Source organism: Streptomyces hoynatensis (genome assembly GCF_003626535.1).
Classification (GTDB): domain Bacteria; phylum Actinomycetota; class Actinomycetes; order Streptomycetales; family Streptomycetaceae; genus Streptomyces; species Streptomyces hoynatensis.
Genome location: NZ_RBAL01000004.1, coordinates 114,652 through 345,337 on the forward strand (window position 1 = coordinate 114,652; position 230,686 = coordinate 345,337).

Genomic DNA, 230,686 nt, shown 5'->3' on the forward strand with positions numbered 1-230,686 from the left:
GCGGTCAGTGGGCGGCGTTGATCGCCGGGGTGTCCAGCGCAACGCCGGGGACCTGCCAGGCGTCGAGCACCTCGGCGTAGGTGCCCTCGGCCACGAGGGAGCCGAGCGCCGACCTGAGCGCCTCCGCGAGCCCGGAGCCGGGCCCTGGCACCGCGATGCCGTGCGGTCCCGAGCCGAACTGCCGGTCCGTCAGGGCCCAGCCGGCGTCCTCGGGCTGGTAGGTGGCGATGTGGTCGACGACCGCCCCGTAGGGCAGCAGGGCGGCGTCGGCCGCGCCCTCGCCGACGGCGTTCAGCATGCTCTCGATGTCCGGGCCCGCCCGGAAGGCGACGGGTGAGCCGCAGTCGGCGGCGCCCTCCGAGACCAGGTGGCGGAAGTACTCGGCGTCCCAGCTGACGACGGTGCCGCCGCAGAGGTCCCCGAGATCCTCGACGGCCCGGTCCCCGTTCGTCACCAGGACGGAACCCTCCTGGTAGTGGTCGACGAAGTCGATCCCCTCCGCGCCGCGGACCGTGGGGTCGTCGGCCAGCCCGCCGATCGCGATGACCGGGCCCGCGCCCGACTCGGCCGCGTCGCCCAGCCGCGGCACCAGCGCGTCGAAGTCCTCGACCTGCTCGTAGACGAAGTCCACGCCGAGCAACTGCCCGGCGGCCGCCAGCAGATCGGGTTCGAGCCCGGCCACGTTGCCGCCTTCGTCGCGGTAGGAGTAGGGGCGGGCCGCCGTCGCGGCCAGCACCCGGATCTCCCCGGCCTGCCGCACCTCCTCGGGCAGCAGGTGGTAAAGGGGGGCGCCGGGGTCGCCCCGGCCGGCCGCGTCCCCCTCCGCGGCGCCCGAGGGCGGCGGCCCGGAGGAGGAGGCCGATGCGCCGGAGCCTGCGGAGCCGTTTCCCTCCCCGTCTCCCACCGGGGCGAGGACCAGGACCAGGCCGGCGACGGCCAGGACGTTGAGCGCGGCGCTGCCCAGCGTGAGCAGGCGCCGCCGCCGCGCGGGCGCCGGGGCTGCCCCGGGCGCGGGCGCCGTCCCGGGCGGGGGCAGGGGCCCCGCCGTCCCCGCCGTCCCGGGCCCGGCCGGGGGCGCCGCCGGGGTGGCGGGCCACGGCGGCGGGGCGGGAGCGGCCCCGGGGAGGGGCGCGGACCCGGCGGCGGGCAGGTCGAGTTCGAGCACCCGGGAGACGTCCCGGCCGAGCCTGGCGATCAGCGCGGGCGGCAGCCACAGCCCCGTGTCGAGGCTGTCCCCCACCCGCCGGGCGGCGAGCGCCGTGACCTCGGCGAGCGGCGGCCTGCGGTCCGGCTCCTTGCTCAGGCAACGCCGCGCCAGCTCCCGCAGCTCGCCGCCCAACGAGCCGTCGGGTAAGCCGAGTTCGGGCTCCTCGTGCAGGACGCGGTAGAGCAGCACGTGCAGCGTCGGCCGATCCCCGGCGAAGGGGCCGATGCCCGTGGCGGCGTGGACAAGCACCGCGCCGAACGCGAACAGGTCGGTGGCCGCGGTGACCCGCTCGCCGCGGATCTGCTCGGGCGCCATGTAGCCGGGAGAGCCGATCATCGAGCCGGTCCTGGTCAGCACGCTCGCGTCGGCCGCCCGGGCGATGCCGAAGTCGATGACCTTCGGGCCGTCCAGCGTCACCAGGATGTTCGACGGCTTCAGGTCCCGGTGCACCAGCCCGTTCCGGTGGATCTCGCCCAGCGCCCGGCCGAGCCCGTGGGCGAGCGCCCACAGCGCCGGGGCGGGCAGCGGGCCGTGCCGCTCCACCGCCTCCTGAAGGGAGGGCCCCGGCATGTATCCGGTCGCCACCCACGGCGTCGCCGACTCCGTGTCGCTGCCCAGCACCGGCGCCGTCCACCGGCCGCCCACCTGCCGGGCCGCGGCCACCTCGCGGGCGAAGCGCCGGCGGAACTCCGGGTCGGCCGCCAGCTCCTGGTGCACCAGCTTGACGGCCACCGTCCGCCCGCCAGGCGAACGCGCCAGGTACACCCGCCCCATGCCGCCGCTGCCCAGCCGCCCCAGCAGCCGGTACGGCCCCACCGCCGCCGGATCGCCGGCGTCCAGTGCCTCCATGCCCCGTCCCCCTTCGCGCCCCGCGCACCCACCCCGCCGGCCTGCCGCCGCCCGCCGGCCCGCCGTGCGGCCCCTCGGCCGCGGGCGGTCGGCCCATACGGTACCGGCGGCGCCGCAGCGTGACCCACCGGGCGCCCGGACGTCACGGCGGCCGGTGGGTCACGGCGCGCCCCGGCGACGGGGCCGCCACCCGCGAGGGCCGGGCAAACCGCTTGCGGGCGGCGCCTGCCTCCCGCACAGTGACGTGCGCCCGACGGCCACCCCCGCCACGAGAAGAGGCACGCACCGATGCGCACGCTCCACGTCGTCACCCACCCGGAGGCGACCCACCACGTCGAGAAGGTCGTCGGCGGCTGGCACGACTCGCGGCTGACGCCCGCCGGCCTGCGCGCCGCGGGCGCCATCGCCCGGGCGCTGCGGGAACGGGTGCCGCAGGGCGCCGCCGCGGAGCTGTACTCCTCGGACCTCAGGCGCACCCGGGAGACGGCCGAGCGCATCGCCGAAGTCCTCGCCGTGCCACCGGTCCTGGACCCCAGGCTGCGGGAGAAGTCCTACGGGGAGGCCGAGGGCAGGCCGCAGGAGTGGCTTGCGGCGCGCTTCGTCCCGCCGCCGGCCGCCGGGGAGCGCATGGCACACGACGAGGGCGTGCCGGGCGCCGAGACCAAGGCCGCATGGGCCCGCCGCGTCTACGCGGCCATGACGGACATCCTCCGGCGCCCGTGCGCCCACCAGATCGTCGTGACCCACGGCGGCTCGCTGACCCTCGTCGTCGCCGCCTGGATCGGGATGCCGATCGAGTCGCTCGGCCACGTCGCCTTCCGCGCGCCCTCCGGCAGCATCACCACGCTCCACGAGGACGACTTCTTCCACAACCGCCAGGTCCTCGCCCTGGGCGACAGCCGCCACCTCGGCGACCCCGCGACGGCCTCCTGAACCCGGGAACGAGGGGCCGGCGACCACGCCGCCGGCGCCGCCTCGCCGGCGACGCCCCGTCAGGCGCGTCCGCAACTGCCGCCCCGCCGTGTCGCCCTCCCGCCGCGCCAAAGCCCCGCCCGGGGCGGCGACCGTCCGGGCGGGAACGGGACGGGGGCCGGCCCCGGGCGGGGCGGGGGGTGGTGCGGGGGCGAACCAGGGGGACGGGCTAGAAGGTCACGTCACTGCAGAAGAAGTAGATCTGGTCGGCGTGCGAGGCCTTCCAGATCGTGTAGACGACATGGTGGCCGCTGCGCCCGGGCGCGGAGACGTTGACGAGGTAGTGGCTGGCGGGCGCGTATGTGCCGGTCGTGGCCCGCAGTTCCAGGTCGCCCCAGTCCAGGGCGTCCGTCTCGGCGTTGTAGCCCTGCCTGGTCACATACACCTGGAGGTAGTCGGCGCCGTGCAGGGCCTGGTCCAGCACGTCGACCGTGAAGTTGGCGCCGATGCCGGACGTCTTCCACGGGCCGGGGTTGTCCATGGAGTTGTACCGGCCGTCCCCGGTGTGCCCGGCGCTGCACAGCTGGTTGTCGGGGATGAACGCCTGGAAGTCGCCGCCGGTGCCCTCGCGGTACAGGCCGTTCCAGTTCCACATGGCGTTGGTGTCCCACTGCCAGGCCTGCCAGCACATGGGGTCTTCCTGCTCCATGGCCGGGTTCTGGAAGTCGTTGCCCCAGCGCTGCCAGCAGCCGTAGTTGCGGGAGACGGGGTCCGCGGTCGAGCCGTGGGCGGAGGCGGCCGGGCTGGTCCAGGGCGTCACCAGGAGCGCCACGGCGGCCAGCACGGCCGGCAGGGCGCGCAGGGTCAGACGGCGCGCGTCGGTGCGATGATCTCTGAGCGATAACAGCGACAACACTGCGACTCCTCGTCCGGAGAGAGTGGGGGTCCGGGGTGTGGGAGCGCTCCCTTTGACGGGGGCTTTTCCCCGTCGCGGGGCGATTGAAACGTTTTACAAAACCGCCGGGGTTGCCCGGCGGCGGTCGCGCCGCGGCGGGAGGGGGGCGGGCCGGGGCGGGGTGCGGCCGGGCCGCGGGGCCGCGGTGGGGGCGGGCGCGGCGCGCTCAGTCCGCGGAGCCGGCCTCCCCGCGCAGCACCAGGTCGAGCAGGCCGGGGAAGCAGGCGTCGAACTCGGCGCGGCGCAGGCGGTTCAGCCGCTTCGTGCCGACGTCGCGCTGTTCCAGCAGGCCCGCGTCGCGCAGCACCGAGAAGTGCCGGCTGAGGGTCGCCTTGGTCACCGGCACGTCGAAGCTGCCGCAGGGCCGCCGCCAGTCCTCGTCCGCGGCGAGTTCGCGCACCAGGGTCCGGCGCACCGGATCGGCGAGGGCCAGCAATGCCGTCTCCAGCGGCACGTCGGCCGGGTCCGTGTGGACCGGCAGTGCGCGGTGGTGGGTGGCGGCGGGCGGCGTCTCCGCCCGCGCCCGGTTCCGTGCCGGCATGGCTCCTCACCTCTCTGGGCCGGTGTCGTGCGCCGGCCCGGATTGCCGAGTGTTCGATGCTGTGCGTACACTCACGAGTGTTCGTTGCTCGTCGAACATCTTAGTCGACGCGCCGGGCTCGCGCGCGCCCCTGCGTCCTCGGGCAGTCCCCGCACGGAGGAAGAAGACATGGCACCGCATTCCCCGCGCCCCCGGGGCCTTCGGCGGTCCGGCCGCCCCGGCCCGCACCCCGGCCGCACCCTGTTCGCCGCCGCCCTGGGCTTCGTCGTGGTCGTCCTGGACGTCAGCGTCGTCAACGTGGCCGCGGAGGCGCTCGCCGGGGACCTCGGCGGCAGCGTGTCCGGCCTGGAGTGGGTGATCAACGGCTACACCCTCACCTTCGCGGCCTTCCTGCTCACGGCCGGAACCATGGGCGACCGCTTCGGCCCCCGGCCGATCTTCCGCTGGGGCTTCGCCCTTTTCGCGCTCACCTCGCTGGCCTGCGCCGCCGCGCCCTCACTCGGGGTGCTGGTGGCGGCCAGGCTGGTGCAGGGCGTGGGCGCCGCGATGATCGTGCCCTCGTCCCTGTCGCTGGTGAGCGCCGCCTTTCCGGAGCCGGCCCGCCGCGCCAGGGCCGTGAACACGTGGGCCGCGGTCGGCGGGCTCGCGCTGGCGCTCGGCCCGGTGGTGGGCGGCCTGCTCGTGGACGCGCTCGGCTGGCGTTCCGTCTTCTCCGTCAACCTGCCGATCGCCGCCGTCGGCATCCTGCTCACCGGGGCCTTCGCCGCCCCCGCCCCCGCCGCGGGCGGCGCCGCCCGCCGCTCGCTCGACCTGCCGGGACAGGTGCTGGCCGTGGTGGCCCTGGGCGCCCTCACCGGCGCCCTGGTGGAGGCCAACGTCCAGGGCTGGGCCTCGGCGGCCGTCTCGGCCTGCGCCGCGGCCTTCGTGGCGGCGCTGCTCGCCTTCCTGGTCGTGGAGCGGCGCGGCGGCGCCCCGATGCTCCCGCTGCACCTGTTCCGCCGGGCGGCGTTCGGCGTCACCTCGCTGCTCGGCGTGCTGCTGAACTTCGCCTTCTACGGCCTGGTCTTCGTCTTCAGCCTCTTCTTCCAGGAGGAGTGGGCGTACTCGCCGATCGCCGCGGGCCTCGCCTTCCTGCCGACGACGGCCGCCATCGCGGGCGCCAACCTGGCCTGCGGCCCGCTGGTCAGGCGCTTCGGTGCCCGGCCCGTGCTGGTCACGGGCAACGCCCTGGCCGCGCTCGGCTACCTGGGCGCCGTGCCCTTCGTCGGCTCTGCCTCCTACCCGGCCCTGGTCGCGCAGTTCCTCCTCGCCGGGTTCGGCCTCGGCCTGGTCGTGCCGGCGATGACCAACGCGATGCTCGGCTCGGTCCGCCCGGCCCAGGCGGGCCTCGCCTCCGGCGTGCTCAACGCCTCCCGCCAGCTCGGCGGCCTGATCGGCGTCGCCGTGATGGGCCTGCTCGTCGGCCGGGCGGGCCCGGGCCACTTCGTCCCGGGGCTGCGCGCCGCGCTGCTGGCGGCCGCCGCCGCGCTCGCGATCGGCGTCGTGCTCAGCGCGGCGGGCATCCGCGGCTCCGCCCCGGCCGCCAAGGATTCGGCCGCCCCGGCCCCGGTCGCCGCCCGCGCCCCCCGGCCCGCCCCGGCTCCCCGGGACGCCAGGACCTGCGGCGCCCACTGAGCGGGAGCCCCGGGCGCCTGTCTCCCCGGGGGCGCCGCGGCGGCGCGGCGGGCACGGTCCGGGCCGGGTCCGCCGTTCTATCTCCAACCTGCGTTGTTCCTAGAATGGCCGGGTGGAGGAGATTGACGCGATCGCGGCGTTGCAGGACCCGGTGCGGCGTCGCCTGTACGAGTACGTGGCGGCGCAGGGCCGCGAGGTCGGGCGCAACGAGGCCGCCGAGGCGGCCGGGGTGGCGCGCACGCTCGCCGCGCACCACCTGGACAGGCTGGCCGAGGCGGGGCTGCTGGAGACCGGCAGCCGCCGGCTGTCGGGCCGCTCGGGGCCCGGGGCGGGCCGTCCCGCCAAGGTGTACACGCGGGCGCGGGCGGAGGTGTCGGTGTCGCTGCCCGCCCGCGACTACCGCACCGCAGCCGAGCTGCTCGCCGAGGCGGCCGAGCAGGCCGGGCTGGATGCCGGGCTGTGGGCGGCGGCGCGGCGCCGGGGCGAGGCCCTGCGTGGCCCGGCGGCGCCCTGCGGCGGCCTCGAAGAGGCCATGGAGGCGCTGGCCGCCCGGGGTTACGAACCGCACCTGGAGGGCGCCGAAGAGGCCACCGGGGCGCCGGGGGCGCCCGCGCGCGTCGTGCGCATGCGCAACTGCCCCTTCCACGCCGTGGCCGCACGCTTTCCGCCGCTGGTCTGCGGCATGAATCTCGCGCTGCTCGAGGGCCTGTTCGGCACGGAAGGCCCCGTCCGCGCCCGCATGGACCCCCGGCCCGGGGAGTGCTGCGTGGTGGTCGAGAGTTCTAAAAACAACGATGATTGACATAGAAACGGGGGCGTGCTGGGATGAGGCCATGACCGCATCCCTGCCTGCCGCCCACCTCGCCCACCTCAACGTCGCCACGCTCCGGTACCCCCTCGGCGACCCGCGCATGGCGCCGTTCGTCGAGCGGCTCAACCCGGTCAACGCCGCCGCCGACGCCGCGCCCGGCTTCGTGTGGCGGCTCGTGGAGGAGGGGGCGGCCGACGCCACCGGCCTGCGCCCGGCGGGCGAGAACGTCATCGTCACCCTGTCGGTGTGGGAGACCCAGGAGGCGCTGTGGGACTTCACCTACCGCAGCGGGCACCTGGAGGCCATGCGGCGGCGCCGCGAATGGTTTGCCCGGCACGTCGAGGCGCACCTGGTGCTCTGGTGGGTGCCCGTCGGCCACCTCCCGACCGTGGACGAGGCCCTGGAGCGGCTGGCGGACCTGCGGGCGCACGGGCCGTCCCCCCGGGCGTTCACCTTCGCCTCCTCCTTCACCGCGGACGAGGCCGCCCGGCACCTCCAGGCCGCGCCGCCCACGCGGGCCGCGGCGCTCAACTGACCCACGCTGAGGATTGCCCCGGCTGCAAGGGACGTCCCGCAGGACCGGATCCGGCCGCCCGCGGAGCGCCAGTGGCCGTACGGCCTCCGGCCGGGCGCCGGCGACCCTAGTGCGGGCCCACGGGCGCCGGGTGGGCCGCGCCCCCGCCCGGCGCCTTCGCCGCCGTGCCGCCGCAGCGGCCGGCCGGTTCCGGGGAGGCGTGCCGCAGCCAGCGGGCCCCGATCTCGCGGCCGTTGGGGAGGGTGTGGCGCGGCGGCCCGCCGTCCGGGGCGAAGCCGGCGCCCGCCAGCGCCCGCGCGCTGGCGAGGTTCGCCGGCTCGTGTCCCGCCCGCACCACCGCGAGCCCCAGGTGCGCGTGGCCGAACAGGGCGCCGGCGCGGAACAGTTCCGTGCCCATGCCCCGGCCGCGGGCGTGGGGGGCCAGCCAGCCGCCCAGCTCCGCGGTGGCGGGGTCCACCCGCAGGGCCCCGGCGTACCTGCCGTCGTCCAGGCGCACGGCGATCAGCAGCTCATGCGGCTCGGGGCCGGGCCGGTAGGGCGCCTTCCGCAGGCGCCGCCCCCCGGGGATGCGGCGGGAGACGGGATCGCCCGGGCGCAGCCGGAGCAGGGCCTCGCGGATGTCCGGGTCGGGCACGGTGCCGCTGTCCCAGCCGAGCCACCGCTGGGCCTCCTCGTCGGAGGCGGCGGCCATGCAGGCCACGACGTCGAGCACCGTGTGGGGCGTGGCCAGCAGGAGCCGTTCCGTGCGCAGGCTGTGCCGCCGCGGCCCGCACCCGCCGGGGAAGGGGAGTTCGGGCCCCGCGCGCCCGCGAAGCCGGCCCGACCACAGCATGCGCCCTCCCGGAAAGCCGGCGGCCGGCCCGGTCGCCGGCGCGCCGCCGGCCAGGTTCTCACGCCGCCCCGGCGGGCGCGCCCCGGGCCGGCCCCTGGCCGCCCCCGGCTACCCGGCCTCGCCGGCCGGCCCCGCCTCCTGGCCGTGGGTGACGCGGATCTTGGACTGGCCGTGCGGGAGTTCCTCCCAGTCCGTCATGAACCGCGCGCTCAGGCCGTGCCTTTCGGCCAGCGCGAGCAGGGTCTCGGTGCGGTAGTAGAAGTCCTCCCGCAGCACCTGGTGTTCCTCGCCCTCGGTCCGGTTGAAGGTGAAGTCGAACCAGCCGCCGGGCGCCAGCACCCGGCCGACGTGGGCCAGGCACTCCTCGATGACCGGGAGCGGGGAGTGCGAGAAGACGCTGTGCGCGTGCACCACGTCGAAGTGGCCCGCGGGCAGGAAGTCAAGCCGCAGGTCGCGCACCGGGGTCAGCGTGGGCAGCCGGGGCTGGAGGTCCATCCGCACGATCGTGTCCTGCGCGGCGTGCAGGATGTCAGGCGAGATGTCGACGCCGTAGTAGTGCCCGGGCTCCAGGTGCCGGATGAAGCGCCAGCCCGCGCGCAGGTTGCCGCAGCCGATCTCCAGCATCCGGTGCCCGGGCCGCAGCCCGTGGCCGGCCAGGTAGTCGAACTGCAACGCGCCCAGCGCCAGCCACCGTTCGTGGGTGCGGCTGCCGACCGCGGCCTCCGGGTTGGCGCGCGTGTCGGAGCGCATCACCGCCCGGTAGTAGGAGACGTGGTCGGGGGAGCGGTAGCGCAGCCAGGCGTCCCGCGTGGCGCGGGCCAGGTGGCGCGGCACCCGCTGGGGGTGGCGCAGCGCGTAGCCCACCCGGTGGCGGAGGGTGGCGCGGTTGACGGTGAGGTTCCTGCCGGGCACGGGACTTCCTTCCCTTCGGTCGGCGGCGGGGGAACTGCCGGATACGGGCCCCGCGGGCGATGCGGAACCCGCTGTCAGCTTCGGTCCTCGGGCGGCGGCCGGGCGGGCGCGACAGGCTGGGCCGGCGGTGCGGACTGGGGAACCGGATGTCACCCGGTTGGGTATTGCGGTGCGGCGTCGGGCACGCTAGTGCGGTGGCCGGTGGCCCTCGCCCCGGCGGCGGGGCCGGGCCGGGAACGCGGCCGGGCAGGCTCGGTGAACTCCGGCGCCGCGCCGGCGAACGCCGGTGGAGCGCCGGCGAATGAGGTCGGGAGCGTGGACGAGGACGGGGTGCCCCAGGCGGCGGTGGCCGTGCGGGCGAGACAACGGACGGCGCAACGGGCGGCCGAAGGCGCAACTTCGGGGGACGCCGCGGGGGACCCGGCGGCGCGCCGGGAGGGCGGCGCGGGCCGGGACGGCGGGTCCGATCCGGACGGGCGGTGGCTGCGGGCGGTCGTACACGCCGCGTTCCTCCTGCTGTTCGCCTCCTCGCTGGGGCGTTACCTCATCCACCACACCGGCGAGGGCCGCGGCCCGTGGGTGCCCGGGCTGTTCGCGGCCTTCTTCCTGCTGTACGTCCTGGGCCCGGCCCTCGCGCCCCCGCCGCCGCCGGGCGCCCGGCCCGCCGGGCGTCATCTGGCCTGGCTCGGCGCGGTGTCGGCGGTGTGGATCGCGCTGCTCGGCGTCGCGCCGAGCGCCACCTGGTGCGCCATGCCGCTGCTGTTCGCGGGGCTGCACACGCTGCCCGCGCGCCTGTCGGTGCCGGTGGCGGCCGGGCTCACGGCGCTGGTCGTCGCCTCCGAGATCCGGGTGTCCGAGGGCGCCCTCAACCCGAACACGGTGGTCGCCCCGCCCGCGCTCGCCGCGGTGGCCACCGCCGTGCTCGTCCACCTGCAACGGCAGACGGCCCGGCAGCGGCGGCTGATCGGGGACCTGGTCCGCGCCCGCCGCGAACTGGCCGCCACCGAGCGGCGGGCGGGGGTGCTGGCGGAGCGGCAGCGGCTGTCCGCCGAGATCCACGACACCCTCGCCCAGGCGCTGTCCAGCCAGGGGATGCTGCTGCAGGCCGCGGAACGCACCTGGCACACCGCCCCGGAGGCCGCCCTCGGGCACGTCAGGGAGGCGGCGGCGCTCACCTCCCGCAGCCTGGCCGAGGCCCGCAGGTTCGTGCACGCGCTGGCCCCGGCCGACCTGCTGGAACGCGCCCTGCCCGAGGCGCTTGCCGCCCTGGCCGAGCGGGAGAGCGGCCGGGGACTGCGCGTGGAGTGCCGGGTCGACGGCACGCCCGGCGCCCTGCCGGAGCGGGTGGCGGCGGCGCTGCTGCGGATCGCCCAGGGGGCGCTGGCCAACGTCCGGGAGCACGCGGCGGCGACGCGGGCGGTGGTGACCCTGACCTGCCTGGAGGACCGGATCGCGCTGGACGTCGCCGACAACGGCCGGGGCTTCGACCCGGCGGCCCACTTCCCGACCCCCGGGGACCCGGCTCCCGGGGACCCGGCTCCCGGGGACCGGGCTCCCGCCGACCGGGCGGGCGCGGACCGGGCTTTGGCAGACTGGGCGGGCGCGGACCGGACGGGCGCGGACCGGACGGGCGTGGTGGGACACGAGCCGGGGCGTGCGCCAGGCGCCCGGCCGGGGCGGGGGCACGGGCTGCCGGCGATGCGGGCCCGGGCGCGGCAGTTGGGGGGAACCTGCACCGTGGAGTCGGCCCGGGGCGAGGGCACGGTGGTCTCGGTCGCCGTCCCGCTGCGCGCCGCCGGCGCCGCGGCCCCGGGCGAGGAGGAGCGCGCATGACCGATCCCGGTGGGGCGGCCGCCCCGATCCGGCTGCTGCTGTGCGACGACCACGCCGTGGTGCGCGCCGGGTTGCGCGCCTTGCTGGCGAGCGCCGAGGGCATCGAGGTGGCGGGGGAGGCGGGCAGCGGCGAGGAGGCCCTGGCGATGGCCGCGCGGGTGCGGCCCGACGTGGTGCTGATGGATCTGCAACTCGGGGCGGGCATGGACGGCGTGACCGCGACCCGCCGGCTGACGGCCGCCCGGGAGGCGGACGGCGGGGCGGGGCCGCGGGTGCTGGTGCTCACGATGTTCGACACGGACGCCGACATCAGCCGCGCCATCGAGGCCGGGGCCACCGGCTACCTGCTCAAGGCGGGCAGGCCCGAGGAGCTGTTCGCCGCGATCCGGGAGGCCGCGGCCGGCCGGGCCGCCCTGTCGCCGCCGGTCGCCGGCCGGGTCCTGGCGCAATTGCGCAGCCCCCGCCCCGGCCTGTCGGACCGGGAGCGCGACATCCTCCGCCACCTGGCGCGCGGCCTGGGCAACCGGGAGATCGCCCGGGAACTGTTCGTCAGCGAGGCGACCGTGAAGGCCCATCTGAAGCGGCTCTACGGCACGTTGGGCGTGCAGAGCCGGGCGAGCGCGGTGGCCGTGGCAAAGGAACGGCGGCTGCTGCCCTGAGCCCGCGGCGCCGGCTCCCCGGAGGTTCACCGGCCGGCCGCCGCCCCGCCCTCCTCGCGGCCCGCCACGCCCAGGCGGCAGCCGGGCGCCGGCCCAGGGGCGTGGGGGCCGGGGCGTGCGGCCCGCGGGTGGGGGCGTTGACGGGCCGCCGCGGCCCGCCGTTATGCTGCGGGCAGCGTCGCGTGCCGGTGGCGGACCGCGTCAGGCATGGAGGCGCCGGACCGGAAGGCGGTCTCGATGACCCTTTCCCCGCTCCCCGCCCGTGACTGAGGGCGAGCAGAACAGGCTCATCGCCTGGCACCGTGAACTGACCGCCGCCCACCGGCGACTTCGCCGGGCCCTGGCGCTGGCGCGCGAGTCCCTCCACACCGGCGAAGGCGCCTCGGCGCGCGCCGACCTCCTGCTGTACTGCCATGGGTTCTGCGCCGCCCTCGGCGGGCACCACGCCCGCGAGGACGCCGGGCTGTTCCCCGAACTGGCCGCCCGCCACCCGGAGTTGCGGCCCACGCTCGCCAAGCTGACGCAGGACCACGAGCTGATCGCCGCCCTGCTCGGGGAACTGGAGCGCGCGCTCGCCTCCGGCGCCCCGCCCGGCGAGGTGTCCCGGCACCTGGACGGACTCTCCGCGATCATGGAGTCCCACTTCCGGTACGAGGAGCGCCGGCTGCTCGGCCCCCTCGCCAGGCTGGCGCTGGACGCGGACCCCCGGGCGCTCCTCGGCCCGCTCTGAGCCTGCGGAAACCGGGGCGCCCGCCCGCGTAGGATCGGGGGCCGATATCGGTTTCTTCACTGCCGGAGGTGGGCTGCGGTGCGGGAGTTCCAGCGGGGCGCGGTGCGGCTGCACATCCTGCACCACGCGGCCGAGGGGGAGGTCCACGGGGCCTGGCTGACCGGGGAACTCGCCCGCCACGGCCACCGGATCAGCCCGGGAACCCTGTACCCGACGCTGCACCGGCTGGAGGCCGAGGGGCTGCTGGCCTCGGAACAGCGGGTGGTCGAGGGCCGCACCCGGCGCGTCTACCGGGCGACGCCGGCGGGCCGGCGGGCGCTCGCCGAGGACCGCAGGGCGCTGCGCGAACTGGCCCGCGAGGTCCTCGGCGAGGAGGCGCCCTGAGCCGCGGCGCAGGGCCGGTGCGTGCGGCGGCGCACGGGCCGGTGCGGTGCCGGTCCGCGCGGCAGGCGGCGCCGGCGCGCGCTCAGCCGCGGGCGGACCGGGCGCGCCGCAGCGCGTAGGCGGCGGCCCCGGCGGCGAGCACCGCCGCGCCCGCGAGGACGGAGGGCGGCGGAAGCGCGAAGGCCAGGAGGAGGCAGCCGGCGAGCCCGACGGCGGGAATCAGGCGGTGGGGGCGGCCCTCGGCCGGAGTGAGGGTCCAGGCGGAGGCGTTGGCCAGCGCGTAGTAGACGAGCACCGCGAAGGAGGAGAACCCGATCGCGCCGCGCAGGTCCGCCGTGGCCGCGAGGACGGACACCACGGCGCCGACGAGCAGTTCCGCGCGGTGGGGCACCGCGAAACGCGGGTGGACGGCGGCCAGGGCGTGCGGAAGGTGCCGGTCGCGGGCCATCGCCAGGATGGTGCGCGAGACCCCGAGCACGAGGGCGAGCAGGGAGCCGAGCGCCGCGACGGCCCCGCCGGCCCGGACGACGGGGACGAGCCCGCCGGCGCCCGCGGCCCGCGTGGCCTCCGCCAGCGGCGCCCCCGCCTCGGCGAGCCGCCGCGGGCCGAGCACCAGCAGCACGGAGACGGCGACCGCGGCGTAGACGAGCAGGGTGATGCCGAGCGCGAGCGGGATCGCCCGCGGGATCGTGCGGGCCGGGTCGCGTACCTCCTCGCCCAGGGTGGCGATCCGCGCGTACCCGGCGAAGGCGAAGAAGAGCAGGCCGGTGGCCTCCAGCACCCCGCCCACGCCGGCGCCCTGGCCGCCCGCCAGGCGGGCGGTGCCGGGCGGGCCGGAGGCGAGGAGGGCGGTCACCGTGGCCGCGAGCACCACCAGGGTCACCGCGACGATCGCCCGGGTCAGCAGCGCGGACTTGCGTACTCCCGCATAGTTCACGGCCGTCAGCGCCACCACCGCCGCCACCGCGACCGCGCGCGCCTGCCCCGGCCACACGTAGGTGCCGACGGTGAGGGCCATCGCCGCGCAGGAGGAGGTCTTGCCGACGACGAAGCCCCAGCCGGCGAGGTAGCCCCAGAACGGGCCCAGCCGTTGCGTGGCGTAGACGTAGGTGCCGCCCGAGGCCGGGTGGCGGGCCGCGAGGCGCGCCGAGGAGGTGGCGTTGCAGTACGCGACCACGGCGGCGAGGGCCAGGCCGAGCAGCAGCCAGGAACCGGCGGCCCGCGCCGCCGGGGCCGGGGCGGCGAAGATCCCGGCGCCGATCATCGACCCCAGGCCGATCACGACGGCGTCCGGCAGCCCCAGCCGCCGCCGCAGCCGCTCCGGCGCGTCCCGCCCGGGCGAGGGTCCGCCCATCGCCCTCCTCCTCGGCCGCCCGGGGCCTCCCCTACGGACCCCGATATCGACAGACGATATCCGACCCCGGCTCCCGCCCGCCCCGCCCTCCCTTCAAGCCTCGGCGCACAGCCCCCGGGGGCCCCTCCGGAGGGGAACGCGTGCACGCCCCACCCCGGCCGAGGAGCGGGCCCTCCGGCCGGGTCCCGTTCGGCACCCGCCTCCCGCCGGCCTTCACCGGCGGCCCAAGGCGCACCCCGCGCAGTCCCGAGGGCCGCGGCGTTCGCCTCGGGCACGAGCCGCGGCAGCGCCGGTGCAGGTGCAGGTGCAGGTGCAGGTGCAGGTGCCGGTGCTCAGGGGCGGTACGCGGCCGTCGCGATCCTGACGAAGGAGCGGATCAGTGGGTTGCTGTCGCCTTCGTTCCACACCGCCACCACCCGGCTCGGCGCCATGTCGATCAGCGGCACCGCGGCCAGGTCTGCGGGCAGGTCGTGCCCGAGCGGGGCCAGGCCGACCGTGCCGTTCCACAGCACGGCGTGCAGGCATTCCTGGACGGCGCGCACCACGGGCCCCTCGCGCGGCCTGCCGCCGTTCCAGTACGACTGCCAGAGGGGGTCGGTGCCCTGCGGGAACTGGAACCAGCGGCGGTCGTTCAGCTCGGCCAGCCGCAGCCGGTCGCGGCGGGCCAGCGGATCGTCGGCGCGCAGGACCACCCCGACCGGATCGGCCCGCAGCGCACGCACCGTCAGGGCGGTCTCGTCGAACGGCGCCCGAGTCAGGGCGACGTCGACCAGTCCGGCGCGCAGCCCGCAGGTGGGGTCGCTCAGATCGGCGTCGCGGATGCGGATGTCGATGCCGGGGTGGCTTCGGCGATAGACGGCGGCCAGCCGTGACACTCCCGGGTCGGTGCCGTCGCCCAGGATGCCGACGGTGAGGGCCGCGACGCCGGCCGCCGCGCTCACCCGTGCCCGGACGTGGTCGGCGTGGTCGAGGAGGGCCCGCGCCTCGTCGAGCAGCACGGTGCCCACCGCAGTGAGCGCGACGCCGGTGGACGAGCGGGTGAACAGCAAGGCCCCGACATCGGCCTCCAGTTGCTTGATCGCCCGGCTCAGCGGCGGCTGGCTCATGTGCAGTCGGGCGGCGGCCCGGCCGAAGTGGCGTTCCTCGGCGACCGCCACGAAATAGCGCAGGGTCCGTAGCTCCACGCTGCAACGATACCCACGAGGTATCGGCCTTGCGGAAGGGGTTTTGGACACCGGCGGGGCGTCGGCGGTGCACTCGTGAGCATGACCGAAGCAGCAAGGACCAGCGAGCCGCAGGCCGCCCCGCCGTATCGGTGGTGGGGCCCGGCGAGGGCGAGAGGATCGTCCGGGACCTCCGGGAGATGCGCGCCGGTGGCCGGCCGCCGACGCCGCAGGCCACGGCCGGCGCGATGAGCCGCTACGCCACCGAACCCGCCACCGACCTGGCCTGACGCCGACGGGACGGCACGTCAGGCCGCCCTCCTTCCGGCCGGCCGGGGCCGTGGCGCTCCCGCCTCCGGCGTCCGGGTCCCCCGGACGACGGGCCGGGCCTTGCCAGGGCTCCCCGGCAGACAACGCAATCGACGGGCCCCCGCGAACCGGTGGCCCATGAACGGGAAACCATGAACATCGCCTATGGAATCGTCGCGGGGCTGCTCGCCCTCTTCTACCTCTACTCCGGCACGCTGAAGGTGAGCCGGAGCCGCGATCGGCTCCGGCCGATGATGGCCTGGGTCGATCGCGTACCCTTGCCCGTCCTCAGGGCGCTGGGGGCGGTCGAAATACTCGGCGCGGCCGGCTTGATCCTGCCGCCGCTGACCGGCATCGCCCCCTGGCTGGCACTGGCCGCGGCCCTCGGCTTCGTACTCCTGCAGGCCGGTGCGATCGCCGTCCACCTGACCGGCGAAGACCGCCGGATCACGCTCAACGCCGGGCTCATCGCCACTGCGGCCGTGACCGTCTGGCTGGCCACCGGGCTCTGATCGGGCACCGTCCCCGAACCTGCGGATACGACGGTGAAACCGGCCGCCCCACGGCCGCTGCTCCTCTCTCGCGAACGTCGCCCACGCCGCCACTCACCCGCTGCCGGCCGAGGCGTACCCGGCCCGCCGTCCGGGCGCGGGTGGGGCTGCGGGCGGCGTTCGCGCCGGGACTCGCCGCCGACCCCCTGTCCCGCGCGGCGAAGGAGACCGCTTCCGGCACGACGCTGTCCGCCGCACCTCCCTTCCTCCACACTGGGCGTGGACGGGGAAACGGGGGAGTGGAGACGGGCATGGACGGCGGCGACGGCAGACACGGCGGCGGGGCCGGAGGCGGCGGCGGGGCCGGAGGCGGCAGCGGCGGCAGACACGACGGCGGCGGGGACGGCACGGACGCCGAGCCGGCGGTTCCGGCGGCCAGGCGCGGGGAACTCGACGCGCTGCGCGCCCTGGTCGTGCTGGGCCTGGTCTTCTTCCACGCCGCCCTCGTGTTCGCCCCGGACGACGATTTCTACGTCAAGAACGCGGAGACCACCGGCGCCGTCACCGTGCTGGCCGGGTTCGGCGTGGTGTGGGCGATGCCGATGCTGTTCCTCGTCGCCGGCCTCGGCGCCCGCCACTCGGTGCGCCGCCGCGGCCCCGGCGGGTTCGCCAGGGAACGCCTGCTGCGCCTGGGCGTTCCGCTGGTCTTCGCCTCCCTCGCCCTCAACCCGCTGCCGCAGTGGCTGCGGCTCCGGGCCGCCGACCCCGGCTATCACGAGCCCTACTGGCGCTTCTGGCCCCGCTTCCTCGACGTGCACGTGGAGCCGGGCGACTTCCCCTTCGTGCTCGGCGGCCGCCACTTCGAGACCGGGCACCTGTGGTTCGTCGTGCTCCTGCTCGCCTTCTGCCTGCTTCTGGCGCCGGTGGCCGCGCCCCTCGCCGCCTGGGGTGAGCGGGTGGGTGCCGCGCCGGCGCGGCACCCGGTCCTCCTCCTGCTGCCCGCGCTGCCGCTGGCGCTGCTGAACTCGCTGCTTGGCATGGAGGAGGACTTCGCGGGCTGGAACCGCTGGGCCTACCTGCTGTTCTTCCTCTGGGGCTACGCCCTGGCCGAGGACCCGCGCCTGCGGCCCCTCCTGCGCCGCCACGCCGTGCCGGCCGGCGTGCTCGGGCTCCTGCTGTTCGCCGCCTGCGCGCCCGGATTCGTCGCCGGGGACGACCCGTTCACCGACGGCGGCCCGTTCGCGCTGGCCACCAGGGCGCTGTTCGGGGCGGCCGGGTGGTGCTGGGTGCTGGCCCTCCTCGGACTGCTCGACCGGGCCGGGCCGCGCGCCGCCGCCCCCCGCGAGCCGGGCACGCGCCCCCGCCGCGCCGGGCGAGGCGCCAGGGCGCGCGCGTACCTCACCACCGCCGCGCTGCCGCTGTACGTGCTGCACCAGCCGGTGGTGGTGGCCTTCGCCTACGCGGTGGTCGGCCTGCCCCTGCCGATCGCGCTCAAGTACGCCGCGATCGTGGCCGGTTCGCTGGCGGTGATTCTCGTGCTCTACGAGGGGGCGGTGCGCAGGACGCGGGCGACGCGCTTCCTCTTCGGCATGCGCCCCGCGCCCCGCCCCCCGCGCCCGGCCCCGGCCGGCCCCACGACGGCCCCCCGCCGCCCCGCCACCCCACCCGCACGCTGATCGGCGTGCGCCACCGGGCGGCCGGCGGGTCGCCCGCCGCGGGGCGCGCGGCGGAGGGGTCAGGAGGCGGAGGGGTCAGGAGGCGGCGCGGTCCTCGGCCGCGCGGGCGACGGCCTGGGCGAGCCGGCCGCGGTCCATCGTGGAGCGGCCCCGCACGCCCAGTTCGCCGGCCCGCCGGTACAGCTCCTTCTTGCTCAGCCGCGCCAGGTCCTCGCCCCCGCCCGGGGCGGGCCGGTCCTTCCGCTTCCGGCCGCGGGCGGGCCGGTCCCCACGCCTGCGGCCGCCGCCGGCCCGGCGGCGTGCCTCCCGCAACTCCCGTACCTCCCCCGTGCCGCCGCCCCCGCGGGAGGGGCGTTCGCGGCTCCGGTCCACGCTGGCCCGCAGCGCGTCCATCAGGTCGACGACGCCGGTGGCCTCGGGCGGGCCCTCGGCGGCCACGATCTCCCGGCCCTCGGCCTTGGCCTCGATCAGCTCGCGCACCCGTTCCTCGTAGGTGTCGTGGTAGTCCTCGGGGCGCCAGTCGATGCTCAGGGCGTCGATCAGCTCCCGCGCGGTGTCCAGTTCCCTGCCGCGGCCCTCCTTCCGCCCGGGCAGCACGGGGAGTTCCCCGGCCGGGTCGCGGACCTCGTCCGCCCAGTGCAGGGTGTGCAGGACCAGGCACTCGGTCTGGGCGCGCAGGGCGATCAGGTACTGCTTGCCGCGCATCACGAACGTGGCCACGCCCGCCTTCCCCGCCTCGTCCAGGGCGGTGCGCAGCAGTGCGTAGACCCCCGTGTACTCCTCGCCCTTGGGGGCCAGGTAGTAGGTGCGGTCGAAGAACACCGGCTCGATCCGGTCGAGTGCGACGAAGCCGCTGACGTCGATGGTCTGGGACTTGCCCGGGGCGACGTCGTTCAGCTCGCCCGGCTCCACGATGACGTAGTCCCCGCCGCCCAGGTCGTACCCCTTGACGATCTCGTCGTAGGCGACCTCCTCGCCGGTGCGCTCGTTGACCCGCTTGCGGCGGACCCGGTCGGAGGTGCCGCGCTGGAACTGGCGGAAGTGCACGGTGTGGTCCTCCGTGGCGGTGAACAGCTGCACGGGCACCGTGACCAGCCCGAAGGTCAGCACCCCGCTCCAGATCGCCCTGGCCATCGCAGCCTCCTTGCTCTCCTTGCTCTCCTCGTGCTCCTCGCCGTCGCCCGCGCCGGACCCCGGCGCCGTTCGTCAACGCCGCCGCTCTCCGCGGCGCGGCAGTGCCGTTGGCCTCGGCGGCCGTCTCACGCCGCCTGCCCGCCGTCCTGGCGTTCGGCCCGCGCGGTGGCCTCCCGCGCGCGGCGTTCGGCCCGGCTCACCGCCCGTTCCGCCTCCCGCAGCTCGCCACGGGCCCGCCGCTCCCGCTCTTCCGCCCGCCGCCCTGCCTCCTTCGCCTCCCGCAGCTCCCCGGCGAGCCGCCGGGCCTGCCGGCCGGCCTCGTCGCGCTCCGTGCGGGCCCGGTCCGCCGCCTGCGCGGCGGCCTCCCGCCGCTCCCGGCGCTCGCGGAGCCCGGCAGCGGCGCGTTCGGCCTCCCGGCGGGCGCGTTCCCGTGCCGCGCGCCCCTTCTCTCGGCCGTGCGCGCCCTTTTCCGCGGCGGGAGGCCGCGCGTCCGCGGGCCGGTCGCCCTCGGCGGGCGGCCGGAAGCCGGTGGGCGCGCTCAGCGGCCGGGTCAGGCGGCCCGCCGCCCACTGGCCGGCCGCCTGCGGGTCGGCCAGGACGGCGTGGAGGGTCTGTTCGACCTCGCGCTGCGCGCCGGCGCCGATCCGCTGCCCGGCGTCGGCCGTCAGCCGCACGGCCTGCCGCGCCAGCGCCCCGACCACCCGCCGCTGTTGCCCGGACAGCTCCCGCAGCCGCTCCCCGGCCAGCTCCTGGTGTGCCTGCCGCAGCGCCCCGCCCAGCTCCAGCAGGCGTTCCGCCTCCTCGGGCCGCTCGCGCACCAGCAGATTGGCCGCCCAGGCGGCCGGCGTGGGGCGGCGCAGCCTGCCCACGGCCTCGGCGAGGCCCCGGTCGCCCCCGGCCCTGGCCCGCGCCGCGGCCTCGTTCCGCGCGGCGGTGAACCGGCCGGGCCGCAGCCGGTAGAGCCGGTCGGCCACCGCGTCGAGCTCGGTCATCTCCTCCGCCTCCGGGACGGCGCCGCCTCCCGCGCCGCCGCGCGCCCAGGCGCCTGGCGGCAAACCCCTTCACGATAACCCGGTAAAGGGGATATTTCCACCCAAACGGGCGCGCCTCGGGGGCGGGCCGCTCGCGCGCACCGGGTACGCGCGGTGACCGGGCGCCGGCGCGCGCCGGGGGCGGCGGTCAGGCGTGCCGCAGCCAGACGCGGAGCGGGCCGAGCGTGGCGAATCCGCAGGCGAGCGCCTCGTGGAGGGCGTCCCCCTGCTCGTAGCCCACGAGGGGGAGGCCGGGGAAGTGACGGGCGGCGGCGGCGACCGTGGCGGACCACACGGCGGCGGGATCGGTGCCGCCGGACGCGAAGAGGTTGGAGACGCCGACCACCCCCGCGCCGCGGTTCAGCGCGGCGCCGCCCGCGAGTTCCTCCCCGCCGTGGCGGTCGTGGAAGGCGAGCAGCAGCACCGCGGGGTCCGCGAGCAGCGCCGGGCGGAAGACGTCCGGGGGCCGCTCGCCGCCGTGCCACGCCCGCTGCCAGTCGCACAGCCCGGCGGCCGTGGACACCGGCCGGGCGCGCAGCGCCGGGGAGGCGGGGGCGGCGAGCCCCGCCCGCCGGTGTATCCAGCGGGCGGCGAACAACTCGGCGAAGCCGTGCGGGGCGAGATCGAGCGCGGCGAAGCTGTCCTTGACCGCGTACGCGCGCGAGGAGGCGCCCAGGCGGGGCAGCAGGTCGGCGGGGGCCGCGTCCCGGCGGAGGGTGACGGCGTCGGGGAAGTACGCAGGCGGGCGGCGGGCGGACGACCAGGCCCGCGGGCCGAAGGTGCCCCCGATGTGGTGGGAGCGGCAGACCGCGGCACACCAGTCGGCGTTGTTGCGGGCCGCGGCGCGCACCCAAGCCGCCGTCTCCTTCGGGGTCACCGCGACAGGCTCGCAGCCCGCCACCCGAGCCGCACCTCCTTTTCCGGCTTTTCCGGCCGCGCCCGGCGCACTCCGCCGCGTGCCTCGCCGGGTCCGCCGCGTGCCTCGCCGGGTCCGCCGCGTGCCTCGCCGGGTCCGCCGCGTGCCTCGCCGGGTCCGCACCGGCGCCGCGGCACTAGAGTGAAGAGGTGAGCACCCTGCCGGAAGACCCGCCCGCCCGGATGGCCGAGGACGACCGCGACGCGGCCGTGCGGCGCGTGCAGGAGGCGTACAGCGAAGGGCACCTCTCGCACGAGGAGATGGACGAACGCCTCCATCAGGTGCTCACCGCGAAGACGCGGCAGGAGCTCGCGCGGGCCCTGTCCACCCTCCCCGAGGAGCCTGGGGGCGCCACCTCCACGATCGCCGCCCTCAGCGGGCGCATCCGGCGCGGCGGCGCCTGGCGGGTGCCGCGCACCCTCAAGGTGGTGTCCGCCTTCGGCAGGCCGCACCTGGACCTGTCCCGGGCGGTGTTCGAGCACCCGGCGGTCGACATCGAGCTGCAACTCGGCACCGGCCGGGCCAGGATCGTCGTGCCCCGCGACGCGACCGTCGACATCGAGGACCTGCGCACCGTGTGGAAGGCGCCGCGCTACCGCCCCGGGCGCCGCGCCCGCTCCGGCGGCCCGCGGATCAGGATCTTCGGGACCATGGGCATGGGGCGGCTGACGATCCGGCACGCCCGCCGCTGAGGCCCCGCCCGCGCCTCGGGAACGCTCCCCGCTCCCGTGACGGGCCGGACCCGGGCGGCCCCGGCCCGTATGCCCCCGGAGCGGGCGGGCGCGGACCCGGCAACTCCCGGACGGAAGAGGGTCGTTGACCCGGCCCGCACCGGGGAGGGGCTACGCGCCTCTGCGCATCAGCAGATGGCCGCGGCGGAACCGTTCCCCCTCGCACGGCTCGCGCAGCATCCGGCCGATCTCGGCGAATCCGGCCTCGCCCGCCAGCGCCGCGAGCTCGTCGATCGGCCACCGGTAGGCCGCCGTCACCTTGTGGTCGAACTCCGTGACGGGCCCGCCCTCCGACTCGAAGAAGGCGAGCAGGAGGTGGCCGCCGGGCGCGAGGACCCGCCGGAACTCGGCGAAGTACGTGGGCAGTTCCTTCGGCGGGGCGTGGATGACCGAGTACCAGGACACGATGCCCACCAGCTCTCCCCCGGCCAGGTCGAGGGCGTCCATGGAGCCGACCGTGAACCGCAGATCCGGGTACGCCTCCCGGGCCAGCCGGATCATCACCGGCGAGAGGTCGACGCCGAAGACGTCGAGCCCGAGGTCGCGCAGGTGCGCGGTCACCGGACCCGGGCCGCACCCCAGCTCCGCGACGGGACCTGCGCCGCGCGTGAGTTCGGCGAAGGCGGCGAGCACCGCGCGATCCAGGGGGAAGGTGGCGAGATCGTCGCGGGGGAGTTCGGCGTAGACGGTGGCGATGGCGTCGTAGGCGTCGGCGGTGGTGCGCAGGTGGGCGGCATCGTGCGCGGAGCGGCGCGCGGGCGTGGAAGGTTCGGTCACAGGCGAGGACCCTAGAGCATCCGTCCGCGCGCGGCGGCCGAGGCCGTCCCCGCGCACCCCGCCGGGCCCCGCGGCCGGGGCGCTCAGCCCTCCGGGGACCGGCGGGCCCGCAGCGCCCGCACCTTGTGGCGGTTGCCGCAGTGCTCCATGGAGCACCAGCGGCGGCGGCCGGGGCGCGAGGTGTCCACGTAGAGCAGGTGGCAGTCCTCGGCGGCGCAGACGCGGACGCGGTGCCCGTACGGCCCGCTCAGCAGCTCGACGGCGTCGCGGGCCACGGTGGCGAGCAGCTGCGTGCCGTCGGGGGTCCCGGCCCACCGCCGCGTGCCGGAGGGGCCGAGGGCGGGGGCCAGCGCGGGCCGGGCGGCGGCCTCGTTGACGGCCGCCACGTCCCCGGGCGGATGGGGCTCGCCGCGGACGTGGGCGAGGACCACCCGGCACAGCGCGTCGCGCACCCGCCGGGCCTGCGCCACCTCGTCCGGCGAGATCCGCAGTTCCGGCGTCGGGGACAGCCGGGACCGGCCCGCCCAGGCGGCGAGGTCGCCGGGGTGGTGCAGGACCTCGTACCGGCGGAACGGGCCGGGGCCGCCGGTGGTCAGCAGCTCCAGGCACAGCGCGCCCGGGTCGAACCGGTAGGCGGCGCCGGTGTGGGAGCGCAGCACGAGGCCCCGGTGCGCGGCGCCCGGGTCTGCGGGGTCCCCGTTCGCCGGGTCCCCGTTCGCGGGCTCCCCGTCGGCGGGGTCGCTGTTTGCGGAGGAGGGCATGTAACCATTATAAGTAGTTACATGGCACTGAGGTGGAAGCTGGTCATCGACAGCGCGAACGCGCCCGCCCTCGCGGACTTCTGGGCCGCGGCCCTGGAGTACGAGGTGGAGGACCCGAGCGCCCTCGTGGAGCGCCTGCTGGCGGGCGGGCAGCTCGGCGAGGAGGCGGTCCTCGTCCACCGGGGCCGCAGGACCTTCCGCGGCTACGCGGCGATCCGCCACCCCGAGGACCCGTTCGACGAGGTCAGCGGCATCGGCCGCGGCAGGCGGCTCCTCTTCCAGGAGGTGCCGGAGGGCAAGTCGGGCAAGAACCGCCTGCACCTCGACGTCCACGGCGAACCGGGCGGCCTGGAGGAGCTGGTGACCCGGCTGGAGAGCCTGGGGGCGACCCGCGTCCGCGAGGTCGACAAGGGTCCCGCGGGCCACTGGTGGCTGATGCGGGACCCGGAGGGCAACGAGTTCTGCGCCACGTAGGCCCGGCCGGGCCCCGGCTCAGCGCGGGCTGAGCCTGAGGGTGGTCGCCCGGGCCGGCTCCGCCACCATGGGGTCCACGTAAGTGGCGCTGTAGCGGCCGTACTTGGCGCGGTAGGCGGCGTCCAGGCGGTCGTTCAGCTCCGGGTCGGTCGCGGCGGTGAAGGCCACGTCCCTGGTGACGCCCCCGGCCTGCACCCGTCCCGCGCCCCCCGCCTTCGCGGTGCGCCACCAGACCCCGTCGGGCCCCCGGTAGGAGCGCACGTACAGGTCCGCTCCGTCGCGCACCACCCAGATCGGGGTCGGCTCCCGCAGGCTCCCGTCCGCGCGCCGCGGCTGCACGCGCAGCTCGTCGGCCTCCGCGATCGGGGTGAGTTCCTCGTTGCTCCAGGACGTCATCGTGCGCTCCTTCGCGGGTGGGTGCCCGGCAGGTCCCGCCGCCGGTGCGGGGGCGCCGCCCGGGCGGGGTGGTGACCGTGCGGTCATGCTCGCACGCCCTCCGTGCGCGGGCGGGCCCCGCGCGGCGGGAGCGGGGGCGTGCCCCGGCCGGGTCACCCGGTGGGCCGCGGCCCCGGCCTCGCGGGTGACCCCCGGGCGTGGGGGCCCGGCGGCCGGCGGCGATGATGGGCGCGCCACAGGGCGCGGGAAGAGGGCAGGGAAGGGGAGGGCGGAGCCGTGGAGATACGACTGCTCGGCACGGGCTCGGGCGACGGCTGGCCCAACCCCTGGTGCACCTGCCGCTCCTGCACCTGGGCCCGCGCGACGCCCGGGGCGGCCCGCGGGCAGACCAGCGTCCTGGTGGACGGCACCCTCCTCCTCGACACCGGAAGCGCCAGGCGCGCCACCGTGCCCCTGGACACGGTGCGGACCGTGCTGTTCACGCACGCCCACCCCGACCACGCCGATCCGCAGCCCCTGCTGTGGCGGCAGGCCAGGGCGGCCCGCGAGGGCGGGCTGCCCCCGCTGGAGATCGCCGGCCCGCCCGCGGCCCTCGACCTGTGCCGCGACTGGGTGGCCCCGGACGACCCGGTCACCTGGACGCCGCTGCGCGCGGGCGACCAGGCCCGACTCGCCAGCGGCCACCGGGTGCGCGCCCTGCCGGCCAGGCACTGGCCACAGGACCCGCACGTCGGCCCCGCCCTGCTCTACGACGTGGACGCCACCCTGTTCGCCGCCTGGGACACCGGCGCCCCCCTGCCGGAGGCCGAGCACCCCACCTACGAGTTCGTGCTGCTCGACTGCAACAACGGCTTCCTGCCGCCCTATCCGGAACACCACAACCTGGCGGACTTCGCCGCCACCCTCGCTGACCTGCGCGCCCGCGGGGCGATCGGCCCGCACACCCGCGTGGTCGCCGTCTCGCTCAGCTGCGCCAACCCTCCCGGGCCCGAACTCGACGCCCACCTGTCCCGGCTCGGCGCCGAGGCGCCGCCGGACGGCACCCTCCTGGTGTCCCGGCGCGCCGGCTGAGGCCGCCCCAGGGCCCTGCCCCGGCCCGCGCCGCCCCGGCCGGCGCGGGCGGCAACCGGCGTGCGGGCGAAGCCGGTTGGCATGACCGCGCGGCGGCGGCGCGGTAGCCTGGCGGACACGGCACGCGATCAGGGCGTCGTCGCCCCGGGGGACTCCGATGGAACCGCTCGACCCGCAGGACCCACGCCACCTCGGCCCCTACCCCCTGCTGGGCAGGCTGGGCGGCCGGGGCGCCTACCTGGGGCGCACCCGGGACGGCCGGCTGGTCCGGCTCCTCACGCCAGACCGGGCCGCGGGCTTGGGGCCCGCCGGCGACTCGCGAGGAGCGGCGCGAAGGATCGACGCGCTCCGGCGGGTGCGAAGCCGGTGGATCGTCCCGGTCCTGGGCGCCGACCCGGCGGCGGAGGTCCCCTGGGTCGCCACCGCGTACGTCTCCGCGCCCAGCCTGGCGGACGCCCTGCGGCTGACCGGGCCGCTTCCCGCGGACCTGGTGCGCCGGCTGGCGCACGCGCTGGCCGGCGCGCTGGCCGACGTGCACCGGGCGGGCCACGTGTGGCGGGACCTCACGCCGGCCGGCGTGCTCCTGACGGCGGAAGGGCCCCTGCTGGACGGGGCCCCGACGCCTCACCCGGCGCGGCCCCCCGCGGACCCGGCCGTGGCGCGGGACCGGAACCCGGACCGGGAACCGGACCAGGACCAGGATGGGAACCGCGAACCGGACGGGGGCGCCGAGGCGGAGAGGGGCGCGGGAACGGAGGGGGAGGCGGACCGAGGGACCGACCCGGAGGCGGAGTTCGCCGCGGGCCTCGCCGTTCCCGAGGAGCTTTCCGGCCGGCCGCAGGGCCCTTCCGCCGACCTCTTCCGGCTCGGCCTGCTGCTCGCCTTCGCCGCCACCGGAGTGCTGCCCGCCGGCGGGCCAGGCCGGGGTCCCGCCGACGACGCCCGCCGGCTCCCGGCGGCTGAGGTGCCGGGGCTCGGCGGCCTGCCGGACCGGCTGGAGGCGCTGATCCGGCGCTGCCTGGCCGCCGACCCCGCCGCCAGGCCCACGGCCGCCGAGGTGGCGCGGGAGACCGCGCCCGAGCCGGGCGCGGAGCCGTGGCCGCGGGACTTCCTCGACGCCCTCGACGCGCGCCTGCGCCCGTCCGTCTCCCCGCCCGGGTACCCCGCCGGCATTCCCTCTCCGCCGTTCGCCGCGGACGAGGGCCCGCACGACTTCGGCGACGCGGTCCGCCCGCCCCTGCCCGCGGCCTCCGACAGCCGGGCCCAGCAGCCGGCCGGCGCCTACGCCCTCGGGGAACCGGCCGCCCTGCCCTACGCCTTCGACGTCGGCCGGCGGCCCTTCGCCCTGCTCCCCGGGCAGGACGGGGAGCCGCTCGTCCTGCCCCGCGCGGCCCGGCAGGTGCTGGCGGCGGTCGTGGGGGGCACGCTGCTGGTGGCGGCCGTCCTGGCGCTGCCCGAGGCGCACGGCTGGTGGTGGCCCGCCCTTCTCGCCGCCGTCTGGGCCTGCGGCACCTGGTGGGGCATCTCCGCGGCGCGGCGCCCCACCTGGGCCGGGACCCGGCGGCAGGCCGCCGCGCCCGCCGCCCCCGCCGGGGCGGGCCGGGGGCGGGCGTTCCTGCACGGGCTGACCGACCTGGCCTCCTTCGCCCTGCCCAACGAGGCGGCGCCGGGGCGGGAGGGAAGCGTGGAGGCGATGCTGGCGGCGGCCTACGACCGGCTGGGACCCCCGCCGCCGTCCGCGCCGGGCGGCGGCCCGGGTGAGGGCGGCGCAGGCCGGGACGGAGCCGCCCGATGAGCGAGCCCATGCCCTTCCCGGAACCGCCCGCGCCCGAGCCCCCGGCGCAGCCGGGCGGCTGGCAGGACCTCCCGGTGGCCGAGCAGATCGCCTCCTGGGAACGGGCCGTCCCCGGCAGCGCCGAGCGGATGCTGCGCCAGATCGAGGCCGAGTACGAGCACCGCCGCTGGCTCGACCGCGTCGAGATCCGCTTCCGGATCGCCGGGGCGGTGCTCGCGGCCTTCGGCGTCACCGGGCTGCTGTGGACCGCGAAGTACCTCGTCGACCAGGGCGAGCCGGTCGCCGGGGCCGGGCTGCTCGGCAGCGGCGTCGTCGCCCTGTCCGGCCTGGTGATGGCCCGCGACCGGAGCCGGCGGTGAAACGGGCCCGCCGCCGCCCGGCGCCCGCCCGGCCCGCGGTCAGGGCCTGAGGCCGAACTCGCCCAGCAGCTTGGCCAGTTGTGCCTTCGCGAACTCGTACTGGGCGGGGTCGGTGTGGCCCCGGTACACCGTCTCGATGACCATGATCAGCATCAGGTGCACGGTGTAGAGGCGGCGCCGCTCCCGTTCCGTGGCGGTCAGCGGGCCCTTGCCGTAGCCGCGCATGAAGCTGCGCGCGTCGCCCGGCAGCACGTCGGAGGCGGCGCCGGTGAAGCCCGCCTCGAACAGCGGGTCGCCGTACAGGGCGCGTTCGTGGTCGATGAGGCTCACCAGGGAGCCGTCGCGGACCATCACGTTGGGGTCCCACAGGTCCCACTCGACGAAAACCGGCTCGGTCACCTCCTCCAGGCAGTCCCCGCGCTCCGCGAAGAGGGCGCGCACCGCGTCGTAGTCCCAGCCGATGTCGACCCGGCGGCGCTCCCCGTCGCGCAGCACGTCCTCGACCATGGCGCAGAACACCTCGCGCCACCGGTCCCCGCGGGGCGGGCCGCCGAGCAGCGGGCCGAAGCGCTCGCCCTTGATCCCGTTGAGCACCCGGTTGGCCGCGCCGACCGCCTCCTGGCAGGAGGCGTACTCCTCCGGCGAGAGGGAGTCGCGCACCAGGCCCAGGTTGTCGGCGTCGACGTACTGCATGAAGAACCAGTCGGCGTCGCACAGTTCGTGGCTGCCGTCGTGGAAGTGGACGGCGGGCACCGGGACCGCGGTCTGCTCGCGGATCAGCCGCAGCGCCGCGAGTTCGGTGGCCATGGCCGCGCGCTCGTAGGTCATCACCTCGACCCCGGCGGGCGGCGCTATCTTCAGCACCGCCCGCTCGCCGTCGCGCAGGCGGATCAGGTAGGCGACGTTGAACCAGCCGTTGCCGAGCTCCTGGTACCAGCCCTCGCCCGCGGGCACGCGCTCGGCCCCGTAGGCGCGCGCGGCCATCGCGCGCAGGACTTCGGCCGGTTGACGGTTCTTGGTGATGCTCTCGGTCACTGCTCCCACGGGGCCTCCTCGGTGCCTGGCCGCGGCGCACCGTTTCCCGTCCGGGCGCGCCCCCCTACCGTAACGGCGCCCAGGTCAGCGGAGGGCGACGAGGACGTGGCTGTCGCCGAACTGCCAGACCGGGCTGACGTGGTCGAAGCCGGCCTCGCGCAGCAGCGCCACGTGCCGGGACAGGGTGAGGCCGTTGTTGCCGACGGCCGAGCCGGCCGCCCGGCGCCGCTCGCGCTCGGCGAACAGCCCGGTCAGCTCCGGGTCCCCGGCGATCGCGCGCCACCACGACTCCCAGGAATCCCAGGGCTCGCGGGAATCCCCCGACTCGCCTGACGCCCACGACTCGCCGGAGGCCCGGGGCTCGTGCGGCTCGGCCGGCTCCCCGAACCAGCCCTGCCCGCCCGCCCGTTGCGGCCCGCCGGAGCGCGTGCCCTGCCCGTCCCCCCGCTCGGCCGGGCCCCGCCGCCGTTCCCCGGGACCCACGCGGCCCCGCCGCCGGGAGCCGCGCCCGCCGGGCCCGCCCCCCGCCGGCTCGCGCTCGCGCAGCCGCTGGGCCCGGCGGCGGCCCACGTGCCAGGTCACCGCCGAGGTGGGGGCCGCGTCCTGGAACAGGTGGTCGGCGTTGACCAGGACCCCGCCCGGCCGCAGCAGCGCCGCGAGTTCCCGGTAGGTGCGCAGCAGGGCCGGTTCCGGCAGGTAGTGCAGCGCCGTGGTGGCGACCGCGGCGTCGGGGGCGCGGCGCAGGCCAAGCGCCTCGATCCAGCCGTCCTCGCCGATGACGGCCTCCACGTACCGGGCGGCGCGTGCCCGGTGCGCGCGGGCGAGCGCCAGGAGCAGCGGGTCCATGTCCACGCCGACGATCTCGGCGCGGGGCAGCCGCCGCGCCAGCCGCGCGGCCAGGGACCCAGGGCCGCAGCCCAGGTCGAGGACCAGCGGGCGGCGCTGCCGCGCCGTCACATGCTCGACCACGTCGGCGATCACGGTGAACCGCTCCTCGCGGTCGATGGCGTAACGCTGCTGCTGGCGCTCCCAGCGCTCCACCCACAGCCGGGCCCTCGCGGTGCTCACACCCATGGGGACCTGCCCCTTCTTCTGCGCATACGTCCCGAACGTCCCGCGCGCGCCGCGCCGGGGCGCGCGGGACACCCCTTTTGGAAATGGTTTCCATAAGCGGTTCATCGCAGTGTAGCGAGGACGGCCAGGAGCCGGTCCACCTCCCCCGGGGTGTTGTAGACGTGCAGACTCACCCGCACCGAGCCCTCCCGCTCGTCCACCCCCGCCTGGCACAGGCTGTCCGCCCGCACCATGAAGCCGTGGCTGTAGAGGATGAAGCCCAGGTCGTCCGAGCCGATGTCGCGGTGCCTGAAGGTGACGATCCCCACCCGGCGCTGCACGGCCGAGTCCGCCGCGAGGCTGAGCCCGCAGCCGAGCACCTCGTACGGCGCCAGCCGCCTGAGCCCCTCGGTCAGCCGCGCGGCCAGGGCCGTCGTCCAGCGGCTCACCCGGCGCACGCCCGCCGCCTCCAGCCAGTCCAGGGCCGCGCCCAGGCTGACGATCCCGGCCGTGTTCTGGGTGCCGCTCCAGCCGCCGGGGCGGAACACCGGCCCCCGCGCGTTCCGCGCCCACACCGCGCCGGAGCCGGGCAGCGCCAGCGCCTTGTGCCCCGAGAACACCACGAAGTCCACGTCGAGTTCGGCCACGGAGAGCGGCAGGTGGCCGATGCCCTGCGCGGCGTCCAGGCAGATCGGCACCCGCGGGCCGACCACCTCCCTGATCCGGTGGACGTTCATGTCGCCGCCGTACACGTGGTGGACGTGGGTCGCGGCGACGAACCGGGTGCGCGCGCCCACCATCCGGGCCAGCGCCGCCGGGTCGTAGTCACCCGAGGACGCCTGGCAGGGCAGCGGCCTGAGCCGGACGTGCCGGCCCTCGCGGGCGAGCAGGTCCACGGTCTCCCGCCAGGGCACGAGGTTCGCCTGATGGTCCCCGAAGGGCACCACGATCTCGTCCCCGTCCCGCAGCAGCCCGGGCAGCCAGTCGCGGGCGACGGCGCGCAGCCCCTCGGTGGCCCCGCTGACGAAGTGCACGCCGGAACGCCCGGGGTCCGGGTCGCCGAGGAACCGCCGCAGCCGGTCCGCGGTGCGCCCCACCAGCGCGGTCGTCTCATTGGCCCAGGGGTAACTCCCGCGGCCGGCATTGGCGTTGGTGGTCGTCAGGTACCGCTGCACGGCGTCGAGCACCTGGCGCGGCTTCTGCGAGGTCGCCGCGCTGTCCAGGTAGGCCAGGCTCTCGTCGGCGGTGATCTGCGGGAACTGCGCGCGCAGGGCCTCCTGCCAGGGCCGCAGCTCCACCAGGTCGGCGGCGTCCCCAGGGAGGCGGCGCGGGCGCGTGGCGTGCTCGGTCATCGCGGCCGCCTCAGTCCCGCACCAGGGGGGCGCCCGCGTCCCGCCAGGCGATGACGCCCCCGGCCAGGCTGCGGACCCTCTCGTGGCCCATCCGCCGCAGCAGCGCCGCGTACCTGGCGGACTTCTCGCCGACCGGGCAGGCCAGCAGCACCGGCCGGCTGCGGCCGAACGGCAGCCCGCCGCGCAGCAGTTCCCCGAACAACTCGTCCACGATGTTGACCGATCCCGCGATGTGCAGGGCGGCGAACGCGTGCGGGCCCCGCAGGTCCACCACCAGCGGCCGCTCGCGCGCGATCCACTCCCGCGCCCCGGCCACGTCCACGCTGGGCGCGGTGCGGATCTCCTCCTCGCTCAGCGCCTCCCGCGAGTGCGCCGCGGGACGGCCGCCGAGCAGCTCGGGGCGCCGCTGCCTGACGTAGCTCAGGTAGCTCTCCACCCGGTCGCAGACGATGAACACCGCGGTGACCCGCCCCGTGTGGCCCGCCTCCACGGCGCGCAGGTGGCGGACGGCCCCCAGGTAGGCGGCGCCGCTGGTGGGGCCCGCGAGCAGCCCGCACCTGCGCAGCAGCGTGAGCATCCCGTCGATCGCCTCCTGGGAGGTGACCGACTCGACCGCGTCGTAGGCGGCCGGGTCGAACAGGCCGACCTCGCGGACCTCGTCGAGCGTGCGGATGCCGGGGATGAAGTCCGACTTGTCGGCGACCAGGCCCACCACCCGCACCTCGGGGTCCGCCGCCCGCAGCACCCTGGCCACCCCCGTCGAGGAGCCCGCGGTGCCGACGCAGGCGACGAAGTAGTCGGGGGCCCGCCCGCCCAGGTCCTTGAGTATCTCCGGCCCGGTCCCCGTCAGGTGGGCCTCGGTGTTGAGCGGGTTGAAGTACTGGTCGGTGTGCAGGTACGCGCCGCCCTCCTCGGTGAGGTGCCGGTGGAAGAGCGTCAGCGGGTCCTCGGTGTCCGAGGGGTCGAGGCACTCGCTGCGGCCCGGGAGTTCCTCGATCTCGGCGCCCAGCAGGAGCAGCAGCTCCTTGATCTCCGGCACCCGCATCCGGTTGGTGACGCTCTTGAAGGTGAGGCCGTGCAGCCCGGCGAGCGTCGCCAGGGCCTTCGCCGTGTTGCCGCTCGACAGCTCGACCAGCTGGGCGCCGCGCTCCCTGGCCTGCGCCAGCCGGTCTCTCGTCATGTGCCAGGCCGCCCGGTCCTTGACCGAGCCGAAGGGGTTGAGCATCTCCAGCTTCGCGTACAGGTCCACGTGCGCCAGGCCGTGCACGGCCGGATCGATGCGCACCAGCGGGGTGTTGCCGATCGCCTCTGTGATGCTGTCGTACTTCATGCGTCCCTTTCCGATGCCGGGCCCGCCCCCACCGGACGCGCCGTCCGCCCCGCCTCCCCGGCGCCCGCCGCGCCTGGCGGCTCCCCGTCGGCGCCCTCGCCGGCCGGCTCCGCCGCGAGGGGCCAGTACCGCTCGTCCAGGCACCACCGCCAGGAGCCGCCGGAGCGGAAGACGGCGATCTTCCTGGCGCGCGGCTGCAGGGAGGCGTCGTGGGCCTGGAAGTCCATGCAGTAGCCGGCGGTGTTGGCGAAGCACAGCAGCTCGCCCGGCCGCGGCAGCCGCGGCAGGAACACCTTCCTGCGGGTGATCAGGTCGGCCTCCAGGCACAGGTTGCCCGCCAGGTAGACCCCGGCGGCCTCCCCACCGCCGGCCCGCACGGGCCCCTCCCGGCCCACCAGCAGCGGGTCCACGAGGATGCCGTGGTCCTCCAAACTCGCGTCGGCCGCGTTCATCGCCAGCCGCACCAGGTGCTCGTTCGCCTCCGTCTGGCGCACCTCCACGACCCTCGCCAGGGTGGCGCCGCACTGGTCGAGCAGCGCGCGCCCCGGCTCCGCGTACAGCCGGCACAGGTGGTCGAGCAGCAGCGAGGCCAGCGGCCCGCCCAGCGCCGGGGCCGGGCGCGAGAGCAACTCGTCCAGGTAGGCGGCCCCCGCCGGGCGCCGGTGCGCCGGGTACAGCGCGAGCGCCCCGCGCAGCACGCCCCCCTCGGCGCGCAGCCCGTAGCCGTGCCCGCGCCAGGTCAGGGCGGGGCCGGTGCCGAGCACGGCGTTCGTCAGCGCCGTCGTCCAGCGCTCCCACTCGGCGCCCTCCGCCAGGTAGCAGACCCCGAAGCCGCCGCCCACGTCGATCGCCTCGGGGTGCAGCCCTCTGGCGTGGCAGGCGGTCAGGGCCGCGAGGCAGCCCTCGAGGGCCAGCGCCTTCTCGGCCGGCCCCGTGGTGTCCAGGTGGTAGGCAAGGCCCGTCAACTCCAGGGCGCCGCGCTCCCGTTCCAGCACGTCGAGCAGCGCCTCCAGCTCGCCGGCCGGGGTGCCGAAGCGGCTGCGCTGCGAGAGCACCCGGACGCCGGGGGCCGGGAAGTCCCTCAGCCGCAGCAGCACCCGGACCCTGGGCAGGCCGAAGCGGCGCACCAGCGCGGCCAGCGCCGTCAGCTCGCCCGGCCCGTCCGCGCTGACGGCCGCCCCGGAACGGGCCGCGAGCCACAGGAACTCCTCGTCCTTCGGCCCCGTGGCCAGGAGCCGGTCCCCGGTGAACCCGGCCCCGAGCGCGTGCCGCAGCTCCCCGAGCGAGGCGGCGTCGAGGCCGGCGTCCGTGGCGGCCAGCCGCCGCACCAGGGCGCTGGAACGGTTCGCCTTGTGCGCGTAGTAGACCTGCCCGTCGAGGCGGTGGCGGCGGAAGATGGCGCGGAAGTCCGCCAGGTTCGCGGCGAGGCGCTCGGGGAGCAGCAGGTTCAGCGGCGAGCCGAGGGCGTCCACCAGCGAGTGCAGGAACGATCCGTCGTCGAGCAGTGAGCGAAGTGGCGGTTCGAGTCTGGGCCTGAGATACAAGGGCGCACCCACCAGACGTTCTTCCCTCCCGTTCCCCTCCCGCGAACAGACCAGCAAGACGTTACCCAGGCATCCTCATGACAATCATTTTCTTTCGGGTGTGTACGTCTTCGGCCGCCCTTGCGGCACGCGCCGTCGTGCGCCGGGGCGCGCGGGGTGGGGGATCGGGGGCAGGCCGGGGACGGGTGGGCGCGCAACCGGCCCGCGGCCTGCGGTGGTTCAGCCCGTGGCCCCGGACGCCGGGGCGGGCGCCCCCGGGGCGGGGGCCGCCGGGCCGCGGGGGCGGGAGCCGCCGCGGGAAACGGCGACCCCGGCCAGGCACAGGGCGCCGCCCGCGAGCGTCAGCCACCCGGGGATTTCGTCCAGGGCGAGCCAGGACATCGCCACCACGAGCGCCGGGACCACGTAGGTGGTGGCGCCCATGCGGCCTGCGGTGGTGCGGGCCAGGGCGAAGGCCCAGGTGGTGAACGCGACGGCCGTGGGGAAGACGCCGAGGTAGACCATGTTGAGCGTGGCGGACGCCGGGGCGCCGGCCGCCTCGGAGGCCAACTGCCCGCAGAAGGGCAGGCAGCCGAGGGTGCCGGTGAGGCAGCCGAACAGCGTCACCTGGAGCGCGGAGGCGTGCCGGAGCGCGGGCTTCTGCGCGACCACCCCGCCGGCGTAGGAGACGGCGGCGAGCAGGCACAGCAGGACGCCGAGGAGGGAGGCCCCGCCGCCGTCCGAGGTGGACAGGCCCACCACCACGGCCCCCGCGAAGGACACGGCCATCCCCGCGGCCAGGGCCCGCGGCATCCGCTCGCCCAGCAGCCGGCTGCTCAGCAACGCGATCAGCAGCGGCCCCACGTTGACCACCATGGCCGCCGTGCCCGCGTCCACCTCGCGCTCGCCCCAGTTGAGCACCACCATGTAGCCGCCGAACCACAGCACGCCCGAGCAGGCGATGCCGGGCCACGCGGCGCGCGGCGGCAGGCCCTCGCGCCGCACCAGCGCGACGAGACCGAGGATCACCGAGCCCGCGAGCAGCCGGCCGAGCGCCAGGGCGCCGGGCGAGTAGGCGGAGCCCGCGCTGCGGATCGAGACGAACGCGGAGGCCCACAGCAGGACGGTCACCCCCGCCGCGCCGAGCGCGGCCCACTCCCCAGGCCGCGCGGCGGCCGGCGCTTCAGTCATGCCCAGAAGCTAACGCCCCGTCGCTTCGGAAGGCACCGAATAACGCCCCCCGCGCCCGTGCGCCCCGCCCGCACCCCCGCCGGCGGCGCCGCCCCCCGTGCCGGACTCCCGCCCGGGTCACCCGCCCGGGGCAGGGGCGGGCGGGTGCCGGTCAGTGGCCGCCGAGAACGAGGTCGACGACGTGCTCGGCGATGGCCATGGACGAGGTCGCCGCCGGCGAGGGGGCGTTGCGGACCGCGGTGACCCGCCCGAACCTGTGGATGCGGAAGTCGTCGACCAGAGTGCCGTCCCGGTCGAGCGCCTGGGCGCGCACCCCCGCCCCGGCGCGGGCCACGTCCGCCGCCCCGATCGCCGGCACGTACGCCCGCGCCTCGCGCATGTAGGCGCGCGCGGACAGCGAGCCGCGCAACTCCCGCACGCCGGTGCGCCAGTGCCGGCGGGCCATGCGCCAGGTGCCGGGCCAGGCGGCGAGGGACCGCAGGTCGGCCAGGCGCAGGTCCGAGCGGCGGTAGCCCTCGCGGGCCAGGCCGAGGACCGCGTTGGGCCCGACCTCGACCTCCCCGGACACCCGCCGGGTGAAGTGCACCCCGAGGAAGGGGTACCTGGGGTCGGGCACCGGGTAGATCAGCCCCCGCACCAGGGGCGCCTTGGCGGGCGCGACCCGCAGGTACTCCCCCCGGAAGGGGATGATCCGCGGCTGCGGCCCGTCGCCGGCGAGGCGGGCGACGGCATCGGTGTGCAGGCCGGCGCAGACGATCAACTCGTCCACCCGCAGCTCCCGTTCGCCCGAGCGCAGGCGCAGCCGCCCGCCCTGCCGGGCGATTCCCGTCACCGGGAACCCCAGGCGCACCTCGCCCCCGCCCGCCGCGATGTCCTCCGCGAAGGACCGCGCCACCGCGGGGTAGTCGGTGATGGCGGTATGCGGGGAGTGCAGGGCGGCGAGGCCCGCGGCGTGCGGTTCGATCTCGCGGATGCCCGCGGCGCCGACCCGGCGCAGCCCGGGAACGGCGTTGGCGCGGGCCCGTTCGCCCAGGGCGTCGAGGCGCGCCACCTCCTCCTCGCGGACGGCGACCACCAGCTTGCCGCACTCCCGGTAGGGCAGGGCCCGCTCGGCGCAGTACTCGCGCAGCAGGGCCCGGCCGCGCGTGCACAGCCTCGCCTTCAGGCTGCCGGGCGGGTAGTAGAGGCCGGCGTGCACGACGCCCGAGTTGTGGCCGGTCTGGTGGACGGCGACCCGGTCCTCCTTCTCCAGCACGAGGATGCGCGTGCCCGGGCGCCGCAGGGTGAGCTCGCGGCCGATCGCGAGTCCGATGATGCCCGCCCCGACGATCCCGGTGACCTCGTCAGCCATGTGTGACGACCTTTCGTTCGTGGTGCTGAGGGACGTTCCCGCGCCGCAGTGTGGCGCGGCGGGCGGCGGGGCGGGCGAAGCCGGAGGCGGCCTCCCCGCAGGCCCGCGCCCCCGGCGGTGGCCCGGCGCCCGGGCAGGCGTCAGGTCGCGGTCGCCGCGCGGGTGCCGCCCGGATGCCGGTGGTGGGGGCGGGACGGGGGCGCGAACCGCACGGTGACCGCCAGGCCGCCCTCCGGGCGCGCGGCGGTGGTGAGGGTGGCGTGGTGGGCCCGGGCGACGGCGTCGACGAGGGCGAGGCCGAGGCCGTAGCCGTCGCGGCGGCCGTGCCGGTCGGGCGCCAGCCGCTGGAAGGGGCGGAAGAGGCGCGGTATCTGCTCCTCGGGCACGACCGGCCCGCTGTTGACGACCGTCAGGCTCGCCCCCGCCCCGGTGGTCCGCGTGGTGATCTCCACGTGCCCGTCCGGGTGGTTGTGGCGAAGGGCGTTGTCGACGAGGTTGGCGATGAGGCTTTCGACCAGTCCCGGGTCCCCGGCCGTCACCGCGGGCGCCAGGTGCGCGGCGAGGCGGATGCCTCCTTCTGCCGCCTGGTCGCGGCGGGAGGCCAGCACTCCGCCGGCGATCCTGGCGAGGTCGAGGGCCTCGCGGCGGGCGGCGCCGCGCTCGCTGGTGGCCAGGGCGAGCAGCGCCTGGACGAGCCGTTCCTGCTGTGCGCCGAGGGCGAGGGCCTCCTGGCAGGCCGCGCGGAGGGTGCCGGCGTCGGCGTCCGGGTCGGCGAGGGTGACCTCCAGGAGGGTCCGCAGGCCGGCCAGGGGGGTGCGCAGCTCGTGCGAGGCGTTGGCGACGAAGTGCCGGTGGGCGTCGAAGGAGGCTTCGAGGCGGGCGAAGAGGTCGTCGAGGATGCCGCCGAGTTCGGTCAGCTCGTCGGTGGGTTCGCCGAGGCCGAGACGCCGGTGGAGGTTTCCCGCGGAGATGGCCCTGGCGGTGGCGGTGACGACCCGCAGCGGCCTGAGGAATCGGCCGGCGAAGAACCAGCCGGCGACCAGGGCGACGGGGACGAGGGCGGCGAGCGCGACGGCGGAGCCGACGAGGAGCCGGTGCGGGCCGATCCCCTCCCCGGTGCCGGTGATCGTGCCGGGCGCCTGGCTGCCGGCGGGAACGGCCGACTCGACGCCGGCCAGGGGCAGGGCGACGAAGGCGAGGACCACGATCCCGCCGGCGTAGATGCCCGCGGCGTAGCAGAGCGCGAGCCGGGTCTGCAGGGACCGCCTGGGAAGCGTCCTTGGCTCGCTCATGCCGGCCCGATCCGGTAGCCGCCTTCGCGGACGGTCTCGATCACCGGCGGGTCGCCGAGCTTGGCCCGCAGCCGGTGCACGGTGTGCTTGACCGCGGAGGTGAACGGGTCGGCCGCCTCGTCCCAGACGCGTTCGAGGAGTTCCTCGGCGGGCAGGACCAGACCCGGTGAGGCGAGCAGGCAGGCAAGGAGCGCGAACTCCTTCGGGCTGAGTTCGAGGCGGCGCCCCGCGCGGAACGCCACCCGGCGGGCCGGGTCCAGGGTGATGTCCCCGCAGGAGAGGGTGGGCGGAAGCGGCGGGGTGGCCCGGCGGGCCAGGGCCCTGACCCGGGCGACCAGTTCGGCGAAGGCGAACGGCTTGGGCAGGTAGTCGTCCGCGCCGAGACCGAGCCCGTCGACGCGGTCCTCGACGGTGCCGGCCGCGGTCAGCATCAGCACGCGGCTGCCGCGGCCGTCGCCGGCCAGCCGCCGGCAGATCTCGTCCCCGCTGACCCCGGGCAGATCCCGGTCGAGGATCACCACGTCGTAACGGGTGGCGGCCAGGCGATCCAGGGCGCCGATCCCGTCCAGCACCACATCGACGGCCATGCCCTCGCGGCGCAGCCCGGTGCCGACCGAGCGGGCCAGCACCTCGAAGTCCTCGACCACCAGAACCCTCACAGCGGATCACCCCCGGTCGCACGGGAAGGGCGGCGGGGCGGGCCGCCGGTTCGACGCGTCATGCACTCAACCGTGCCAGGCCGCAGGTCGCAACCGGGTCGCAGCGGCCGCGACCGGGCGGGAACCGGCCGCCGCGTACAACGGCCCGCATGAGACCACAACCAACCGGAGGCCCCCGCCGATGAGCGCCGCAGAGATCGTCGTCACCGGGCTGCACAAGCGGTACCGGGCGACCCGGGCCCTCGACGGGATGTCCTTCACCGTCCGCCCGGGCCTGGTGACCGGCTTCGTGGGGCCGAACGGGGCCGGCAAGTCCACCACGATGCGGGTGATCCTCGGCCTGGCCGCGGCCGATGCGGGCACCGCGCTGGTCGCGGGGAAGCCGTACCGCAGTCTGCGGCACCCGCTGCGCCACGTCGGCGCGCTGCTGGACGCCGTGGCGCCGCACCCGGGCCGCACCGCCCGCAACCACCTGCTGTGGCTGGCACATGCGCAGGGCCTGTCCGCGCGGCGGGTGGACCGGGTGATCGAGCAGGTGGGCCTGACCCCCGCGGCCCGCCGCAAGGCCGGCGGCTACTCGCTGGGGATGCGGCAGCGGCTCGGGATCGCCGCGGCCCTGCTGGGCGACCCGCCGATCCTCATGCTCGACGAGCCGTTCAACGGCATGGACCCCGGCGGCATCGTGTGGATGCGTGGCTTCCTGCGGTCGCTGGCCGCCGAGGGCCGCGCCCTCCTGGTGTCGAGCCACCTGATGAGCGAGGTGCAGGACACCGCCGACCGCCTCGTCGTGGCCGGGCGCGGCAGGGCCCTCGCCGACGCCGGCGTGGCCGAGCTGATCGCGGCCGCCTCCGGGAACCGGGTGGCCGTGCGCACCACGGCCCGGCCGGACGCGACGAGGGTGCTCGGACGCGCGGGCGGCGCCGTGTCGGCCACCGGCCCGGACACCGTGACCGTCTCCGGCCTGCCGGCGGATCGCGTCGCGGCGCTGCTCACCCACGGCGCGGTCCCGTTCTCCGAGCTCACGGCGCACCGCGCCACGCTGGAGGAGGTCTACCTGGAACTCACCCGCGACGCGGCCGAGTTCCGCGCCGCGACGCCCACGGAGGCACCGCGGTGACCCCCGCCGTCACGCCGTACCCGCCCGGCCGGGGGGCCGGCTTCCTCCGGGTGCTGCACGCGGAATGGACCAAGATCCGAACCGTCCGGGGCTGGGTGACCGGCCTGCTGGCGGCGGCACCGATGATGGTGCTGGCCGCCCTGCTCGCCGGGGTCGGCGGCAACCAGGAGGGCGCACCACCCGTTCCGGCCGGGCCGCACGGTGGGCCGGTCACCGACAGCTTCTACTTCGTGCACCGGCCGATGGCCGGGGACGGCAGCATCACCGTCGCCGTCTCCGCGCTCACCAGCAGCATCCCGAAGGGCCCCGGGGACCTTGGGCCCGGCACCGTGCCGTGGGCGAAGGCCGGGCTCGTCATCAAGGCGGGCACCCGGCAGGGGTCCCCCTACGCGGCGATCATGGTCACCGGCGGCCACGGCGTGCGGATGCAGGACGGCTTCGTCAACGACACCGCAGGACCCCCCGGCCCGGTCTCCGCGGAGTCCCCCCGCTGGCTGCGGCTCGACCGCTCGGGCGAGACCGTCACCGGCTACGCCTCCACCGACGGCACGCACTGGACCGAGGTGGGCACCGCGCGGGTGAGCGGGCTCGGATCGACCGCACAGGCCGGGCTGTTCGTCGCCTCCCCGCCCGCCGTGCGCGGCGGCGGCACGGCCGGCAGCGTCTCCACGGCCACCTTCGAGGACCTGCACACCCGGGAGGGCAGGACCGGCGGCCACTGGACGGGCACGCAGGTGGGAGCCCGGTCCCCCAGCTTCGCCGGCTACCCGGAGAACACCTCGGGCTCCTTCACGGCATCCGGCTCCCGGATCACGGTGACCGGTGCCGGCGACCTGGCGCCCGCGGTCCGCGACAGCCTGCCGACCGGCGGCCACCTCAGGGACCTCCTCGCCGGCACGTTCGCCGCGCTGATCGCGGTGACCGTCGTGGGGGCGCGGTTCATCACCGAGGAGTACCGGGACACGACGATCCACCTCACCCTGGCCGCGAGCCCGCGGCGGAGCCGGGTGCTGGTGGCCAAGGCGGCCGTGCTGTGGGCCGTCGCCTTCGCCGCCGGGCTGGTGGGGACGCTCCTCGCGATCCCGCTCGGCGAACGGCTCGCCCGGGGCAACGGCGTCTACCTCTTCCCGGTGTCCTCCGCGACCGAACTGCGGGTTGCCGTCGGGACCGCGGCGCTGCTGGCGACCGCCTCGGTCCTGGCCCTCGCCCTGGGCGCCATCCTCCGGCACGGCGCGGTCGCGGTCGCCGCGGTCCTCGTGGCCACCGTGCTGCCCTGCCTCCTGACCGCCCTCCCGTTCACGCCCGCGGGCCTGTCGAAGGCAGTGGCCACGGTGACACCCGGCGCGGCCTTCGCCGTCCAGCAGACGCTCGTGCCCTACCACCAGGTGGCAAGCAACTACACGCCCTACTACGGCTACTACCCGCTGGCACCGTGGGCCGGGTTCGCCGTCCTGTCCGGCTACGCGCTGGCAAGCCTGGCCGTGGCGGCCGTCCTTCTCGGCCGGAGGGACGTATGAGAACGGCCCTGCACGCGGAGTGGACGAAGCTGCGGACTGCCGCCGGCCCCCGGTGGCTGCTGCTCGGCACCATCGTGGCGACCGTGGCCCTGAGCACCGCGGCGACCTCGATGGCGACCTGCACGGCCGGTGGCTGCGGCGGCGACACGACCAGGCTCGCCCTCACGGGGGTCTGCCTCGGCCAGGCGACCATCGCCATCCTCGCCGCGCAGACGATCGGCGGCGAGTACGGCACGGGCATGATCCGCTCCACCCTGGCGGCGGTGCCGCGGCGCGGCACCGCCTTCGCGGCCAAGGCCGTCGCGCTCACCGGGGTCGTGGCCCTCGGCGGCACGGCCGCCGCCCTCGGGTCGGTGCTCGCCGGGCGGCTCGTCCTGCCGGAGTCCGGCGACCGTGCCCTGTCCCTGGCCGGCGGGCCGACGCTGCGCGCGGTCCTCGGGACGGTCCTCTACCTGGTGCTGATCGGCCTGCTGAGCCTCGGCATCGCGACCGCCGTGCGGGACTCCGCCACCGGCGTCGGGCTCGTCCTCGGCCTCCTGTACGTCCTGCCGATCCTCTCCGCCACCGTCGGCGATCTGCACTGGCGGCGCCTGCTCGAAAGGGCGGCGCCGATGAGCGCCGGGCTCTCCGTCCAGGACACCACGGACCCCGGCGGCCCATCCCTCGGGCCCTGGGCGGGGCTCGGCGTCACCGCGGGGTGGGCCGCCGCCGCGCTGCTGGCGGGCGGCCTGCTGCTGCGCGCACGCGACGTCTAGCCGCCGGGCCCGGCGCCCTTCCCCCGGAACGCCGCCCCGAGCCGCAACGCGGAGGAGACGGGCGGGACTTCGGGATGGGCGGGACCTCAGGATGCGGCGCGCTGGAAGTGCCAGATGAGCTCCACCGGAACTCCGGCGTTGACCGCCGCGGTGGCCTCGGGCACCAGCTCCATCAGGGACCACGGCCACTCCTCCCACGGCCCCACGCCGCCCGGGAGGCCGCGCGGCGCCTCCTGCGGGGTGGCCGCCGCGGAGCGCCCGCCGGGTTCCTCGCAGCGCCGGACCTGCAGCCCCGCCGCGAGCGCGGCGCGCAGATAGTCCCCGACCGGGTGACGGTGGGTCGCCAGCCGCGCCGGCCCGCCGTCCGCCAGGCGCACCGCGGGGATCGAACCCCGCGCCACCCAGTCCGGGTGGATGTCCGAGGTCACGAGGTGCCCGCCGGGGCGCAGCACCCTGGCGAACTCCGCCATCACCGGCGCCAGGTCGGGGACGTGCGTCAGGGCGAGGGAGCAGACCACCAGGTCCACGGCATCGTCGGCCACGGGCAGCCGGTGCAGGTCGCCCAGGCGGAACTCGCCGGCCGGTACCCGCTCGCGCGCCCGGGCCAGCATATCGGGCGAACTGTCGACGCCGACGGCCCGGTGACCGCGCTCGGCCAGCAGGGCCGTCATCCGCCCCGTGCCGCAGGCGGCGTCCAGGGCGAGGCCCGCCGGCAGGCCGTCGAGGATGTCCCCGACCACGGGTTCGTCGATGTCGAAGGCCGAGTTGGGGCCGTCGTAGGTCCGCGACCAGATCCGGTACCCGTCGACCGTGCCCACCCGGGCGACGTCCACGGCGGCATCCGCCAGCGTCTCGTCCTCAAGCAGTCTCCTGATCTCGCCGATCCGCGCGTCGACGAACGCGCGGCCGTGCTCCCCGGTGAACGCGCGCAGCAGGGCGGTGCCCTCCAGGCCCAGCAGGTAGGCGAGCGGATTCTGGTGCATCACGGCGCGACGTTAGCCAGGCCGGCGGCGGCGGCGCCACCGGATTGTCCCTCGCCCGCCGGGAACGCCCCCGGAACCCGCGCCGGAACGCACCCCGGAACCCGCGCCGGAACGCCGGCCGGGGCTGACGGACCCGGGCCCGGGCGGGGGCGGAGTCTTCCACGCGGGCGGCGCGGGCGGGCATTGTCTCCCCCATGAGCGACGTTGCCCTGTACTTCCCGTACGTCAACCTCCCCGGGGACGCCTGGGTCAAGGCCGCCGCCCTGCACTGGCCGCAGCTCGGGCGCATCCGGCCGCAGGACTACGCGGACGTGCGCGACTCGGACACCGTCAGGCGGCTCAGGGACGAGTGCGGCTTCGTCCTGGACGTCAGGCCGGGGCTGCGGGGCGGCAGCTGGGTGGGGGAGGAGGTGCTGACCAGGGCGGACCCCGAGGAGGCCGGGCGCGCGCACCGGTGGCTGAGCACCGAGGAGCAGGTCGACGCGCTGTTCTACGACTTCCTCGACAGGCACCGCCAGGAGCTGATCCCGCGGTACGGGGCCGGGGCACTGGGCGTCGCCTCCCTGCGCACGTGGGACATCCACGACGGGCCGCTGCCGCTCGACCCCCGGCTGCAGAGGGTCGATCCGGCCAAGATCTCGGCCGGGCTGACGCGGCGGCTCGCGGAGGCGGGACTGCTGGTCTCCAGGAGCTACCAGTGGCGCCGCGCCTCCGACGGGAGGGTCCTGTACGCATCCGACCTGGCGATGCACCGTAGCCTGGCCCGCGTCTATCTGGCGGTGCTCGCGGACGTGGTGGCCCGGGAGAACGGGATGACGCCCGTCACCGATCAGGCGCTGATGTGCGCCCTTCCCTCCGGCTGGACGATCGACGCGATGGCGCGGGTCCTGCTCGCCGAGGGGCCGGAAGGCCCCGCGGATGACGGGGAGTCCGGGGGTTCGGACGGCGCGGAGGGCGGCGAGGGGGTGGCCGGGGGGCGGCCGGACCACGGTCAGGTCTTCGCCGTGCTGGCCCTGCAGACCGTGCTGCCGCGCGACCTGGACCTGGTGCCCGTCGAGCGGATCGTCGAGGCACGGCGGCGGCTGCTGCCGGAGCTGATGGCCTATCGGGAGTTCCTCGACTCGCTCACCCCGGACTTCGTCGAGATCAGCCTGGTGCCCGACCCCGAGGTGCGGGCGGCGCGGCTGCGCAACCGGGTGGAGCGGGAGATCGCCCGGCCGCTGGAGACGATGGAACGCGAGCTGGGGCGGCTCGGCCTGCAACCGGTCCGGGCCGTGCTGAGCCTGCAGTCGCTCGCCCCGCCGGCGGCGCTTGGCGTGCTGGCCGGCGCGCTGCACCTGCCGCCCGTGGTCACCGGGGCGGGCGTGGCAGCCGGTTGCCTCGTCGGGGCGGCGAACGGCGCCCTTGACCAGCGCAGGCAGACCCTCGCCGGCCACCCGGCGGGCTACCTGCTGCACCTGCGGCACGAGTTGGGGCCCTCGGACACGGTGGCGCGCATCCGCTCCGCCATGCGGCGGGCAACCCACCGGCGCGGCCCACGGCGTTGACCCCGGGGCGCGCACGGGGCGCCCCGGAAGCGGTCAGAACCGGCCGGCGCGGCGCTCGGCCACCAGCAGCCACAGCAGGTAGACCCCGCCGAGGAGCCCGGTGGCCACGCCCACCGGCAGCGGGAGGGGCACCAGCCGCTGGGTCAGCCAGTCCGCCAGGACGAGCAGCAGGGCCCCGGTGAGCGCGGCCGCCAGCAGGTTGGGGCCCGGGTGGCGGGTCAGGCGCCGCGCCACCTGGGGGGAGGCGAGGGCCACGAACGGGATCGGCCCGGCCGCCGCCACGGCGAGGCCGCAGGTCGCCGCCGCCGTGGCCAGCAGCGCCAGCCGGGTCCGCTCGGGGTGGATGCCGAGGGAGCCGGCCGTGTCGTCCCCCATCTCCAGCAGGGCCAGGCGCCGCCCGAGGCACAGCAGGACGGGCATCAGCACGCAGGCCGCGAGGCCGGCGATGCGCACGTCGCTCCACTGCCGGCCGCCGAGGCTGCCGGTCAGCCAGGCGGCGGCCTGGGCGGCGTCCCCCAGATCGGCCCGGGAGAGAAGGTAGTTGTCCACCGCGCCGAGCAGGGCGGCGGCGCCGATGCCGACCAGGATCAGCCGGGACCCGGCCACCCCGCGGCGCCAGGCCAGCAGGTAGACGGCGGCGGCCACCACGAGGCCGCCGGACAGCGCGCCCGCGGCGACGGCCGTGGCCGACCCGTCGAGGAGGAGGATCACCAGCACCGCGCCCGTGGCCGAGCCGTGGCCAAAGCCGATGAGGTCGGGGCTGCCGAGCGGGTTGCGGGCCAGGGACTGGAAGACGGCGCCGCTCATGCCGAGCGCCGCGCCCGCCAGCAGGCCGTCCAGGGCCCGCGGCAGGCGCAGCTCCGTGACGACGTAGCCGGCCCCGGGCGGCCCGTCGCCCAGCAGGGTGCGCACCACCTCGGCCGGGGTCAGGCCGAACTTTCCGGTGCCCACGGCCAGTACGCCGACCGCGAGGCCCGCGGCCAGGAGCGCCAGGCAGACGGCGGCGTAGCGGGGTGCCGTCCGCCAGGACAGGCCGCCCACGCGCACCGCCCGGCGCCGGCGCCCCGGCCGGCGCGCGGCGGGCGCGGACGTCGGTGCGGGCGCCGGCGCGGGCAGAGCGGCGCGCGCGGGCGGGTGCGCGGGGGCGGCGGGGCGCGCGGCGCCGGGGACTCGGGGCGGGGTCACCGCGCGCTCAGCCTCCGTCCGCGCACGAGAACGATCAGCACGACGCCGCCGACGGCCGAGGTGACCACCCCGACCTCGATCTCCGAGGGCCGGGCGAGGAGGCGGCCGGCCACGTCGGAGAGCAGCAGCGTGGCGGAGGCGAGCAGCATGCTGTAGGGCACCATCCAGCGCACATCGGGCCCGGTGAAGGCGCGCACGGCGTGCGGGATCATCAGCCCGACGAAGCCGATCGGTCCGCACAGCGCGGTGGTGGCCCCGCACAGCAGCGTGATGGCCGCGACGCTCAGCCACCTGGTGCGCGCCACGTGGGCGCCCAGCGACCTCGCGGTGTCCTCGCCGAGGGCGAGGGCGTTGAGCGGGCCGGTGAGCGCCGCGCCGAGCAGCGTCCCGGCCAGCAGGAAGGGCAGGATCTGCACCAGGTGCCCGGTGTCCTGGCGGGCCAGGGTGCCCAGGGTCCAAAAACGCATCCCGTCCAGCGTGTTCAGGTCGAGCAGTTGCAGGCCGTTGACGTAGGCGAACAGGGCCGCGTTGAGCGCGGTCCCGGCCAGCATCAGCCGCACGGGAGTCGCCTGCCGTCCGCCCGCGAGTGCCTGCACGAGGATGGCCGCGGCGCCCGCGCCGGCGAGCGCGAGCCAGGTGTAGGCGGCGGGGGAGTGCAGGCCGAGGAGGCCGATGCCGGTGACGACGGCGGTGGCGGCCCCGGCGTTGACGCCGAGGATGCCCGGGTCGGCCAGGGGGTTGCGGGTGAGGGCCTGCATCAGCGTCCCGGCCAGGCCGAGCGCGGCGCCGGCGGCCAGGCCGATCAGCGTGCGGGGGAGCCGCAGTTCGCGGACGATCTCGTCCGCGCGGGTGCCCGAGGGGGTGAACAGGCCGTGCCACACCTCGCCCGGCGAGAGGGCGCGGGTGCCGATCCCCACGCTCAGCAGCGCCGCGGCGCCGAGCAGCAGCACGGCGGCGGGCAGGCCGTATCCGAGGGCGGCACCGCGGGAGGAGGGGCGGCCCGGCCGCCGGGCGCGGCGGGCGGAAGGACCTGGGGACGGGGGCGCGGAAGGACCTGGGGAACGGCGCGGGGAACGCCGCAGTGAGAGGGGTGAGGACCGGGGCAGCATGTGATTAGGTTAGCCTTACCTAAATTCTCCGGCTCGTGGTGGCCCGTGCCGCCGCATGCCCGGCGAACGACCACCGCAGCCCCGGCGAGGAGCCACCCGTGCCCGCAGACAGAGCATCGACAGGGGGAACGCGGCAGCGCCTTGACCGGCCGCCGCGGCACGCCGGCCCCTGGCGCCCGGTCGAGACCCTCCCGAGCCCCGCCGTCGCCCGCCTCGCCGCCGCGCTCGCGGAAGGCGCCGGGCGGGCGGCCGCGCTGGAGGACTTCTGGTGCGCGGCCCGTCGGGCGGGCACGCCCCTGGTGGAACCCGACCCGCGCGGGGACCCGGGCCGACGGGCCGTCACCTTCCTGTGGCGCGGCGGCCGGGACACCACGGACGTGCTGCTCGCCGTCAACCGGCTCTACGACCGGGCCGATCCGGCGAGCGCCCGCATGCGGCACCTGCCGGGCACCGACCTGTGGCACCTGTGCTACCGGCTGCGCGCCGACCACCTGGGCTCCTACCGGATCGCCCCCCTCTCGCACGGCGAGCCGCTGCCCACCACGGCACCCACCGGCGAGGCCATGGGCCTGCGCGGCTGGCTCGACCGCCGCGGCACCCGCGACCCGCTCAACCCCCGGACGCTGACCACCCGTTGGGGCGGCGCGCCGAGTTCACTCTTCGCCCTGCCGCACGCCCCGCGCACGCCCGGCCCACCGGTGCGCCCCCACACGCCCGCGGGCGCCGTACGCCGCCACCGGCTGACCCTGGCCGGCGCGGCGCGCGAGGTCTGGTCGTACCTGCCGCCCGGCCACCCCGGTCCCGGCGCCGCCGCCGGCCTGGTGCTGCTCTTCGACGGCGACATGTGGTTCCCGCACCTCCGGCTCGGCGAACTGCTCGACGGCCTGCTCGCCGAGGGCCGCATCCCGCCGCTCGCCGTCCTCGCCCCGAGCGCGGTGGACACCGCCACCAGGTTCCGGGAACTCGGCGAGCCGCAGCGGTACCTGCCGCAGCTGACGGAGGGCCTGCTGCCCTTCGCCGCCCGCACCCTCGGCGTGCCCGCGGGGCCCGAGCGGACCCTGGTCGCCGGGCAGAGCCTCGGCGGCCTGGCGGCCCTGTACGCCGCCCTCACCCTGCCCGGCCGCTTCGGCCACGTGCTCGCCCAGTCGAGCTCCCTGTGGTGGGCGCCCCCGGACGAGCCGGGCCAGGAGCCTCCCGGACCCTCCGGCCGGGCCGGCGCCCCGGGCGCGGCGGGCCGCGGCGGCACCCCCGGCGCGGACGAGGCGGAGGGCGCCTCCTGGATGAGCGCGCAATGGGCCGCCGTGCCCCCGCGCGGCACCCGGCTGCGCCTCCAGGTCGGCCGCTACGAGGGGCCCATGGTCGCGCAGGCCCGCAGGCTGCGGGACGTGCTGCGGCAGGGCGGGTACGAGGCCGAACTCACCGTCTACACCGGCGGACACGACTACGCCTGGTGGAGCGCGGGCCTCGCCCGGGGCCTGGCCGACCTCACCGCGCGGTGGGCCGCGCGGTGATCCCCCACACCCGAAGGAACCCCCCAACCCACACTCCCGATAGGACGACCGGCATGCCCGCCACCCCGCGCCCCCTCCGCCGCACCACCGCGGCCGCCACCACCCTCCTCGCCGCCACCCTGGCCCTTTGCGCCTGCGGAGGCGACGAGGAGCAGGACACCGCCGGCACCCGCACGGTGACCGGCGCCGACGGCAGCGAGGTGGAGATCCCGATCGAGCCGGAACGCGTCGTCACCCTGAGCGAGCCGACCCTGGACGCGGCGCTCGCGGTCGGCGTCGTCCCCGTCGGCACCAGCGCGGGCCGCGGCCAGGACGGTGCCTCCGCCTACCTGGCCGAGGCCGGGGGCGGGGACATCCCCGTGGTCGCCACCACCATGGAGCCGGACCTGGAGGCGATAGCGGAACTCGATCCCGACCTGATCCTGGTGGACGAGACCGTCGGCGCCAAGCAGATGGCCGACCAGCTGAACGGGATCGCCCCCACCGTCTTCGCCTCCACCCAGGAGGACGACTGGCGCGAGGCGTTCACCACCGCGGCCGGGGCGCTCAACCGCGCCGACGAGGCGGAACGCGTGCTCGCCGGGCTCGACGCCGAGACCGAGGAGGTCCGCGGCGGTCTCGGCGCCAACGAGGGGGCCGTCACCAGCGTCATCCGCTGGCAGGACGGCGCCCCCAGCGTCGTCGGCCAGGGCCGCGGCCACGTGGGCAGCATCCTGTCCGCCCTGGGCCTGACGCGTCCCGAGTCCCAGCAGAGCGAAGTGCAGGAGCACAGCGTCCCGATCAGCCTGGAGGAGATCGAACAGATCGACGGCGACTGGCTGTTCTTCGGCACCCTCGGCAGCAGGGAGGACGGCGCGGCGGCCCTCGACGAGGCCATGGGCGTCTCCGGCTTCTCCGGCCTGCACGCGGTCGCCCGGGACCACGTGGTCGTCGTCGACGGCTCCGCCTGGAACAGCGCGGGCGGCCCGCTGGCCGCGGGCATCGTCCTCGACGACGTGGCGGCGGCCCTGACGCAACCCGCCGGGTGACCGCGCCTGCCCGGCCCCTGCCACCCCCAGGCCCCGGGGGCCCGCCCGGTCGCCACCCCGAGGCGGGCCCCCGGCTCCCCGCCGGCCCCCGGCCGCCCGCCGTCCCCGGGACCGGGCCGCGCCGCGCCGCGTGCTCAGGCCGCGCCCGGCGCGCGGGGGCTTCCCGGGCGCGGGTGGGCCACCGGCTCCCGCGTCGGCAGGCCCCGCAGCAGCGTGTCCAGATACAGGTCGAAGCGCGGCGGCGCCTGCCCGAGCCCGAGGTCCCGGGTGGGCAGGCCAAGCCACTGGACGAGGCCGAGGGCGAAGACGTACCAGCTCTGCTCGGCCTGCTCCGGGTCCGCGCCGGCCAGCGCGAAGGCCTCGATCACCCGGGCGCGCAACCGCCCGAAGGAGGGCTGGTGGTGGCGGTGCGGCCGGGCCACGTGCGCGGCGTACCCGGGCACCGCGCCGAACTCGTCGTGCATCGCCCAGGCCAGCCTGGCCAGCCAGGACCGCCAGCCGTCCGCGGTGGGGCGGTCCGCGGGCAGGACGCGCTCCACCATCACCTCGCTGATCAGGTCGAACAGTGCGTCCCGGTCGGCCACCCAGCGGTAGAGGGCCGAGTGGGAGACGCCGAGGTCCGCGGCCAGCTCCCGCATGGTGAGGGTGCCGAGGTCGGAGCGCAGCGCCGCGGCGACGATCAGCTCCCGGCTCAGCCGCGCCGGCCGCCCGCGCCGCCTGCCCTCCGCCGCGCCCCTTCGCCCGCCCGCCCCCGCGCCGGGCCGCGAGGGGCCGTTCCCTTCCTCGTTGCTCATCGCGGCGCAGCCTAGTGCGGTGACCGGGAAAAGTTCACCGGCCGGGCTCACCGGGAGACCCGGGCGTACTCGTCGAGGGAGTCGCGGACGAAGGCCGCCGTGTCCCGGCCCCCGTAGGTGGCGGAGAAGCGGGGGTCACGGACGTACAGGCGGCCGAGGCCGCGCAGCAGTTCGGCGCTGCGCTCCCGGTCGCCGTCGGCCACCGGCGTGCCCGGGATCTGCCCGAGCCAGGCCACGTGCCGGGCGGCGATGTCAAGCCGTGGCCGCCGGGGGCGGGCCGCGCGCCGTGCCGCAGCGCGCCACGTGCCGCAACGCGGCCCCCGTCCCGCCCCCGGCGGCGCCCTGCCCTCGGTTCCCTCCGGCCTCCCGGGCCCTCCGGGTTCGCCCGCGGCTCATTTAATGACCGGCGGTCACTAATCCTGTTAGGCTGCCCTTACCTGATCGCCTGGACCTGCGGAGAAGGCGAGTCGGCCGAGGGAGGAGTGCTCATGCCGGAACAGGCGCGCGAGGGCGCGCGGGGAAACGCCGGGAGGAACCCCGGTGGGCAGGGGCGCGGCGCCGGGGCCGCAAGGGGCGCGGGTTCCGCCGTGGGCGGGGCGCCGGGGCGGACGGGGCTGCTCGTGCCCGTCCTGCTCCTCGCCGCCTGCTGCGTGGCCCTGGCGCAGACCGTCGTCGTCACCTCGCTGCCCCTGCTGCAACGGCAGTCGGAGGTCTCCGCCGCCACGGCGGCCTGGCTGCTGACCGCGTTCATGCTGGCCTCGGCCGTGGTCACGCCGGTCGCCGGCCGCGTCGGCGACCTCTTCGGCTACCGGCCCGTGCTGACGGCCTGCCTGCTGTGCCTCGCCGCGGGCAGCGCCCTGGCCGCCGTGGCCGCCCACGCCTCCTGGTTCGGCGGGATGGTGGCCGCGCGGGTCGTGCAGGGCTGCTCGGGCGGCGCCTTCCCGCTCGCCTTCGGCCTGGCCAGGCGCCTGGTCCCGGCGGCGCGGCTGGGCGGGGTGGTGGCGGCGCTGAGCGCGATGTTCGGCGTCGGCGGCGCGCTCGGCATGGCGCTTGGCGGGCCGCTCGCCGACGCGCTCGGCACGGACCGGCTGTTCTGGCTGCTGCTGCTCCTCGCCGCGGCGGCGCTCGCGGGCGTGCGCACGCTGCCCGCGGATGCGGGCACGCCCGCCGGGCGCCGGGAGGGACGCCCCGGGGTGGACCTGCCGGGCGCCCTGCTGCTGGCCGCCGCCCTCTCCGCCCTGCTGCTCGGCATCACCCAGGGCCGCGCCTGGGGCTGGGGCTCGGCGCGCACCCTCGGCCTCGGGGCCGCCGCCGTCCTGCTGGGCGCGGCCTTCGCCCTCGTGGAACGGCGCGCGCCGGCGCCGCTGGTCGACCCGGCGCTGCTGCGCGGCCGGGCCAGGGCGGTGACCCATCTGGCGACGCTGGTGGTGGGCGCCGCCATGTTCTCCGCGGTCTCGCTGATGCCGCAGTTCCTCCAGACGCCGCCGGCCGCGGGATACGGCTTCGGCGCCTCCGCGACCCGCACCGGCCTGGCCGTGATCCCGATGGCCGTGGCCATGGTGCTCGCGGCCCCGTTCGCCGCCCGGCTCTCCGCCCGCTGTGGGGGACGCGTCACCTTCGGCGCCGGGGCCCTCCTCGCCGCCCTGGCCCTGGGCGCGATGGGGACGGCGAACGGGCACCTGTGGGAGTTCACCCTCGAAGGCACGCTCCTCGGGGTGGCCTACGGGCTCGCCTTCGCCTCGCTCGGGCAGCTGGTCGTCGCGAGCGCCGACCGGGCGCACACCGGCGCGGCCACCGCGATCAACGTCATCCTGCGTACGGTGGGCGGCGCCGTGGGCACCCAGGTCTCCGCGGTGCTGGTCACCGCCTCCGTGCCGGGCGGGGGAGGACCGCCCGCGGAGTCGGGCTACGCGGCGGCCTTCGCGGTGGCCGCGGCCACCGCCCTGCTCGCCCTCCTCCTCTCCCGGCTGATGCCCGCCGGCGCCGCGGCCACCGCGCCAAAATGACCCGTGGCCCGGTCCGTTGCGCCGGGCCGGGGACGGGGCCGGCGCGCGGGCCGGGGCGCGCCGCGCGGGCCGGGCGCGTGGGTCCGGCGCCGCGCCGGGGGGCGCCTCAGGCCGGGGCGCCCGCGGCGGCGGCCCCCGGCGCGGCGTCCGGCTCCGGGCGCGGCCCGTCCGGGGCCGGGGCCGGACGCCGCCTGGCGAGGGTGGCGCAGGTCATCAACTGGAGGGTGTGGTACAGCATCAGCGGCAGGACCAGCAGCCCGACGTCCTCGGCGGCGAACAGCACGGTGGCGATGGGCAGCCCGCTGGCCAGGCTCTTCGTCGAGGCACAGAACACCGCGGTCACCCGGTCCTCGGGGGAGAAGCCGAGCCACCGGGCGAGCCGCGCGGTCAGCGTCAGCACCAGGGCGAGCAGCAGCCCGCACAGCGCGAGCAGCGCCAGCAGCCTGCCCGGGGAGACCCGGTGCCAGATGCCCGCGTTGACCCCCTCGCTGAACGCCGCGTACACCACGAGCAGGATCGAGCCGCGGTCGCAGACCGTGGTCAGGGCCCGGTGCCTGGCGACCCAGCCGCCCAGCCAGGGCCGCGCCGCCTGCCCGAGCGCGAAGGGCACCAGCAACTGCACGACGATGCTCACCAGTTGACCCGTCGAGATCGGCACCTGGCCCCCGTCCCCCGGGCCGCGCAGCAGGAGGGCCGCGAGCAGCGGCGTGAGGAAGACCCCCAGCAGGCTGGAGAAGGAGGAGGAGCAGATCGCCGCGGCGACGTTCCCCCGCGCCATCGAGGTGAAGGCGACGGCCGACTGCACGGTGGAGGGCAGCACGCACAGGAACAGCACGCCCCTGGCCAGGTCCTCGCTGAGCACCGCGGAGGGCAGGGCGCCCAGGGCCACCCCGCACAGCGGGAAGACCGCGAAGGTGAACAGCAGGATCGGCAGGTGCAGCCGCCAGTTCCGCAGCCCGGCGAAGGCGGCGTGCGGCGAGAGGCGGGCGCCGTAGAGGAAGAACAGCAGCCCCACGGCGAGCTTCGTGCCCACGCCGACGACCTCCGCGGGCGTGCCGTCGGCCGGGAGGAGCGCGGCCAGGGCGACCGTGGCGAGCAGGGCGGCGATGTACCGGTCGACGCGGCGCAGGCCGGCACGGACGGCGCCGGAGGCGGAGCCGAACCGGGAGCCGAGCCGGGAGCCGAGGGCGGTGGCCGAGAGGGGGGCGGGGACGGGCACGGGAGTTCCCTCCTTCCGGAGGCGGGGCGAGGGCAGGGGGCCGGGGGCCGGAGCGAGGGCGGGGCGGGGCGTGCGGCGGGAGGTGCGGGGGCTCGGGCGGGCGCGCGCCGCCCGCCGCACGCGGGTGCCGCGCCTCGGGGCGGGAGCGGGCGCCCCAGGCGCGTGGGCCGGGAAGGAGAGCGCCCGGAGGGGGCGTCAGGAGGCGGCGGGTGCGCCCGGCGCGCGGGCGCCGGCGGACTCGCCCGGCTTCGCGTCCGCGTCGCCCTCGGGGTCGTCCCCGCCGGTCGCCGCGCTCTCCCCGGTCTCCTCCTCTTCCTCCTCCTCGGCGCCGTCCTCGTCGGGGGCGGCCTGCAGGCCGGTGCCCGCCGAGTCCGTGACGGTCTGCTCGATCGCGCCGCCACCCCCGTCGTGATCGCTGCCGGCGGTGCCCTTGCTGAAGGGGGCGAGCATGTTGAGCGTGCGGTCGACCTCCAGCCAGGAGTCGGCGTTGGAGTTGTCGATGGTGATCAGGGAGGGCCCGTGCGTCGTCTCCATTCCCCCGTCGGGGGCGTCCGCGCAGGCGGTGCCTGCGGCCGCGGAGCCGCACAGCATTCCCACGGCGAGCGCGGCGGTGGCCTGCGCCTTCGGCGAGAGCAGTGTCATGGCGGTGGCTTTCCTTGTCGTGGCGTTCGTGAGGGGCGTCGGGTGGACGGGGGCCGCCGGGCGGGCGAGGGCCGCCGGGCGCGCGGGCTCGGGGACCGGGCGGCCCGGGGCCGGGTGGGGGCGGCGGTCGTCCTGCCGCCGCCCCACGGCCGGGCGGCTCCCGTCCCGGCGTCAGGCGAAGGCGTCCTGAAGCTCGGCCGGGTGGTGCCTGCTGATGTTGCGCTCCAGCAGCGCCAGCGAGCTCCGCACGCCGACGGCCCCGGTCCTGCCGGTGTCGGGAAGTCGGCCGTCGGACTTCTTCAGCTCCTCCAGCGCGGCGTCGATCGCGGTGTGCGCCGCGAACAGGCAGGGCGTGCTGTAGATGGCCACCTGGCATTGCAGTTCCGTCAGTTCGGAAAGCGAGAGCCGTGGCGACTTGCCGCCCGCGATCTGGTTGAAGAGCAGGGGCTTGTCGCCGATGACCTGGCGGACGCGGCGAATCCACTCGACGCTGCGCACCCCGTCGACGAGCACCACGTCCGCCTCCGTCTCGGCGAGCGCCTTCGCCCGGCGGAGGATCTCCTCCTCCTCGGTGGCGTCGGTGCGGGCGACGACCACCATGTCGCGCCTGCTCTCCAGGACCAGGTTCAGCTTCTCCAGATATTCCTCGAGCGGCAGGATCAGCTTGCCGTCCTCGTGGCCGCAGCGGCGCGGGCGCTTCTGGTCCTCCAGGATGATCCCGGAGGCCCCGATCCGCTCCAGCTTCTGCACCACGTGGCAGGCCACCTCGGGGTCCACGTAGCCGTCGTCGATGTCGACGAGCAGGTGGTGCCCGGGGAAGGCCAGCCGCAGCCGCTCCACGAAGGCCACGATGTCGGGCCAGGCGATGAAGCCGATGTCGGGCAGGCCGTAGTGGGAGGCGGCGAAGCCGAATCCGGAAACGAAGAATCCGTCGTAGTGCTGGGCCGCGATGGATGCGGAGTACATGTCGTAGATGCCGATGAGCGGCGTGGTGCCAGGCGAGTGGACGGCTTCTCTCAGCTCACTTCCGTAACGCACAGCGTCTCCTGATGACGAGTCGGTCTTTACGTGGGTCGATCGGCGCGGGCGAGGGCCCTTCACGGCGTGGCGGTCAGCGCGTTCCCGGCATCGGTATGACGGTCCGATGGCGGGATGTTCGCGCGGTGCGGACGACCTGACCTCCTGCTCGGCACGTGGGAAAGTCTTTACTCGTCGAGGGGCACCCCATGGTGATGTGCACGATTTCCCGGCGTCGGCTCCGGTATCCCCGTCCTCCTCGACTCGAACGCCTTTGTCGTGAATTTTCCCTCACTTTGCCAGTAGTTGACGATTGCGCCGAGCGGAGCATCCCCGCCCTATGCTCGGTAACGCCACGGACAATTCGTGTGAGTGAAAAAATGTGACGCTCATATGGTGAGAGAAGAGGGGTGCGGGGCCGCCCGTGGCCGGCGGCCTGCCGGAAAAGGCGCTGCTGGCGCCGGGTCGGCCGCCCCGCAGGCCCGGCCGCGCGCCGCGCCGCCGCCTCCCCGGGACCGGGTACGCCGGGTTCACCCGGGAGGGGGACCTGGCCGTCGCGCCGCGCCCACCCCCGCCCCGGCCCCACGGCCCCCCACGCCCCTGCGCCCGCGGGGAGCCGGCGTGGGGAGCGTGCGGCAAGCCCGGCCGCGACGGCCCGCCCGGCGGCGCCAGGGGCCAGGAACCGCGCCCGCGGCCACGGCGTTTTAGCGGGCGAATCGGCGATCGAACGCGTACGCGGGAGGGGAGCGCGATGACCGTTCGGGAGGAGCAGGGCGAGTTACCCGCCTACCGGGGGATGGGCGCGTTCGTCGACGCCCTGGAGCGGCTCATCACCCAGCCGCGGCGCGAGCGCCGCTGGCTGCCCGTGGTGCTGGTGAAACGGGCCGGCGACCAGCCGCTCGGTGCCGGGCTGCGGGGCTGGCTCGGCGGCGAGCGCCGCCCGCTGACCCCGCACGCCTACCTCGCCGAGCCGGACGGCGGGCGCTGGCCGCTCGCCCTGTTCGACGAGATCACCGCCCAGCTGGCGCGGACCACCCGAGCCTGCGGCGGCGGGCGGCTGCGGCTGCCCGGGCTGTGGCTGCTGAAGACCGTGGCCGAGGCCGAGGAGGCGGTCAGGTCCGGGCCGCGGCACCGGCTGCGCGACCACCTGTACGCCAGGCACCTGGAGGAGTCGGCGTTCGCGCGCGGCCTGTGGCGGCTGGCGGGCGAGGAGCGCGACGACGGGCTGCGCGGCGACGGCGGCGTGCCGGCCGCGCTGTGGAACTTCCTGGTGGGCTGGGCCTTCCAGTCGCTGCCGCGCCGGCTGTTCCTCGCCAGGGCCAGGCGGCGGCTCCTCTGGTTCACCCGCTGGGCCGAGGGGCAGCGCGGCCCCGGCCCGTTCTTCGACCAGCTCAGGGCGCTGGTGCCGCGCGCCGACGAGGCGGGCCGGCTGGAGGACCTGGACCGGGTGCTGGTGCAGGCGCTGGTGACCGACCTGGACCGGGCGGCGCGCGGCCGGTTCCCGCGCCCCTGGCGGCGCCGGCGCGCCCACCGTTTCGTGGTGCTGTTCGACAACGCGGGGGCGGAGCACTCGCGGGTCCAGCGCTTCATCCGCGAGCTGCGCAGCGAGGCCAAGGAGCACCGCGCCACCTCGCTGCTCGTGCTGGCCGCGGGCGTCGAGCGGATCGGCAGGTACCTCCCGGACGTGGAGCGCGAGGGGCTCGGCCAGGCCGCCGACTGGCTGCGCCAGGGCCTGCGGGACCCGGCGCTGGTCGCGGACGTCAGCGGCCTGGTGATCACCCTCCCCAGGGAGGACCTGAGCGCCGACGACCGGGCCACCTACCAGCTCAGACGCCGCCGCCGGCTGCCGGTCAGACGCCCGAGGATCGGCCCCGCGGCCGAACTCGCCCTCGAACTGGCCGGGCTCGCCGCGGCCGCGGCCCTGGCGCTGCTCGCCGCGACGGCGGGGCTGCTGCCGCTGCCCGAGGACGACGGCTGCCTGGGCAGCACCTTCCTCGGCTCGGACGGCAGCTGCGTCGGGGTGCGGGACTCCGCCGTGGTCGACGACCTGGAGGAGCCGGTGCGGCAGGTGCTCGAACGCATCGAGGACGAGAACCGCAGGGTGGACGCGGTCACCGCCGAGCTGACCGCCGACGGGCTCGGCGCCCCGTCGCGGACCGTGATCTCCTTCGCCCCGCTCAGCGGCGGCGCGGGCGCCGAGGACCCGGTCAGGGGCGGCGTGCTGGCCCAGCTGCGCGGCATCGCGCTGGCCCAGCGGTACGGCAACGACCGGGCGCTCGACACCGGGGAGTGGGTCCCGCTGCGGGTGATCGTGGCCGACGCGGGGGACCGCTACCGGGACGCCGTCCCCGTCGCCCGCCACCTGGTCGACCTGGCCGAGGACGACCCCTCGATCGTCGGGGTCGTCGGCATGGGGCAGAGCCGGCGCACCGTCTACGAGGCCCTGGACGTGCTGGACGCGGCCGGCCTGCCCGTCGTCGGCACCGCGGGCACCGCCGACGAACTCCTCGGCCACGGCCGCCACTACTACCAGAACGCGCCGACCAACAGCCGCACCGCGGCGGCCATGGCGGCGTTCCTGCGCTACGCCGAGCCCATCGCGGAGCGGGACGGCACCGCCTCCCGCGCCGAGCAGGTGCTGCTGGTGGCCGACGCCAGGGACGCCTACAGCGGCAGCCTGGCCGAATCGTTCCAGGCCGCGTACGACCCGGAGCGGACGCGCACCCTGCTGTACTCGCCGCGCAACGGGCTGCCCCAGGAGCGGGACGAGAAACTCGTCGAGGGTGAGGAGCAGTCCACCAGGGCAGAACTGGCCCGCACCGTCTGCCGCGCGGTGCGCCAGGAGCCGCACACGGTCCTGGTGTGGACGGCCCGCGGCAGCGAAATCCCGCTGTTCCTGCGGGAGTTGCGCGCGCTCTCCCGGGACTGCCCGCGGCTGACCCTGCTCGGCGGCGACGAGGTCTCCAACATCCCGATCACGAACGAGCAGCCGTGGGCGGAGTTCGAGGGCCTCACGCTCTACTACGCGCTGGACGGCGGCGGCCCGCTGCTGAACGCCGGGCAGGAGGGCACCGAGTTCGCCACCCGGTACGCGGCGGCCTACGAGTCCGCGTACGAGGACGTGCGGCGCACCCTGGCCATCGACCCGCGGCCCGCGCTGGCCTGGGACGCGCTGCGTTATCTGTCCCTCGCGGTCGACGAGGCGTGGGAGGCCACCGGCCGGGTCGGGGAACGCCTCGACCGCACCGCGGTGCAGACCGCGCTGTACCAGGGACTCGGCGGCTTCGACGGGGCCTCCGGCTGGTTCGACGCCCCGGGTGCGGGCGACGGCGGGCGCCGCACCCAGGACCGGCTGGTCCTCATCCTGCGCGCGGCCCGCGGCGAGGAGCCGAGGACGGAACTGGCCTGCGGCGCCGTCACCCGCGACGACACCCGCACCACCTGGGGGGACGGGCCCTGGCCCTGCCCGGGGGACTGAGGGCGCCCCGGCCGTACCCGGGCCTGGGCCGCCGGCCCCTCGCGGCCCCGGCCACCGGCCGCCTCAGGGCCCGGGCCACCGGATGGCACGGGCCCCGGACGAGGCGGCGAAGCGGCCGGGCGGCACGCCCACGTGACGCGTGAAGTGCCGGTTCAGGTGCGCCTGATCGTGGAAGCCGACGGCCGCGGCCACCTCCGCCGGGCGCAGTCCCTCGAGCAGCAGGTGGCGGGCCCGTTCCACGCGCCGCCCGGTGAGGTAGGCGTGCGGGGGCAGCCCGTAGGCCCGCCGGAAGCAGCGGATCAGGTGGGTGGGGTGGGCGTGCAGCAGGGCCCCCGCCTCCGCCAGGGTCACCCCGCCGCGCAGGCGCGCGTCCAGCAGCTCGCGCAGCGCGGCGGCCAGCGGCGCCGCCTCGCGCCCCGGCGTTCTGGTTCGCACAGGAGCGCCCAGGCGTGCCAGGAGGCGCTCGCGGACGAACGCGAGCCGTGACTCCGCCTCGAAGGCGCCGTCCGCCGAGCCGAGCGCGAGGTGCAGCTGGTGGAGGCGCCGCCGCAGCAGCACGTCGGCGTGCACCGGAATCCCCACCGCCGCCCCGGCGAGCCGCTCCGGCAGCACCCGGTCGTCGAGATAGAGCACCCGCTTGCGGAAGCCGGCGGGGGTCACCGTCCGCCCGTCGTGCGGCACCCCGGGCGGCAGCAGCACCACGGCGTCCGCGCCCGTGACGCCGTGCCGGTGGCGGTCCACGGCGAAGTCCACACACCCCTCGTCGAGGATCATCAGGTCCCAGGTGCGGTGGGTGTGCAGCGGGTAGGCGTGGTCCGTGAACCGGGCGTGGAAGACCTCGGCGATCCCGGCCACCGCCGGGCGCCAGGCACTGATCCTGGTCTCCGGCCGCGCCCCGTTCCCGCTCATGCCAGGAACGTACAAGACCCGCCGCCCCGCGCGTGTGCAGGCTCCTGCCATGAGCGATACGAACAAGCCGGGCGCCGTCGTCAACCTGGCGCACAAGCTCTCCCTCTTCAGCGAGCTGTGGGCCCAGAAGAAGATCGCGGGACTGAACGACTACGAGATCAAACTCGCCAAGCTGAAGGGCGAGTTCGTCTGGCACACGCACGAGGACACCGACGAGCTGTTCCTCGTCCTCAGCGGCCGCCTCACCATCCGGCTGCGGGACGCCGGGAGCGCCGGGAGCGCCAGGAGCGCCGAGAACGCCGAGAACATCGAGAACGTCGTGCTGGAGCCGGGAGAGCTCTTCGTGGTGCCCCGGGGCGCCGAGCACTGCCCGGTGGCCGAGGAGGAGACGGCCATTCTGCTGGTGGAGCCGCGGGGGGTGCTCAACACCGGCAGCGCCGGCGGGCCGATGACCAGGCCGGCCGAGCCGCTGGACTGAACAGCCCGCCGCCCGCCGCCCGCCGTTCCCCCGGCCCTCCCCGGCGGGCGACCCTCCCCGGCGGGCGGCGCCCCCGGCGGCCGGGCGAAGACCCGGCCGCCGGGCGGGCCGTGGCCCGGTCAGACCCGGGTGAGCGAGGGCGCCGCGAGGTGGCGCAGGTACTCCTCCCGGTTCAGCGGGTTGCCGTCCGTCCTGGCCCGCCGCGGCGCACGGCCGCGCACCGGCCGGTTCGCCCCCGGCCGGGCGAAGACCGCGGCCTCGCCCCGGCTCAGCCCGGGCAGCGCGGCCCGCACCTCCTGCACCAGCCGGGTCGGCAGCTCCGCGAAGACCGCCCAGGACTCGCCCCGCTCCTCGGTGGCCACGATGTCCGCCCCCCTGGCGGCCAGCGCCCCGGCCACCGCGCTGAGCGTGTCCCGCGGGATCTCGATCTCCAGCGCCTGGCAGGGCTCGTGGACCCGGCTGCCCGCCTCCCGCAGCGCCCGCAGCAGCACCATGGGCGTCAGGTCGCGGAAGTCGGCCGCCTTGCTGTCGGGGGAGTGGTAGCCGACGCGGTAGAGGGTGACCGTGCAGTCCGTCACCTCCCAGCCGTACAGGCCCTGTTCGAGGGTGCGCAGCGCCGCCTCCTCGACGGCCCGGTGGAAGGCGCGCGGCAACGCCCCCCACTCGACGTCGCGGACGAACCGCACGCCGCGGCCGGGCGGCGCCGGCTCCACCCGCAGCCCGATCGTCGCCCAGAAGCGGCCGACGCCCGGGCCCATCTCCTCGCAGAACTCGCCCACGCCGGCCGGCCGTTCGACGTAGACCGGCCGCGGGCGGGCGAAGACGGCCGTCAGGCCGAAGTCCCGCTGCAGCCTCGCGGCGATCACCTCCTGCTGCACCTCTCCGTACAGCAGCACGGAGGTCGCCCCGTCGCTCGCGACCCGCGTCCTGATCAGTGGGTCCTCGTCGGCCAGCCGGGTCAGCGCGGCGTGCAGGCGGGCCTCCAGGCCCGGCCGTCCCGGCCGGACCGTCACCTCAAGCCCCGGCGGCGAGAAGTGCGGCCGCTCCCGGTCCCGGTCCGCCTCGCCGAGGCGGTCGCCCACCCGGACGGCCGCCAGGCCGCGAACCCGCCCGATGCCCCCGGCCCGCAGGCACTCGCGGTCCTGCGGCCCGGCTCCCGCGGAATCCGCGGCCCGCACCGTTTCCAGCCCGGCCACCCGGCCGCCGTACCGCAGGACGGCGCCGCCCGGCTCCCGCCGCCTGAGGCTCAGGCGCTGGCGTGCCCGCACCTCGCCCGAGAAGAGCCGCAGGTAGGCGATCTTCTCCCCGCCCTCGCCCCGCTCGACGGCGAACACGGTGCCGCGCGCGGGCCCGCCCAGGGGAGCCCGCGGCGGCGGCAGGAACGTCCTGATGCCCGCGGTGAGTTCGGCGACGCCCTCGCCGGTCAGGGCCGAGCCGGAGAACACCGGGTGCACCAGGCCGGCCGCGGTCTGCGCGGCGAGCAGCGCGCGCAGTTCCCCGGCCGCGGGGAGGTCCCCCTCGACGAGGCGGGCCAGCAGGCCCTCGTCGTGTTCGGCGAGCGTCTCCGCGGCCCGTTCCCGCGCCCGGGGGTCGGCCCAGGACCGGCGCGGCGCCCTGGCCGCGGCGGTGCCCGCGGCCCGCACCTCGCTCATCGGGACCACGAGGGGGGCGAGCCTGGCCCTGATGTCGGCGAGCAGCGCCTCGTGGCGCGCGCCCATCCGGTCGATCTTGTTGACGAACAGCAGCGTCGGCAGCCGCAGGCGGCGCAGCGAACGCATCAGGACGCGGGTCTGCGCCTGCACGCCCTCCACGGCGGACAGCACGAGCACCGCGCCGTCCAGCACCGACAGGGCGCGTTCCACCTCGGCGATGAAGTCGGGGTGGCCGGGCGTGTCCACGAGGTTGATCTGGAGGTCGCCCGTGGTGAAGGCGGCGACGGCGGAGCGGATCGTGATGCCGCGTTCGCGCTCCAGGTCGCCGGTGTCGGTCTGGGTGCTTCCCGCGTCGACGCTGCCGAGCCGCTCGATGGCTCCGTTGTCGAAGAGCAGGCGCTCGGTGAGGCTGGTCTTACCGGCGTCGACGTGCGCGAGAATCCCGAGGTTGAGAGTGGTTCGGATCACAGAGGAGGTCCCCGGAGGTCAGGTGGGTGGCACAGGGCAGCTCGAAGACTCCGAGGCGACGCCGCATCTCACACTCTCCCTCTACTCGGACCTGCACTCGTGCCCGCACGCGCTCGCGCAGGCGAACCCGGCTCCCGGGCCCGCGCCGGCGTGTGACCCGGCGCTCGCGCCCGCGCTCACCGCCGGGCGGGGGCCGGGCCGGCCCCGCGCGGGCGGCGGGCGGACGCGCAGGGACGCTACCGCAGGCCCGCTCGGGGCGGCACGCCATTTTCCACCCCCGGGCCGGCCGCGACGGCCACCCCCGGCCCCGAGTCGGCGGCTTCTTGCGCCCCCGGGTCGGCGGCCTCCTCCGCCCCCGAGGCGGCGAAGATGACCTCGTCCAGGACCTCGCGGGAACGCAGCAGGTCCCGGATGGTGCGGTCGATGCGCTCGCGCTCGGCGGTGAGGTCCCTGACCAGGCGGGGGGTGGCGATCTCCGAGGGGCCGCCGTCCGCGTCGCGCATGCAGGGCAGCAGCTGGGCGATCTTCCTGCTGCACAGCCCCGCGGCGAAGAGCTCCTGGATGCGGATGACCCGGGCCACCGCGGCCTCGGCGTACTCCCGGTGCCCGCCCGGCGTGCGCTCGGAGGCCAGCAGGCCCTGCTTCTCGTAGTAGCGCAGGGAGCGCTCGCCGACTCCCGTGCGCCGCGCCAGCTCGCCGATCCGCATGGGCCACCTCCCGATTCGCGGCGGCCGGAATCCGCCGGTTGAATCTGACACCAGTGTCAAGTTCTACCGTGCCTGCATGACGAACTCAACCGCGGCCTCCCCCCTCTTCGAGCCCGCAGAACTCGGCCCCCTGACCCTGCCCAACCGGCTGGTGATGGCGCCCATGACCCGCAACCGCGCCGCCGCGGACGGCGTGCCGGTCCCGCTCATGGCCACCTACTACGCCCAGCGCGCCTCCGCCGGCCTGATCGTCGCCGAGGCGACCACGCCGAACGCCGTCGGCCAGACCTACCCCCACATTCCCGCCATTCACGCGCCGCGGCACATCGCCGGCTGGCGGGCCGTCACCGAGGCGGTCCGTGCCGCGGGCGGCCGGATGTTCCTCCAGCTCCAGCACGGCGGCCGGGTCGGGCACCCCGCCAACAGCGGCCTCGCGCCCGTGGCCCCCTCGCCCGTCCCGCTCCCCGGCACGATCTTCACCCCGGGCGGGCACCGGCCCACCGTCGTGCCACGGGAGATGAGCACGGCCGAGATCCGCGCCACCGTGGCCGACTTCGCCGCCGCCGCCCGCAACGCGCGCGCGGCCGGCTTCGAGGGCGTCGAGGTCCACGCGGCCAACGGCTACCTGCTGCACCAGTTCCTCGCGGGCAACACCAACCGCCGCACCGACGCCTACGGCGGAGACGCGCGCTCCCGCGTCAGGTTCGTGACCGAGGTGACGCGCGCCGTGGCCGAGGCGGTGGGAGCGGAGCGGGTGGGGCTGCGGATCTCGCCGGGACTCACCGTCAACGGCATCGAGGAGGACGACACGCCCGCGCTCTACCGTGCCCTCCTCGCCGAACTCTCCGGCCTCGGCCTGGCCTACCTCCACCTCGTCTACGCCGACCCCGGGCAGCCCCTCTTCCGGGAGCTCAGGGCGGCCTGGCCGGGAACGCTGATCGGCAACCCGGTGCTGCCGCGCGACCACATCCCCGCCGACGGCGGCCTGTCCGCCGGGGCCGCGCTGCTGGCCGCGGGCGCCGACCTGGTCGCCCTCGGCCGCCCCTTCCTCGCCAACCCCGACCTGGTCGAACGCCTCCGCACCGGCGCACCGCCGAACCAGGTCCGCGACGCCTACCTGATGTACGTCGGCGGCCCCGAGGGCTACACCGACTACCCCACCCTCGCCCCGGCCCCGGCCGCCCCCTGAACTCCCGCCCCGGCGCGCGCGGGAGACGCGGCGCGCGCGGAAGACGCGGCGCGCGCGGGGCCGCGGGCGCCGGCGCGCCGCAGCCCTCAGGGCCGCTCGCACAGCGCGAGCGCCATCCGCTGCACGGATCTGGTGAAGTGACGCGGCCCGCCCTCCCGCGTCACGGCCCGGACCAGCTCCCCGTCGAACACCGCGAGTACCGCGTGGGCCAGGAAGTCCGCGTCCAGATCCGGCCGGGCCTCCGCCAGCAGCGCGCGCAGGTGGCCCTGCCAGAACCGGTAGCTGGGGTCGGCGAACTTGTCCTCGGCGCACGCCTGCTCGTGCGCCGCGAGCAGCACGGCGTTCCCCTCGGCGATGGCCCCCAGGCCGTCGAGGAAGGCGAGCAGCCGCTCCCGTGCGGGCGCCCCGGGCCCCAGCGGTGGCGGCCCCTCGGAGACGGCGCGGCGCAGCGCCGCCGACCGCTCCTCCAGCAGGGCCTGGAGCAGCCCGGCCCGGCTGCCGAACCGCCGGAACACCGTGCCCTTGCCCACCCCGGCCAGCGCCGCCACCCGGTCGAGCGAGACGTGGTCGCCGCCGCCCTCCGCCAGCAGCCGCTCGGTGGCCTCCAGCACCGCACGGCGGTTGCGCGCCGCGTCGGCGCGCTCGGCCCCCTGCCCGGCCATGGCATCCACTCCCCGCTCAATCGGACCGACGGTCCGCCTATGCTACCGTTCCGGAAACGGACCGCCGGTCCGCTATGGCCGGGGCGCCCCGGCCCGCCCGGGCGCCCCGGCCCACCCCCGACGCCTCCACCGGAGAGAGCCATGGACATGCGCGCACTTCTCGTCGACCCCGCCGCCCCCGGCGCCCTCAGGCTGGGCACCGTGCCGGAGCCCGAGCCGGCGCCGCACGAGCTGCTGCTGGACGTCCGGCACATCTCCCTCAACCGCGGCGAGGTCGCGTTCGCCGCGCGGCGGCCCGCCGGCACCGTCCACGGCTACGACGCCGCGGGCGTGGTGGCGCGCGCCGCCGCCGACGGCTCGGGCCCCGCCGTCGGCGCCAGGGTGGCCGTCTTCGGCGGGGGAGCCTGGGCCCAGCGGATGGCGGCGGCCACCGACGCGGTCGCCGAGGTCCCCGAGCGGGTGGGGCTCCGGGAGGCCGCCGCGCTGCCGATGGCGGGCCTCACCGCGCTGCGCGCGCTGCGGGCCAGGCCCCTCCTCGGGCGGCGGGTGCTGATCACCGGCGCGGCCGGGGGCGTGGGGCGTTACGCCGTGCAACTCGCGGCGCTCGGCGGCGCGCACGTCATCGCCTCGGTCGGCTCGCCTGCCCGCGGCGCTGGGCTCGCGGAGCTGGGGGCGCACCGGGTGACGGTCGGCCTCGACGGCGTCGAGGGCCCCCTCGACCTGGTCCTCGACACGGTGGGAGGCGCGCAGCTCGGCGCGGTGTTCGCGCTCCTCGGGCCGGGCGGCAATATCCAGTGCATCGGCTCGGCCTCGGGGGAGCCCGCGGTGTTCGAGCCGCAGGCGCTGTTCTTCGTCGGCGAGGCCAGGACGCTGAGCACCTATGGCGACATCAGCTCGCCCGGTCCGGATCTCGCCACCCTGCTCGGCCTCCTCGCCGCCGGCCGGCTGCGGCCCGAGATCGGCTGGCAGGGCGGCTGGGAGAGGTACCCGGAGGCCGCCGAGGCCCTCCTGGAACGCCGCGTGACCGGCAAGGCGGTGCTCGACGTCGGCCGGTGAGCGGTGCTCGACGTCGGCCGGTGAGCGCCCTCCGGGACCGCTCATTTTCGGACGCGTTTCGGCCCGGAGCGGGTGGGGACTCGGCAGGCGCGAACCGGCCGGGCCGCGGCGTGCGGCCGGCGGCCGTGCCGGGGACGGCGCCCGTGCGGGGACGGCACCCGCACGAAGGACAGGGAGGAAGCCCGATGGCTCACGTCAGGATGGAAGAAGTGCTCACCGCCATCGAGGACGTGGATTTCCCCGCGGACAAGGACGAACTCGTGGCCGCCGCGCGCTCGCACGGCGCCTCGCCCGGCGTGCTGAAGGCGCTGCGCGGCATACCGCCCGAGGAATACGGCAACCGCGAGGACATCGCGCACTCGGTGCGCCTCGACCCGGACTCCGACCTCGGCCACAGCGCCGCGCAGCGGGCCGAACAGGCGCGCCTCGGCGGCAAGCGCGGCCAGTCCCAGCACCTGCGCGACGTCCCCAGGCCTCCCGTGGAGGAGGAGCTCGACCGCTGAGCCCGGTCCCGGACGTTCCCGGCCCACCCCGGGCCGGGCCGGGAACCGCCCCGCGGGCCTGGGAATTGCCCCGCGGGCTTGGGCGTTCCCGCAAACACCCCGCACGCGCCCCGTTCGGCGGCCGCGCACGGGGGTTTACGCGGCGAACGCCTGTCTTGCCGTGTTCGTCAACCCCGTTGCTGGGAAAGGTGAAACAAGGGACCGGGATACCCAGGCGTCCTTGTGGGGCGTTAGGGTTACCCTGCCCGGACCGGGTGCCGTTGTACGGGTGGGAGAGTCATGAAGCAGATAACAGTGCGCAGCAGGCCGCCACGGGTGCCTGCCATCGACTGCGGGACCAGCGCCAGCAGCGCGCGTCTCGACCGTCACTTGAGCGTGCTCTCCGGCCCTGCGGTGCCACAGCGCGAGGCCGAGGACGCCACCTCCCTGATGCGCGAGCTCACCAGGCGCGACACGGGCAGCGCGCGTACCAGCCGCGGGGCGCGCGTGCACCTGTTCGCGCCGCTGCGGCGCCTGCGGAGGACGCTCTTCGGCGGGCGCGGCTGACCCGGCCCCCGGGCCCGCCCGGCGGCCCGGGGCACACCGCAGGGCGAGGGGCGTCCCACGGGGACCGGGGACGCCGCTCGCCGACGGGGGCGTCACTCGGGGGAGGCGTCCACGGTGACGGCGAAGGAGAACCGGTCGCCGCGGTAGTGGAGCCGCGCGACGTCCACGGCACGCCCGCCCTCGTCGTACTCGACACCCGTGATGTGCAGGATGGGGCTCAGCAACGGCACGCTGAGCAGCCGTGCGGTCGACGGGTCGGCGAGCCGCGCCTGCACGGTGTTGGCGATCCGGTCGACCCGCACCCGCGCCACGTCCCGCAACACCCTGGTCATCGGCCAGCGTTCGAGCGCGGCCGGGTCGATGCGGTCGGCCACCTCCGGGTGGACCAGGTTCTCCGCCCAGTTGACGGGCTCCCCGCTGCTCTCCTCGCGGCGCAGCCTGCGAAAGCGCACCACCTCGCCCAGGCCGGGGAAGTACTCGGCGAGTTCGGCGGGCACCGGCACCGGGCCGTGGTCGAGGAGGGTGGTCACCTCCCCGGACTGCTGCGCCACGATCGTGTCCACCGAGCCGAGCAGCCGGACGGGGGCGCCGTGCCGCGCGGTGGGCTCGATGAAGGTGCCGCGCCGCCGGTGCCTGCTGATCAGGCCCTCGGTCTCCAGCTCCTTGAGCGCCTGCCGCATCGTCAGCACGCTCACCCCGTAGTGCCCCGCGAGTTGCTCCTCGGTCGGCAGCCGCAGGGGGGCGTGCGGCTGACGGCCGAGTATGGAGGCGCGCAGGGACTGCGACACCTGATACCACAGCGGGAGCTTGCGGTTGAGCTCCAGCGAGTCGGGGGCGAAGACGGTCACGAAGGCCCTCCGGGTCGGTGCGGGACGGCGGTCAGGGGCGGAAGTTGCGCTCAAGACCCTGCCACACGCGGTCGTACCCGCGCTGGAGATGCGAGCCGTTCCGCGCCTGGGCGGTCAGCGACACCGGCCACCGCGTCTCGAACATGAACGCCAGGCCGTCGTCCACCTTGTGCGGCGCCAACTCCGCGGCCACCGCGCGTGCATAGGTCTCCCGGTCGGGGCCGTGCGCCGAGAACATGTTGTGCAGCGAGCCGCCGCCGGGCACGAAGCCCTCGGCCTTCGCGTCGTAGGCGCCCTCGATCAGGCCCATGTACTCGGTCATCACGTTGCGGTGGAAGTACGGGGGCCGGAACGTGTCCTCGCCCACCAGCCAGCGCGGGGCGAAGACCACGAAGTCCACGCCGGGCGCGGTCAGCACGGTGAAGATCGAGGGGTCGGGATGGTCGTAACTGATCGAGCCGATCACGTTGAAACGCCGCAGATCGTACAGATACGGCACGTGGTTGCCGTGCCAGGCGACCACGTCGAGCGGCGAGTGCTCCAGGTTCGTCGCCCACAGCCCGCCGCAGAACTTGGCGATCACCTCCACCGGCCGCTCGGCCTCGTCGTAGGCGGCGGTCGGGGCCAGGAAGTCCCGCGGGTTGGCGAGGCCGTTGGCGCCGATGGGGCCGAGCTCGGGCAGCGCGAGGGGCGTGCCGTAGTTCTCGCAGACGTAGCCGCCCGACTCGCCCTCGGGCAGCTCGACGAGGAACCTGACGCCGCGCGGGATCAGCGCCACCTGGCCCGGGGCCGCCGCCAGCGGGCCGAACTCGGTGCGCAGCAGCAGCGTGCCGTGCTCGGGAACGATCAGCAGCTCCCCGTCGGCGTCGCCGAACACCCGGTCGCGCATCGAGGAGTTGGCGCGGTAGAGGTGGATGGCCATGCCCTCCCTGCGGCGCACGTCGCCGTTGCCGCCGAGCGTCCACAGGCCGGCCACGAAGTCGGTGCCGGGCGGCGGCTCGGGCAGCGGGTTCCAGCGCAGCCGGTTCGGGTCGGGCTCGGCCTCGTCGAAGGGCGCCGCCCGCAGCGTGCCCTGGCCGATCCGCCGGTAGGGCGGGTGGGCGGCCGAGGGGCGGATGCGGTAGAGCCAGGAACGGCGGTTGGAGGCGCGCGGCTCCGTGAACCCGGTGCCGCTCACCTGCTCCGCGTACAGGCCGAGGGGGGCGCGCTGCGGGGAGTTGCGGCCCACCGGCAGCGCGCCCGGCACCGCCTCGCTGCTGTGCTGGTTGCCGAACCCGGCCGAGTAGCGGAACGCGAGCGCGCCCGGGGCGGCGGCCGATCCACTCCCGTCGCCGGCCGCGGCCCCGGCCGCCGGGGCGGCCGGGCCGGCCGTGCTGTCCGTCCGCGTGTCCATCGCAGCCTCCTGCCGCCGAAACGAAATCCTTCGTTCGACCGTAGGAATGGGGCGGGGGCAAGTCAACGACCGTGCGCGGTTCTCGCCAGCAACTCGGCCGCCCGCTTGCGGTTGCGGTACGGGCGCAGCGCCTGCCGCATCTCGCGCAGCGCCCGCTCGGCGTCGCCCGAGCGCAGCCGCTCCCGGCCGGCCAGGAAGCCATCCCAGGCCGCGCAGGCCTCGTCGAGGTGGCCGGTGCGCAACAGGAGCTGGCCGAGGCGCGCCTGGCTCAGCGCACGCCCGCGCACGTCTCCGGGGGCGCGTTCGCCGGCCGCGCGCCGGAGCGCACCCAGGGCGCCCGGCAGGTCGCCCAGCGCTTCGAGCACCGCGGAGGTCTGAAAGTGCAGGGCCGCGGCCGGGTACGAGTCGAAAGGCGCCGCCGCGCTGCTCGCCCGCTGCGCCGCCCGCTCGGCGCGGCCGAGCGCCGCCAGCGCGCCGCGCCGGTCGCCGCTGAGCCCGAGCACGACCGCCAACTGGGCCTGCACATACGCCTGGTGCGCCGCGGGGGCCCGGCGCACGCCCTCGTGGGCCGCCTCGGCGAGCTGGAGCGCGGACGGCAGGTGCCCCAGGCGCTGGGCCTGCGCGCTCATCGCCCGCAGCACCACGCTCCAGGAGGTGCGGTCGCCCGACTCGTCGGCCAGCCGGTGGGCGAAGGTGTAGTACCGCTGGGCGACGCCGTGCAACTGCCCGTCCTCGTACATCCTCGCCAGCAGGAACGCCAGCCGCGAGGCCAGCACGAGCAGCTCCGCGCGCACGCGCTGGGGCTGGTGGGCGGCCAGCAGGGGGGTCACGTCGTCGGCCAGGTAGGCGCACAGGGCGCTGCGCGCGTGCCGCCCGCCGTGGGTGTCGATGGAGGCGGCGAAGAAGGCGACGGCGTCGTGCAGGGCGGTGGTCTCGTCGGTGCGGGCCCCGAGCGGCCTGGCCGGCTCGGGGCGTTTCGGGGGCCCTGGTACGGCCGCGTCCGCCACCTGGTACGGCCGCTGGTGCAACGGCAGCCTGCGGCGGGCGTCGGCGTCGGAGCGGCACAGGGCGGCGAACCCGGTGACCGGGTCGGCGAACCCGGTCACCTGCTCGCCGAGGCCGCAGCCGGGTTCCGCGCCCCCGATGCCGCGCGGGAGGGGGGCGAACCCGGCCGCCTGCGGCGTGACCTGGCGTCCGATGCGCCGGGCGAGCGCCTCGGCGGCCAGGTAGGGAACCGGGTGCCTGGGCTGGGTGCCGGACAGCCAGTGGGCGACGGCGGTGCGGTCGTAGCGCAGGGCGGCGCCGATCTCGGCGCCCAGCGCATTGACGGCCCTCGCCAGGGCCTCCTGGGTCCATCCGGCCTCGGTGAGCAGGGCCCTGAGCCGGTGGTTGGGGGCGCGCCGGTTGGTCATGGTTACGTGTTCTCACGCCGGTGCGCGGGCCGACAGGGCGCACGGGGGCACGCGGCGGCAACGCGGCGCCCCAGAGGCGCAAGGGGCGGCGCGCACGTGCTCCACGGTCACACTTTCGAGTCGAATGCCGACCGTTCGGCCACCCTCGCGTGGTAGCCGTGCGGCCCATCGTTGACCGTGGGGCTCATGAACGACCCCTACCTCCGCGCCCTCCCCCCACGCGCAACCCGCCCCACCCGATAACCCCCACCCGGCCGCCCCGCCCCCTTCCCCCTCTCCACCCCACGACCCCCGTCCGCCCAGGCCCGCGCCCCGTGCCCTGGCGACACCTGCGTCACCGCGCCCTGACGACGCCTCGGCCCCCGCGGCGGCGGCCGGCGGCGGTTGGCGAAGGCCGTCGGAGCCGGCCGGCGGCGGCCGTTGGAGGGCGGCAGCCGGGGGTGGCCGGCGGCGGGAGTCGGGGCGGCCGGCGCCCGCCGAGAGGCGCCGGCGGTCGCCGGCGGTGGCCGAGGGCGGGTGGCCGCCGAACCCGCCGACGCCTGTCCCCGCCCCACCGCCCGCGCCGCTACGGGCCGGCCCCCACCGCGGACGCCAACTCCCCGAGGCCGGGGCCGCAGGCCCGGCTCAGTCGTAGTAGCGGGTGACGGTCTCGGCCGCGCACACCGGTTTGTCCCCGCCCTCCCGCGTGACGGTCACGGCAAGGGTGAGCTGCACCCCGCCGGCGACCCGCGAGGCACCGAGGATGGTGCCGGTGGCACGAACCCGGGAGCCGACCGGCAACGGTGCGGGGAAACGCACCCTGTTCACCCCGTAGTTGACGGCCATCGTGACGCCCTCGACGAGCAACAACTGGGGCGTCAGCACGGGCAGCAAGGCGAGCGTGAGGTAGCCGTGCGCGATGGTCGTGCCGAAGGGCCCGTCCTTGGCACGTTCCGGATCGACGTGAATCCACTGGTGGTCGCCGGTCGCCTCCGCGAAACGGTCGACCCGCTCCTGATCGACGGTGAGCCAGTCGCTGATGCCGAGTTCTTCCCCGACCGCGGCGAGCAGCCGCTCGGGTGAGGTGAATCGCCGCGCCCGCGCCATCCGGGCAGGATACGCCCGCTCCACCCGGCCGCACCTCCCCCCACGGAACGATGCCCGCCCGCTACGCCGCGAGCGCCAGCAGCACCGCCGCGAGACCGACGGCCGCCGCGGCGGCGAACAGGGAGGCCGGAGCCGCGCCGGGCGGCCGGTCCCGTGTGAGCGCCTCCATCCGCCGGTGCGCCACCCCCAGGAAGAACGTCCACACCAGTGCGAGGAGCGCAATCCACACCGCCCGCCGCGCCGGGACCCCGTCCGAGACCACCAGTACCCGGGCGGCCAGCAGCACCACCACCGCGAACGTCAGCGTCGTCCGCCGCCACGCCAGCCGGGTCCGCTCCGGCTGCGCGCCCGGGTCGGCCCTCACGGACTCACCGCCACCGCGACGATCACCACCGCCGCCGCCAGCACCGTGGCCACGGAGAGCAGCGCGGGGAACCGGCTCATCGGCAGGTCCTCACCCCGCCGCATCGCCCGCTCCGAGCGCACCCAGTGGTTGACCGCCCTGACCGCGCACAGGGCGCCCGCCGCCAGCAGCAGCAGGGTGACCGCGAGGCGGGCCCCGGTGGGCAGGTCGGTCAGGAACTGGTCCACCGCGATGCCACCGGCGAGCAGGGCGAGAGAGGTGCGCAGCCAAGCCAGGAACGTTCGCTCGTTCGCGAGCGAGAACCGGTAGTCGGGCGTCTCCCCTTCCGTCCGCACCCGCCAGGGCGAGAACCACAGCCGCACCGCTTCCAGGGCCTGTCTGAACATGCGACGAGCCTATGCGTCGCTTTCCGTGCTCTCCCGCCGGCGTCCGAGGTCGCATCCGCGAGGGCTCCGCCGCTCATCCCCCGGACGCCTTCCGCCCCGCCGGCGTTCCCGCGTCCCTGCCGCACCGGCCCAGTTCCCCCACGGGCGCGACCACCCGCCCCGACCGGGGACAGGACCACACGGCCGTGCCACCGGCGACCGTCGCGGCCAGCGGATGGGTGCGGGGGTGGGCCGGGCACTCGGGCCACACCGCGGGCAGACCCTCCTGCCACAGCGCCTCCACCGCCCACTCCTGCACCTGCTCCGCGATGCCGGCGAGGACGAGCGGCTCGGGCCCCTCCTCGACCCGGACGCCGGCCCCGCTCCCGTCCGCGGCGTAGAGCATGTACCAGGCACCCTCCTCGCGAACCTCCGGAAACCCGGCCCGGCACTCCCGCAGATCACACAGCACCGCGCGCAGCGGTCCTGGCAACACCTCCTCGTCCATCCCTTCATCATGTCGCGCCGGCCCGGAAGCACCGGCGGCGGGGAACCGCGCGCCACCGGTGGCGGCGCCCCTGACGGCGCCCGTCCTGCCCGACCTCCTTTCCTGAGCCCGCCTCCTGCCGGACCGCGAGGCCGGACCGCCTCCGCGGCGCCCGCGCCCGGGGAGCCGGGATGCCGCCGGGAAGGCGGCTCCCGGGCGTGCCCGCGGCCTCTCCAGGCGGTGCCTGCGCCACAGGCGAGCGACGCCGCCTGCGGCCCCCGCCTCACCCCGCCATCGAGGCCCGGAGCGGGGCGAGCAGCACGGCCCGCAGCAGCAACGCCCCGGTGGCCACCGCCAGGACGTGCACCGCGGCCGCCACCGCCAGGTTCTCCGGCATCACGGAGTCCGGCCCGCGCCCCGCGATCGCCGCATAACCGGTGAAGGGCAGCTTCCAGGCGCTCCACGCGAACATCGAGCCGGAGCCCAGCCACCCCAGGGCCGTGGGCACCCAGCGCGGCAGCCGCCCGGGCCGTCCGCGCGCCGCCGCCCAGGCCGCCAGGGAGCCGACCGTCGCCCACAGGGCGAAGACCGCCGTGATCAGCCGCCACTCGGCGTTGCGGTCGCCCGGCTGCGCCAGCCCTGCCGTGCCGCCGGCCGCCCAGTACAGCCAGCCCACGCCGAGCGCGAGCCCCAGTGCGAACACCCACCGCCGCCCGACGGCACCCGCCGTGGTCACGGCCCCGTCCCCCAGGCGCCCACCGAGGGCACGCGGCCAGCGGCGCCGCAGATAGGCCGGCAGGGCGACGGCGAGGCACAGCCCGGTGCCCACGAAGCTCGTCTGTATCAGCGCCTCCTCCCAGCCGGGGGCCGAGGCGCCGCTCTCCTCCGCCGATCCGCCCGACGGCCACAGCAGCGAACTCAGCACCGCGTAGGGCAGCATCGCGACGAGGAAGCCGGCCCCGACCCACCCGCAGAACAGCAGGGGCACCGCCGGTATGCGCAATCCCCACGGCCGCACGAGGGCCAGCGCGAGGACCACGCCCGTGGCCGCCATGCCCACCGTCGCCGCGTTCAGCGCGACCCACTCCCCGAGCCCGAGCCCGGAACCGGTGGGGAGCACCCCGAGCAGCGCGCCGGCGACCCAGGACACCTTGATCAGCAGGTACGGCAGCAGCACCAGCGCCGCCGCGTACGCGGCGCCGCGGCCCACCCGGTCGAACCTGTCCATGACGACTCCCTTCCGGCGGCGCCGGCCTCCTCCCGGCAACCACCCGTTCCCACCCGAAACATCATCAAGTGGTGGAGGCGGCCCGCGCATCGGTCCTTGGGATAGGCCCCGTACGTCTTGTGACTGAGGAAACCGCGGCGGCCGTGAGACCAAAGTCGCGTGGGCCGATGCTTTGGCAGCCGGGCCCGGCTTCTTCGGTATCCGGTGCGGACTTCGGCGTTGACGTCGGGACGCGCGGGGACAGAGGATCGGAAACCGTCAGCCGGGGCTCACGCGGAGGGAGGACGAGCATGGCCTACGACACGGATGTCGTGGTGATCGGCGGCGGTCTGGCCGGGCTGGTCGCCACCGCCGAGCTGGCCGCTGCCGGACGGAAGGTGATTCTGCTCGACCAGGAGCCGGAGAGCTCGCTCGGCGGGCAGGCGCACTGGTCCTTCGGCGGCCTCTTCCTGGTGGACTCGCCCGAGCAGCGTCGCCTGCGCGTCCGCGACAGCCACGCCCTCGCCTGGCAGGACTGGCAGGGCACGGCGGCCTTCGACCGCGAGGAGGACCGCTGGCCCCGCCGCTGGGCCGAGGCCTACGTGGACTTCGCCGCGGGAGAGAAGCGTTCCTGGCTGCGGGGGCTCGGCGTCCGGTTCTTCCCGGTGGTCGGCTGGGCGGAGCGCGGAGGCTACGAGGCCACGGGCCACGGCAATTCGGTGCCGCGCTTCCACATCGTCTGGGGCACGGGACCCGGGCTCGTGGAGCCCTTCGAGCGCCGCGTGCGCCAAGCCGTCGAGGAGGGCCTGGTCGAGCTGCGCTTCCGGCACCGGGTCACGGGCCTTGCCCAGGGGGCCGGGGGCGTGGACACGGTCACCGGCGAGGTCCTCGCCCCGAGCGCGGCGCGCCGCGGCACGGCGAGCAACCGGCAGGTCGTGGGCGGGTTCGAGCTGCGGGCTCAGGCCGTGCTCGTCACCTCAGGCGGCATCGGCGGCAATCACGACCTCGTCCGCGCCAACTGGCCGGAAAGACTGGGCACTCCGCCGCGCCGGATGCTCTCCGGCGTGCCCGCGCACGTCGACGGCCTCATGCTGGGGGTCGCCGAGGCCGCGGGCGCCAGCCTCGTCAACCGCGACCGGATGTGGCACTACACCGAGGGCATCGCCAACTGGGACCCGATCTGGCTGCGCCACGGCATCCGCATTCTGCCCGGGCCCTCCTCGCTCTGGGTGGACGCGACCGGACGCCGCCTGCCCGTCCCCCTCTTCCCCGGGTTCGACACCCTGGGCACGCTGCGGCACATCACCGGCACCGGCCACGACCACACGTGGTTCGTGCTCACCCAGAAGATCATCGAGAAGGAGTTCGCGCTCTCCGGCTCCGAGCAGAATCCCGATCTGACGGGCCGCAGCGTACGAGACGTGCTGGGCCGGGCGCGTTCCGGGGCGCCCGGCCCAGTACAGGCATTCCTCGACCGGGGCGCCGACTTCGTGGTGGAGCGCAATCTGTCCGCCCTGGTCCGGGGGATGAACGAGGTGACGGGCGAGAAGCTGGTCGACGAGCAGGTTCTCCGGCACGAGGTGGAGTCGCGCGACCGCGAGCTGGGGAACAGGTTCACCAAGGACCTCCAGATCACCGCGATACGCGGCGCCCGCTCCTACCTCGGCGACCGGCTGATACGGGTGGCCGCCCCGCACCGCCTGCTCGATCCCAAGGCGGGGCCGTTGATAGCCGTGCGGCTGAGCATCCTCACGCGCAAGACGCTCGGCGGGCTCGAGACGGACCTGTCCGGACGGGTTCTGACCGCGTCGGGCGAGCCACTGGAGGGGCTGTACGCGGCGGGCGAGGCGGCCGGCTTCGGCGGGGGCGGGATGCACGGCTACCGCTCCCTGGAAGGCACCTTCCTCGGCGGCTGCCTCTTCAGCGGCAGAACGGCGGGCCGGGCGATAGCCCGCGCGCTCTGACCGGCCGCCCGCCGGAGGTGCGGAAGACGGGTCCCGGAGGGCTGCGGGGCGGCGGCGGGCGTGTCCCGAGCGGCCAGGGGGACCCGCGCCCGGGAGGGCTCGGTGCGGTGGGCACCGCTCTCCACCGTCGCGCCTGGCTTCCGTGCACGCCGCCCGGGGCGGGAGTCGGCTCGGGTCCGGGCGGAGTCGCCCACGGAGGCGGTCGCGCGGACCGGCCTCTCCCCGGCCACCCGAGGGGCCGTCGGGCGGCTGTTCGCGACGCTGGCCGCAACAGGAGTTCTCACCGGCATCAGGAGGTGACGCATCACGACATAGAATCAAACATGTGATCGACGAACGGCTTGGGTTGCCGCCGGACGCGGACGAGCGGACGACGCTGACCTGCTTCCTGGACTTCCAGCGGAACGCGCTCGTGCGCACCTGCGCCGGCCTCACCGACGAGCAGCTCCGGCTGCGGGCGGCGCCGCCCTCCGGCCTCTCGCTGCTCGGCCTGGTGCGGCACCTGGCGGGGGTCGAACGCTGGTACTTCCAGGCGGTCATGGCCGGCACCTGGCCGGGCGGGCTCTACACGCGGACCGACGACCCGGACGAGGACTTCAACGACATCGAGAACGCCACGGGGGCCGCCGCCTTCGCCACGTGGCGCGCCGAGGTCGCGGCCTCCCGGGCCATCACCGCCGAGCGCCCGCTCGATGCGATCGGCGCCGTGCCGGAGTGGGCCGACGAGCGGGCCGGACGCCGGTACTCGCTGCGCTGGGTGCTCACCCACATGATCGACGAGTACGCCCGGCACAACGGTCACGCCGACCTCATCCGCGAGGCCATCGACGGGCAGGTGGGGGAGTAGCGCCCGCCGGCGGCCGCGTGCGCACCGGCCGATGCTGCGGTGCCGGTGCCGGTGCCGGTGCCGGTGCCGGTGCCGGTGCCGGTGCCCGTGCCGGCGGCGGGCCCGGGCGGGGTGCCACCAGCCTCCCGGCGGGCCCCGGGCCATGGCCCGGGTGGTGCGGCCGCTCACGCCGGGGGCGTGGCCGTGTCGGGAGCGAGGGGTTCGGCGCGGGCCGCCAGTCCGTCCAGGACGAGACGGAGGCCGAACCGGTAGGCGTGGTCCGGGTCGTAGGCCGCGCCGTGGGCGCTGCCCGCGGCCGTGCCGACTCGGGTGGCGAGCGGGTAGCGCGCCGGGTCGAGAACGCGTTGCAGCAGCGGGGCGTTCGCGGCCCACCACTCCTCGTCGGACACCCCGCTGTCCCCGCGAGCGGTTCGTGTTTCCTCCGCGCCGCGGGCGGTGGCCCGGACGAAGCTGAGGAGGTGGGTGAGTGCGGCGTCCCGTTCGACGTCGTCGAGTGCGAGTCCCTCGAAGGCGCGCAGCTCGTGCTCGTACTTGGCCATCAGGCCGGGGCCGAGTGGGGGGCGGGTGGTCGGCAGTGCCGCGGCCCACGGATGGCGGCGGAAGAGGGAGCGGTTCTCCTCCGCCACGGCGGTCAGCCGCGTGCGCCAGGGGGTGCCGGCGGGGTGCTCGGTTCGGTCCATCCGCCGGTACAGCTCGTCGAGCATGAGGTCGAGGAGTTCCGCCTTGCCCGGCACGTAGGTGTAGAGGGTCATGGGGTTGACGCCGAGCCGGTCGGCGAGGCGGCGCATCGTGAGGGCGTCCAGCCCGTCCTCGTCGGCCAGTTCGATCGCCGCCTCCACCACGCGATCGACGCTCAGGCCCGGTTTGGGGCCGCGGCCGGCGCGGCCGTGGCCCGGCTCCCGCCACAGGAGTTCGAGCGTGCGGCCCGGGTCGCCCGCGCCACTGCGATCCTTCGCCTTGGGCATGGGCCGATCCTCTCACCCCCGGCCGGGGCGCCCCGGGCACCACCCGGCCCGCAGGGGGCGGCCCCGGCCCTCCCTGACCCTTCGCGGTCCTTCTCCCTCCGCCGTGGTCCTTGATCGGTCTTCCTCGACCGCTCTCGGTCCTCCCCGATCGCCCTCGGTCCTCGTCGGTCCTGCTCGGCCCGGCCGAATGGCATCGTGGGGGAGGCACATCCCGACGGAGGAGAGGCACCGGCATGGCCGTCATCCATCACACCGTCCTCAAGCCGAGCAAGCTGGAGTTGCTCACACCCTGGCTCCCCACGCGACCGTGGTACCGCGGCGGGGCGCAGCCGCCGCGGTTGAGCAAGGCCGGCGGCTTCCGGCTGGACGATCCCGAGGGCGAGGTGGGGATCGAGTTCCTCGTGGTCACCGACGACTCCGCCCCGTCGGCCACCTACCTGGTGCCGCTCACCTATCGCGGCGCTCCCCTCGACGAGGCGGAACACGCCCTCGTCGGCACCATGGAACACGGGGTGCTGGGGCGGCGCTGGGCGTACGACGGCTGTCACGACCCGGTTCTCACCGCCCAGTTGCTCGCGCTGGTCGAGGGGCGGGCCCAGGCCCAGGACCAGAATGTCAGCGACACCCCCGACCGGGAGATCACCCGTTCCTACGCGGGGGAGGGCCGCCTCGCGGCCGGGGCCACCAGGGCCGCAGACGACAGTGAGGGCACCGTCCTGGGCGCGGCGGGCGGACCGGTGCTGCGCCTGCACCGCGTGCTGCGCCCTGCCGAGGACGGCGCGCCGCGGGTTCCCGAGGGGGCGATGGGACACGTCGCCGGCGGTTGGAACCTGCCGGACGGCTCCCGCGCGCGGGGGCTGTTCGCCGTGCTGCACGGCGCGGGCTCCGGGCCGCGCCTGCCGCGCCAACCCTGAGGGGCGCGGCGGCGCCCGACCATGGCCGGGCATCCGGACGCGCGGACAGCCGGACGTCCGGAAGGCCGGAAGGCCGGACGGGCGACCGGCCGGGCCGTGGCCGGCCGGCCGGGCAGGGGCCGCGGCCTGGGGTCAGCGGCGCGGGGTGCGGAGGTGGATGCGTTCGCCCTGTTTTCCGAAGAGGCTGAGCAGTTCGACGCCGCCCCGTCCCGCCGCGCCGAACCAGTGCGGAAGTTGGCAGTCGAACTCGGCGGCCTCACCTGCTCCCATCGTGAAATCGCGACTGCCCAGCCTGATGCGGAGGTGCCCGCGGAGGACGTAGAGCCATTCCCACCCCGCGTGGGCACGCAGGTGGGGTTGTTCGTCGTGTGCCGGGATGGTCATCTTGTAGGCGCGTGGCTCCCCCTGCTGCCGCGACAACGGGATCAGCACCCGGCCGTCCTTCCTGGTGGGGCGTTGCGGCACGCGAGGGTCGAGGACCCGCGGCGCGGCGACGATTTCGTCGAGGGGGATGCCGAGCGCGGCGGTGATCGGCAGGAGCAGTTCGAGGCTCGGCTTGCGCTGGGCCGTCTCCAGGCGGGACAGCGTGCTGGTCGAGATGCCGGTGGCGCGCGCCAGCGCGGCCAGGCTGACGCCCCGTTTCTCGCGCGCACGCTTCAGCCGCGGAGCGATCTGCTCGATCACGGCACCCACGCTCGGCTGCTCGTCCACGGGCCGCAGTCAATCAGCGCGTCCCGGAAACGGCAACGGAGTTCGCCGAAACCGGCCGCCTCCACGGAGCCTCGCGGTGGAGGTGATCCGAATGAACGCGACCACGCGTGAGGCGGGCACATCGGAGGCGGCACCGCCGTGGAAGGTCGTGGTGCCCGGCGGCGGGGCCGCCGGTGTGCCGGGTGGGGGCGTGCCGTCGAGGGCACGGCCGGCGACCCCGGGGTCCGACGCGGGCGAGCCGCGGAACGGGCCCGCCGCCAGGCGCGGGTACCCGGGCCGCGCGGGCCTGGCACCGCGGGAGTTCCCGGCGAAGGGCCGGGAGAAGCCGGGCCGTTACGGCGGAATGCTGCTGCCGGGCCCGGCGGCCGCCGCGCCCCGCACCCCGGAGGGCGGGAACGACCGCACCCCGGAGGGCCAGTTCGCGCCGCGTCTGGGGAACGACCGCACCCAGGACGCCAGGGCGGTGCCGGTCGTCACCGGGCCGGTCGGCGAACTCCCCGTCGTTCCCGGGCTCTTCGAGCAGTGGGGTGCACCGGTGCACCGCCGCCCGCGCTGCCCCGGCGAGGAACTCCACGGCCGCTCGCTGACCTTCTTCCCCCACGGCGAGGAGGCCGGCGCCGCCGGGCGGCAGCTGCCGGCCGGGAACGCGGTCGGCCCGCGGGACGGAGGTGCGCGCCGATGACCACCGTTCCCGAGGAGACCCGCCATGAGCGGCCTTCCGGCGGTCTGCCCGCCGGTGTGTATCTGCTCGGCTTCAGCCTGTTCGCGATGGGCAGTGCGGAGTTCCTGCTGGCGGGGGTGCTGCCCGAGGTGGCGGGCGACCTGGGCGTCACGCTCTCCTCCGCCGGGTTCCTGATCACCGCCTTCGCGCTGGGCGTCGTGGTCGGCGGGCCGCCGTGTGCGGTGCTGAGTCTGCGCTGGCCCCGCCGCACCGCGCTGGTGGCGACCCAGGCCGTCTTCGCGGCCGGCATCGTCGCCGGACTCCTCGGCGGCTACCGGGTGCTGCTGCTGACCAGGGTGATCTCCGGCATCGCCTACGCCGGCTTCTTCGCCGTCGCGTCGGTGACGGCGATCGGCCTGGTGACGCCGGACCGCAACGCCAGGGCCTCCGGGGTGGTGGTCAGCGGGCTCAGCGTGGCCATGGTCCTCGGCGGCCCCGCGGGCACGCTGCTCAGCCATCTCACCCAGTGGCGTGGGGGCTTCTGGGCCGTGGCGGGCCTGACCGCCGCCGGCGCCGCGGGGTGCCTGCTCGGGTTGCCCGCCGCGGACCCGCGGGGGCGCCGGTCCGTTCGGCCCCGGGTGAGGCGGGAGCTGGCGAGCCTGCGCAATCCCCTCCTGTGGGGCATCTACGCGATCACGGTCCTGACCACCGCCGCCTACATGATCACGTTCAACTACCTGGCGGCCCTGCTCACCGAGCTCACCGCCATCCCCGAGGCGTGGGTCCCGGCGATCCTCGCCCTCTTCGGCGTGGGCGCGTTCGCCGGCCTGTCCATCGGCGGCCGGGTCTCCGACCGGCGCCCGCACCTCGCGCTGTGCGCCGGTGCGTCGGCCACGGCGATGCTCTCCGTCCTGCTGGCCGTCGCGATGCGCGAGCCCTGGGTGGTGGTGCCCACGGTGTTCCTGCTCGGCGTCGCCGCGTTCGTGCTGAATCCCGCCGTCTACGGGCGCGTCTTCGCGCTCGCCCCGGACGCGCCGACGCTCCCGGGCGCCACCACCGTGTCGGCCTTCCAGCTGGGCATCAGCCTCACGCCCGTCCTCGCCGCCGTCTCGCTCAGCCGGGAGGCCGCGCTCACCTCGGTCTGCTGGATCGGGGCCGCGCTGGCCGCGTCCGCGGTCCCGCTCATCCTCCTCGACCGGGCGCGGCAGGAACGGGCGCGGCCGGCCGCCGGCGGCTGAGGCGGTCTCCGAGCCGTCCGCCTGGCGCCCCGCGGGCCGAGCGGGCGAGCCGAGGAAACCAGGGCCGGGGAAACCAGGGCCGGGGAAACCAGGGCCGGGGAAACCGGGGGAGAAGCCGGGGGGAAGCCGCGGGTGAAGGGGTTCGTGCCAGCTATATACGTTGTATAGAGTACTGTGTATGGAGTACGGCTCACCTCTGGAGGGGACATGCGCATCACCGCCACCGCCGTTTCGCTGAACGTCGACGACGTGCCGGCCTCCGTCGCCTTTCTCACGCGGCACTTCGGCTTCGAGGAGGTGATGTCGGCCGACGGCTTCTCCTCGCTGGCCCGTGAGGACGCGGCGAACGTGATCTTCCTCAGGCGTGGCCTCGAGGTACTTCCCGAAGGGTTCCGGGAGCAGCGCGCGGCGGGGCTGATCCTCGCCTTCACGGTGGAGGACCTGGACGGCGAGTACGCGCGGCTGCGGGAGGAGGGCGCGCCCGTGGTCTTGCCACTGCGCGAGGAGCCCTGGGGCGAGCGGCTGTTCCAGGTCCAGGACCCGAACGGCGTGCTCATCGAACTGGTCTCGTGGGAGAAGCCGGGGAAGTAGTGAGGCGGGCCCGCGCCGGCCCGCACCACCGTGGGCGCCCGCCCGCGCCCACACCACAACGCAACGCGCCGTCGGCGCACGCGATGCTACGCGTGCGCCGACGGCGCGTGGGCAACCGTTCGCGCCGGCTACGTGCCGGCTACGTGTCGCTTACGTGCCGGCCAAGCGCCGGCCAAGCGCCGACAAGCGCCGGCTACGTTCCGGCCCGCTGCGGCGGCCTGCCGTCCCCCACCGGCACCTTCCCGCCGCCGCGACCACCGGGACCGCCGGATCTGCCGCCCTTGCCGCGGCCGCTGCCGTTCCCGTTCTCGCCGTCCGAGACGGGGCCGATGCGGATCTCGAAGTCGCCGTCGTACTTCTCGTGCCCCGCGATGACGGCCATCTCGACCGCCTCCTCGCCGCGTTGGCCGCGCAGGATCAGCGGGTCGTTCCTGAGGTCCTTCATCAGGGCCGCGCACATCCCCACCATCACCAGCGCGAACGGCACCGCGGCCAGGATGGTGAGGTTCTGCAGGCCGTCGAGTGCCGTGGACCCGCCGTCGCCGATCATCAGCATGATCGCCGCGACCGCGCCCGTGACCACGCCCCAGAAGACCACCACGAGGCGGCTCGGCTCCAGCGTGCCGCGCTCGGAGAGGGTGCCCATGACGATCGAGGCGGCATCGGCGCCGGAGACGAAGAAGATCCCGACCAGGATCATCACCAGCAGCGCCGTCAGCCCGGCCAGCGGGTACTCGCGCAGCATGGCGAACAGTTGCCCCTCCGTGGAGCCCTCGCCCATCAGGTCGGTGCCGCTCTCCTGCTGCCGCATCGCCGTGCCGCCGAAGATCGTGAACCAGATCAGGCTGACCACGCTCGGCACGAGGATCACGCCGCCGACGAACTGCCTGATCGTGCGGCCCCGGCTGATGCGCGCGATGAACATCCCGACGAAGGGGGTCCAGGAGATCCACCAGGCCCAGTAGAAGACGGTCCACGAGGACAGCCAGCCGGCCACGCCCTCGCCGCCGCTCGCCTCGGTGCGCGCCGCCATCCCCGGCAGGTCGTCCAGGAACGCGCCCACGGAGGTCGGCAGCAGGTCGAGCATCAGCACGGTCGGGCCCACCACGAACACGAAGAGGGCCAGCAGGGCGGCGAGCACCATGTTGATGTTCGACAGCCACTGGACGCCCTTCTCGACGCCGGAGATCGCCGAGAAGATGAACGCCGCCGTCAGCACGGCGATGACGGCCACCAGCAGCCCGGTGCCCGCGTTGTCCATCCAGTCCAGTTCCTCGATGCCGCTGCCGATCTGCAGGGCGCCGAGGCCGAGCGAGGCGGCGGAGCCGAAGAGCGTGGCGAATATGGCCAGGATGTCGATGACCCGGCCCACCCCGCCGTTGGCGTGCCGCTCCCCGATCAGCGGCGCGAAGACCGCGCTTATCGTCTGCCTGCGCCTGCGCCGGTAGGTGCTGTAGGCGATGCCGAGGCCGGCCACGGCGTAGATCGCCCACGGGTGCAGCGTCCAGTGGAACAGCGCGGTCGCCATCGCCGTCGCCATCCGGTCGCCGTTGTCGGCCGGATCGGTGCCCGGCGGCGGGGAGGTGAAGTGGTTGAGCGGCTCGCTCACGCCCCAGAACATCAGGCCGATGCCCATGCCGGCGCTGAACATCATCGCGATCCACGACACGGTCCTGAACTCGGGCTTCTCGCCCTCTCCGCCCAGCGTGATCCGCCCGTAGCGGCTCATCGCCAGCCAGAGCGCGAAGATCACGAAGGCCGAGGCGATGCAGACGAAGGCCCAGCCTCCGTTGTGCATCACGCTGTCGAGGGCATCCGCCGAGGCATCGGCCAGCGAGTCGGTGCCCAGGGCGCCCCATAGGACGAACGCCAGCGTCAGGACGGCGGTGACGCCGAACACCACCGGGTCCGTCTGCCTCCCCCGGAACAAGGGGGGTCTGTCGCTCTTCGACCGGGTCACGCCGCGTTCCTCGTCTGGCACGTGCACGCCTTTCCACTCGCTCGCCGGCCGCCCGGCGCGGCCCCGGCCGCTTCAGGCCCGCTGACCGCGGGTCCCGTTCCGCCTCCGGGGCACGTGCGCCGTGCGTCCGTTGTCCGTTCGTTCCACGCCACCCGGCATCGCGCCGGGCGGAAGAAACATTCCTCTGCGGCGCGGCTACCCGGAATCACGTCACGCATGCGAATTATTTTCGAAGCTTTGACCTGCCCTCTTGACGAAGCGTGACCGGTACGCTGCACCCTGCTCTCTCCGTCGCCGGGTGCGCCGGGTGCGCCGGAAGCCGGCGGCCGGCCCTCGCGCATGCCGGGTGGGGCGTGGGCGGCGGGGCGCGGGGCACGGGTGGGGCACGCCCGAGGGTGTCGTGCGCCGGCGGTCGTGGTGAAGGCCGCACGCCCCGTTGACATCCGCCGCGCCGGCTGGCTCCATGGGTGGTCCCGGTGGTGTGGGAGCGCTCCCAGGCAGGGCGCCAGGTGCCCGCGAGCCCCTCCGGAGGACACAGTGAGAGAACGCGAACGACGAGCGCGCCGAGCGGGACGGCCGCCGGCGCCGGGACGCCCGCGGCGGACGGGAGGACGCCGGCTCGCGGTGGCGGCGGTCGTGATGACGGCGGCCGGGCTGCTCGGCGGCGCCCCCGCCCAGGCCCCGGCCGCGGAGCTGCCCTACCGCAACGCCGCGCTGCCGGTGGACGAGCGGGTAGAGGACCTGCTGGGCCGGATGACCCTCGACGACAAGCTCGGGCAGATGACCCAGGCGGACCGCAGCGCGCTCGATCCGCAGTCCGACATCGCCACCTACCGCCTCGGCTCGGTGCTGTCGGGCGGCGGCTCGGCCCCCGCCCAGAACACCGCCGAGGGCTGGGCGGACATGTACGACGCCTACCAGCGGACGGCCCTGTCCACGCCGCTTGGCATCCCGCTGCTGTACGGCGTGGACGCCGTCCACGGCCACAACAACGTCCGGGGCGCCACGATCTTCCCCCACAACATCGGCCTCGGCGCCACCGGCGACCCGGAGCTGGTGGAGCGCATCGGGGCGGCCACCGCGGAGGAGGTCGCGGGCACCGGCGTGGACTGGGACTTCGCGCCCTGCCTGTGCGTCGCGCGCAACGACAGGTGGGGCCGCACCTACGAGTCCTTCGGGGAGGTGCCGGAGCTGCCCACCGCCATGACCACCCTGATCACCGGGCTCCAGGGCGAGACGCTCGGCTCGGGCCCGGCCTCGGTGCTGGCGACGGCCAAGCACTACCTCGGGGACGGCGGCACCGAGGGCGGGGTGGACCAGGGCGACACCCGGCTGAGCGAGGCCGAGCTGCGGGCCGTGCACCTCCCGCCGTTCCGGGAGGCGGTGGCCCGCGGCGTGGGCTCCGTGATGGTCTCCTACAGCAGCTGGAACGGGGAGAAGGTCCACGGCAGCGCGTACCTGATCAACGGGCTGCTGAAGGAGGAGCTCGGCTTCGACGGCTTCGTGGTCTCCGACTGGGGCGCCATCGACCAGCTCGACGGCAGCCCCGGCTTCACGGGGGCCGAGATCGCCCAGGGGATCAACGCGGGCCTGGACATGATCATGGTCCCGTACGAGTACCGGGAGTTCCTGAGCCTGCTGCGCCAGGAGGTGCAGGCGGGCCGCATCCCGATGGAGCGCATCGACGACGCCAACCGCCGCATCCTGACGAAGAAGTTCGAGCTCGGGCTGTTCGAGCACCCGTACACCGACCGTTCGCTGACCGGGACCGTCGGCTCGGCCGCGCACCGGGAGCTGGCCAGGCAGGCGGTGCGCGAGTCGCAGGTGCTGCTGAAGAACGAGGGCGGCGTGCTGCCGCTCGACCCCGGCGCCCGGGTCTTCGTCGCGGGCAAGTCGGCCGACGACATCGGCAACCAGAGCGGCGGCTGGACCATCAGCTGGCAGGGCGGCAGCGGCGAGGTCACCCCGGGCACCACGATCCTCGACGGCATCCGTGCCGCGGCCCTCGACCCCGCGCGGGTCGCCTACGACCGCGAGGGCGAGGGGGTGGACGGCTCGTACGACGTGGCGGTCGCGGTCGTCGGCGAGACGCCGTACGCGGAGGGTGCCGGCGACCGGCCGGGCGGCCTCGGCCTCGACCAGGAGGACCTGGACACCCTCGGCCGGCTGCGGGCCTCGGGCGTGCCGGTGGTGGTGGTGCTGGTGTCGGGGCGGCCGCTGGACGTGGCCGGCCCGCTCGCCGACTGGGATGCGCTGCTGGCCGCCTGGCTGCCGGGCACCGAGGGCGCGGGCGTGGCCGACGTGCTCTACGGGGCCTACCCGCCCACCGGGCGGCTGCCGGTGACCTGGCCCGCCTCGGCGAGCCAGGAACCGATCAACGAGGGCGACGGGCAGCAGCCCCTGTTCCCGCTGGGCTACGGCCTCGGCTACGGCGCGGCGGACTGACCCACCCGGCCCCGGGTCGGCGCACCCCGGCGCGTGTGCCGGCGCGTGCGCCGGCCCCGGGGCGCCCTGCCCCGGCCCAGGTCGGTCGCCCCCCGGCCCGGGGCACGGCGTCCCGGCGCGCGGGCGCGCGGGCGCGCGGCGCCCCGGCGTGCACGTCCCTCGGCGTGCGTGTGCGCGGACTGCCGGTGTGCGGGCACGCCAGGGGCGCGCGGGGCCGTCCGTGACCCCGTTGGGGCATAAGGCATACAAGTCGGGTACGTCGGGTACGTCGGGTAAGTCGTATAGCCGGGCAAAAGGTGTCACAGTGGGTGGTGCGCGCTTCGCAGGGCGCCCGGCAGGTGACGCGATGACCGAATCGAAGGCCCGATCGCCGCTGGAGGAGTGGCCGATCCGTCCGTACGTGTGCCTGGCCCTCAACCGGATGGGGATCTTCGACTGGAACCTCGACGAGGTGCTGATCCACATGGACGGCGGCGCCCTGGAGGTCTTCGACCTGGACCCGGACGAGTTCACCTCGCTGCCCTCCGACCTCGGCAGGCGGGTCCCCGAGGAGGAGGCGAGCCGCCTGTACGCCATGGTCCAGCAGGCCGTGGAGGACGGCAGCGCGGGCTACGGCGCGTACTTCCGGCTCAGACGGCGCGACGGGACGATGCAGTGGACGCACACCCAGGGCCGCATCCTGCGCGACGAGGCGGGGACGGCGCGCCGGATCGTGGGCATCGTCCGGGACGCGGGCGGTGAGCTGCGGCACGTGCTCGCGCGCGAGGCGCAGGACGAGGAGCGGCGGCGGCAGGCCGGCCTCGTGGAGGCGCTCAGCGAGTCCCTGGCGAACGCGAGCACCGTGCGCGAGGTGATCTCCGTGCTGACCGGGGCCCGGGGGATGGGGCGGCTGGGCGCGGTCAGCCTCCAGCTGGCGATGGTCGAGGACGGGCGGGTGCGGCTGCTGGTGCACGGCACCGTCAGGACCCCGGAGTCGGAGGTGACGCGGTTGGAGGACCCGCTCCCGATGAACGAGGCGATGCGCACCCAGCGCCCGCTGTTCCTGACCTCGCCGCAGGAGCTGGTGCGGCGCTATCCGGCGATGCGGCGCCCGGTGGAGGCGCTGAAGGTGACGGCGGCCGGGTACCTGCCGCTGACCGCGCGCGGCACCTCGCTCGGCGGCCTGGGGCTGCTCTTCTGGGGCAAGCGGGAGTTCCCGCCCGAGGAGCGCAACCTGCTGCGGGCCATCAGCGTGGCGATCGCCCAGGGCCTGCGCGGCGCCGTGCTCTCCGAGCAGGAGCACGACCTGGCCGAGAGCCTCCAGCAGGCGATGCTGCCGCGCGGCATCCCGCGGGTCGAGGGCGCCTGCGTCGCGGTCCGCTACCGCTCGGCCCGGGTGGGGCGGGACGTCGGCGGCGACTGGTACGACGTGATCAGCCTGCCCGGTGGCCGCGTGGCGGCGGTGATCGGCGACGTCCAGGGGCACGACACCCGCGCCGCGACCCTGATGGGGCAGCTGCGGATCGTGCTGCGCGCCTACGCGGCCGAGGGGCACCCGGTGGCCGCGGTGATGTCGCGGGCCTCGGCGTTCCTGCGCGACCTGGAGGGCGAGCGCTTCGCGACCTGCCTGTACGTGGAGCACGACCCGGCCACGGGTTCGCTGCGGATGGTGCGGGCCGGGCACCTGGCGCCGGTGGTGCGCGCGGCCGACGGCACCTCCCGGGTGCTCGCGGTGCCGGGCGCGCTGCCGCTCGGGGTGGCGGCGCAGTTCGGCGAGCGGGAGTGGCCGGTGCACGAGGGGCGCCTGGAGCGCGGGGACACGTTGCTGATGTGCACGGACGGGCTGATCGAACGGCCGGGCTGGGACGTGGACGAGGGCATGCGGACGCTGGCCGGGACGCTGAGCGAGGGCCCGGCGGAGCTGGAGGAACTGGCGGACTGGCTGGCCGGGGTGCGCGGCCACGGCCCCGACGAGGACGACATGGCGCTCGTGCTGCTGCGCCGGGACTGAGTCACGGGCGCGCCCGCCGCGCCCCGGCAAGCGGGCCGGGAGGGCAGGGGCGGCACCGGGCGTGGCACGGCCGGGCCGCCGGGGCCGGGGAGCGCAGCGCCGCTCAGGTCCAGATCTCCGCCCACACGGTGCAGCCGTCGACGCCCTCCGCGGAGACGGCGCCCCAGCGCACGGACAGCGCGTCCAGAAGCAGCAGGCCGCGCCCGCACTCCTCGTGCGCCTCGGCCCGGCGCGGCACGTGCCCGTCAAGACCCTGGCCCTCGTCGGTCACCTCGATGCGCAGCCGGTCGCCGCGGAACTCGATGCGGCAGGCCACGCGCCTGCTCGGGGTGTGCACCACGGCGTTGGTGACCAGCTCGGAGACGACCAACTCGGCGGTGTCGTGGGTCGCTTGGGGCAGGCCCCAGCGGTCGAGGAGGCGGCGGGTGAGGTGACGCGCGGTGGCCACCGAGCTGGGAACCGCGGGCAACTCGAAGCGTTCGCGCGGGGTTTGCGTGCGCGGTGCGGCCGCGCGCTGCCCGGGAAGCGGCGTCGTGCCGTGGAGTGGGGACACGGGCGGGGTCGCCTTCCGGAGGGCCGAATCCGTCGTGAGCCGGAACACATGGTCACTATGCGCCGTGAGTGAGACAGAGCGCAAGGGGAGTTATGCAATTCGCAGAAAGAGAATGCACGTCTGCTGATGCCATCACGGGGTGTGGCAAACTTCTCCCGGGGGTGGGGGATTCATGTGCACCGTCTGGGAGGCGTTGTGGCAGAGGCCCGGTCGGGGCCGACCGTGGGACAGATCGTGCTCGGGCTGCGCCTGAGGGACCTGCGCGAGCAGGCGGGCTGCTCGTTCGCCGACGCCGCCGCGGCGTTGAGCGTCAACGCCACCACCGTGCGCCGCATGGAGAAGGCCGAGGTCGGCCTCAAGCCGCTGTACGTCAAGGCCCTGCTGGAGCGCTACGGCGTCCCGGGGGAGGAGGCGGAGGCGTTCCTGCGGCTGGTGGAGGCGGCCAACCGGCCCGGCTGGTGGCACAGGTTCCGCGACGTGCTGCCCGACTGGTTCAGTCTCTACGTCAGCCTTGAGGGCGAGGCCAGCCTCATCCGTGCCTACGAACCGCACTGCGTGCCGGGCCTCTTGCAGACCCCGGAGTACGCGCGGGAGCTGTTCAGGACGGGTTTTCCCGGCGCAGAGGAGGCGGAGCTCGACCGCCGGGTGGCGTTGCGCATGGAGCGCCAGGAACTGCTCACCCGGTCGCGGGCCCCGTTGCTGTGGGCCGTGATCGAGGAGCACGTGCTGCGCCGCAGGGTCGGAGACGCCTCCGTCATGCGGGCGCAGATCGACCGGCTGATCGAGGCGACGGCGATGCCGAACGTCACGCTGCAGGTCATGCCGTTCAGTGCCGGTCCGCATCCCGGCATGTTCGGGCCGTTCCAGCTCTTCAGGTTCGACATCCCGGAGCTGCCCGACATCATCTACGCCGAGAGCCTGACCGGCGCGGTCTACCTCGACGAGCGGCCGGACACCGTGGCCTATCTGGAGGTGCTCGACCGCATGGGTGCGCAAGCCGCACCGGTTCAGGACACCGAGGCGATCCTCGGTGCTATTCGCAAGGAGCTCTGACACCCATGGGTGACGAGAAGCGCCACTCGGCGCCGACGACGGAACATATATACAACGGCATGCCCGCCAGGGAGCTCGGCAACGAGGGCTGGCGCAAGCCGTGGAGCGGCACCAACGGGGGGAACTGCGTGGAGGCGATGAAGCTGGCCGACGGGCGGGTGGCCCTGCGGCAGTCCACGGATCCCGACGGCCCCGCGCTGATCTACACCCCGCACGAGATCCGGGCCTTCATCCTGGGCGCCAAGCGCGGGGAGGCGGACTTCCTCCTGGCCTGAACGCGCCCGCGTACGCCCGCGGCCCGGTCCGCGCCCCCGCCGGGGGCGGGCCGGGCCGCGGCACGCTTGGAGAACTCCGCTTCCCGGCCGAGGGGTTGACCGCCCGCCCCGGGCGGCGAGACGGTGGTCGTCCCGGCCGGGCGGGGCGGCGTGCCCCGGCGAGACGGGGCGGAGGAAAGGGGCGGGGCCGGATGCGGGGTGTGGCACACGACGACCACAGGGCCGGGCTGCGCCTGCGAATCCCGCCCCACTGGACGCTCGTGCTCGACGAACTCGCGGAACCGCTGACCACGGTGCTCCTCCCGCCGCGCGGCGGGAGGCCGGAGGGGGAACACCGCGAGGACCCCGCGGGGCCGGCCGCCGAGCGGGCCCTCTGGGAGGAGGCCACGGCGGCGGTGCCCCCCGCCTCCTTCCGCGCGGACCCCTGGGACCCCGAGCACCCCGAGCACCCCGGGGACCGCGAGGACCCCGGGGACTCCGGGAACCCCTGGGACTGGGAGTCCTCCGAAGACTCCGAAGACTCCGAAGACAGCGAGGACGCCGAGGACTTCTTCCGGGACCTGCTCGACGACCGGGGCCTGTTCGTGGGCAGCTGGGAGGGTCTCGGCGAGGAGCCGCCAGAGGAGGACGGCCTGGCGGAGGGCGCCGAGTGGCTGGCGGCCGCGAACGGGGAGTCCCTGGAGCTCTTCCCGCCCGAGGCCGGCCATCGCGTCGACCAGGGCCGCGGGGAGCTGACGGTGCGCGGGCTCCGCTGCGGCACGGCCTGGTACCGGTACGTCGCGAACGAGACCGGCGCGACGGTCGGCTACCTGCGGGTCCTCGTGGTGCGCCTGACCGGCGGGGCGGTCTCCTTCCTCCTCGGCATCGGCCGGTCGCCCGCGGAGCGACGGCTGATCGACGACTGCCTGGAGAGCGTCGAGCCCCTCGCCTCCTGACCGGCACGCGCGCGGGGCGGACCGGGTCGTGCGCCCCCGGCGGGGCCGGGCCGGACCGCCCGGGCGGGTGCCCCTCCGCGCAACCAGCCGGCCCCCCGCGCAACCAGCCGGGCGCCCGGCGAGTCCCGGTGAGCCCCGGTAAGCACCCGCGCGCGGCGCCATGAAAGGCCAGCCTCAGAAAAATTAAGATTCTCGCGTTGACTCATTAAAAATCTCAAGGTAGACATGAAGCATTGACAGGTCACCGAGAGTAGGGAGCCGACGGTGGACTGGCAGGACCTGACGGACCTGACGCGCGGCCGGCCGTTCCTGGTCGAACGAGTGCGCCTCGCCGACAGCGGCGTCGCGATCGAGGGGCAGTTCGAGCCGCCGCAGCTGGCTCAACTCACCATCGACGACCAGGTGTTCATCGCCGCGTTCGTCCGGGCGCACGGCTCGATCAAGGAGATGGAGCGGGTCTTCGGGGTGAGCTACCCGACGATCAAATCCCGCCTGAAGCGGATCGCCGAGCAGCTCGACTTCGTCGACGTTGCCCCGGAGCCGGCCGGCGCCGCCGAGGTCATCGGCCGCCTGCGCCGGGGCGAGATCAGCGCCGAGGACGCCCTCGCCGAGCTGGAGGGGCGATGATCCCGCAGCTGGTGACGGTGCGCGTGCGCCGGTCCAACGGCCGCCGGGTGCGGGTGTACCTCCCCGTCCTGCCGGTGGCGCTGCTGCTGTCGCCGCTGCTGCTGCTCGCCGTGCTCGGCGGATGCGTCGCGTGCCTCGTCTTCCGCATCGGCCCGGTGGGCGCGCTGCGCGGGGCCGCACGGGTGCTGTGGGCGTCGCCTGGCACCCGATTCGAGGTGGAGCAGGGCCGCACGGCCGTGCTGGTCAGCGTCAGGTGACGCGAGAGAGAAGCTGGGGACACACCATGAACGAGCAGCGCCGTCAGATCCTGGAGATGCTGGCCGAGGGAAAGATCACCGCGGACGAGGCCGAGCGGCTGATCGAGGCGCTCCAGCGCGAGCAGCCCGAGGCGCCGCCGGGAGCCGCGCGCCGGAGGAAGGCCCGCCCCACGTACCTGCGTGTGGTGGTGAACTGGCAGGAGAGCACCGGCGGGGACGGCCCGGGCCGCGTCAACGTCCGGGTCCCGCTGCAGTTGCTGCGCGCCGGGGTCCGGCTCACGAGCCTCGTCCCCCCGCAGGCGCTCACCAGGGTCAACGCGCAGCTGAGCAGGTCGGGGGTGCCGATCGACCTCACCGAGCTGCGGCAGCGGGACATCGAGGACCTGATCGAGCAGCTGGACGAGGTCGACATCGACGTGGACGACCCGGAGGCCAGCGTGCGGGTCTTCTGCGAGTGACGCCGCCGCGGCGGCCGGCCTCCCGGCGGCGAGGCGACCGGGTCCCGGCCGCACACGGAGCTGGCCGGCGCCGGGCGGGGCCTGTGCGTGCCCCCGCCCGGGCGTCCTCCGCCCGCCGCCCGCCGGTGCCTTCGCCGGGTCCGGTCCGGTCCCGGCGCCGGTCCGGGCGCTAGTTGCTGGTGCGCAGGGCGACTTCGCGGACGAAGAGGGTGAAGACTAGGGCCAGCCCTGCGGCCAGGGAGGAGAAGACGAAGATGTCCGCGACGCCGTGGCCGTAGGCGCTCTCGACGACGGTGCGCAGCGGCCCCGGCAGCGCGTTCATGTCCGGGATGCCGCCGCTGCCGCCGCCGACGGCGGCGCCGCCCGCGTCCTGCCCGAGGCCGGCCAGCCCGTCCCTGGTGTAGCTCGTGACCCGGCTGGCCAGCAGGGCGCCGAGCGCGGAGACGCCGATCGCGCCGCCGAAGGAGCGGAAGAAGGCCACCACCGAGCTGGCCACGCCGAGGTCCTGGGGCCGCACCTGGTTCTGGGCGGCGAGCACCAGGTTCTGCATCATCATGCCGAGGCCCAGGCCCATCAGCGCCATGTACAGGGCGATCTCCAGGTACGGGGTGTCGTAGGCGAGGGTGCTCAGCAGGCCGGTGCCCGCGGTCACCAGCACGCCGCCGGTGACCAGCCACCGCTTCCAGCGCCCGGTGCGGGTGATGATCTGCCCGGAGACGGTGGAGGAGACGAACATCCCGCCGATGAACGGGATGGTCATCACGCCCGACATGGTGGCGCTCTGGCCGCGGGCCAGCTGGAAGAACTGGCTGAAGAAGACCGTGCCGCTGAACATCGCGATGCCCACGAACAGCGAGGCCGCGGAGGTGAGGGCGATGGTCCGCTCGCGCAGGAGCCGCAGCGGGATCATCGGGTCGCTCGCCCTGGTCTCGGCGAGGAGGAACAGGGCGCCCAGCACCAGGGAGCCGCCGACCATCGCGAAGGTCTGCCAGGACATCCACGCGTACTTGTCGCCGGCCAGGGTCACCCAGACCAGCAGCAGGGAGACGGAGGTCGTGATCAGCGCCGCGCCCAGCCAGTCGATCCTGACCTCGCGGCGGCTGACGGGCAGGCGCAGGGTCCGCTGGAGGACGAGGATGGCGGCGACGGCGAAGGGCACGCCGATGTAGAAGCACCAGCGCCAGCCCAGCCAGGAGGTGTCGGTGATGACGCCGCCGATGAGCGGGCCGCTGACCGTTGCGACCGCGAAGTTCGCGCCGAGGTAGCCGCTGTAGCGGCCGCGCTCGCGCGGGGGGATCATCGCCGCGAGGATGATCTGGGAGAGCCCCATCAGGCCGCCGACGCCGAGGCCCTGCACCACGCGGACCGTGATGAGCATCCCGGGGTTCTGGGACAGGCCCGCGATGGTGGAGCCGCCGACGTAGATGATCAGGGCGATCTGGATGAGGAGCTTCTTGCTGAAGAGGTCTGCCAGCTTGCCCCACAGGGGCATCGAGGCGGTCATCGCGAGCAGCGTGCCGGTGACCACCCAGGTGTAGGCGGACTGCCCGCCGCCGAGGTCGGCGATGATGTGCGGCAGGGCGTTGGTCACGATCGTGGAGGACAGGATCGCGGTGAACATGCCGAGCATGAGGCCGTAGAGCGCCCGCATGATGTCCTTGTGGGACATCGCGACGGCTCCGGACGGAGCCGGAGCCGTGGTGGCTGCTATGTCGGACGGTAGTGCCGATTCCTTGCTGTCGGTGGTCAAGACTCTCCCCATGGTCAACGGTGTACTTCGACCATACGGCAAGATGCTTACTACACGTAAACGTATTGAAGAAAGCTTTAGCCTTTGTGAAGGCTTGGCGAGCGCTCCCCGGGTGGTGCCCGCGCCCGCGCACCACCACGGCGCGCAGGCGCGCGGACACGGTGGCAGAGCGCCGTCGGCGCGCGTCCGGGCTCGTGGCTCAGGCGGCGGGTGCCGGCAGGCGATCGGGAGGCGGGGCGGGCGGAAAACGGGCGGCGGCCGAAGAACGGCGGAAAACATGCGGCCGAGGCGCCGAAATCAGTCGGGTATCGGCCTGTCCCACGCGTCCCATGCGCCCCGCACGGGGTGAAACCCAGGAAAATGCACAGGGGGCTCCGGCCGGGAAAGGGCCGTTTTCGGGGTCGCCACATTGCCCCCACGAAATCAACGAAGGGGGCACGCTATTGTGCGGGGAATCCGGTGGGAGAGCCGGGGGAGAATAGGCTGGTGAACTCCGCCTTCAGGGCACGTCACACGGCTTGGGGGGTGGGACGGGGAAAGTCTGCCACGGGGCATGGGGAAGCGCAAGGGGCGCTGCGTCCGTTCGGTCACGGGCTGCTGTGGCGACCCCCTGACCAGGTAAGCTCCCGTCCGCAGGCGGGACTTGACGGCCCGCGAGGAGCGCCGGAGCCCATGTGATATGCCTGTGTGCATTGGTTGATTTCGGCGGCTCGATTGGTTGCCGGAGCCGGTCGCGAGGACCGGCCAATGAGTCGCTGCGGACGCGGGAGAGGCATTGTTAAATGTGGGTGGCGCGTCCATGGAATGCTCTGCAATGTCCTGCCCTGTCGCGGCGCGCGGTATATGGTTTAGCGATGAACTTGGCCGGATATCCTCTGGTCTGACGCTTGGCTCTGTCGTGCACGAGGGGTTCTGAGACTGAATGGTGCGTGAGGCCGACGTGCTCGCTCCGCCGTGGCTGCTGTCCGGGAACGATCCCCAATCGCTGCGTCTTACGGCCAGGCGGCTGCTTCCGCTGCTCGACGCCGTGCCCGACCCGGCGCACCCCACCCCGCGCCTGGCCGACCTCGGCCGCGCCCTCGCCCGCCGGCCGGCCGGCCCCTACCGAGCCGCCCTCGCCGCCGCGCACCCCGCCGCGCTGCGCGCCGCCCTCGCCGCCTGCGCCACCCGCCGCCCGGCCCCCGGGCTCACCGAGGGCCGGGCCGCCGACGGCGGCTGCGTCTTCGTCTTTCCCGGGCAGGGTAGCCAGTGGCCCGGCATGGCCACCGAACTCGCCGCCGCGGAACCGGCCTTCCGCACGAGCCTCGACGCCTGCGGCCAGGCGCTCGAACCGCACACCGGCTGGCGGCTCGCCGACGTGCTCGACGGCGCCCCCGGCACCCCGCCGCCGGGCCGGGTCGACGTCGCCCAGCCCGCCCTGTTCGCCGTCATGGTCTCGCTGGCCGCCCTGTGGCGCGCCCGCGGCGTCCGGCCCACCGCCGTCCTCGGCTACAGCATCGGCGAGATCGCCGCCGCCCACGTCGCCGGCGCCCTCGACCTGGAGGACGCCGCCCGCGCCATCGCCGTCTGGAGCCGCGCCGAGGCCACCGTCGAGGGCCGCGGCGCGATGCTGTCCGTGCTCGCCCCCGCCGCCGAGGTGGCACCCAGGCTGGGCGGCGAGCCGGGCGCCCTCACCCTCGCCGCGATCAACGGGCCGCGTTCCGTGGTCGTCTCGGGCGACCGCGCCGCCGTCGACCGGCTGCTCGCCGAACTCACCGCCGAGGGCATCCGCGCCCGCGAGGTCGCCATCGGCCTGGCCGCGCACTCCCCCCACATCGAGCCGCTCGTGCCGCGCATCCGCCGCGAGCTCGCCGGCCTCAGCCCCCGCACCCCGGCGCTCCCCTACTACTCCTCCTTCACCGGCGGCCTGGTCGAGGGCCCGCTCGACGCCGAGTTCCTCAGCCGCCCGCTGCGCGCCACCATGCGCTTCGAGGAGGCCACCGGGGCCGCGCTCGCCGCAGGCCACCGCGTGCTGCTCGAGGTCAGCCCGCACCCCCTGCTCACCGCCGCCATGCAGGAGACCGTGGAGCAGGCCGGCCGGCCCGGTGCCGTGGTGGGCACCCTGCGCCGCGGACAGGGCGGGCCGGAACGCTTCTGGCAGGCGTTCGGCGAGGCCTGCGTGGCGGGCGTCGACCCCGACTGGGACGCGGCCTACGCCGGCTGCGACCCGCGCCCGGCCGAACTGCCGCCCGGCCTCGACGAGCCGCCAGGCCCCCACGAACCCGAGCTCCCCGCCGGCGAGCCCACCGCCGGGACGGAACCGGACCAGCTCCCCGCGCCGGGGGCCGAAGGCGCCGGCGGCGCCGCCGTGCCGGGCCCGCCGCGCCACGACGTGGCGGCCACCCTCGACCTGGTGCGCCAGGAGGTGGCGGCCGTCCTCGGCGCGCCGGACGCCAGGGAGATCGACCCGGACCTCTCCTTCCGCGAACTCGGCTTCGACTCGGTCACCGCCGTCGAGGTGCGCAACCGCGTCATGGCCGCCCTCGGCCTCCACCTGCCCGCCGTCGTCGTCTTCGACCACCCCACCCCCCGGCGGCTGGCCCGGCACGCGCACGCCCTGCTCTCCGGCGAGGCCGCCCCCGGCCCGGGGCCGGCCCGCCCCGCCCCCCGCGCCGCAGCGGAGGAGGACCCGGTGGTCCTCGTCGCCATGGGCTGCCGCTTCCCCGGCGGGGTGGAGAGCCCGGAGGACCTGTGGCGGCTGCTGGTCGAGGAGCGCGACGCCATCGGCCCGCTGCCCACCACCCGCGGCTGGGACACCGAGGGCGCCTACGCCAGCCGGCCGGCGCGGCCCGGGCAGTTCTCCCAGCGCGAGGGCGGCTACCTGGCCGGCGTCGAGGACTTCGACGCGGCCTTCTTCGGCATCAGCCCGCGCGAGGCCGCCGCCATGGACCCCCAGCAGCGGCTCATGCTGGAGACCACCTGGGAGACCCTCGAACGCGCCGGCATCGACCCCGGCACCCTGCGCGGCAGCCTCACCGGCGTCTTCGTCGGCGCCATGCCCGCCGACTACGGGCCCAGGATGGACGAGGGTTCCCGCGTCGAGGGCCACGTCCTCACCGGCACCACCGGCAGCGTCGCCTCGGGGCGCATCGCCTACGCCCTCGGCCTGGAGGGGCCCGCGGTCACCGTGGACACCGCCTGCTCCTCCTCCCTGGTCGCCATCCACCTGGCCGCGCAGGCGCTGCGCAACGGCGAGTGCGACCTCGCCCTCGCCGGCGGCGTCACCGCCTTCGGCACCCTGGGCCCGCTCATCGAGTTCTCCCGGCAGGGCGCCCTGTCGCCCGACGGCCGCTGCAAGCCGTTCTCCGCCGCGGCCGACGGCTTCGGCCTGGCCGAGGGCGTCGGCGCGGTGCTGCTGCAGCGCCTGTCCGACGCCAGGCGCGACGGGCGCGAGGTGCTCGCCGTGCTGCGCGGCTCGGCCGTCAACCAGGACGGCGCGAGCAACGGCCTCACCGCGCCCAACGGCCCCTCCCAGCAGCGCGTCATCCGGCAGGCGCTGGCCGCGGCCGGCCTCGGCCCCGGCGAGGTGGACGTGGTGGAGGCGCACGGCACGGGCACCAGGCTCGGCGACCCCATCGAGGCCCAGGCCCTGCTCGCCACCTACGGCCAGGACCGCGCGCCCGACCGGCCGGTGCTGCTCGGCTCGGTCAAGTCCAACATCGGCCACACCCAGGCAGCGGCCGGAATGGCCGGCGTCATCAAGACGGTTCTCGCCATGCGGCACGGCCTGGTGCCGCGGACCCTGCACGCCGAGGAGCCCTCCCCGTACGTCGACTGGGCCTCGGGCGCCCTGGAACTTGCCACGCGCGCTTGCCCCTGGCCCCGTACCGGCCGCCCCCGCCGGGCCGCCGTCTCCTCCTTCGGCATCAGCGGCACCAACGCGCACCTCGTCCTGGAGGCCGCCCCCGAAGCCGGCCCCGCCCCCGCCCGGGACGCGGCGCCCGCCATCGCCACCGACGGCACCCTGCCCTGGGTGCTCACCGCCAGGTCGCCCGCCGCGCTCCGCGACCAGGCCGCCAGGCTCGCCCGGCACCTGGACGCCCACCCGGAGCTGACCCCGGCCCAGGTCGGCCACGCCCTGGCCACCAGCCGTGCCGCCTTCGAGCACCGGGCTGTCGCCCTGGGCCGGGAGGCGGGCGAGCTGCGGGCCGCCCTCGACGCGCTGGCCGCGGGCGAGCCCGCCCCCCGGCTGACGACCCTGCACGCCCAGGCCGCGGGCGACGCCAGGACCGTCTTCGTCTTCCCGGGACAGGGCTCCCAGTGGCCCGGCATGGGCCTGGAACTCCTCGACAGCTCCCCGGTGTTCGCCGCCAGGATGGCCGACTGCGCCGCGGCCCTGGCCCCCTTCGCCGGCTGGGACCTCCTCGACGTGCTGCGCGGCCGCCCCGGCGCCCCCGGGCTGGAGCGGGTGGACGTCGTCCAGCCCGCCCTGTTCGCCGTCATGGTCTCGCTCGCGGCGCTGTGGGAGTCGCTCGGCGTCGTGCCCGACGCGGTCGTCGGCCACTCGCAGGGCGAGATCGCCGCCGCCCACGTCGCCGGGGCGCTCAGCCTGGAGGACGCCGCCCGGGTGGTCACCCTGCGCGCCCAGGCCCTGTCCGCGATCACCGGCCGCGGCGGCATGATCTCCCTGCCGCTGTCCCGCGCGCAGGCCGCCGACCTGATCGCCGGCTGGGAGGGACGCCTGTGGCCGGCCGCCGCCAACGGCCCGCACGCCAGCGTGGTCGCGGGCGAGGCGGCGGCCCTGGACGAACTCGCCGCCAGGTGCGCACGCGAGGGCATACAGGCCAGGCGCGTGCCGGTCGACTACGCCTCCCACACCCCCCACGTGGAGGCCATCCGCGACCGCCTCCTCGACCTGCTCGCCCCGATCAGGCCGCGGCCCGCGCGGCTGCCCTTCTTCTCCACCGTGGGCGCCCTCGCCGGCGGGCCCCTCGCCGACACCACCGCCCTCGGCCCCGCCTACTGGTACGAGAACCTGCGCCACCCCGTGGAGTTCGAGACCGCCACCCGCGCGCTCGCCGCGGCGGGGCACGGCGTGTTCGTCGAGGCCAGCCCCCACCCGGTGCTCACTCCTGGACTCGCCCAGACCCTGGAGGAGCAGGGCGCCGGGCAGGTCACCGTCACCGGCACCCTGCGCCGCGGGGAGGGCGGCTGGCCGCGCCTGCTCGCCTCGCTCGCCGCCCTGCCGCCCGGGGCCGGGGCCGACTGGGGGGCGTTCTTCCCGCAGGGGCCGGCCGTTCCGCTGCCGACCTACCCCTTCCAGCGCGAGCGTTACTGGCTGGAGGGCGGCGCCGAGCGTGGGAGCGGCCGCGACATCGCGGCGGCCGGGCTGCGGTCCGCCGACCACCCGCTGCTCGGGGCCGCGGTGCGGCTGCCCGAGTCGGGAACCCTGCTGCTCACCGGCCGGCTCTCGCTGCGCACCCACCCCTGGCTCGCCGACCACACCGTGCTCGGCCGGGCCGTGCTGCCCGGCACCGCCTTCGTCGAGCTGGCCGTGCGCGCCGCCGACGAGGCCGGCTGCGCCGAGGTGGAGGAGCTGACCCTGCAGACCCCGCTCGTGCTGCCCGAGCGCGGCGGGGTGAGCCTGCGACTCGTCGTCGGCGAGCCCGACGACTCGGGGCGCCGGACCCTGACCGTGCACGCCCGCCGCGCCGAGGCGGAGGAGGACGAGCCCTGGACCCGGCACGCCACCGGCGTGCTGGCCCCCGGGGCCGGAGCGGCCCAGGCGCCCGCCGTGGACCTGGCGGCCTGGCCGCCGCCGGGCGCGCGGGCCGTGGACCTCGACGGCGCCTACGAGCGTTCCGCCGCCGAGGGCTTCGGCTACGGCCCCGCCTTCCGGGGGCTGCGCGCGGTGTGGCGCCGCGGCCCCGAGGTCTTCGCCGAGGTGGCCCTGGCCGAGACGCAGGCCGGGGACGCGGAGGGCTTCGCCCTCCACCCCGCCCTCCTCGACATGGCCCTGCACGCCCTGCCCTTCGGGGAGTTCGGGGCTCCCGCGCTGCCCTTCTCCTGGTCCGGCGTGCGGGTCGCCGCCTCGGGCGCCGCGGCCCTGCGGGTGCACGCCGCCCCCACGGAGGACGGCGTGGCGCTGACCGTCGCGGACCCCTCGGGCGCGTTCGTCGCCGCCGTCGGCTCCCTCGCGCTGCGCCCCGTCGACCCGGAGCGGCTCGCCGCCGCCTCGGGCGCCGCCTCCGGCTCCCTCTTCCGTCTCGAATGGCGCCCGCTGCCCGCGCCCACCGCCGGCCCGGGCGCTCCCGCCCCCGGCTGGACGGCCCTCGGCGGCGCCCCGCGCGACCCGGCCGCGGCGCCGGCGGACCACCCGGGCCCCGAGGACCCCGCCGCCCTCGCCGCCGCGCTCCGGGCCGGCGCCCCGGCCCCGGCCGAGGTCCTGTGGGCACCACCCCCCGCCGCGGACCCCGGTGCCGGCCCCGCCACGGACCCCGCCGCCGGCCCCGCCACGGACCTCGCCGCCGCGGCCAGGGCCCAGGCCCACCAGGCGCTCGCCGTCCTCCGGGACTGGCTGGCCGCAGAACCCCTCGCCGGCTCCCGGCTCACCGTGCTCACGCGCCTGGCCCAGCCCGTCTCCGGGCCGCAGGAGGCCGCCGCGCTCGACGTGCCGGCGGCCGCGCTGTGGGGCCTGGTCCGGGCCGCGGCAGCGGAGCACCCCGGCCGGTTCGCCCTGCTGGACTGGGACGGCACGCCCGCCTCCCTGCGCGCCCTGCCCGCGGCCCTGGCCACCGGCGAGCCCCAACTCGCCCTGCGCGAGGGCAGGCTGTACGTGCCCCGGCTCGCCCGCCTCCTTCGGGAGACCGCGGCGGGCCCGGAGGCCGCGGAAGAGACGCGGCCGCTCGACCCGGAGGGCACCGTCCTGATCACCGGCGGCCTCGGCACCCTCGGCGTCCTGGTGGCCAGGCACCTGGTGGCCGCGCACGGCGCCCGCCGCCTGCTGCTCGCCGGCCGGCGCCGCCCCTCGGCCGCCGTGGCGCGCCGCCTCCGCGCCGAGCTGACCGAACTCGGCGCGCAACAGGTCACCCTCGCCTCCTGCGACGTCGCCGACCGCGCCCAGCTGACCCGGCTGCTGTCCCGGGTGCCCGCCGGGCATCCGCTGACGGCCGTCGTGCACGCCGCGGGCGTCCTCGACGACGGCGTCGTCGAATCCATGACCCCCGAACGCCTCGACGCCGTGCTGCGGCCCAAGGCGGACGCCGCCGCCCTGCTCGACGAGCTCACCACGCGGGCCGGCCGCCCCCTGTCCGCGTTCGTGCTCTTCTCCTCCGCCCTCGGCACCCTGGGCGGACCGGGCCAGAGCAACTACGCCGCCGCCAACGCCTTCCTGGACGCCCTCGCCGCCCGGCGCGCCGCACGGGGCCTGCCGGCGACCTCGCTCGCCTGGGGCCTGTGGGCCGAACGCAGCGGCATGACGGGCGAGTTGGACACCACCGACGTGCGGCGCCTGAGCCGCTCCGGACTCGCGGCCCTGGCCACGGAGGAGGGCCTGGCCCTGCTGGACGCCGCCCTGGCGCGCCCCGAGCCGGTGCTGCTGCCCGCCAGGCTCGACCTGGCCTCGCTGCGCTCCGCCGCGGGGCAGGTGCCGCCGCCGCTGCGCGGCCTGGTCCGCCTCCCCGCCCGCCGCCCCGCGGCAGAGGCCGGCGCCGCCCCGGCGCCCGACGCGCCGGACTCCCTGGCCCGGCGGCTGGCCGCGGCCGGCGAGGAGGGCGGGCAGCGCCTGCTCCTGGGCCTGGTCCGCGGCGAGATCGCCGCCGTCCTCGGGCATCGCGACCCCGAGGGCATCGACCCGGAGCAGACCTTCAAGGCCATCGGCTTCGACTCGCTCACCTCCATGGAACTGCGCAACCGGCTGGCCGCCGCCACCGGCCTCAGGCTGCCCTCCACGCTGGTCTTCTCCCACCCCTCGCCCGCCGCACTCGCCCGCCACCTGCACGGCGAACTCCTCGGCGCCGCCAAGGAGGTGCCGCCCGCCCCCGCGCCCTCGGGGCCCGAGCCCGGCGGCGAGGGCGCCGCAGGGAACGAGCCGATCGCCGTGGTCGGCATCGGCTGCCGCTTCCCCGGCGGCGTCGAGTCCCCCGAGGAGCTGTGGGAGCTGCTCGCCGCCGGGCGCGACACCGTCACCGGCCTCCCCGAGGACCGCGGCTGGGACCTCGGCAGGCTCTTCCACCCCGACCCGGACCGCCCCGGCACGACCTACGCCCGCCACGGCTCGTTCCTCGACTCCGCCGGCGACTTCGACGCCGAGTTCTTCGGCATCAGCCCGCGCGAGGCCACCGCCATGGACCCGCAGCAGCGGCTGCTGCTGGAAACCGCCTGGGAGGCCGTCGAGCGGGCCGGGATCGACCCGGCCACCCTGCGCGGCAGCAGCACCGGCGTGTTCGTCGGCGCCATGTCCCAGGAGTACGGGCCGCGCCTGGCCGAGGCGCCCGCCGGGCTCGGCGGGCACGTCCTCACCGGCACCACCGGCAGCGTCGCCTCGGGGCGCATCGCCTACGCCCTCGGCCTGGAGGGGCCCGCGGTCACCGTGGACACCGCCTGCTCCTCCTCCCTGGTGGCCCTGCACCTGGCCGCGCAGGCGCTGCGCAACGGCGAGTGCACGATGGCCCTGGCGGGCGGGGTCACCGTGATGGCGACGCCAGGCACCTTCGTCGAGTTCAGCCGCCAGCGCGGGCTGGCCCCCGACGGGCGGGTCAAGGCGTTCGCCGAGGCGGCCGACGGCACCGCCTGGGGCGAGGGCGCGGGCCTGCTGCTCGTGGAGCGGCTCTCCGACGCGCGCCGCGCCGGCCACCCGGTGCTCGCCGTCATCCGCGGCTCGGCCGTCAACCAGGACGGCGCGAGCAACGGCCTCACCGCGCCCAGCGGCCCCTCGCAGGAGCGGGTCATCCGGCAGGCCCTGGCCCAGGCCGGGCTCGCGGCCGGCGAGGTGGACGCCGTGGAGGCGCACGGCACCGGCACCGCGCTGGGCGACCCGATCGAGGCCCAGGCCCTGCTCGCCACCTACGGGCAGGACCGGCCCGCAGGCCGGCCGCTGTGGCTGGGCTCCGTCAAGTCGAACCTCGGCCACACCCAGCACGCCGCGGGCGTCGCCGGCGTGGTCAAGATGGTGCTCGCCCTGCGGCACGGCCTGCTGCCCAGGACCCTGCACGTGGACGCGCCCTCCTCGCACGTGGACTGGTCGGCCGGCGCCGTCCGGCTGCTGACCGAGCCCACGCCCTGGCCGGAGACCGGCCGCCCGCGCCGGGCCGCGGTCTCCGCGTTCGGCATCAGCGGCACCAACGCCCACCTGGTCCTCGAAGAGCCTGCCGCCCCGCGGGAGTTGCCCCCAGCGGCGGCGGGGGAGGAGCCCGCCCGCGGCCCCGTGCCGTGGGTGCTGTCCGCGCGCGGCCCCGAGGCGCTGCGCGCCCAGGCCGCCCGGCTGCTGTCCCACCTGTCCGCGGGCCCGGAGGCCGCCCCCGCCGCGATCGGCCTCGCCCTGGCCACCACCCGCACCGCCTTCCCGTACCGCGCGGCCGTCGTCGGCGAAACGGCCGGGGAACTGCGCGCCGGGCTCGCCGCCCTCGCCGGGAACCCCCCGGGCTCAGGCGCCGCCGCCCCCGCCGCCGTCCTCACCTCGGACGCCGCCGTGGAACCGGGCGCACTGGCCTTCCTCTTCCCGGGCCAGGGCAGCCAGCGCGCCGGGGCGGGCCGCGAGCTGTACCGCACGCAGCCGCTGTTCGCCGCCGCGCTCGACGAGATCTGCGCCCACCTCGACGCCCGCCTCGCCGGCGAACTCGGCCGTCCCCTGCGGGAGATCATGTTCGCCGGGCCGGACGACCCGGAGGCGGCCGGGCTGGAGCGGACCCTCGTGGCCCAGCCCGCGCTCTTCGCCCTCGAAGTCGCCCTCTTCCGGCTGCTGACCGGCCTCGGCGTCACCCCCGGCCACCTGATCGGCCACTCCCTCGGCGAGCTGACCGCCGCCCACCTCGCCGGCGTCCTCGACGCCGGGGACGCCGCCACCCTCGTCGCCGCCAGGGCGCGCCTCATGCAGCGCGCCACCCCGGGCGGCGCCATGATCGCCGTGCAGGCACCCGAGGCCGAGGTGGCCAGGGAGCTGGCCGCCGAGGAGGGCGCCGTCGGCATCGCCGCCGTCAACGCCCCCGCGGCCACGGTCCTCTCCGGGGACGCCGAGGCCGCCAGGCGCGTCGCCGCCCGCCTCGCGGAACGCGGCCACCGCACCCGCGAGCTGCGGGTCTCCCACGCCTTCCACTCCGCCCACATGGAGCCGGTGCTCGCGGAGTTCGAGGCCGTCGCCGCCCAGCTCACCTACCATGCGCCGCGCCTGCCCGTCGTCTCCAACCTCACCGGCGCCCTCGCCACCGAGGAGCAGCTGACCAGCCCCGGCTACTGGACCGAGCACATCCGCCGGGCCGTCAGGTACGGCGACGGCGTCCGCACCCTGCACGGCCTCGGCGTCACCACCTGCCTCGAACTCGGCCCCGGCGCCGCCCTCACCGGCCCCACCCAGGAGACCCTGGACGAGGCGGGACGGGGCCAGGCCCTGCCCGTGCTGCGCCGCGACCGCCCCGAGCCCGCCTCCCTGGCCACCGCGCTGGCCTGGCTGCACGTCAGGGGCGTGCCCGTGGACTGGCCCGCCGTCTTCGCCGGGGCGGGACCCGCCCCGGCCGGGCTGCCGACCTATCCCTTCCAGCGCAGGCGCTACTGGTCCCAGGCCGGCGGTCCCGGAGACGCGCGGGCCCTCGGCCTCACCGGCGCCGACCACCCCTTCCTCGGCGCCTCGGTGGCGCTCGCCGAGGGCGCGGGGCACCTGTTCACCGGCAGCCTCTCGGCGGCCTCCCACCCCTGGCTGGCCGACCACGTGGTCGACGGCCGGTGCCTGCTGCCCGGCACCGCCCTCGTCGAACTCGCCCTGCACGCGGGCGCCGCGCACGGCTGCGAGACGCTGGAGGAACTCGCCCTCGAAGCGCCCCTCGCCCTGCCCGCCGGCCACTCCCTCCAGCTCCAGGTGCTGCTCGGCGCGCCCGACGCGGAGGGCCGCCGCCAGGTCGGCATCCACTCCAGGCCCGCCGCCTCCGAGGAGCCCTGGACCCGGCACGCCACCGGCGTGCTCGCCCCGGCGGGCGAGCCGGGGCCCGCGCCGCAGCCGGAGCCGGGCGGCTGGCCGCCGCCGGGCGCCGCCGCGCTCGACGTGGCCGCGGCCTACGAGCGGCTGGCCGACTCGGGCTACGGCTACGGCCCCGCCTTCCGCGGGCTGACGGCGGCCTGGCGGGACGGGTCCACCCACTACGCCGAGGTGACGCTGCCCGAGGAGGCCACGGACGCCGCCCGGTTCCGGCTCCACCCGGCCCTCCTCGACGCCGCCCTCCACCTGCTGCCCCTCGCCGCCGCCGACGCGGAGGGCGGCGAAGGGGAGGACGCCCTGTGGGTGCCGTTCTCCTGGGCGGGGGTCGCCTGCCACGGCGCCCCCGCCGGGACCCTGCGCGTGCGCCTCGACGCGACCGGCCCGCGATCCGCCCGCCTGAGCCTCCACGACCCGGCGGGCAGGCCGGTGCTGACCGCGGACTCGCTGACCCTGCGCCCGCTGCCCGCGGCCCCTGCCGCTCCCGCGCCCGCCGCGGGAGCGGACGACCTGTACCAGGTGGCCTGGCGGCCCCTCGAACTCCCGCCCCCCACCGGCCCGGTGGAGCTCGCCGTCCTGGGCGAGGCGGAGGGCGCCCCGGCCGCCGCCCTGCGCGCCGCGGGCGCCCGGGTCACGGCCTACCCCTCGCCCGCGGACCTGGCCGCCGCCCTCACCGGCGGCGCCCCGGCCCCCGCGGCCGTCCTCGCCCCTGTGGAGGGCGGGCGGCCGGCGGCCGACCCCCGGCCGGTGACCGCGGCGGCCCTCGGCCTGCTGCACGACTGGCTCGCCGAGGGGCGCCTCGGCGGCAGCAGGCTGGTCCTGCTCACCAGCCGGGCCGTGGCCACCCACGACGGGGAGGACGTCGCCGACCTGGCGGCCGCCCCCGTGTGGGGCCTGGTCCGCTCCGCCCAGACCGAGAACCCCGGGGCCTTCGCGCTCCTCGACCACGACGGACAGCCCGACTCGCTGCGGGCCCTGGCCGCCGCCCTCGCGACCGGCGAGCCTCAACTCGCCCTCAGGGCGGGCCAGGCGCTGCTGCCGCGGCTGACGCCGCTCGGCGAGCTGCCCGCGCTGCCGGCGCCCGCGGACGCGGCCTGGCGCCTCGACCTCAGCCGCCGGGGCACCCTGGAGCACGTCGCGCTGCTGCCGCACCCCCCGCTGTCCGCCCCGCTGGCCGAGGGGCAGGTCCGGCTCGCCGTCCGTGCCGCCGGCCTCAACTTCCGCGACGTCATGATCGCCCTCGGCATGGTCCCCGATGCGCGTCCGCCGGGTGGTGAGGGTGCGGGTGTGGTGCTTGAGGTGGGGCCTGGCGTGGTGGGGTTGCGTCCTGGTGATCGGGTGATGGGCCTGTTCACGGACGGGACGGGGCCGGTGACGGTGGCGGATCGGCGGTTGCTGGTGCCGATGCCGCGGGGGTGGAGTTTCACGCAGGCGGCGACGGTTCCTGTGGTGTTCCTGACGGCGTTCTACGCGTTGCGGGATCTGGCGGGGGCGCGGGTGGGCGAGTCGCTGCTGGTGCACGCGGCCACCGGGGGCGTGGGCATGGCGGCGGTGCAGCTGGCGCGGCACTGGGGCCTTGAGGTCTACGGCACCGCGAGCCGGGGCAAGTGGGACATGCTGCGCGGCCAGGGCCTGCCTCCCGGGCGCATCGCCGACTCCCGCACCCTCGGCTTCGAGGAGGAGTTCCGCCAGGCCACCGCAGGCCACGGCATCGACATCGTCCTCAACTCCCTGGCCGGGGAGTTCCTCGACGCCTCCCTGCGGCTGCTCGGCCCGGGCGGCCGGTTCGTGGAGATGGGCAAGACCGACCTGCGCGACCCGGCGGAGGTCGCCGCCGCCCACCCCGGGGTGGCTTACCGGGCGTTCGACCTCATGGACGCGGGCGAGGACCGGGTCCAGGAGATGCTGGCCGAGCTGCGGGAGTTGTTCGAGAGCGGGGCGCTTGCCCCGCTGCCCGCCACCACCTGGGACATCAGGCAGGCCCCTGAGGCGTTCCGGTACCTCTGTCAGGCCCGGCACACCGGCAAGACCGTCCTCACCCTGCCGCCCACCGTGCCCGGCAGCGCCGGCGGTGCCGGGGCCGGGGCGGAGGGGGCGGGCACGGTCCTGATCACCGGCGGCACCGGCACCCTGGGCGCCCTGCTGGCCAGGCACTACGCCGCCACCGGCCGCGCCGGGCACCTGCTGCTGGCCAGCCGCCGCGGCCCCGACGCCCCCGGCGCCGCCCAACTCGCCGCCGACCTCGAAGACCTGGGCGTCCGGGCCACCATCGCCGCCTGCGACACCGCCGACCCCGACGCCCTCGCCGCCCTCCTGGCCGGCATCCCCGCCGAGCACCCGCTGACCACCGTCGTCCACGCGGCCGGCGTCCTCGACGACGGCGTGGTCCTGGCGCAGACCCCCGAGCGGCTGGCCACCGTGCTGCGCCCGAAGGCCGAGGCCGCCTGGCACCTGCACGAGCTGACCAGGGAGGCCGGGCTGCGGGAGTTCGTCCTGTTCTCCTCGGCCGCCGGCACGCTCGGCAGCGCGGGCCAGGCCAACTACGCTGCGGCCAACGCCTACCTCGACGCCCTGGCCGCCCACCGCCGCGCCCACGGACTGCCCGCCACCTCCCTCGCCTGGGGCTACTGGAGCACCGCGAGCGGCATGACGGGCCACCTGGACGGGGTCGACCTGGCCCGCATCTCGGCCACCGGCCTGGTCCCGCTGTCGGACGCGCACGGCCTGGCCCTCTACGAGGCCGCCCGGGCGGCCGACCGGCCGGCCCTCGTGCCCACCGGACTCGACCCGGCCGCCCTGCGGCGGCTGACCGCCCCGCCCGCGCTGCTGCGCGGCCTCGGCGAGGCCCTGGACCGCCGCCGGGTTTCGGCCCGGGGGCCGGAGCGGGGCGGCACCCTGGCGCGGCGGCTGCGCGGCCGGCCGGCCGCCGAGCGGCGGCGCCTGCTGCTGGACACGGTGCTCGCCGAGGTCGCCGCCGTCCTCGGCCACCAGGACGCGGCGCGCCTGTCCCCGCAGGAGACGTTCAAGGCCCTCGGCTTCGACTCGCTCACCGCCGTGGAACTGCGCAACCGGCTCGGCGCCGCCACCGGGCTGCGGCTGCCCGCCACCCTCACCTTCGACCAGCCCACCCCCGAGGCGCTCGTCCGGCACCTGGACGCCTCCCTCGCCGGGGCCGCAGGATCACCCGCGGGCGCCCCGGAGCCCACGGGGCCCGCCGCGCCCGCCGGCGAGGAGGAGCCGATCGCGATCGTCGCCATCGGCTGCCACTACCCCGGCGGCGTGCGCACCCCCGAGGAGCTGTGGGAGCTGCTGGTGGCGGGCGCGGACGTGGTCAGCCCGTTCCCCACCGACCGCGGCTGGGACCTGGAGGCCCTCTTCGACCCGGACCCGGACCGGCCCGGCACCTCCTACGCGGCCAGCGGCGGATTCCTGCACGACGCGGCCGAGTTCGACGCGGCCTTCTTCGGCATCAGCCCCCACGAGGCCGCCGCCATGGACCCGCAGCAGCGGCTGCTGCTGGAGACGGCGTGGGAGACCGTGGAGCGGGCCGGGATCGCGCCCACCGCCCTGCGCGGCACCAGGACCGGCGTCTTCGTCGGCGCCACCTCCCAGGAGTACGGGCCCAGGATGGCGCAGGCACCGGCCGCCCTGGGCGGGCACGTGATGACCGGGAGCACCGCGAGCGTGATCTCCGGCCGCATCGCCTACAGCCTCGGCCTCGAAGGCCCCGCGGTCACCGTGGACACCGCCTGTTCCTCCTCGCTCGTCGCCCTGCACCTGGCCGCGCAGGCGCTCCGGATGGGCGAGTGCTCCCTCGCGCTGGCCGGCGGCGTCACCGTCATGGGCACGCCCGGCACGTTCGTCGAGTTCAGCCGCCAGCGCGGACTGGCCGCCGACGGGCGCGCCAAGGCGTTCGGCGAGGGGGCCGACGGCACCGTCCTCGGCGAGGGCGCCGGGCTGCTGCTGGTGGAGCGGCTCTCCGACGCCAGGCGCAACGGCCACCCGGTGCTCGGCCTGATCCGCGGCTCTGCCGTCAACCAGGACGGCGCGAGCAACGGCCTCACCGCCCCCAACGGCCCCTCGCAGCAACGGGTGATGCGGCAGGCCCTCGCCGGGGCGCGGCTCGCCCCCGGCGAGATCGACGCGGTGGAGGCGCACGGCACGGGCACCGCGCTTGGCGACCCGATCGAGGCCCAGGCGCTGATCGCCACCTACGGGCAGGACCGCGCGGGCGAGCCCCTGTGGCTCGGCTCGATCAAGTCCAACATCGGGCACGCCCAGCACGCCGCCGGGGTGGCCGGCGTGATCAAGATGGTGCTCGCGATGCGCCACGGGCTGCTGCCCAGGACCCTGCACGCGGACGCGCCCTCCTCGCACGTGGACTGGTCCGCGGGCGAGGTCGCGCTGCTCACCGAGGCGAGGCCCTGGCCGGAGACCGGCCGCCCGCGGCGGGCCGCGGTCTCCTCCTTCGGGATCAGCGGCACCAACGCCCACCTGATCCTGGAACAGGCCCCCGAGCCCGCGCCCGCCCCCGAACCCGCCGAGGCCCCGGCCCCGGCGGCCGACCCGGGGGAACGCCCGGGGCACGCGCCCGCCGAGGTGGTGCCGCTTGTGCTCTCCGCCAGGACGGAGCCCGCGCTGCGCGCCCAGGCCGCCCGGCTGCTGGCCCACCTGGACGCCCACCCCCGCCTCACCCCGGCCCAGGCGGCGCACGCCCTGGTCACCGGCCGCGCCGTCTTCGAGGAGCGCGCGGTGGCCGTCGGCGGCGATCGCGCCGAGCTGCGCGCCGCCCTGGAGGCGCTGGCCGCCGGCGCCGAGTCGCCCGCCCTCGCCCGCGGCCGGGCGGCCGGGCGGCCGGGCCGCACCGCGTTCGTCTTCCCCGGCCAGGGCGCGCAGTGGCCGGGGATGGGCGCCGCGCTGCTCGCGCACTCCCCGGCCTTCGCGGCCCGGCTCGCCGACTGCGCCAGGGCCCTCGCCCCGCACACCGGCTGGGATGTGGTGGACGTCCTCACCCAGGCGCCGGGCGCGCCCTCCCTGGAAGGCGCCGCCGACATCGACGTGGTGCAGCCCGCGCTGTTCGCCGTGCACGTCGCCCTGGCCGCGGCCTGGGAGGAGGCGGGCGTCGTGCCGGAGGCCGTGGTCGGCAGCTCGCAGGGCGAGATCGCCGCCGCCTGCGTGGCCGGTGCCCTGTCCCTTGAGGACGCCGCGCGCCTGGTGGCCCTGCGCTCCCGGCTGTTCGCCGAGGAGCTGGTGGGGCACGGTGCCGTCGCCTCCGTGCTGCTGCCCGAGGCCGAACTCGCCCCGCGCCTTGCCGCGTTCGAGGGACGCCTGTGGCAGGCCGGGGTGAACGGCCCCGGCTCGGTCACCCTCGCGGGCGAGCTGCCCGCCCTGGAGGAGTGCGTCGCGGCGCTCACCGCGGAGGGCGTGCGTGCCAGGCTGCTGGAGTCCACCGTCGCCTCGCACACGCCGCAGGTCGAGCGGCTGCGCGAACGCCTCCTGCGCGAGCTGGACTTCGTGCGCCCGCGGGCGGGGCGGGTTCCCCTGTACTCGACGGCCACCGGGCGGGTGCTCGACGGCACGGAGCTGGACAGCGCCTACTGGTACGAGAACTGCCGCCGCCCGGTCGGCTTCCGGGACGCGGTGCGCGCCCTGCTCGCCGACGGCTTCGGCACCTTCGTCGAGTCGAGCGCCCACCCCGTGCTGACCTGGGGCGTCGAGACGACCGCGGCCGAGGCCGGGGCCCAGGCCCTGGCCTTCGGCAGCCTGCGCCGCAAGGAGGGCGGCCGGGCGCGCCTGCTGCTCTCCCTGGCCGAGGCATGGACGGCCGGTGCCCCGGTGGACTGGCGCGGGGCGCTCGTCACGCGGGTCCCCCAGGTCCCCGCCGCCTCGGCCCCGGCCGGCCCCGCCCCGGCGCCCCTGCCCACCTACCCCTTCCAGCGCGAGCGCTACTGGGCGCAGCCGGAGCGGGCCGGGACCCCGGCGGCCGGGGCCGACCCGGCCGAACGGCGCTTCTGGGAGGCCGTGGAGCGGCAGGACCCGCGGGAGCTGGCCGAGGTGCTGCGCGTGGACGATGGCGGGCAGCTGGCCGCCGTGCTGCCCGCGCTCGGCTCCTGGCGCAGGCGCAGCACCGTCCGGGCGCGGGCGGGCGCCGCGCGCTACCGGGAGAGCTGGCAGCCCTGGCCCCTGCCGGAGGCCGGGCCCCGGGCGACGCCTGACGGCTGGCTGCTGCTCGTGCCCGAGGAGGCGGCCGGGCACCCGTGGACCGCGGCCGCGCGCGCGGCCTTCGGCGAACGCGCCACCGTGCTGTCCCTGCCCCCGGCCCCCGCGGGCCGGGCGGAAGGTGCGGACTGGGCGGAGCGGGCCGCCGCCGCCCTTTGCGCCGCCTCGCCCGGCCGCCTCGCCGGGGTGCTGTCGCTGCTCGCCCTCGCCGAGGGCGAGAGCCCCCTCGCGCCCGGGCTCCCGGCCTGCCTGGCGCTGAACGCCGCGCTGCCGCGGGCCCTGGCCGCGGCCGGGGTGGACGCCCCCCTGTGGTACGCGACCCTCGGGGCCCAGGCGGTCGTGGAGGGGGAAGGCCCCGCGCGCCTGGACCAGGCCCAGCTGTGGGGCGCGGGCCGGGCGGCGGCCTTCGCGGCCGTGGGCCGCTGGGGCGGCCTCGTCGACCTGCCGCAGGTGCCGGACGCCAGGACCGCGGCGCTGCTCGCCCAGGCGCTGCCGCTCGCCGCGGCGCGGGGCGAGGACGAACTCGCGCTGCGCGCCTCGGGCGCCCACGTGCACCGCCTGGGGCGCGCGCCCCTGGCGGAAGGCCCCGAGGAGAAGGGCCGGCCCCCGCGCGGCACCGTGCTGCTCACCGGGGCCGCGAGCGAACTCGGCGGCCGGCTCGCGCGCTGGCTGGCGGACCGCGGCGCCGAACGGCTGCTGCTCGCCGCCCGCCCCGGCCCCGAGGCCGGGCGCGCCGCCGAACTCGCCGCCGCGCTGGGCGAGTCGGGCACCGAGGTCGCCGTCGCCCGCTGCGACCCGGGCGACCGCGAGGCCCTCGCCGCGCTGCTCGCCGAACTGCCGGCGACGCAGCCGCTGCGCGCCGTCGTGCACGCCGTCGGCGCACCGGAAGCGGCGCGCGCCCAGAGCGTCGCCGGGGACCCCACGGACCCGGCGGAGTGGGCCGCGGAGCTGGCCGAACGGATCGCCCCCGCCGTGCACGTGGACGCGCTGCTCGGCGAGGCGCCCCTGGATGCCTTCCTGCTGTGCTTCTCCTTCGAGGCCGCGCTCGGCGCCTCGGGCCCGGCGGATGCCGCGGCGGCGGCGGCCCTCGGCGCCCTGGCCGCCGGGCGGCACGCCCGCCGGCTGCCCGCGACCGCCCTCGCCTTCGGCCCGGTGGCGGGCCGGGAGGGCCCCGCCCGCCCGCCGCGGCTGAGCGGGACCACGCCCCTGGAGGAGGAGGTCGCCCGGGAGGCGCTCGCGCCGGCCGCCGCCGCGGAGCCGGGACCACTCGCCTTCGCCGAGGTGGATTGGGAGGTCTTCGCCCGCTCCCTGGGCGCGGTGCGCCCCGGCGGCCTGCTCGCCGGGCTGTCCGGGGCCGGGCGGGGCGCGGAGCACGGGCCGCAGGCGCCCGAGGAGTGGGAGGAGCCCGAGGGCCAGGACGCGTTCCGCGAGCGGATGGCGCGCCTGCCCAGGGCAGAACGCGAGGTGGCGCTCCTGGAGGTGGTGCGCCGTCAGATGGCCGCCGTCCTCGGCCACGGCTCGCCCGAGGAGATCCCGGGCGACCGTGCCTTCAAGGACCTCGGCTTCGACTCGCTGACCTCCGTGCACCTGCGCAACCGGCTCGCCGCCGCCACCGGCCTGCACCTCCCGGCGACCCTGGTCTTCGACCACCCGACGGCCCAGGGCCTGGTGGCGCGTCTCCAGGAGGAGTTCCCCGGCGGGGCGGAGGACGAGGCGCCCTCCGTCTTCGAGGCCCTCGACCGGCTGGAGGCCGCGCTGGCCACGCTGGGCGGCGGGGCCGTGGTGCGCACGCGGGTCGGCTCGCGGCTCGCGGGAGCGCTCGCCAGGCTCCAGGGCGAGGCCGAGCCGGCGGACGCGGCGGGCCGGGAGGCGGCGGAGGCCGCCCCCGACGAGCTGGAGGCGGCCTCCGACGATCAGCTTTTCAAGATGCTCGGCGACGAGTTCGGGATTTCCTGAGCGGACCTGGTTCCGCACGGTTACGAGGAGTCAAGCGGTGGGGAAGAACGGGAACGCCGGGCAGGGCACGGCCCAGGGCGGCGCCGAGGGTGCCGAACAGGCCGCACACGCCGACAACGGTGACAACGAGGAGCGGCTGCGGCACTTCCTCAAGAAGACCATGGTCGACCTGCGTGCCACGCGCGAGCGCCTCGCCCGGGTCGAGTCGGGGCTCGCCGAGCCGATCGCGATCGTCGGCATGGGCTGCCGGCTCCCCGGCGGCGTGGAGACCCCGGAAGAGCTGTGGGACCTCGTCGCCGCGGGCACCGACGCGATCTCCTCCTTCCCCACCGACCGCGGCTGGGACCTGGCCGCGCTCTACGACCGCGAGGAGGGCACCGGACCCGCCGCCCCCGCGGGCGGCGCCCGGGACGGCGACGCGGGCGAGGGGGGGGACGGCGGGGAGGACGCGGGCCGGGCCACCCCGGTCGAGGGCGGCTTCCTGTCCGGGGTCGGCGACTTCGACGCGGACTTCTTCGGCGTCTCCCCGCGCGAGTCCCTGGCCATGGACCCCCAGCAGCGGGTGCTGCTCGAAACCGCCTGGGAGAGCCTGGAGCGGGCCGGGATCGACCCCACCGGGCTGCGGGGCAGCCGCACCGGCGTCTACGCGGGCGCCGGGCCGAGCGGCTACCTGGGCAACGACTGGTTCCTGGCCGGCGAGATCGCGGGCTACGGCCTGACGGGCAGCTCGATGGCGGTCCTTTCGGGGCGCATCTCCTACACCCTCGGCCTGGAGGGGCCCGCGGTCACCGTGGACACCGCCTGCTCCTCCTCCCTGGTGGCCCTCCACCTCGCCGTCCAGGCCCTGCGGGCCGGGGAGTGCGACCTGGCGCTGGCCGGCGGGGTCACGGTGATGGCCGTGCCCGCCCAGTTCGTCGAGTTCTCCCGGCAGGGCGGCCTCGCCTACGACGGCAGGTGCAAGTCCTTCGCCAAGGCGGCCGACGGCACCGGCTGGAGCGAGGGCGCGGCCCTGGTGGTGCTGGAGCGGCTCTCCGACGCCAGGCGCAACGGCCACCGCGTGCTGGCCGTGGTGCGCGGCTCGGCCGTCAACCAGGACGGCGCCTCCAACGGCCTGACCGCCCCCAACGGCCCCTCCCAGCAGCGGGTGATCCGCGAGGCGCTGGCGAACGCCGGGTTGAGCGCGGCCGAGGTCGACGTCGTCGAGGCGCACGGCACCGGCACCCGCCTCGGCGACCCGATCGAGGCCCAGGCGCTGCTCGCCACCTACGGTGCGGGCCGCGAGGGCGCCGCGCCCGTGCTGCTCGGCGCCCTGAAGTCCAACATCGGCCACACCCAGGCCGCCGCCGGGCTCGCCGGGGTGCTCAAGATGGTGCTCGCCATGCGGGAGGGCATCGTGCCGCGCACCCTGCACGTGGACGAGCCGACGCCGTACGTGGACTGGTCGGCGGGCGCCCTGGAGCTGGTCACCGAGCAGCGGCCGTGGCCGGAGACCGGCCGCCCGCGGCGGGCCGCGGTCTCCGCCTTCGGCGTCAGCGGCACCAACGCCCACGTGCTGCTCGAACAGGCCCCCGCCCCGGCCGCGGAGGAGCCGGAGCCGGGTGAGATCCCCTGCCCCCCGGCCGGGTTCTCCTGGATGCTCTCGGGACGCGGCCCGCAGGTGCTGCGGCGGCAGGCCCGCCGCCTGCTCGACCGGCTGGCGGATGCCCCGGGCCTGCGGCCGGGCGAGGTCGGCGTCTCGCTGGCCACCAGGGCCGCCTTCCCCCACCGCGCGGTGCTCAAGGGCCGCGACCGCGCCACGCTGGTGCGCGGCCTCGCGGCCCTGGCCGAGGGCGGGGAGGATGCCGCCCTGACCCGGGGCGTGGCGGCACAGCGGCCCGGCCGCACCGCGCTGCTCTTCTCGGGGCAGGGCGCCCAGCGGCCCGGCATGGGCCGCGAACTGTACGCGGCCTACCCGGCGTTCGCCGCCGAGTTCGACCGCGTGTGCGAGGCGTTCGGCGGGCTGCTGCCGCTGCCGTTGCGGGAGGCCGTCTTCGCCGCGGAGGCCGCGGGCGAGACCGCCGCCCTGCACGCCACCGGCCTGGCCCAGCCCGCGCTCTTCGCCTTCCAGACGGCGCTGTTCCGGCTGTGGCGCTCCCTCGGCGCGGCCCCGGACGCGGTGGCCGGGCACTCCCTGGGCGGGATCACGGCCGCCCACGTCTCCGGGGCCCTCCCGCTGGCCGACGCCGTCCGGCTGGTCGCCGCCCGCGCCTCGCTCATGCAGGCGCTGCCCGCCCAGGGCGCGATGTGGGCGGTGGAGGCCACCGAGGAGGAGGCCGCCGCGGAACTCGCCGGCCCGGGCGGCCCCGTCGCGCTGGCGGCCGTCAACGGCCCCGGCTCCGTGGTGCTCTCCGGCGAGGAGGCCGCCGTGGCGCGCGTCGCGGAGACCTTCGCCTCCCGCGGCAGGCGCACCACCAGGCTCACCGTCTCCCACGCCTTCCACTCGCCCCTCGTCGAGCCGGCCCTCGCGCGCCTGGCCGAGGTCCTCGACGGGCTGACGTTCGGCGAGCCCGAGATCCCCGTCGTCTCCGACCTGACCGGCCGGCTCGCCGAGCCGGGGCGGTTCGCCTCCCCGGCGTACTGGCTGGAGCACGCGCGCCGCCCGGTGCGCTTCGCCGACGCCGTCGCCACCCTCCACGGCCTGGGCGTGACCGCCTTCGTGGAGATCGGGCCCGACGCCCAGCTGACCCCGCTGGTCGCCGACTGCCTCCCCGCGTCCACCCCCGCCCTCGCCGTACCCGTCCAGCGGCGCGGGCGCCCCGAGGCGCAGGCCCTCGACGAGGCGCTGACCGCCGCCTGGCTGCACGGCCTGCCCGTCGACTGGCGCGCCTGCCTCACCCCGGGCGGCCCCGGGGACGCCGCCCCCGCGCCCGCCTACCCGGTCGACCTGCCGACCTACGCCTTCGACCGCAGGCGCTACTGGCTGGACCCGGCGCCCGGGCGCCTGCGCCCCGCCGGCGGCCTGCCCCCGCACCGCATCCTGGGCCCCGCGGTCCGCCTGCCTGGAGGCGAGGAGACCGAGCTGACCGGGCGCGTCTCGCTGCGCGCCGAGCCCTGGATCGCCGACCACGTCGTGCTGGGGAGGGTCCTGCTGCCCGGCACCGCCTTCGTCGAACTCGCCCTGCGCGCCGGCCAGGAGACCGGCTGCGGCGTGCTGGAGGAGCTGATACTGGAAACGCCCCTCGTCGTGCCGGAACAACAGGGCGAGGAGGAGCTGACCCTGCGGCTGACGGTCGGCGCGCCGGAGGCCGACGGGCGAAGGCGGCTGCGGATCTTCTCGCGCGCGCCGGGGGCCGCGGGCGCCGAGCCGGGCGCCGAGCCGGACGCCGACGCCTGGATCAGGCACGCCACCGGCCTGCTCGCCCCTCCGGCCGCGGAGGACCCCGAGCCGTCGGCCGCGTGGCCGCCCGCGGGCGCCGAGCCGGTCGGCACCGGCGACTTCTACGACCGCTTGGCCTCGCGCGGCTACGCCCTCGGCCCCTCCTTCCGCCGGCTCGGCAGCGTCTGGGCGCGCGGCGAGGAGCGGTTCGCGGAGATCTCCCTGGGGGACTCGCTGCGCGCCCAGACCGCCGGCTTCGCCCTCCACCCGGTGCTGCTCGACGCCGCGGCCCACCTGGTGGGCCTCGGCGACTTCGGCGAGGTCGGCCTGCCCTTCTCCTGGTCGGGCGTGCGGCTCACCCCCTCCACCGAGACGGCCCTGCGGGTGCGGATGCGGCCCGCGGAGGGCGGCGGCGTCTCCCTCACCCTGTGGGACACCGCGGGCAAGCCGCTGGCCCGGATCGACTCGCTGGTGCTGCGGCCCCTCGACGCGGGGCAGTTGGCCGCCGAGGTCGGCGCCGAGGCCGGCGGGCTCTTCCGCGTCGAGTGGCGCGCCCTGCCCGAGCCCCCCGCGGCCCCCGCCGCGCCCGCCTGGGCGATCGTCGGCCAGGCCACGGCCCCGGCGGACGCGGCCGCCGCCCACTACCCCGACCTGGCCGCCCTCGCCGACGCCGTCGCCGCGGGCGCCCCGCTGCCGCCCGCGGTCCTGTGGTGCCCACCGGCGCCCGATGCCGCCGGCCTGGCCGCCGGCGCCAGGACCGCCGTGCACGAGGCGCTGGCCCGCGCCCAGGAGTGGCTGGCGCAGGAATGGCCGGCCGCCGCCCGCCTGGTGCTGCTGACCAGGAGGGCCGTCGCGGCGGGCCCGGGCGGCGAGGCGGTGGACGCCACGATGGCCCCGGTGTGGGGCCTGATCCGCTCCGCCCAGGCCGAGCACCCCGAGCGTTTCGCGCTGCTCGACTGGGACGGCACCCCCGAGTCCGGCCGCGCGCTCCCCGCCGCCCTCGCCGAGCTCCAGCGCGGCGCCGAGCCCCAACTCGCCATCCGCGGCGGCCTGTTGTACGCACCCCGGCTGTCGCCCGCGCGCCAGGACGCCCTCGTGCCCCCCGCGGGCGGCCACCCCTGGCGGCTGGACGCGGGCCGCGGCGGCACCCTGGAGGCGCTGCGCCTGGTGGCCGCGCCCGAGGCGAGGGTCCCCCTGGCGCCCGGGCAGGTGCGGATCTCGGTGCGCACCGCGGGCCTCAACTTCCGCGACGTGCTCAACACCCTCGGCCTCCTCCCGCCCGGCAGCGGGAACCTCGGCGCCGAGGGCGCGGGCGTGGTCACCGAGGTCGGCCCAGGGGTGCCCGGCCTGGCCCCGGGAGACCGCGTGATGGGCCTGTGGCCCGGCGCCTTCGGGCCCGTGGCGGTGGCCGACCACCGGATGGTCGCCCCGATCCCCGAGGGCTGGACCTTCGCCCAGGCCGCCTCGGTCCCGGTGGCCTTCCTCACCGCCTACCTGGGCCTGGTCGAACTCGGCCGGCTGCGGGCCGGGGAGACCGTGCTGGTGCACGCCGCCGCCGGGGGCGTCGGCATGGCCGCGGTGCAGCTGGCGCGGCACCTCGGCGCCCGGGTGCTCGGCACCGCGAGCCCGGGCAAGTGGGACTGGCTGCGTTCCTTCGGCCTCGCCGAGGAGGAGATCGCCTCCTCCAGGACCCTCGGCTTCGAGGACCGCTTCCGCCGGGCCACCGGCGGGCGCGGCGCGGACGTGGTGCTCAACGCGCTCTCCGGCGAGTTCGTCGACGCCTCGCTGCGGCTGCTCGCCCCGGGGGGCCGCTTCGTCGAGATGGGCGTGACCGACGTCCGCGACCCCGCCGAGGTGGCCGCCGCCCACTCCGGCGCCTCCTACGCGGCCTTCGTGCTGGGGGAGCTGGAGCCGGAGCGGGTGGCCCGGATGTTCGACACGCTGCTCGGCCTCTTCAGGCGCGGCGCCCTCAGCCCGCTGCCGGTGGCCGCCTGGGACGTGCGGCACGCGCCCGAGGCGTTCTCCCGGATGCGGGAGGGCCGGCACGTCGGCAAGCTGGTCCTCACCCTGCCGCGGACCCTCGACCCCCAGGGCACGGTGCTGATCACCGGCGGCTCCGGCACCCTGGCCGGGCTGCTCGCCAGGCACCTGGTCGCCGCGCACGGGGTGCGCCACCTGGTCCTGGCCAGCAGGCGCCGCCCCATCGCCAGGGAGGCCAAGCGGCTGCGGGACGGCCTGACCGAGCTGGGCGCCGAGCAGGTCACCCTGGCCGCCTGCGACGTCGCCGACGGCGACCAGCTCGCCCGCCTCGTCGCCCGCATCCCGCCGGAACACCCGCTGACGGCCGTGGTCCACGCCGCGGGCCTCCTCGACGACGGCGTCATCGAGGCGATGACCCCGCAGCGGGTGGACGCGGTGCTGCGGCCCAAGGCCGAGGGCGCCGTCCTCCTGCACGAGCTCACCAGGCAGTTCGACCTGGCCGCCTTCGTGCTCTTCTCCGGCGGCGCCGGCGTCCTCGGCAGCGCGGGCCAGAGCAACTACGCCGCGGCCAACACCTTCCTCGACGCCCTGGCCACCCAGCGCGCCGCGGCCGGGCTGCCCGCCACCTCGCTGGCCTGGGGCCTGTGGGCGGAACGCAGCCGCATGACCGAACGCCTGGGCGAGACCGACCTGGAGCGGGTGGGCCGGGTGGGCCTGGCGCCCCTGTCCACCGAACAGGCCCTGGCCCTGTTCGACACGGCCCTGACCCGCCCCGAGCCGGTGCTCGTGCCCGCGCGCCTCGACGCCGCCTCGCTGCGGGCCCAGGCCGCGGCCGGGCGGCTGCCCGCGCTGCTGCGCGGCCTGGCCCGCGACGCCAGGCGCCGCCCCGCGGAGCCGCCCCGCGCGGCCGAGCCCTTCCTCGCCCGGCTCGCCGACCGGCCCGGGGCCGAGCGGTCCGCCGCCCTCCTCGACCTGGTCCGTGGCGAGACCGCCGCAGTCCTCGGCCACGCCGACGGCCGCGCCATCGCCCCCGACCGGCCCTTCCAGGACATCGGCTTCGACTCCCTCACCTCGATTGAGCTCCGCAACCGGCTGGACGCGGCCACCGGCGTGCGGCTGCCCTCCACCCTGGTGTTCGTCCACCCCACCCCGAAGGACCTGGCCGGGCACCTCGCCTCCAGGCTGCCGGTGACCGGCCAGGACTCCCGCCAGGACCCGCCCGCGCCCGAGCCCCGCGGCCAGGCCGCGGCGGGTGAGAGCGTCGGCGAGATCTACCGGCAGCTCACCCTGCAAGGCCGCCTGGCCGAGGCCGACATGCTGGTGTCGAGCGCCGCCGCGCTGCGCCCCCGCTTCCGCAGCCGGGCCGCCGCGCCCGGCGGCGCGGCCGGCACCGGGCACCTGCGGCTCAGCGGCGGCGGCGAGGGCCCGGTGCTGATCGCGTTCCCGCCGCTCGCCCCCGTCGAGGGCCACGTCCAGTTCACCCGGCTCGCCGAGCACTGCCAGGGGCGGGTGGAGCTCTCGGTGGTCCAGGTGCCGGGCTTCCGGCCCGAGGAACCGCTCGCCGCGGGCCTGGACGTGCTCGCCGAGACCCTCGCCGAGTCCGCCCTCGCCTGCGCGGGGCGGCGGCCGTTCGTGCTGCTCGGCTACTCCTCCGGCGGGCTGCTCGCCCACGCGGTGACCGCCCACCTGGAGGCCGCGGGCGAGCGCCCGGCCGGTCTCGTGCTGCTCGACACCTACCTGCCGGACCGGATGCCCGACCGGCTGCGCCAGGCGCTCGACTACGAACTCATCGAACGCAGGCGCTCGTTCGCGGCCCTGGACTTCGCCGCGCTCACCGCGGTCGGCAGCTACGGCGCGCTGTTCCGCGGCCTGCGGCCCGAGCCGGTGCGGGCCCCCACGCTGTTCGTGCGGCCCGCGGACTGCGTGCCGGGCTCGCCCGACCGGCCGATGACGGACCCGGCGAGCCGGGGCGAGTGGCGCGCCGAGTGGCCCGCCAGGCACGACTCGGCCGAGGTGCCGGGCGACCACTGCACGATGATGGCCGAGCACGCCGACCGGACCGCCGAGGCCGTCCAGCGCTGGCTGGCCGCCCTCGGCGCGCCGCGCCCGGCCCACGCCTGAGGGCCACGCCCGAGGGCCCGCGCCACCCGGCCGGACCGCCCGCCGCGGCGGCCCGGCCGGGAACGCCCACCGGACCCTGCCGTCAGACCCGGCCACCCGACCCTGCCGTCAGACCCGGCCGTCCGAACCGGCCACAGTCCCCGGCCACCGGGCGCGCGCCAGCCGGAACCCGCCCGCCCGCACGCGGTCGCGACGCCGCGTTGGGTAGCGTGGGCTGATCGTCGGCCTGCTGGAAGGAATCCCGCGCGACATGAGACTCCGATGGCCGCGGCGCCGCGGACGGCTGCTCGCGGGCGCCGCCGCCCTCGCCGTCGTGATAGGCGGCGGCACCTTCTCCCTCGCCCAGGGCGGGGAGCGGGCGGTGCGCCACAGCGACCAGGTCCTCACCGTCCCCGAGGCACCGGGCAGCGACCGCACCGTCCGCATCGACACCTCCTTCTTCACCGCCGCGGACCAGGAGGGGCGGCGCCCCGCGGTGCTGCTCGCCCACGGCTTCGGCGGCAGCAAGGAGGACCTGCGCGGGCAGGCCGAGGGGCTGGCCCGCGCCGGCTACGCGGTCCTCACCTGGTCGGCCCGCGGCTTCGGCGACTCCACCGGGCGCATCGGCCTCAACGACCCCGACGCCGAGGTCGCCGACGTCAGCCGGCTCCTCGACTGGCTCGCCGAACGCCCCGAGGTGCAGCTCGACGCCGAGGGCGACCCCAGGGCCGGCCTCGCCGGCGCCTCCTACGGCGGCGCCGTCGCCCTGCTCGCCGCCGGGTACGACGACCGCGTCGACGCCATCGCCCCGCAGATCACCTACTGGAACCTGGCCGACGCCCTCTTCCCCGACGGCGTCTTCAAACGCCTGTGGGCCGGCATCCTGTTCACCACCGGCTCCACCGACGCCGGCTTCGGCACCGCACAGGCCGCCCCGGCCGACGGCTCGCCCTGCGGCCGGTTCACCGCCGAGCTGTGCGCGCTCTACCAGCGGGTCGCGACCGCGGGCGAGCCCGACCGGGCGGCCCGCGACCTGCTCGCCGCCCGCAGCCCCGCCGCCGTCGCCGACCGCATCGACGTGCCCACCCTGATCACCCAGGGCCAGCACGACTCCCTCTTCCCGCTCGACCAGGCCGACGCCATGGCGCAGGCCATCGCCGCGAACGGCGCCCCGGTGGCCGTGGACTGGATCTGGGCGGGTCACGACGGCGGCGTCTCGGAGTCCGCGCGCACCGAACGCCGCACCCTCGCCTGGTTCGACCGCTACCTGCGCGAGGACCCGGGCGCCGACCCCGGCCCCGCCTTCCGCGTCACCCGCATCAGCGGCTTCGACAGCACCAACGGCGACACCCTGCTGCGCGGCGCCTCGGGCGACCGCTACCCCGGCCTCGGCGGCGAGGAGCACACCGTCGCCCTCGACGGCGGCGAGCAGACCGTGGTCAACCCGGCCGGCGGCGCCCCGCCCGGCCTCTCGGCCGTGCCCGGCCTCGGCGCCCTCGGCGGCGGCGCCTCGGCCCTCGGCGCGCTGGGCGTCGGCCTGGCCACGGACATCCCCGGCCAGTACGCCGCCTTCGAATCCGCCCCGCTGGAGCGCACCCTCCGCGTCACCGGCGCCCCCACCGTCCGGGTGCACGTCACCTCGGACGCGCCCACGGCCGTGCTGTTCGCCAAGGTGTACGACGTGGCGCCGGACGGCCGGCAGAGCCTGCCCGCGCAGCTGGTCAGCCCCGTCCGCGTCGAGGACGCCCGGGCCGGCCGCACCGTGGACATCCGGCTGCCCGCCGTCGACTACCCCTTCGAATCCGGGCACCGGATGCGCCTGGTGCTGTCCACCACCGACCTCGGCTACGCCTCCCCCCGCGAGCCCGCCACCCACGCCGTCTCCCTCGCCGGGGGCGACCTCAGCGTGCCCACCGCGCCGGGCGTGGCCGAGGGCGCGGCCCCGCTGCCCTGGTGGGTGTGGGGGCTGCCGGCGGCCGCGGCCGCCGCCGCGGCCTGCCTGCTCCTCACCCGCCGCCGCCCCGGCCGTACCCCGGCCCCCGACCCGCACCTGGCCGACGTCTCGCTGAAGATCACCGGCCTGTCCAAGCGGTACGCCGGCGCGGCCGACCGCTACGCCGTGCGCGACCTGTCCTTCCAGGTCGCCCGCGGGCAGGTCCTCGGCCTCCTCGGCCCCAACGGCGCGGGCAAGACCACCACCCTGCGGATGCTGATGGGCCTGATCACGCCGGACTCCGGGGACATCAGGGTCTTCGGCCACGCCGTGGCACCCGGCGCGCCCGTGCTCTCCCGGGTGGGCGCCTTCGTCGAGGGCGCCGGCTTCCTGCCCCACCTCAGCGGCCGGGCCAACCTGGACCTGTACTGGCGCGCCACCGGCCGCCCCGCGAAGGACGCGCACCTGGCGGAGGCCGTGGAGATCGCCGGCCTCGGCTCCGCCCTCGACCGGGCGGTGCGGACCTACTCCCAGGGCATGCGGCAGCGCCTGGCCATCGCCCAGGCCATGCTCGGCCTGCCCGAACTCCTCATCCTCGACGAGCCCACCAACGGACTCGACCCGCCGCAGATCAGGGCCATGCGCGAGGTGATGATCAGGTACGCCGCGAACGGCCGCACCGTGATCGTCTCCAGCCACCTGCTCGCCGAGGTCGAGCAGACCTGCACCCACCTCGTGGTGATGGACGGCGGGCGGCTGGTGCAGGCGGGTCCCGTGGCCGAGATCGTCGGCTCGGGCGACACCCTGCTGGTCGGCACCGGCGCCGAGGTCACCGAGCCGCTGCTGGAGCAGGTCGCGGCGCTGCCCGGCGTGCTCGCGGCCCGCGCCGCCCACGAGGGACTGCTGATCCGCCTGGAGGGCGCCACCCCCGCCGAACTGCTCGTCGAACTGGTCGGGCTCGGCATTCCGGTGCACAGCATGGGCCCGCACCGCCGTCTTGAAGACGCCTTCCTGACCCTCATCGGAGGTGCCTGATGAGCAGGCCCGTCACCACGGCGCTGCCCGCCGCCCCCGGCTGGGCCGCGCGCCGCACGCTGCCGGTGCGCGTGGAGGCCGTCCGGCAGCTGCGCCGCCGCCGCACCCTGGTCGTCGGCCTGCTGCTCGGGCTGCTGCCCCTGGTGGTGGCGGCGGCCTTCGCCGTCGGCGGCGAGCCGGGCACCGAGGGCACGACGACCCTGCTGAACGTCGCCACCTCCTCGGGCCCCAACTTCGCCGCGACCTGCCTGTTCCTCTCGGCGGGCTTCCTGCTGGTGGTGCCCGTCGCGCTGTTCTGCGGCGACACGATCGCCGCCGAGGCCGGCTGGTCCTCGCTGCGCTACCTGCTGGCCGCGCCGGTGCCGCGCGGGCGGCTGCTGGCGAGCAAGCTCGCGGTGGGGCTGCTGTTCAGCGCCGCCGCCATCGCGCTGCTGCCGCTGACCGCCCTCGCGGTGGGCACCGTCCGCTACGGCTGGCACCCGCTGGAGATGCCCACCGGCGGCACCCTGCCCGCCGGGGAGTCCGTGGGCCGCCTCGCGATCGCGGCCGGATACGTCTTCCTCGCCCAACTGGTCACCGCCGCCCTGGCGTTCTGGCTGTCCACGGTGACCGACGCCCCACTGGGCGCGGTGGGCGGCGCGCTCGGCCTCACCATCCTCGGCAACATCCTCGACGCCATCACCGCGCTCGGCCACTGGCGGGACTTCCTTCCGGCCCACTGGCAGTACGCCTGGGCCGACGCCTTCCAGCAGCACGTGGAGTGGACCGGGATGCTCAAGGGCGCCTCGGTCTCCTTCTCCTACGCCCTGGTCCTGCTGGCCCTGGCCGCCCGCCACTTCACCACCAAGGACGTCGTCTCCTGACCCCGCCCGCCCCGCGCCTCGCCGGCGGCCGGCGCGCCCGCCGCGTCGCCCGCCCTGCTCGTCCGCGGGAGGGGGCCACGACCGGGTGGTCCCCTCTCGACGGACTCCCGGCACGCAGGTGCGAGGGTCAGCAGTCCCGACCGGACCGGACGACACGAGGCAATCGCCCGTATGCCGGCCGGGGAGCCGGTCGCCGCCCCTGCTGGAGGTCCTGATGAGCACCTCGCGGCCGACACGTTCGAGTCGGACGAGGAACTGGAGGAGTTCCTCGCGCTCACCTACGCCGAGCGTCACCGCGACGCAGCCTGAGGGCCGCCCACGGCCTCCGCCTCCTCGGGGCCGAGTGAGGTCCGCTCCCCGCCGTGGCGGGGCGGGGAGCGGTTGCGGGGGAGAGGCGGGGGTCAGGGCTCCAGGGAACGGAACAGCTCAAGCCACCGGTCGCGTACGGCCTCCGGCGAGTACGCCTGCACCGTGGCAAGGGCGGCGTCCCCGTACTGGGCGCGCAGCCCCTCGTCGGCCATCAGCTTCCCCATCGCCGCGGCGAGCGCGTCCACGTCCCCCGGCGGCACGAGCAGCCCCTCCTTGCCGTCGGTCAGCACGTCCGCGGGGCCGGTCGGGCAGTCGAAGCTCACCACGGGGAGCCCGTGCGACATGGCCTCCAGCATCACCATCGGCAGCCCCTCAGCCCGCGAACTCAGCACGAACAGCGAGGCCTTGGCCAATTCGTCGTCGAGCCGGTCGGTTCGGCCCATGAGAAAGACGTGATTGTACAAGTGGTGCTGCTCGATGAGTTCCCGCAACTGCCGTTGCCTGTCCCCGGTTCCGAAGATGCGCAGCTGCCAGTCGGGGAATTCGGAGACGACCCGTTTGAACGCCGGGATCAGCAGGTCGAATCCCTTCTGCGGGCGCAGCCTTCCGGCCGCCACGGCGATTTTCGCCGCGCAGGTGGACGGCACCTGCCGCAGCGAGTGCACCGCGTTGGGAATGCGCGTCACCCGGGTGCGCCGGGCGACGGCCCGGTAGTCGGCGCGGTCGCGGAAGGTCAGCACCGCGATGGCGTCCAGCCGCGGATACCACTCGGCGATGGCCGCCCGCACGTCCGGCTGGTGCACCGAGAGGTTCATGTGCTCCTGGCCCACCCGCGTGACGCCGCCGGTGGCGAACCGGGCGGACAGCAGGTTGAGCGCGGGGCGGGTGGTGACGAGGAAGCCGTCCCCGAGCCCGGACAGCCAGGAGATGACGGCCTCCTCGATCCGCCGGTCGAAGGCCCCGTACCCCGACTCGCCCCTGGGCACGTAACGCGGCGGTCCTGCGGCGATCCTGGCGGCGCGCGCGGCGCGGAGCCTGGCGAGCGGCGAGCCGGCCGCGACCGCGGGCCGCGCGCCCGGGCGCAGGTCTGCGAGGTCGCTCAGCCGCACCCGTGAATCCAGCGTGAAGTACGGCCGATCCGCCCGCCGCACCACGCTCACCACGTGCACCTCGTGCCCCGCGGCGGCCATGGCGTTGGCCTGGGTGAACACGGTCCTGATCGTGCCGCCCATGCCGTAGGCGTGCAGCAGCAGGTAACGGATCTTCATCGGGCCGCCCCCGGCTCGGCTGCCCGCACCTCGACGGACAGGTTGTCCTTGATCGTGTAGTAGGGCCGCACCACCGCGGTCAGCGTGCCGGCGGAGACCCGCTGCCCGGGGAAGACCATGATCGACTTCTTGTTCCTGATGTCGTCGAGCACCCGCCCGACCCGCAACCGCGGCCGTCCGCCCGCGCTTTCCGGCGGGGCGAGCCACAGGTCCCAGGTGACCGGGTCCGCGAGCCGGGCCGGGACCAGGTCGGCCACCGGCAGCCAGGCGTCGAACTCCCGCCCGTCCAGGGTCACCGGGTAGCGCAGCGGCCCGGGCCGGGCGGCCGGCGCGGACCCGCCGCCGGCGGCGGTGCTCGCGCCCGGGACCCCCGGGGCCTGTCCGCCCTGCGGTGCCCCGCGCAGGGCCACCAGCAGGACCAGCTCCGTTTCCCCCGCCGGGCCTTCCGCGGGGTGCGCCGCGGGGCCGGGTGCGGGGCGGGGCCCGTGCAGGTGGCCGATCAGCCGCAGCCTGCCGTCCCGTGGCCAGACCTGCGCGAGTTCGGCGTGCGCCTTCACCGGACGGATCCGGCGACGAGATCGGCGTAGCCCCAGGCCGCGCAGATGCCGCGCAGCACCTCGGGGACCTCGTCGGGGGCGGGGAGTTCACGGCCCGGCTGGACCCGGCCGGTGCGGATCTTGTCCTTCCAGTCGCCGAGGCCCTTCTCCATGTCGCCGAGCGCGGCGGCGCGGCCCCGGCCGTAGTCGAGCATCTCCGGCTCCCAGTCGATCTCCAGGAACTCGCACACGGCCCCGAGCGCGGCGGCCGGGTCCGCGGTGAGCTCCTCGTAGCGCACGGTGTGCCCGGGCAGTTCGTTCCTGGCCCGGTCCACGGCCCGCAGGTAGCGCAGGGCGTCGTGCGCGGCCGTCTCCGGGTCCCGCTTGGCGGGGTCGGCCTCGTGCCAGGAACGGGCCACGGACGCCGGGTGGCGCAGCAGGAAGAGGAAGCGCGCGTCGGGCCAGCAGGCGGCGATCCTGCGGTACACGAAGGCGTTGCCCGGGGTCTTCTCGACGATCGCCGACTTGCCCGAGCGCACCAGCTCCCGGTGCAGCACCCGGTCCCACAGCAGGTGTTCGAGGTCGGCGCGCTCCAGGCCGAGGAGGGAGAGGGAGCGTTCGGCGAGCCGGGTCGCGCTGCGCACCTCAAGCCGCCTGAAGTGCAGCTCGTGGGGGGCGTGCAGCCGGGAATGGGCGCCCAGGGTCATGCGCAGCAGCGTGGAACCCGAGCGCACGGGCGCGATGATGAACACCGGGCGCCGCAGCAGCCGATCCACCACGGGATTGGCCGGCGCGCGGTAGACCGGGGCGCTCGGCCGCTCGTCCGGGTCCCTGTTCTCGGTACGCGGCCGGCCCGTGCCCGGCCGAGCGGCCGCGGCCGCGCCGCGCGGAACTCGCCGCACCTGGAATCCGGTGGCGGAACCGAGGGCGGCATTGATTTTTCTTAGCAGAGTCATATGTGAGCGCCGAACACCAACTGGAGGGGGAACAAACGGACATTGATTGCGTCCGTTCATACACCAGCGAGGTGAGTCATCGAAAATCACAGGCGGCGCATATGCGCCGGGCTCACTCGCGCGAGTGAATCACGCGAGTGAGCCCGGCATTTCGCGTGCGGTGCCCGCGGGGGGCGAATTCCCCACGCGGGCGGCCGGCTTCCAGGGGGCCGGAAGCGGCCTCAGTCGTCGTCGAAGATCTCCTCGATGATCTCGCCCGCCACGAGGCCGCCGATCACCCCGGCCGCGAAGCCGCCCACCGCGCCGCCGATGCCGGAGTGGTGATCGTCGTGGTGGTGGTGCGGCTCGTGGTGCCCGCCGCCGAAGAGGCCGTGCCCGCCGTGCCGTTCGGCCAGCTGCCGCACCCAGGAGTCCACCAGGCCGTTGAAGTCGGTGCGGCCCACGTCCTGGTGAGTGACCGTGAAGCGGTTGACGACGTCGTGCCCCGAGGAGAGCAGGCCGCCGCGCTTGTCCGCCTCCAGCACGACCTCGAGCCCCGCGGGGGAGGCCAGGAAGGACACCTCGATCTCGTTCATCGCGTGCGCGTACTGCGGCGCGGGGGTGAGCTCGATCTCCTGGTAGAAGGGGAGGGTCTGCCCGGTGCCGCGGATCCGCCCGTACTCCAGGTCGGCCGACCTGAAGCCGAAGCCGAGCTGCCCGAACGCCTCGAGTACCGCCTCCTGCACGGGCATCGGCCGCACCAGCAGCGGGTCGAGGTCGCCCTTGTCGACGGCGCCGGCCACCGACAGCTCGGTCCGCACGCCGAGCACCACGCCCAGCGGCTGCCCGTAGACCTCGGTGATCGGGGTCTCCCAGGGCACGGGCACCGAGAAGGGCACGGCGTACTGCTGCCCCTCGGCGAGCCGGAACCCCCCGCCCACCTGGGCCCGGTGGAAGACCACCGTGCCCTCGCCCTCGGTGTCCTGGCCCTCGTGTTCCACCCGGGCGACGAAGTCGAGGGTGATGCCGTTGATCTCCACGTCCATGGTGCCGCCCTCGACCAGCACCCGGCCCGTCAGGGCCGTGCCCGGCTGCACGGCCCCGCCGTCGAGCACCGTGTCCACCGAGGGACCACCCACCCCGATTGCCCCGAGCAATCGCTTGAACACCATCCCGGCGCTCTCCTTCGGGTCTGCGCGCGTGTCTCGCGCCGTCGTTTCGCGTCTTCGGCCTGGCACGCCCTGCGGCCTGCCGCAGTGACGTCTTCGGGTGAACCGCCCCAACCGGCGGGCGGCCGGGGCGGTTTCCCCGCGCCACGCTACCGCGCGAAGCGGTCCGTGGCGGCGATGAGCGCCTCGGTCATTCCGTCGTCCGTGGTGCTGTGCCCCGCCTCGTCGATGAGGACCAGCTCGCAGTCGGGCCAGGCGTGTGTGAGCTGCCACGGGGTTCCCAGCAGGTTCCCCGGGTCGAGGCTGCCCTGGACGATGACGCCGGGGATGCCCGCGAGGTTGCCCGCCTCGCGCAGCACGATGCCCTCGGGCAGCCAGGACCCCTTGCTCCAGTAGTGGGCCACGATGCGGGTGAACGCGGTGCGGAAACGCGGGTCGGCGTAGCGCGGGTGGTGCCCCTCCAGGGTGACGTCGATCGTCTCCTCCCAGGCGACCCAGGCCAGCGCGGCGCGCTCCCTGGTGGCCGGGTCCTGGTCGTTGAACAGCCGGTCGTAGGCCGCGGTCAGGTCCCCGTCGCGCTCGGCCTCGGGGACCGGGGCGCGGTACCGCTCCCAGGCTTCCGGGAAGTAGCGGCCGAGCCCGCGGGTCAGCAGGTCGGTCTCGGCGCGGCGGCCGGTGGCGAGACCGAGCAGCACCAGCTCGGTGACGCGTTCCGGGTGCAGTTCGGCGTAGCGCAGGCCGAGGGCGGCGCCCCAGGAGCCGCCGAACAGCTGCCAGCGTTCGATGCCCAGGTGCGCGCGCAGCAGCTCGATGTCGGCGAGCAGGTGGGCGGTGGTGTTGACGCTCATGTCGGTGGCCGGGTCGCTCGCGTGCGGGGTGCTGCGCCCGCAGCCGCGCTGGTCGAACAGCACGATGCGGTAGGCGGCCGGGTCGAAGAACCGGCGCATGCCGGCCGTGCAGCCGGAGCCGGGGCCGCCGTGCAGCACCAGGACCGGCTTGCCGGTGGGGGAGCCGCAGGTCTCCCAGTACACGTTGTTGCCGTCACCGACGTCGAGCATCCCCTGCGCGTAGGGCTCGATCTCCGGATAGCGCGTCGCCATGGCGGGCCTTTCTCTCGTCGGTCTCTCGTGCGTGGCCGGCGGGCTCCCGCGGTCCCCGGGCCGGGGAGCGGCGTGGGGCCGCGGCGCGGAGCCGAAAATATAACAGCGCTGTTAGATTGTGGGCATGGCCTTTTCTCCCCACGCCCCCGACGCCCCCGGGACGCCAGGACCCGCCGACGGCGCCCCCGACGCGCAGCAGCCCCCCGCCCCCGCGGAACTCGCGGGCCCCGGCGGCTTCTCCGGCCTCGGCACCCGGCTGCGGCACCTGCTCGACCTGCTGGAGTCCGAGGTCGCCTCGCTGTATCCGGCCCTCGGCCTGGACGGCTACCGCCCGCGGTTCAGCCCCTTCCTGCGGGCCCTGGACGCGCTCGGGCCGAGCCCCGTGCGCGACCTGGCCCGCGCGGTCTCGGTGACGCACTCGGCGGCCAGCCAGACGGTGAGCCGGCTCGTGGCCCACGGCCTGGTGGAGCAGCGGGTCGGCGCGGACGCCAGGCAGCGGGTCGTGCACCTGACCGACCGGGCCAGGGAGTTGCTGCCGGTCCTGGCGGCCGAGTGGGCCGTCGTGGAGGCGGCGGCCGAGGAGTTCGAAGCGGAACTGCCCTACCGGCTCACCGACCTGATCGCCGCCGCGGAGGAGGCCCTGGCCCGGCGGCCGCTGCGCGCCCGGGTGGTGGACGCGGTCGACTCCGTCCCCGAGGCCCTCCGCCCGCACCTGAAGGCCCTGCGCCCCGGCCCCCCGGCACCGGTGACGGAGGGCAAGGACGAGACGGGAGCGGCGCCTTCGCCCATGGGTACGATGACGTTCGATGACCCGAATAGGTGACAGAGACGGTGCGGAGCGCGGCGGGTTCCTGAGGACCGCCGCGTCCTGCTGTCTGCTGGCCTTCCTCGCCCTGCTGTGCACCGCGGGGCCGCTCGCGCCGCCCGCCGCGGCGGCCCAGCCGCCCTCCCACGCCCGGCTTCAGGACCATCCCAGGCCCTGGCTGGACCAGCCGTCCCCGCACAGCACCTGCCACGACGGGCAGCACCTGCCGTTCGGCCCGCTGCCCTCGCCCCCCGTGGCGCCCCACGTGCCGCTGACCGACGCGCCCTCGCCTGCGTGCCGGGACGCGGCCTTCGCACGGATCGTGGGCCCGGCCCACGATCCGCTCGGGGCCGGGCCCTCCGTCGACCTCCACCGTCTCCAGATCCAGCGCACCTAGATCGGGAAGTCCGCACCGCGCAACGCATCCCCAACCGCCCATCGCTTCGCCGAAGGACTTCCCATGACAGAGAAGAAGACGAAGAAGGCCGCCCTGGCCGACCGGCGCGCAAAGATCGAAGAGGCCCGCCGCAAGGAGCGCGCCCGCGAGCGCCGCGCCAGACTGCTCACCATCACCGCGATCGTCGTGATCGTCGCCGCCATCGTCGGCGGCGCCGCCTTCGCGATCGCCCGCTCGGGAGACGACGAGCCCAGCGCCAAGGAGGGCTCCGAGGGCGCGGTCGAGGGCGAGCAGACCTGGGACGACCTCAGCCGCAACCACGTCCAGACCGACGTCGACTACCCGATGGACCCGCCCGCGGGAGGCGACCACAACCCGGTCTGGATGAACTGCGACGGCGACGTCTACGAGGAGGAGATACCGGACGAGAACGCCGTCCACTCCCTGGAGCACGGCGCCGTCTGGGTCACTTACAACGACGAGGCCACCGAGGCCGACATCCAGACCCTCTCCGACCGCGTCTCCTCCACCACCTACTCGCTGATGAGCCCGAACCCGGACCAGGACTCGCCGATCGTGCTGACCGCCTGGGGCCACCAGCTGCCGCTCCAGGAGGCCTCCGACCCGCGGGTGGCGACCTTCTTCGAGACCTACGTCCAGGGCGAGCAGACGCCGGAGCCGGGGGCCGCCTGCACCGGAGGGAGGGCGGAGTGACCGCCGCCGGACGCCGGTGGCTGTCCGCGGCGAGCGCCGCGGTCGCCGTCGTCGCCCTGCTGCTGATCGCCCTCACCGCGATGGCGCCGGGCGAGGACGGCCTGGAGATCCCCGCCGCCGACTCGGCCGACGTCGGCTTCGCCAGGGACATGGCCGACCACCACCAGCAGGCCGTCGAGATGTCGTTCCTCGTCCGCGACAGGACCGAAGACGAGGAGGTCAGGCTGCTCGCCTACGACATCATCAACACCCAGGCCAACCAGCGGGGCATGATGCTCGGCTGGCTGGACGAGTGGGGCGCACCCAAGACCTCGGACGCGCCGCGGATGGCGTGGATGGCGGGCGGGCACGCCGGGCACGGCGCCACAGGAGACGGCGCCACCATGCCGGGCATGGCCACCGACGAGCAGCTCGACCAGCTGCGCAACGCCGAGGGCCGGGACGCCGAGGTGCTCTACCTCCGGCTGATGACCGCCCACCACGAGGGCGGCATCGAGATGGCCCGGGCCGCGGCCGACCAGGCAGGCACCGAGGTGGTCAGGCACCTGGCCGCCGGGATGGTGACCGCCCAGCAGGCCGAGATCGAACAGATGGCGGACATGCTCAGGGCCCGCGGCGCCTCCTGAGGCCGCGGGCGCTCCGCCCCCGTCACGGCCCGGCGTGCGCGAGGCCGCGCGCCGGGCCACGATGGGCCTCATGAACGCCGGGGAAGGCGCACCCACGGTGCGCGACAACACCGAGGCACGCCGCTTCGAGGCGCTCGCCGACGGGGAGCCGGCCGGCTTCGCCGAGTACCAGCGCTCCCCGGGCCTGGTCGTCTATCCGCACACGGAGGTGCGGCCCGAGTTCGAGGGCCGCGGCGTCGGCGGCTCACTGGCCCGCGCCGCCCTGGAGGACGCCCGCTCGCGCGGCTTGCGGGCCCTCGTGCTGTGCCCCTTCATGGCGGGCTGGCTGCGGCGGCACCCCGAGTACCGCGACGTCGCCATGGACTCGCGGCCCAGGCCCCGCGGCTGAGGGCTCCCGGCCTGGGACTGGGGGCTCCCCGCCCCGGGGCCGGCGCCGCGGCGGGCCGGGGCCAGGACCTCAGCGCAGGCCCCGCAGCCGCTCCATCTCGCGCCGGTCGCGCTTGGTGGGCCGGCCCGCGCCGCGGTCCCTGATCCCCAGCGCCGCGGCCTCCGCGCGCGGCGGGGGCGGCGGGCTGTTGTCCAGGTACGCCTCCACGGCGACCGGCGCCCCGACCCGCTTGCGCAGCAGGCGCTTCACCACCACGATCCGCTCCCGCCCGGCGTACCGCAGCCGGACCTCGTCGCCCTCCTTCAGGAGCTGCGCCGGCTTGACCCGCTCCCCGTTCACCCGTACGTGTCCTGCCTTGCAGGCGTCGGCGGCCAGCGAGCGGGTCTTCATCAGGCGCACCGCCCAGATCCAGCTGTCGACCCTGGCCCCGGCGCCGTCCCCGCCGGAGGATGCGCCGGAGCGCACGTCTGAGGTAGCCATGCCCCGACTCTACGGGCCCCGGGAGGGCGGGCGGGATGGACAGGGGGGCGGCGCCGTCAGGCGGGCGTTTCCGCGGCGGCGGTCAGGACCGCGCGCCCGAGGGTGTGACCGGCCATGGTGAAGGCCACGCCGGGGAAGCAGATGCTTTCCGAGCAGGGCTACGCACACCTGCGGGACGCGATCATGCGCGGGGACCACGCCCCCGGCGCCCCGCTCAAGCCGCAGGATCTCGCCAGGGAGCAGGGCGTGAGCCTGGCCGTGGTGCGCGAGGCGCTCGTGCGGGCTGTCGGCGAGGGGCTCGCCGACCGGCTGCCCAACCGCGGTTTCGCGGTGCCGTCCTTCACCGGCCGCCGCTGGCAGGAGATCGCGGAGGCCCGTCGGACCATCGAACCGGTCGTGCTGCGCATGTCGATCGAGCGCGGCGACGTGGACTGGGAGGCCCGCGTGCGGGCCGCCCACCACCGCCTGGCGCGCACCCCGGCGTACGCGCCGGAGGAGGGCGAGTACTTCACCGGCGCCTGGGCCGAGGCGCACCGGGCCTTCCACCGCACGCTGCTGGAGGGCTGCGGCAACCGCGCACTGCTGGAGACCTTCGACCGGCTGTGGACCGTGAGCGAGCTGGCCCGCCGTTGGTCGGCGCACCGCACCCCCGGCCGGGACGGCGCCGAGGAGCACCGCAGGCTGGACGAGCGTGACACCGGCCCGCCGATCCCCTCCTTCGCCGAGGGTGCGACGGCCGCGTTCCGGCGCCGGGCACCGCCAACCGGCGCCAAGGCAACCCGGGTACGCGCCCCGGCGCCCGCTGTTCCCCCGTCGGCGGTCAGCCGCGCACGTGCAGCCCGAATCCCGTGCGGCCCGCCGGCTCCAGTCCCTGCTTCAGGTGCAGCGAGGGGATCTCGTAGTCGCCGAAGTTCTGCGGCCGGAACGCGATCGGCTCGGTCGACTCCAGCGTGAGCAGGCGCTGCTCCCATGCCTTGGCGACGGCCGGGTAGTCCTCGTCGCTCATCCGGTCGGTGCCGTAGAGCACGAACGGCGGCAGCACCTCGATGCCCGGGTAGTAGAGGATGCCGTGGTGGATCGGGAACAGCAGATCCTCGATGGGCCCGTTGATCCCGCGAGCGGCGTAGTGCGACTCAGGGCCGCCTGCGGTCACCGACAGCAGGGCCCTGCGGCCCGCGAGGGTGCCTTCGCCGAAGCGCTCGCCGTACTTGGTGTCGCTGTGCTCGCCGACGCCGTACGCGAAGCGGTAGGTGAACACCCGGTCCACCCAGCCCTTGAGGATCGCGGGCATCGTGTACCACCACAGCGGGAACTGGAAGATGATCGTGTCGGCCCACAGCAGCTTCTCCTGCTCGGCGAGGACGTCCGGGGTGAGCGTCCCGGCGGAGAAGGCCCGGCCGGAGTCCCGGGCGACCTTCAGCGGGTCCGAGGCGTGGGGGCCGTAGTCCGTGGCGTCCACGACCGCCTTCCAGTTCATCGCATACAGATCGCTCACCCGCACCTCGTGCCCGGCGTTCTCCAGGGTGGTCACCGCCAGGTCCTTCAGCGAGCCGTTGAGCGACTTCGGCTCCGGGTGGGCGTAGACGATCAGCGTCTTCATGGGAACTGCTCCTTCGGATCGGATGCCCTCGATCCTGGACGCCACGGCGCCCGGCGTTCAGGGGCTCCATTTCCGTCGGACGGGACTTCCTGGTAACGGCAGGGCCACCCACCCGGGCCAAGCCGGGGCCATACTGGCGGCATGGACGATCTCGCGGGCTTCCTGCGGACCCGGCGTGCCCGAGTCGACCCGGCCGCCGCCGGCATTCCCACCGGCGGCCGGCGCCGGGTCAAAGGGATGCGCCGCGAAGAGGTCGCGCACCTGTCCGGGGTCAGCGTCGACTACTACGTGCGCCTGGAGCAGGGCCGCGCGACCCAGCCCTCCGAGCAGGTCCTCGACGCGCTCGCCCGCGTCCTCGACCTCGACGAGACCGAACGCGGGCACCTCCATCGCCTCGCCCGGCAGCGCCGCCGCCGCCGGAAGGCGCCGGGCGGGCGGGTGCGCCCCGAGCTGCTGCGCGTCCTCGACCTGGTCGCCGGCGCGCCCGCGCTGCTCGTGGACCCCCGCCTGGACGTGCTCGCCGGCAACCGCCTCGCCGTGCTCCTCTTCGGCCACCCGATGCCCGGCCTGAACATCGCCCGGCACATCTTCCTGGAGGAAGCCGAGCGCGGCCTGTACGCGGACTGGGAGGACTGCACCCTCGACGTGGTCGGGCACCTGCGCCTGGCCGCCGGCAAATACCCCGGGGACCCCCGCCTGGCCTCGCTCATCGGCGAGTTGGCGATGGGCAGCGAGCGTTTCCGCCGCCTGTGGGCCCGCGCCGACGTGCGCGCCCGCACCCATGGGCGCAAGGCATACCGGCACCCCCTGGTCGGGCTCCTCGACCTGCACCAGGAGAACTTCGCGCTGCCGGATGAGTCGGGCGTCGAACTGCTGGTGCTGTCCGCGGCCCCCGGCAGCCCCACCGAGGACGGGCTGCGCCTGCTCGCGGGTCTGGACGCGGACGGCGGTGACGCGCATCCCCCGGTGAGCGAGCAGATCCGCGAGTGACTCGCCGCCGGAGCCGGCTTCGGGTACCCCGTCCGGCCTGGCGGCGCGGGCGCGGGTCCGCGCGCGACGCGGGCGGACGCGTCTGACAGAGTGTGCCCCACCATCAGCCGGAACCGGTCGGAGGCATCAAGTGAACGCGCGCATACGGGCGTTGGGACTTGCGGCAGTGGCGCTGACAATGGTGGCGGGCTGCGCGTCCGCCGAGGAGCACGAGCCCGAAGGCGGCGACGCGCGGCCCGTGTCGGACACCAGGAGCCCCGAGCCCCCGCGGGCCCCGGCGCCCGAGGCGGCGCTCACCGAACCCTCGCCGCGGTCGGGGCTGACCGACCCCCTCGGCGAGCCCACCGAGGAGGAGACGGAGCAGGCCGAGAGCGCCCCGCCCACCGGGGAGGCGACCGAGCCGGCCTCCCCGCCCGCCGAGACGGCCGGCACGCCCTCCGGCGAGGGCATGGCCGCGTTCTGCGACTTCGCCCGCACCTACGAGGAGTACTGGTCGCAGGACCTCGAAGAACTCTGCGGCTGACCGCGGCCCCGCCGGACCTGCCCCGCGGCGCACCTGCCGCCGCCGGACCCGCCCCCTCCGGACCCGCCCCCGAAGGCCGGGCCGGGGCGCGCGTCGTGCCGGGCGGCGCCTCAGCCGCGGTACGCCTCAAGCAGCCGCAGCCACACCTCGCTGAGCGTGGGGAACGAGGGCACCGCATGCCACAGCCGGTCCACCGGGACCTCGCCCGCCACCGCGATCGTCGCCGAGTGCAGCAGCTCCCCGACCCCGGGCCCGGCGAACGTCGCCCCCAGCAGCGTGCCCCGGTCGAGGTCCACCACCATCCGCGCCTGCCCCTCGTACCCGTCCGCGTACAGGGCGGCCCCGCCCACGGCGTTCATGCCGACGTCCACCACCCGCACCCGCCGCCCGCTGCGCTGGGCCTCGGCCGCGGTCAGGCCGACCGCGCCCACCTCCGGATGCGTGAACACCACCTGCGGCACCGCCGCCGCGTCCGCGGTCGCCGCGTGCCTGCCCCAGCGGCGGGTGTCCAGCGGCTCCCCCTTGGCCCGCGCCGCGATGGCCGCGCCGGCCACCCTGGCCTGGTACTTGCCCTGGTGGGTCAGCATCGCCCGGTGGTTGGTGTCCCCCGCGCAGTAAAGCCACTCGCCCGCCACGCCCTTGACCAGCAGCGTGTCGTCCACCTCAAGCCAGGAGCCCGGCTCGAGGCCCACCGTCTCCAGGCCGATGTCCCCGGTCAGCGGCGCCCGCCCGGTGGCGAACAGCACCTCGTCCGCCTCCAGTTCCTCGCCCCCCTCCAGGGTCAGCGTGACCGCACCCGACGGCTCACGCCGCAGCGCGGCGACCGAGGTGCGCGGCCTCACGTCCACCCCCGCCGCGCCGAGCGCCCGCGCCACCAGGTCGCCCGCGAAGGGTTCGAGGCGCGGCAGCGGGCGCTCCCCGCGCATCAGCAGCGTCACCCGGGAGCCGAGCGAGCCCCAGGCCGCGGCCATCTCCGTGCCGACCACGCCCCCGCCGACGATCGCGAGCCGCTCCGGCACCCGCTGCGCGTCCGTGGCCTCCTTGTTCGTCCACGGCCTCACCTCCTCGATGCCGGGCAGCGAGGGCAGCAGCGGGCCCGTGCCGGTGCACACCGCCACCGCGTGGCGCGCCGTCAGCTCCCGGTCGCCCACGAGCACCTGGCGCGGGCCCGTCAGCCTGCCGTGCCCGCGCACCAGGTCGATCCCCGCCGAGTCCAGCCACTCCACCTGCCCGGCGTCCTGCCAGTCGGACACGAAGCCGTTGCGCCGGGCGAGCACCGCCGCCGCGTCGAGGCCGCGCCCCGCCACGGCCTCCGCGGCCCCGCCCACCTCCCTGGCCCCCGCCAGCGCGGCGTTCGGCCGCAGCAGCGCCTTGCTCGGGATGCACGCCCAGAACGAGCAGGTGCCGCCGACCAGCTCCCGCTCCACGATCACCGTGCTGAGCCCGGCCGCGACCGTGCGGTCCGCGACGTTCTCCCCGGTCGGCCCCGCACCGATCACGATGACGTCATACACGTCGGCGGCGTCACTCATGGCTGAACTCCCTCACAACGACGACGGGTCAGGCCCACCGTAGGCGCGCGGCCGAGCCCCCGGGCGCAGACCCTCCGGCGCGCGCGGGCCCCTCAGGCGCCGGGCAGCCGCACCCCGGACGGGTCCCGGTCCTCGCGCAGCCCGCGCCACACCGGGTGCCGCAGCCGCCCGTCGCGCGTCCAGGTCCGGTAGGCGACCTCGCCGACCAGCAGCGGCTCGACCCAGCGCGCGCCCCGGGCCCGCTCCCTGGGCACCGAGCCGGCAAAGGGGCTGGCCTGCCTGGCCAGCGGGCGCAGCCGCCCGGCGAGCGCGGCGAGCGCCGCCTCGGTGAAGCCGGTGCCGACGTGCCCGATGTAGCGCAGGCCGCCCCGCTCGTCGTGGGCGCCGAGCAGCAGCGAGCCGATCGCCTCCCGCCGCCTGCCCTCCCCGGGCCGCCAGCCGCCGACCACCGCCTCCTGGGTGCGGAACAGCGGCTTCTTCACCCACAGCCGCGAGCGCCGCCCCGGCAGGTAGGGCGAGTCGAGGCGCTTGGCCACGACCCCTTCCAGGCCGTGCTCCCCGGCGATCTCCACCAGCCGCTCCGGCGCCACCTCGCCCTCCGTGTAGTACGGCGGCGCGGCCAGCCGCTCCTCCCCGCCCTCCCCGAGCCCGAGGCCGGCCAGGCGCTCGCGGCGGCGCGCGTACGGCTCGCCGAGCAGCCACTCCCCGCCCAGGAGCAGCAGGTCGAAGGCGAGGAACGTCACCGGCACCTCGGCGAGCAGCCGCGGCGTCGGGCGGCGCTGGTGGCGGCGCTGCAACAGGCCGAAGTCGGGCCGCCCCGCGGCGTCGGGCGCCACGATCTCCCCGTCGAGCAGCGCCCGGCTGCCGCGCAGCGCCTCGGGCGCGGCCGTCAGCTCGGGGTAGATCGGCGTGAAGTCGTTGCCGTTGCGGCTGGTCAGCCTCGCCTCGCCGCTGTCCGAGACGCGCAGGCAGCAGCGGTAGCCGTCCCACTTGTACTCGTAGCCCCACGCCCCGTGGGGCGGCTCCCCTTCGACGGCCAGTATGGGAGCGACGGCCTCCGGCACCCGCGCCATCCCCCCAGTACACGCCCCGCCGCCGCGCCCGCCGCCGCGCCGCGCCGGGCGCCCGCCGCCGCGCCGGGGTGTCCGCCGCCATGCGGCGTCGCGCGGCGCCATGCCGCGTCGTGCCGCGCCGTGCGCTGTCGTGCGGCACCGGGGCGCGCCATGCCGCGTCGTGCGGCACCGGGCCGCGCCGGGGCCGCCCGGCCTCCGGCCGCGCCCGGCGCGGGGCGCGGCCGGGCAGTGGTCTCACAGCGGCGGCCAGGCGTTCTCCATGAGGCTGACCAGCAGCGCGGGGAAGAACTCACCCGCCGGCGGCGCCCACGGCAGCGCCCCGGTGTCCGGGTAACCGGGCTGCCCGCTCCGCGGGTTGGGCACGCACAGCGGGTCCTGCGAGCCGTCCGACGCCCCGTCCGACTCGCCCGGCGTCCTGATCCACGCGTAGGCGTCGATCCCCGGCAGCGGCGCGGCGGTGGGGCGCTCGCCCAGGCCCGCGTCCTCCTGGTTGCAGGTGTTCGAGGGCCGCGCCCTGCGGTCGAGGCGCCCGCCGTCCACGTAGGCGTCCGCCGTGGTCGCGGGCCCGGGTCCGGTGGGCCGGCCGGGGCCGCCCCAGCCGTTGCGCGAGGTGTCGACGACGATGCCGATGCCCGCGTCGAAGCCCTGGTCGACCAGCGCGGGCCGCAACTCGGCGGCGAAGGACAGCTCGTCGACGAAGCGGCTGCCCGACACCCACCTGGTCTCCTCCACGCGCTGCCCGTTGATCACGTCGTCCCAGTCGAAGTACGGCTCGTCGAGAACGAAGTAGTCGGCGGCGTTGGTGGAGAAGCCGTGCACGTCGGCCGGGGTCGCGCCCTGGGTGTTCGCCGCCTCGTACAGGAGCCTGATGCCCTCGCCGGTGAGACTCGGGTCGCCCATCAGGGCGTGGTCGGCCAGGTCGAGGTAGGGGTAGACGTTGTCCAGCTCGCCCAGCCTGTCCAGGGCGTAGCCGATGCCGTGGAGGTAGTTCCCGTTGGCCAGCATCGTGTCGCAGGCGGGCGTGGCGCCGGGACGCCCGCCGGTGAACGCGGCCAGGGAGGCCAGCGCGTTCGGCTCGACGAACACCACGACCCGCAGTCCCGCGTAGGCCGGGTCGGCGAGGATGTCGGCGATCGGGTCGATGAACTCGTGCTCGTACCGGTCGATCTCGTCGGGCCCCAGCTCCCCGTTCGACCAGAGCGCCCCGCAGTCGCGGCCCGGCAGGTCGTACAGCGCCAGCTGCACCACGCCCGCCTGCTGGCCCACCGCCTCGTCGAGGTGGTCGCGCAGTCCCATCCCGCCCGCGGTGCCCGCGAGGTCGGAGATCGAGTCGAGCCACACGGTGGTCGGCTCGTGCCCCACCTCCCCGCCGCCCGGCACGGAGACGGCGTGCGCGCTGAACTCGGGGTCGAGGTACGGCGTGGCCCCCTCGTACGGGTTGTCCACGCGCCCGGCGTACGGGAGGTCCGCGCGGGCGGCGTACGCGCGGTCCACGCGGGCGGCCCCGTGCGCCTGACCGGGCAGCGCGGCGGCCAGCAGGAGCGCGGCGAGGGCGCCGGCGATCCGGACTCTGCGAAGCGGTCTCACTCCATCAGCTCCCCTCAGACGGCTGAACCGGCGAGCGCTCCCGCGCTCAGCGTAGCGGCGCGGCCACCCTTCGAGAACCCGTTCCGCACGCGCCAGGCCCGCGCCCGGTCCTCGCCCGGCCCGCGCCGCCGGGAGCCGCGCCGCCCGCCCGGCGCGCCGCGAGGAGCGCCCTGCCCTGGTGGGTCCCCTCCCGCGGCCCGCGGTGGCACGGGTCAAGGTGCGTCTTCCGGGTACCCGCGGGCCCATGGCAGAGCGAAACGAGGCGGGCGAGGGCTACGACGCCGGCCCCTGGGTGCCGGCCCGCGGCGGCCTGGCGGCCCTGCGCCGCGCCGCGGCGGACTGCCGCGGCTGCCCCCTGTACCGGGACACCACGGGAACGGTCTTCGGCGAGGGCGAGACCTCGGCCCGGGTGATGCTCGTCGGGGAGGAGCCGGGCGACCAGGAGGACCGGCGCGGGCAGCCCTTCGTCGGCCCGGCCGGGCGGGTCCTGATGCGGGCCGTGGACGAGGCCGGCCTCGACCCGGCGCAGGCGTACGTCACCAACGCCGTCAAGCACTTCAAGTTCAGCACCGGCGAACGCGGCAAGCGGCGCATCCACAAGCCGCCGACCCTGCGCGAGGCGGGCGCCTGCCGCCCCTGGCTCGACGCGGAACTGCGGCTGGTCGACCCCGAGGTGATCGTCGCCCTCGGCGCCACCGCGGGCAAGTCGCTCCTCGGCTCCTCGTTCCGCGTGACGCGGGAGCGCGGCACCCCGCTCGACGGCCCCCACGGCGCCCGCGTGGTGGCCACCATCCACCCCTCCGCGGTCCTCAGGGCCGACGACGCCGACCGCGAGGCGGCCTACGCCGGCCTGGTATCCGACCTCCGCACCGCCGCCACCCTCCTCACCTGACCCGGCCCACGGACCACCCGCCACCCCCGGCAACTCGCCGCCAGACGAGGCACGTTGGGAGAGCCGCCACGCAAACCGGCGCGGGTCAGCCGAGAGCGGCCAGGCCGGTGCTCCAGGGAAAGTTCCCCGCATCGCCCCGCTTCGGCGGGTGCGGCTCGCCGGGGGCGAAGACGACGCGGACGCCCTGCCCGCGGAGTTCCGCCACGGCCCGGCCGACGGCGGGCTGCGCGCCCAGGGCCGTACTCCAGAACGGCATGACCGCCACGGGCACCCCCAGGTGCACCCCTTCCGCGGGCAGGCCGAGGGCGACGGTGTCGGTGATGCCCGCCGCCCACTTGCACGCGCTCGTCGTGGTGAGCGGGGCCACCAGCATCGCCGCGGCCCTCGGCAACGCGTCCGTCTCCTGCGGCAGTTTGTACTGGGAGCGCACCGGATGCCCCGTCAGCTTCTCCAGTTCGGCCATGCGGGGCTGCCACCAGCGCGCGGCGGACGGGGTGAGGACCAGGCACACATCCCACCCCGCGGCCTGCGCCTGCCGCACTCCCTCGTCCACCTGCCGGGCAGGCCCGCCCGCACAGGCGATGAGGTACAGCACCTTGGTCATGCCCGCAGTTCACCCCGCGGACCGGGCGGGCGCAACTCCCCGTCGGGAGCGTGCCGGGCGTCGCGGGCTTTGTAGGCTTGCCCGGTGATTCGCGCGGTGGTGTTCGACGTGGGGGAGTGCCTCGTCGACGAGACTCGGGAGTACGGCACCTGGGCCGACTGGCTGGGCGTGCCGCGGCACACGTTCGCCGCCCAGTTCGGCGCCGTCATCGCTCAAGGCAGGGACTACCGCGAGGCGTTCCAGGTCTTCCGCCCGGGCTTCGACCTCGCCGAGGAGCGCGAGAAGCGGGTGGCCGCAGGGGAGGCCGAGTGGTTCGGGGAGGACGACCTCTACCCCGACGTCCGGCCGGCCCTTGCCGAACTGCGCGCCGCCGGGCTCTGGCTGGGCATCGCGGGCAACCAGACGACCCGCTCGGGCCGCATCCTGCGCGAGCTGTTCGCCGCGGACGTCGACCTGATCGGCACCTCCGACGACTGGGGTGCGAGCAGGCCGGACCTCGCCTTCTTCGAGCGGGTGGCGAGCGCTGTACCGGCGCGCGTCGCGGAGATCCTTTACGTCGGCGACCGGCTGGACAATGACGTACGGCCCGCCGCCGCGGTGGGCATGCGCACCGCGCTGATCCGGCGCGGCCCCTGGGGCATCATCCAGCAGCACGCACCGCAGGCGGACCGCCTGCCGACGATGCGCATCGACTCCCTCTCCGAACTCCCCGAGCGGATCGCGAAGTTCAACGAGACAGCACACTGACCTTCGTGGTCCACCCCCAGCTCCTGCGCCAGGCTCCCACGCCGGGGTGGCGGCGAGGCCATTCGCCGTTCTTGGCACTGATCCTGGGGGTACGGTCCTGATTGTCGAGACCGTGAAGCGGAACAACAGGGGTCGGTATGTCTGACGACACTGGCATGTCCACAGAGGGCATCGGGACCCGCATCCAGGAGCTACGGGCCATCCGCGGTTTCTCCCTGACCGAACTTGGGCGCCGGGCGCACGTCTCTGCCAGCCAGCTGTCCCGGATCGAGACCGGAAAGCGGTACGCCACCGCGGGAATCGTGGCGTCGGTGGCCAGGGCCCTGGGGGTGGGGGTCTCCGTTCTCCGGGGCCAGCCGTACATTCACATGTTGCAGAAGGAGCAGCTGGACGCGTTGCTTGCCCCGATCTCCACTGCGCTGGACAGCTGGGACATCCTGCCGGAGGACGAGCCACCGCCGCGTTCTCTGGATACGTTGGAGACGGACATTCGTCGCATGGTGGCGCTTCGTGTCCGCACCGACTTCTCGGCGATCGCCGAGCAACTCCCCGGGCTGATCGTCGAGGCGGCGCTGTGCGCGCAATTGCACGATCGGCCGGGGCACGACCGTGAACGCGCCTATGCCGTGCAGGCCGAGGTGGCCCGGACGGCGGCGATCGTGGCCTATCGCCTCGGCTTCATGGACCTCTCGCGCTTCGCCCTCTCGCGCATGGCGGTTTCCGCTCCACAATCGGGCGATCCTCGGCAGCTCGCGATCGAACGGTACGAGCGGGCCCACATCACGCACGCCGAAAGCTCCCGGCCGGACCGGGGCGTGACGTTGATGCAGCGCGCCCTGCGGGACCTGGATGACGACGGGCAGGCGGCCACCCGTGCGGTGCGGGGCACCCTCCAGTTGCGCGCGGCGATCCTGGCCGCGATGCAGGGCAACGACAGCGGGGCGGACGACTGGCTGGGGCAGGCACGGGAACTGGCGGACGTGACCGGCGAGACGACCGATTACGCGATGGCGTTCGGGCCTCTCAACGTCGCGCTGAACGAGATGGCGACGCTCGCGAACCGCGACGAACACGCGGCCGCACTCGACGTGGCTGCCCGGGTGGACCTGCCCGAGGGGTACGCCCCGACGCGGGCCGCCGGGTTCTGGATCGAGAAGGCGAAGTCGGAGGTGTGGACGGCGCGGCTGGACGGCGCGCTGGACTCGCTGTACGAGGCCAAGCGCGTGGCCCCCCAGCTGACGCGCTATCACCCGGGGGTGCACGAGACGGTGGGCACGCTGCTGCGCGCCCGGCGTCCTTCCACTCGTCTGCGGGAATTCGCGCAGTGGAGCGGCGTCTAACACGTCGGCTGCCCGGTGTCCAGCGGTTCGCCGTAAATGGCGATGCCATCGGGGCAACGCCGTCGGTATGGCGCCCGGGCAGGCTGTGACCGTCCGTAGACGACGTGTCACCGGAGCCGACCATGACGATGCAGCAGGATTCGGCGTTTCCGCCTTCCGCGGGGCGCCTGTACATCTCTTTGGCGTGTGCGGAGCGGCGTTGTGAGGAGTGCCGTCAGCATGAGGCGCGGGCGCCTGAGCCGGAGAACGGGATCTCCTTCGACCCCTGTAGCCACGCCTGTCATTCCGGGTGGCCGACGCCCGGGGGTGGCCGGTGAGTGGGGAGGTGGTGCGTGGTTCGTCGGGGAAGGGCGGGTGGCCGTTGGTGTGGGGGGCGAAGGGGCTGCCGGTTCCCTTCGTGGCGAAGTGGAGTGGTGAAGAGGTCACTGTGGGTGGGGCGTTGACGGTGCGGCCGGACGGCGGCGGGCTTGCCTACCGGGACGCGGCGGCGGGCGACCGGGATCGGCATGGGGTGTTGTGGGCGCGGGTGGTGCGGGCGCCTGGGGTGGGGCGGCCGGATTTTCGGGTGATGCATCCGGTGCGGCAGCGTGGTGCGATGTTGGGGTTGTTGTGTCAGGTGTGTGGGGGGCCTGCGGATCGCAGTGGGAAGGGCTGGTTGTTCGTGCTGGGGCGGCCTGAGGTGGTGGGGGAGGGGGTGTCGGGGTGGCCGGAGGGGTTGTTGTGTACGAAGCCGCCGGTGTGTGTGCCGTGTGCGCGGAGGGCTGTGCGGTTGTGTCCGCATCTGGGGGAGCCGGTTTTTGTGCGGGTGCGGAAGCCGCGGGTGTGGGGGGTGTTCGGTGGGTTCTTTCTGCCGCGTCCGGGGGGTGGTCTGGTGGCGGGGGAGGACGATTATGTGCCGTATGGGCATCGGCAGGCGGGGTGGTTTCTGGCGAATCAGCTGGTTCTCGAACTCGCCCGCACCACCCGCGTACCCGCGCCGTAACCCCGCCCTCCGCGTGCCCCCGCGCGTAACGCGCCCCCCGCGTGCGCGCGCCGCGACCGCCGCCCCGCGTGCGCGCGCCGCGACCGCCCGCGCGCGTGCGCCGCAACCGGGCGGCCCGCGCCGTGACCGCGAACCCGTATCCCGGGCCGGCCGGGGTCAGGAATCCGGCTGGCAGTGGGGGCACCACACCGTGCCGCGGCCGGCCACGCGGCCGTGTTCCAGGGGAGTGCCGCAGCGGGGGCAGGCCGGGTCCTTGTCGTAGCGGCGGCCGGTCAGCCAGGAGCGCCGGGGCGGGACCCGGCCGGTGGGCACCGCCTCCCGCAGCACCTTCCGCAGGGCGCCGGCGAGCCGCCGGCGTTCCCCGTCGGAGAGGTCCCCCGCGGGGCGGGCCGGGTTGAGGCGTGCCCGCCACAGGATCTCGTCGCCGAGCAGGTTGCCGAGGCCGGCGATCAGCGACTGGTCGAGCAGCGCCGACTTGATCCGGCCGCGCCGCCCACGGAGCAACGCGTCCAGTTCCTCGCGGCCGACGCCCAGCGCGTCCGGCCCCTGGTCGCCGATGACGCGCCCGGCCGCGTCGTCGGAGTCCGCGAACCACAGGCCGCGCAGCTTGCGCTGGTCGCGGTAGCGCAGCCACCGGCCGTCGTCGAGGGCGAAGCCCACCCGGTCGTGGCGGCCGGGCGGCTCGCCCGGGGCGGCGCAGACCAGGCTGCCTGTCATGCCGAAGTGGAGCAGGACCGTCGGCCCCTCGGTGTGGGCCAGCAGCCACTTGCCGCGCCGCTCCGGCTCGGTGAAGCGGCGGCCGGTCAGCTCCCGGCCCAGCCTGGCCGCCGTCACCCCGTGCAGCACGCCCTTGTCGCCGACCTGCACGCCCGTGATGCGGCGGCCGCGCGCGCACTCGGCGAGCGTGCCGCGGAAGCCCTCGACATCCGGCAGTTCGGGCATATCGCCAGGCTAGGTCACCGCGGGACGCTCTTCCACCGGGAGCCGAGGCGGGCGCCCGCGCCGGTCAGCCGATGACCTTGGCCAGCGCCGCCAGGGCCCACTCCAGCTCCTCGCGGGTGATGGTCAGCGGCGGGGCGAGCCGGATGGTGCTGCCATGGGTGTCCTTGACGAGGACCCCCTCGCCCAGCAGCCGCTCGCTGACCTCGCGGCCCGTGCCCAGGGCGGGGTCCAGGTCCACCCCGGCCCACAGCCCGCGGCAGCGGTAGCGCAGCACGCCCTGGCCGACGAGGGCGGCGAGCCCGGCGTCGAGCACCTCGCCGAGTTCGGCGGCCCGCCGCTGGTAGTGCCCGTCCGCCAGCAGCCCGACCACGGCCGAGCCCACCGCGGCGGCGAGCGGGTTGCCGCCGAAGGTCGAGCCGTGCTCGCCCGGGTGCAGCACGTTCATCACCTCGCGCCCGGCCAGGACCGCGGACACGGGCACGATCCCGCCGCCGAGGGCCTTGCCGAGCAGCACCACGTCGGGCCGCACCGACTCGTGCTCCACCGCGAGCGTGGTGCCGGTGCGGCCGAGGCCCGACTGGATCTCGTCGGCGACGAACAGCGCCCCCCACCGCCTGGTCACATCCCTGACGCCGGTCAGGTAGCCGTCGTCGGGAATGATGACGCCCGCCTCGCCCTGGATCGGCTCGATCAGCACCGCCGCGGTCGTCTCGTCCACGGCCGCCTCCAGGGCGGGCAGGTCGTTGTAGGGGACGACGCGGAAGCCGGGGGTGAAGGGCCCGAAGCCCTCCCGGGCCAGCGGGTCGCTCGAAAATCCGACGATCGTCGTGGTGCGGCCGTGGAAGTTGTCCGCGGCCACCACGATCGTCGCCTGGTCGCGGGGCACGCCCTTGACGTCGTAGGCCCACTTGCGGGCGAGTTTGATCCCGCTCTCCACGGCCTCCGCGCCGGTGTTCATCGGCAGCGTCGCCTCCAGGCCGGTCAGCCGGGCGAGGTCCTCGGCGAAGCCGGCCAGCCGGTCGTTGCGGAAGGCCCGCGAGGTGAGGGTCAGCCGGTCCAGCTGGCGGTGCGCGGTCTCGATCAGGACCGGATGCCGGTGGCCGAAGTTGAGGGCGGAGTAGCCCGCCAGCATGTCCAGGTAGCGGCGGCCCTCCACGTCCTCCACCCAGACGCCCTCGGCGCGGGCGACGACGACGGGCAGCGGGTGGTAGTTGTGCGCGAGGGTGGCCTCCTCGGCCTCGATCAGCTCGGCCGAGCCGCGGAGGGTGTCGCGGCCCGGGGCGTGGGCGGCGGGGTGGGTGGCGTTGCTCATGGCCTGATCTCCTGGGTGCAGCACTTGATGCCTCCGCCGGACTTGTGCAGTTCCGACAGGTCGAGGGGGACGGGGACGTAGCCGCGGCGGGTCAGCTCCGCGATGAGCCCGCGGGCGCGCGGGGAGATGAAGACGTGGCGGCCGTCGGACACCGAGTTGAGCCCGAAGGCCAGCGCGTCCTCGCGGCTGCCGAGCACCGCCTCGGGGAACAGCCGCCGCAGCACCGCGCGGCTGCCGGGCGAGAACGCCCCCGGGTAGTAGGCGATGTTGTCGTCGTCGAGGGCGAAGAGCGCCGTGTCGAGGTGGTAGAAGGACGGGTCGATCAGCCGCAGCCCGACCGTGGGCATCCCGAAGAACTCCTGTACCTCCTCGTGGGCCGCGCGCTCGGTGCGGAAGCCGTAACCGGCCAGCACGAAGCCGCCCACCGGCACCAGGTCCCCCTCGCCCTCGCACACCGCCACCGGCTGGTGCACGTCGTACCCGGCCGACTTGAACCACATCTCGTACACCTCGCTCTCCGGCCGCCGCTGCGGCGCGTGGAAGCGGGAGCCGAGCACGCGGCCGGACATGACGAAGGCGGCGTTGGCCGAGAAGACCAGGTCGGGCAGGCCCGGGACCGGCTCGACGCATTCGACCACATGGCCGTGGGCGCGGTAGGCGCGCACCAGCGCCTCCCACTGCTCGCAGGCCAGGCCGGTGTCGATCCGCCGCTCCGGGTGCATCCACGGGTTGATGGCGTACAGCACGTCGAAGTATCGGGGTTCGCAGGTGAGGTAGCGCCTGCGGCGCGGTACGCGCGTTGATGGCACGGAGCGTCTCCTCCCGGTTCCACTGGGTTTCCTTTGACGGTACGGAGGAAAGCGGCCGGGCGACAAGAAACGGAACGTGCGTGTTGGCGCAGTAGTGTTGCGCGTTCCGGCAGGTCAGCGGCTGTTCGTTGCGCCGGATTCCGGCGAGCCGGTGATGAGGTGCGAGAGGACGATCTGACTGACCGTCTTGCGGATGAAAGGCTCGGCCCTGATGCGCTCCAGGACCTCCTCGAAGTGCTGGATGTCCGCGGCCCTGATGTGCAACAGGGCGTCGGCCCCGCCGGTCACCGTCATCGCCGCGGTGATCTCGGGGTAGTCCCGCACCACCTCGGCCAGCCGCCGGGGCGGCGCTGCCCCGTCGCAGTAGACCTCGACGTACGCCTCGGTGCGCCAGCCGAGCGCGGCGGGCAGCACGATGGCGGTGAAGCCGGTGATGATCCCGGCCTCCCGCATGCGGTCCACGCGGCGCTTGACGGCCGGGGCGGACAGGCCGATCGCGGCGCCGATCTCCGCGAAGCTCGTCCTGGCGTTCGCCACCAGGGCCGCAACGATTTTGCGGTCGAGTTCGTCGAGGATCACGGCAGGCCGGGTCATGGGCCGATTTTCCCCCTTTTCACGTGCGACGTCAGCCGGTGCCGGTGAGCGGGCAGGTGGCCAGCGGCTCGTAGCGCGGCTGGGCGCCCGGCACTCCTGGCGCCGGCGGCAGGCTGCGCAGCAGGGTGAACTCCGACAGCGGCCAGGGGCCCCCGGCGAAGTCCGCCAGGCGGGCGGCGTACCGGTCGAGGCCGCCGCGCCAGCCCCGCCGCGGTCGCGCCAGCGTCAGGTGCGGCCGGTACGTCCGCTCCTCGGGCACCTCGGCGCCCGCCCGCCGCCCGGCCGCCGCCGCCGAGGCCGCGAGGCGGGCCAGCCGCGCCAGGTCGCCGCCGAGCCCGGCCCACAGCACCCGCTCGGCGAACCGGCCCCCGCCGGCCAGCCGCAGCTCGTGCGGCGGGTGGCGCCGGGCGGCGAGGCCGAGCCTGCGGCACAGCCCGGGCAGCCGCTCCTCCGGCACCTCTCCGTAGAAGGCGAGGACCACGTGCCAGCCCGCCCGCTCGGTCCAGCGCAGCCGCCCGGCGTCCGGGAGGCGCCGCAACGGGTCGACCGCGGCGCCGAGTTCCTCCAGGGCCCAGGCGGGTGGCAGCACCGCGGCGAAGAGTCTCATCGGGCCACCATGCCAGCCGCCGCGCCCTCGGGGCGGCAGCCCGCAGGGTGTGCGGCGCCCGCGGATCGCCCGATGGACGGAGCGGGAGTGGGCCGCACGGGCCCCGGGCGGGGCAGGTACGGGGGTGGGCAGGGCCGTACGGGCCCCGGCAGGGCGGGGTGCGGGCCGGTAGGGCCGGTACGCGCCTCCGGCAGGGCGGGGTGCGGGCGCGCGGGCGCCGGGCAGGGCCCGGAACCGGTCGTGTGCGACGGCGCAGGCGACGTGTGCTCCCGCCCCGCGCGCGGACATCGCTCCGGCCTCCCGCGCACGTGCGCGGCACCGGCGCGCTCCGGGCCGTGCCCCGGTCGGCGAGTGCCACGCACCTCCCCCGGCCGGCGAACGCCCGCGCGGTCCCGTACCCGATTCCGCCGCGCGGCGCCACGCTCCCCTGCCACTCCGCGGGCCGGCCCGGGTGGCCGCCGGGAGGCCCGGCGGCCCCCACCGGAAAGCGGCCGGGCCACGCGAACCCCGGGGCGCCCACTGGGAGTTGGCCCACGCACCGCCTCTGGCGGCCGGGGCGTGAAATCGGTAGCGTCCGCGGCGTCGCCCGGTGCCGGGAGCCGCAGCAGGCGCCGGGTGTGCCACCCCCACCGCCCCCACACCCACCCCGGGAGTCGTTATGCCACGACCTCGCTGGACCGCGAGACTGCTCCCCCCGCTCACCCTCGCCGCCCTCGCGGGCCTCGCCCCGCTCGCCGCCCTGCCCGCCTCCGGGGCCGAGGCGGCACCGGCCGCGACGGCCGCCCCCGCCGCCGACGTGCCGCTCGACCAGGTGGCGGCCGGCACCGAACTGGTGGCCTCAGGACTCCGGCGCCCGACGGCCATCGCCGCGCCCGACGACGGCACCGGGCGGCTGTTCATCACGGAGAAGTCGGGAACCGTCCGCGTCTACCAGCCGGACACCGGCCTGGCCGCCGAACCGCTGCTCGACCTGAGCGGCCAGGTCGACGAGTCGGACAACGAACGCGGCCTGCTCGGCATCGCCGTCCCGCCCGGCTTCGCCACCAGCCGGGTCCTCTACCTGGCGTACACCGCGCGGCCCGACGGCGCGGTCACCCTGGGGCGCTACCACCTCGACGGCGGGGGCCTGGAGGTCCTGCTGAGCCAGGAGCACTCGGAGAACACCAACCACAACGGCGGGCAGCTCGGCTTCGGCCCCGACGGCTACCTGTACTGGAGCATCGGCGACGGCGGCGGCGCGGGCGACCCGCACGGCAACGGGCAGGGCGTGGACGAACTGCTCGGGAACATCCTGCGGATCGACGTCTCCCGCGGCTGCCCCGGGCTGCCCTACTGCGTGCCCGAGGACAACCCCTTCGTCGACGTCCCCGGGGCCAGGCCGGAGATATGGGCCTACGGGCTGCGCAACCCCTGGCGGTTCTCCTTCGACGAGGCCGACGGCTCGCTGTGGATCGCGGACGTGGGCCAGGGCACCACCGAGGAGGTCGACCACCTCGCGCCGGGGCAGGCCGGGGCGAACCTCGGCTGGTCCTGCCGGGAGGGCCTCGGCGTGCTCAACGAGGACCAGTGCGACGACCAGGCGCAGTACACCGACCCCGTGTTCACCTACCGGACCTCCTTCGAGGGCTGCGCGGTGATCGGCGGGTACGTCTACCACGGGCAGCGGTACGCCTCCCTCGTCGGGGACACCTACCTGGCCTCCGACTACTGCTCCTCCTCCGCCTGGGCGGTACGGGAGCTGGCGGACGGCAGCTACGAGACCGCGAACCTCGGCACGCTGCCCACCCAGGTCACGGCCTTCGGGCAGGCCGCCGACGGGGAGCTCTACCTCGTCAACGACCTGCCGGGGCAGCTGCACCGCCTCACCTTCGAGCAGACCGGGACCGCGGCAGCCGCGGCCACCGGCGAGACGGCCCCGGCCACCCGGTAGCGGCGGACGGACCGGCACGGCCCGGGCGGCCCGCCCGGTCCGCGCCGGTCCGTCGCGGTAGGGGCGGGCAGCACGGCGCTCGGCACGGGCGGGGAACGCACGTGCGAAACGCGGCTGCGGGGGCCGGGCGGCCTGCGGTACCGTGGCGGTGACCTGTCGTCGACGAGAGAGGTGCGCATTGCTCGTCTGAGGTTCGCGATCACCGCGTGGCAGCCCTGCCGCGTGGCCGACGACCTCGGCGTGCCCGCCCCCTCGTGCCGCCGCGCGGTGTTCGCCAGCGAAGCCCGACACCCACCGCGCGACTGCGAGTAACCGACATGTCTCAATCCGGCACCCCCGCCGCCCCCGGCCCCTTCCTGGCCTGCTCCGCCCTCACCTTCCGGTGGCCCGACGGCACCACCCTCTTCGACGGGCTGTCCCTGACCGTGGGCCGGGGCCGCACCGGCCTGGCCGGCGTCAACGGCAGCGGCAAGTCCACCCTGCTCAAGCTCTTCGCCGGCCTGCTGCGGCCCGCCGCGGGATCGGTCAGCTCCGGCGGCACCCTCGCCTACCTGCCGCAGGACCTCACCCTCGACACCGGCCTGCGGGTGGACGCGGCCCTCGGCATCGCCGAACGCCGCGCCGCCCTGCGCGCCATCGAGGCGGGCGACGTGCGCGAGGAGCACTTCGAGACGGTCGGCGAGGACTGGGACGTCGAGGAGCGCGCCGAGGCCACCCTCGGCTCCCTCGGCCTCGGCGGCATCGGCCTCGACCGCACCGTGGGCGAGCTCTCCGGCGGCCAGACCGTCCTGCTGCGGCTGGCCGCGCTGCTGCTGGCGCGGCCCGACGTGCTGCTGCTCGACGAGCCCACCAACAACCTGGACCTGTTCGCCCGCCGCCGCCTCTGTCAGGCCGTCGACTCCTGGCGTTCCGGCGTGCTCCTCGTGGTCAGCCACGACCGGGAACTCCTCGAATGCGTCGACCGCATCGCCGAACTGCGCTCCGGCGCCGTCACCTGGTACGGGGGCGGCTGGTCGGCCTACCAGGAGGCCGTGGCCACCCAGCGGCAGGCGGCCGAACGCACGCTGCGCGCCGCGGAGGCCGACGTCAGGCGCCAGCGGCGCGAACTGGAGGAGACCGGGATCAAGGCGGCGCGCCGCCGGCGGGCCGACGCCAAACTGGACGCCCAGCGGCGCGCCCCCAGGATCGTCGCGGGGGAGCGCAAGCGGGCGGCCCAGGAGTCCGCCGGCCGGCTGCGCGGCCTGCACGAGGAGCGGCTTGAGGAGGCGCGCGAGCGGCGCGAGACGGCCGCGGAGGCCGTCAGGGAGGACGCCGAGATCCGCGTCGACCTGCCGCACACGGCCGTGCCCGCGGGCCGCGCCGTGCTGACCCTGCGCGGGCTGCGCTGCCGGTTCGGCGGGCCGGGCGAACTCGGCCTGCAGGTACGCGGCCCCGAGCGCATCGCGCTCCTCGGGCGCAACGGCTCAGGCAAGACCACCCTGCTGCGGACCCTCGCCGGCGAACTCGCGCCGCTGGCGGGCGAGGCGGTGGCGCACGTGCCGCTGCGGTTCCTGCCCCAGCGGCTCGACGTGCTCGACCCCGGCCTGAGCGTGGCGGAGAACGTGGCCGCTCGCGCCCCCGGCGTGCCCGCCCAGGACATCCGCGCCCGGCTCGCCCGCTTCCTGTTCCGCGGCGCCCGCGCGGACCAGCTCGCCGGCACCCTCTCCGGCGGCGAACGCTTCCGCGCGGCCCTCGCCGCCACCATGCTCGCCGCCCCCGCCCCCCAGCTCCTCCTGCTCGACGAGCCCACCAACAACCTCGACCTGGCCAGCGTGCGCCAACTGACCGGCGCCCTCGCCTCCTTCGAGGGCGCCCTGCTGATCGCCTCCCACGACCTCCCCTTCCTGGAGGCCGTCGGCGTCACCCGCCGTCTGCTGCTCGCCGAAGACCTGAAGGAGATCACCCCGGACGACCTCCCGGCCCTCCCCGGCACCCCCTGACCCCACGGCGGCGGGCCCCCGTCCCGGGCCCGCCGCCCCGGCAGTGCCCGGCCCGTCACGTGTCTCCGACCACTGGACCGCAGTCCAAAGAGCCCGCCGAACCCTCGACCGCTACGGCGACCTGCTGCGGCGGCCAACGTCACCCACGCTGAGAGAGCTGATGAGTCAAGAACCATCGTCACCACGTATCGGCGGCCTGCCGCCGCGAATTGAGCGAAGCCCGGCCAATTGGGCTGTCGAGCACCACGATCTGCTTGCGCTCCGGGAGGCGCTGGACGCCGGAGCCGATGTGGAGGAAGCCCAGTTCGGCTCGCCGCTTCTCCATCACGCGGTGGATGTCGAACGGGACGGAGCCACGCAACGAGGCACACCGCTCCACGTCGACATGACCGCCTTCTTGCTGGCGCGTGGCGCCGACCCGACCCGCCGGTCGAGCAGCACCGGTATGAGTGCCGAGGAGTTGGCCAGGGTCTCGGGCCACTGGCTGGCCATGGAGCTGTTCGAGGCGTGGAAGCGGGAACGCGGCCGGTAGGGCGCCTACCCGCGGAGGCCGCGCCGGGCACCCGTCGCCCTCCGTTTACCCGCCGCCCCGCCGTGGCCCCTGGGCGTGGGGGCGGCGGCGGGGGGTGGGGCGGGTGGGGCGGCCGAAGTCGGCGAGGGTGCCGAGGACCCGGATCAGCAGGGGAAGCGCCTCCCGTTCGGCCGGGTCGAGGCCGTGTTCTATGGCCTCGGCGAGCCACGCCTCGCGGGTCGCCGAGGCGGCCCGCAGGACCTCGCGGCCCAGGTCGGTGGCGCGGATCAGGAGGCGCCGCCCGTCGTGCGGGTCGGGCACCCGCCGCACCAGGCCGCCCTCGGCCAGGGCCGTCACCACCTGGGCCATCGACTGCGGCCGCACGTACTCCGCCGCCGCCAGGTCGCTGGTCGTGCCCGGCGGGCCGTGGACCACGCGGTGCAGCGTCGCGAGGTGCCGCCTGCTCCACCGGCCCGTCCCCGCCTCGGCCCTGAGCCTGCCGCGCAGCCGCTCCACGGCGAGGGCCAGGCGCACGGCCGTGGCCTGGCCCTGACTTCCGTCCGAAAGCGATGTGTTCAGGCAACCTGAACAGATAGCCTGTGGTCCCGCCGTCACCGGTCGCTCCCGCCGCGACGCGCGCCAGGGAACCGGCCCCGCCGGGCGCGCCCGCCGGAGGGTGTGCGGCGTGGCATGCGGGCCGGGACCGTGAGGAAAGCCGAGAGGGCCAGGGGTGAGTGGATGGAGCCGGACGAGGTGACCTCGGCCGTGATGGCCGCGTCGAGACTCGTGATCGCCGTGTCGGCACGGGCGCTGGTGGAGGTGGACGACTCTCTGACGCTCCCGCAGTTGCGGACGCTTGTCGCCCTCGAAGGGCTCGGCCCCGTGAAGCTCGCCACGCTCGCCCAGGTGCTCGGCGTCAACCCGTCCACCGCGCTGCGCATGGTGGGACGTCTCGAAACCGCGGGAATGGTGGACCGGCGGGCCAATCCCGCCAGCCGCCGCGAGGTGGTGCTGAGCCTCACCCCGCACGGCGCCGAGGTGGTCCGGCAGGTGCTCGCCCACCGCAAGCGGGGCGTGGAGGAACTGGTCGCGGAGCTGTCGCCCGAGGTGCGCGAGGGGCTGGTGGCCGGCCTTCGGGCTTTAATCGTCGTGGCCGGTGACCCCTCGATAGAGGTCCCCGGCCCGGCTCCGCTGATCGAGGAACTCCGCGACGACCCGGGCATCGACGTGGTGCTCGGCGCCTGGTGACCCCGCCCTGCCCCCGTCCGGCTCATCGCCGCAGCGCCCCCTCTCCCGTGACGGCGCCGCGCCGCCCCGCCCCGGCCCGGCGCCCGCCGCGGGAGCGGTAGACGACGTAGGGGCGGAAGAGGTAGCCGACCGGCGCGGCGAAGGCGTGCACCAGGCGGCTGAAGGGCCACAGGGCGAACAGCGCCATCCCCAGCAGGGCGTGGGCCTGGTACACGAGGGGCGCGTGCTGCATCGCGGCCACGTCGGGATCGAGCGTGAACAGCGAGCGGAACCAGACGGACACGCCCAGGCGGTAGTCGTACGGGTCGTGTGCGGTCGTGGTCGCGGTGGCGGCGAGGCCCGCGAGCAGCACGGTGAGCAGCACCGGGTAGAGCAGCCGGTCGCTGCGCGAGGTCGCCGCCCGCACCGCGGGCACCCGCAGCCTGCGGTACAGCAGGACGGCCAGGCCAGCCGCGGTGGCCAGCCCGGCCGCGCCGCCCACCAGCAACGCGTTGGCGTGGTAGAGGTCCTCGCCGACGTGCAGCCGCTCGGTCAACGACTCGGGCACCAGCAGCCCGGCCACGTGCCCGGCCGCCACGAACAGCAGCCCGTAGTGGAACAGGGGGCCGCCGACGCGCAGCATCCGGTGCTCGTACAGCTGGCTGGAGCGGGTGGTGAAGCCGAAGCGGTCGTAGCGGTAGCGCCAGGCGCTGCCCGCGACCAGCAGGACGGCCGACAGGTAGGGCAGCACGCCCCACAGCGCCACGTGCAGGTGGTGACTCACTGGTGTCCCTCCGCGGGGTGTCCGGTCAGCGCCGGGACGCCGGGCCACGCGCCGGCCGGCCCGCCCCCGTGGCCGGCGTCGGATCCTTCGGGTCCGGCGGGCCCGGCGGGGTGGGGGAGTCCGGCGGGGCCGGCGTCGAGGCCGACGCTCTCGGCCGGCGGCCCGCCCCTGGCCAGCCGCAAGGCGGCGGCCCGGTCGGCCGGGGAGGCGCCGGGCAGCGTCCGGCAGACGGCGCTCAGCACGTCGGCGTACGGGCTGCCGTGGTCGGCCAGCGCCAGCCGCAGCAGTTCGAGGGCGGCTCGGTGCTCGCGCAGCACCCGCTCGCCCGCCTCGGGGCAGCGGGCGGCGAACTCCAGGGCGAGCGGCAGGAAGTCGGGCAGCTCGTCGCTCGGCGGGGCGAAGCCGTGCGTGCGGTACAGGGAGCGCCACCGCAGCAGCGCCTGCCCGCGGCGGCGGGTGTCGCCGTCGAAGTAGTACGTCAGGTGCAGGGTGCGGCGCCTGCTGCGGTCGAAGGTGGCGACGTAGCGGGCGCCGAGTTCCGTCGGCGGCAGCCCGGCCACCGCCTCGCAGAACCTGAGCAGCAGCAGCGGCTCGCTGCGCGGCCCCGGCAGGGCCCGCAGGGTGGAGTCGATCAGCCGCAGCCGCCCCGGCCACTCCGGGCCCGGGTAGAGCAGCAGCAGCGAGGCGGCCTGCCGGATGGCGGAGTTGATCACCGGGAGCCCTCCGCGTCGCGGGGCCGCCGCGGGAAGAGCCCGGCGGGGCGGCCCTTGCCGTTCCAGTTGAGGAGGTTGATCCGGCCGCGCAGCGCGGCCCCGCTCGGCTCGGCCTCGCGCGGCGGCGGCGTGTGGAAGCCGCCGGCCTCCAGCATCCCCGGTCCCTCGGGGCCCTCCAGGCTGCACCCGGCGGCGGCCCCGTCGGCGTGCCCGGCGTGCTCGGCGGTGTAGCCGGTGGGAATCACGTACCGCTCCTCGTACTTGGCGAGGGCGAGCAGCCGGTACATCGCCTCGATGCCCGCCTCGTCCAGGCCGACGGAGGCCGCGATCCGCGGGTCGCGCTCCTCGCCGAGGTTGATCCGCCGCAGGTGGCTGCGCATCGCCGCCAGCCGGCACAGCGCGGACTCGACGGGCGCCGGGTCGCCGGCGGTGAACAGCCCGGCGAGGTAGCCGACGGGGATGCGCAGCGAGTCGATGGCCGCGAACAGCTTCGCCGGGTCCTCCCCGTCGTGCCCGGTGGCGGTGAGGGCCTCGACCACGGGCGAGAGCGGCGGCACGTACCAGACCATCGGCATCGTCCGGTACTCGGGGTGCAGCGGGAGCGCCACCCGGTAGCGGACGATCAGGTCGCGCACCGGGGAGCGGCGGGCCGCGGTGACCCAGTCGTGGGGCACGCCCGCCTCCTCCGCCGCCCGGGCGACCGCCGGGTCATCGGGGTCGAGGAAGCAGCCCAACTGCGCCTCGTACAGGCGGCGTTCGTCCTGCACGGCGGCGGCCTTGCCGACCAGGTCGGCGTCGTAGAGCATGACGCCGAGGTAGCGCAGCCGCCCCACGCAGGTCTCCGAGCAGACCGTGGGCTGCCCGGCCTCGATGCGCGGGTAGCACAGCGTGCACTTCTCGGCCTTGCCGGTGCGGTGGTTGAAGTAGACCTTCTTGTAGGGGCAGCCGGAGACGCACATCCGCCAGCCGCGGCAGCGGTCCTGGTCCACCAGCACGATGCCGTCCTCCACCCGCTTGTAGAGGGCGCCGGAGGGGCAGACCGCGACGCAGGTCGGGTTGAGGCAGTGCTCGCAGATGCGCGGCAGGTAGAACATGAACGCCTGCTCGTACTCCAGCCGCACCTGCTCGTTCATCCGGGCGAGCACCGGGTCCCCGGCGAGGTGCTCGGGGCCGCCGCCCAGGTCGTCGTCCCAGTTCGGGCCCCAGGTGACCGGCGCGGGGCGGCCGTCGATCAGGGAGCGGGGGGCGGCGGTGGGCACGTCCTCGCCGAGCGGCGCGGTGGTGAGGTTCTCGTAGTCGTAGGTCCACGGCTCGTAGTAGTCGCCGAGGCTGGGCAGGTCGGGGTTGGCGAAGATGCGGGCCAGGCGGCGGGCCCGGCCGCCGGCGCGCGGCACCAGGCGGCCGTGCCTGAGCGCCCAGCCGCCGCGCCACCTGTCCTGGTCCTCGTGCCCGCGCGGGTAGCCCTGCCCCGGCCGGGTCTCGACGTTGTTGAACCAGACGTACTCGGTGCCGGCCCGGTTGGTCCAGGTCTGCTTGCAGGTGACCGAGCAGGTGTGGCAGCCGATGCACTTGTCGAGGTTCATCACCATGGCGACCTGTGCCATGACGCGCATCAGTACGTCACCTCCTGGGCGCGGCGGCGGATGACGGTGACCGCGTCGCGCTGGTTGCCCGTGGGCCCGTAGTAGTTGGGGGAGAAGCACAGCTGGGCGTGGCCGCCGATCAGGTGGCTCGGCTTGATCAGCAGGCGGGTGAGCGAGTTGTGGACGCCGCCGCGGCGCCCGGTGGCCTGGGACTTGGGGACGTTCACCAGGCGCTCGGGCACGTGGTACAGGAACACGGTGCCCGGCGGCATGCGGTGGGAGACGACGGCTCTGGCCACCACGACGCCGTTGGCGTTGACGGCCTCGATCCAGTCGTTGTCGGCCACGCCGACGGCCTCCGCGTCCGGCACGCTCAGCCAGATCACGGGGCCGCCGCGGGCGAGGGTCTGCATGAGGAGGTTCTCCTGGTACTCGGAGTGGATGGACCACTTGGCGTGGGGGGTGAGGTAGCGCACCGTCACCTGCCGCCCGCCTTCCGGGCTCTGCGGCAGGCCCTCGCCGAGCGCCGCCAGGTCGAGTGGCGGCCGGTAGACGGGCAGTTGCTCGCCGAGTTCGGCGATCCAGGGGTGGTCGAGGTAGAAGTGCTGGCGGCCGGTGAGGGTGTGCCAGGGCTTGGCGTGCTCGGTGTTGACGGTGAACGGCGCGTACCTGCGGTCCGGTCCCTCCTTGCCCGACCACTCGAAGCTGGCGCCCGCCTGCATGGGCCGGTTCTGGGTGTCGGAGAAGACCACGCGGTGCTCGGCGACCGAGGCGCCGAGCGCGTCGAGTCCCGAGCCGGGGCCGCAGCGTTCGGCCAGCCGCCGGAAGCCCTCGGCGGCGAGGCGGCCGTTGGTGGTGCCGGAGAGGGCGAGGATCGCCTCGCACAGCTTGACGTCGGTGTCCAGCAGCGGGCGCCCCTGCGCGGCTCCTTCGGCCGCGGTGCCGCAGCGGGCGGCCAGCCACTCGGCCTCGGGTCCCGGGCGTACGGTGACGCCCTTGGCCGTCATGCCCAGTTCCGTGGCCAGCGGGCCGAGGGCCGCCAGCCGCTCGGCCAGGGCCGTGTAGTCGCGCCGCACCAGCGTCACCCGCGGCGCGGTCGGCCCGGCGGGCGGGGCCTCGTCCGGGGTGTCGTGCTGGAGGGCGGTGGCCACCAGGTCCCAGCGCGCGCCCAGCCGCCCGCGGGCCAGCTCGGAGACCTTGGCGGCCAGGCCGTGGAAGATCTCGAAGTCGGTGCGGGCCTGCCAGGGCGGGCTGATCGCCGGGGAGAAGGCGTGCACGTAGGGGTGCATGTCCGTGCTGGACAGGTCGTGCTTCTCGTACCAGGTGGCGGCCGGGAGGACCAGGTCGGCGAACAGCGCGGTCGAGGTCATCCGGAAGTCGAGGGTCAGCAGCAGGTCGAGCTTGCCGCGCGGTGCCTCCTCGCGCCAGGCGACCTCCCGCGGCCTGCTGCCGGGGGGTGCGGGCTCGGCGCTCGCGTTGTCCTGGGCGCCGAGCAGGTGCCGCAGGAAGTACTCGTTGCCCTTGGCCGAGGAGCCGATGAGGTTGGCCCGCCACACGGTCAGCACCCGTGGCCAGTTGGCGGGGTCGTCGGGGTCGGTGCAGGCGAAGCGCAGCCGCCCCGCGGCGAGTTCGCCCTCGACGAAGGCGGCCGGGTCGCCGCCGGCCGCCCGGGCCCGGTCGCCCAGGTCCAGCGGGTTCGCGTCGAAGGTGGGGTAGGCCGGCATCCAGCCCTGCCGCGCCGAACGGGCCACCAGGTCGGCGGTGTGCAGCCCGCGGAAGGCGCCCGGGCCGGTGGCCGCGGCCAGCGCGTCGGCGCCGAAGCTCTCGTAACGCCACTGGCCGGTGTGCAGGTACCAGTAGGGGGTGCCCGCCATCTGCCGCGAGGGCCGCACCCAGTCCGCCGCCGTCGCCAGCTGCTGCCACCCGGTCAGCGGCCTGACCTTCTCCTGCCCCACGTAGTGCGCCCAGCCCCCGCCGTTGACGCCCTGGCAGCCGGTCAGCAGCAGCAGGGAGAGGAAGGAGCGGTAGATGGTGTCCGAGTGGAACCAGTGGTTCGTGCCGGCGCCCATCACGATCATGCAGCGGCCGCGGGTCGTCTCCGCCGTGCGCGCGAACTCCCGTGCCACCCGCACCACCGCGCCGGCGGGCACCGAGGTCAGCGTCTCCTGCCAGGCGGGGGTGCCGGGCGCCGAGGCGTCCTCGTAGCCCGCGGGCCACTGCCCCGGCAGGCCCTCGCGCGCCACCCCGTACCCGGCGAGCAGCAGGTCGAAGACGGTGGTGACCAGCCGCCCCGCGATCCGCCGCACCGGGACGCCGCGCCGCACCACGCCAGGCTCCCGGTCGAAGCAGGGCAGTTCGACCTCGGCCCCGTGCGCGCCGTCCGCCCCGTGCAGGCTCAACCGCGGGCGCAGCCCGCCGAGGTCCAGGTGCCAGCGGCCGGCGCCCTCGGGCTCCCACCGGTCGCCGAGCGTGCCGGCCGGCACCGCGGGCTCGCCCGTGGCCTCGTCGAGGAGGACCGGCATCCAGCGCCGCGCTTCGGCGGAGCGGTCCGCGGCCAGGCCCAGGTCGGCCGCGGTGACGAAGCCGCCGGGGACGAGGCGGCCTTCGGGCCGCTCGTCGAGCGCGACCAGGAAGGGCAGGTCGGTGAAGCGCCTGACGTAGTCCTCGAAGTACGGCACCTGCCTGGCCACGAAGCACTCGCTGAGGATCACGTGGCCCATCGCCATGGCCACCGCCCCGTCGGTGCCCGGGTGCGGGTGCAGCCACTCGTCGGCGAACTTGGTGGCGTCGGCGTAGTCGGGCGAGAGCACCACGACCTTCTGGCCCCGGTAGCGGGCCTCGGCCATCCAGTGCGCGTCCGGGGTCCTGGTCACCGGCACGTTGGAGCCCCACAGCAGCAGGTAGGCGGCGTCCCACCAGTCGCCCGACTCCGGCACGTCCGTCTGGTCGCCGAAGACCTGCGGGGAGGCGACGGGCAGGTCCGCGTACCAGTCGTAGAAGGACAGCATCGGGGCGCCGAGCAGCGACATGAAGCGGGCGCCGACCGCGTGCGAGGCCATCGACATGGCGGGGATGGGGGAGAAGCCCGCGATCCGGTCGGGCCCGTGGGCGAGGAGGGTGTGCACGTGGGCGGCGGCGGCGATCTCCAGGGCCTCGTCCCAGCCGAGCCGCACCAGGCCGCCCTTGCCGCGGGCCGCCTGGTAGCGCCGGCGCCGCTCCGGGTCGCCGGTGATCTCGGCCCAGGCCGCCACCGGGTCGCCCAGGCGGGCCCTGGCCTCCCGGTACATGTCGAGCAGCACGCCGCGCGCGTGCGGGTAGCGCAGCCGGGTCGGCGAGTACGTGTACCAGGAGAAGGAGGCCCCGCGAGGGCAGCCGCGCGGCTCGTACTCGGGGCGGTCGGGCCCGGTGGACGGGTAGTCGGTGGCCTGCGTCTCCCAGGCGATCAGCCCGTCCTTGACGTACACCTGCCACGAGCAGGAGCCGGTGCAATTGACGCCGTGGGTGGAGCGCACCACCTTGTCGTGCGCCCAACGCTCCCGGTACGGCGCGTCGTTGACGGACTGGTCGGTGCGGAAGACGGCCCGGCCGTCCGCGGTGGTGGGCACCTTGCGCAGCAGTTGCCCCGCCTGAAGGAGCCGGTCGGCCGCCGCCGCGGCGGCGCGTTCCGCCCTTGCCCTGCCATGCCACACGACATGGACTCCCCTCGGGAATCTGGCACGCCGGCCCTGCTGCCGGCGCGCGGCTGTGCATCCAGCGCTCCAGACTTCCCTCTCGCCTCGCCTCCCGTGGTCACTTTTCCGCCAGTTTGCTGTATCTGGAAAGTATTTTTCTTGCACTTTGCAATGCTCACCGAAGGGGTTGACGCGTCGTGCGCTGCCTGCGGAAACGGCCCTCGTGTAGGCGCGTGACGCCGCAGCGTGACCGTTCGCTGCGGCCGACCTGCCGCCTCGCCGGAACGCCGGCCGCCGGCGAGCACGTTCCGTGTTCCGGCCCCGCGCCCCCCACCCGCCCCCGCGAACCCGGCGCCGGTCCCGCCGGTCCCGCCGGTCCCGCCGCGGGCACGGAGGGCCGCGATGTTTTCGGCCAACCGGCCCCCGATACAACCTTTCCTTGACCAACGGGGCCCGGGGGCCGGACGGGGCGGGTGGGGGCGGCGTGGACGCCCGGGCCCTGCGTCGCCCCCCGGGCCGCCCGCCCGGGCCCCGCGCCGGCGCGCGACGGCGCAAGCGGTTGCCCCGGCGGGTCACGTACATGAATGCGGGGCCGCGCGTGGGCCCGCCCGCGGCCCCCGCCGGACGGCCCCGTCGAAATCGTCGAAAAAACCTGAGTGAGCGGCGTGTTGGCGAAAGGGTTGACCGGCCGTCCCGGGGGCTTCTACTGTGCACGCACACTTCTCACAGACATGAAAATGGTTCATCCTTGTGAACGGAGCTGTGATGCTGAGACCGACTTCGGCCCGGACTGCCGTGGCCCTGCTGGCGGCCGGTGCGGTCCTCAGCGGACTGACCGCCTGCGGTTCCGACGACGGCGACTCCGGCGGATCGGGCGGGGCCCTGGAGGTGTGGACCCGGAGCGCCGACGCGCCCGCGGAGACGTACCAGAAGGTGTTCGACGCCTTCACCGAGGAGACCGGCATCGAGATCGACTACAAGCCCGTGGTCGAGTTCGACACCCAGATCCAGGGCCGGGCCGCCTCCCGCGACCTGCCCGACGTCTTCATCAACGACAGCGGCTCGCTCGGCACCTACCAGTCCCAGGGCTGGCTCACCCCCGTCGACCGCGACTCCGTCACCGGCGGCGAGGACATATCCGACGAGAACTGGGCGACCACCCAGGGCCTCGACGGCGACTACTACGGCATCCCCTTCTCGCGGCAGGCCTTCGTCACCGTGGTCCGCAAGGACTGGCGGGAGAACCTCGGCCTGCCCGTCCCCGAGACCTGGGAGGACCTCTCCGCCCTCGCCGACGCCTTCGCCACCCAGGACCCCGACGGCAACGGCCAGGACGACACCTTCGGCATGGTCGTCCCCGGCACCACCGAGCGCGGCTACCTCGCCTGGTGGGCCTCCTCCTACATCTGGCAGGGCGGCGGGGACTTCGTCACCGAGGGGGACGACGGCACCTACGAGTCCGCCTTCGACTCGCCGGGCACCGTCGCGGCCGTCGAGTGGATCAAGGAACAGTTCTGCACGCCCGGGCACGTGCAGCCCAACGCCCTCACCTCGACCACCCTGGAATCCCGGCAGTTCAACAACGGCGAGGCCGGCATCTACCTCACCGGCCCCTACAACCTCGCCGCCTACGACGACCAGCCGGGCCAGGACACCTACGAGGTGATCCCCACCCCGCCCGGCCCCGAGGGCACCACGATGCTGGCCGAGGGCGAGAACATCTACCTCGGCGCCGGCTCCGACAAGACCGACGCGCAGCTGAAGCTCGCCGAGTTCCTCATCTCGCCCGAGGCCCAGGAGATCGCGATGGCCGCCGACGAGGCCTCGGAGCCCGTCGTCAGGCTGCCCGTCAACAGCACCGTCGACGCCGGCCAGGTCCGCAACGACCCGCGCTGGGAGCTCGTCCAGGAGCAGTACGACAACGACTCCAGGGCCTTCCCCTCCGCCATCAACTTCACGCCGATCCGGCAGGCGGTCGCCGAGGGCCTCAACGCCCTGATGGCCGACTGCGGCAGCGACGTCGAGGCGGGCGTCGCCGGCATCTCCGAGGACATCGACGCCGAACTCGCCGACCAGGACCTGCTCCCGTGACGGCCCCGGTCACCGAACGCCCGGCGGCGGCCCCCGCGCGGCCGCCGGGCGTGCGCCGCCGCCCGTTCAACTGGCGGCGCGCCCTCACCCCCTGGCTGTTCCTGGCGCCGGGACTGCTGCTCGCCCTGTACTTCAAGTTCATCCCGATGATCCAGGGCATCAGGCTGAGCCTGCACAAGGTGCAGCCCTTCCTCGGCGACCAGTGGGTGGGCCTGGACAACTACCGCACCGTGCTGGAGGACGACCGCTTCCGCGAGGCGTTCCGCCACACCCTCGCCCTCGGCATCGGCCAGACCCTCGGCGCGATCGTCGTCGGCTTCCTGCTCGCCCTCCTCCTGGAGGGCCAGGCCAAGTCGCTGTGGATCGTGCGCACCGCCGTCTTCCTGCCGGTCATCACCGCCATCGCCGTGGTCGGCGAGATCTGGCGGCTGCTGTACCTGCCCACCGGGGACGGCTTCGTCAACACCCTCCTCGGCCTGGTCGGCATCGGCCCCCAGCCCTTCCTCGACAGCCCCGACAGCGCCCTGTGGTCCGTGATGGCCGTCGGCGTGTGGATCGGCGCCCCCTACAACATGGTGATCATCCTGGCCGGCCTCGCGGGCGTCGAACGCTCCCTGTACGAGGCCGCCGCCGTGGACGGCGTCTCCCTGCTCCAGCGCCTGCGGTACATCACCCTGCCCGCGCTGCGCCCGGCCCTCACCATCGTCCTCACCCTGGCCGCCATCCGCGGCCTGCGGATCTTCACCGAGGTCTACGTCCTCACCGGCGGCGGTCCCGCCGGCCGCACCGAGGTGTGGATGACCCGCGTCTTCTCCCTCGGCTTCGAACGCAACGACATCGGCGTGGCCTCGGCCGCCTCGATGCTGCTGCTCGCCGTGACCCTCGTCCTCACCATCGCCGTTCGCCTCCTCAGCCGGAGGGCCGACACATGAGCAACGCCCTCTCCTCCCGCCGCCCCGCGGGAGGGCGCGTCAGGCCGACCCGCTTCGACACCGCGCTCGGCTGGTCGCCCAGCTTCGGGCCCGCCCTCGTCCTGCGCATCCTGCTGTGCGCGCTGGCGGTCTTCGTCTTCGCCGCGCCGTTCCTCGTCATCATCAGCGGCGCCTTCAGCAAGACCGCCCAGGCCTCGCACCTCTCCCTCTTCCCCACCGACTCCACCCTGCAGAACTTCCAGGTCGCCGGCGACCGCGGCCTGTGGAGCTACTTCGGCAACTCGCTGGTCATCGCGGGCGGCGGGCTGCTCCTGCAGATCACCGTCTCCGTGCTCTCCGCCTACGCGCTCGCCCGGCGCAGGTTCCGCGGGCAGGCCATCGTGATGGGCCTGTTCCTGCTCACCATGATGCTGCCCGAGGAGATCATCGCGATCCCGCTGTCCGTCGTCCTCGGCGACCTGCCCGTGCTCCACACCAGCCTCAAGGGCAGCGTCCTCGGCGTCATCCTGCCCGTCGGCGCCTGGGGCTTCTCCGTGCTGGTGATGACCGAGTTCATGCGGGAAGTGCCGCGAGAGATCGAGGAGTCGGCGCGCCTGGACGGGGTCGGGGAGTTCCGCATGCTGTGGCAGATCATCCTGCCGCTGTGCCGCCCCGCCCTCGGCGTCATCGGGATCTTCGGCTACCTGATGATCTGGGACCAGTACCTTCTGCCGATCATCGCCGCCAACAGCCCCGACGACTACACCCTCACCGTCGCCCTCTCCGTCCTGCGGGCCGACGTGCAGGTCGGCTCAGGCGTGGTGCTGGCCGGGGCGCTCGTCGCCCTGGTACCCAGCCTCATCGTGTACTTCTGTCTCCAGGGCTCTCTCGTACGTGGAATCACCGCAGGCGCGACCAAGGGATGACCACCACCATGCAGTTCAACGGAATCCTCTTCTTCCCCGTCACCCCCTTCGGCCGCGACGGCGCCGTCGAGGAGGAGCTGCTCGCCCGGCACATCGGCCGGGGCGTCGAGGCCGGCGCGGGCGGCGTCTTCGTCGCCTGCGGCACCGGCGAGTTCCACGCCCTCACCGTCGCCGAGCTGGAGACCTGCGCCAGGGTCGCCGTCCGGACCACGGCCGGCCGCGTCCCGGTCGTCGCGGCGGCGGGCGGCCCCCTGCCCCTGGTCAGGGAACAGACCGAACGCCTGGCCGCCGCCGGCGTGGACGGCGTGCTCCTGCTGCCGCCCTACCTGGTGGACGCCCCGCAGAGCGGCCTCGTCGACTACGTGCGGGCCGTCACCTCCGCCACGCAGCTGCCCGTCATCGTCTACCAGCGCGCCAACGTCGTCCCCACCCCCGCGACCGCCGCGGAGATCGCCGCGCTGCCCGGCGTCGCCGGCCTCAAGGACGGCGTGGGCGACATCGAGCTGATGCACCGCACGGTGCGCGCCGTCCGGCAGACCAGCGGCCCCGGCTTCCAGTTCTTCAACGGGCTGCCGACCGCCGAGATGACCGTGCACGCCTACCGCGGCATCGGCATCTCCCTGTACTCCTCGGCCGTGTTCGCCTTCGCCCCCGAGATCGCCCTCGCCTTCCACGGGGCGGTGTCCCGCGGCGACGAGGAGACGGCGGGCCTGCTGCTCGACGAGTTCTACGCCCCGTTCGTCGAACTGCGCCGCCAGCGGCCCGGCTACGCCGTCTCCCTGGTCAAGGCCGGCGTACGCCTGCGCGGCCTCGACGCCGGCGGCGTCCGCGCCCCCCTGGTCGACCCCACCGGGGAGCACCTCGACCGCCTGCGCACCCTCCTCGACCACGGCCTGGAACTCGTGGCCGCCTGACGCCTTCCCGGCGTCGTCCACCCCCGGCCCCGCCACCCACGGCGGGGCCGCACCTTTTCGGGGCAGGGGCGGCACGCGGCCTCCGTGCCATGACGGCATGCCGAGGCCCGTCCGCCCCGCGGCTAAGATCCCGCCATGTCGATACCGAGAGTCCTGAGCAAGGGAGTTGGGGCCGTGCTGCTGTGCGGCACCGCCGCACTGACCGCCGCCTGCGGGTCCGGCGGCGGGTCCGGCGGCGAGGCGGGCCCGGGCGAGACGCAGACGGAATGGGCGGACAAGCTGACCAATGTGGTGGACAGCCTGCCGAGCGCGTGCGCCGGGGTCGGCCCCGAGTGCAGCGGCTACGTCACCGCCCTCGACATGGAGATGAACGACCTGGACGCCGCCATCGCCTCCTGGGACGACGCCGATCGCTACCAGACCGTCCGCGACGCCTCGACGGCCACCCACGAGGCGGCGGACAACTACGACAACCTGCGCTGCATGACCATGTCCCCCTCCGACCTGGACGCCATGACCTGCCAGGCGGACCTGCAGGAGGCCATCCAGCACGTCAACGAGGCCAGGGACCGGCTCCTGAACCCGGACAGCGGCTCCTGACCCCGGCGGAGCCCGGGCCCGCCGGTTCCTCGGCTGTCACCGACCGTGAGTCAGGAGTACCGTTCCGTTTGTCGAGAACCGAACGGAACACGGGAGTCGACATGCCCGACAGCGCTGACAAGTACATCGGAGCCCGAATCGCCGGGTACCGGCGTGACCGCGGGCTCACCCAGACCGGCCTGGCCATGCGGGCCCACGTCTCCAAGTCGCTGGTGTCCAAGGTCGAGTGCGGCCAGCGGGGCGCCAGTCCCGAGTTCATCGCGGCGTGCGGACGGGCGCTGGGCGTGACGCCCGCCGAACTGCTCGGCCAGCCCTACCGGGACGAACTCCGCGCCGACGAGCTGGACCTGCTGATCCAGCCGATCCGCGAGGCGCTGAACCTCTACAATGTCGGCGGGGACCCGGCCCTCCGTCCCCGTACCATCGAGGAACTGGCCGACGAACGCGACCGGTTGAGCGGCCTGATCCACCGCACGGAGCTGAAGGCCGCGGCCATCGACCTCCCGGCACTCCTCGCCGAGACCACCACCGCGGCCCACGAGACCGGGCATCCGCAGGCGTGGGCGCTGCTGTGCGGCCTGAACCGTGTCGCCTTCAACCTCGCCTCCAAGCTCGGGTTTCAGGATCTCGCCTTGCTCGCCGCGAGCCGCACGGAGTGGGCAGCCGCCCGCGCGCAGGATCCCCTTCTCGCCGCCATGGGCACGTGGATGAGTGCGAACGTCTGCTCCCGGTACGGCGAGTTCCGTACCGGGCTGCGGCTCCAGGAACGCGGCATGCGCCTCGCCCAGGACGCCGAACCCGGCATCGAACGGGACGCGGCCATCGGGCAGAAGCACCTCGCCAGCGCGGTGCTGGCCGCCCGGCTGCGGGACGCCGGCGCCGCGGCGGGCCACCTGGCCGAGGCGGAGCGCTATGCGCAGCGCACCGGCGAGGCGACTCCGGAGAGGTGGCTGGGAGCGCACGCCCCCACGAGTAACGACCCGGTCGGATTCCGGGCCCGGGGCGTGCACTGGTACGTCTTCGGCCCGACCAACGTGAAGGCGCACAAGATCGCGGCGCTGGCGGATCAGAACCGGTTCGCCGAAGCGGTCAAGGTCGCCGAATCCCTGCACCTTCCGGCACGGTGGCCGGTGATGCGCGCCGGCCAGGTCCACATCGACGCGGCGCGCTCCTACCTGTGGGCGGGACGGGAGGACGCCGCGTTCATCAGCCTCCTGAAGGCCCGGCGCATCGCCGCTGAGCAGACCCGGTACCACCCGCAGGTGCGGGAAACCGTCACGCAGCTGCGTCGCCGTGAGCGGTCGAGGAGCGGGTCGCTCGCACACTTCGCCGAGTGGGTGGGCATTTCCTGACGACGGCGCGCAGTTGCACAGTTCCGTGCAACTTCCAGCGTGGCCGGGTCGGCACGATGTGACGGTCAGCACAGGGATCGTTACAGCAGGAGTCGACCGTGACGATGCAGCAGGATTCGGCGTTTCCGCCTTCCGCGGGGCGCCTGTACATCTCTTTGGCGTGTGCGGAGCGGCGTTGTGAGGAGTGTCGTCAGCATGAGGCGCGGGCGCCTGAGCCGGAGAACGGGATCGCGTTCGATCCGTGTGCGCATGGGTGTCACACCACCCGCGTGCCCGCGCCGTGACCCCGTGATGGTGCCGCACCGTCGTGCGCTGCCCGGGGGCGGCGGGCGAGCCGGGCGGGAGGGCGCGGCGGTGCGGGGCTAGGCCGCCGGCGGCGCGGCCCGCAACGCCCGCGCGCCGCAGCCCGGTTGGGGCGTTCACACGTCGCGGCGCCGGACGGTGAGCACCGCGACGGCCACCGCGGCCGGCGGCCACAGCACGTACACCGCCCAGGAGCCGGGCACCGTCGGGCGGAGGAACGGGCCCCCGCCGTCGGGCCAGGTGTCGACCAGCCGTTCCCAGGAGGGCTGGATCAGCGCATGCCTGAGGTCCGCCGACCAGCGCCTGTCCTCGGCCAGGAAGGGCGGGAGCAGCAGCAGCGCGGAGGTGGTGACGACCACGGTCGTCGCCACGTGCCGCAGCAGCGCGCCGATGCCGAGGCCCGCCAGGGCGCACACGGGCGCCACCAGCGTGGCCGCCGCGAGGGCCCGCGGCGCGCCGGGCTCGCCGAGCGCCCCGGCCACGTCCGCGCCGTTCATGATCACCTGGACGGAGACGAAGGAACCCGCGGAGACGAGGAGGCCGGCCGCCGTCCACAACACGGCCTGCACGACGGCCTTGGCCAGCATCACCGAACCGCGGGCCGGGACGGCCACCGTGGTCGTTCTGATCAGGCCGCTGCCGTACTCGCCGGCCACGCTGAGCGCGCCCACGCTGCCCGACACCAGGATCAGCGTCATGAAGCCGAGGGGGGTGAACGCGTCCCGCAGGCGCTGCGCGGAGGGCGCGATGCCCGGGTAATCGCCCTTGTTGTCCAGGGCCGTGAAGGTCGCGGCCCCGATGACGAACACCACGAGCAGCCCCAGCAGCCAGGGCGTGGAACGCAGCGACCTCGTCTTGATCCACTCCGCGGCCACCAGGTCGCCGAAGCGGGCCCTCGGCTCGTTTGCGGGCGGGGGAGCGGCGGGTGGCGGGGGAGCGGCGGGTGCGGGGGCGTTCATGCGTCCTTGCCTTTCCTCGTGGGTTCCGCCTCGTCGCGGCGGCCAGGCGCGCGCCCGGGGTCAGGGCGGCCGCCGGGGGAGGGGCGTTCGGCCGCCCCGGGGCCGCCCGGCGTGCGGTACTCGGCGCTGTCCGCGGTCATGTCCATGAACGCCGCCTCCAGGGAGGCGGCGCGGGTGGTCAGTTCGTTCACCTGGAGGCCGTGCCGCAGGGCCAGCGCCCCGATGCGGTCCGCGGCCAGGCCGGTGACGGCGAGGCGTTCCGCCCCGGCCGAGCCCTCCGGCTCCACCGCGGCGCCCTCGGCCACCAGCACGCGGGTCAGCTCGGCGGCCTGCGGGGTGCCCACCACCACCGTCCGCCCCCCGGCGCGCGCCGCGAACTCCCGCACCGACTCGGCGGCGAGCAGCCTGCCCTGCCCGATGACGACCAGCCGGTCGGCCGTGTTCTCCAGCTCCCCCATCAGGTGGCTGGAGAGGAAGACGGTTCGCCCCTCGGCGGCCAGGCGGCGCAGCAGCCGCCGCGTCCAGCGCACGCCCTCGGCGTCCATGCCGTTGACCGGCTCGTCGAACAGCAGCACCGGCGGGTCCCCGAGCAGCGCGGCCGCGATGCCGAGCCGCTGCTTCATGCCGAGGGAGAACCCGCCGATGCGGCGCCCGGCCGCCCTGGCAAGCCCCACCTCGTCGAGCACCTCGCCCACCCGCCGCCGCGGCAGGCCGTTGCCGCGGGCCAGCGCCCACAGGTGCGCGGCGGCGCTGCGCCCGCCGTGCACCTGCTGCGCGTCCAGCAGCGCGCCCACGTGCCGCAGCCCGCGGGGGTGGGAGGCGAACGGGACCCCGCCGACCCGCGCGGTGCCGCCGGTGGGCCGCTCCAGGCCCAGGATCAGCCGCAGCGTCGTCGTCTTGCCCGCGCCGTTCGGGCCGAGGAAGCCCGTCACCTGCCCCGGCCTGACGGTGAAGGACAGCCGGTCCACGGCCGTCTTGTCACCGTACTTCTTGGTGAGTTCGTCGACTTCGATCACGTCGGCCACGGTGCCAGGGCGGCGGGCGCCCGGGCATCGGACCGCCGGACGCAATGCCGGGCCGCCGCTTCCGCCCACGGGCGTAGTCCCGCGGGCTCATGCCCGCGGCGGCCGGCCCGGTTAACCTCGCGGCTATGGACGCGACCCGCAACGCACCCCTGGCGGGGCTGTGGCACCGGCTCGGCCCGGCCCTGGGCTGGACCACCGCCGCCTTCCTCCTCACCGGCCCCCACGTGCAGCTGCTCGCCGTGGCCTGCCTCGACTACCGCAACGGGCTGGCGCCGCTCATCCCCTTCGCCCTGCCGGCGGCCGTGGCGGTCACCCTGCTGCTGCGGCGCTTCCCGCTGCCTGCCCTCGCCCTGCTCCTGACCTCGGCGCTCCTGCCCGCGCTGCTCTCCTTCCCGCCGGACGCGCTGCGCGGGGTATCCGGCAACGAGCTGGTCTTCGAGGAGATCGGGCCCGCCGCCCTCGCGCTGTGCCACATCGCCGCCGCCCGGCCGCCCCGCACGGTCCTCGCCGCGGCCGGCCTCGTGTGCGCCACCCTCGCCGGCTTCGAGACGCTCAGGCTGTGCCAGGGGGTCGCCCTGGCCGACACGCGCGGCCAGCTGGAGGTCGCGGGGCAGTTCGCGTTCGCCCTGCTGGTCGGCCACACCATCCAGCAGCGCCGCGTTTCGGCGGAGGAGGCCAGGGCCAGGGCCACGGAACGCGCCATCACCGCGGAACGGCTCAGGATCGCCCGCGAGTTGCACGACATGGTCGCCCACAGCGTCGGGATCATCGCCATCCAGGCGGGCGTCGGCAACCGCGTCATCGAGACCCAGCCCGCCGAGGCCCGGGCGGCGCTGCGCGCCATCGAGGCCACCAGCCGGGAGACCCTCTCCGGCCTGCGGCGCACCCTGGTCGCGCTGCGCCGCGGCGAGCCGGCGGACGGGCGGGAGCAGCAGCCGCCCGACGCCCCGGCCCCCGGCCTCGCGGACCTGGAGCGGCTGGCCGCCGGCGCCCGCGACGGCGGCGTGCTGGTCGCCGTCCGCACCCGCGGCGAGCCGCGCCCGCTGCCGCCCGACCTGGACCTGGCCGCCTACCGCATCGTGCAGGAGGCCGTGACCAACGTCGTCCGGCACGCCGGCACCGAAAGCTGCCAGGTCACCGTCGACTACGGCAGCGAGGACCTCGGCCTGGAGATCGTGGACGCGGGCCGCGGCGTGCCCGGCCGCCTCCGGGAGGGCTTCGGGCTCACCGGCATGCGCGAGCGGGTCGGGCTGCTGCACGGCGAGTTCAGCGCGGGGCCGCGCCCCCTGGGCGGGTTCCGGGTCGCGGCCAGCCTGCCGCTGGCCGAGCGCGCCGGGGCCCTGGCGGCCCGGTGAGCATCCGCGTCCTGCTCGCCGACGACCAGCCGCTGGTGCGGTCGGGGCTGCGCGTGCTCATCGCGGACGCCGGGGACCTCCACGTCGTCGGCGAGGCCGCCACCGGGGCCGAGGCGGTGCGGCTGGCCAGGGAACTGCGGCCCGACGTGGTGCTGATGGACATCAGGATGCCCGGCATGGACGGCATCGAGGCGACCCGCCTGATCACCGGCGGGGGCGGGCCCACCCGGGTCCTGGTGCTGACCACCTTCGACGAGGACGCGCACGTCTACGGGGCGCTGCGGGCCGGGGCCAGCGGATTCGCCGTCAAGGACATGGCGCTCGACGACATCCTGGCCGCCGTCCGCGTGGTGGCCGCCGGGGACGCCCTCCTCGCGCCAGGCGTCACCCGGCGCCTGATCGCCGAGTTCCTGCGGCACGAGGACCGGGCCGGGCACCGGCCGCCGCGCCGCGAGGCCGAGGGCCTCACCGAACGCGAACGCGAGGTGCTGACCCTGGTGGGCCGCGGGCGCTCCAACGGCGAGATCGCCGGGGACCTGTTCATCTCCCAGGCCACCGCCAAGTCCCACGTGGCCCGCCTCTTCACGAAGCTCGGCGCCCGCGACCGGGTCCACCTGGTCATCCTGGCCTACGAGCTGGGGCTGGTCAGCCCCTCCGGCTGAGGGGCGGCCCGCCGGCGCGCCTCGCCGGTTCGCGCCACCGTGTTTGTGCCGTTCGTGACCGGCGGGCCGGGAGCTGGGAGGGGCGGTGCGGAAAACATGACGGAATATCCGGGCGGGCCGCGGGATGTCCCGGCGCGACCGTGAGTCCGGGCGGAAAATGATTGATTACCGGCACGTTAACAAGTGTCGCTCCGGGGGCTCAAATCCGGCTCTGTTGCCGTTATGGTGCGTTTCTTCTGACCCCGCGAGACATCGTCATGGAAACCCCGCCGACGGGCCAGGCGTTTCTCGGCCTCCTTTTTGTGAAACGCCTCACCCTCTTCCTTCTTATTCTGCACCCGCTTAACATGGGAAAGCTCCCAGATGAAGGGGGCCGCAGGGCCGAAGGGGCGGCACGTACAGGACAGTACGCGTCCCTCGTCCTGGAAGAACGAGCCGTTTTCAGCATCACCGCACCCCCCACGGAAAAGTCCTGCCGCGCGGCCTTTGGTCCGGCCCAGGACGTTTCCCGCAGGCCGTGACCGCATCGGTGGCTGGAATTGGTCAGCCGGCCCCGTTGCCGCGGCGATGCCGCCCTGCCCTGCCCCACAAGGGCCCTTGGGAACAGCCCTGCGTCGCCCGATCCACGCGTGACCGGTTATCGGGTCCCACGGGGACTGCGCATGCCGCTGACAGATGGCCGTATGCGCCGCACCTCGTTTCCGGAAACGTATGTCCGGCACGCAAGACACCGATTGGAGAATCATGCCCGGAGTACTTTTTGCCGGCGGAGCGGTCGCGGCGATGATCGCCTCGGCTCTTGCCGCCCAGGGCGCGCCGTCGGCCCTCGACACGCCCGAGAGCGTGCCCACCGAGCAGATCGAGATCAGCATCTCGACCATCAACGGCTCCGGTTGCCCTGCCGGGACCGCGGCCGTCGCCCCGTCCGCCGACAACACGGCCTTCACCGTCACCTACAGCGACTACCTGGCCCAGGTGGGCGTGGGCGCGACCCCGACGGACTTCAGGAAGAACTGTCAGCTGAACCTCGACGTGCACATTCCGCAGGGCTTCACCTACGCGATCGCCTCGGTGGACTACCGCGGCTACGCGTACCTCGCGGACGGCGCCTCCGGCCTCCAGCAGGCGCAGTACTACTACCAGGGCTCCCCGGAGACCGCGACCTCCAGCACCACCTTCGCCGGGCCGTACGACGACAACTGGCACACCACGGACTCCACGGAGTACGCGGACCTGATCTGGGCCCCGTGCGGCGAGGACAGGAACGTCAACATCAACACGGAACTCCGGGTCTACCGCGGCACCTCGGACACCACCAAGACGACCAGCCTGATGACCATGGACAGCACCGACGGCTCGGTCAGCACCACCTACCACCTCACCTGGAAGGAATGCTGAGCACGCCGTCCGCCGGCGGCTGAGGCCGCCGGGCCCGCTCCGCCCCGCCGTCCCGGTGAGCGGCGCGGCCCGGCAGCCGCCTGCCCGCCGGCGGGACACAGTGGGAAAAAGGGGGACCACCCCCCGAGTGCGGAGTGATGTTTCCGCTTGCCGTCTGTCCACCGCAGAGTCGGAAACATCACTCCGATCCGGCCCCGAAGGGCAAGCGCCGTAGCAACCGGCGCTCTCCTACCGGGCCTTGGCATGCACCGTACCAGGAACGGCGCCTCCCCTCCGCCTGGCGGCGTGAATGTGACTCACGCTGCACGGCCTCATCCTTCTCGTGGACCGCGCGCGCCCCTCGTGGCCGGCGCGGTCCATCGACCACCGATTGGAGAACCCATGCCCGGTGCTCTCATCGTCGGCGGCGCGCTCGCTGCCCTGTTCGCCACCTCGACGTCCGGCCAGCTCGCCTCCCCGCCGTACTTCGAGGACGCGCCCTCCGACCACATGGAGATCCAGGTCGTCACCGTCAACGGATCCGGCTGTCCCGAAGGCACCACCGCGGTCGACGTCTCCGAGGACAACACCGCCTTCACCGTCACCTACAGCGACTACCTGGCCCAGGTGGGCGTGGGCGCGACCCCGACCGACTTCAGGAAGAACTGCCAGCTCAACCTGGCCGTCCAGGTGCCGCAGGGCTTCACCTACGCGATCGCCTCGGTCGACTACCGCGGCTACGCCTACCTGGCGGACGGCGCCTCCGCCATCCAGAAGGCGAGCTACTACTTCCAGGGCTCGCCCGACACCGCCCAGTACAGCCACCAGTTCACCGGCGCCTTCGACGACAACTGGCTGGCCACCGACGTCACCGACATCGAGTCCCTGGTCTATGCGCCCTGCGGCGAGGTCAGGAACTTCAACATCAACACCGAGCTGCGGGTCAACCCCGGCACCTCGGACACCAGCGAGACGACGAGCCTGATCACGATGGACTCGGCGGACGGCGACCTCTCCACGACGTATCAGCTGTCGTGGATGGAGTGCCCCGAGGACTGACCGGAGCGCCGGGAGACCGGCACTCGCGGACGGCGCCCGCCCGCGTCCCGGCCGCCGCGACCAGCCAGGCGCGGCGGCCCCCCTCCGGGCCGCGGGCGGGCCCGTGCCCCCGGGCCCCGTCGTTGGTGTCGAACGGCCGGCCGGGTTAGGTTGTCCGGCGTCGCACACACCAACGGAGGCGAGTGCATGACCGACCAGGCGGCGGAGCCAGGACCCGCGGGGCTCTCGAAGATAGACATCACCCGGCCGCACTCGGCCCGGATCTGGAACTACCTCCTGGGCGGCAAGGACAACTACGAGGTCGACCGGGCGGCCGGCGACCGCATCGTCGCACTCGCCCCCGGCATGGTCGACATCACCCGCCACTCGCGTGCCTTCATCGGCCGCGTCGTGCGCCATCTCGCCGGTACGGCGGGAATCCGCCAGTTCCTCGACATCGGCACCGGGCTGCCCACCGTGGACAACACCCACGAGATCGCCCAGCGGGTGGCCCCCGACTGCCGGATCGTCTACGTCGACAACGACCCCCTCGTCCTCGTGCACGCGCGCGCCCTGCTCACCAGCACCCCCGAGGGCGCCTGCGACTACCTGGAGGCGGACGCCAGGGACCCGGAGAAGATCCTGCGCGCGGCCGCCGCCACCCTCGACTTCAGCCGGCCGGTCGGCCTGATGCTCATGGGCATCCTCGGCCTGGTCAGCGACTACGACGAGGCCCGCGGCATCGTCGACCACCTGCTCGCGGCGCTGCCCGCGGGCAGCTACCTCGCGCTGAACGACGGCACGGACACCGACCCCGCCTACGTCGAGGCCATCCGCCGCTACAACGCGGGAACCCGCGCCGTCCCCTACACCCCGCGCAGCCCCGAGCAGATCGAGGGCTACTTCCGCGGCCTGGACCTGCTCGAACCCGGCATCGTCTCCTGCTCCCAATGGCGCCTGGAAATCGCGCCCTTCGGCACCCCCCAGGAGGTCGCCTGCTACGGCGGAGTCGGCCGCAAACCGTGAACCTGCCCTGGCCTGGCCGACACCCCCGGTAGCCGCGCCGCCCCCCGGCGGTGCGCTCTGTGCGTGCCGGTGCGCTCTCTGCGTGGTGGCGCGCCCACTGTGTGGCGGGGCGCCCTTTGCGTGGTGGCGCCCCCTGCCGGGCGGCGGCATGGCATGGGGGTGGCATTGCCGCCGTCCGGCCGGTGACCCGGCCATGCCCCGGCGCGCGGTGTCCGCTCCTCGGCGGCCCCCGGGGCTGGGGACCCGGCGCCCGGTGCGCAAGGGGATCGCGCCCGGCGGAGGGGCTGGTGGCACCATGAGGTGCCATGAGGTGCCAAGGGGTGCCATGGGCGGGCATGGTGGTGCCATCGGTGTGCCGTCCGGCGCCATCCGGCGCGCCCGGGTGCCGTCGGGGGCGGGTCGAGCGCGGCTCGCCCTGGTCGGCCGCGCCCCCTTGGTCTCCGCGCGTTGGCGCTGCCGTGCTCCCGCTCCTGTCGTCGCCAGGGTGCGGGCCGGCGTGGTGCCATGGTGGCGCAGGGCGCGTTCTCGGCGTAGGTGCAGGTGGCCGGGCCGTGCGAGGGTGCTCCTCGGGCAAGGTGCCACGGGGGCTTGCGCATGGCGCCATGATGGTGCCATCATGGCGTCATGGACCTCACGCCGTATGTCGACACCCTCCGCCGCGAGCTCGCGGTGGCCGCCGAAGCCGGCGGGGAAGACGCCCGCGAGCTGGCCGAGCGGCTCACCGCTCCCCTGGAGTCGGCGACCCGCCTGACCCTGCTCAACGTGCTCTCCGCCGCGATGGACGAGATCACCCGCGAACTCGCCCCCGGCTCCGTCGACGTACGGCTGCGCGGCCTCGAACCCGACTTCGTGGTGACGCCGCCGCCCGCCGGCGGCGGCGCCCCGGCGGAGCCGCCCGCGCCCGTCGAGTCGGCCAGGGCCGCGGCGGCCCCGGCCGACGGCGACGAGAGCGGCACCGCGCGCGTCAACCTGCGCCTGCCCGCCCACCTCAAGGCGCGTGCCGAGGAGGCCGCGAGCCGCGAGGGCCTGTCGGTCAACGCCTGGCTGGTGCGGGCGGTTTCGGCCGCGGTCGAGGGCGGCCCCCGGCCGCGTGCCGCGGAGAAAACCCCGACCGTCGGGCAGAGCTTCACGGGCTGGGTGCGCTGAGCGCGCCCCGCCCCCACCACTTCCGCCGCCTCGCTCGGCGCTTCACCCACACCGCGTCCCACCAGCGGGGACGCTCTCACGACCCAGAAGGATGGGACCGCCATGCCTACTTTCGACACCCCGGAACCGATCTCGGTCACGGCGCACGTGGAGGCCGGCTCGCTCCGGCTGATCGCGGGCGACCGCCTCGACACCGTCGTCGAGGTGCGGCCTCGCGACCCCAAGCGGGACGTGGACGTCCGGGCGGCCGACCAGAGCGAGGTCACGTACGCGAACGGCACGCTGACGATCAGAACGGCCAAGCAGCGCCACCTTTTCGGCCGCACCGGCACCGTGGACGTGACGGTCGAACTGCCCACGGGCTCGCGCCTGGAGATGACCGGCGCCTGGGCCCAGGTGCTCGGCGAGGGACGGCTCGGCGAGGTCGGCGTGAAGACCTCCGCGGGTGACGTGCGGCTCGACACCACCGGCCCGCTGCGGCTGACCGCCTCCCACGGCTCGATCACCGTGGACCGGGTCGAGGGCCTGGCCGAGATCACCACCAGCTCCGGCAGCATGCGCGTCGGCCTCCTGGCCGGCCCCGCCGTCCTGAAGAACTCGCACGGCAGCACGATCGTCGGCGCCGCGACCGGCGACCTGCGGGTGAGCGGCGCCAACGGCGACATCGAGATCAGGCGCGCCGAATCCTCGGTCACCGCCACCACCGCCCACGGCACCCTGCGGGTGGGCGAGGTGGTCCGCGGCTCCGTCCAGCTGGAGACCTCCTACGGCGCCATCGAGGTGGGCGTCCGCGAGGGCACGGCCGCCTGGCTCGACGTCAGCTCGGGCGCCGGCCAGGTGCGCAACGCGCTCGCCGCCTCCCCGGCCCCGGACAAGGCCGAGGACACCGTCGAGGTGCGCGCCCGCACCCGGTTCGGCAACGTCGACATCCTCCGCGCCAGGGCCTGAGCGCCCGCGCGCCCTCCGGCGCCTCGACCCGGCCGCCGCCCCAGTCAATTCCCCCTTCGAACGGGAGGGCCCATGCCTTCTTCTGTCATGCCCACGTCCAGGCAGGGTGATCGCCCCGCGCCGACCGCCGTCTCCGCCGTCGGCCTGCGCAAGGCGTACGGCGACAAGACCGTCCTGAACGGCATCGATCTCCGCATCCCGGCCGGCACCGTCTTCGCCCTCCTCGGGCCGAACGGCGCCGGCAAGACCACCACCGTCAAGATCCTCAGCACGCTCATCCCCGCCGACGGCGGCCGGGCCCAGGTCGCGGGCCACGACCTGGCCACCTCCCCGGCCAGGGTGCGCGCCGCGATCGGCGTCACCGGGCAGTTCGCCGCCCTCGACGACCTGCTCACCGCCGAGGAAAACCTCCTCCTCATGGCCGACCTGCTGCGCCTCCCCGCGCGCGAGGGCCGCGCCCGGGCGAGGGAACTGCTGCAACGGTTCGCCCTCGCGGACCTCGCGCACAAGCGGGCCGCGACCTTCTCCGGCGGCATGCGGCGCCGGCTCGACCTCGCCATGACGCTGGTCGGCGACCCGCGGGTGATCTTCCTGGACGAGCCGACCACCGGACTCGACCCCCGCAGCCGCCGCACCGTGTGGGACATGGTGCGCTCGCTGGTCGCGGGCGGCACCACCGTCTTCCTCACCACCCAGTACCTGGAGGAGGCCGATCAACTGGCCGACCGGATCGCCGTCCTCGACGGCGGCCGGATCGTCGCCGAGGGCACCGCGGAGGAACTCAAGGCACGCATCCCCGGCAGCCACGTGCGGCTGGTGTTCCCCGACTCCGCCGAGTACGCCCGCGCGGCCGCCGCCTTCCCCGGCGCGGCCCGGGAGGAGGAGGAACTCGCCCTGCGCGTGGCCGGGGACGGCAGCCTCGACGCGCTGCGCGCCCTGCTCGACCGGCTGGACGCCGCCGGCGTCCGGGCCGCCGGCCTCTCCGTGCACACCCCCGACCTGGACGACGTGTTCCTCGCCCTGACCGGCGAGGGCACCGCCCTCGCCACCCCCACCGGCACCCCGCTTCCCGCCGAGGAGAACCTGCGTTGAGCACCCTCACCTACGCCGTGCACGACTCGATGACGATGCTGCGGCGCAACCTGAAGCACGCGATCCGCTATCCCGCCGTCGGATTCGGCAGCGCCATGATGCCGATCCTGATGCTGCTCCTCTTCGTCTACGCCTTCGGGGACTCGATCGGCGCCGGGATCGGCGGCGGCCGGGACGCGTACCTGGAGTATCTGACGCCCGGCGTCATCATCATGGGGGTCGCCTCCGGATCGATGTCCACCTCGGTCGCGATCTGCGCCGACATGACCGAGGGCGTCATCAACCGCTTCCGCACCATGGACATCACGCGCTCCTCGTTCATGACCGGCCACGTCCTCGGCAGCGTCCTCCAGACGATGGGCTGCATGGTCCTGGTCGTGGGGGTCGCACTCGGCGTCGGCTTCCGGCCGGCGGCGAGCCCCCTGGAGTGGCTGGCGGCGGCCGGACTCCTCGCGGCCATCGCCTTCGCGGTGACCTGGCTGTCGGTGGCGCTCGGCCTGATCTCCAAGACCGTCGAGTCCGCGAGCAACAAGCCGCTGCTGATCCAGTTCCTCCCCTTCCTCGGCTCGGCCTTCGTGCCGGCGGACTCGATGTCGCCCGGCCTGCGCTGGTTCGCCGAGCACCAGCCGTTCACGCCGATGACCGAGACCCTGCGTGGCCTGCTCTCCGGCTCGGAGATCGGCAACGACGGTTGGATCTCGCTCGCCTGGTGCGCCCTCATCGCCCTGGTCGGCTTCCTCTGGTCCCGTTCGGTCTTCCAGCGCACCACCGAGCGTTAGACCGTGTCGTTCGGATCTTCGTGGACCGGCCCCACGAAGATCCGAACGGCCTTCTCGTCGTGCGCGCGCGGCACCCGCACGACGGTGACGGGTGAGGCGCGCCGGTCACCATTCCGGAGCCTTTCCCGTCGGGGCCGAGGCGCCGCCGGGCGGGGAATGCCGTGGACCTCCCAGCGGTCCCGAAGCGCCGTCCTACGCCACGTCAGGGCGTGTCATCAGCGGTGACCGCACGTGCAGTTCCAGGCTCGGGCCGGTCAGGGGCAGGGTGCTCCAGGTCGCCGTCGCGGTTCCCGTGCCGGCGTCGACGGCCAGCCGAACGCGGTGCGGGGTGGTGATGACGAAGAGATCGGCGACGTAGGTACTGCCCTGCCAGGCGCCGGCCGCCGCGATCGGCCGGCCGAGCGGGGCGCTCTCCCGCCAGTCGCCGTGGCCGACCTCGACATCGAAAAGCGACTCGAAGCGCACGAGCCATCCGCCGTCGGTGGGGGCGACGGTGACGCGCGTTCCGTCGGGCAGGGCCGACCCCTCGGCCGAGGCGTCGAGTTTCGCGCTGACCGCGCGCCCCGGGGCGGCCGAACCCGGCACCGGCTGCAGCGACAGCCGCTGCAGCCGGTCGGCGAGGAGCGCGTCGTCCCGCGCGCCATCCGCGTGACCCACGCCGGGCAGCAGGCACTCCCACACCGCGTCGAACACGTCCTGGGCCTCTCCCTGGGCGGTCACGGCGACGACCAGATCGTGGGACGGGATCACCACGCACTGCTGCCCATAGGAGCCATGGCCGTGATAGCCGTGACGCGACATCCAGAACTGGTAGCCGTAACCGCAGGAGAAGTCCGCCTGATTCGACCCGTCCAGAAGCCACTCGCAGTCGATGTGCCGACGGGTCGCCAGCTCCACCCAATCGCGGGGAACGAGCTGCCGGCCGCCCCACCTGCCTCCGCGCCGCAGCAGTTCGCCGAAGGCAGCGATGGCCTCGGTCGTCAGGTGCAGCCCGTGGAACCCGAAGGCGGCGCCACTGGCCACCCGGTCCCACTCGGCGTGGTCGATGCCCATCGGCGTGAACAGGCGCGCGTCGAGGAACTCCGGAAGACCGCGGCCCGTGACCCGCTCCACCATCCGGGCCAGGATGTAGGTGGTCGAGTTGTCGTAGACGTGCCGCGTTCCCTCGGCCGTGGCGAACGGCAGGCTGAGGAAGCCCTTCACCAAATCGTCGGGTTCCCGCTCCCACGCCTCGGCGAGGCTGTCGGTGGCGTGCCCGGACGTCATGGAGAGCAGGTGATGCACGGTGATGCGGCGACCCTGCTCCGAGACGCCGGCCGGGACGCGGTCGGGCAGCACGTCCACCACGCGGTCGTCCAGCGAGAGCAGCCCGTCGCCGATCGCGAGCCCCACGGCGGTCGAGGTGAACGACTTGGTCAGCGAGTAGAGAAGGTGCGGCCGGTCGGCCGAGTACGGCGCCCACCAGCCTTCGGCCACGACGTGACCGGCGTGTACGACCATAAGGGAGTGGCTCTCCCCTGATCGCGCTTCGAGCCTGTCCAGCATTGCGGCGATCGAACGGGACGATATCCCCGAGGCGGCCGGCGCCGAACGGGGAAGCAGGGGGCGCTGAGACGGCATCCCGGCTTTCTAGCACATCCCTTTCGAACGCGCCGCCGACCGACCGCACATCTTCCCCGTGACACAACGGCTTCGCCGTCACGAAGCAGGAACACCGAGGGCCCTCACCGGCGTTCGGCAGCCCACCACGTCCTCGGGCGACCCCCCCGACGCACGCACGTGCCCGCCCTCCGGCGGCCACGCGCGCGGCCCGAACGAAGAGGCCGGGCGCGGAGCAACGGGGAGCGGCAGCGGGCCGACGACCACCGTGCACCGTGGGTCAGAGCGAGGACACCGGGGCCGTGTAGGTTGAGGCGGTGCGCCGCCGGGGCGCGCGGTGAGCGGAGACACGCACGATGGACGAAGGACGGCTGACCCCGGAGCGCTTCCAGGCGGAGCGCGGGCGCCTGCGGGCCGTGGCCTACCGGATGCTCGGCTCGCTGAGCGAGGCGGAGGACGCGGTCCAGGAGACCTGGCTGCGTGCCTCCCAGGCCGACCTCGGCCCGGTGGAGAACCTCACCGCCTGGCTGACGACGGTGACCGGCCGGGTCTGCCTCAACCTGCTGCGCTCGCGCCGCACCAGGCGTGAGGAGCCCCTCGACGAGCAGCCCGCCATCCCGGTCGACGGCTCCGGGCACGGCGCCGACCCCGAGCAGGAGGCGATGCTCGCCGACTCGGTCGGCATCGCCCTGCTGGTCGTCCTGGACGCGCTCTCGCCCACCGAACGCGTCGCCTTCGTGCTGCACGACCTGTTCCAGGTGCCCTTCGACGAGATCGCCCCACTGATCGAACGCACCCCCGCCGCCACGCGGCAACTGGCCAGCCGCGCCCGCCGCCGCGTCCGGGGCACCACGGCACCCGCCGGGGACCTGAGCCGCAGGCGGAAGATCGTCGAGGCCTTCCTCGCCGCCAGCCGGGCCGGGGACTTCCAGGCGCTGATCTCGCTCCTGCACCCCGACGCCGTCCTCACCGCGGACCGCTTCGTCGTCCCCACCCCCGAGCCGATCGTGCTCCAGGGCGCCCACCAGGTCGCCGAGAGCGCGACGGCCGCGGCCGGTCGCGCCCGCCTCGCCGGGCCCGCGCTGCTGGACGGGGAGGTCGGCCTCGCGATGGTCTGGCACGGCCGCCTCGGCCTGGTCCTCACCTTCGACTTCTCCGAGGAGGGAATCAGCCGGATCGACGTGATCGCGGACCGGGAACGGCTGGCGCGGATCGACCTCGCCGTCCTGCCCGGCTGAGGCCGCCCCCGCACCCACCGCGGGCCCCACCGCCCCGGCCGCCGCACGCCACCCCGCCGCACGGGCTCGGCGAGGAGGCCGGTGTGCGGGCTGGGGTGCGGGCTGAGGTGCGCGGCCGGCCGGGTGCGCGCACCGGCGGGGGAGGGGCTCAGCGCCCCGCGTCGTAGGCGGCGACGACGCGCTTGGGCGCCTTGTGCCGCCAGGCGCGCACGACCAGTTCACGCAGCCGGTCGCCGGAGACCGCGGCCAGCTCCACGCGGAGCCCGACGAAGATCCGGCCGTGGGGGCCGCCCGGCCGCCACACCTCCGCGTAGTGCTCCGGGTCCTCGGCCACCGCCCGCGCCGCCTCCTCCTGGGCGACCGCCGCCACCGCGGTGGTACCGTCGCGCTCGATCCCCGCGAAGGGCCTGCCCTTCACCTTGAAGCTCGGCTGCCCGAAGTGGGTGGCCTCCTCGACCTCCGGCAGCCCGTTCACCCACTCCCGCAGGTCCTCCACTCCCCACATGACGGCGGCTCCCCTCCGCTCTCGGCTCAGCTCACGAAACGTATCTCGGGAAAGAGCGGGGAGGGCCCCTCCCACAGCGATTCGTCGCCCCTGCCGAGCAGCCGGGAGGCGAAGAAGCCCGCCACATAGGCGCGCTGGGCGGCCACCGCCCGCCCGGCGGGGATGGTCCCGATCGTCTCGGCGACCGCCTCGGCCGGCAGGCCCAGGCGGGGGGCCAGGGACGGGAGCATCCAGGCGGCGTCGGTGAACGTGGCATGGCGCGAGCCGCTCAGCGTCAGGTCGGCCCGTGGGCCCGTGCTGTGCTCCCACAGCGCCCCCCAGGAGGGCACGCTGTGGTGGTCGTGTCCCTCCATGCCCATCAGCAGCACGGGCCCTTCGAGCCCGTCCACGGCGACCGGGGAGAGACCGCCGGGCTCGGTGTCCTCCTGCACGTAGGCCAGGACGCCGTCCAGGTCGGCCGCGGCCGTCAGGCGCGGGTCGTCGTGCATGGCCTGCAGGGCCGTGAAGCCGCCGGCCGACTGGCCGAACATGCCGATCGCCCCGGTGTCCACCGCGTGGCGAAAGCGCCAGGGAAGCTGACCGCCGCCCGCGGGCAGCGCGGTCAGCTGATCGAGCACGAAGCGGGTGTCGGCGACCCGGACCGCGGCCGTCTTCCGCAGCAGCTCCGTGAGCGTCCCGGCCTCCGCGGCCGCCTCGGCCTCCGCGGGCAGCACGCTGGTGAGCACCCGCCCGCCGGGGAACTCGACCGCGGAGACCTCGTAGGTGTGGTCGACGGTCACCACCACGTGGCCGCGCGAGGCCAACTCGTCGGTGAGGGTGGTGCCGAAGGAACGCGGGTCGAGGACTCCCGGCGAGTACAGCACGACGGGGCGCGGGCCGTGACGCCGGTCGAGCGGGGCGTCCTCGTACGCGAAGGTCCTGGTGCCCGCCCAGTCGACCGCCCCGGCGGGCAGCAGGCCGGCGAAATTGTTCAGCTGGTCGAAGGCCGCGGCCTCGCCCGCCGTCAGCTGCGGGGCGCGACGCAGCCCCGCGACCTCGCGCGCCGGGTACCGGAGGCTCACCATCAGCTCGCGGTAGGGCACCTCGGGCACCCACGGGTCCGGACGGCTCCGGTCGACGAGCCGGACCGAGACCGTGCCCACCGGGAACGGCCCGCTCGGTCTCGGCAGCGTGGCCCGCGCAAGACCCCCGGCTGCGGCCCGCTCCCCGCCGCGCCCCCGCCTGCCGGCGGCCCGGGCCACCGCCGGCGCCAGCCAGGCCGCCGCCGCCAGCGCCCCGGCCCCCGCCAGCACCCCGCGGCGCCCCGGCCGCCTCCCTGCATTCCTCACACCACTTTCCCGCATGCCTCCACCCTGCATCCCAGGAGCCCCTCCGCACACTGATGCCAGCCCCCGTCTTTCTCTGAAGAAAACCCCAGGCCCGCGCCTCATCCCGGCCCGCCGGCCTCACCGGCCGGAACCAGGACACGTGTCTCCGGGCCGGGACGGCGCCCGATCGGTCGAGACCAGGACGAGAGCGGGGCGAGGCCAAGACGAGAGCGGAGCGAGAACCGGAGGAGAACCGAGGAGAACCGAGGAGAACGAAGGAGAACGGAGGGGAACGCAGGAGAACGCAGGAGAACGGCGAGAACGGCGAGAACGGGACGGTAACGGCGAGAGCGTGGGGCGAGAGAGAAGAGGCCGAGGCACTCCGGGAACACCGGGAAGCATCCCGGATCATTGCGGAACGCGCCGCGCGATCGTCCCGGGAACAACCGTGGATCAGGCCCGAAGCAGTGACGGTTCAGCGGAAGATCGGCGGGGGAGTCAGGCGAGATCGGCCGGGATCAGGCGGAAACCGGCGGCATCAGCCGGGAACAGCCAGGAACGGCCGCGAACAGCCGGGAACGGTCCCGATCGGCGGGGAACAGGCGGGGAAGCGTCCGGATCGTCATGGGACGCCCGGGACGGGCCCACGCCGCTCCGGGAGGCGGCGCCCGGCAGGCCCGGCGGGTGCCGCGGAGGGCCGGGAAGGGCCGGGAAGGGCCGGGAAGGGCGCCGGTCAGGGCCGGTGGCGGTGCGGGCCCGGCTCGGGTGGCGCATTTCGCGGGGCGGGCCTGGAGGGTTTTTCCACCGAACTTCTAGGCCGGGCAAGAGGCTTACGCGGGGGAGGCGATCATATACACTCCTGAGTTGACGACGTGTGGCCGGGTGAGAATGTGAGTGATCCCAAGCGCACTTACCGTTCCGTTTGAAGGAAAACGCATGAATAAGAACGGGCGTGACCTCGGCGGGCCCATAGCCATTGTCAATCGTTTCGCGGTGCGGGGCGATGCCCGCCGTTTCGAGGAGGAATTGCTGCGGCACGCCCGGCTGGTCGGCGACCAGGAGGACGTCGACTCCGTGCTGACCCTGCGGCTGGTGCGGCGTCCCGGGGCCTATGTGCACGTGACCTTCTGGCGCACGCTCGGCGGGTTCATCGAGGCCGTGCACCGCCGCTCCTACCTCCGCCGGGCCAGGCGCCTGGGCGGCCTGGTGGAGACGGCAGCCGACCAGGCGGTCAGCGTCCGCAGCGCCAGGGGGGAGCGAGCCGGGGAGATCGCCGCCGCGGCGCGGGTGCGGGTGACGCGCTACCGGGTGGCGGGCAACGGCCGCGCCTTCGAACGGAATCTGTGGGACCGCGGCGACCTGCTCGCGCGCCAGGGGGCAGGCTGCGGCAGCCAGGTGCTGCGCTCCGCCCTGTGCCCGCAGTGCTACGTGGGCCTCGAATGGTCCCAGCACCGCGAGGAGTTCGAGGGCGTACTGCGCAACGAGCACTACCGCAGGCTGAGTTCGCTCATCGCCGAGGCGGCGGAGGCGGAGGTCGAGGACTCCCTCCACCTCGCCGGCCGGCCCGGCGCCCCGGTGCCGGCCGACGCGTCCCCTGCCCTTCGGGGGACGGGGCCCCGGCGCCCGGAGGGGGCCGGGGGAGCGCCGGGGCCCGGCGGCGGGTGAACGCCGGGGGCCGCGGCGGCGCGCGGTCCCGTGGCCTGCCGCGGGGCCCGGCGCGGAGCCGGCAGGCCGCGGCGCCTCACGGTATCCAGCCCGCCTCCGTGGCTATGCGCACGGCGTCCACCCGGTTCCTGGCGTTGAGCTTGGTGACGATGGTCGTCAGGTAGTTGCGCACCGTTCCCTTCGACAGGTAGAGGCAGCCCGCTATCTCCGCGGCATCCGCGCCCTGGGCGGCGAACCTGAGCACTTCGAGCTCCCTGGGGGACAGCGGATTCTCCTCGGAGTCCCAGGCGGCGAGCACCAGTTGGGGGTCGATGTAGCGGCGGCCCGCGGCCACCGCGCGTACCGCCTTGCTCAGCTGCTCCGCGGGGGCGTCCTTGAACAGCAGGCCACCGACGCGGGCGCGCAGCGCCCTTCTGAGCGTCCCCGGCTGGCCCATGGCGGTCAGGATGAGTGTCTTGCACCCCGGGAGCCGCTCGTGCAGGGCGACGGCGGCGGCCAGCCCGTCGCCGCCCGGCATGACGATGTCGAGCACCGCCACGTCGGGCTGGGAGCGGAGGGCGGCCGGCAGGACGGCGTCGGCCCGGCTGACCGAGGAGACCACGCGCAGGTCCGGCTCAAGTTCGAGGAGCGCCACGAGGGCGCCCCTGATCATGTCGAAATCTTCAGCCAGCAGTACTTTTACTAATCGCACCAGTTCCCCCATTGAGCTCTTCCACCGTGGGCGCCGCGCATGCCGGGATTCCGCCTTCGACGGGGATCTCGGCCACGAGCCGGAAGCAGTCGCCGCTCACCCGTGCGTGGAGGCGTCCCCCCACTGCGGCAAGGCGTTCGGTGAGGTTCTCGATGCCGGCCCCGGCGTGCGGGGTGGGCGCGCCTTCTCTCGCACGGACACCATCGTTGACCAGCATAAGGTGAATGCCGTCCGCCCGGCAGTACGCCCTGAGGACGCACTTCTGGGCATTGCTGTGGCGGATGATGTTCGTCACTCCCTCCCGCAGGACGGTGGCGAGCAGCGCGTCGGTGGCGGGGGGCAGCGACTCGCACTCCTTGACGTCAACCTCCGTGGCGATATTGGCCGCTTCGAGTACTTGCGCCGCCGCTCGCGCCTCATTGGCGAGCGACAACTTCCGATATCGGCTGGAGAGGGTGCGGATGTCGGCGAGCGCCTGGCGGGAAATCCGGAGCATGGAGGCGAGTTCGGCGCGCGCCAGTTCCGGGTCGACGGGAATCAGCCGATGGCTGAGTTCACCCTTGAGAGTGATGGCGGAGACGCTGTAACCCAGCAGATCGTGCAAGTCCCTGGCCAGCCGGAGGCGTTCCGCGGCGACGGCGCGGTCGGCCAGGGCGGCCCGGCTCTCGTGGGCCTGCGCGGTGAGGGCGGCCAGGCGGCCGACGCCGTGCAGCACGAGCGCCACGACGGCGGCGGCGCAGCAGGTGCGCGCGAGGGGGAGCAGGTCACCGCCGAAGAGCAGGAGCGGGACCGCGATCAGCCCGCACAGCGGCCCGGCGGCCCCGGGGGGCAGTGCCAGCAGCGCGGCGCCCGCGGCCGGGCCGCACATCAGCGCCCAGTCGAGGCCGAGCCAGGGCAGGGGCAGGCAGGTGAGGAGAAGCTGGGCGGCGAGCGCGAGGGGGTGCGCGGCATTTCCCGTGCGCCTACCCGAGGCGCCAAATTCGTACTGGATGAAGATAATAAGAAATGCCAGAGCGGCGCAGGAGGAGACCCGAAGGGAACTGGCGTCCGGCCGGGCCGTGTGGAGGGCGGCCAGCGCCCCGCAGCACCCCGTGACCGCGGCGGCCAGGCGGCGGGCCAGCCGCCGGGCGGAAGCGGCGGGGCCTTCCTCCGCGCCGGTGGCCCGGGATTCGGGCGGTGCGGCGGGATCGCCGGGAAACGGGTTCGGATGACGCTGGTTCATGCTGCCGCCGAGGGGGAGTCCGTCCGGTATGCGGGGAACAGCCTGCCATGAGAATCTCCTGGCCGGAGTGCGATATTCCGATCGAGCGATGACGTCCTTGCGGAAAGTGTGGTTTTCGTGCGCGAAAGGCGCGGGTGCGCGTCGCGGAGGAACGCGTGCGCGCCGGATCGCACGCCGGTGCGAGCAAGGATCGAGGGGGGCGCGAGCGAGGCTCAAGGAGGCATTGGCGACTGCCGGGTTCGTGGGCTGGAAAGACTTCTCTGCAGATCTGTAGAACGTATATGCCCACATGAGATTTTCATGGCGGTGCTCATGACTCACGCACTGGGGACCGGAAGCCGCATCTGTGAGGCTCGGTGAACGTGAGGTTTTCAGTGCCGAACGCTTCGGGGGCGCTGCACAGTGAGGGACAGTGAGGGAAAGGCACCCGATGGAGATCAACGTACTGGGGCCCTTGGCGGCCCACGACCGCGGCGTGTCGATCGTGCCGAGCGCGGCGAAGCCGCGGCAGCTGCTCGCGCTGCTGGCGCTGCACGCGGACCGCGTGGTGACCGTGCCGACGCTCATGGAGGAGATCTGGGGGGAGTCGATCCCGCGCAGCGCGGCGACGACGCTGCAGACCTACATCCTCCAGCTGCGCCGCAAGATCGCCGCGTCGCTCGGCGGTGATCCGGGACGCCACGCCAAGGACGTCCTGGTCACCAGGCACGGCGGATACGTGCTCCGGGTGCGGCCTGGGCACCTGGACTACGAGGAGTTCGACCAGCTCGTCGGGGCGGGACGGCGCGCGCTCGAGGCAGGCGACGACCGGGCCGCCTCCGAACAGCTCGGCAGGGCGCTCGCCCTGTGGCGCGGGCCCGCGCTGGTGGACGTCAGGGTGGGCAGCGTGCTCGAACTCGAGGTGCTGCGCATGGAGGAGAGCCGGATGGCCGCCCTGGAGCGCAGGATCGAGGCGGACCTGCGCCTCGGCCGGCACGGGGAGCTCATCCCGGAGCTCCAGGTCCTCGCCGCCAGGCACCCGCTGCACGAGAACTTCTGCGGGCAGCTCATGGTGGCCCTGCACCGGGCGGGCAGCTCGTGGCGCGCGCTGGAGGCGTACCAGCGGCTGCGCGGCACCCTCGTCTCAGAGCTCGGCCTCGAACCCTCCCAGCGCCTGCAGCGCATCCAGCAGGCGGTGCTTTCCGGCAAGATGGTCGCCCCCTGAGCCTGCCGGGAGGGCGGTGGACGCCGGGCCGCGGGGGAGCGGCGCCCACCACGGCCGACGCACGACCGGGCCCCGGCGCTCTCGGCGCCGGGGCCCTCGTCGGTGCGGCGGGGCCGGCCCAGCCCCGCCGCGGCCCTCAGAAACGGGGGGCGGCCGAGGGCGCCCGCAGGTCCCCGAGGTAGGGGTGCCACAGGTGGGTGGGGTCGTTCTCCACCGCCTCCACGATCTCCCGCATCGCGGTCAGCGCCTTCGGCTCCTGCTCCTCGTCGTAGACGTCGCCCTGGAGCATCTTCAGCACGTCCAGGCGGTACCTGTCGTCCTGCACGAAGGCCGTGAACAGGATGTTCAGCCGGTAGTAGATGGTGATGAACTCGTACCAGTTCCGCACGCCGCGGCGCAGCTTCGTCTCGTAGGCCGTGAAACGCCCCTTGGTGAAGTCGCCCGCCTCGGCCGCCGCGATGATGTCGTAGGAGGCGAGCCTGGCGCTGTTGAGCGCCACGCTCACCCCGCTGGAGAAGATGGGGTCGACGAACCGCGCCGCGTCGCCGATCAGCACGAAGTTGTCGCCCGTGATCTGCTTCATGGCGTAGCTGTAGTCGCCCTCCGTCTTCAGCGGCCGCACCTGCTCGCAGTTCTTCAGGACGTCCAGCAGCTCCGGGCGGCTCGCCACGGTCTCCCAGAAGAACTTCTCCCGGTCCCCGCCGTACTCCTTGAAGCGCTTCTTCTGGCTCACCACCCCGATGGACGTCACCGTGTCCGTGATCGGGATCTGCCACACCCAGGTGTCGCTGACCGGCAGGAAGTGGATGAAGATGTAGTCGGCCTGGGCCTTGTCGACGGCCAGCGCCTTGCGGTCGAGCCCGTCGAACCAGGCGTGCACCGCGTACTGGTTGAAGATCGGGTCGGGGACCTTGAACTTCTCCTGGGTGCCCAGGTGCGTGCGCCGGCCGCTGGCGTCCACGACCATCCGCACCGGAACGGGCGTGTTCCGGCGGCCCACCTGCAGGTTGAGCACCGGCAACGGGCCCGAGAAGTCCACCTTGCCGACCCGGACGCCCTGGTGGACCTGGGCGCCCAGGCTCTCGGCGTGCTTCAGCAGGATGTGGTCGAACTTCCCCCGGTCCACGTGGAAGGTGTAGTCCCGGTCGACGCCCGGCTGATCGCGCTCGTTGAAGAGGATCTCGGCGGCGCGGAAGTCGTGGTCGAGGCCCCGGAATCCCAGGTGGTCGATGGGGCGCCGCTCGGCGGAGGTCCACGCCGCCCCGTACTTCTTCGGGAAGTTCGCCTCCTCGACCTTGGGCATCACCCCGGTCTCCAGAAGAACCGGGGTCGTGGCCGGCACCAGCGACTCCCCGACATGCTCCCTGGGGAAGTTCTCGCTCTCGAAGACGGCCACGGACAGCCCCGCCTTGGCCAGATATGAGGCGGCCGTCGAACCGGCGGGGCCGCCGCCGATGATGCCGATGTCGAACTCTGCGTCCACGACGCTCTCCTTCTGGTCGGACCTGCTGGTTTCTGACCCGGTGATCGAAAATGCGGCCGGATGACGGCCGGCCGCGGCCCGGGCCGCGGCGGAACGGCGGCTCAGGCCGGCTGCAGCGCCAGCTTGTGGACCGTGTCGGTCATGGCGCGCAGACTCGCGAAGTGGCGGCCGGTCAGATACGTCGGCGGAATCGTCACTTTCAGCTCGTTCCTGATGAACGCGAGCAGCAGCGAGGTGTTCATCGAGGTGAGCACCCCCCATTCCAGAAGGGGCGAGTCAGGCGTGAGTTCGGTGGCCGCGGCGTCTTCCAGGAAGTTTTCCTGGATGTACTGGCTGAGCGCCTGGTAGATGGTCTCTCGGTCGGGTGCCGTCACGGATTTCTCCCGGGATTCGCGGGCTGGCAGCCGGTGGTGAACTCGGCCATCCGAGAGTGCTTCAGGGCGGTGGAGGACGGCTTGGCTCGCGCTCAGGAAACGCACCCGGCACGCGCGGGCGCGCGCATCCGCGAAACGGGTCCGCACACGCTCGCGCACCCGGCGGCGGCCCCGGCGCCTGGCGGGCGTGTGCGGAGGCGGCGACGGGGGCGACGGGGGCGACGGGGAAGGGTGCCGCGGGGCTGCGTGAGGGGCGTGCTCGCGGGGGCGTGCGCGCAGGGGTGAGCCGAGGGGGGAGCGGCCCGTGGCCGGCGGCGAGGCGGGCGCGGCCGGCGCGTGGGCCCGTGCGCGGGCACGGCGCCGAGGCGCGGCAGGACGCGTCAGGGGCGCGCAAAGGGCCCGGCGCGCCGGGGCGTGGGTGGCCCGGCGCGCCGGAAGAGGCATCGCGATCGGCGCGTTCGGCTCAGGACCAGGCGCCGGCCCGCCAGGCGCCGACGGCGCGAGAGCCGGGCGCGCGCGTCATCCGGTACGCCGGCGAGGACCAGCGGGCGCCCGGCTCCGGCGCGGGCCGCTCGCCCGCCGCGGCCAGGGCGGCGAGCAGCGCGGTGACCGCGGCGGCGAGCTCCTCCTCGCCCGGATTCCCCCGCAGCACCCGGATGACCCCGCCCGGCCGCGTGCCGCCCCCGGAAACCCCCGCAGTCCCGCAGACCCCGTGGATCCCGGAACCCCCGGAGCCGCCGGGGCCCTCGCCGCTCACAGCGGGATGTTCCCGTGCTTGCGGGGCAGCCGCTCCCCGCGCTTGTCCCGCAGCGCGCGCAGCGCGGACGCCACCTGCTGCCTGGTCTCGTGCGGCATGATCACCGCGTCCACGTAGCCGCGCTCCGCCGCCAGGTACGGCGTGCACAGCGTCTCCTCGTACTCCGCGAGCAGCCGTTCCCGCTCCGCCGCCGGGTCCTTTGCCGCCGCCAGGGCCCGCCGGTGCAGCACGTTCACCGCGCCCTCGCCGCCCATCACCGCGATCTCCGCCGTCGGCCAGGCCAGGTTGAGGTCCACGCCCAGATGCTTGGACCCCATCACCCCGTAGCCGCCGCCGAACGCCTTGCGGGTGATGACCGTGACCATTGGCACCGTCGCCTCGCAGTAGGCGTAGATCATCTTCGCGCCGCGCCTGATGATGCCGAGCCGCTCCTGCTCCACCGCGGGAAGGAAGCCCGGCACGTCGACGAAGGTGAGGATCGGCACGTGGAACGCGTCGCACAGCCGGATGAACCGGGCCGCCTTCTCGCTCGCGTCGATGTCGATCGCGCCCGCCGCGCGCATCGGCTGGTTGGCGACCACGCCCACGGAATGGCCCTCGACGCGGCCGAAGCCGCAGATCATGTGTGGGGCGAACAGCGGGTGCACCTCGACGAGTTCCCCCTCGTCCAGCACCGTGTGCAGCACCCGCATCATGTCGTAGGGCCGGTTGCGCTGGTCCGGGATCAGGCTGTCGAGGGCGAGGTCCGCCTCGGTCGGCCCGGCCACCGGGGCCGCCGGATAGACCGGCGGCTCCGCCATGTTGTTGGACGGCAGGTGCCCGAGCACCAGGCGCACGTAGTCGAAGGCGTCCTTCTCGTCCTGCGCCAGGTAGTGCGCCGCGCCGCTGGCCGCGTTGTGCCCCAGCGCGCCGCCCAGCTCCTCCCGGCTCACCGAGTGGCCCGTCACCGCCCGCAGCACCTCGGGCCCCGTGACGAACATGTGCGAGACCCCGTCCACCATCACCACCAGGTCGGTGATCGCCGGGGCGTACACCGCCCCGCCCGCGCAGGGGCCGATGATCAGCGAGATCTGCGGGATCACGCCCGAGGCGTCGACGTGCCGCCGGATCAGCTCGCCGTAGTAGGCCAGCGAGACCACGCCCTCCTGGATGCGGGCGCCGCCCGAGTCGTTGATGCCGATGATCGGGCAGCCGGTGCGCAGCGCCAGGTCCATCACCTTGACGACCTTCTCGCCGAAGACCTCGCCGAGGCTGCCGCCGAGCACGGTGAAGTCCTGCGCGAACACGCACACCCGGCGCCCGTCCACCGTCCCGTAGCCGGTGACCACCCCGTCGCCGAAGGGCCGGTTGCGATCCAGCCCGAAGTGCCGGGCGCGGTGCCTGGCCAGCGCGTCGAGCTCCACGAAGGAACCCGGGTCGAGCAGCGCGTCGATGCGCTCGCGCGCCGTCAGCTTGCCCTTCTCGTGCTGCCGCCGCGCCGGCTCCCCCTCCGACTGCGCCGCCAACGCGGCCCGGCGCCTGGCGAGTTCGGCGAGCTGCCGGGCCGTGCGCCCGGCCTCCCGGCCGGCCCCGGCGCCGCCGCCCGCCCCCGCCGCCCCGGCCCCGGGGGCCGTGGGGGCGGTCACGGCCGCTCCCCGCCGGGCGCCGCGGGCGCCAGCTCACCGGCGAGATAGCGCTCCCGGCAGGCCCGCCGCTGCACCTTCCCGCTCGACGTCTTGGGCACCGAGCCGCGCCGCACCACCACCACGTCCTCCACGTCGAGCCGCTGCCCCTCGAACACGGCCTCCCTGATCCGCTCGCACAGCGCCGCCACGCCCGTCTCCCGCACCACCCGGCCGTCCGCCTCCACGACCACCACCAGCCGCTCGAAGGTGCCGTCGTCCACCGAGAACGCCGCCGCGCAGTTGGGCCGGAGGCCCGGGTCGGCGCGTTCCGCCGAGAGCTCGATGTCCTGCGGGTAGAAGTTGCGGCCCTTGCGGACGATGACGTCCTTCAGGCGCCCGGTGACGAACAGTTCGCCCTCGTGCAGGAAGCCCAGGTCGCCGGTGCGCAGGAAGGTGCGCGGCGCGGCGTCCCCGGCCGCCCCGGCCGCCGGGTCGGCGAGGGTGGCCCGGAAGGTCTCCTCCGTCTCGCGCTCCTTGCCCCAGTAACCCGCCGCCACGCACGGGCCGGCGACCCAGATCTCGCCCACGCGGCCGGGCGGGCAGGGCTCGCGGGTGAGCGGATCGACGATCCGCAGCGTGGTCTCCCCGACGGCGACGCCGTTGCCCACCAGCTCCACCTGCCGCGTCCCCGGCCCGGTGGCCGGCTCGACCCGGTCCTCGTTCAGCGCCTCCACCGCGAGGCGCAGCACCACCGGCCGCCGGTCGCCCGGACTCCCCGTCGCCTTCAGGGTGTTCTCGGCCAGGCCGTAGCCGGGGCACATCGCCTCGGGCCGGAAACCGGCCGGCGCGAAGACCCGGGAGAAGTCCTCGATCACCGGCCACCTGACCGGCTCCGCGCCGTTGGCCGCCACCCGCCAGGAGGACAGGTCGAGCCCGGGCGGGAGGCCGAGCCGCCGCGCCTCGCGCACGCACAGCTCGTAGGCGAAGCTCGGCGCGGCGGCGTGCGTGCCCCGGAAGCGCGACATCGCCTCCAGCCACCGCCCGGGCCGCCGGATGAACGCGTCGGGCGCCATCAGGTAGGCCGGAGCCCCGGCCCACAGCGGGAGCACGATGCCGAACAGCATGCCCATGTCGTGGAAGTGCGGCAGCCAGGAGACGAACGTGCCGGCGGGGGCGCAGGGCCACAGCAGGTCCGTCTCCCTGACGTTGCTCAGGAAGTTGGCGTGGGTCACCATCACGCCCTTCGGGTGGCCGGTGGAACCCGAGGTGTACTGGAGCAGCGCCACGTCGCGGGGCGCGGGCAGCGGCTCGCGCCAGTCCCCCGGCGCGAGGTGTGCAAGCTCGTCCCCGGCCAGCAGCGTCAGGCCCTCAAGGAGGGGCGAGTCGCCGAACCTGGCGAGCAGTTCGGCGCGCGCCGCGGCCGTCGTCAGCACCACCCGCGCCCCCGCGTCCTCGGCGGTCCTGCGCAGCCGCTCGATGCCGAGCAGCCGCCGCGGCACCGGGACGGGCGCGGCGGGCACCCCGGCGTACATGCTGCCGAGCAGGCCGCGTACGAAGTCGAGGCCCGGCGGATACATCAGCACGACGGCCGACGCACCCCGGCCGGGGCCGGGCACGCCCGCGGCGCGCAGCGCGGCCGCCACCCGGCCCGCGTCCTCGTCGAGCTGCCGGTAGGTCAGGGCCCCGGCGGGCTCCTCGCCCTCGGCGAGAAAGGTGTAGGCGATGGTGTCCGGATGGCGCGCGCTGCGCAGCCGCAGGGCTTCCGGGAGGGTCTGCACCTCCGCGGGCCGTGGCGGGCGTGCCGCAACGCGCGTCGCCGTCCCTGTGCCGGCCCAACTTGCGTCCATTCTCATACCCCCTCGTGGAGGATTCGGTCGGTGGCCCCGGGTACTGCTGCCGGCGCGTGCGGCGGCCGGGGCCCGGTGGGCCCGCCGCCCCCCGCCGGGGCCGCCCGGTTTCGGGCGGCGGGCCCCGGCGCCGGGTTCGGCCCGGTCCCGGCGGGGTTGCGCGCGCGGTGCGGCGCGCGTGTGCCCCGCGCCGCCGCGCGCCCTCGCGCCCCGCGCCGCCCGGGGCGTGGCGGCCGGGCGGGCCCGGGGGCCGTGGCCGGCGGCGTCGTCCCGCACGCTATGCGCGGGCCGTCCAGAGGGGCTTGCGGCCCGGTCGGGCGGCGGTCGACCGGCACCGCGGCCGCCCGTGCCCCGGAGGCGGCCCCGGGCGGAACGGCCCGGGGAACGGCGGTGGTCGCGGCGCCGGGCACGGTGCCGGGCACGGTCGTGGCCTCGGTGCCGGGCAGGGCGCCGGTCGCGGTGCAGGGCACCGTCGTAGCCGCGGTGCCGGTCAATGCGAACGCCCGCGGTCGATCAGGTCGTTGGCGGCGCTGATCTCCTGGTCGAGCAGCGCGAGCAGCTCGTCGCCCCCGGCGCCGTCCGCCGGCCCTGGCACCAGGCCCTCGCCGGCCTCCTCGCCTGGCCCCGCGCCGGGATCGGCCCCCGCCGGGTCCGTGGGCGGCGCCTTCGCCGCGTCCGTCTCCGGCGCGGGCTCCGCTCCCGCCGGGTCCGCCGTGCCCAGGACCTCGGTGCCCAGGTAACGGGCCATGGCCTCGCTCGTGGGCTGCTCGAAGGCCAGGGTCGCCGGGAGCTCGCAGCCGAACCTGCGCTCCAGGCGCACCTTGAGTTCGAGCGAGGTGATGGAGCTCATCCCGATCTCGAAGAAGCCCTGGGCCGGGTCGAGATCGGCCGGGGACTCGACGCCGAGCACCACCGCCACCTCCTCCAGCACGCAGTCAAGCAGCAACTCGTCGTGCTCCCGCGGCGGCAGGGACCGCAGCCTGGCCAGCAGCTCCTCGGCGCCGTCCGGGGTCGCCGCACCGGCCGCCGCCATCTCGTCGAACAGCGGCCACGGCAGCGACTGCCGGTACAGCGGAAGCAGCAGGCTCCAGTCGGCGAGCGCGGCGGCCACCGGGCCGCGCTGCCCGGCCAGCGCCAGGTCGAGCAGCCGCAACCCGGTGCCGGGCGGGATCGGTTCGAGACCGCTGCGGGTCAGCAGCGCCCGGCTCGCGTCGTCCAGCAGGCCGACCTCGTCCCACGGCGCCCAGGCCACCTCGCACACCGGCAGGCCGAGCGCCGCGCGGTGCGCGGCCAGCGCCGCCAGCAGGCCGTCGGGGGCCGCCTGGCGGCAGGCTCCCGCGGCGCCCCACAGCGAGGCGACCGAGCCGAAGAGGACGAACAGGTCGAGCTCCAGGCCCTCCTCGGCGCAGGCCTCGTGCAACAGCCAGGCGCCACGGGCCCGTTCGGCCAGCAGCTTCCGCAGCTCGGCCGCCTCCGGCAGGGCCGCGGCGGGCTGGTCCAGGCGCCAGTCGACGCCAAGCCAGACCACGCCCCCCACCGGCGCACCCGCCCCCTCGGCCTCCTTCAGCAGCCGGGTCACCGCGTCCGCCGCGGCGTTCTCCCCAGGCGCGCCGGCCTTTCCGTGCTCCCCGCCGGCGAGCCGCCCGGCCGCGACCACCCGGCCCGCGCCGCGCGCGGCCAGCCAGTCGGCGGCCCTGGCGGCGAGTTCGCCCTCGGCGCCCGCCACCAGGTAGGTGCGGTCCCGGCGCAGCGCGACGGGTTCGAGCACCGGTCCCGGCGCGGGGTGGCGCACCACCCGGGCGGCCAGGCGGCGCCCGCCGCGCAGGGCGAGGTGGTCCTCGGCGGGCCCGGCGCCGCCTGGCCCGGCCTCCCAGCCGGTCAGTTCGGCCAGGATCGCCTCCGCCTCTGTGGCGGCCGCCGTCTCCGCCTCCGTTTCCGTCCCGGTCCCCGCCGCGGCCAGGGGGCCGGGCGGCACGGGCCGCGGATCGAGGTCGAGCACGCCGCCCCACACCGGCGGCCGCTCCACCCCGGCGACCGCGGCCAGCCGGTGCACCGGCGCCCGCAACGGGGCGCAGGGCTCGCCCGGGAACACGGCGACCGCGCCCCGGGTCACGCAGTGCACGCGCGCGGGGGCCGGGCTGCGCCCGGTGACGGCGAACGCGGCGGCGGAGGCGGCCAGCAGCGAGGCCGCGGCCTCGGCCGCCTCCGCGAGGCCCGCGGGGTCCGGCCCCGCCTCGGGCAGGGCGTCGGGCAGATCGAGGGCGGCCAGGTGCACCACCCCACGGTGGGCCGCGCCCTCCGCGCCGGCGCGCAGCGCGCGCGTCACCCGCTCACGCACCTCCCCGGGCGCCGTCGCGGTCACGGGAACCACCTCGTCCCCGCGCTCCCGCAGCAGCCGGACCAGGGCCTCGCCCACGCCGCCGCGGTCGCAGACCACCACCCAACTGCCTGTCGTCCGGGCCCGGTTCCCCGCCTCCCCGGCCTCGGCAGCGGCCTCGCCTGCCGCCTCGGCAGCGGATTCCCGGGCGGTGCCGGAGGCGGCCACCGGCGCGGGCGAGGAGGCGTGCCCTGCGGCCTCAGGGGCGGGAACCTCCCGCCAGTCGAGCAGGTAGAGGCTGTCCGCCAGGCGCCGGTGCTCGGCCGGGTCGAGCGCGATCCCCGGCGCGGGCGCGAGGCAGACCTCGCGCAGCTCCGCCACCGGCGCGCCCGCGGGCGTGCTCAGCCAGACGTCGGCGCGCACCTCGCCCTCCGCGCCCGGCAGCAGCCGCGCCCCGATCCGCACCGCGTCCCCGGCCGGGCCGAAGGCCGCCAGGGAGCCGATCCGCGCCGGCACGAAGCCCGCGGCCGCCTCGCCCGCGAGCAGCCGCGGCAGCAGCAGCGCCGCCTCCAGCACGTCCGGCCGCAGCCCCCAGCGTTGGGTGGCCGGGCGGCAGGCGAGCTCCACCTCCACCGCGTCCGGCCCGCGCCAGGCCGACACCGCGCGCGGCGCCGCCTCGCCGCCCGTGCAGGCCGCGGCCGACCAGGAGACGAGGGCCTCGTCCGGCGCGGAGTGCGCCCGCGCTCCGCCAGGCGCGAGCGCCGGGCGGCCACGCCCCGGCACCGCGCGCCCGGAGGCCAGCACCCGGAAGGGCTCCCCTGCGGGCTCCCCGGGGCGCGCGTGCAGCGTGAAGGCCCACTCCCCGCCGGGCCGCGGCTCCAAGGCCAGCTGCGCGAGGCAGCGCTCGGCCTCGAAGGCCGCGAACGGCCGCGGCAGCAGCACGTCCACCAGCCGGTGGGCCCGGTCCTCCCGCTCGGCCGCCGCCCGCGCCATCTCCAGCCAGCCGGCGGCGGGCAGGCGGCGCACGCCCTCCACCGGGCCCGCCCCCAGCGCGTCCGCCAGCTCGGCCCCGATCTCGGTCTCGAACAGCCGCACCCGCCCCGGCGTTTCGAACTCGCGCCCGAGCAGCGGGTGCGCGGCGCCCGGCCGGCCCACCGCCGCGGGGGCGCCCGCGGCGGGCCTGGCGTCGTGTTCCACCCAGTAGCGCCGGTGCTGCCACGGATAGCGCGGCAGATCGGCCTGCCGCCCGCCGCCCGGGTGCAGGGCCCGCCAGTCCACCCGGCGGCCCCGGGCGTGCAGCGTGCCGAAGGCCGTCAGCAGCGTGAGCGCGGAGCTCTCCTCCCGCAGCAGCGAGGGCACCAGCACGCCGCCGTTCACTCCCGCGGCGTCCAGCTCGTGCTCGATCGGGGTGAGTTGCAGGGGATGCGCGGACAACTCCACGAAGGTGTCGTGCCCGTCGGCCGTCAGCGCCCTGACCGCCTCCGCGAAGCGGACCGGCAGGCGCAGGTTGCGGCCCCAGTAGCCGGCGTCCAGTTCCTCGGTCACCGGACGGCCGGTGACCGAGGAGTACATCGGGACGGCGCAGGGCGCGGCGGCGAGTCCGCTCAGCCGCTCCTCGAGCCTGACCCGGAGCGGCTCGGCGAGCGGGCTGTGCGCGGGCCCGCCGGCCGCGACGGACCGGAAGAAGACGTTGCGCCGCCGCAGGCTCGCCTCCAGTTCGGCGAGGGCGGCGGTCTCGCCCGACACCACGGTGGAGCGGTGGCTGTTGACGACCGAGACCCAGGCCCGGTCCGCGAACGAGGCCAGCTCCCGCTCCGTGTGCTCGGCGTCCAGGCCGATCACGGCCATGCCCCCGCGGCCGACCAGGTCCCGCAGCAGCCGCGTCCTGTGGGCCATCACCCGCGCCGCCTCCGGCAGGCCGAGCGCCCCGGCGCACAGGGCCGCGGAGACCTCGCCCATGCTGTGCCCGACGACGGCGGCCGGCTCGACGCCGAGCGCCCGCCACACCGCGACCAGCCCGTACTGCACGGCGAAGAGCAGCAGCTGCTGGTCGAGTTCGTCGTCGAGCTCGGCGGCCCTGGCCAGCCGGCCGGCCACCGACCAGTCCAGGTAAGGGGCGAGGGCCGCGTCGCAGCGCTCGATCGCCGCGCGGAAGATTGGGTCCTCGGCGATCAGGTCGCGGCACATGCCGCGCCAGTACGAGCCGTGCCCGGAGAAGACGAACACCGGCCCGTGCCGCGGCTCCTCGCCCGCCGTCCCGGCGGCGATGCCGTTGCCGGTGCCGCCCTCGGCGAACGTGCGCAGCCGGGCGGCGAGTTCGCGGCCGTTGCGGCCGACGGCCACCAGGCGGTGGTCGAGATGGCCGCGGCGCAGCGCCGCGGTGTAGGCGACGTCGGCGGGATCGGGCGCCGCCGGTTCCCGCGCGGGCCCCGCCCCCGAGGGCTCCCGGCCCGGCCGCCCCGCCCCGGACGGCTCCTGCGCCGCCGGATCTTCTGCCCCCAGGGCCTCCGCGTCCGGCCCCTCCCCGGCGAGCAGGTCGGCGAAGGCGCGGGCCCGGTCGGCCAGCGCGGCCCTGGAGGCGGCGGAGAGCGGCAGCGCGACCATCCCCGAGGCGCCGCGGGCGGCGAGCGCCGTGCGGGCGGCGGGCGCGGGCGGCGCGGCGGGCTCGGGCGGCCGGGCGGCCGGCTCGGGGGCCTCGGCGAGCACGACGTGCGCGTTGGTGCCGCTGAAGCCGAAGGCGCTGACGCCGGCCACCCGGCGTGCGCCGTGCCTGGCGAAGGGCGTGGGCGCGGTCGGCACGCGCAGCGGCAGGTTCTCCCAGGGGATCTCCGGGCTCGGCTCGCGGAAGTGCAGGTGCGGCGGGATCTCCCGGTGCCGCAGCGCGAGCACCGCCTTGATCAGGCCCGCGATGCCCGAGGCGGCCTCCAGATGGCCGATGTTGGTCTTCACCGAGCCGACCAGGCAGGGCTCTCGGCCCTCGCGCCGCCCCAGCGCCCCGCCGAGCGCCTGCAGTTCGATGGGGTCGCCGAGCGGGGTGCCGGTCCCGTGCGCCTCCACGTAGCCGACCTCGGCCGGGTCGACGTCCGCGGCGGCCAGCGCCCGGCGCACCAGGTCCTCCTGGGCCGGGCCGTTGGGCACCGTGAGGCCGCTGCTCGGCCCGTCCTGGTTGACGGCGGAGCCCAGCAGCAGGGCCAGCACCTCGTCCCCGTCGGCGAGCGCGCGGGACAGGGGCTTGAGGACGATCACGCCGCAGCCCTCGCCGCGGGTGTAGCCGTCGGCCGCGGCGTCGAAGGTCTTGCAGCGGCCGTCGGCGGCGAGCGCCCCCGAGACGCTGGTGGAGCGGTGGATGGTGTCGCTGAGGATGAGGTTGACGCCGCCGGCGAGGGCGATCTCGCTCTCGCCGGCGCGCAGGCTGGCCGCCGCCAGGTGGACCGCGACCAGCGAGGAGGAGCAGGCGGTGTCCACGGCGAGGCTCGGGCCGTGGACGCCGAGCAGGTAGGAGAGCCGGCCCGCCGCGGCGGTGAAGGAATTGCCCGTGCCGTAGAAGGCGTCCACGTTGTCCGGGTGGCTGGTGACGATCTGGGCGTAGTCGGTGGAGTTCATGCCGAGGAAGACCCCGGTGCGGGTGCCGGCGAGCGCCGCGGGCGGCTGCCCGGCGTGTTCCAGGGCCTCCCAGGCGACCTCGAGGAACATGCGCTGCTGCGGGTCCATCACCCGCGCCTCGCGCGGCGGGATGCGGAAGAAGGGCGCGTCGAACTCGTCCACCCCGTCGAGGAAGCCGCCCTGCCACACCCGCGAGCCGCCGAACCTGCCCTCGGGAACGGGCCCGATGGCGTCCACGCCCTCCCGCAGCATCCGCCAGAAGCCCTCGGGGCCCGTGCCGCCGCCGGGAAAGCGGCAACCGATGCCCACCACGGCCAGCGGCTCGGCGGCCGCGGGCGCTCGCGACGCGGCGTGCGCCGGAGCGTGCGCCGCGTCCCGCGCGGGCGCCTGCGCCTCGGCCGGTGCGGGCGCGGGCGCCGGGAGCGCGGCGGGAACGGGCGCCGGAACGGGCGCCTGCGGTGCCGCGGCTTGCGGCCGCGGTGCCGGCTCGTGCGGGGCGGGCACCGGGGCGGCGGGGAGCAACTCGTCGAGGTAGCCGGCCAGGCGCTCGACCGTGGGGTGGTCGAAGCCGGCGGTCTTCGGCACCCGGACGCCAAGCGACCGCTGCAGCAGCCTGGCGAGCTCCACCGCCCCCAGGCTGTCCATGCCGAGTTCGGCGAAGCCCTGCCGGCGCGGCGGCAGGGCGCCCCCGGACAGCCCCAGCACCTCGGCGGCGTGCGCGGCCACCAGGTCGGCCAGCGCCTCGCGCCCCGGCCGCGGCGCACCGGCCCGCGCACTCCCGCCGGGCGGCGCGTCCTGGGCCCTCTCCCGCGGCGCCACCCCGGCGGCCGCCCCGGCCGGGGACGCGGTGCGCCCCGCGGGAGGCGGCGCGGCCTCGCCCGCCGCGGCGGCGGCGCCGCACGCCTCGCCCCCGCCGGCCGGCGGGTTCAGCCGCAGGTCGGCGACCTCGCCCAGGAGGCGGCCCGCCGCGTCGAAGACGCGCAACTCGCCGCGCAGCGCGCCGAGTTCCGGCACGCCTCCGGCGGGGCCCGCCGCGGCGGGCGCGGCGGCGGGCCCGGCGAACCAGAGCCGCTCGCCCTGCCAGGGATAGCGCGGCAGGTCCCGGCTCAGCCCGCCGCGCGGGCCGACCGCCTCCCAGTCGATCCGCGCGCCGCTCGCGTAGAGGGCGGCGAGGGAGGCGCGCGCGGTGCGCACGTCGTCGGTCTCGCGCCGCAGCGAGGGCAGGAGCAGGCCGTCGAGCCCGGCCTCCTCCAGGCACTGGGCGAGCGGCTGGGCCAGCACGGGATGCGGCCCGATCTCCAGGAACCTCAGGTGCCCGGCGGCGAGCATCCGTTCCACGGCCGGGGCGAAGAGCACGGGTGAGGAGACGTTCCGCCCCCAGTGGCCCGCGTCCAGGGCGGGCGCCTGCGCGGGCAGCGCCCCGTCGGGGCCAGGCGTGGTGGTGAACAGCGGTATCCGTGCGGCCTCCACCCGCAGGTCCGCGAGCCGCGCCGCGAGCTCCCCGCCCAGGGGCGCGAGCCGCGGGTGGTGGAAGGCGTAGCCGCCGGGCAGCAGGCGGCAGGTGGCGCCCCCGGCCCGCACCAGGTCGGCGAACTCCGCGACGGCCGCCTCCTCGCCCGAGACGACCGTGCTCCGCGGGCCGTTGACCGCGGCGAGGCCCAGCCGTTCGCCGAAGGGCGCGGCCAGCTCGGCCGCCTCGTCCCGCGGCAGCGCCGCCGCGGCCATCCGGCCCCTGGCCGCCTCCGCGGTCAGCAGCCGCCCGCGGAGCACCGCGATCCGCGCCGCGTCCGCCAGGCCGAGCGCCCCCGCGACGTGCGCCGCGGCGAGTTCGCCCATGCTGTGCCCGGCCACGGCGGCGGGCGCCACGCCCCAGGAACGCCACAGGGCGGCGAGCGCGACCTGCACCGCGAAGATCACCGGCTGGGCGAACTCGGTGTCGGTGAGGCGGGATCGGTCCGGCTCGGCCCGCAGCTCGGCGAGCACCGACCAGCCGGCCGCCTCGCGGATCACCTCCTCGCAGGCGTCGAGCGCCTCCCGGAACGCCGGCTCCCCGGCGTGCAGGTCCAGGCCCATGCCCGGCCACTGGCCGCCCTGGCCGGAGAACACGAAGCAGATCCCGCTCCCTGCGCCCTCGGGGTCGGTGCCCTCGTACGCCGGCGCCTCCTGCGGCGGGGCCGCGGGCTCCGGCGCCTCCAGGAACGCCCCCAGCTCCCCGGCGAGTTCGGCCGCATCCCCGCCGGTCACCGCCAGCCGGTGCGCGGCGTGGTGGGTGCGCCGGGTGGCGGCGGTGGCCACGTACGCCTCCAGCGCGCCCCCCGCGCCCTGGCCGAGCGCCGTCAGCCGCTCGCGGTGCGCGGCGGCCAGCTGCCGCAGGGCCGCGCCCGACTTTGCGGAGACCGGCAGCACCAGGCAGCTCCTGCCCTCCCTTGCCGTGCCGCTCCCGGACCCGGCCTCCCCGGCCGGTGGCGCCGCGGAGGGCCGGGGCGGGGACTCCAGCAGGACGTGGGCGTTCGAGCCGCTGAGGCCGAAGGCGCTCACCCCGGCGATCCGCGGCGCGCCGTCGGGCCCCGGCCAGGGCACGGTCGCCGCGGCCTCGGGCACGCCGAGGCCCCAGCCCGCCCAGTCGATGTTCGGGTTGGGTTCGCGCAGGTGCAGGTGCGGCGGGATCTCCCCGTGCCGCACGATCAGCGCGGCCTTCAGCAGGCCGGCCAGCCCCGCCGCCGCGTCCGTGTGCCCGAGGTTGGTCTTCACCGAGCCGATCAGCAGCGGGTTCTCCCTCGGCCTGCCCTTGCCGAGCACGTCGCCCAGGGCGTAGGCCTCGATCGGGTCGCCGAGCGGGGTGCCGGTGCCGTGCGCCTCGACGTAGCCCACCTGGCCCGGCTCGATGCCCGCGCTGTGCAGCGCGGCGCGCAGCAGCCGCTGCTGGGCGGTGGCGCTGGGCACGGTCAGGCCGGCGCTGTTCCCGTCGTGGTTGACCGCGGAGCCGCGGATGACGGCCAGGACGTCGTTCCCGTCGGCGAGCGCGTCGCCGAGCCGCTTCAGCACCACCACGGCGCAGCCGTCGCCCCGGACGATGCCGTCGGCGCTCGCGTCGAACGCCTTGCAGCGCCCCTCGGGCGACATCGCGCCCGCCTTGCACATGAACACCGTCAGCTCGGGCGCGAGCAGCAGGCTGACCCCGCCGACGAGCGCCGCGTCCGACTCGCCCGACAGCAGGGACTGCCGGGCCAGGTGCACGGCGATCAGGGAGGAGGAGCAGGCGGTGTTCAGCGAGAGGCTGGGGCCGTTGAGGCCGAGGAGGTAGGAGAGCCGCCCGGAGGCGAAGCTGGTCTCCTTGCCCGTCGCGTACCAGGGGTCGATCGCGGCGATGCCCGCCTCGTGCGCGTGCCGCAGGTAGTAGTCGGCGCCCAGGCCCCCGGTGTAGACGGCGGTGCGGCTGCCGAAGAGGTCGCCGGGGACGATGCCGGCGTCCTCCAGGGCCTCCCAGGCCACTTCGAGCAGCAGCCGCTGCTGCGGGTCCATCTGCCTGGCCTCGCGCCGGGAGATGCCGAAGAACGCGGCGTCGAAGCGCTCGATGTCGGGCAGGAACCCGCCCCAGCGGGTGTGCATCGTGCCCGGGCGGTCCGGGTCGGGGTCGTAGTACCGCTCCAGGTCCCAGCGACTCGGCGGTACCTCGGAGATGGCGTCGGTGCCGCTGTGCAGCAGCCGCCACAGGCCGTCGGCCCCCGTGCCGCCGCCGGGAAAGCGGCAGCCGGCGCCGACGACGGCCACTGCCTCCTCGCCGCCAAAACTCATGGTTCCTCCGTAGCGGAGCGGTGGTCGTGTGGTGGATGGCGCGCGCGGATCTACCGTCTCCCCGGCGTCTGGAGCGGACCTCGAAGCCGGGTCAAGGGTCCGCGCGGCGCCACGCGGGACCGCCACGGGCCGCGCGGGACCGCCACGGGCCGCGCGGGACCGCCGTCGGCCACGCCGCCGGCCCTGGCCGGGAACGCGCCGGACCGGGAACGCGCCTCGCCGGGAACGCGCCGGCGCCCCGCCGTCCCGGGGGCTTCTCCGGGACGGCGGGGCGCGGCGACGGGCGGCCGGGCGGGCCTACAACTCGCCCGCCTCGGCCCGCGCGGTCAGCAGGCGGCGGTCCAGCTTGCCGTTGTCGGTGCGGGGCAGCTCGCCGATCAGGGAGAGCCGGTCGACGATCATGTACGTCGGCAGCCGTTCCGCGCACCTGCGCTTGACCGCGAGCAGCGAGGGGCCGCGCTCGCCCGCGGGGACCACCACGGCGTGCAGCCTGGCCCCGAGGCCGGTGCCCGTGACGAGGACCGCGACCTCGGCCACCTCGTCGAGCGTGGACAGGGCCGCCTCGATCTCGCCCAGCTCGATGCGGTGGCCGCGCACCTTCACGAGGTGGTCGCGCCGCCCGGCGTAGTGCAGCACGCCCGCGGCGTCCCGGCGGACGATGTCCCCGGTGCGGTAGGGCCCGCGCTGCGGCTCGCGGCCCCAGTAGCCCAGCATCACGGTCGGCCCGGAGACCAGGAGTTCCCCCTCGGCGCCCTCCTCCGGGTCCAGCCACACCCGGTCGCCCGAGCAGGCCCGGCCGATGGGCAGCGGGGCCTCGCCCTCCAGGTCGGCCTCGGTGAGCTCGTAGGAGGTGCAGACGTTCGTCTCGGTGGGCCCGTACCAGTTCAGCAGGCGGGTCTTGGGCCACTCCCGGCGCAGGGCGCGCGCGTGGTGCGGCGCGAAGGGCTCGCCGGCGAAGACGCAGGCGCGCAGCGCGGGGGGCGGCGGCCCGTCGAGCAGCCCTCCCTCGCGGATCATCAGGCTCAGCGCCGAGGGCACCGAGTACCAGACGCTGATCTCCCGCTCCCTGAGGAAGGCCACGAGCTGCGCCGGGGCGTAGGCCATCTCCTGCGGCACCAGGTGCACCGAGGCGCCGGTCAGGAAGGCCGCGTACAGGTCGAAGACGGACAGGTCGAAGTTGAACGGCGCGTGGTTGGACAGCCGGTCCTCCGGGCCGACCTCCAGCTCGGCCGCGGCCCAGGCGACGAAGGCCAGCGCGTTGCGGTGGCTGAGGCACACGCCCTTCGGCTCCCCGGTCGATCCCGAGGTGTACAGGATGTACGCCGGGTGATCGGGGCCGCAGGCGTGGGGCGCGGGGGCCGTCAGCCCCTCGGCCGCGGCCCGCAGTTCGGCGAAGCCGCACAGCGCGGCCTCCGCCCAGCCCGCCGCCGCGGCGCGGCGCAGCGCGTCCTCGTCGGCCACCACCAGGGCGGGCCGCGCGCTGTGGGTGATCAGCGTCAGCCTGGGGGGCGGGTTGGCGCCGGTGACCGGCACGTAGACGGCGCCGAGGCGCAGCGCGGCCTGCATCACGGCGATCGCGTCGAGGCACTTGTGGCTCCAGATCACCACCCGGTCGCCCGGGGCGACGCCGCGGTGGGCGAGCGCGGCGGCGTACCGGCCGGCCAGCGCGTCCAGTTCGCCGTAGGTGAGGCACCCCTCGGGGCCCTGGACGGCGAGCGCGTCCGGGGCGCGGCGCGCGGAGGCGGCCAGCAGCGCGTGCAGGGGGCCGTCCGCCCCGGGGGCCTTGGCGGAGATCACAGCCCGAGCTCCTTCGCGATGAGTTCCCGCTGAATGTCGGAGGTGCCGGAGAAGAGGACCGAGGGGACCGCGTCGCGCAGCGCCGCCTCGATGCCGTCGGCGCTCTGGTAGCCGCGGCCGCCGAAGACGCGCACCGCGTCCAGCGCGCTGGCGAGCACCCCCTCGGAGACGGCCAGCTTCGACAGGGCGATGGAGAGCCTGGCGTCCTCCCCCCGGTCCATCTCCCAGCAGGCGCGGTAGAGCAGGAGCCTGGCCGCCTCCAGACGCAGCTTCATCTCCGCGATGCGGTGCGAGACGGCCTGGAACTGCGCCAGCCTCCTGCCGAACTGCCGCCGCCGCCTGGCGTGCGCCACGCACCGCTCAAGCAGCCGGTCGGCGAGCCCGAGGTAGCCGGCGAACAGGCAGGAGCGCTCCCAGCCCATGGAGTACTGGAAGATCAGCCCGCCCTGTCCCTCCTGGCCCAGGACCCGCTCGTTGGGCACGAAGCAGTCGTCGAACCTGATCGCGCCCGCCGGGCACTGCCACAGGCCCATCTTTCCGAAGGGCTCGCCGACCGTGAGCCCCCGGTGGCCGCGGTCCACCGCGAAGCCGGTCACCGAGAAGGGGCCCGCCTTGGGGTCGGTGGTGGCGTAGGCGACGTAGACGTCGGCGGCCGGCCCGTTGCTGACGAAGCTCTTCTCGCCGTTGAGCACCCAGCCGCCGTGCGTCCTGGTCGCGGTGACCGCGAGGCTGCCGACGTCGGAGCCCGCGTCGGCCTCCGTCATGGCGTTGCCCGCGATCAGCTCCCCGGAGCACAGACCCGGCAGCACGGCCCGCCGCAGCGGCTCGCTGCCGAACTCGGCGATGGGCATGGCGCAGGCGAACAGGTGGGCGCTGGCGCCGAAGACGAGGCCGGTCTCCGCGCAGCCGCGGCCGAGCGCCTCGATCAGGCGGGCGCTGTCGAGGGCCCCCAGGCCGCGGCCGCCGTAGCGGGCGGGCACCGGGGGGCCGAGCAGGCCGAGATCGCCGAGCTTGCGCCAGTCCTTGCGGGTGTAGGGCTCCGTGCCCGGCTCCCTGGGCGGGAACGCCTCACGGACGGCCGTCAGCGTCTCCTCGTACCTGGCGCGTTGCTCAGCGGTCCAGTCGAACTCCACGCTCTCTCCTCTCCCCTCCGGCCACGGGCCGGTCCCTGGTCGTCACGTCGCTTCGCCCATGGCGGAGCATCACGGTCAGCAGCGGTGAGGTCATGGCGGTGGTGACGAGCGCCATCATCACCATCGCGGTGAACAACTCGGTGTCCAGCAGGCCGAGGTCGAGCCCGATGTTGAGGATCACCAGCTCGGTGAGGCCGCGGGTGTTCATCAGCAGGCCGAGCGTGGCCGACTCGTGCCAGCCCATGCCGCTCATCCGGGCGGAGAGCAGGACCCCGCCCAGCTTGCCCAGGCAGGCGGTGGCGATGATGAGCAGCATGTGCACGGCCCCGGTGGCGGTCATCGAGGTCAGGTCCACCGAGAGGCCGGTCACCACGAAGAACACCGGAAGCAGCAGGCGCCCGGCGTGCTCCAGCGGCACCCGGGCCGCCTGGTGCAGGAGTTCCGTCTCGGTGTGGCGGGGCATGACGAGGCCGAAGACGAAGGCGCCGAAAATGGGGTGGAGCCCGATCTCCGAGGTGAGGTAGGCCGAGCCGAGCGCCCCGGCGGCGGCGAGCGTCGCCAGGTGGTGGCCGGCCCGGGGCGCAAGGCGGGCGAGCCGGGCCAGGCAGGGGCGTACCACCGCCAGCATGACGGCGATGAACACCGCGCCCCAGCCGATGACGTCGAGGAAGCCCCCGGCTCCCGAGGCGGTGGCCAGGGCCGTGACGACCGCGAGCAGGCACCAGGCGAGCAGGTCGTCCAGGGCGGCCAGGGCCAGGGCCTGGGCGCCGAGCCTGGTCTGGTGCAGGCCGCTGTCCCAGATGATCCTGGCCAGCACGGGGAAGGCGGCGATGGACATGGCGGTGCCCATGAACAGGGCGAAGTCGGCGAAGTCGAGGCGGTGGCCGTCCACGGTGTCGTAGGAGCCGAAGAGCAGGCCGGCCAGGCCCACGCCCAGGCTCAGCGGGAGGGCGGCGGCCGAGAACCAGACGACGCCCGTGGTGCGGCCCCGGCCGCGCAGCGTGTCGAAGTCGAACTCCCAGCCGATGATGAACATGAAGAGCACCAGGGCGATCTGGGCGACCACCGACAGGTAGCCGCGCACCCCGCCGGGGAAGAACTGTTCGGGCAGGTCGCCCGGCAGGAGACCGAGCAGGCTTGGCCCCAGGCAGATGCCGGCGGCGATCTCGCCGATGACGGCGGGTTGCCGCAGGCGGCGGGCGAGTGCCACGAAGAGAGTGCCGACGGCGAGGACGAGCGCTATGCCCCCGATCGTCGTGGTGGTGACCCAGTCCAGGTCGGTCGCTGCGAGGGACACGAGAGCTCCAGGAGGGTGGGCACGGCGGGCCTGACGTCTCGGGAGGGTCCTGGGCGTCATCAGCAGCGTCGGGAAAGGGACTTGAGGGCGGGTCAAGGCTCACCGGAGTGAATGCGGGCGTCGCGCGCCGGAGTGGGCGCCCCGCGGCGCTCAACCTGCCGCATGCGCCCGCCCGGTTCGCGGTGGGCCGTGGCGGACCGTGGCGGGTCGTGCCCCGCCGCCCGGCCCGGAGACCGGCCGCTCTCGACCAGGAATCCAGATCGCGTTGCCACGCTCGGTGCGGGGGGCCCGGTGATCCACACGCGCCCCGCGGATCACGCCGCGGCCACCCGGCCGCGCACCGCCGGGCCCCCCGCGCCCCGTTCGAGCCCGAGCCGACGAGACCCGGCAGAGGCCGAACGGGCGCCCGGCCGCCCCCGGGCCCGCTCACCAGCCGGCGCCCGTCAGCACCGGTCGACAGCAGTCAGCGTCAGACGGCAACCGGCGACAACGGCCGACAACGGGCGACAACTGTAGATATCGGCCAATTCAGGTGCATGCCGACTAAGTCCGCGGGATCAGGACAGAACTGCCACAAGCCGACAGGCCCGACAGGAAATGGTGTGGGATGACGGAAGCGGAAGTCGACTACCGGGCGCGCCTCGGCCAGGCGCTGCAGACCATCAGCCGATTGCGGAGCTTCCTCGCCGAACGCGAGCTCACCGACCAGCGCCGGACCTCGCCCATCGCCGTGATCGGCGCCGCCTGCCGCCTGCCCGGCGGCGCCGACTCGCCCGAGTCCTTCTGGCGCCTGTTGAGCGAGTGCACCGACACCGTCCGCCGCTTCCCCGAGGAACGGGCCGACGCGACGGCCGTCTTCGACCCCGACCCCGAGGCCCCGGGCAAGGCGTACAGCATCCACGGCAGCTTCCTCGACGCCTCCCACGACGTCGCCGCCTTCGACGCCTCCCTCTTCGGCATCACCCCGGACGAGGCCGTCGGCATGGACCCCCAGCACCGCCTGATCCTCGAACTCTCCTGGGAGGCCCTGGAGCGCGCCGGCCTGCCCCCCGACGGCCTCGCCGGCAGCAGCACCGGCGTCTTCCTCGGCGCGAGCACCAGCGACTACGTGCGCATGCGCCAGCAGCTCAGCCGCCCCGAGGACGTCAACCCCTACCAGGTCTTCGGCGAACCCGCCTTCCTCGCCGGGCGCATCTCCTACCAGTACGGGCTGCGCGGCCCCGCCCAGGTCGTCGACACCGCCTGCTCCTCCTCGCTGCTCGCCGCCCACCTGGCCTGCCGCAGCCTGCGCGAGGGCGAGTGCGACCTCGCGCTCGCCGGCGGGGTCAACCTGATGCTGATGCCCTACGGCTTCGTGCTCGTCAGCAAGGCCGGTGCCATCGCCCCCGACGGCCGCTGCAAGACCTTCGACGCCTCGGCCGACGGCTACGGCAGGGGAGAGGGCGGCGTGCTGCTCGTCCTCAAGCGGCTCGCCGACGCCACCGCCGACGGCGACCCGGTGCTCGCCGTCATCCACGGCAGCGCCGCCAACCACGACGGCCGCTCCAGCGGCCTCACCGTCCCCAGCGGCAGCGCGCAGCAGGAGGTCGTCAGGGCCGCCCTCGCCGACGCCGGACTCACCCCCGACGACATCGGCTACGTCGAGGCCCACGGCACGGGAACCGCGCTCGGCGACCCCATCGAACTGCGCGCCCTCGACGCCGCGCTCGGCCCCGGCCGCCCCGCGGACCGCCCCCTGCTCGTCGGCTCGGCCAAGGCCAACGTCGGCCACCTGGAGGCCGCCGCCGGCGCCACCGGCCTGCTGAAGGCGGCGCTCGTCCTCACCCACCGGCAGGTCCCCCCGCAACCCTGGTTCCGCACCCCCAACCCGAACCTCGACTGGGACCGGCTGCGCCTGCGGGTGCCCACCGCGCCCACACCCCTGCCGGCCGGCGAGGGCGGCCCGTACGCCGGCCTCAGCTCCTTCGGGGCCAGCGGCACCAACCTCCACATGGTGCTCGGCGCACCCCCGCCGCGCACCCCGCACGAGGTGCCCACCCGCCCGCACGAACTGCTGGCGCTCTCCGCGGGCTCCGAGGCCGCGCTGCGCGCCCTGGCCGCCCGTTACGCCGACTGGCTGGGGGCCGAACAGCCGCCGCTCGCCGCCCTGGGACACGCCGCCGCCCTCGGCCGCGCCCACCTCCCGCACCGGCTGGCCGCCGTCGCCGCCTCCGCCGGCGAACTGCGCGAGCGGCTCGGCCGGTTCGCCGCGGGCGAGCCCGCGCCCGGCCTCGTCCACGGGCGCGCCGCCGCCACCCGCCGCGCCAAGGTGGCCTTCCTGTTCACCGGCCAGGGCAGCCAGTACCCCGGCATGGGCCGCGGCCTCTACGCCTCGGAACCCGCCTTCCGCGAGGCCATCGACCGCTGCGCCGGCCTGCTGCGCGCGCACCTCGACCGGCCGCTGACCGAGATCCTCGGCTACGCCGGCGGCCGGGACCACCAGGACGTTTCGCGCGGCCGGGACGGCCGGGACCCGGCCGGCGGCACACAAGCCCCTGACGCCGCGGACGGGGCGCAGGGCGGCGCCCTGCTCGACCGCACCGCGTACACCCAACCCGCCCTGTTCGCCGTCGAGTACGCGCTCGCCGAGCTGTGGCGCTCCTTCGGCGTGGAGCCGGGCGCGGTGCTCGGGCACAGCGTGGGCGAGTACGTCGCCGCCTGCGTCAGCGGGGCCCTCGACCTGCCCGACGCGCTGCTCCTGGTCGCCACGCGGGCCAGGCTGATGCAGGCCCTGCCCGAGCCGGGCGCCATGATCGCGGTGCCCCTGCCGGAGGAGGAGGCGCTGGCCGAGGCCGCCGCGGTGCCCGGGGCCGCGGGCCGGCTCTCGGTCGCCTCGGTCAACGGCGCACGCGACACCGTGCTCTCCGGCGCGGCGGAGGCCGTCGACGCCCTCGCCGCCCGCCTGGCGGAGCGCTCCGTGCGGGCCAGGCGGCTGCGCGTCTCGCACGCCTTCCACTCCCCGCTCGTCGAGCCGGCCCTCGACGGGCTGCGCGAGGCCGCGGCGCAGGTCACCCCCCGCCCGCCGCGGATTCCCCTCGTCTCCAACCTCACCGGCGCCCCCCTCACCGAGGCGGAGCTCGCCGACCCCGGCTACTGGGCGCGGCACGCCAGGGAGGCGGTCCGCTTCCGTGAGGGCATGGCGACCCTCGACCGCCTCGGCTTCACCGTCTTCCTCGAAGCAGGGCCCGGCCGCACCCTCCTCGGCCTCGGCTCGGGCTGCCTGCCCGAGGGCGGGCGGCAGTGGATCGCCTCGATGCGCCGCAGCACCGAGGACACCGAGCAGATCAGGAACGCCCTCGGCCTCCTCTACACGCTCGGCCTCAGGCCGCACTGGCCCGCCGTGTACCCGCCGGGACCCTACGACCCCGTCGGCCTGCCCACCTACGCCTTCCAGCGGGAGCGTTACTGGTTCACCGAGCGCCGCCCCCTCGCGCTGGGGGAGCCGGGGGCGGAAGGCGCCGCCGCGGACGGCGCCCGGGAGGCGGCGGGCGCAGGCGAGGAGGCGACGCGGCCCGCCCTGCTGGAGCGGCTGCGGCAGGCGGCGCCCGGCGACCGCGGGGCCCTGGTCGCGGACCACCTGCGGGCCCAGCTCGCCCAGGCCCTGTGGACCCCCGCCGAGGAGATCGGCGCCGACACCGACCTGCTCGGCCTCGGTCTGGACTCCCTGCTGTGCATGCAGGTCGTGACCGCCTGCAAGCGGGAGCTCGCCGTCACCCCCGCCCTGCCGCGGCTCTTCGAGGACCCCACCCTGGACGCCTGGGCCGCCCACATCACCGGCCTCGCCGAGCAGGAGCACGCGCTGCCAGGCGCCGCCGGCGGCCCCGAGCGCGCCCTCGCCGACTGGACCGACCCGGCCAGGCTCGCCCGCGAAGGCGAACTCCCCGAGGACATCAGGCCCGGCGCCCCCACCCGCGCCGACTGGCGGAACCCGGCCCACGTGCTGCTGACCGGCGCCACCGGCTTCGTCGGCGCCCACCTCCTCGACGAGCTGCTGCGGTCGACCCGGGCCACCGTGCACTGCCTGGTCCGCTGCGAGAACCCGGCCGAGGGACTGGCCAGGCTGCGGCGCAACGTCGAACGGTACGTGCCCTGGCCGAAGGACGCCGAGCGGCGGATCGAGGTCCTGCCGGGCGACCTGGGCAAGCCGCTGCTGGGGCTCGGCGAGGCCCCCTTCGACGCCCTCGCCCACCGGCTCGACGCGATCTACCACAACGGCGCCCTGGTCAACTTCGTCCACACCTACCGCCAGTTGAAGGCGCCGAACGTCGGCGGCACCCAGGAGATCCTCCGCCTGGCCTGCCGCGGGCCGCTGACCCCCGTCAACCACGTCTCCACCTTCGCGATCTGGGGCGTCCCCGAGGACCTCACCACGGTCTTCGCCGAGAAGGACCCGCTCGACCGCGCCGGGCGGCTGGTCAACGGCTACGTGCAGAGCAAGTACGTCAGCGAGCACGTCGTGCTGGCCGCCCGCGCCCGCGGCATCCCGGTGAACGTCTACCGGCTGGGCCAGATCACCGGGCACTCCCGCACCGGCGCCTGCATGAGCAACAGCTTCACCACCGCCGTCATCGCCGGCTGCGTGCAACTGGGCAGGGCGCCCCTGCTGGACATGCTGGTGGAGATGACGCCGGCCGACTACGTCTGCCGGGCCCTGGTCCACATCTCCACGGCCACGCGGGAGTTCGGCGACGCCTTCCACCTGGTGAACCCCGAGCGGATCGCCTTCAACGACATGATCGGCCACCTCGTGCGCAGCGGCTGGGCGGTGGAACAGATCCCGGGCGAGGAATTCCTCGCACTGCTGCAGGCGGACATCGGCGTGAGCGAGGGCAACCCGCTGCACCTGCTCGTCGACACCATGCGGGAGATCGTCCACGCCGGCCAGGACTCCATGAGCTACCGCGTGGACGAGCTGCGCCGCGCCCTCGCGGGCAGCGGCATCGACTGCCCGCCGCTCGACGAGCGGCTCCTCGACACCTACACGGCCTGGATGGTCAGGGAGGGCATGCTGCCCGCCCCGGCCGAGCCCGGCACGACGCAAGACCAGTGAGCGGAAGGAACAGCTTGAGCATGCCAGCGAACACCACAGGGCCCGGGGACGCCGAACGGCACGACGTGATCGTGCTCGGCTCGGGACTGATCGCCTCGATCCTCGCCGCGGCCCTGGCCAGGCAGGGCATCGGCGTCGTCCTGGTGGACGGCCCCACCGACGGACGGCTGGTCCGCGGGGAGATGCTGACGCCGCCCGCGCCCGTGCTGCTGCGGACCATCGCCGCCCGCTACGGCCTGCCCGAGGTCGCCCACCTCGCCTCCTTCGACGAGCTGAGCGAGGCCACCGGACCCAGCAGCGGCCGGGAGCGCTGCCACAGCTTCCTCTACCACCGGGCGGGCCGGCCCCTCGACCCCTCCGAGGTCCTCCAGCTCAACCCGCCGGACGTCCCGCCCGAGCCCAACCTCTACCGCCCGGACGTGGACGCCTACCTGCTGCGGACGGCGCTCGCCCACGGGGCCCGTGCGGTCCTCGACTCCCCGGTGCGGGGCGTGGAGGTGCGCCGGGACGGGGTGCTGCTCACCACGGGCAGCGGCCGGCGCCTCCTCGGCGGCTACCTGGTGGACGCCTCGGACCGGGACTCGCCCTTCGTGGCCGCCCTCGGGCTGCGCGAGGAGCCGACCGGCCTGCGGCTGCGCACCCGCTCCCTCTACACCCACATGTCGGGCCTGACCGAGGTGGGCAGCGTCTACGGCGGCCCCTCGTTCGCCCCGCCCAGGCCCTGGGAGGAGGGCAGCGTCCACCACGTCTTCGCCGGCGGCCACCTGTCCGTCTACGGCTTCGGCAACCACCCGCGGGCCACGCACGGGCTGAGCGCCGTGTGCCTCACCCTCGACGTCGACCGCCACCCGCGGGGCGAGTCGCCCGAGGCCGAGTTCTCCGCCTTCCTCGACGCCTACCCGAGCGTGGCTCCGCTGTTCGCCGCGGCCAAGCCCGAGGCGCCCTGGGAGGCCACCGGGCGGCAGCAGTACTCCTCGGCCAGGACGGTCGGCGAGCGGTGGTGCGTCATCGGCGAGGCCGCGGGATACGTGGACCCCTTCTTCAACCGCGGGCTGATCACCGGCCTGGAGCAGGCGAACGGCCTGGCCTGGCGGCTGATCGAGGCGGCGCGGGCCGGGCACTTCGGGCGGGACAGGTTCGCCCCCCTGGAGCGCATGGGCCGCGAGCTGCTGGCCGCCCAGGACGGGCTCGTCTCCATGATGCTGGCCTCCACCCACGAGCACATCACGTGGCGCACGGCGCTGTCCCTGCTGGAAACCGGGCTGCGCTTCGGCCAGTTCGTGCCGGCCGGGGCCGTCGGCGCGCTGCTCGGCACGGGCTCGGACGCGGAGCTGCGGAAGCTGGAGGAGATCGACCACTACGGCTCGGTCTTCCCGGGCCACCACGGCTACAACGAGCTGCTCGCCACGGCCCGCGAGGAGTTCACCGCCGCCGCGGCGGGCGAGCGGGACCCGGGGGAGACGGCGGCGGGGGTGCTCGCCCGGCTGCGCGGGGCGGACTTCGTCCCGGACTTCTTCGTCCTCGACACCGTGGACCGCTTCCCGCCGCAGCTCGGCCCGGCCGACATCCTGCGGCTTGAGGAGTGGGCGCGCAACGGCGCCCCGGCCGACGTGGCCGCCATCGCCCTGTCGGCCGTGGCCACCGTGCGCGGCCGCATGGCGGCGCAGGGCTGAGCCGCCCAGGACCCGGGCCGCGGGGAGCGGAAGCCCCGCCGGGTCCGGGAGAGGGCGCGTCCGGGACTCCCCCGGCCCGGGCGCGCCGTTCACGGCCGCCGCCGCGGCCGCCTGGGGCCGGCCGGAAGAGGCCGCCGCGCACCACCGCCTGGACGCCCCGCCCCGCCTCCCCGGCCCCCGAGAGACCCCCCCGAGAGAAATCCCCCGAGAAACCCCCCAAGAGACCCACGAGAGAAACCCGAGAGAAAGCAGAACAATGAGCGGACAGCACTTCGACGTCATCGTCGTGGGAGGCGGCCCCTCCGGGTCGAGCACGGCGGCACTGCTCGCCAAGGAGGGCAGGAGCGTCCTCCTGCTCGAACGGGAGAAGTTCCCCCGCTACCACATCGGCGAGTCCCTCATCCCGGGCATGTGGCCCACCATCGAGCAACTCGGCCTGCGGGAGCGGCTGGAAGGGATCGGTTTCGTCAAGAAATACGGCGGCAGCCTGGTGTGGGGGCGCGGCCTGCCGCTGTGGCACTTCTCCTTCAAGGAGGGCGGCCCCTACCCCTACACCTTCCAGGTGCGCCGCGCCGACTTCGACCTGCTGCTGCTGACCCGGGCCAGGGAGCTGGGGGTGCGGGTGATCGAGGACGCCACGGTCAGGAACCCGCTGTTCCAGGACGGCCGGATGACGGGCGTCGGCTACCAGGTCCGCGGCGGCCCCCTGACCGAGGCGCACGCCGACGTGGTCGTGGACGCCTCGGGCCAGCAGCGCTGGCTCGGACGCTACTTCGACATGGTCGAGTGGCAGGAGGACCTGCGGAACTTCGCCGTGTGGGCCTACTTCCAGGACTGCGCGCGGGAGGAGGGGGAGAAGCAGGGCAACATCCTGGCCGAACGCAGGCCGGGCGGCTGGATCTGGTTCATCCCCTTCAGCGACGGCACCACGGGCGTCGGCTACGTGACGCCCACCAGGCTGCTCGGCGAGTCGGGGCTGAGCCCGGAGGAGCTGTTCGAGGAGCAGGTGGCGGCCTCGCAGCAGGTGTCGAAGATGGTCGCAGGAGCGAACCGGGTCAGCGGCTTCCGCACCATCAAGGACTGGTCGTACACCTGCTCCCGCTTCCACGGGCCGGGCTGGCTCGTGGTCGGGGACGCGGCCACCTTCGTGGACCCGCTGCTGTCCACCGGCGTGACGCTCGCGCTGCGCGGCGGCACCACGGCCGCGGCCACGGTGGCGCGGATTCTCGACGAGCCGGAGGACGCCGTGAAGGCGGGGGAGCGGTACGAGGAGGCCTACCGCCGGTTCGTGGACCGGCTGTTCGGCTTCGTGCGCGCCTTCTACGACCAGACGAAGGGCCGCGACGACTACTTCGACGACGCCCAGAAGATCCTGGGCAGCGGCGGGCCCTCGCCGCAGGCCGACTTCGTGACGCTGGTGTCGGGGCTCGCGGGCATCGAGGAGTTCTACGAGGGCGGGGAGTTCGTGTGAGCCGTGCCGCCACCCGGGCCCCGCGGCCCGGGTGGCGGCCGTCGGCCGGCGCGGCTCAGTCGCGCGGGCCGATGCCCTCCAGGGTGAAGGTGCGGTTCCACTCCTGCAGCCATCCGCGGCCGAAGCCGTCGGCGCCGGCCAGGGAGGAGGCGCGCGCGTCGAACCTGCCGGTCTCCGGGTCGAAGGCGAAGTCGGCCGGGTCCTGCCCGCTGACGCTCAGGGAGTCGAAGCCGGGGCTGAACGTGGCGACGGTGTCCCCGTCGGCGTCGTCGTTGTAGGCGAAGCCGCCGGTGGCGATCAGCACCGAGCGGGTCAGCACGTTGTGCGAGGGCACGTACACCGAGTCGGGGTTCTCCCAGACGTAGGAGTCGGTGCACTCGGCGGTGCCGACCTCGGTGCAGACCTCGCCCGAGGAGTCGGCGGGCACGTACCAGTCCCTGATGTTCGGGTACTGCCGCGCGTAGTGCCGGTACCAGCGCTCCACGTTGGCGGCGGTGTTGGTGAAGCCGGTGCCGTCGCCGGCCTTCAGCATGTCGTTGAAGCGCTCGATGACGACCTTGGCGTTGGAGACCGGCAGCCTGCGCCCGCCCTCGTGGTAGAGCTTGTCGTGGCCGACGGTCTCGACGTTCCGGAAGACGTTGTCCGAGGCGACGTTGCTGTGGCCCGAGTTGTAGAAGAGGCCGTGCTCCATGTCGGCGAAGTAGTTGTGGTGGACCACCATGCCCGACATGCCGTCGTCCATGTAGATCGCCTGGTTGTTGCCGGGCACGTCGCCGAAGTAGTTGTAGGAGATCTCGTTGTTCAGGTAGGTGAAGTCCCGGCCCGAGTAGATGATCCCCTGGTCGGAGGCGTTGGTGACCAGGCGCTCGAACCTGTTGTGGCTGATCACCATGTCGTTGCCCATGATCTGCACCGCCATGTGCGGGGCGTCGTGGACGTAGTTGTACCGGAAGGTGTTGCCGACGCCGTAGAGGTAGCCGGCCGGGGTGTAGGTGGCCAGCTTCGAGAAGTTGTAGATCTCGTTGTGCTCCACGACGTTGTCCCCGCGGGAGAGGGAGTCCCGGTCGCCGCCGGCGAGGAACACCCCGCCGCCGCCGAGGTCGTGCAGGCTGCTGTCGACCACCCGGTTGCCGTGGCCGCCGCGGCTGGTGGTGTACTCGGCGACCGCGGTGATCGCGTCGCTGGCCTCGCCGATGGTCACGGCGTCGAGGCTGACATTCTGGATCTCCAGGTGGTCGAGGGTGCAGGACTCGGCGTCGAGCAGCTGCACGCCGCTGCTGGTCGAGCCGTTGAACCTGAGGCCACGCAGCGTCACGCCGGTCACGTTCTCCAGCGAGAAGAACGGCTTGTCGAAGGAGGTCAGGGTGATGTCCTTGCCCTCGATCGTCCCGCCGGGCGGCAGGTAGTAGAGGACGTCGTTGCCCTCCCAGCGGTCGATGTAGTACTCGCCCTCGGTGTCGAGCTCACCGAGGACGTTCTGCGCGACGAACGAGGTCCACTTGTCGGTGGCGGCGTACATCGTGGGGTACTTGGTGCGCACGTTCCAGCCCGCGGCCTGGCCCTCGTCGTCGAGGCCCTCCTGGCCGATCGAGTAGATCCGCACCCGGTCGTTGCCGTAGTTGTTGCCGAAGTACCCGGCCAGCCAGCCGTCGGTCTCGTAGGTGGTGTTGTCGATGTCCCGTTCGGGCTGGTTCGTCGCCGACTCGGCGGACGGGTCGGTGGGCGGCGCCCAGGTCGTGTACCGCTCGGCGACCTCGGGGCTGGTGACGGTGTACACCGGCCCCGGCAGTTGCAGCATCTCCTCGTAGGGCAGCGTCGTGCCGTCCGCGGTCTTGTCGGAGAAGTAGTCGCGCGCGCCGCGGAACGGCTCGGCCACGCCGAGCGAGGTCTTGTCCATCGTGGCGTCGCCGTTGGGGTACTGCGCCAGCGTCTGGGCCTGGTCGTCGGTCATCAGCTCGGGGGCGAAGGGCTGCGCCTGCCAGTTGAAGCCGTTCTTGTTCAGCGAGCCGGTGGGTATGCCCTCGGCGCCCAGGTCGTAGACGTAGACCTGGTCGTAGACCGAGTCCTGGACCCGGGAGCGCGAGGACCACCGCGGGTCGTCGGCCGCGCTTCCGGTGAGGTCGGCCAGCCGCTGGAAGTGGGCCGGGTCCAGGGTCCTGGCGCCGGTGAACTCGACCTCCTCGCCCTGGTAGGCGGCGTAGGTGACATAGGAGTTGCCGGCGCCTTCGAGGGCGATGGTGCTCGACGTGTCGTACACGCCCTCGCGGATGTAGACCGTGCCCGGGTGGTGGGCGCTGGTGCGCCCGGCCAGGGCGTCCCGCGCCTCCTCCACGGTGGGGAACGGGTCCTCCAGGGTGCCGGCCGCTCCCTGGCGGCCGTCCGCCGAGACGTAGACGGTGAGGTCGTGGCCGCCTGCCGCGGCCTCGCCGGCCAGGGCGGAGGGGATCGCGGCCGTGGCGGCGAGCACCAGGGCGGCGGCGAGGGCGCCTTGCGCCCTCCGTCCCCGGCTGCCGCTCCGATGGGCGCGCTGGCGCCTTCCCGTGATTCTTCGCATGGTGCTGTCTTTCTCTCCGTTGAGGCTCGCGGGCCGGGGCCGCGGCTCCCGCGTCGGTGGCGGCCGGCCCGGCGGCATAGCACACGTCATACATGTGTTTTGTGATGACCGTAGTCCCGTGGGGAGGCGTATTTCAACGGTCGTGCGCCGGGCGGTTGTCGGCGGCGCCGGTGTCGCGCGCCCCGGCGGCCTGCCCGGGGGGCGCGGCGCGGGCGCGCGGGGCGCGGGCGCGTACGGCGGCCGGGCAACGCGTCAACCCCCGTGCGCCGGCACGGGGGTTGATGGGAATTCTCGCAGGTGGCGGCCGGTCAGGGCTCTCTCGGGCGGCGCCTGGCCCAGGAGTTGGTGATGTGCTCGCGCATCGCCAGGGCGGCGGCGTCCGCGTCCCCGGCCAGGATGCTGTCGTGCACCCGGGCGTGGGCGAGGTGCGTCAGCTCCAGGTCGTCGCGGGTGGGATTGCCGCTGTACTGGGAGGTGTGCAGCGCCCGGCCCTGGAGGCTGGAGACGATCGCCCGCCCGAAGGTGTCCCCGGAGATGCGGTGGATCAGGTCGTGGAAGACGATGTCGGCGGCGGCGTACGCCTCGGCGTCGTCGAGCAGCCCGGCCAGCGTGCGCAGTTGGGCGGAGAGCTGCGCCGCCTCCGCGGACGTGACGCGCCGTGCCGCCTCGGCGGCCATCGGGCACTCCAGCGTGGTGCGGATCTGGATCAGGTTGTCGAGGTAGCGCAGCCGGTCCTTGCGCTGGAAGAGGGCGTCGAGGATCTGCGGGTCGAGCAGGTCCCACTGGCTCTGGTCGAGCACGATCGTGCCCAGGCCCTGCCGGGCGGCGACCAGGCCCTTCTCGGCGAGCGCGGTGGTCGCCTCGCGTACGACGGTCCGGCTGACCTGGTACATCTCGCACAGCGTTCCGGCCGGCGGCAACGCGGTGCCGGCCGGATACTCCTCGGTGACGATGGCGGTGGTGAGGCTTCGGACCACGGCGGCGGCCAGCGGCGGCCGGTGCCGCGGGGGAGGGGCCGACGAATTCGGAGCTGAGGGCCGTGTGCTCATCGGGATTCTCCGTCGTTTCCGGGGTCCGCCATGCCCCTCCCGCGTGGCCCGTGGGCGGTCCGCGCCGTCACGCAGGGGAGTTCGGGAACCTCATACAGAAGTTGCCAGACTATCGCAGCTTAACCAAGGTCAGTCATATGATAAGTTACGACCTCGGCCGCGGGTCGCCGGCCGCCGGGTCGGCGGTCGGCCCTTGCCCGCCGCGCGTCGAGCGAGGAGCAGATGCCGATGAAAATCACGGGCTACCGCAGCCTCAGGACCGTCCACCGCTGGGGGCGTCCCGTCGGGGACGCGAACGGCTTCCTGGCCGGTGGCGTGACCGAGGTGCCGGTACTCCTGCTGGAGACCGACGGCGGGCTCACGGGCGTCGGCCTCGGCGCGCACGGGGACATCGCGCGCGTCTTCCCCGCCGTCGACGGCGCCGACCCCAGGGCGGTCACCGCGCTCTACGACCGCATGCTGGCCCACGTCTTCAAGAGCGGCCACGGCGGCTCCACCTTCGGCACCCTCGGCGCCCTGGACATGGCGCTGTGGGACCTCAAGGCCAAGATGGCGGGCGAGGCGCTGTGGCGGACCCTCGGCGCCCGGGACAGGTTCGTCCCCGGCTACGCCTCGGGGCTGGAGATCGCCCTGGACGACGAGGCGCTGCTCGCCCTCTACGAGCCCTGGGCGGAACGCGGCTTCACCGCCGCCAAGATCAAGGGCGGCCTCGACGTCGACCGCGACATCGCCAGGCTCACCGCCGTCTCCGGCCTGCTGAGCCGCAACACCCGCCGCCCCGCCCTGATGCTCGACGTCAACGAGAGCTGGGGCAGGCACCAGGCGGTGCGGCTGCTGGCCCGCGTCGAGGAGAGCGTCGACCTGACCTGGATCGAGGAGCCGGTCCGCCGCTGGGACGTCGCCGGGCACCGCGCGGTCGCCCTCGCGGCCCGCGCCGCGGTCGCCACCGGCGAGAACCTCACCGGCCTCGAACAGTTCTGGCCGCTGCTCGCCGGGGACGCCGTCGGCGTGGTGCAGACCGCCAGCGTCTGGGGCATCACCCACTTCCTGCGCGTCTCCGCCCTCGCGCTGGGCCGCGACCTCCCGGTCAGCCCGGTCGGCTACAACGTCAACCCGCTGGCGCACGCCGCCGCCGCGGTGCCCAACCACCTGGTCACCGAGGTCCAGGACCTGGCCCTGCCGGTCGGGCTCACGGCAGACCAGAGCGTGGAGGAGGGCGGCATCGTGCTCGGCGACGCGCCGGGGCTCGGCATCGAGGTCGACGAGGCGGCCATCGCCGCCCTCGGCGCCGCCCGCGAGGAGGCCGACTGGGCCCGCCCCGAGGGACCGCACGTCAGGCCCAAGGACGCCGGGCTGCGGCTGATACCCCGCCCCGTCCCCACCGCCCCCCTCGGGCAGGCGACATGAGCGGGCCCGGCGGCGCCCCCGCCCCCCGCGCGCCCCGCGGCGAAAGGCCCCGCGCCACCTTCGCGATGCGGCCCGCCTCCCTGCCCGGGCAGCTCTTCGCCCCCGCCACCCTGGAACGACTGCGCGGCCTGGTCGACCTCGACCCCGAACTCGTGCTCACCGAGTACGACTCGGACCGGGCCCGCGAGGCGCTGGCCGGCACCGAGATCCTGCTCGCCGGCTGGGGAGCGCCCCCGCTCACCCCCGCGCACCGGGCCCCGCGCCTGCGCGCCGTGGTCTACGCCGGGGGCGTGGCCGCGACCTGCCTGAGCGACCCGGCGGCCTTCGCCGCCCGCGGCCTGGCCGCCGCCAACGCCCGCGAGGCCAACGCGCTCCCCGTCGCCGAGTACACCCTGGCCATGATCCTGCTGGCCAACAAGCAGAGCTTCCTGGCCGAACGGCTCCACCGCGAGCGCCGCGGCCCCCTGGACCGCGAGCGCGAGCTGACCGACGCCGGCAACTACCGCCGCACCGTGGGCATCGTGGGCGCCTCCAGCGTCGGCCGCGCCCTCATCCGGCTGCTGCGGCCCTTCGACCTGGACGTCCTCCTCTACGCCCCCGAGGTGACCGAGGAGTCGGCCGCGGCGCTCGGGGTGCGGGCCGCGAGCCTGGAGCGGCTGATGCGCGAGAGCGACGTCGTCACCCTCCACCAGCCGCTCACCCCGCAGACGGCCGGCCAGATCGACGCCGGGCTGCTGGCCCTCCTGCGCGACGGCGCGACGCTGATCAACACCGCCCGCGGCGGGGTCCTCGACCACGAGGCGCTGCTGCACGAGCTGCGCACCGGCCGGATCTCCGCCGTGCTCGACGTCACCGACCCGGAACCGCTGCCGCCCGGCAGCGAGTTCTGGGACCTGCCCAACGTCCGGCTCACCCCGCACATCGCCGGATCCATGGGCCGGGAGCTGCACCGCCTCGGCGCGCAGGTGGCCGCCGAGGTCGCCCGCTTCGTGGCGGGCGAACCGTTCGCGCACCCGGAGGTGCTCGCGTGAGCCACCGGGAGCGACACGTGGAAGCCGCCCGCCGCGCGGCGGGCCCGAGCGCAGGAGGAACGGTGCGCGTACGCCGCAGGGGACGCGGCCCCGAGCTGACCGAACTCGGCTTCGGAGCCGCCCAGCTGGGAAATCTCTACCGCGCGACGACGGACGAGGAGGCGGCCGGGGCCGTGGCCGCCGCCTGGGAGGCCGGCCTCAGGTACTTCGACACCGCGCCGCACTACGGGCTCGGCCTCTCCGAACGCCGCCTCGGCGCGGCCCTGGCCGGGCGCCCGCGCGCCGAGTTCACCGTCTCCACCAAGGTCGGCCGCCTGCTGGTGCCCAGCCCCGGCACCTCCCACCTCCCGGACGAGGGCGGCTTCGAGGTGCCGGCCGCCCACCGCAGGACCTGGGACTTCAGTCGCGACGGCATCCTGCGCTCCCTGGAGGGCAGCCTGGAGCGGCTCGGCCTCGACCGGGTCGACATCGCCTACCTGCACGACCCGGACGACCACTGGGAGGAGGCCTCGACCAGCGGCATCAACACCCTGATCGAACTCCGCGAGCAGGGCGTGGTCGGCGCCATCGGCGCCGGGATGAACCAGTCCGAGATGCTCGCCGAGTTCGTCCGGCGCTGCGACATCGACCTCGTCATGCTCGCCGGGCGCTACACCCTGCTCGAACAGGGCGCCCTGGAGGAGCTGCTGCCGCTCGCCCTGGAGCGCGGCGTCGGCGTGGTCGCCGCAGGCGTCTACAACTCGGGCCTGCTCAGCGCCCCGCGACCGGCCGCCGACGCCACCTACAACTACCAGCCGGCCTCCGCCGGGCTGATCCGCCGGGCCCACGCCCTGGCCGACCACTGCGAGCGGCACGGCGTCACCCTGCCCGCCGCGGCCGTCGCCTACCCGCTGCGCCACCCCGCGGTCGTGTCCGTCGTGCTCGGCACCCGCGACGCCGGCCAGCTGAAGGCCAACGTCGCCCGTTACCACACCCCGATCCCCGAGGAACTGTGGGAGGAGCTCGCGGCGGCCGGCCTCATCCCCGCCCCCTCCGCAACTCCCGCGCCCCCCGCGCCCGCCGCATCCACCGCACCCCCGGCCGCCCCCGCGGCCGACAGCACCCGCGAACGCCGAGGAACACTCCCATGACCCCCTCCGACCCCCGCGAAAGCCCGCGCGCGCACGCCGCGCGGGCCGACGTCCCCGACGTGGCCGCCCTCGCCAGGTGGCTGCGCTCCTGGGTGACGGAACGCGGCGCCATCAACGGCTTCCACAACCACAGCGTGTGGGGCACCAACCCCTTCACCTTCCTCGACTTCACCAGCGGGCACGCCGCCTTCTCCGCGCCCGCGCTCGGCGGCCTCGCCCAGGCGCTGGCCGCGCGCGAGGACGAGCGGGGGCTGGCGCTGTGGCGCTCGATGATGCACTACCAGTCCCACGCGCTGCAGCCGGACGGGCAGTACCGGCACGTCGGCTTCCAGGTCGGCGAGTCCGCCACCTCGGGGCTGATCCACAACGCCGTCGGCAGCCTCGGCCTGCTGCTCGGCCTCACCCACGCCCGGCACCTGCTGCCCGCGGACGAGGTCGCGCACATCCTGGCCACCGTCCGGCGCAACCTCGCCGCCTGCGAGGTCTACGGCGGCGGGCGCCCGGACGAGTCGGGCACCTGCAACCAGGACTACGCCAGGGTCTGGGTGAAGCTGCTGTACACGCAGCTGAGCGGCGAGGACCACTTCGCCGCGCAGATCCCCGAGGACCTCGACGCCCTCATCGCCCTCTACCACCACCGCGGCGTCCCCGACGAGGACAGCGCCGGCGCCTTCCGCACGGTCCAGGACCGCGAGCGGGGCGGCATCCTCGAACCCGCCGAGTACTACGGCCTGATGACCGCGCCCCTGGTGCTGGCCTCCCGGGTGCTGGGCGAGCCGCGGTACCTGGCGGAGGCGCGGCGCCTGTGCCGCCACGTCGCCAGGTCGGCCTGGACGGACGAGGACGGCCTGACCCGCTTCCACCGGTACTGGTACGTCAAGAACCGCCGCGCCCACCGCACCGACACCCCGATGCTGATCGCGGGCATGGGCCTGACCCTGTACGGCGTCGGGCAGGTCCTCGCCGAGGGCGAGGACCCGGAGCTGGCGGACTTCCTCGCCCGCTGCCTGCGCACCTACGCCACGCACCAGACGCCCGCGGGCTACTTCACCTCGGCCACCGGCTGGCACAACGAGGCGGACGTCGCCCCGAGCACCGCCTGGCACGCGCACGACCTGATGTTCCTGGTGGACGCGCTCGGGTGCGGCGAGTCCTTCTGGGACGAGGTGTTCGCCGTGCACGACCGCCAGTCGGTGCTGCTGAGCGACCGCGCCTTCTGGGCGGAGGACGGCCCGCACTGGTGCATCCTGAGCCCGCTGACCGCGGGCGACCTGCACATCTACGGACGCAAGGACCGGGACACCTTCACCCGCGAGTTCTTCGCCTGGACGGATCGCGAGCCGCTGCCGGAGGAACTCCGGTACCCGTCCGCGCCGATGTTCTTCGTCGCCAACGACGGCATCCACCGCGTCGACGAGAGCGACCGGCCCACCGACGTCTCGGTCATCGGACCCCTGCCCTACAAGGGCCCCTTCTGAACGTCCAGCACCCCCTACCTCTACCGATCGATATTCACCTTTCTTCCCCCCTTTTTTTCGTCTTCGTCCTTTCGGAAGCGAGCGCATAGGAGACAACGATGTCAGTACTGAGATGGGGACGCGGGCACATCGCCCTCGCGGCCGGAACCGTCTCGCTTCTCGCCCTCGCCGGGTGCGGGAACGGCGGCTCCTCCGGCGGCGGCAACGCGGACGGAGAGGTCGGCGGCGAGGTCCGCATGCTGGTGAACCTCACCGACAACCTCGACCAGTCCTACTGGGAGGACCTCGTCGCGCCCTTCGAGGAGGCGACGGGCGTGGACGTGAAGATAGAGGGCCCGACCGGCGCCAGCGTGGCCGAGACCTTCCCCCAGCAACTCGCCGCGGGGAACGCCCCCGACGTCATCCAGTCGATCTTCCCCGACGACGACACCATGCCCCAGCTGCTCGACCTCAGCGACCTGCCCTGGGTGGAGGGCACCCCGATGGTCGACGACTACGCGATCGACGGCGCCCGCTACGTCGTGGGCATCGGCTCGCAGACCCAGTCCCTGGTCTTCTACAACAAGACGGCCTTCGAGGAGGCGGGGATCACCGAGACCCCCACCACCTGGGACGAGTTCACCGAGGACCTCGGCAGGCTCAAGGACGCCGGCTACACCCCGATGCAGACGGCGGGCCAGTTCGAGACCGGCCTGCAGCTGCAGCAGCTGTTCCACCCCACGCTCAACACCAGCCACCCGCAGTGGCAGTCCGCCGTCGCCGACGAGGAGCTGAGCGCGGGCGAGGCGTACCTGCCGATGTTCCAGCACTACGCCGACTGGCTGGACGCCGGCTACATCGCCCAGGACGACGTCGGCCTCGACCCCTCCAGCGCGGACGGCAACTTCATCGGCGGCCAGGTGGGCGTCTACCCGCAGGGCAGCTGGTTCGTCGCCACCCTGGAGGACGCCGGCGAGCTGCCCTTCGAGGTGGGCGTGTTCTCCCCGCCGGTCGACGCGGGCCAGGACTACCCGGGGCCGCAGGGCGCCACCATGGCCGACCCCTACATGATCAACGCCGCCACCGGCAACATGGCCTCGGCCCAGGCCCTGGTCGAGTACCTGGTGACCGACGAGACCGCCATCGAGACCCAGCTGAGCGCCGACGGCGTCTTCCGCCAGGACTCCGGCGTGCAGCAGACCCCGATCGGCGAGCAGGTCCAGCAGATCCTCGACGAGGCGCCGGAACTGGTCGCCGTGGGCGAGGGCTTCGGCGACACCAGGCTCCCCGTCACGGGCTTCAACCCGAAGTTCACCGAGATCGTGCAGGGCCTGTACACGGGGCAGTCGCCGCAGCAGGCCGCGGACGCCCTCGACGACTGGATCAGCGAGAACCGCTGAGATGGCCAGGATCATGACGAAGCGCACGGCGCCCCGGCGGCGCGTGTGGCGGGAGGCGACCGTGCGCGCCGGCATGGTCGTCCCCGCCCTCGTCCTCTACGTCGGCCTGCTGGTCGTGCCGGTCGGGTACGCGGTCTACTACAGCTTCACCGACTACAACGGCTTCCCGAACCAGGTGCCGGAGTTCATCGGCTGGGACAACTACAAGCGGGTCTTCCAGTCCTCCGACATCACCGACTCCATGGTGGTCACCGGCACGGTCGCCCTGGCGGGCGCCGTGCTGGTGAACCTGGCCGCCCTCGGGCTCGCGCTGCTGCTCCAGCAGACCAACCGGTTCAACACCTTCGGCCGCGTGGTGATGTTCTACCCGCACGTGCTCAGCGCGCTGGTCGTCGGCTTCCTGTGGCAGGCGATGCTGGGCCCGCAGGGCGTGGTGAACACCATGATGGACAAGGTCGGCCACTCCTCGCTGCCCTTCCTCTCCAACCCGACCTGGGCCCTGTGGAGCATGATCTTCGTGATCGCCTGGTCCCTGTTCGGGGTGCAGCTGGTGCTGTACCTGGCCGGGCTCCAGACCATCCCGGCCGACCTGATCGAGGCGGCCAGGATCGACGGCGCCGGCCGGTGGCAGACCTTCCGCGCGGTGACCTGGCCCGCCCTGGCGCCCACGGTCACGGTCGCGATCATCACCTCGGGCATCTCGCTGCTGAAGACCTACGACGTGGTCGTCTCGCTCACCGGGGGTGGCCCCGCCGGGTCCACCCAGACCCTCGCCTACTCGATCCTCGCCGTGTCCTTCCCCGGCCGGAAGATCGGGCTGGCCTCGGCCGAGGCGGTGGTCCTGATCATCGCCGCCGCGGTGCTCGCGTTCACGGTGCTCGCCCTGCGGCGGCGGGCGGAAGAAGGGGCGGAATCGATCGGATGACTCGCTCACCCCGCCTGGCGGCCATGGTGCGGATCGCGTTCCTCTCCGTGCTCTCCGCCGCCATGCTCATCCCGATGTACATATTGGTCATCAACGCGTTCAAGAGTCAGCAGGACATCCTCAAGAACCCGTTCACGATCGACCTGTCCGCGGCCACCACCGAGTACCTGACGGCCGCGTGGAACAACCCGGACTTCAGCATCCCCAAGGGCTACCTCATCACCCTGGGCCTGGTCGCCTGCGTCAACGTGATCTCCATCGGCCTGTGCGTCCCGGCCGCCTACGTGCTGGCCAGGACGCCCAAGCCGCTGTTCCGGCTGATCCTGATGTTCTTCGTGGCCGGCATGTTCATCCCCACGCAGGTGATCCTCATCCCGGTCATCTTCGTGCTGCGCAGGCTGACCCTCATGGGGACCTTCCCCGGGCTCGTCCTGTTCATGACGGCGACGACCATCCCGTTCACGTTGTTCGTGTTCACCGGCTACATCAGGGTGCTGCCCCGGGCCCTGGACGAGGCGGCGGCGATCGACGGGGCGGGGCGCTGGTACACGGTGTGGCGGATCGTCTTCCCGCTGATGCGGCCGATCGTCGCCACCGCCTTCATCCTCAACTCGCTGAGCGTGTGGAACGACTTCGCCAGTCCCCAGGTCATCCTCGGCCCGGGCAGCGGCATCTACACCGTCACCACCGGCGTGTACGCGGCGGTCGGCCAGTACTCGGCCGACTACACGAAGGTCTTCCCGACGCTGCTGCTCGCCGTCATCCCCATCCTGATCATCTTCGTGGCCATGCAGCGCCACATCATGCGCGGGCTCGCGGCCGGATCGATCAAGGGCTGACCCGGCCGCCGCCCCCCGCGCACATCACGGCCCCGTAGGAGACGCGGGACCCGCTCCTGGAGGTGTCAAGACTGTGAAACCCGAGATGCCCGGGATACCCCGGACGCCCGAGCCGGCCGGCCCGGCGCGCGTCCCAGGACCCGCGCCCGCCTTCGGCCACGAAGGCGTCCCCGGCGACGGAGGCGTCCCCGGCCACGGAGCCGGCCGCCGGACCGCGGGAGGCGCGCGATGACCGCCGCGCTGGTCACCGGCGCGGGCGGGGGGCTCGGCAGGGCCATCGCCGTCCGGCTCGCCGCCGACGGATACGACGTCGCCGCGCTCGACATCGACCCCGAGTCCCTGGCCGGGACCGTGGCCGAGATCGAAGGGGCCGGGGGCCGTGCCCTCCCCCTGGAGGCCGACCTCGCCGACCCCGCGGCCGTGGAGGCGGCCGTCGAGCACACCGCCGCCGTGCTCGGCACGCTGGGCGCGCTCGTCAACAACGCGGCCGTCTACCCGGCCACGCCCTTCCTGGAGGTCGAACTCGCCGAGTACGAGCGGGTGGTGGCCGTCAACCAGCGCGCCTACTGGGTGGCGGCCCAGGCGGCGGCCCGCCGGATGGCCGCCGCACAGGGCGGCGCCATCGTCAACATCGCCTCGATCACCATGCACGGCGGCTGGTCCGACCTCGCCGCCTACGTCTCGACCAAGGGGGCCGCCGCCGCGTTCACCAGGGCCCTGGCGCGCGAACTGGGCGTGCACCGCATCCGCGTGAACGCCGTCTCGCCCGGTGCCTTCCCCACCGCGGCGGAGGAGATCCACCCCGACCCCGAGGGCTACGAGCGCTTCGTGCTGGACCGGCAGGCCCTCAAGCGCCGCGGCCGCCCCGAGGAACTGGCCGCGGTCGTCGCCTTCCTGCTCGGCCCCGACGCCTCCTTCGTCACCGGGCAGTGCCTCGAAGTCAACGGAGGGTGGGTGATGGCGTGAACCTCAACGGACGCGCACTCGACCGGGCCGCGCTGGCCCGTCTTGCGGGAGACGTCGGCGCGGCCGGCGGCGTGCGGGCGGTCGTCCTGGACGACGGGGCAGAACGCGGCATCCGCGCCCTGGAGTTCCGCACCGGCGGCGGCCTGAACTTCGACGTCCTGGTGGACCGGGCGATGGACCTGGGCAACGCCGAGTTCCGCGGGCAGGGCTTCGGCTGGCGCTCCGCCACCGGCTTCCGGCACCCGGGACTGCACGAGTACCGCGACGAGGACGGCCTCGCGATGATGCGCAGCTTCTCCGGGCTGCTGGTCACCGCGGGCCTGGACCACACCCTGTTCACCGCCGAGGTGGACGCCTCCCGGTACCGCTACCCGCACCGGGCCACGGTCTGGAACGGGCT

At 75.4% G+C, this 230,686-nt stretch carries 177 protein-coding genes and 3 pseudogenes (1 of these 180 cut by a window edge); 93 read left to right on the forward strand and 87 right to left on the reverse strand.

Features of this window, described 5'->3' with window-relative positions; translation table 11 throughout:
* Positions 1 to 4: 4 nt before the first annotated feature.
* Entirely contained in the window at positions 5 to 2,056 is a 2,052-nt protein-coding gene (locus D7294_RS08645; RefSeq protein WP_120677314.1) for a serine/threonine-protein kinase, read from the reverse strand.
* Positions 2,057 to 2,344: 288 nt separating this feature from the next.
* Here D7294_RS08645 and D7294_RS08650 point away from each other — a divergent pair, with 288 nt between their 5' ends.
* Positions 2,345 to 2,989 carry a histidine phosphatase family protein gene (locus D7294_RS08650; protein ID WP_120677316.1) on the forward strand — a complete coding sequence of 215 codons (645 nt, stop codon included), beginning with the start codon at positions 2,345 to 2,347 and terminating at the stop codon, positions 2,987 to 2,989.
* Positions 2,990 to 3,197: 208 nt separating this feature from the next.
* On the opposite strand, the gene D7294_RS08655 is transcribed toward D7294_RS08650, so the two are convergent.
* Complete coding sequence (locus tag D7294_RS08655; RefSeq protein WP_422070672.1) at positions 3,198 to 3,884, reverse strand: lytic polysaccharide monooxygenase; 687 nt, start codon at positions 3,882 to 3,884, stop codon at positions 3,198 to 3,200.
* A gap of 205 nt (positions 3,885 to 4,089) precedes the next feature.
* Entirely contained in the window at positions 4,090 to 4,464 is a 375-nt protein-coding gene (locus tag D7294_RS08660) for an ArsR/SmtB family transcription factor (protein WP_120677318.1), read from the reverse strand.
* Between the two features lie 168 nt (positions 4,465 to 4,632).
* On the opposite strand from D7294_RS08660, the gene D7294_RS08665 reads away from it, so the two are divergent.
* From D7294_RS08665 to D7294_RS08675, 3 genes are all read left to right on the forward strand, one after another.
* Positions 4,633 to 6,138: an MFS transporter gene (locus D7294_RS08665; protein ID WP_120677320.1), complete on the forward strand. Its 1,506-nt coding sequence runs from the start codon at positions 4,633 to 4,635 to the stop codon at positions 6,136 to 6,138.
* Positions 6,139 to 6,250: 112 nt separating this feature from the next.
* Complete coding sequence (locus D7294_RS08670) at positions 6,251 to 6,940, forward strand: helix-turn-helix transcriptional regulator (RefSeq protein ID WP_120677322.1); 690 nt, start codon at positions 6,251 to 6,253, stop codon at positions 6,938 to 6,940.
* A gap of 31 nt (positions 6,941 to 6,971) precedes the next feature.
* Positions 6,972 to 7,484, forward strand: coding sequence for a DUF3291 domain-containing protein (locus D7294_RS08675; protein WP_120677324.1), 513 nt, complete (start codon positions 6,972 to 6,974; stop codon positions 7,482 to 7,484).
* Positions 7,485 to 7,590: 106 nt separating this feature from the next.
* Here the strand turns inward: D7294_RS08675 and D7294_RS08680 are convergent, their stop codons facing one another.
* Entirely contained in the window at positions 7,591 to 8,316 is a 726-nt protein-coding gene (locus D7294_RS08680; protein WP_120677326.1) for a GNAT family N-acetyltransferase, read from the reverse strand.
* A gap of 108 nt (positions 8,317 to 8,424) precedes the next feature.
* Entirely contained in the window at positions 8,425 to 9,228 is an 804-nt protein-coding gene (locus D7294_RS08685) for a class I SAM-dependent DNA methyltransferase (protein ID WP_120677328.1), read from the reverse strand.
* A gap of 483 nt (positions 9,229 to 9,711) precedes the next feature.
* Here D7294_RS08685 and D7294_RS08690 point away from each other — a divergent pair, with 483 nt between their 5' ends.
* From D7294_RS08690 to D7294_RS08705, 4 genes are all read left to right on the forward strand, one after another.
* On the forward strand, positions 9,712 to 11,061 hold the full coding sequence (locus tag D7294_RS08690; RefSeq protein WP_120677875.1) for a sensor histidine kinase: 1,350 nt from the start codon (positions 9,712 to 9,714) through the stop codon (positions 11,059 to 11,061).
* Complete coding sequence (locus tag D7294_RS08695; RefSeq protein ID WP_120677330.1) at positions 11,058 to 11,720, forward strand: response regulator; 663 nt, start codon at positions 11,058 to 11,060, stop codon at positions 11,718 to 11,720. The genes D7294_RS08690 and D7294_RS08695 overlap by 4 nt, the downstream gene beginning before the upstream one ends.
* A 262-nt stretch (positions 11,721 to 11,982) precedes the next feature.
* Positions 11,983 to 12,450 (forward strand): hemerythrin domain-containing protein, encoded by a 468-nt coding sequence (locus D7294_RS08700; RefSeq protein WP_120677332.1) that lies wholly within the window; start codon positions 11,983 to 11,985, stop codon positions 12,448 to 12,450.
* A gap of 78 nt (positions 12,451 to 12,528) precedes the next feature.
* Positions 12,529 to 12,834 carry an Rv3488 family transcriptional regulator gene (locus D7294_RS08705; protein ID WP_120677334.1) on the forward strand — a complete coding sequence of 102 codons (306 nt, stop codon included), beginning with the start codon at positions 12,529 to 12,531 and terminating at the stop codon, positions 12,832 to 12,834.
* Between the two features lie 82 nt (positions 12,835 to 12,916).
* Here D7294_RS08705 and D7294_RS08710 read toward each other — a convergent pair whose 3' ends face one another.
* Together D7294_RS08710 and D7294_RS08715 are read right to left on the reverse strand one after the other, a co-directional pair.
* Positions 12,917 to 14,188, reverse strand: coding sequence for an APC family permease (locus D7294_RS08710; protein WP_120677336.1), 1,272 nt, complete (start codon positions 14,186 to 14,188; stop codon positions 12,917 to 12,919).
* 332 nt (positions 14,189 to 14,520) lie between these two features.
* Complete coding sequence (locus D7294_RS08715; RefSeq protein WP_241562206.1) at positions 14,521 to 15,372, reverse strand: LysR family transcriptional regulator; 852 nt, start codon at positions 15,370 to 15,372, stop codon at positions 14,521 to 14,523.
* Positions 15,373 to 15,812: 440 nt separating this feature from the next.
* Here D7294_RS08715 and D7294_RS08725 point away from each other — a divergent pair, with 440 nt between their 5' ends.
* Both D7294_RS08725 and D7294_RS08730 read left to right on the forward strand, forming a co-directional pair.
* Positions 15,813 to 16,172 (forward strand): DoxX family protein, encoded by a 360-nt coding sequence (locus D7294_RS08725; protein ID WP_120677338.1) that lies wholly within the window; start codon positions 15,813 to 15,815, stop codon positions 16,170 to 16,172.
* Positions 16,173 to 16,462: 290 nt separating this feature from the next.
* Positions 16,463 to 17,827 (forward strand): acyltransferase family protein, encoded by a 1,365-nt coding sequence (locus D7294_RS08730; protein ID WP_120677879.1) that lies wholly within the window; start codon positions 16,463 to 16,465, stop codon positions 17,825 to 17,827.
* 75 nt (positions 17,828 to 17,902) lie between these two features.
* On the opposite strand, the gene ku is transcribed toward D7294_RS08730, so the two are convergent.
* The 3 genes from ku to D7294_RS08745 form a co-directional block, all read right to left on the reverse strand.
* The gene (gene ku, locus D7294_RS08735; protein WP_120677340.1) at positions 17,903 to 18,961 is read right to left on the reverse strand and encodes a non-homologous end joining protein Ku; all 1,059 of its coding nucleotides are present in this window, start codon (positions 18,959 to 18,961) and stop codon (positions 17,903 to 17,905) included.
* Between the two features lie 125 nt (positions 18,962 to 19,086).
* Complete coding sequence (locus D7294_RS08740) at positions 19,087 to 19,953, reverse strand: hypothetical protein (RefSeq protein ID WP_120677882.1); 867 nt, start codon at positions 19,951 to 19,953, stop codon at positions 19,087 to 19,089.
* Between the two features lie 187 nt (positions 19,954 to 20,140).
* A complete protein-coding gene (locus D7294_RS08745) occupies positions 20,141 to 20,869 on the reverse strand; it encodes a hypothetical protein (protein ID WP_241562207.1) in 729 nt (242 codons plus the stop codon).
* Between the two features lie 188 nt (positions 20,870 to 21,057).
* Between D7294_RS08745 and D7294_RS08750 the strand changes: the two genes are divergently transcribed.
* The gene (locus tag D7294_RS08750; RefSeq protein WP_120677342.1) at positions 21,058 to 21,600 is read left to right on the forward strand and encodes a DUF1707 SHOCT-like domain-containing protein; all 543 of its coding nucleotides are present in this window, start codon (positions 21,058 to 21,060) and stop codon (positions 21,598 to 21,600) included.
* A 150-nt stretch (positions 21,601 to 21,750) separates the two neighbouring features.
* Here D7294_RS08750 and D7294_RS08755 read toward each other — a convergent pair whose 3' ends face one another.
* Entirely contained in the window at positions 21,751 to 22,416 is a 666-nt protein-coding gene (locus D7294_RS08755; RefSeq protein WP_120677344.1) for a class I SAM-dependent DNA methyltransferase, read from the reverse strand.
* A gap of 83 nt (positions 22,417 to 22,499) precedes the next feature.
* On the reverse strand, positions 22,500 to 23,177 hold the full coding sequence (locus tag D7294_RS08760; RefSeq protein ID WP_120677346.1) for a CGNR zinc finger domain-containing protein: 678 nt from the start codon (positions 23,175 to 23,177) through the stop codon (positions 22,500 to 22,502).
* Between the two features lie 21 nt (positions 23,178 to 23,198).
* Between D7294_RS08760 and D7294_RS08765 the strand changes: the two genes are divergently transcribed.
* Entirely contained in the window at positions 23,199 to 23,651 is a 453-nt protein-coding gene (locus tag D7294_RS08765) for a VOC family protein (RefSeq protein ID WP_120677348.1), read from the forward strand.
* A gap of 18 nt (positions 23,652 to 23,669) precedes the next feature.
* Here the strand turns inward: D7294_RS08765 and D7294_RS08770 are convergent, their stop codons facing one another.
* The gene (locus D7294_RS08770; protein WP_120677350.1) at positions 23,670 to 24,047 is read right to left on the reverse strand and encodes a DUF2255 family protein; all 378 of its coding nucleotides are present in this window, start codon (positions 24,045 to 24,047) and stop codon (positions 23,670 to 23,672) included.
* A gap of 276 nt (positions 24,048 to 24,323) precedes the next feature.
* Here D7294_RS08770 and D7294_RS08775 point away from each other — a divergent pair, with 276 nt between their 5' ends.
* The 3 genes from D7294_RS08775 to D7294_RS08785 all read left to right on the forward strand — a co-directional run bounded on the left by D7294_RS08775 (position 24,324) and on the right by D7294_RS08785 (position 27,272).
* On the forward strand, positions 24,324 to 25,118 hold the full coding sequence (locus D7294_RS08775; protein WP_120677352.1) for an MBL fold metallo-hydrolase: 795 nt from the start codon (positions 24,324 to 24,326) through the stop codon (positions 25,116 to 25,118).
* 157 nt (positions 25,119 to 25,275) lie between these two features.
* Positions 25,276 to 26,913 carry a protein kinase family protein gene (locus D7294_RS08780; RefSeq protein ID WP_120677354.1) on the forward strand — a complete coding sequence of 546 codons (1,638 nt, stop codon included), beginning with the start codon at positions 25,276 to 25,278 and terminating at the stop codon, positions 26,911 to 26,913.
* A complete protein-coding gene (locus tag D7294_RS08785) occupies positions 26,910 to 27,272 on the forward strand; it encodes a DUF2335 domain-containing protein (RefSeq protein WP_120677356.1) in 363 nt (120 codons plus the stop codon). The genes D7294_RS08780 and D7294_RS08785 overlap by 4 nt, the downstream gene beginning before the upstream one ends.
* 39 nt (positions 27,273 to 27,311) lie before the next feature.
* Here D7294_RS08785 and D7294_RS08790 read toward each other — a convergent pair whose 3' ends face one another.
* The 9 genes from D7294_RS08790 to D7294_RS08830 form a co-directional block, all read right to left on the reverse strand.
* Positions 27,312 to 28,316 carry a phosphotransferase family protein gene (locus tag D7294_RS08790; RefSeq protein WP_241562208.1) on the reverse strand — a complete coding sequence of 335 codons (1,005 nt, stop codon included), beginning with the start codon at positions 28,314 to 28,316 and terminating at the stop codon, positions 27,312 to 27,314.
* A 75-nt stretch (positions 28,317 to 28,391) separates the two neighbouring features.
* A complete protein-coding gene (locus D7294_RS32995; protein ID WP_241562209.1) occupies positions 28,392 to 29,381 on the reverse strand; it encodes a class I SAM-dependent methyltransferase in 990 nt (329 codons plus the stop codon).
* 101 nt (positions 29,382 to 29,482) lie between these two features.
* Positions 29,483 to 30,712 carry an aminotransferase class V-fold PLP-dependent enzyme gene (locus D7294_RS08800; RefSeq protein ID WP_120677358.1) on the reverse strand — a complete coding sequence of 410 codons (1,230 nt, stop codon included), beginning with the start codon at positions 30,710 to 30,712 and terminating at the stop codon, positions 29,483 to 29,485.
* Between the two features lie 10 nt (positions 30,713 to 30,722).
* Positions 30,723 to 32,042, reverse strand: a complete 1,320-nt coding sequence (locus D7294_RS08805) for a pyridoxal-phosphate dependent enzyme (protein ID WP_120677360.1) — start codon at positions 32,040 to 32,042, stop codon at positions 30,723 to 30,725.
* Entirely contained in the window at positions 32,039 to 33,601 is a 1,563-nt protein-coding gene (locus D7294_RS08810) for a type III PLP-dependent enzyme domain-containing protein (protein WP_120677888.1), read from the reverse strand. Before D7294_RS08810 ends, D7294_RS08805 begins: the two co-directional genes overlap by 4 nt.
* 204 nt (positions 33,602 to 33,805) lie before the next feature.
* Positions 33,806 to 34,756 (reverse strand): DMT family transporter, encoded by a 951-nt coding sequence (locus tag D7294_RS08815; RefSeq protein WP_120677362.1) that lies wholly within the window; start codon positions 34,754 to 34,756, stop codon positions 33,806 to 33,808.
* A 151-nt stretch (positions 34,757 to 34,907) separates the two neighbouring features.
* Positions 34,908 to 36,107 carry an L-2-hydroxyglutarate oxidase gene (gene lhgO / locus D7294_RS08820; RefSeq protein WP_120677364.1) on the reverse strand — a complete coding sequence of 400 codons (1,200 nt, stop codon included), beginning with the start codon at positions 36,105 to 36,107 and terminating at the stop codon, positions 34,908 to 34,910.
* A gap of 140 nt (positions 36,108 to 36,247) precedes the next feature.
* Positions 36,248 to 37,399, reverse strand: a complete 1,152-nt coding sequence (locus D7294_RS08825; protein WP_120677366.1) for a sensor histidine kinase — start codon at positions 37,397 to 37,399, stop codon at positions 36,248 to 36,250.
* Positions 37,396 to 38,058: a response regulator transcription factor gene (locus D7294_RS08830; RefSeq protein WP_120677368.1), complete on the reverse strand. Its 663-nt coding sequence runs from the start codon at positions 38,056 to 38,058 to the stop codon at positions 37,396 to 37,398. The genes D7294_RS08825 and D7294_RS08830 overlap by 4 nt, the downstream gene beginning before the upstream one ends.
* Before the next feature lie 181 nt (positions 38,059 to 38,239).
* On the opposite strand from D7294_RS08830, the gene D7294_RS08835 reads away from it, so the two are divergent.
* The 3 genes from D7294_RS08835 to D7294_RS08845 are packed head-to-tail and all read left to right on the forward strand — an operon-like array spanning position 38,240 to position 41,447.
* Positions 38,240 to 39,175: an ABC transporter ATP-binding protein gene (locus D7294_RS08835; protein WP_120677370.1), complete on the forward strand. Its 936-nt coding sequence runs from the start codon at positions 38,240 to 38,242 to the stop codon at positions 39,173 to 39,175.
* Positions 39,172 to 40,692: an ABC transporter permease subunit gene (locus D7294_RS08840; RefSeq protein ID WP_120677372.1), complete on the forward strand. Its 1,521-nt coding sequence runs from the start codon at positions 39,172 to 39,174 to the stop codon at positions 40,690 to 40,692. Before D7294_RS08835 ends, D7294_RS08840 begins: the two co-directional genes overlap by 4 nt.
* The gene (locus D7294_RS08845) at positions 40,689 to 41,447 is read left to right on the forward strand and encodes an ABC transporter permease (RefSeq protein WP_120677374.1); all 759 of its coding nucleotides are present in this window, start codon (positions 40,689 to 40,691) and stop codon (positions 41,445 to 41,447) included. The genes D7294_RS08840 and D7294_RS08845 overlap by 4 nt, the downstream gene beginning before the upstream one ends.
* An 86-nt stretch (positions 41,448 to 41,533) precedes the next feature.
* Here D7294_RS08845 and D7294_RS08850 read toward each other — a convergent pair whose 3' ends face one another.
* The gene (locus tag D7294_RS08850) at positions 41,534 to 42,430 is read right to left on the reverse strand and encodes a class I SAM-dependent methyltransferase (RefSeq protein ID WP_241562241.1); all 897 of its coding nucleotides are present in this window, start codon (positions 42,428 to 42,430) and stop codon (positions 41,534 to 41,536) included.
* A gap of 194 nt (positions 42,431 to 42,624) precedes the next feature.
* Between D7294_RS08850 and D7294_RS08855 the strand changes: the two genes are divergently transcribed.
* Positions 42,625 to 43,977, forward strand: a complete 1,353-nt coding sequence (locus D7294_RS08855) for a DUF6236 family protein (RefSeq protein ID WP_120677377.1) — start codon at positions 42,625 to 42,627, stop codon at positions 43,975 to 43,977.
* A 33-nt stretch (positions 43,978 to 44,010) separates the two neighbouring features.
* On the opposite strand, the gene D7294_RS08860 is transcribed toward D7294_RS08855, so the two are convergent.
* Together D7294_RS08860 and D7294_RS08865 are read right to left on the reverse strand one after the other, a co-directional pair.
* Positions 44,011 to 45,018 (reverse strand): FecCD family ABC transporter permease, encoded by a 1,008-nt coding sequence (locus D7294_RS08860; RefSeq protein WP_422070673.1) that lies wholly within the window; start codon positions 45,016 to 45,018, stop codon positions 44,011 to 44,013.
* Between the two features lie 140 nt (positions 45,019 to 45,158).
* A complete protein-coding gene (locus tag D7294_RS08865) occupies positions 45,159 to 46,271 on the reverse strand; it encodes a FecCD family ABC transporter permease (RefSeq protein ID WP_120677379.1) in 1,113 nt (370 codons plus the stop codon).
* Between the two features lie 98 nt (positions 46,272 to 46,369).
* Here D7294_RS08865 and D7294_RS08870 point away from each other — a divergent pair, with 98 nt between their 5' ends.
* Positions 46,370 to 47,782 carry an alpha/beta hydrolase-fold protein gene (locus D7294_RS08870; RefSeq protein ID WP_120677381.1) on the forward strand — a complete coding sequence of 471 codons (1,413 nt, stop codon included), beginning with the start codon at positions 46,370 to 46,372 and terminating at the stop codon, positions 47,780 to 47,782.
* 53 nt (positions 47,783 to 47,835) lie between these two features.
* Positions 47,836 to 48,810 (forward strand): ABC transporter substrate-binding protein, encoded by a 975-nt coding sequence (locus D7294_RS08875; RefSeq protein WP_120677383.1) that lies wholly within the window; start codon positions 47,836 to 47,838, stop codon positions 48,808 to 48,810.
* A gap of 134 nt (positions 48,811 to 48,944) precedes the next feature.
* On the opposite strand, the gene D7294_RS08880 is transcribed toward D7294_RS08875, so the two are convergent.
* Entirely contained in the window at positions 48,945 to 49,604 is a 660-nt protein-coding gene (locus D7294_RS08880) for a TetR/AcrR family transcriptional regulator (RefSeq protein WP_241562210.1), read from the reverse strand.
* A 47-nt stretch (positions 49,605 to 49,651) separates the two neighbouring features.
* The gene (locus tag D7294_RS08885) at positions 49,652 to 49,855 is read right to left on the reverse strand and encodes a TipAS antibiotic-recognition domain-containing protein (protein WP_120677385.1); all 204 of its coding nucleotides are present in this window, start codon (positions 49,853 to 49,855) and stop codon (positions 49,652 to 49,654) included.
* A gap of 369 nt (positions 49,856 to 50,224) precedes the next feature.
* Here D7294_RS08885 and D7294_RS08890 point away from each other — a divergent pair, with 369 nt between their 5' ends.
* On the forward strand, positions 50,225 to 51,610 hold the full coding sequence (locus tag D7294_RS08890; RefSeq protein WP_158674589.1) for an MFS transporter: 1,386 nt from the start codon (positions 50,225 to 50,227) through the stop codon (positions 51,608 to 51,610).
* A gap of 106 nt (positions 51,611 to 51,716) precedes the next feature.
* Here the strand turns inward: D7294_RS08890 and D7294_RS08895 are convergent, their stop codons facing one another.
* From D7294_RS08895 to D7294_RS08905, 3 genes are all read right to left on the reverse strand, one after another.
* Entirely contained in the window at positions 51,717 to 52,739 is a 1,023-nt protein-coding gene (locus D7294_RS08895; RefSeq protein ID WP_120677892.1) for a bile acid:sodium symporter family protein, read from the reverse strand.
* Positions 52,740 to 53,024: 285 nt separating this feature from the next.
* A complete protein-coding gene (locus tag D7294_RS33000) occupies positions 53,025 to 53,471 on the reverse strand; it encodes a hypothetical protein (RefSeq protein WP_241562212.1) in 447 nt (148 codons plus the stop codon).
* 171 nt (positions 53,472 to 53,642) lie between these two features.
* Entirely contained in the window at positions 53,643 to 54,509 is an 867-nt protein-coding gene (locus tag D7294_RS08905; RefSeq protein WP_120677389.1) for an isocitrate lyase/PEP mutase family protein, read from the reverse strand.
* A 730-nt stretch (positions 54,510 to 55,239) separates the two neighbouring features.
* On the opposite strand from D7294_RS08905, the gene D7294_RS08910 reads away from it, so the two are divergent.
* Positions 55,240 to 57,966: an ABC transporter substrate-binding protein gene (locus tag D7294_RS08910; RefSeq protein ID WP_147450794.1), complete on the forward strand. Its 2,727-nt coding sequence runs from the start codon at positions 55,240 to 55,242 to the stop codon at positions 57,964 to 57,966.
* Positions 57,967 to 58,029: 63 nt separating this feature from the next.
* Here the strand turns inward: D7294_RS08910 and D7294_RS08915 are convergent, their stop codons facing one another.
* Entirely contained in the window at positions 58,030 to 58,875 is an 846-nt protein-coding gene (locus D7294_RS08915; RefSeq protein ID WP_120677393.1) for a helix-turn-helix domain-containing protein, read from the reverse strand.
* A 49-nt stretch (positions 58,876 to 58,924) separates the two neighbouring features.
* Between D7294_RS08915 and D7294_RS08920 the strand changes: the two genes are divergently transcribed.
* On the forward strand, positions 58,925 to 59,353 hold the full coding sequence (locus D7294_RS08920) for a cupin domain-containing protein (RefSeq protein ID WP_120677395.1): 429 nt from the start codon (positions 58,925 to 58,927) through the stop codon (positions 59,351 to 59,353).
* A gap of 119 nt (positions 59,354 to 59,472) precedes the next feature.
* Here the strand turns inward: D7294_RS08920 and D7294_RS08925 are convergent, their stop codons facing one another.
* Positions 59,473 to 61,473, reverse strand: a complete 2,001-nt coding sequence (locus D7294_RS08925) for an elongation factor G (RefSeq protein WP_241562213.1) — start codon at positions 61,471 to 61,473, stop codon at positions 59,473 to 59,475.
* Between the two features lie 236 nt (positions 61,474 to 61,709).
* Positions 61,710 to 62,180 (reverse strand): MerR family transcriptional regulator, encoded by a 471-nt coding sequence (locus tag D7294_RS08930; RefSeq protein WP_120677397.1) that lies wholly within the window; start codon positions 62,178 to 62,180, stop codon positions 61,710 to 61,712.
* Positions 62,181 to 62,256: 76 nt separating this feature from the next.
* On the opposite strand from D7294_RS08930, the gene D7294_RS08935 reads away from it, so the two are divergent.
* Positions 62,257 to 63,369: an alkene reductase gene (locus D7294_RS08935; RefSeq protein ID WP_120677399.1), complete on the forward strand. Its 1,113-nt coding sequence runs from the start codon at positions 62,257 to 62,259 to the stop codon at positions 63,367 to 63,369.
* Between the two features lie 86 nt (positions 63,370 to 63,455).
* Here D7294_RS08935 and D7294_RS08940 read toward each other — a convergent pair whose 3' ends face one another.
* A complete protein-coding gene (locus D7294_RS08940) occupies positions 63,456 to 64,031 on the reverse strand; it encodes a TetR/AcrR family transcriptional regulator (RefSeq protein WP_120677401.1) in 576 nt (191 codons plus the stop codon).
* Between the two features lie 147 nt (positions 64,032 to 64,178).
* On the opposite strand from D7294_RS08940, the gene D7294_RS08945 reads away from it, so the two are divergent.
* The 3 genes from D7294_RS08945 (at position 64,179) to D7294_RS08955 (ending at position 66,136) form a co-directional block, all read left to right on the forward strand.
* Positions 64,179 to 65,087, forward strand: a complete 909-nt coding sequence (locus D7294_RS08945; RefSeq protein ID WP_174248301.1) for a zinc-binding dehydrogenase — start codon at positions 64,179 to 64,181, stop codon at positions 65,085 to 65,087.
* A 185-nt stretch (positions 65,088 to 65,272) separates the two neighbouring features.
* Complete coding sequence (locus D7294_RS08950) at positions 65,273 to 65,590, forward strand: DUF2795 domain-containing protein (RefSeq protein WP_120677403.1); 318 nt, start codon at positions 65,273 to 65,275, stop codon at positions 65,588 to 65,590.
* 279 nt (positions 65,591 to 65,869) lie between these two features.
* Positions 65,870 to 66,136: a hypothetical protein gene (locus tag D7294_RS08955; protein WP_120677405.1), complete on the forward strand. Its 267-nt coding sequence runs from the start codon at positions 65,870 to 65,872 to the stop codon at positions 66,134 to 66,136.
* Between the two features lie 92 nt (positions 66,137 to 66,228).
* Here D7294_RS08955 and D7294_RS08960 read toward each other — a convergent pair whose 3' ends face one another.
* From D7294_RS08960 to D7294_RS08995, 8 genes are all read right to left on the reverse strand, one after another.
* Positions 66,229 to 66,984 (reverse strand): GntR family transcriptional regulator, encoded by a 756-nt coding sequence (locus tag D7294_RS08960; RefSeq protein WP_120677407.1) that lies wholly within the window; start codon positions 66,982 to 66,984, stop codon positions 66,229 to 66,231.
* A gap of 31 nt (positions 66,985 to 67,015) precedes the next feature.
* Positions 67,016 to 68,377, reverse strand: a complete 1,362-nt coding sequence (gene hmgA / locus D7294_RS08965; protein WP_120677409.1) for a homogentisate 1,2-dioxygenase — start codon at positions 68,375 to 68,377, stop codon at positions 67,016 to 67,018.
* Positions 68,378 to 68,439: 62 nt separating this feature from the next.
* Complete coding sequence (locus D7294_RS08970) at positions 68,440 to 69,789, reverse strand: NsdA family TPR-like regulatory protein (protein WP_120677411.1); 1,350 nt, start codon at positions 69,787 to 69,789, stop codon at positions 68,440 to 68,442.
* 624 nt (positions 69,790 to 70,413) lie between these two features.
* Positions 70,414 to 70,875, reverse strand: a complete 462-nt coding sequence (locus tag D7294_RS08975; RefSeq protein ID WP_120677413.1) for a MaoC family dehydratase — start codon at positions 70,873 to 70,875, stop codon at positions 70,414 to 70,416.
* 61 nt (positions 70,876 to 70,936) lie between these two features.
* Positions 70,937 to 71,239: a DUF202 domain-containing protein gene (locus D7294_RS08980; protein ID WP_120677415.1), complete on the reverse strand. Its 303-nt coding sequence runs from the start codon at positions 71,237 to 71,239 to the stop codon at positions 70,937 to 70,939.
* Positions 71,236 to 71,625: a YidH family protein gene (locus D7294_RS08985; protein ID WP_120677417.1), complete on the reverse strand. Its 390-nt coding sequence runs from the start codon at positions 71,623 to 71,625 to the stop codon at positions 71,236 to 71,238. The genes D7294_RS08980 and D7294_RS08985 overlap by 4 nt, the downstream gene beginning before the upstream one ends.
* A gap of 73 nt (positions 71,626 to 71,698) precedes the next feature.
* A complete protein-coding gene (locus D7294_RS08990) occupies positions 71,699 to 72,112 on the reverse strand; it encodes a hypothetical protein (RefSeq protein ID WP_120677419.1) in 414 nt (137 codons plus the stop codon).
* 262 nt (positions 72,113 to 72,374) lie between these two features.
* The gene (locus D7294_RS08995; RefSeq protein ID WP_120677421.1) at positions 72,375 to 73,319 is read right to left on the reverse strand and encodes a hypothetical protein; all 945 of its coding nucleotides are present in this window, start codon (positions 73,317 to 73,319) and stop codon (positions 72,375 to 72,377) included.
* A gap of 290 nt (positions 73,320 to 73,609) precedes the next feature.
* On the opposite strand from D7294_RS08995, the gene D7294_RS09000 reads away from it, so the two are divergent.
* Both D7294_RS09000 and D7294_RS09005 read left to right on the forward strand, forming a co-directional pair.
* Positions 73,610 to 75,262 carry an FAD-binding dehydrogenase gene (locus tag D7294_RS09000; protein ID WP_120677423.1) on the forward strand — a complete coding sequence of 551 codons (1,653 nt, stop codon included), beginning with the start codon at positions 73,610 to 73,612 and terminating at the stop codon, positions 75,260 to 75,262.
* Between the two features lie 325 nt (positions 75,263 to 75,587).
* Positions 75,588 to 76,109: a DinB family protein gene (locus D7294_RS09005; RefSeq protein ID WP_120677425.1), complete on the forward strand. Its 522-nt coding sequence runs from the start codon at positions 75,588 to 75,590 to the stop codon at positions 76,107 to 76,109.
* Between the two features lie 164 nt (positions 76,110 to 76,273).
* Here D7294_RS09005 and D7294_RS09010 read toward each other — a convergent pair whose 3' ends face one another.
* The gene (locus D7294_RS09010; RefSeq protein WP_120677427.1) at positions 76,274 to 77,074 is read right to left on the reverse strand and encodes a TetR/AcrR family transcriptional regulator; all 801 of its coding nucleotides are present in this window, start codon (positions 77,072 to 77,074) and stop codon (positions 76,274 to 76,276) included.
* Positions 77,075 to 77,307: 233 nt separating this feature from the next.
* On the opposite strand from D7294_RS09010, the gene D7294_RS09015 reads away from it, so the two are divergent.
* A complete protein-coding gene (locus D7294_RS09015; RefSeq protein WP_120677429.1) occupies positions 77,308 to 77,988 on the forward strand; it encodes a maltokinase N-terminal cap-like domain-containing protein in 681 nt (226 codons plus the stop codon).
* Positions 77,989 to 78,120: 132 nt separating this feature from the next.
* On the opposite strand, the gene D7294_RS09020 is transcribed toward D7294_RS09015, so the two are convergent.
* The gene (locus D7294_RS09020; RefSeq protein ID WP_120677431.1) at positions 78,121 to 78,699 is read right to left on the reverse strand and encodes a helix-turn-helix domain-containing protein; all 579 of its coding nucleotides are present in this window, start codon (positions 78,697 to 78,699) and stop codon (positions 78,121 to 78,123) included.
* A gap of 91 nt (positions 78,700 to 78,790) precedes the next feature.
* Between D7294_RS09020 and D7294_RS09025 the strand changes: the two genes are divergently transcribed.
* The 3 genes from D7294_RS09025 (at position 78,791) to D7294_RS09035 (ending at position 81,189) form a co-directional block, all read left to right on the forward strand.
* Complete coding sequence (locus D7294_RS09025) at positions 78,791 to 79,381, forward strand: hypothetical protein (RefSeq protein ID WP_147450795.1); 591 nt, start codon at positions 78,791 to 78,793, stop codon at positions 79,379 to 79,381.
* Positions 79,378 to 80,598 carry an MFS transporter gene (locus D7294_RS09030; protein WP_120677435.1) on the forward strand — a complete coding sequence of 407 codons (1,221 nt, stop codon included), beginning with the start codon at positions 79,378 to 79,380 and terminating at the stop codon, positions 80,596 to 80,598. The genes D7294_RS09025 and D7294_RS09030 overlap by 4 nt, the downstream gene beginning before the upstream one ends.
* Positions 80,599 to 80,805: 207 nt before the next feature.
* Positions 80,806 to 81,189: a VOC family protein gene (locus D7294_RS09035; RefSeq protein ID WP_120677437.1), complete on the forward strand. Its 384-nt coding sequence runs from the start codon at positions 80,806 to 80,808 to the stop codon at positions 81,187 to 81,189.
* 193 nt (positions 81,190 to 81,382) lie between these two features.
* On the opposite strand, the gene D7294_RS09040 is transcribed toward D7294_RS09035, so the two are convergent.
* Entirely contained in the window at positions 81,383 to 83,149 is a 1,767-nt protein-coding gene (locus D7294_RS09040; protein ID WP_241562214.1) for a BCCT family transporter, read from the reverse strand.
* Positions 83,150 to 83,773: 624 nt separating this feature from the next.
* On the opposite strand from D7294_RS09040, the gene D7294_RS09045 reads away from it, so the two are divergent.
* Positions 83,774 to 85,594, forward strand: a complete 1,821-nt coding sequence (locus D7294_RS09045; RefSeq protein ID WP_241562215.1) for a glycoside hydrolase family 3 protein — start codon at positions 83,774 to 83,776, stop codon at positions 85,592 to 85,594.
* A gap of 346 nt (positions 85,595 to 85,940) precedes the next feature.
* Positions 85,941 to 87,584, forward strand: coding sequence for a SpoIIE family protein phosphatase (locus D7294_RS09050; protein WP_120677441.1), 1,644 nt, complete (start codon positions 85,941 to 85,943; stop codon positions 87,582 to 87,584).
* Between the two features lie 103 nt (positions 87,585 to 87,687).
* Here the strand turns inward: D7294_RS09050 and D7294_RS09055 are convergent, their stop codons facing one another.
* Positions 87,688 to 88,137: an ATP-binding protein gene (locus tag D7294_RS09055; RefSeq protein ID WP_120677900.1), complete on the reverse strand. Its 450-nt coding sequence runs from the start codon at positions 88,135 to 88,137 to the stop codon at positions 87,688 to 87,690.
* A gap of 195 nt (positions 88,138 to 88,332) precedes the next feature.
* Here D7294_RS09055 and D7294_RS09060 point away from each other — a divergent pair, with 195 nt between their 5' ends.
* The 6 genes from D7294_RS09060 to D7294_RS09090 all read left to right on the forward strand — a co-directional run bounded on the left by D7294_RS09060 (position 88,333) and on the right by D7294_RS09090 (position 91,742).
* Positions 88,333 to 89,190, forward strand: a complete 858-nt coding sequence (locus D7294_RS09060; RefSeq protein ID WP_120677443.1) for a helix-turn-helix domain-containing protein — start codon at positions 88,333 to 88,335, stop codon at positions 89,188 to 89,190.
* Between the two features lie 5 nt (positions 89,191 to 89,195).
* Complete coding sequence (locus tag D7294_RS09065) at positions 89,196 to 89,465, forward strand: DUF397 domain-containing protein (RefSeq protein ID WP_120677445.1); 270 nt, start codon at positions 89,196 to 89,198, stop codon at positions 89,463 to 89,465.
* Positions 89,466 to 89,656: 191 nt separating this feature from the next.
* Positions 89,657 to 90,400 carry a hypothetical protein gene (locus D7294_RS31550; protein ID WP_147450796.1) on the forward strand — a complete coding sequence of 248 codons (744 nt, stop codon included), beginning with the start codon at positions 89,657 to 89,659 and terminating at the stop codon, positions 90,398 to 90,400.
* A 264-nt stretch (positions 90,401 to 90,664) separates the two neighbouring features.
* Positions 90,665 to 91,027, forward strand: a complete 363-nt coding sequence (locus tag D7294_RS09080) for a DUF2089 domain-containing protein (RefSeq protein ID WP_120677452.1) — start codon at positions 90,665 to 90,667, stop codon at positions 91,025 to 91,027.
* A complete protein-coding gene (locus tag D7294_RS09085; protein ID WP_120677454.1) occupies positions 91,024 to 91,284 on the forward strand; it encodes a hypothetical protein in 261 nt (86 codons plus the stop codon). The genes D7294_RS09080 and D7294_RS09085 overlap by 4 nt, the downstream gene beginning before the upstream one ends.
* 26 nt (positions 91,285 to 91,310) lie before the next feature.
* Complete coding sequence (locus D7294_RS09090; protein WP_120677456.1) at positions 91,311 to 91,742, forward strand: SHOCT-like domain-containing protein; 432 nt, start codon at positions 91,311 to 91,313, stop codon at positions 91,740 to 91,742.
* Between the two features lie 169 nt (positions 91,743 to 91,911).
* Here D7294_RS09090 and D7294_RS09095 read toward each other — a convergent pair whose 3' ends face one another.
* Positions 91,912 to 93,411, reverse strand: coding sequence for an MDR family MFS transporter (locus tag D7294_RS09095; protein ID WP_120677458.1), 1,500 nt, complete (start codon positions 93,409 to 93,411; stop codon positions 91,912 to 91,914).
* A 1,003-nt stretch (positions 93,412 to 94,414) separates the two neighbouring features.
* Between D7294_RS09095 and D7294_RS33925 the strand changes: the two are divergent.
* From D7294_RS33925 to D7294_RS31850, 6 genes and pseudogenes are all read left to right on the forward strand, one after another.
* A pseudogene (locus tag D7294_RS33925) lies at positions 94,415 to 96,067 on the forward strand (acyltransferase domain-containing protein); the annotation flags it as partial.
* A 21-nt stretch (positions 96,068 to 96,088) separates the two neighbouring features.
* A complete protein-coding gene (locus D7294_RS33005; protein WP_479681726.1) occupies positions 96,089 to 112,828 on the forward strand; it encodes a type I polyketide synthase in 16,740 nt (5,579 codons plus the stop codon).
* A 37-nt stretch (positions 112,829 to 112,865) separates the two neighbouring features.
* Positions 112,866 to 120,233: pseudogene (locus tag D7294_RS33675) on the forward strand (SDR family NAD(P)-dependent oxidoreductase); the annotation flags it as partial.
* 301 nt (positions 120,234 to 120,534) lie between these two features.
* On the forward strand, positions 120,535 to 123,231 hold the full coding sequence (locus D7294_RS09145) for an alpha/beta fold hydrolase (protein WP_120677462.1): 2,697 nt from the start codon (positions 120,535 to 120,537) through the stop codon (positions 123,229 to 123,231).
* On the forward strand, positions 123,231 to 124,094 hold the full coding sequence (locus tag D7294_RS09150) for an ABC transporter permease (RefSeq protein ID WP_120677464.1): 864 nt from the start codon (positions 123,231 to 123,233) through the stop codon (positions 124,092 to 124,094). Before D7294_RS09145 ends, D7294_RS09150 begins: the two co-directional genes overlap by 1 nt.
* Before the next feature lie 171 nt (positions 124,095 to 124,265).
* The gene (locus D7294_RS31850) at positions 124,266 to 124,403 is read left to right on the forward strand and encodes a hypothetical protein (protein ID WP_158674590.1); all 138 of its coding nucleotides are present in this window, start codon (positions 124,266 to 124,268) and stop codon (positions 124,401 to 124,403) included.
* 92 nt (positions 124,404 to 124,495) lie between these two features.
* On the opposite strand, the gene D7294_RS09155 is transcribed toward D7294_RS31850, so the two are convergent.
* From D7294_RS09155 to pip, 5 genes are all read right to left on the reverse strand, one after another.
* Positions 124,496 to 125,671, reverse strand: a complete 1,176-nt coding sequence (locus D7294_RS09155) for a glycosyltransferase family 4 protein (RefSeq protein WP_120677466.1) — start codon at positions 125,669 to 125,671, stop codon at positions 124,496 to 124,498.
* Positions 125,668 to 126,228 (reverse strand): hypothetical protein, encoded by a 561-nt coding sequence (locus D7294_RS32210; RefSeq protein WP_174248296.1) that lies wholly within the window; start codon positions 126,226 to 126,228, stop codon positions 125,668 to 125,670. Before D7294_RS32210 ends, D7294_RS09155 begins: the two co-directional genes overlap by 4 nt.
* On the reverse strand, positions 126,225 to 126,983 hold the full coding sequence (locus D7294_RS32215; RefSeq protein ID WP_338325626.1) for a sulfotransferase family protein: 759 nt from the start codon (positions 126,981 to 126,983) through the stop codon (positions 126,225 to 126,227). The genes D7294_RS32210 and D7294_RS32215 overlap by 4 nt, the downstream gene beginning before the upstream one ends.
* Before the next feature lie 401 nt (positions 126,984 to 127,384).
* The gene (locus tag D7294_RS09165; protein ID WP_120677468.1) at positions 127,385 to 128,314 is read right to left on the reverse strand and encodes a sporulation protein; all 930 of its coding nucleotides are present in this window, start codon (positions 128,312 to 128,314) and stop codon (positions 127,385 to 127,387) included.
* A 146-nt stretch (positions 128,315 to 128,460) separates the two neighbouring features.
* Positions 128,461 to 129,411, reverse strand: a complete 951-nt coding sequence (gene pip / locus D7294_RS09170) for a prolyl aminopeptidase (protein WP_120677470.1) — start codon at positions 129,409 to 129,411, stop codon at positions 128,461 to 128,463.
* Between the two features lie 124 nt (positions 129,412 to 129,535).
* Here pip and D7294_RS09175 point away from each other — a divergent pair, with 124 nt between their 5' ends.
* The 5 genes from D7294_RS09175 (at position 129,536) to D7294_RS09195 (ending at position 132,341) form a co-directional block, all read left to right on the forward strand.
* Positions 129,536 to 130,234, forward strand: coding sequence for a MarR family winged helix-turn-helix transcriptional regulator (locus D7294_RS09175; protein ID WP_120677472.1), 699 nt, complete (start codon positions 129,536 to 129,538; stop codon positions 130,232 to 130,234).
* Positions 130,218 to 130,613, forward strand: a complete 396-nt coding sequence (locus tag D7294_RS09180) for a hypothetical protein (protein WP_120677474.1) — start codon at positions 130,218 to 130,220, stop codon at positions 130,611 to 130,613. Before D7294_RS09175 ends, D7294_RS09180 begins: the two co-directional genes overlap by 17 nt.
* A 63-nt stretch (positions 130,614 to 130,676) precedes the next feature.
* Positions 130,677 to 131,327, forward strand: coding sequence for a DUF3105 domain-containing protein (locus tag D7294_RS09185; protein WP_120677476.1), 651 nt, complete (start codon positions 130,677 to 130,679; stop codon positions 131,325 to 131,327).
* Positions 131,324 to 131,953: a DUF305 domain-containing protein gene (locus tag D7294_RS09190; RefSeq protein WP_241562217.1), complete on the forward strand. Its 630-nt coding sequence runs from the start codon at positions 131,324 to 131,326 to the stop codon at positions 131,951 to 131,953. Before D7294_RS09185 ends, D7294_RS09190 begins: the two co-directional genes overlap by 4 nt.
* 70 nt (positions 131,954 to 132,023) lie before the next feature.
* The gene (locus tag D7294_RS09195; protein WP_120677904.1) at positions 132,024 to 132,341 is read left to right on the forward strand and encodes a GNAT family N-acetyltransferase; all 318 of its coding nucleotides are present in this window, start codon (positions 132,024 to 132,026) and stop codon (positions 132,339 to 132,341) included.
* Between the two features lie 69 nt (positions 132,342 to 132,410).
* Here the strand turns inward: D7294_RS09195 and D7294_RS09200 are convergent, their stop codons facing one another.
* Positions 132,411 to 132,821 carry an RNA-binding S4 domain-containing protein gene (locus D7294_RS09200; RefSeq protein WP_120677478.1) on the reverse strand — a complete coding sequence of 137 codons (411 nt, stop codon included), beginning with the start codon at positions 132,819 to 132,821 and terminating at the stop codon, positions 132,411 to 132,413.
* A gap of 141 nt (positions 132,822 to 132,962) precedes the next feature.
* Here D7294_RS09200 and D7294_RS09210 point away from each other — a divergent pair.
* Positions 132,963 to 133,511, forward strand: a pseudogene (locus tag D7294_RS09210) (GntR family transcriptional regulator); the annotation flags it as partial.
* A gap of 130 nt (positions 133,512 to 133,641) precedes the next feature.
* Here the strand turns inward: D7294_RS09210 and D7294_RS09215 are convergent.
* Entirely contained in the window at positions 133,642 to 134,421 is a 780-nt protein-coding gene (locus D7294_RS09215) for an NAD(P)H-dependent oxidoreductase (RefSeq protein ID WP_120677480.1), read from the reverse strand.
* A 141-nt stretch (positions 134,422 to 134,562) separates the two neighbouring features.
* On the opposite strand from D7294_RS09215, the gene D7294_RS09220 reads away from it, so the two are divergent.
* Together D7294_RS09220 and D7294_RS09225 are read left to right on the forward strand one after the other, a co-directional pair.
* Positions 134,563 to 135,411, forward strand: coding sequence for a helix-turn-helix transcriptional regulator (locus tag D7294_RS09220; RefSeq protein ID WP_120677482.1), 849 nt, complete (start codon positions 134,563 to 134,565; stop codon positions 135,409 to 135,411).
* A 166-nt stretch (positions 135,412 to 135,577) separates the two neighbouring features.
* Positions 135,578 to 135,934: a hypothetical protein gene (locus D7294_RS09225; RefSeq protein WP_147450797.1), complete on the forward strand. Its 357-nt coding sequence runs from the start codon at positions 135,578 to 135,580 to the stop codon at positions 135,932 to 135,934.
* 110 nt (positions 135,935 to 136,044) lie between these two features.
* Here the strand turns inward: D7294_RS09225 and D7294_RS09230 are convergent, their stop codons facing one another.
* From D7294_RS09230 to D7294_RS09240, 3 genes are all read right to left on the reverse strand, one after another.
* Positions 136,045 to 137,466, reverse strand: a complete 1,422-nt coding sequence (locus D7294_RS09230) for a dihydrolipoyl dehydrogenase family protein (RefSeq protein ID WP_174248303.1) — start codon at positions 137,464 to 137,466, stop codon at positions 136,045 to 136,047.
* 92 nt (positions 137,467 to 137,558) lie between these two features.
* On the reverse strand, positions 137,559 to 138,539 hold the full coding sequence (gene ligD / locus D7294_RS09235) for a non-homologous end-joining DNA ligase (RefSeq protein ID WP_120677486.1): 981 nt from the start codon (positions 138,537 to 138,539) through the stop codon (positions 137,559 to 137,561).
* A gap of 234 nt (positions 138,540 to 138,773) precedes the next feature.
* Complete coding sequence (locus D7294_RS09240; RefSeq protein WP_158674591.1) at positions 138,774 to 140,126, reverse strand: glycoside hydrolase family 6 protein; 1,353 nt, start codon at positions 140,124 to 140,126, stop codon at positions 138,774 to 138,776.
* A gap of 244 nt (positions 140,127 to 140,370) precedes the next feature.
* On the opposite strand from D7294_RS09240, the gene D7294_RS09245 reads away from it, so the two are divergent.
* The gene (locus D7294_RS09245; protein WP_120677490.1) at positions 140,371 to 141,018 is read left to right on the forward strand and encodes a UdgX family uracil-DNA binding protein; all 648 of its coding nucleotides are present in this window, start codon (positions 140,371 to 140,373) and stop codon (positions 141,016 to 141,018) included.
* Positions 141,019 to 141,103: 85 nt separating this feature from the next.
* Here D7294_RS09245 and D7294_RS09250 read toward each other — a convergent pair whose 3' ends face one another.
* Positions 141,104 to 141,622 carry a flavoprotein gene (locus tag D7294_RS09250; protein WP_120677492.1) on the reverse strand — a complete coding sequence of 173 codons (519 nt, stop codon included), beginning with the start codon at positions 141,620 to 141,622 and terminating at the stop codon, positions 141,104 to 141,106.
* Positions 141,623 to 141,706: 84 nt separating this feature from the next.
* On the opposite strand from D7294_RS09250, the gene D7294_RS09255 reads away from it, so the two are divergent.
* Positions 141,707 to 142,369 (forward strand): HAD family hydrolase, encoded by a 663-nt coding sequence (locus D7294_RS09255; RefSeq protein WP_120677494.1) that lies wholly within the window; start codon positions 141,707 to 141,709, stop codon positions 142,367 to 142,369.
* Positions 142,370 to 142,506: 137 nt separating this feature from the next.
* Positions 142,507 to 143,709, forward strand: coding sequence for a helix-turn-helix domain-containing protein (locus D7294_RS09260; RefSeq protein ID WP_174248304.1), 1,203 nt, complete (start codon positions 142,507 to 142,509; stop codon positions 143,707 to 143,709).
* A gap of 1,138 nt (positions 143,710 to 144,847) precedes the next feature.
* Here D7294_RS09260 and D7294_RS09270 read toward each other — a convergent pair.
* From D7294_RS09270 to thpR, 5 genes are all read right to left on the reverse strand, one after another.
* Positions 144,848 to 145,633 (reverse strand): Fpg/Nei family DNA glycosylase, encoded by a 786-nt coding sequence (locus tag D7294_RS09270; protein WP_120677498.1) that lies wholly within the window; start codon positions 145,631 to 145,633, stop codon positions 144,848 to 144,850.
* 64 nt (positions 145,634 to 145,697) lie between these two features.
* Positions 145,698 to 146,945: an ornithine--oxo-acid transaminase gene (gene rocD, locus D7294_RS09275; RefSeq protein ID WP_120677499.1), complete on the reverse strand. Its 1,248-nt coding sequence runs from the start codon at positions 146,943 to 146,945 to the stop codon at positions 145,698 to 145,700.
* Entirely contained in the window at positions 146,942 to 147,754 is an 813-nt protein-coding gene (gene ddaH, locus D7294_RS09280; RefSeq protein WP_120677501.1) for a dimethylargininase, read from the reverse strand. Before ddaH ends, rocD begins: the two co-directional genes overlap by 4 nt.
* A gap of 114 nt (positions 147,755 to 147,868) precedes the next feature.
* Positions 147,869 to 148,348, reverse strand: a complete 480-nt coding sequence (locus D7294_RS09285; RefSeq protein WP_120677503.1) for an Lrp/AsnC family transcriptional regulator — start codon at positions 148,346 to 148,348, stop codon at positions 147,869 to 147,871.
* Positions 148,349 to 148,379: 31 nt separating this feature from the next.
* Positions 148,380 to 148,955, reverse strand: coding sequence for an RNA 2',3'-cyclic phosphodiesterase (thpR, locus tag D7294_RS09290; protein WP_120677506.1), 576 nt, complete (start codon positions 148,953 to 148,955; stop codon positions 148,380 to 148,382).
* A gap of 658 nt (positions 148,956 to 149,613) precedes the next feature.
* Between thpR and D7294_RS09295 the strand changes: the two genes are divergently transcribed.
* Positions 149,614 to 150,885 carry a PQQ-dependent sugar dehydrogenase gene (locus tag D7294_RS09295; RefSeq protein ID WP_120677508.1) on the forward strand — a complete coding sequence of 424 codons (1,272 nt, stop codon included), beginning with the start codon at positions 149,614 to 149,616 and terminating at the stop codon, positions 150,883 to 150,885.
* 317 nt (positions 150,886 to 151,202) lie between these two features.
* Positions 151,203 to 152,864, forward strand: coding sequence for an ABC-F family ATP-binding cassette domain-containing protein (locus D7294_RS09300; RefSeq protein WP_120677510.1), 1,662 nt, complete (start codon positions 151,203 to 151,205; stop codon positions 152,862 to 152,864).
* 178 nt (positions 152,865 to 153,042) lie between these two features.
* Here D7294_RS09300 and D7294_RS33025 read toward each other — a convergent pair whose 3' ends face one another.
* Positions 153,043 to 153,189 (reverse strand): hypothetical protein, encoded by a 147-nt coding sequence (locus D7294_RS33025; RefSeq protein ID WP_241562218.1) that lies wholly within the window; start codon positions 153,187 to 153,189, stop codon positions 153,043 to 153,045.
* Positions 153,190 to 153,249: 60 nt separating this feature from the next.
* Here D7294_RS33025 and D7294_RS33030 point away from each other — a divergent pair, with 60 nt between their 5' ends.
* On the forward strand, positions 153,250 to 153,396 hold the full coding sequence (locus tag D7294_RS33030) for a hypothetical protein (RefSeq protein WP_241562219.1): 147 nt from the start codon (positions 153,250 to 153,252) through the stop codon (positions 153,394 to 153,396).
* Positions 153,397 to 153,441: 45 nt separating this feature from the next.
* Here D7294_RS33030 and D7294_RS09310 read toward each other — a convergent pair whose 3' ends face one another.
* Entirely contained in the window at positions 153,442 to 153,909 is a 468-nt protein-coding gene (locus D7294_RS09310) for a MarR family winged helix-turn-helix transcriptional regulator (RefSeq protein WP_241562220.1), read from the reverse strand.
* Positions 153,910 to 154,113: 204 nt separating this feature from the next.
* Between D7294_RS09310 and D7294_RS09315 the strand changes: the two genes are divergently transcribed.
* Positions 154,114 to 154,623: a MarR family winged helix-turn-helix transcriptional regulator gene (locus tag D7294_RS09315; RefSeq protein ID WP_120677514.1), complete on the forward strand. Its 510-nt coding sequence runs from the start codon at positions 154,114 to 154,116 to the stop codon at positions 154,621 to 154,623.
* 22 nt (positions 154,624 to 154,645) lie between these two features.
* Here D7294_RS09315 and narI read toward each other — a convergent pair whose 3' ends face one another.
* The 4 genes from narI to D7294_RS09335 are packed head-to-tail and all read right to left on the reverse strand — an operon-like array spanning position 154,646 to position 161,371.
* Positions 154,646 to 155,386, reverse strand: coding sequence for a respiratory nitrate reductase subunit gamma (gene narI / locus D7294_RS09320; protein WP_120677516.1), 741 nt, complete (start codon positions 155,384 to 155,386; stop codon positions 154,646 to 154,648).
* Complete coding sequence (narJ, locus tag D7294_RS09325; RefSeq protein ID WP_338325627.1) at positions 155,383 to 156,099, reverse strand: nitrate reductase molybdenum cofactor assembly chaperone; 717 nt, start codon at positions 156,097 to 156,099, stop codon at positions 155,383 to 155,385. Before narJ ends, narI begins: the two co-directional genes overlap by 4 nt.
* Positions 156,096 to 157,712: a nitrate reductase subunit beta gene (gene narH, locus D7294_RS09330; RefSeq protein ID WP_174248305.1), complete on the reverse strand. Its 1,617-nt coding sequence runs from the start codon at positions 157,710 to 157,712 to the stop codon at positions 156,096 to 156,098. Before narH ends, narJ begins: the two co-directional genes overlap by 4 nt.
* A complete protein-coding gene (locus tag D7294_RS09335) occupies positions 157,712 to 161,371 on the reverse strand; it encodes a nitrate reductase subunit alpha (protein WP_120677518.1) in 3,660 nt (1,219 codons plus the stop codon). Before D7294_RS09335 ends, narH begins: the two co-directional genes overlap by 1 nt.
* Positions 161,372 to 162,118: 747 nt before the next feature.
* Here D7294_RS09335 and D7294_RS33035 point away from each other — a divergent pair.
* The 6 genes from D7294_RS33035 (at position 162,119) to D7294_RS09360 (ending at position 168,147) form a co-directional block, all read left to right on the forward strand.
* Positions 162,119 to 163,444, forward strand: a complete 1,326-nt coding sequence (locus D7294_RS33035) for an ABC transporter substrate-binding protein (RefSeq protein ID WP_241562221.1) — start codon at positions 162,119 to 162,121, stop codon at positions 163,442 to 163,444.
* A complete protein-coding gene (locus tag D7294_RS33040; RefSeq protein WP_241562222.1) occupies positions 163,441 to 164,376 on the forward strand; it encodes a carbohydrate ABC transporter permease in 936 nt (311 codons plus the stop codon). The genes D7294_RS33035 and D7294_RS33040 overlap by 4 nt, the downstream gene beginning before the upstream one ends.
* The gene (locus D7294_RS09345; protein WP_120677520.1) at positions 164,373 to 165,281 is read left to right on the forward strand and encodes a carbohydrate ABC transporter permease; all 909 of its coding nucleotides are present in this window, start codon (positions 164,373 to 164,375) and stop codon (positions 165,279 to 165,281) included. Before D7294_RS33040 ends, D7294_RS09345 begins: the two co-directional genes overlap by 4 nt.
* A gap of 8 nt (positions 165,282 to 165,289) precedes the next feature.
* Complete coding sequence (locus D7294_RS09350; protein WP_120677919.1) at positions 165,290 to 166,195, forward strand: 5-dehydro-4-deoxyglucarate dehydratase; 906 nt, start codon at positions 165,290 to 165,292, stop codon at positions 166,193 to 166,195.
* Positions 166,196 to 166,330: 135 nt separating this feature from the next.
* Positions 166,331 to 166,795: a hypothetical protein gene (locus D7294_RS09355; protein WP_120677522.1), complete on the forward strand. Its 465-nt coding sequence runs from the start codon at positions 166,331 to 166,333 to the stop codon at positions 166,793 to 166,795.
* Positions 166,796 to 166,896: 101 nt separating this feature from the next.
* Positions 166,897 to 168,147 (forward strand): helix-turn-helix domain-containing protein, encoded by a 1,251-nt coding sequence (locus D7294_RS09360; protein WP_120677524.1) that lies wholly within the window; start codon positions 166,897 to 166,899, stop codon positions 168,145 to 168,147.
* Between the two features lie 419 nt (positions 168,148 to 168,566).
* On the opposite strand, the gene D7294_RS09365 is transcribed toward D7294_RS09360, so the two are convergent.
* Complete coding sequence (locus D7294_RS09365; RefSeq protein WP_120677526.1) at positions 168,567 to 169,409, reverse strand: ABC transporter permease; 843 nt, start codon at positions 169,407 to 169,409, stop codon at positions 168,567 to 168,569.
* Complete coding sequence (locus D7294_RS09370; RefSeq protein ID WP_174248306.1) at positions 169,406 to 170,425, reverse strand: ABC transporter ATP-binding protein; 1,020 nt, start codon at positions 170,423 to 170,425, stop codon at positions 169,406 to 169,408. Before D7294_RS09370 ends, D7294_RS09365 begins: the two co-directional genes overlap by 4 nt.
* Positions 170,426 to 170,559: 134 nt before the next feature.
* Between D7294_RS09370 and D7294_RS09375 the strand changes: the two genes are divergently transcribed.
* The 9 genes from D7294_RS09375 to D7294_RS09415 all read left to right on the forward strand — a co-directional run bounded on the left by D7294_RS09375 (position 170,560) and on the right by D7294_RS09415 (position 179,857).
* Positions 170,560 to 171,789 carry a sensor histidine kinase gene (locus tag D7294_RS09375; RefSeq protein ID WP_120677530.1) on the forward strand — a complete coding sequence of 410 codons (1,230 nt, stop codon included), beginning with the start codon at positions 170,560 to 170,562 and terminating at the stop codon, positions 171,787 to 171,789.
* Positions 171,786 to 172,451 carry a response regulator gene (locus D7294_RS09380; protein WP_120677532.1) on the forward strand — a complete coding sequence of 222 codons (666 nt, stop codon included), beginning with the start codon at positions 171,786 to 171,788 and terminating at the stop codon, positions 172,449 to 172,451. Before D7294_RS09375 ends, D7294_RS09380 begins: the two co-directional genes overlap by 4 nt.
* Before the next feature lie 744 nt (positions 172,452 to 173,195).
* The gene (locus tag D7294_RS09385) at positions 173,196 to 173,849 is read left to right on the forward strand and encodes a DUF4360 domain-containing protein (RefSeq protein WP_120677534.1); all 654 of its coding nucleotides are present in this window, start codon (positions 173,196 to 173,198) and stop codon (positions 173,847 to 173,849) included.
* A gap of 381 nt (positions 173,850 to 174,230) precedes the next feature.
* Positions 174,231 to 174,887, forward strand: a complete 657-nt coding sequence (locus D7294_RS09390) for a DUF4360 domain-containing protein (protein ID WP_120677536.1) — start codon at positions 174,231 to 174,233, stop codon at positions 174,885 to 174,887.
* 186 nt (positions 174,888 to 175,073) lie between these two features.
* Positions 175,074 to 175,892, forward strand: coding sequence for an SAM-dependent methyltransferase (locus D7294_RS09395; protein ID WP_120677538.1), 819 nt, complete (start codon positions 175,074 to 175,076; stop codon positions 175,890 to 175,892).
* A 624-nt stretch (positions 175,893 to 176,516) separates the two neighbouring features.
* Positions 176,517 to 177,038 carry a toxin-antitoxin system HicB family antitoxin gene (locus tag D7294_RS09400; protein WP_120677540.1) on the forward strand — a complete coding sequence of 174 codons (522 nt, stop codon included), beginning with the start codon at positions 176,517 to 176,519 and terminating at the stop codon, positions 177,036 to 177,038.
* 102 nt (positions 177,039 to 177,140) lie between these two features.
* Positions 177,141 to 177,986 (forward strand): DUF4097 family beta strand repeat-containing protein, encoded by an 846-nt coding sequence (locus D7294_RS09405; protein ID WP_120677542.1) that lies wholly within the window; start codon positions 177,141 to 177,143, stop codon positions 177,984 to 177,986.
* An 87-nt stretch (positions 177,987 to 178,073) separates the two neighbouring features.
* Complete coding sequence (locus tag D7294_RS09410) at positions 178,074 to 179,078, forward strand: ATP-binding cassette domain-containing protein (RefSeq protein ID WP_120677544.1); 1,005 nt, start codon at positions 178,074 to 178,076, stop codon at positions 179,076 to 179,078.
* Positions 179,075 to 179,857 (forward strand): ABC transporter permease, encoded by a 783-nt coding sequence (locus tag D7294_RS09415; protein ID WP_120677546.1) that lies wholly within the window; start codon positions 179,075 to 179,077, stop codon positions 179,855 to 179,857. Before D7294_RS09410 ends, D7294_RS09415 begins: the two co-directional genes overlap by 4 nt.
* A gap of 192 nt (positions 179,858 to 180,049) precedes the next feature.
* Here the strand turns inward: D7294_RS09415 and D7294_RS09420 are convergent, their stop codons facing one another.
* Positions 180,050 to 181,357: a serine hydrolase domain-containing protein gene (locus D7294_RS09420; RefSeq protein WP_422070674.1), complete on the reverse strand. Its 1,308-nt coding sequence runs from the start codon at positions 181,355 to 181,357 to the stop codon at positions 180,050 to 180,052.
* Positions 181,358 to 181,812: 455 nt separating this feature from the next.
* On the opposite strand from D7294_RS09420, the gene D7294_RS09425 reads away from it, so the two are divergent.
* Positions 181,813 to 182,694, forward strand: a complete 882-nt coding sequence (locus D7294_RS09425; protein WP_120677548.1) for a sigma-70 family RNA polymerase sigma factor — start codon at positions 181,813 to 181,815, stop codon at positions 182,692 to 182,694.
* A 148-nt stretch (positions 182,695 to 182,842) separates the two neighbouring features.
* On the opposite strand, the gene D7294_RS09430 is transcribed toward D7294_RS09425, so the two are convergent.
* Both D7294_RS09430 and D7294_RS09435 read right to left on the reverse strand, forming a co-directional pair.
* Entirely contained in the window at positions 182,843 to 183,199 is a 357-nt protein-coding gene (locus tag D7294_RS09430) for an MmcQ/YjbR family DNA-binding protein (RefSeq protein ID WP_120677550.1), read from the reverse strand.
* 26 nt (positions 183,200 to 183,225) lie between these two features.
* Positions 183,226 to 184,527, reverse strand: a complete 1,302-nt coding sequence (locus D7294_RS09435) for an alpha/beta hydrolase (RefSeq protein ID WP_241562223.1) — start codon at positions 184,525 to 184,527, stop codon at positions 183,226 to 183,228.
* Between the two features lie 915 nt (positions 184,528 to 185,442).
* On the opposite strand from D7294_RS09435, the gene D7294_RS09440 reads away from it, so the two are divergent.
* Positions 185,443 to 186,171: a hypothetical protein gene (locus D7294_RS09440; protein ID WP_147450798.1), complete on the forward strand. Its 729-nt coding sequence runs from the start codon at positions 185,443 to 185,445 to the stop codon at positions 186,169 to 186,171.
* A 76-nt stretch (positions 186,172 to 186,247) separates the two neighbouring features.
* Here D7294_RS09440 and D7294_RS09445 read toward each other — a convergent pair whose 3' ends face one another.
* Together D7294_RS09445 and D7294_RS09450 are read right to left on the reverse strand one after the other, a co-directional pair.
* The gene (locus D7294_RS09445; RefSeq protein ID WP_120677556.1) at positions 186,248 to 186,874 is read right to left on the reverse strand and encodes a response regulator transcription factor; all 627 of its coding nucleotides are present in this window, start codon (positions 186,872 to 186,874) and stop codon (positions 186,248 to 186,250) included.
* Positions 186,834 to 188,084 carry a sensor histidine kinase gene (locus D7294_RS09450; RefSeq protein ID WP_120677558.1) on the reverse strand — a complete coding sequence of 417 codons (1,251 nt, stop codon included), beginning with the start codon at positions 188,082 to 188,084 and terminating at the stop codon, positions 186,834 to 186,836. Before D7294_RS09450 ends, D7294_RS09445 begins: the two co-directional genes overlap by 41 nt.
* Before the next feature lie 430 nt (positions 188,085 to 188,514).
* On the opposite strand from D7294_RS09450, the gene D7294_RS09455 reads away from it, so the two are divergent.
* Positions 188,515 to 189,288, forward strand: a complete 774-nt coding sequence (locus D7294_RS09455) for an AfsR/SARP family transcriptional regulator (RefSeq protein WP_120677560.1) — start codon at positions 188,515 to 188,517, stop codon at positions 189,286 to 189,288.
* Between the two features lie 136 nt (positions 189,289 to 189,424).
* Here D7294_RS09455 and D7294_RS09460 read toward each other — a convergent pair whose 3' ends face one another.
* The 9 genes from D7294_RS09460 to D7294_RS09505 form a co-directional block, all read right to left on the reverse strand.
* Entirely contained in the window at positions 189,425 to 190,771 is a 1,347-nt protein-coding gene (locus D7294_RS09460) for an NAD(P)/FAD-dependent oxidoreductase (protein ID WP_120677562.1), read from the reverse strand.
* A 101-nt stretch (positions 190,772 to 190,872) separates the two neighbouring features.
* A complete protein-coding gene (locus tag D7294_RS09465) occupies positions 190,873 to 191,145 on the reverse strand; it encodes an acyl carrier protein (protein ID WP_120677564.1) in 273 nt (90 codons plus the stop codon).
* Positions 191,146 to 191,608: 463 nt separating this feature from the next.
* On the reverse strand, positions 191,609 to 191,797 hold the full coding sequence (locus tag D7294_RS31855) for an acyl-CoA carboxylase epsilon subunit (RefSeq protein ID WP_158674592.1): 189 nt from the start codon (positions 191,795 to 191,797) through the stop codon (positions 191,609 to 191,611).
* 101 nt (positions 191,798 to 191,898) lie between these two features.
* A complete protein-coding gene (locus D7294_RS09475; protein ID WP_120677568.1) occupies positions 191,899 to 193,527 on the reverse strand; it encodes an acyl-CoA carboxylase subunit beta in 1,629 nt (542 codons plus the stop codon).
* A complete protein-coding gene (locus tag D7294_RS09480; protein WP_241562224.1) occupies positions 193,524 to 195,284 on the reverse strand; it encodes a fatty acyl-AMP ligase in 1,761 nt (586 codons plus the stop codon). Before D7294_RS09480 ends, D7294_RS09475 begins: the two co-directional genes overlap by 4 nt.
* Before the next feature lie 559 nt (positions 195,285 to 195,843).
* Positions 195,844 to 205,068: a type I polyketide synthase gene (locus D7294_RS09490; RefSeq protein WP_120677572.1), complete on the reverse strand. Its 9,225-nt coding sequence runs from the start codon at positions 205,066 to 205,068 to the stop codon at positions 195,844 to 195,846.
* A 297-nt stretch (positions 205,069 to 205,365) separates the two neighbouring features.
* Positions 205,366 to 206,865: an amino acid adenylation domain-containing protein gene (locus tag D7294_RS09495; RefSeq protein ID WP_241562225.1), complete on the reverse strand. Its 1,500-nt coding sequence runs from the start codon at positions 206,863 to 206,865 to the stop codon at positions 205,366 to 205,368.
* A complete protein-coding gene (locus D7294_RS09500; RefSeq protein WP_120677574.1) occupies positions 206,862 to 207,998 on the reverse strand; it encodes an acyl-CoA dehydrogenase family protein in 1,137 nt (378 codons plus the stop codon). The genes D7294_RS09495 and D7294_RS09500 overlap by 4 nt, the downstream gene beginning before the upstream one ends.
* Positions 207,976 to 209,295 (reverse strand): cation:proton antiporter, encoded by a 1,320-nt coding sequence (locus D7294_RS09505; protein WP_241562226.1) that lies wholly within the window; start codon positions 209,293 to 209,295, stop codon positions 207,976 to 207,978. Before D7294_RS09505 ends, D7294_RS09500 begins: the two co-directional genes overlap by 23 nt.
* Positions 209,296 to 209,902: 607 nt before the next feature.
* On the opposite strand from D7294_RS09505, the gene D7294_RS09510 reads away from it, so the two are divergent.
* The 3 genes from D7294_RS09510 (at position 209,903) to D7294_RS09520 (ending at position 217,528) form a co-directional block, all read left to right on the forward strand.
* Positions 209,903 to 214,384 (forward strand): type I polyketide synthase, encoded by a 4,482-nt coding sequence (locus tag D7294_RS09510; protein WP_120677578.1) that lies wholly within the window; start codon positions 209,903 to 209,905, stop codon positions 214,382 to 214,384.
* A gap of 20 nt (positions 214,385 to 214,404) precedes the next feature.
* Positions 214,405 to 216,057 carry an NAD(P)/FAD-dependent oxidoreductase gene (locus D7294_RS09515; protein WP_120677580.1) on the forward strand — a complete coding sequence of 551 codons (1,653 nt, stop codon included), beginning with the start codon at positions 214,405 to 214,407 and terminating at the stop codon, positions 216,055 to 216,057.
* Between the two features lie 256 nt (positions 216,058 to 216,313).
* Entirely contained in the window at positions 216,314 to 217,528 is a 1,215-nt protein-coding gene (locus D7294_RS09520; protein WP_120677582.1) for an NAD(P)/FAD-dependent oxidoreductase, read from the forward strand.
* Positions 217,529 to 217,583: 55 nt separating this feature from the next.
* Here the strand turns inward: D7294_RS09520 and D7294_RS09525 are convergent, their stop codons facing one another.
* Both D7294_RS09525 and D7294_RS09530 read right to left on the reverse strand, forming a co-directional pair.
* Positions 217,584 to 220,082, reverse strand: a complete 2,499-nt coding sequence (locus D7294_RS09525) for a right-handed parallel beta-helix repeat-containing protein (RefSeq protein ID WP_147450799.1) — start codon at positions 220,080 to 220,082, stop codon at positions 217,584 to 217,586.
* 308 nt (positions 220,083 to 220,390) lie between these two features.
* Positions 220,391 to 221,059, reverse strand: a complete 669-nt coding sequence (locus D7294_RS09530) for a FadR/GntR family transcriptional regulator (RefSeq protein WP_241562227.1) — start codon at positions 221,057 to 221,059, stop codon at positions 220,391 to 220,393.
* 300 nt (positions 221,060 to 221,359) lie between these two features.
* Between D7294_RS09530 and D7294_RS09535 the strand changes: the two genes are divergently transcribed.
* The 9 genes from D7294_RS09535 to D7294_RS09575 form a co-directional block, all read left to right on the forward strand.
* A complete protein-coding gene (locus tag D7294_RS09535; RefSeq protein WP_120677588.1) occupies positions 221,360 to 222,538 on the forward strand; it encodes a mandelate racemase/muconate lactonizing enzyme family protein in 1,179 nt (392 codons plus the stop codon).
* Positions 222,535 to 223,569 (forward strand): hydroxyacid dehydrogenase, encoded by a 1,035-nt coding sequence (locus tag D7294_RS09540; protein ID WP_120677590.1) that lies wholly within the window; start codon positions 222,535 to 222,537, stop codon positions 223,567 to 223,569. The genes D7294_RS09535 and D7294_RS09540 overlap by 4 nt, the downstream gene beginning before the upstream one ends.
* 62 nt (positions 223,570 to 223,631) lie before the next feature.
* The gene (locus tag D7294_RS09545; RefSeq protein ID WP_120677593.1) at positions 223,632 to 224,699 is read left to right on the forward strand and encodes an aldo/keto reductase; all 1,068 of its coding nucleotides are present in this window, start codon (positions 223,632 to 223,634) and stop codon (positions 224,697 to 224,699) included.
* Complete coding sequence (locus tag D7294_RS09550; RefSeq protein ID WP_120677595.1) at positions 224,696 to 226,177, forward strand: hypothetical protein; 1,482 nt, start codon at positions 224,696 to 224,698, stop codon at positions 226,175 to 226,177. The genes D7294_RS09545 and D7294_RS09550 overlap by 4 nt, the downstream gene beginning before the upstream one ends.
* A 98-nt stretch (positions 226,178 to 226,275) precedes the next feature.
* Positions 226,276 to 227,556 carry an ABC transporter substrate-binding protein gene (locus D7294_RS09555; protein WP_120677597.1) on the forward strand — a complete coding sequence of 427 codons (1,281 nt, stop codon included), beginning with the start codon at positions 226,276 to 226,278 and terminating at the stop codon, positions 227,554 to 227,556.
* Between the two features lie 13 nt (positions 227,557 to 227,569).
* Positions 227,570 to 228,481, forward strand: coding sequence for a carbohydrate ABC transporter permease (locus tag D7294_RS09560; protein ID WP_120677925.1), 912 nt, complete (start codon positions 227,570 to 227,572; stop codon positions 228,479 to 228,481).
* Positions 228,478 to 229,320: a carbohydrate ABC transporter permease gene (locus D7294_RS09565; protein WP_120677599.1), complete on the forward strand. Its 843-nt coding sequence runs from the start codon at positions 228,478 to 228,480 to the stop codon at positions 229,318 to 229,320. The genes D7294_RS09560 and D7294_RS09565 overlap by 4 nt, the downstream gene beginning before the upstream one ends.
* A 228-nt stretch (positions 229,321 to 229,548) precedes the next feature.
* Positions 229,549 to 230,286, forward strand: a complete 738-nt coding sequence (locus D7294_RS09570; protein WP_120677601.1) for an SDR family NAD(P)-dependent oxidoreductase — start codon at positions 229,549 to 229,551, stop codon at positions 230,284 to 230,286.
* On the forward strand, positions 230,283 to 230,686 hold the 5' end (the start) of the coding sequence (locus tag D7294_RS09575) for an aldose 1-epimerase family protein (protein WP_120677603.1). Its footprint extends 661 nt past the window's final position; only the first 404 of its 1,065 coding nucleotides appear in the window; it begins with the start codon at positions 230,283 to 230,285; its stop codon lies beyond the right edge, outside the window. Before D7294_RS09570 ends, D7294_RS09575 begins: the two co-directional genes overlap by 4 nt.

Bases quoted from the DNA above. Each gene is read 5' to 3' on its own strand.
- D7294_RS08645 (WP_120677314.1), bottom strand. From the start codon at position 2,056: ATGGAGGCACTGGACGCCGGCGATCCGGCGGCGGTGGGGCCGTACCGG.
- D7294_RS08650 (WP_120677316.1), top strand. From the start codon at position 2,345: ATGCGCACGCTCCACGTCGTCACCCACCCGGAGGCGACCCACCACGTC.
- D7294_RS08660 (WP_120677318.1), bottom strand. From the start codon at position 4,464: ATGCCGGCACGGAACCGGGCGCGGGCGGAGACGCCGCCCGCCGCCACC.
- D7294_RS08665 (WP_120677320.1), top strand. From the start codon at position 4,633: ATGGCACCGCATTCCCCGCGCCCCCGGGGCCTTCGGCGGTCCGGCCGC.
- D7294_RS08675 (WP_120677324.1), top strand. From the start codon at position 6,972: ATGACCGCATCCCTGCCTGCCGCCCACCTCGCCCACCTCAACGTCGCC.
- D7294_RS08680 (WP_120677326.1), bottom strand. From the start codon at position 8,316: ATGCTGTGGTCGGGCCGGCTTCGCGGGCGCGCGGGGCCCGAACTCCCC.
- D7294_RS08695 (WP_120677330.1), top strand. From the start codon at position 11,058: ATGACCGATCCCGGTGGGGCGGCCGCCCCGATCCGGCTGCTGCTGTGC.
- D7294_RS08710 (WP_120677336.1), bottom strand. From the start codon at position 14,188: ATGGGCGGACCCTCGCCCGGGCGGGACGCGCCGGAGCGGCTGCGGCGG.
- D7294_RS08725 (WP_120677338.1), top strand. From the start codon at position 15,813: ATGAACATCGCCTATGGAATCGTCGCGGGGCTGCTCGCCCTCTTCTAC.
- D7294_RS08730 (WP_120677879.1), top strand. From the start codon at position 16,463: ATGGACGGCGGCGACGGCAGACACGGCGGCGGGGCCGGAGGCGGCGGC.
- ku (WP_120677340.1), bottom strand. From the start codon at position 18,961: ATGGCCAGGGCGATCTGGAGCGGGGTGCTGACCTTCGGGCTGGTCACG.
- D7294_RS08740 (WP_120677882.1), bottom strand. From the start codon at position 19,953: ATGACCGAGCTCGACGCGGTGGCCGACCGGCTCTACCGGCTGCGGCCC.
- D7294_RS08760 (WP_120677346.1), bottom strand. From the start codon at position 23,177: ATGCCCTCCTCCGCAAACAGCGACCCCGCCGACGGGGAGCCCGCGAAC.
- D7294_RS08765 (WP_120677348.1), top strand. From the start codon at position 23,199: ATGGCACTGAGGTGGAAGCTGGTCATCGACAGCGCGAACGCGCCCGCC.
- D7294_RS08770 (WP_120677350.1), bottom strand. From the start codon at position 24,047: ATGACGTCCTGGAGCAACGAGGAACTCACCCCGATCGCGGAGGCCGAC.
- D7294_RS08780 (WP_120677354.1), top strand. From the start codon at position 25,276: ATGGAACCGCTCGACCCGCAGGACCCACGCCACCTCGGCCCCTACCCC.
- D7294_RS08785 (WP_120677356.1), top strand. From the start codon at position 26,910: ATGAGCGAGCCCATGCCCTTCCCGGAACCGCCCGCGCCCGAGCCCCCG.
- D7294_RS32995 (WP_241562209.1), bottom strand. From the start codon at position 29,381: ATGGGTGTGAGCACCGCGAGGGCCCGGCTGTGGGTGGAGCGCTGGGAG.
- D7294_RS08800 (WP_120677358.1), bottom strand. From the start codon at position 30,712: ATGACCGAGCACGCCACGCGCCCGCGCCGCCTCCCTGGGGACGCCGCC.
- D7294_RS08805 (WP_120677360.1), bottom strand. From the start codon at position 32,042: ATGAAGTACGACAGCATCACAGAGGCGATCGGCAACACCCCGCTGGTG.
- D7294_RS08815 (WP_120677362.1), bottom strand. From the start codon at position 34,756: ATGACTGAAGCGCCGGCCGCCGCGCGGCCTGGGGAGTGGGCCGCGCTC.
- lhgO (WP_120677364.1), bottom strand. From the start codon at position 36,107: ATGGCTGACGAGGTCACCGGGATCGTCGGGGCGGGCATCATCGGACTC.
- D7294_RS08825 (WP_120677366.1), bottom strand. From the start codon at position 37,399: ATGAGCGAGCCAAGGACGCTTCCCAGGCGGTCCCTGCAGACCCGGCTC.
- D7294_RS08835 (WP_120677370.1), top strand. From the start codon at position 38,240: ATGAGCGCCGCAGAGATCGTCGTCACCGGGCTGCACAAGCGGTACCGG.
- D7294_RS08845 (WP_120677374.1), top strand. From the start codon at position 40,689: ATGAGAACGGCCCTGCACGCGGAGTGGACGAAGCTGCGGACTGCCGCC.
- D7294_RS08850 (WP_241562241.1), bottom strand. From the start codon at position 42,430: ATGCACCAGAATCCGCTCGCCTACCTGCTGGGCCTGGAGGGCACCGCC.
- D7294_RS08855 (WP_120677377.1), top strand. From the start codon at position 42,625: ATGAGCGACGTTGCCCTGTACTTCCCGTACGTCAACCTCCCCGGGGAC.
- D7294_RS08865 (WP_120677379.1), bottom strand. From the start codon at position 46,271: ATGCTGCCCCGGTCCTCACCCCTCTCACTGCGGCGTTCCCCGCGCCGT.
- D7294_RS08875 (WP_120677383.1), top strand. From the start codon at position 47,836: ATGCCCGCCACCCCGCGCCCCCTCCGCCGCACCACCGCGGCCGCCACC.
- D7294_RS08880 (WP_241562210.1), bottom strand. From the start codon at position 49,604: ATGAGCAACGAGGAAGGGAACGGCCCCTCGCGGCCCGGCGCGGGGGCG.
- D7294_RS33000 (WP_241562212.1), bottom strand. From the start codon at position 53,471: ATGACACTGCTCTCGCCGAAGGCGCAGGCCACCGCCGCGCTCGCCGTG.
- D7294_RS08910 (WP_147450794.1), top strand. From the start codon at position 55,240: ATGACCGTTCGGGAGGAGCAGGGCGAGTTACCCGCCTACCGGGGGATG.
- D7294_RS08915 (WP_120677393.1), bottom strand. From the start codon at position 58,875: ATGAGCGGGAACGGGGCGCGGCCGGAGACCAGGATCAGTGCCTGGCGC.
- D7294_RS08920 (WP_120677395.1), top strand. From the start codon at position 58,925: ATGAGCGATACGAACAAGCCGGGCGCCGTCGTCAACCTGGCGCACAAG.
- D7294_RS08930 (WP_120677397.1), bottom strand. From the start codon at position 62,180: ATGCGGATCGGCGAGCTGGCGCGGCGCACGGGAGTCGGCGAGCGCTCC.
- D7294_RS08935 (WP_120677399.1), top strand. From the start codon at position 62,257: ATGACGAACTCAACCGCGGCCTCCCCCCTCTTCGAGCCCGCAGAACTC.
- D7294_RS08940 (WP_120677401.1), bottom strand. From the start codon at position 64,031: ATGGCCGGGCAGGGGGCCGAGCGCGCCGACGCGGCGCGCAACCGCCGT.
- D7294_RS08945 (WP_174248301.1), top strand. From the start codon at position 64,179: ATGCGCGCACTTCTCGTCGACCCCGCCGCCCCCGGCGCCCTCAGGCTG.
- D7294_RS08950 (WP_120677403.1), top strand. From the start codon at position 65,273: ATGGCTCACGTCAGGATGGAAGAAGTGCTCACCGCCATCGAGGACGTG.
- D7294_RS08955 (WP_120677405.1), top strand. From the start codon at position 65,870: ATGAAGCAGATAACAGTGCGCAGCAGGCCGCCACGGGTGCCTGCCATC.
- hmgA (WP_120677409.1), bottom strand. From the start codon at position 68,377: ATGGACACGCGGACGGACAGCACGGCCGGCCCGGCCGCCCCGGCGGCC.
- D7294_RS08970 (WP_120677411.1), bottom strand. From the start codon at position 69,789: ATGACCAACCGGCGCGCCCCCAACCACCGGCTCAGGGCCCTGCTCACC.
- D7294_RS08975 (WP_120677413.1), bottom strand. From the start codon at position 70,875: ATGGCGCGGGCGCGGCGATTCACCTCACCCGAGCGGCTGCTCGCCGCG.
- D7294_RS08985 (WP_120677417.1), bottom strand. From the start codon at position 71,625: ATGTTCAGACAGGCCCTGGAAGCGGTGCGGCTGTGGTTCTCGCCCTGG.
- D7294_RS08990 (WP_120677419.1), bottom strand. From the start codon at position 72,112: ATGGACGAGGAGGTGTTGCCAGGACCGCTGCGCGCGGTGCTGTGTGAT.
- D7294_RS08995 (WP_120677421.1), bottom strand. From the start codon at position 73,319: ATGGACAGGTTCGACCGGGTGGGCCGCGGCGCCGCGTACGCGGCGGCG.
- D7294_RS09000 (WP_120677423.1), top strand. From the start codon at position 73,610: ATGGCCTACGACACGGATGTCGTGGTGATCGGCGGCGGTCTGGCCGGG.
- D7294_RS09010 (WP_120677427.1), bottom strand. From the start codon at position 77,074: ATGCCCAAGGCGAAGGATCGCAGTGGCGCGGGCGACCCGGGCCGCACG.
- D7294_RS09015 (WP_120677429.1), top strand. From the start codon at position 77,308: ATGGCCGTCATCCATCACACCGTCCTCAAGCCGAGCAAGCTGGAGTTG.
- D7294_RS09025 (WP_147450795.1), top strand. From the start codon at position 78,791: ATGAACGCGACCACGCGTGAGGCGGGCACATCGGAGGCGGCACCGCCG.
- D7294_RS09030 (WP_120677435.1), top strand. From the start codon at position 79,378: ATGACCACCGTTCCCGAGGAGACCCGCCATGAGCGGCCTTCCGGCGGT.
- D7294_RS09035 (WP_120677437.1), top strand. From the start codon at position 80,806: ATGCGCATCACCGCCACCGCCGTTTCGCTGAACGTCGACGACGTGCCG.
- D7294_RS09050 (WP_120677441.1), top strand. From the start codon at position 85,941: ATGACCGAATCGAAGGCCCGATCGCCGCTGGAGGAGTGGCCGATCCGT.
- D7294_RS09065 (WP_120677445.1), top strand. From the start codon at position 89,196: ATGGGTGACGAGAAGCGCCACTCGGCGCCGACGACGGAACATATATAC.
- D7294_RS31550 (WP_147450796.1), top strand. From the start codon at position 89,657: ATGCGGGGTGTGGCACACGACGACCACAGGGCCGGGCTGCGCCTGCGA.
- D7294_RS09085 (WP_120677454.1), top strand. From the start codon at position 91,024: ATGATCCCGCAGCTGGTGACGGTGCGCGTGCGCCGGTCCAACGGCCGC.
- D7294_RS09090 (WP_120677456.1), top strand. From the start codon at position 91,311: ATGAACGAGCAGCGCCGTCAGATCCTGGAGATGCTGGCCGAGGGAAAG.
- D7294_RS09095 (WP_120677458.1), bottom strand. From the start codon at position 93,411: ATGTCCCACAAGGACATCATGCGGGCGCTCTACGGCCTCATGCTCGGC.
- D7294_RS09145 (WP_120677462.1), top strand. From the start codon at position 120,535: ATGAGACTCCGATGGCCGCGGCGCCGCGGACGGCTGCTCGCGGGCGCC.
- D7294_RS09150 (WP_120677464.1), top strand. From the start codon at position 123,231: ATGAGCAGGCCCGTCACCACGGCGCTGCCCGCCGCCCCCGGCTGGGCC.
- D7294_RS31850 (WP_158674590.1), top strand. From the start codon at position 124,266: ATGCCGGCCGGGGAGCCGGTCGCCGCCCCTGCTGGAGGTCCTGATGAG.
- D7294_RS09155 (WP_120677466.1), bottom strand. From the start codon at position 125,671: ATGAAGATCCGTTACCTGCTGCTGCACGCCTACGGCATGGGCGGCACG.
- D7294_RS09165 (WP_120677468.1), bottom strand. From the start codon at position 128,314: ATGGTGTTCAAGCGATTGCTCGGGGCAATCGGGGTGGGTGGTCCCTCG.
- pip (WP_120677470.1), bottom strand. From the start codon at position 129,411: ATGGCGACGCGCTATCCGGAGATCGAGCCCTACGCGCAGGGGATGCTC.
- D7294_RS09175 (WP_120677472.1), top strand. From the start codon at position 129,536: ATGGCCTTTTCTCCCCACGCCCCCGACGCCCCCGGGACGCCAGGACCC.
- D7294_RS09180 (WP_120677474.1), top strand. From the start codon at position 130,218: ATGACCCGAATAGGTGACAGAGACGGTGCGGAGCGCGGCGGGTTCCTG.
- D7294_RS09185 (WP_120677476.1), top strand. From the start codon at position 130,677: ATGACAGAGAAGAAGACGAAGAAGGCCGCCCTGGCCGACCGGCGCGCA.
- D7294_RS09195 (WP_120677904.1), top strand. From the start codon at position 132,024: ATGAACGCCGGGGAAGGCGCACCCACGGTGCGCGACAACACCGAGGCA.
- D7294_RS09200 (WP_120677478.1), bottom strand. From the start codon at position 132,821: ATGGCTACCTCAGACGTGCGCTCCGGCGCATCCTCCGGCGGGGACGGC.
- D7294_RS09215 (WP_120677480.1), bottom strand. From the start codon at position 134,421: ATGAAGACGCTGATCGTCTACGCCCACCCGGAGCCGAAGTCGCTCAAC.
- D7294_RS09220 (WP_120677482.1), top strand. From the start codon at position 134,563: ATGGACGATCTCGCGGGCTTCCTGCGGACCCGGCGTGCCCGAGTCGAC.
- D7294_RS09230 (WP_174248303.1), bottom strand. From the start codon at position 137,466: ATGAGTGACGCCGCCGACGTGTATGACGTCATCGTGATCGGTGCGGGG.
- ligD (WP_120677486.1), bottom strand. From the start codon at position 138,539: ATGGCGCGGGTGCCGGAGGCCGTCGCTCCCATACTGGCCGTCGAAGGG.
- D7294_RS09245 (WP_120677490.1), top strand. From the start codon at position 140,371: ATGGCAGAGCGAAACGAGGCGGGCGAGGGCTACGACGCCGGCCCCTGG.
- D7294_RS09250 (WP_120677492.1), bottom strand. From the start codon at position 141,622: ATGACCAAGGTGCTGTACCTCATCGCCTGTGCGGGCGGGCCTGCCCGG.
- D7294_RS09260 (WP_174248304.1), top strand. From the start codon at position 142,507: ATGTCTGACGACACTGGCATGTCCACAGAGGGCATCGGGACCCGCATC.
- D7294_RS09270 (WP_120677498.1), bottom strand. From the start codon at position 145,633: ATGCCCGAACTGCCGGATGTCGAGGGCTTCCGCGGCACGCTCGCCGAG.
- rocD (WP_120677499.1), bottom strand. From the start codon at position 146,945: ATGAGCAACGCCACCCACCCCGCCGCCCACGCCCCGGGCCGCGACACC.
- D7294_RS09285 (WP_120677503.1), bottom strand. From the start codon at position 148,348: ATGACCCGGCCTGCCGTGATCCTCGACGAACTCGACCGCAAAATCGTT.
- thpR (WP_120677506.1), bottom strand. From the start codon at position 148,955: ATGAGACTCTTCGCCGCGGTGCTGCCACCCGCCTGGGCCCTGGAGGAA.
- D7294_RS09295 (WP_120677508.1), top strand. From the start codon at position 149,614: ATGCCACGACCTCGCTGGACCGCGAGACTGCTCCCCCCGCTCACCCTC.
- D7294_RS09300 (WP_120677510.1), top strand. From the start codon at position 151,203: ATGTCTCAATCCGGCACCCCCGCCGCCCCCGGCCCCTTCCTGGCCTGC.
- D7294_RS33025 (WP_241562218.1), bottom strand. From the start codon at position 153,189: ATGGAGAAGCGGCGAGCCGAACTGGGCTTCCTCCACATCGGCTCCGGC.
- D7294_RS33030 (WP_241562219.1), top strand. From the start codon at position 153,250: ATGACCGCCTTCTTGCTGGCGCGTGGCGCCGACCCGACCCGCCGGTCG.
- D7294_RS09315 (WP_120677514.1), top strand. From the start codon at position 154,114: ATGGAGCCGGACGAGGTGACCTCGGCCGTGATGGCCGCGTCGAGACTC.
- narH (WP_174248305.1), bottom strand. From the start codon at position 157,712: ATGCGCGTCATGGCACAGGTCGCCATGGTGATGAACCTCGACAAGTGC.
- D7294_RS33035 (WP_241562221.1), top strand. From the start codon at position 162,119: ATGCTGAGACCGACTTCGGCCCGGACTGCCGTGGCCCTGCTGGCGGCC.
- D7294_RS09345 (WP_120677520.1), top strand. From the start codon at position 164,373: ATGAGCAACGCCCTCTCCTCCCGCCGCCCCGCGGGAGGGCGCGTCAGG.
- D7294_RS09350 (WP_120677919.1), top strand. From the start codon at position 165,290: ATGCAGTTCAACGGAATCCTCTTCTTCCCCGTCACCCCCTTCGGCCGC.
- D7294_RS09355 (WP_120677522.1), top strand. From the start codon at position 166,331: ATGTCGATACCGAGAGTCCTGAGCAAGGGAGTTGGGGCCGTGCTGCTG.
- D7294_RS09360 (WP_120677524.1), top strand. From the start codon at position 166,897: ATGCCCGACAGCGCTGACAAGTACATCGGAGCCCGAATCGCCGGGTAC.
- D7294_RS09365 (WP_120677526.1), bottom strand. From the start codon at position 169,409: ATGAACGCCCCCGCACCCGCCGCTCCCCCGCCACCCGCCGCTCCCCCG.
- D7294_RS09375 (WP_120677530.1), top strand. From the start codon at position 170,560: ATGGACGCGACCCGCAACGCACCCCTGGCGGGGCTGTGGCACCGGCTC.
- D7294_RS09385 (WP_120677534.1), top strand. From the start codon at position 173,196: ATGCCCGGAGTACTTTTTGCCGGCGGAGCGGTCGCGGCGATGATCGCC.
- D7294_RS09390 (WP_120677536.1), top strand. From the start codon at position 174,231: ATGCCCGGTGCTCTCATCGTCGGCGGCGCGCTCGCTGCCCTGTTCGCC.
- D7294_RS09395 (WP_120677538.1), top strand. From the start codon at position 175,074: ATGACCGACCAGGCGGCGGAGCCAGGACCCGCGGGGCTCTCGAAGATA.
- D7294_RS09400 (WP_120677540.1), top strand. From the start codon at position 176,517: ATGGACCTCACGCCGTATGTCGACACCCTCCGCCGCGAGCTCGCGGTG.
- D7294_RS09405 (WP_120677542.1), top strand. From the start codon at position 177,141: ATGCCTACTTTCGACACCCCGGAACCGATCTCGGTCACGGCGCACGTG.
- D7294_RS09410 (WP_120677544.1), top strand. From the start codon at position 178,074: ATGCCCACGTCCAGGCAGGGTGATCGCCCCGCGCCGACCGCCGTCTCC.
- D7294_RS09420 (WP_422070674.1), bottom strand. From the start codon at position 181,357: ATGGTCGTACACGCCGGTCACGTCGTGGCCGAAGGCTGGTGGGCGCCG.
- D7294_RS09425 (WP_120677548.1), top strand. From the start codon at position 181,813: ATGGACGAAGGACGGCTGACCCCGGAGCGCTTCCAGGCGGAGCGCGGG.
- D7294_RS09430 (WP_120677550.1), bottom strand. From the start codon at position 183,199: ATGTGGGGAGTGGAGGACCTGCGGGAGTGGGTGAACGGGCTGCCGGAG.
- D7294_RS09440 (WP_147450798.1), top strand. From the start codon at position 185,443: ATGAATAAGAACGGGCGTGACCTCGGCGGGCCCATAGCCATTGTCAAT.
- D7294_RS09445 (WP_120677556.1), bottom strand. From the start codon at position 186,874: ATGGGGGAACTGGTGCGATTAGTAAAAGTACTGCTGGCTGAAGATTTC.
- D7294_RS09450 (WP_120677558.1), bottom strand. From the start codon at position 188,084: ATGAACCAGCGTCATCCGAACCCGTTTCCCGGCGATCCCGCCGCACCG.
- D7294_RS09455 (WP_120677560.1), top strand. From the start codon at position 188,515: ATGGAGATCAACGTACTGGGGCCCTTGGCGGCCCACGACCGCGGCGTG.
- D7294_RS09490 (WP_120677572.1), bottom strand. From the start codon at position 205,068: ATGAGTTTTGGCGGCGAGGAGGCAGTGGCCGTCGTCGGCGCCGGCTGC.
- D7294_RS09510 (WP_120677578.1), top strand. From the start codon at position 209,903: ATGACGGAAGCGGAAGTCGACTACCGGGCGCGCCTCGGCCAGGCGCTG.
- D7294_RS09515 (WP_120677580.1), top strand. From the start codon at position 214,405: ATGCCAGCGAACACCACAGGGCCCGGGGACGCCGAACGGCACGACGTG.
- D7294_RS09520 (WP_120677582.1), top strand. From the start codon at position 216,314: ATGAGCGGACAGCACTTCGACGTCATCGTCGTGGGAGGCGGCCCCTCC.
- D7294_RS09525 (WP_147450799.1), bottom strand. From the start codon at position 220,082: ATGCGAAGAATCACGGGAAGGCGCCAGCGCGCCCATCGGAGCGGCAGC.
- D7294_RS09535 (WP_120677588.1), top strand. From the start codon at position 221,360: ATGAAAATCACGGGCTACCGCAGCCTCAGGACCGTCCACCGCTGGGGG.
- D7294_RS09540 (WP_120677590.1), top strand. From the start codon at position 222,535: ATGAGCGGGCCCGGCGGCGCCCCCGCCCCCCGCGCGCCCCGCGGCGAA.
- D7294_RS09550 (WP_120677595.1), top strand. From the start codon at position 224,696: ATGACCCCCTCCGACCCCCGCGAAAGCCCGCGCGCGCACGCCGCGCGG.
- D7294_RS09555 (WP_120677597.1), top strand. From the start codon at position 226,276: ATGTCAGTACTGAGATGGGGACGCGGGCACATCGCCCTCGCGGCCGGA.
- D7294_RS09560 (WP_120677925.1), top strand. From the start codon at position 227,570: ATGACGAAGCGCACGGCGCCCCGGCGGCGCGTGTGGCGGGAGGCGACC.
- D7294_RS09565 (WP_120677599.1), top strand. From the start codon at position 228,478: ATGACTCGCTCACCCCGCCTGGCGGCCATGGTGCGGATCGCGTTCCTC.
- D7294_RS09570 (WP_120677601.1), top strand. From the start codon at position 229,549: ATGACCGCCGCGCTGGTCACCGGCGCGGGCGGGGGGCTCGGCAGGGCC.